159 protein-coding genes and 5 pseudogenes are annotated in these 190,924 nt (G+C 72.4%); 78 read left to right on the top strand and 86 right to left on the bottom strand.

What is annotated here, in order from left to right; all coding sequences use genetic code 11:
* Window positions 1-382: 382 nt before the first annotated feature.
* The 3 genes from ACFWBF_RS05760 to ACFWBF_RS05750 form a co-directional block, all read right to left on the bottom strand.
* Window positions 383-1,540 (bottom strand): ROK family protein, encoded by a 1,158-nt coding sequence (locus ACFWBF_RS05760; protein WP_385595715.1) that lies wholly within the window; start codon window positions 1,538-1,540, stop codon window positions 383-385.
* Window positions 1,541-1,677: 137 nt separating this feature from the next.
* A complete protein-coding gene (locus tag ACFWBF_RS05755) occupies window positions 1,678-2,328 on the bottom strand; it encodes a response regulator (protein WP_385595713.1) in 651 nt (216 codons plus the stop codon).
* Window positions 2,329-2,332: 4 nt separating this feature from the next.
* Window positions 2,333-3,508, bottom strand: a complete 1,176-nt coding sequence (locus ACFWBF_RS05750; protein WP_385595710.1) for a sensor histidine kinase — start codon at window positions 3,506-3,508, stop codon at window positions 2,333-2,335.
* 108 nt (window positions 3,509-3,616) lie between these two features.
* Between ACFWBF_RS05750 and ACFWBF_RS05745 the strand changes: the two genes are divergently transcribed.
* The 3 genes from ACFWBF_RS05745 to ACFWBF_RS05735 are packed head-to-tail and all read left to right on the top strand — an operon-like array spanning window position 3,617 to window position 5,783.
* Window positions 3,617-4,528 (top strand): ABC transporter ATP-binding protein, encoded by a 912-nt coding sequence (locus tag ACFWBF_RS05745; RefSeq protein ID WP_385595707.1) that lies wholly within the window; start codon window positions 3,617-3,619, stop codon window positions 4,526-4,528.
* 30 nt (window positions 4,529-4,558) lie between these two features.
* A complete protein-coding gene (locus ACFWBF_RS05740; RefSeq protein WP_385595704.1) occupies window positions 4,559-5,308 on the top strand; it encodes an ABC transporter permease in 750 nt (249 codons plus the stop codon).
* Window positions 5,309-5,348: 40 nt separating this feature from the next.
* Complete coding sequence (locus tag ACFWBF_RS05735; RefSeq protein ID WP_385595701.1) at window positions 5,349-5,783, top strand: hypothetical protein; 435 nt, start codon at window positions 5,349-5,351, stop codon at window positions 5,781-5,783.
* On the opposite strand, the gene ACFWBF_RS05730 is transcribed toward ACFWBF_RS05735, so the two are convergent.
* From ACFWBF_RS05730 to ACFWBF_RS05690, 9 genes and pseudogenes are all read right to left on the bottom strand, one after another.
* Complete coding sequence (locus tag ACFWBF_RS05730) at window positions 5,780-5,977, bottom strand: hypothetical protein (protein ID WP_385595736.1); 198 nt, start codon at window positions 5,975-5,977, stop codon at window positions 5,780-5,782. The two genes, ACFWBF_RS05735 and ACFWBF_RS05730, sit on opposite strands and share 4 nt — an antisense overlap.
* 346 nt (window positions 5,978-6,323) lie before the next feature.
* A pseudogene (locus ACFWBF_RS05725) lies at window positions 6,324-6,392 on the bottom strand (hypothetical protein); the annotation flags it as partial.
* 236 nt (window positions 6,393-6,628) lie between these two features.
* Complete coding sequence (locus ACFWBF_RS05720) at window positions 6,629-7,609, bottom strand: zinc-binding dehydrogenase (RefSeq protein WP_385595699.1); 981 nt, start codon at window positions 7,607-7,609, stop codon at window positions 6,629-6,631.
* A 97-nt stretch (window positions 7,610-7,706) separates the two neighbouring features.
* Window positions 7,707-8,291 (bottom strand): TetR/AcrR family transcriptional regulator, encoded by a 585-nt coding sequence (locus ACFWBF_RS05715; RefSeq protein WP_385595696.1) that lies wholly within the window; start codon window positions 8,289-8,291, stop codon window positions 7,707-7,709.
* Window positions 8,292-8,389: 98 nt separating this feature from the next.
* Window positions 8,390-8,956, bottom strand: coding sequence for a G/U mismatch-specific DNA glycosylase (mug, locus tag ACFWBF_RS05710; protein WP_385595733.1), 567 nt, complete (start codon window positions 8,954-8,956; stop codon window positions 8,390-8,392).
* On the bottom strand, window positions 8,953-10,386 hold the full coding sequence (purB, locus tag ACFWBF_RS05705; RefSeq protein ID WP_385595693.1) for an adenylosuccinate lyase: 1,434 nt from the start codon (window positions 10,384-10,386) through the stop codon (window positions 8,953-8,955). Before purB ends, mug begins: the two co-directional genes overlap by 4 nt.
* A gap of 71 nt (window positions 10,387-10,457) precedes the next feature.
* Window positions 10,458-11,249, bottom strand: coding sequence for an SGNH/GDSL hydrolase family protein (locus ACFWBF_RS05700; protein WP_385595690.1), 792 nt, complete (start codon window positions 11,247-11,249; stop codon window positions 10,458-10,460).
* A 76-nt stretch (window positions 11,250-11,325) separates the two neighbouring features.
* Window positions 11,326-12,348: a hemolysin family protein gene (locus tag ACFWBF_RS05695; protein ID WP_385595687.1), complete on the bottom strand. Its 1,023-nt coding sequence runs from the start codon at window positions 12,346-12,348 to the stop codon at window positions 11,326-11,328.
* The gene (locus ACFWBF_RS05690) at window positions 12,345-13,685 is read right to left on the bottom strand and encodes a hemolysin family protein (protein ID WP_385595684.1); all 1,341 of its coding nucleotides are present in this window, start codon (window positions 13,683-13,685) and stop codon (window positions 12,345-12,347) included. Before ACFWBF_RS05690 ends, ACFWBF_RS05695 begins: the two co-directional genes overlap by 4 nt.
* Before the next feature lie 202 nt (window positions 13,686-13,887).
* Here ACFWBF_RS05690 and ACFWBF_RS05685 point away from each other — a divergent pair, with 202 nt between their 5' ends.
* A complete protein-coding gene (locus ACFWBF_RS05685; RefSeq protein WP_385595681.1) occupies window positions 13,888-14,313 on the top strand; it encodes a GNAT family N-acetyltransferase in 426 nt (141 codons plus the stop codon).
* A 57-nt stretch (window positions 14,314-14,370) separates the two neighbouring features.
* Here ACFWBF_RS05685 and ACFWBF_RS05680 read toward each other — a convergent pair whose 3' ends face one another.
* The 5 genes from ACFWBF_RS05680 to bioB form a co-directional block, all read right to left on the bottom strand.
* Complete coding sequence (locus ACFWBF_RS05680; RefSeq protein WP_385595678.1) at window positions 14,371-15,189, bottom strand: ABC transporter ATP-binding protein; 819 nt, start codon at window positions 15,187-15,189, stop codon at window positions 14,371-14,373.
* A 73-nt stretch (window positions 15,190-15,262) separates the two neighbouring features.
* Complete coding sequence (locus ACFWBF_RS05675; RefSeq protein WP_385595675.1) at window positions 15,263-15,946, bottom strand: class I SAM-dependent methyltransferase; 684 nt, start codon at window positions 15,944-15,946, stop codon at window positions 15,263-15,265.
* Between the two features lie 108 nt (window positions 15,947-16,054).
* Entirely contained in the window at window positions 16,055-16,774 is a 720-nt protein-coding gene (bioD, locus tag ACFWBF_RS05670; RefSeq protein WP_385595672.1) for a dethiobiotin synthase, read from the bottom strand.
* Window position 16,775: 1 nt separating this feature from the next.
* On the bottom strand, window positions 16,776-18,110 hold the full coding sequence (locus ACFWBF_RS05665; RefSeq protein ID WP_385595669.1) for an adenosylmethionine--8-amino-7-oxononanoate transaminase: 1,335 nt from the start codon (window positions 18,108-18,110) through the stop codon (window positions 16,776-16,778).
* Complete coding sequence (gene bioB / locus ACFWBF_RS05660; RefSeq protein WP_385595666.1) at window positions 18,103-19,356, bottom strand: biotin synthase BioB; 1,254 nt, start codon at window positions 19,354-19,356, stop codon at window positions 18,103-18,105. Before bioB ends, ACFWBF_RS05665 begins: the two co-directional genes overlap by 8 nt.
* A 155-nt stretch (window positions 19,357-19,511) precedes the next feature.
* Between bioB and ACFWBF_RS05655 the strand changes: the two genes are divergently transcribed.
* Window positions 19,512-20,684 (top strand): 8-amino-7-oxononanoate synthase, encoded by a 1,173-nt coding sequence (locus tag ACFWBF_RS05655; RefSeq protein ID WP_385595663.1) that lies wholly within the window; start codon window positions 19,512-19,514, stop codon window positions 20,682-20,684.
* A 6-nt stretch (window positions 20,685-20,690) separates the two neighbouring features.
* On the opposite strand, the gene ACFWBF_RS05650 is transcribed toward ACFWBF_RS05655, so the two are convergent.
* Together ACFWBF_RS05650 and ACFWBF_RS05645 are read right to left on the bottom strand one after the other, a co-directional pair.
* Complete coding sequence (locus ACFWBF_RS05650; protein ID WP_385595660.1) at window positions 20,691-20,915, bottom strand: DUF397 domain-containing protein; 225 nt, start codon at window positions 20,913-20,915, stop codon at window positions 20,691-20,693.
* Between the two features lie 12 nt (window positions 20,916-20,927).
* Window positions 20,928-21,812: a helix-turn-helix domain-containing protein gene (locus ACFWBF_RS05645; RefSeq protein ID WP_385595658.1), complete on the bottom strand. Its 885-nt coding sequence runs from the start codon at window positions 21,810-21,812 to the stop codon at window positions 20,928-20,930.
* Window positions 21,813-22,009: 197 nt separating this feature from the next.
* Between ACFWBF_RS05645 and ACFWBF_RS05640 the strand changes: the two genes are divergently transcribed.
* The 8 genes from ACFWBF_RS05640 to ACFWBF_RS05605 all read left to right on the top strand — a co-directional run bounded on the left by ACFWBF_RS05640 (window position 22,010) and on the right by ACFWBF_RS05605 (window position 29,174).
* Window positions 22,010-22,474, top strand: coding sequence for an ATP-binding protein (locus ACFWBF_RS05640; RefSeq protein ID WP_385595655.1), 465 nt, complete (start codon window positions 22,010-22,012; stop codon window positions 22,472-22,474).
* A 294-nt stretch (window positions 22,475-22,768) separates the two neighbouring features.
* Complete coding sequence (locus tag ACFWBF_RS05635) at window positions 22,769-23,071, top strand: urease subunit gamma (protein ID WP_385595652.1); 303 nt, start codon at window positions 22,769-22,771, stop codon at window positions 23,069-23,071.
* Between the two features lie 14 nt (window positions 23,072-23,085).
* A complete protein-coding gene (locus tag ACFWBF_RS05630; protein WP_385595649.1) occupies window positions 23,086-23,397 on the top strand; it encodes an urease subunit beta in 312 nt (103 codons plus the stop codon).
* Window positions 23,390-25,111, top strand: a complete 1,722-nt coding sequence (locus ACFWBF_RS05625) for an urease subunit alpha (RefSeq protein ID WP_385595647.1) — start codon at window positions 23,390-23,392, stop codon at window positions 25,109-25,111. Before ACFWBF_RS05630 ends, ACFWBF_RS05625 begins: the two co-directional genes overlap by 8 nt.
* A 16-nt stretch (window positions 25,112-25,127) precedes the next feature.
* Window positions 25,128-25,802: an urease accessory protein UreF gene (locus tag ACFWBF_RS05620; RefSeq protein WP_385595644.1), complete on the top strand. Its 675-nt coding sequence runs from the start codon at window positions 25,128-25,130 to the stop codon at window positions 25,800-25,802.
* A 22-nt stretch (window positions 25,803-25,824) separates the two neighbouring features.
* Complete coding sequence (gene ureG, locus ACFWBF_RS05615) at window positions 25,825-26,520, top strand: urease accessory protein UreG (RefSeq protein ID WP_385595640.1); 696 nt, start codon at window positions 25,825-25,827, stop codon at window positions 26,518-26,520.
* Entirely contained in the window at window positions 26,517-27,314 is a 798-nt protein-coding gene (locus ACFWBF_RS05610; RefSeq protein WP_385595637.1) for an urease accessory protein UreD, read from the top strand. The genes ureG and ACFWBF_RS05610 overlap by 4 nt, the downstream gene beginning before the upstream one ends.
* A gap of 261 nt (window positions 27,315-27,575) precedes the next feature.
* On the top strand, window positions 27,576-29,174 hold the full coding sequence (locus tag ACFWBF_RS05605; protein WP_385595731.1) for an alpha/beta hydrolase: 1,599 nt from the start codon (window positions 27,576-27,578) through the stop codon (window positions 29,172-29,174).
* 64 nt (window positions 29,175-29,238) lie between these two features.
* Here ACFWBF_RS05605 and ACFWBF_RS05600 read toward each other — a convergent pair whose 3' ends face one another.
* From ACFWBF_RS05600 to ACFWBF_RS05575, 6 genes are all read right to left on the bottom strand, one after another.
* On the bottom strand, window positions 29,239-29,949 hold the full coding sequence (locus tag ACFWBF_RS05600) for a lysophospholipid acyltransferase family protein (protein WP_385595634.1): 711 nt from the start codon (window positions 29,947-29,949) through the stop codon (window positions 29,239-29,241).
* An 85-nt stretch (window positions 29,950-30,034) separates the two neighbouring features.
* Window positions 30,035-30,193, bottom strand: coding sequence for a hypothetical protein (locus ACFWBF_RS05595; protein WP_385229563.1), 159 nt, complete (start codon window positions 30,191-30,193; stop codon window positions 30,035-30,037).
* A gap of 32 nt (window positions 30,194-30,225) precedes the next feature.
* Entirely contained in the window at window positions 30,226-31,191 is a 966-nt protein-coding gene (locus ACFWBF_RS05590; protein WP_385595631.1) for a cytochrome c oxidase assembly protein, read from the bottom strand.
* Between the two features lie 116 nt (window positions 31,192-31,307).
* A complete protein-coding gene (locus ACFWBF_RS05585) occupies window positions 31,308-32,333 on the bottom strand; it encodes a 6-phosphofructokinase (protein WP_385595628.1) in 1,026 nt (341 codons plus the stop codon).
* Window positions 32,334-32,523: 190 nt separating this feature from the next.
* Window positions 32,524-33,252, bottom strand: a complete 729-nt coding sequence (locus tag ACFWBF_RS05580) for a type 1 glutamine amidotransferase (RefSeq protein ID WP_385595625.1) — start codon at window positions 33,250-33,252, stop codon at window positions 32,524-32,526.
* A gap of 30 nt (window positions 33,253-33,282) precedes the next feature.
* Window positions 33,283-34,521: a MurT ligase domain-containing protein gene (locus ACFWBF_RS05575; protein ID WP_385595622.1), complete on the bottom strand. Its 1,239-nt coding sequence runs from the start codon at window positions 34,519-34,521 to the stop codon at window positions 33,283-33,285.
* A gap of 123 nt (window positions 34,522-34,644) precedes the next feature.
* Here ACFWBF_RS05575 and def point away from each other — a divergent pair, with 123 nt between their 5' ends.
* The gene (def, locus tag ACFWBF_RS05570) at window positions 34,645-35,199 is read left to right on the top strand and encodes a peptide deformylase (RefSeq protein ID WP_385595619.1); all 555 of its coding nucleotides are present in this window, start codon (window positions 34,645-34,647) and stop codon (window positions 35,197-35,199) included.
* Between the two features lie 77 nt (window positions 35,200-35,276).
* On the opposite strand, the gene ACFWBF_RS05565 is transcribed toward def, so the two are convergent.
* Window positions 35,277-35,921 carry a TetR family transcriptional regulator gene (locus ACFWBF_RS05565; protein ID WP_385595616.1) on the bottom strand — a complete coding sequence of 215 codons (645 nt, stop codon included), beginning with the start codon at window positions 35,919-35,921 and terminating at the stop codon, window positions 35,277-35,279.
* A 203-nt stretch (window positions 35,922-36,124) separates the two neighbouring features.
* Here ACFWBF_RS05565 and ACFWBF_RS05560 point away from each other — a divergent pair, with 203 nt between their 5' ends.
* Window positions 36,125-37,354 (top strand): acyl-CoA dehydrogenase family protein, encoded by a 1,230-nt coding sequence (locus tag ACFWBF_RS05560; protein ID WP_385229541.1) that lies wholly within the window; start codon window positions 36,125-36,127, stop codon window positions 37,352-37,354.
* A gap of 63 nt (window positions 37,355-37,417) precedes the next feature.
* On the opposite strand, the gene ACFWBF_RS05555 is transcribed toward ACFWBF_RS05560, so the two are convergent.
* Window positions 37,418-37,858 carry an SRPBCC family protein gene (locus ACFWBF_RS05555; RefSeq protein WP_385595613.1) on the bottom strand — a complete coding sequence of 147 codons (441 nt, stop codon included), beginning with the start codon at window positions 37,856-37,858 and terminating at the stop codon, window positions 37,418-37,420.
* Window positions 37,859-38,013: 155 nt separating this feature from the next.
* On the opposite strand from ACFWBF_RS05555, the gene ACFWBF_RS05550 reads away from it, so the two are divergent.
* Window positions 38,014-38,199 carry a DUF5999 family protein gene (locus tag ACFWBF_RS05550; protein WP_385595610.1) on the top strand — a complete coding sequence of 62 codons (186 nt, stop codon included), beginning with the start codon at window positions 38,014-38,016 and terminating at the stop codon, window positions 38,197-38,199.
* A gap of 146 nt (window positions 38,200-38,345) precedes the next feature.
* On the opposite strand, the gene ACFWBF_RS05545 is transcribed toward ACFWBF_RS05550, so the two are convergent.
* Together ACFWBF_RS05545 and ACFWBF_RS05540 are read right to left on the bottom strand one after the other, a co-directional pair.
* Entirely contained in the window at window positions 38,346-40,367 is a 2,022-nt protein-coding gene (locus ACFWBF_RS05545) for an ATP-binding protein (protein WP_385595607.1), read from the bottom strand.
* A gap of 159 nt (window positions 40,368-40,526) precedes the next feature.
* Window positions 40,527-41,534, bottom strand: coding sequence for a fibronectin type III domain-containing protein (locus tag ACFWBF_RS05540; protein WP_385595605.1), 1,008 nt, complete (start codon window positions 41,532-41,534; stop codon window positions 40,527-40,529).
* 168 nt (window positions 41,535-41,702) lie between these two features.
* On the opposite strand from ACFWBF_RS05540, the gene ACFWBF_RS05535 reads away from it, so the two are divergent.
* The 7 genes from ACFWBF_RS05535 (at window position 41,703) to ACFWBF_RS05505 (ending at window position 48,853) form a co-directional block, all read left to right on the top strand.
* On the top strand, window positions 41,703-43,301 hold the full coding sequence (locus ACFWBF_RS05535; RefSeq protein ID WP_385595602.1) for an ABC transporter substrate-binding protein: 1,599 nt from the start codon (window positions 41,703-41,705) through the stop codon (window positions 43,299-43,301).
* A 46-nt stretch (window positions 43,302-43,347) separates the two neighbouring features.
* Window positions 43,348-44,313: an ABC transporter permease gene (locus ACFWBF_RS05530; RefSeq protein ID WP_385595599.1), complete on the top strand. Its 966-nt coding sequence runs from the start codon at window positions 43,348-43,350 to the stop codon at window positions 44,311-44,313.
* The gene (locus tag ACFWBF_RS05525; protein WP_385595594.1) at window positions 44,306-45,172 is read left to right on the top strand and encodes an ABC transporter permease; all 867 of its coding nucleotides are present in this window, start codon (window positions 44,306-44,308) and stop codon (window positions 45,170-45,172) included. The genes ACFWBF_RS05530 and ACFWBF_RS05525 overlap by 8 nt, the downstream gene beginning before the upstream one ends.
* 122 nt (window positions 45,173-45,294) lie before the next feature.
* The gene (locus tag ACFWBF_RS05520) at window positions 45,295-46,191 is read left to right on the top strand and encodes an ABC transporter ATP-binding protein (protein WP_385595728.1); all 897 of its coding nucleotides are present in this window, start codon (window positions 45,295-45,297) and stop codon (window positions 46,189-46,191) included.
* Window positions 46,184-46,843, top strand: coding sequence for an ABC transporter ATP-binding protein (locus ACFWBF_RS05515; RefSeq protein WP_385595590.1), 660 nt, complete (start codon window positions 46,184-46,186; stop codon window positions 46,841-46,843). Before ACFWBF_RS05520 ends, ACFWBF_RS05515 begins: the two co-directional genes overlap by 8 nt.
* 101 nt (window positions 46,844-46,944) lie before the next feature.
* Window positions 46,945-47,139 (top strand): hypothetical protein, encoded by a 195-nt coding sequence (locus ACFWBF_RS05510; protein ID WP_385229513.1) that lies wholly within the window; start codon window positions 46,945-46,947, stop codon window positions 47,137-47,139.
* Between the two features lie 145 nt (window positions 47,140-47,284).
* On the top strand, window positions 47,285-48,853 hold the full coding sequence (locus ACFWBF_RS05505; RefSeq protein WP_385595587.1) for a hypothetical protein: 1,569 nt from the start codon (window positions 47,285-47,287) through the stop codon (window positions 48,851-48,853).
* Between the two features lie 146 nt (window positions 48,854-48,999).
* Here ACFWBF_RS05505 and ACFWBF_RS05500 read toward each other — a convergent pair whose 3' ends face one another.
* Together ACFWBF_RS05500 and ACFWBF_RS05495 are read right to left on the bottom strand one after the other, a co-directional pair.
* Window positions 49,000-50,112 carry a PP2C family protein-serine/threonine phosphatase gene (locus tag ACFWBF_RS05500; RefSeq protein WP_385595584.1) on the bottom strand — a complete coding sequence of 371 codons (1,113 nt, stop codon included), beginning with the start codon at window positions 50,110-50,112 and terminating at the stop codon, window positions 49,000-49,002.
* A gap of 102 nt (window positions 50,113-50,214) precedes the next feature.
* Complete coding sequence (locus tag ACFWBF_RS05495; RefSeq protein ID WP_385595581.1) at window positions 50,215-53,700, bottom strand: M28 family peptidase; 3,486 nt, start codon at window positions 53,698-53,700, stop codon at window positions 50,215-50,217.
* A gap of 169 nt (window positions 53,701-53,869) precedes the next feature.
* Here ACFWBF_RS05495 and ACFWBF_RS05490 point away from each other — a divergent pair, with 169 nt between their 5' ends.
* Complete coding sequence (locus ACFWBF_RS05490) at window positions 53,870-54,829, top strand: LysR family transcriptional regulator (protein ID WP_385595579.1); 960 nt, start codon at window positions 53,870-53,872, stop codon at window positions 54,827-54,829.
* Window positions 54,830-54,871: 42 nt separating this feature from the next.
* Here ACFWBF_RS05490 and ACFWBF_RS05485 read toward each other — a convergent pair whose 3' ends face one another.
* The 4 genes from ACFWBF_RS05485 to ACFWBF_RS05470 all read right to left on the bottom strand — a co-directional run bounded on the left by ACFWBF_RS05485 (window position 54,872) and on the right by ACFWBF_RS05470 (window position 59,448).
* Entirely contained in the window at window positions 54,872-55,471 is a 600-nt protein-coding gene (locus ACFWBF_RS05485; protein ID WP_385595576.1) for a TetR/AcrR family transcriptional regulator, read from the bottom strand.
* Between the two features lie 81 nt (window positions 55,472-55,552).
* Window positions 55,553-57,544 (bottom strand): discoidin domain-containing protein, encoded by a 1,992-nt coding sequence (locus tag ACFWBF_RS05480; protein ID WP_385595725.1) that lies wholly within the window; start codon window positions 57,542-57,544, stop codon window positions 55,553-55,555.
* A gap of 213 nt (window positions 57,545-57,757) precedes the next feature.
* Window positions 57,758-59,092, bottom strand: a complete 1,335-nt coding sequence (gene lysA, locus ACFWBF_RS05475; RefSeq protein WP_385595573.1) for a diaminopimelate decarboxylase — start codon at window positions 59,090-59,092, stop codon at window positions 57,758-57,760.
* Window positions 59,089-59,448, bottom strand: a complete 360-nt coding sequence (locus ACFWBF_RS05470; RefSeq protein WP_385595570.1) for an SAV_915 family protein — start codon at window positions 59,446-59,448, stop codon at window positions 59,089-59,091. Before ACFWBF_RS05470 ends, lysA begins: the two co-directional genes overlap by 4 nt.
* Before the next feature lie 307 nt (window positions 59,449-59,755).
* Between ACFWBF_RS05470 and ACFWBF_RS05465 the strand changes: the two genes are divergently transcribed.
* Window positions 59,756-60,268, top strand: coding sequence for a universal stress protein (locus ACFWBF_RS05465; protein WP_385595567.1), 513 nt, complete (start codon window positions 59,756-59,758; stop codon window positions 60,266-60,268).
* Between the two features lie 48 nt (window positions 60,269-60,316).
* Here ACFWBF_RS05465 and ACFWBF_RS05460 read toward each other — a convergent pair whose 3' ends face one another.
* Window positions 60,317-61,582 (bottom strand): serine hydrolase domain-containing protein, encoded by a 1,266-nt coding sequence (locus ACFWBF_RS05460; protein ID WP_385595564.1) that lies wholly within the window; start codon window positions 61,580-61,582, stop codon window positions 60,317-60,319.
* A 384-nt stretch (window positions 61,583-61,966) separates the two neighbouring features.
* On the opposite strand from ACFWBF_RS05460, the gene ACFWBF_RS05455 reads away from it, so the two are divergent.
* Both ACFWBF_RS05455 and ACFWBF_RS05450 read left to right on the top strand, forming a co-directional pair.
* A complete protein-coding gene (locus tag ACFWBF_RS05455) occupies window positions 61,967-62,890 on the top strand; it encodes an SAM-dependent methyltransferase (protein WP_385595561.1) in 924 nt (307 codons plus the stop codon).
* A 2-nt stretch (window positions 62,891-62,892) separates the two neighbouring features.
* Window positions 62,893-64,005, top strand: coding sequence for a hypothetical protein (locus tag ACFWBF_RS05450; RefSeq protein ID WP_385595557.1), 1,113 nt, complete (start codon window positions 62,893-62,895; stop codon window positions 64,003-64,005).
* A gap of 6 nt (window positions 64,006-64,011) precedes the next feature.
* Here ACFWBF_RS05450 and ACFWBF_RS05445 read toward each other — a convergent pair whose 3' ends face one another.
* Genes ACFWBF_RS05445 through ACFWBF_RS05425 form a run of 5 tightly spaced genes read right to left on the bottom strand, consistent with a single transcriptional unit; the run spans window position 64,012 to window position 68,353 of the window.
* Window positions 64,012-65,397 (bottom strand): cytochrome P450, encoded by a 1,386-nt coding sequence (locus ACFWBF_RS05445; RefSeq protein ID WP_385595554.1) that lies wholly within the window; start codon window positions 65,395-65,397, stop codon window positions 64,012-64,014.
* The gene (locus ACFWBF_RS05440) at window positions 65,394-66,014 is read right to left on the bottom strand and encodes an ATP/GTP-binding protein (RefSeq protein WP_385595551.1); all 621 of its coding nucleotides are present in this window, start codon (window positions 66,012-66,014) and stop codon (window positions 65,394-65,396) included. Before ACFWBF_RS05440 ends, ACFWBF_RS05445 begins: the two co-directional genes overlap by 4 nt.
* Window positions 65,995-66,357, bottom strand: a complete 363-nt coding sequence (locus ACFWBF_RS05435; protein WP_385220458.1) for a DUF742 domain-containing protein — start codon at window positions 66,355-66,357, stop codon at window positions 65,995-65,997. The genes ACFWBF_RS05440 and ACFWBF_RS05435 overlap by 20 nt, the downstream gene beginning before the upstream one ends.
* Window positions 66,354-66,761, bottom strand: coding sequence for a roadblock/LC7 domain-containing protein (locus tag ACFWBF_RS05430; protein ID WP_385220455.1), 408 nt, complete (start codon window positions 66,759-66,761; stop codon window positions 66,354-66,356). The genes ACFWBF_RS05435 and ACFWBF_RS05430 overlap by 4 nt, the downstream gene beginning before the upstream one ends.
* Window positions 66,758-68,353: a sensor histidine kinase gene (locus ACFWBF_RS05425; protein WP_385595548.1), complete on the bottom strand. Its 1,596-nt coding sequence runs from the start codon at window positions 68,351-68,353 to the stop codon at window positions 66,758-66,760. Before ACFWBF_RS05425 ends, ACFWBF_RS05430 begins: the two co-directional genes overlap by 4 nt.
* Window positions 68,354-68,669: 316 nt before the next feature.
* Between ACFWBF_RS05425 and ACFWBF_RS05420 the strand changes: the two genes are divergently transcribed.
* Together ACFWBF_RS05420 and ACFWBF_RS05415 are read left to right on the top strand one after the other, a co-directional pair.
* Window positions 68,670-69,419 carry a PP2C family protein-serine/threonine phosphatase gene (locus ACFWBF_RS05420; RefSeq protein ID WP_385595544.1) on the top strand — a complete coding sequence of 250 codons (750 nt, stop codon included), beginning with the start codon at window positions 68,670-68,672 and terminating at the stop codon, window positions 69,417-69,419.
* Window positions 69,420-69,541: 122 nt separating this feature from the next.
* Window positions 69,542-70,816 (top strand): ricin-type beta-trefoil lectin domain protein, encoded by a 1,275-nt coding sequence (locus ACFWBF_RS05415; protein ID WP_385595541.1) that lies wholly within the window; start codon window positions 69,542-69,544, stop codon window positions 70,814-70,816.
* 268 nt (window positions 70,817-71,084) lie between these two features.
* Here ACFWBF_RS05415 and ACFWBF_RS05410 read toward each other — a convergent pair whose 3' ends face one another.
* The 4 genes from ACFWBF_RS05410 to ACFWBF_RS05395 all read right to left on the bottom strand — a co-directional run bounded on the left by ACFWBF_RS05410 (window position 71,085) and on the right by ACFWBF_RS05395 (window position 75,316).
* Window positions 71,085-71,630, bottom strand: a complete 546-nt coding sequence (locus ACFWBF_RS05410) for a hypothetical protein (RefSeq protein WP_385595539.1) — start codon at window positions 71,628-71,630, stop codon at window positions 71,085-71,087.
* Between the two features lie 209 nt (window positions 71,631-71,839).
* The gene (locus ACFWBF_RS05405) at window positions 71,840-72,172 is read right to left on the bottom strand and encodes a hypothetical protein (protein ID WP_385595536.1); all 333 of its coding nucleotides are present in this window, start codon (window positions 72,170-72,172) and stop codon (window positions 71,840-71,842) included.
* Between the two features lie 88 nt (window positions 72,173-72,260).
* Window positions 72,261-73,517, bottom strand: coding sequence for a helix-turn-helix domain-containing protein (locus ACFWBF_RS05400; RefSeq protein WP_385595533.1), 1,257 nt, complete (start codon window positions 73,515-73,517; stop codon window positions 72,261-72,263).
* A gap of 305 nt (window positions 73,518-73,822) precedes the next feature.
* The gene (locus ACFWBF_RS05395; RefSeq protein WP_385595530.1) at window positions 73,823-75,316 is read right to left on the bottom strand and encodes a DUF2079 domain-containing protein; all 1,494 of its coding nucleotides are present in this window, start codon (window positions 75,314-75,316) and stop codon (window positions 73,823-73,825) included.
* Window positions 75,317-75,619: 303 nt separating this feature from the next.
* Here ACFWBF_RS05395 and ACFWBF_RS05390 point away from each other — a divergent pair, with 303 nt between their 5' ends.
* The 6 genes from ACFWBF_RS05390 (at window position 75,620) to ACFWBF_RS05365 (ending at window position 84,220) form a co-directional block, all read left to right on the top strand.
* On the top strand, window positions 75,620-76,969 hold the full coding sequence (locus ACFWBF_RS05390) for a discoidin domain-containing protein (protein WP_385595528.1): 1,350 nt from the start codon (window positions 75,620-75,622) through the stop codon (window positions 76,967-76,969).
* Window positions 76,969-78,225: an MFS transporter gene (locus ACFWBF_RS05385; protein WP_385595525.1), complete on the top strand. Its 1,257-nt coding sequence runs from the start codon at window positions 76,969-76,971 to the stop codon at window positions 78,223-78,225. Before ACFWBF_RS05390 ends, ACFWBF_RS05385 begins: the two co-directional genes overlap by 1 nt.
* On the top strand, window positions 78,222-79,211 hold the full coding sequence (locus ACFWBF_RS05380) for a hypothetical protein (protein WP_385595522.1): 990 nt from the start codon (window positions 78,222-78,224) through the stop codon (window positions 79,209-79,211). The genes ACFWBF_RS05385 and ACFWBF_RS05380 overlap by 4 nt, the downstream gene beginning before the upstream one ends.
* Window positions 79,212-79,454: 243 nt before the next feature.
* Entirely contained in the window at window positions 79,455-80,579 is a 1,125-nt protein-coding gene (locus ACFWBF_RS05375) for a sensor histidine kinase (protein WP_385595519.1), read from the top strand.
* The gene (locus ACFWBF_RS05370; protein WP_385595516.1) at window positions 80,567-81,241 is read left to right on the top strand and encodes a response regulator; all 675 of its coding nucleotides are present in this window, start codon (window positions 80,567-80,569) and stop codon (window positions 81,239-81,241) included. Before ACFWBF_RS05375 ends, ACFWBF_RS05370 begins: the two co-directional genes overlap by 13 nt.
* A 129-nt stretch (window positions 81,242-81,370) precedes the next feature.
* Window positions 81,371-84,220 carry an AAA family ATPase gene (locus ACFWBF_RS05365; protein ID WP_385595513.1) on the top strand — a complete coding sequence of 950 codons (2,850 nt, stop codon included), beginning with the start codon at window positions 81,371-81,373 and terminating at the stop codon, window positions 84,218-84,220.
* On the opposite strand, the gene ACFWBF_RS05360 is transcribed toward ACFWBF_RS05365, so the two are convergent.
* From ACFWBF_RS05360 to ACFWBF_RS05335, 6 genes are all read right to left on the bottom strand, one after another.
* A complete protein-coding gene (locus ACFWBF_RS05360) occupies window positions 84,217-85,767 on the bottom strand; it encodes an ATP-binding cassette domain-containing protein (protein ID WP_385595510.1) in 1,551 nt (516 codons plus the stop codon). The two genes, ACFWBF_RS05365 and ACFWBF_RS05360, sit on opposite strands and share 4 nt — an antisense overlap.
* Window positions 85,764-88,460 carry a class III lanthionine synthetase LanKC gene (lanKC, locus tag ACFWBF_RS05355; RefSeq protein WP_385595507.1) on the bottom strand — a complete coding sequence of 899 codons (2,697 nt, stop codon included), beginning with the start codon at window positions 88,458-88,460 and terminating at the stop codon, window positions 85,764-85,766. The genes ACFWBF_RS05360 and lanKC overlap by 4 nt, the downstream gene beginning before the upstream one ends.
* A 106-nt stretch (window positions 88,461-88,566) precedes the next feature.
* Entirely contained in the window at window positions 88,567-88,683 is a 117-nt protein-coding gene (locus ACFWBF_RS05350) for a class III lanthipeptide (protein WP_385220408.1), read from the bottom strand.
* Window positions 88,684-88,981: 298 nt separating this feature from the next.
* On the bottom strand, window positions 88,982-90,646 hold the full coding sequence (locus ACFWBF_RS05345; protein WP_385595505.1) for a carbohydrate binding domain-containing protein: 1,665 nt from the start codon (window positions 90,644-90,646) through the stop codon (window positions 88,982-88,984).
* Between the two features lie 252 nt (window positions 90,647-90,898).
* Window positions 90,899-93,895: an acyltransferase family protein gene (locus ACFWBF_RS05340; protein WP_385595502.1), complete on the bottom strand. Its 2,997-nt coding sequence runs from the start codon at window positions 93,893-93,895 to the stop codon at window positions 90,899-90,901.
* Between the two features lie 14 nt (window positions 93,896-93,909).
* On the bottom strand, window positions 93,910-95,571 hold the full coding sequence (locus ACFWBF_RS05335) for a glycosyltransferase (protein ID WP_385595499.1): 1,662 nt from the start codon (window positions 95,569-95,571) through the stop codon (window positions 93,910-93,912).
* 404 nt (window positions 95,572-95,975) lie between these two features.
* Here ACFWBF_RS05335 and ACFWBF_RS05330 point away from each other — a divergent pair, with 404 nt between their 5' ends.
* Window positions 95,976-99,962 carry a Pls/PosA family non-ribosomal peptide synthetase gene (locus ACFWBF_RS05330; protein WP_385595497.1) on the top strand — a complete coding sequence of 1,329 codons (3,987 nt, stop codon included), beginning with the start codon at window positions 95,976-95,978 and terminating at the stop codon, window positions 99,960-99,962.
* Between the two features lie 28 nt (window positions 99,963-99,990).
* Window positions 99,991-101,310, top strand: a complete 1,320-nt coding sequence (locus tag ACFWBF_RS05325) for a M1 family metallopeptidase (RefSeq protein ID WP_385595494.1) — start codon at window positions 99,991-99,993, stop codon at window positions 101,308-101,310.
* A gap of 40 nt (window positions 101,311-101,350) precedes the next feature.
* Here ACFWBF_RS05325 and katG (ACFWBF_RS05320) read toward each other — a convergent pair whose 3' ends face one another.
* Window positions 101,351-103,579 (bottom strand): catalase/peroxidase HPI, encoded by a 2,229-nt coding sequence (gene katG / locus ACFWBF_RS05320; RefSeq protein WP_385595491.1) that lies wholly within the window; start codon window positions 103,577-103,579, stop codon window positions 101,351-101,353.
* Between the two features lie 153 nt (window positions 103,580-103,732).
* Between katG (ACFWBF_RS05320) and ACFWBF_RS05315 the strand changes: the two genes are divergently transcribed.
* From ACFWBF_RS05315 to ACFWBF_RS05300, 4 genes and pseudogenes are all read left to right on the top strand, one after another.
* The gene (locus tag ACFWBF_RS05315) at window positions 103,733-104,173 is read left to right on the top strand and encodes a Fur family transcriptional regulator (protein WP_385595489.1); all 441 of its coding nucleotides are present in this window, start codon (window positions 103,733-103,735) and stop codon (window positions 104,171-104,173) included.
* Window positions 104,174-104,282: 109 nt separating this feature from the next.
* Window positions 104,283-106,289, top strand: coding sequence for a DNA helicase RecQ (gene recQ, locus ACFWBF_RS05310; RefSeq protein ID WP_385595486.1), 2,007 nt, complete (start codon window positions 104,283-104,285; stop codon window positions 106,287-106,289).
* Window positions 106,290-106,321: 32 nt separating this feature from the next.
* Window positions 106,322-107,101, top strand: coding sequence for a crotonase/enoyl-CoA hydratase family protein (locus ACFWBF_RS05305; protein WP_385595483.1), 780 nt, complete (start codon window positions 106,322-106,324; stop codon window positions 107,099-107,101).
* Window positions 107,102-107,155: 54 nt separating this feature from the next.
* Window positions 107,156-107,479: pseudogene (locus ACFWBF_RS05300) on the top strand (short-chain fatty acyl-CoA regulator family protein); the annotation flags it as partial.
* Here the strand turns inward: ACFWBF_RS05300 and katG (ACFWBF_RS05295) are convergent.
* Entirely contained in the window at window positions 107,386-109,575 is a 2,190-nt protein-coding gene (gene katG, locus ACFWBF_RS05295; RefSeq protein ID WP_385595479.1) for a catalase/peroxidase HPI, read from the bottom strand. The pseudogene ACFWBF_RS05300 and the gene katG (ACFWBF_RS05295) sit on opposite strands and share 94 nt — an antisense overlap.
* Window positions 109,576-109,794: 219 nt before the next feature.
* Here katG (ACFWBF_RS05295) and ACFWBF_RS05290 point away from each other — a divergent pair, with 219 nt between their 5' ends.
* On the top strand, window positions 109,795-110,343 hold the full coding sequence (locus ACFWBF_RS05290) for a DUF2231 domain-containing protein (RefSeq protein ID WP_385595476.1): 549 nt from the start codon (window positions 109,795-109,797) through the stop codon (window positions 110,341-110,343).
* Between the two features lie 29 nt (window positions 110,344-110,372).
* Here the strand turns inward: ACFWBF_RS05290 and ACFWBF_RS05285 are convergent.
* Window positions 110,373-112,820 (bottom strand): annotated as a pseudogene (locus tag ACFWBF_RS05285) (molybdopterin oxidoreductase family protein).
* Between the two features lie 331 nt (window positions 112,821-113,151).
* Between ACFWBF_RS05285 and ACFWBF_RS05280 the strand changes: the two are divergent.
* Both ACFWBF_RS05280 and ACFWBF_RS05275 read left to right on the top strand, forming a co-directional pair.
* The gene (locus ACFWBF_RS05280; RefSeq protein WP_385595473.1) at window positions 113,152-113,949 is read left to right on the top strand and encodes an N-formylglutamate amidohydrolase; all 798 of its coding nucleotides are present in this window, start codon (window positions 113,152-113,154) and stop codon (window positions 113,947-113,949) included.
* 277 nt (window positions 113,950-114,226) lie between these two features.
* Window positions 114,227-115,441 (top strand): S8 family peptidase, encoded by a 1,215-nt coding sequence (locus tag ACFWBF_RS05275; RefSeq protein ID WP_385595470.1) that lies wholly within the window; start codon window positions 114,227-114,229, stop codon window positions 115,439-115,441.
* Between the two features lie 167 nt (window positions 115,442-115,608).
* Here ACFWBF_RS05275 and ACFWBF_RS05270 read toward each other — a convergent pair whose 3' ends face one another.
* Entirely contained in the window at window positions 115,609-116,025 is a 417-nt protein-coding gene (locus ACFWBF_RS05270) for a C40 family peptidase (RefSeq protein ID WP_385595467.1), read from the bottom strand.
* Between the two features lie 1,011 nt (window positions 116,026-117,036).
* On the opposite strand from ACFWBF_RS05270, the gene ACFWBF_RS05265 reads away from it, so the two are divergent.
* The 4 genes from ACFWBF_RS05265 (at window position 117,037) to ACFWBF_RS05250 (ending at window position 123,375) form a co-directional block, all read left to right on the top strand.
* Window positions 117,037-117,276 carry a hypothetical protein gene (locus ACFWBF_RS05265; RefSeq protein ID WP_385595464.1) on the top strand — a complete coding sequence of 80 codons (240 nt, stop codon included), beginning with the start codon at window positions 117,037-117,039 and terminating at the stop codon, window positions 117,274-117,276.
* Between the two features lie 99 nt (window positions 117,277-117,375).
* The gene (locus tag ACFWBF_RS05260; RefSeq protein ID WP_385595461.1) at window positions 117,376-118,182 is read left to right on the top strand and encodes a hypothetical protein; all 807 of its coding nucleotides are present in this window, start codon (window positions 117,376-117,378) and stop codon (window positions 118,180-118,182) included.
* On the top strand, window positions 118,179-120,443 hold the full coding sequence (locus tag ACFWBF_RS05255; protein WP_385595457.1) for an NHLP family bacteriocin export ABC transporter peptidase/permease/ATPase subunit: 2,265 nt from the start codon (window positions 118,179-118,181) through the stop codon (window positions 120,441-120,443). The genes ACFWBF_RS05260 and ACFWBF_RS05255 overlap by 4 nt, the downstream gene beginning before the upstream one ends.
* Window positions 120,444-120,546: 103 nt before the next feature.
* Window positions 120,547-123,375 carry an NHLP bacteriocin export ABC transporter permease/ATPase subunit gene (locus ACFWBF_RS05250; RefSeq protein ID WP_385595722.1) on the top strand — a complete coding sequence of 943 codons (2,829 nt, stop codon included), beginning with the start codon at window positions 120,547-120,549 and terminating at the stop codon, window positions 123,373-123,375.
* A gap of 106 nt (window positions 123,376-123,481) precedes the next feature.
* Here ACFWBF_RS05250 and ACFWBF_RS05245 read toward each other — a convergent pair whose 3' ends face one another.
* From ACFWBF_RS05245 to ACFWBF_RS05230, 4 genes are all read right to left on the bottom strand, one after another.
* A complete protein-coding gene (locus ACFWBF_RS05245; RefSeq protein WP_385595454.1) occupies window positions 123,482-126,841 on the bottom strand; it encodes a S8 family serine peptidase in 3,360 nt (1,119 codons plus the stop codon).
* A gap of 351 nt (window positions 126,842-127,192) precedes the next feature.
* The gene (locus ACFWBF_RS05240; protein WP_385595451.1) at window positions 127,193-128,770 is read right to left on the bottom strand and encodes a nickel transporter; all 1,578 of its coding nucleotides are present in this window, start codon (window positions 128,768-128,770) and stop codon (window positions 127,193-127,195) included.
* 3 nt (window positions 128,771-128,773) lie between these two features.
* On the bottom strand, window positions 128,774-130,036 hold the full coding sequence (locus ACFWBF_RS05235; protein ID WP_385595447.1) for a tetratricopeptide repeat protein: 1,263 nt from the start codon (window positions 130,034-130,036) through the stop codon (window positions 128,774-128,776).
* On the bottom strand, window positions 130,033-131,502 hold the full coding sequence (locus tag ACFWBF_RS05230; protein WP_385595442.1) for a DUF4331 domain-containing protein: 1,470 nt from the start codon (window positions 131,500-131,502) through the stop codon (window positions 130,033-130,035). The genes ACFWBF_RS05235 and ACFWBF_RS05230 overlap by 4 nt, the downstream gene beginning before the upstream one ends.
* Before the next feature lie 313 nt (window positions 131,503-131,815).
* On the opposite strand from ACFWBF_RS05230, the gene ACFWBF_RS05225 reads away from it, so the two are divergent.
* Window positions 131,816-132,517, top strand: coding sequence for a hypothetical protein (locus ACFWBF_RS05225; protein WP_385595439.1), 702 nt, complete (start codon window positions 131,816-131,818; stop codon window positions 132,515-132,517).
* A 113-nt stretch (window positions 132,518-132,630) separates the two neighbouring features.
* Here the strand turns inward: ACFWBF_RS05225 and ACFWBF_RS05220 are convergent.
* Window positions 132,631-133,485: pseudogene (locus ACFWBF_RS05220) on the bottom strand (hypothetical protein); the annotation flags it as partial.
* Between the two features lie 152 nt (window positions 133,486-133,637).
* On the opposite strand from ACFWBF_RS05220, the gene ACFWBF_RS05215 reads away from it, so the two are divergent.
* A complete protein-coding gene (locus ACFWBF_RS05215) occupies window positions 133,638-133,820 on the top strand; it encodes a hypothetical protein (RefSeq protein ID WP_385595436.1) in 183 nt (60 codons plus the stop codon).
* A gap of 20 nt (window positions 133,821-133,840) precedes the next feature.
* A complete protein-coding gene (locus ACFWBF_RS05210) occupies window positions 133,841-134,407 on the top strand; it encodes an MOSC domain-containing protein (RefSeq protein ID WP_385595433.1) in 567 nt (188 codons plus the stop codon).
* Between the two features lie 72 nt (window positions 134,408-134,479).
* On the opposite strand, the gene ACFWBF_RS05205 is transcribed toward ACFWBF_RS05210, so the two are convergent.
* Window positions 134,480-134,935: an SAM-dependent methyltransferase gene (locus ACFWBF_RS05205; RefSeq protein ID WP_385595430.1), complete on the bottom strand. Its 456-nt coding sequence runs from the start codon at window positions 134,933-134,935 to the stop codon at window positions 134,480-134,482.
* Window positions 134,936-135,358: 423 nt separating this feature from the next.
* Window positions 135,359-136,147, bottom strand: a complete 789-nt coding sequence (locus ACFWBF_RS05200; RefSeq protein ID WP_385595427.1) for a hypothetical protein — start codon at window positions 136,145-136,147, stop codon at window positions 135,359-135,361.
* 133 nt (window positions 136,148-136,280) lie between these two features.
* Here ACFWBF_RS05200 and ACFWBF_RS05195 point away from each other — a divergent pair, with 133 nt between their 5' ends.
* The gene (locus ACFWBF_RS05195; protein WP_385595424.1) at window positions 136,281-137,195 is read left to right on the top strand and encodes an oxygenase MpaB family protein; all 915 of its coding nucleotides are present in this window, start codon (window positions 136,281-136,283) and stop codon (window positions 137,193-137,195) included.
* A gap of 52 nt (window positions 137,196-137,247) precedes the next feature.
* Here ACFWBF_RS05195 and ACFWBF_RS05190 read toward each other — a convergent pair whose 3' ends face one another.
* On the bottom strand, window positions 137,248-137,847 hold the full coding sequence (locus ACFWBF_RS05190; RefSeq protein WP_385595421.1) for a class I SAM-dependent methyltransferase: 600 nt from the start codon (window positions 137,845-137,847) through the stop codon (window positions 137,248-137,250).
* Between the two features lie 200 nt (window positions 137,848-138,047).
* Here ACFWBF_RS05190 and ACFWBF_RS05185 point away from each other — a divergent pair, with 200 nt between their 5' ends.
* From ACFWBF_RS05185 to ACFWBF_RS05165, 5 genes are all read left to right on the top strand, one after another.
* Entirely contained in the window at window positions 138,048-138,866 is an 819-nt protein-coding gene (locus ACFWBF_RS05185) for an MHYT domain-containing protein (protein WP_385595418.1), read from the top strand.
* Between the two features lie 102 nt (window positions 138,867-138,968).
* Complete coding sequence (locus tag ACFWBF_RS05180) at window positions 138,969-141,683, top strand: nitrate- and nitrite sensing domain-containing protein (RefSeq protein ID WP_385595415.1); 2,715 nt, start codon at window positions 138,969-138,971, stop codon at window positions 141,681-141,683.
* The gene (locus ACFWBF_RS05175) at window positions 141,680-142,123 is read left to right on the top strand and encodes a roadblock/LC7 domain-containing protein (protein ID WP_385595411.1); all 444 of its coding nucleotides are present in this window, start codon (window positions 141,680-141,682) and stop codon (window positions 142,121-142,123) included. The genes ACFWBF_RS05180 and ACFWBF_RS05175 overlap by 4 nt, the downstream gene beginning before the upstream one ends.
* A gap of 14 nt (window positions 142,124-142,137) precedes the next feature.
* On the top strand, window positions 142,138-142,518 hold the full coding sequence (locus ACFWBF_RS05170) for a DUF742 domain-containing protein (RefSeq protein ID WP_385220284.1): 381 nt from the start codon (window positions 142,138-142,140) through the stop codon (window positions 142,516-142,518).
* Entirely contained in the window at window positions 142,518-143,189 is a 672-nt protein-coding gene (locus ACFWBF_RS05165) for an ATP/GTP-binding protein (protein ID WP_385595408.1), read from the top strand. The genes ACFWBF_RS05170 and ACFWBF_RS05165 overlap by 1 nt, the downstream gene beginning before the upstream one ends.
* 53 nt (window positions 143,190-143,242) lie before the next feature.
* On the opposite strand, the gene ACFWBF_RS05160 is transcribed toward ACFWBF_RS05165, so the two are convergent.
* Window positions 143,243-143,680, bottom strand: a complete 438-nt coding sequence (locus ACFWBF_RS05160) for a PPOX class F420-dependent oxidoreductase (RefSeq protein WP_385595405.1) — start codon at window positions 143,678-143,680, stop codon at window positions 143,243-143,245.
* 106 nt (window positions 143,681-143,786) lie between these two features.
* On the opposite strand from ACFWBF_RS05160, the gene ACFWBF_RS05155 reads away from it, so the two are divergent.
* Window positions 143,787-144,185 carry a roadblock/LC7 domain-containing protein gene (locus ACFWBF_RS05155; protein WP_365916468.1) on the top strand — a complete coding sequence of 133 codons (399 nt, stop codon included), beginning with the start codon at window positions 143,787-143,789 and terminating at the stop codon, window positions 144,183-144,185.
* Window positions 144,186-144,309: 124 nt separating this feature from the next.
* Window positions 144,310-145,206 (top strand): DUF6397 family protein, encoded by an 897-nt coding sequence (locus ACFWBF_RS05150; protein ID WP_385595402.1) that lies wholly within the window; start codon window positions 144,310-144,312, stop codon window positions 145,204-145,206.
* Here the strand turns inward: ACFWBF_RS05150 and ACFWBF_RS05145 are convergent.
* From ACFWBF_RS05145 to ACFWBF_RS05135, 3 genes are all read right to left on the bottom strand, one after another.
* The gene (locus ACFWBF_RS05145) at window positions 145,170-145,571 is read right to left on the bottom strand and encodes a YchJ family protein (RefSeq protein WP_385595399.1); all 402 of its coding nucleotides are present in this window, start codon (window positions 145,569-145,571) and stop codon (window positions 145,170-145,172) included. The two genes, ACFWBF_RS05150 and ACFWBF_RS05145, sit on opposite strands and share 37 nt — an antisense overlap.
* 65 nt (window positions 145,572-145,636) lie before the next feature.
* Window positions 145,637-146,539, bottom strand: coding sequence for an acyl-CoA thioesterase (locus tag ACFWBF_RS05140; RefSeq protein ID WP_385220270.1), 903 nt, complete (start codon window positions 146,537-146,539; stop codon window positions 145,637-145,639).
* A gap of 73 nt (window positions 146,540-146,612) precedes the next feature.
* Complete coding sequence (locus ACFWBF_RS05135; RefSeq protein ID WP_385595396.1) at window positions 146,613-149,135, bottom strand: DEAD/DEAH box helicase; 2,523 nt, start codon at window positions 149,133-149,135, stop codon at window positions 146,613-146,615.
* Between the two features lie 145 nt (window positions 149,136-149,280).
* On the opposite strand from ACFWBF_RS05135, the gene ACFWBF_RS05130 reads away from it, so the two are divergent.
* Together ACFWBF_RS05130 and ACFWBF_RS05125 are read left to right on the top strand one after the other, a co-directional pair.
* A complete protein-coding gene (locus ACFWBF_RS05130) occupies window positions 149,281-150,072 on the top strand; it encodes a metal-dependent hydrolase (protein ID WP_385595393.1) in 792 nt (263 codons plus the stop codon).
* A gap of 543 nt (window positions 150,073-150,615) precedes the next feature.
* The gene (locus tag ACFWBF_RS05125) at window positions 150,616-151,809 is read left to right on the top strand and encodes a hypothetical protein (RefSeq protein WP_385595390.1); all 1,194 of its coding nucleotides are present in this window, start codon (window positions 150,616-150,618) and stop codon (window positions 151,807-151,809) included.
* Between the two features lie 94 nt (window positions 151,810-151,903).
* Here the strand turns inward: ACFWBF_RS05125 and ACFWBF_RS05120 are convergent, their stop codons facing one another.
* The 4 genes from ACFWBF_RS05120 to ACFWBF_RS05105 all read right to left on the bottom strand — a co-directional run bounded on the left by ACFWBF_RS05120 (window position 151,904) and on the right by ACFWBF_RS05105 (window position 159,140).
* Complete coding sequence (locus ACFWBF_RS05120; RefSeq protein ID WP_385595387.1) at window positions 151,904-153,685, bottom strand: ABC transporter ATP-binding protein; 1,782 nt, start codon at window positions 153,683-153,685, stop codon at window positions 151,904-151,906.
* Entirely contained in the window at window positions 153,682-155,571 is a 1,890-nt protein-coding gene (locus ACFWBF_RS05115) for an ABC transporter transmembrane domain-containing protein (protein ID WP_385595384.1), read from the bottom strand. Before ACFWBF_RS05115 ends, ACFWBF_RS05120 begins: the two co-directional genes overlap by 4 nt.
* A gap of 102 nt (window positions 155,572-155,673) precedes the next feature.
* Window positions 155,674-158,610, bottom strand: a complete 2,937-nt coding sequence (locus tag ACFWBF_RS05110; protein ID WP_385595381.1) for an FAD-binding and (Fe-S)-binding domain-containing protein — start codon at window positions 158,608-158,610, stop codon at window positions 155,674-155,676.
* Window positions 158,611-158,678: 68 nt separating this feature from the next.
* Window positions 158,679-159,140 carry a MarR family winged helix-turn-helix transcriptional regulator gene (locus ACFWBF_RS05105; protein WP_385595378.1) on the bottom strand — a complete coding sequence of 154 codons (462 nt, stop codon included), beginning with the start codon at window positions 159,138-159,140 and terminating at the stop codon, window positions 158,679-158,681.
* A gap of 85 nt (window positions 159,141-159,225) precedes the next feature.
* Here ACFWBF_RS05105 and ACFWBF_RS05100 point away from each other — a divergent pair, with 85 nt between their 5' ends.
* Window positions 159,226-161,133: an ABC transporter ATP-binding protein gene (locus ACFWBF_RS05100; protein ID WP_385595376.1), complete on the top strand. Its 1,908-nt coding sequence runs from the start codon at window positions 159,226-159,228 to the stop codon at window positions 161,131-161,133.
* Window positions 161,134-161,201: 68 nt separating this feature from the next.
* A complete protein-coding gene (mltG, locus tag ACFWBF_RS05095) occupies window positions 161,202-162,068 on the top strand; it encodes an endolytic transglycosylase MltG (RefSeq protein ID WP_385595373.1) in 867 nt (288 codons plus the stop codon).
* A gap of 2 nt (window positions 162,069-162,070) precedes the next feature.
* Here the strand turns inward: mltG and ACFWBF_RS05090 are convergent, their stop codons facing one another.
* The 3 genes from ACFWBF_RS05090 to ACFWBF_RS05080 are packed head-to-tail and all read right to left on the bottom strand — an operon-like array spanning window position 162,071 to window position 164,412.
* Window positions 162,071-163,165: an FAD-dependent oxidoreductase gene (locus tag ACFWBF_RS05090; protein WP_385595370.1), complete on the bottom strand. Its 1,095-nt coding sequence runs from the start codon at window positions 163,163-163,165 to the stop codon at window positions 162,071-162,073.
* 43 nt (window positions 163,166-163,208) lie between these two features.
* On the bottom strand, window positions 163,209-163,886 hold the full coding sequence (locus tag ACFWBF_RS05085; protein ID WP_385595367.1) for an HAD family hydrolase: 678 nt from the start codon (window positions 163,884-163,886) through the stop codon (window positions 163,209-163,211).
* Between the two features lie 46 nt (window positions 163,887-163,932).
* The gene (locus tag ACFWBF_RS05080; protein ID WP_385595364.1) at window positions 163,933-164,412 is read right to left on the bottom strand and encodes an Lrp/AsnC family transcriptional regulator; all 480 of its coding nucleotides are present in this window, start codon (window positions 164,410-164,412) and stop codon (window positions 163,933-163,935) included.
* Between the two features lie 202 nt (window positions 164,413-164,614).
* Here ACFWBF_RS05080 and ACFWBF_RS05075 point away from each other — a divergent pair, with 202 nt between their 5' ends.
* From ACFWBF_RS05075 to ACFWBF_RS05065, 3 genes are read left to right on the top strand one after another with little or no spacing between them, the layout of a single operon-like run.
* Window positions 164,615-166,216 (top strand): SDR family oxidoreductase, encoded by a 1,602-nt coding sequence (locus tag ACFWBF_RS05075; RefSeq protein ID WP_385595362.1) that lies wholly within the window; start codon window positions 164,615-164,617, stop codon window positions 166,214-166,216.
* 15 nt (window positions 166,217-166,231) lie between these two features.
* Window positions 166,232-167,608, top strand: coding sequence for a cryptochrome/photolyase family protein (locus ACFWBF_RS05070; protein WP_385595359.1), 1,377 nt, complete (start codon window positions 166,232-166,234; stop codon window positions 167,606-167,608).
* A 35-nt stretch (window positions 167,609-167,643) separates the two neighbouring features.
* The gene (locus ACFWBF_RS05065) at window positions 167,644-168,714 is read left to right on the top strand and encodes a MerR family transcriptional regulator (RefSeq protein ID WP_385595356.1); all 1,071 of its coding nucleotides are present in this window, start codon (window positions 167,644-167,646) and stop codon (window positions 168,712-168,714) included.
* Here ACFWBF_RS05065 and ACFWBF_RS05060 read toward each other — a convergent pair.
* Window positions 168,638-169,198, bottom strand: coding sequence for an RNA polymerase sigma factor (locus ACFWBF_RS05060; RefSeq protein WP_385595353.1), 561 nt, complete (start codon window positions 169,196-169,198; stop codon window positions 168,638-168,640). The two genes, ACFWBF_RS05065 and ACFWBF_RS05060, sit on opposite strands and share 77 nt — an antisense overlap.
* Before the next feature lie 121 nt (window positions 169,199-169,319).
* On the opposite strand from ACFWBF_RS05060, the gene ACFWBF_RS05055 reads away from it, so the two are divergent.
* The 6 genes from ACFWBF_RS05055 (at window position 169,320) to ACFWBF_RS05030 (ending at window position 176,249) form a co-directional block, all read left to right on the top strand.
* A complete protein-coding gene (locus tag ACFWBF_RS05055; RefSeq protein ID WP_385595350.1) occupies window positions 169,320-169,913 on the top strand; it encodes a histidine phosphatase family protein in 594 nt (197 codons plus the stop codon).
* 48 nt (window positions 169,914-169,961) lie between these two features.
* Entirely contained in the window at window positions 169,962-171,554 is a 1,593-nt protein-coding gene (locus tag ACFWBF_RS05050; RefSeq protein ID WP_385595348.1) for an APC family permease, read from the top strand.
* 12 nt (window positions 171,555-171,566) lie between these two features.
* A complete protein-coding gene (locus ACFWBF_RS05045; RefSeq protein WP_385595345.1) occupies window positions 171,567-171,995 on the top strand; it encodes a universal stress protein in 429 nt (142 codons plus the stop codon).
* Window positions 171,996-172,262: 267 nt separating this feature from the next.
* Complete coding sequence (locus tag ACFWBF_RS05040; RefSeq protein ID WP_385595718.1) at window positions 172,263-173,756, top strand: FUSC family protein; 1,494 nt, start codon at window positions 172,263-172,265, stop codon at window positions 173,754-173,756.
* Between the two features lie 221 nt (window positions 173,757-173,977).
* Window positions 173,978-175,126 (top strand): nitric oxide synthase oxygenase, encoded by a 1,149-nt coding sequence (locus ACFWBF_RS05035; RefSeq protein ID WP_385595342.1) that lies wholly within the window; start codon window positions 173,978-173,980, stop codon window positions 175,124-175,126.
* A gap of 55 nt (window positions 175,127-175,181) precedes the next feature.
* On the top strand, window positions 175,182-176,249 hold the full coding sequence (locus tag ACFWBF_RS05030) for a lactonase family protein (RefSeq protein WP_385595339.1): 1,068 nt from the start codon (window positions 175,182-175,184) through the stop codon (window positions 176,247-176,249).
* Between the two features lie 84 nt (window positions 176,250-176,333).
* On the opposite strand, the gene ACFWBF_RS05025 is transcribed toward ACFWBF_RS05030, so the two are convergent.
* From ACFWBF_RS05025 to ACFWBF_RS05015, 3 genes are all read right to left on the bottom strand, one after another.
* Window positions 176,334-177,248 (bottom strand): sirohydrochlorin chelatase, encoded by a 915-nt coding sequence (locus ACFWBF_RS05025; protein ID WP_385595336.1) that lies wholly within the window; start codon window positions 177,246-177,248, stop codon window positions 176,334-176,336.
* A 121-nt stretch (window positions 177,249-177,369) separates the two neighbouring features.
* The gene (locus ACFWBF_RS05020) at window positions 177,370-178,056 is read right to left on the bottom strand and encodes a uracil-DNA glycosylase (protein ID WP_385595334.1); all 687 of its coding nucleotides are present in this window, start codon (window positions 178,054-178,056) and stop codon (window positions 177,370-177,372) included.
* An 11-nt stretch (window positions 178,057-178,067) separates the two neighbouring features.
* Window positions 178,068-179,159, bottom strand: a complete 1,092-nt coding sequence (locus ACFWBF_RS05015; protein ID WP_385595331.1) for a WD40/YVTN/BNR-like repeat-containing protein — start codon at window positions 179,157-179,159, stop codon at window positions 178,068-178,070.
* Window positions 179,160-179,359: 200 nt separating this feature from the next.
* On the opposite strand from ACFWBF_RS05015, the gene ACFWBF_RS05010 reads away from it, so the two are divergent.
* Window positions 179,360-180,460 carry an NADH:flavin oxidoreductase/NADH oxidase gene (locus ACFWBF_RS05010; protein ID WP_385595328.1) on the top strand — a complete coding sequence of 367 codons (1,101 nt, stop codon included), beginning with the start codon at window positions 179,360-179,362 and terminating at the stop codon, window positions 180,458-180,460.
* Between the two features lie 125 nt (window positions 180,461-180,585).
* Window positions 180,586-180,933 carry an ArsR/SmtB family transcription factor gene (locus ACFWBF_RS05005; protein WP_385595323.1) on the top strand — a complete coding sequence of 116 codons (348 nt, stop codon included), beginning with the start codon at window positions 180,586-180,588 and terminating at the stop codon, window positions 180,931-180,933.
* Here ACFWBF_RS05005 and ACFWBF_RS05000 read toward each other — a convergent pair whose 3' ends face one another.
* Both ACFWBF_RS05000 and ACFWBF_RS04995 read right to left on the bottom strand, forming a co-directional pair.
* Window positions 180,934-182,292: an FAD-dependent oxidoreductase gene (locus ACFWBF_RS05000; RefSeq protein ID WP_385595319.1), complete on the bottom strand. Its 1,359-nt coding sequence runs from the start codon at window positions 182,290-182,292 to the stop codon at window positions 180,934-180,936. It lies immediately after the preceding gene.
* Between the two features lie 52 nt (window positions 182,293-182,344).
* Complete coding sequence (locus tag ACFWBF_RS04995; protein WP_385595316.1) at window positions 182,345-182,977, bottom strand: DUF305 domain-containing protein; 633 nt, start codon at window positions 182,975-182,977, stop codon at window positions 182,345-182,347.
* Between the two features lie 107 nt (window positions 182,978-183,084).
* Between ACFWBF_RS04995 and ACFWBF_RS04990 the strand changes: the two genes are divergently transcribed.
* The gene (locus tag ACFWBF_RS04990) at window positions 183,085-184,581 is read left to right on the top strand and encodes an LVIVD repeat-containing protein (protein WP_385595313.1); all 1,497 of its coding nucleotides are present in this window, start codon (window positions 183,085-183,087) and stop codon (window positions 184,579-184,581) included.
* Window positions 184,582-184,613: 32 nt separating this feature from the next.
* On the opposite strand, the gene ACFWBF_RS04985 is transcribed toward ACFWBF_RS04990, so the two are convergent.
* The 4 genes from ACFWBF_RS04985 to ACFWBF_RS04970 form a co-directional block, all read right to left on the bottom strand.
* Entirely contained in the window at window positions 184,614-185,237 is a 624-nt protein-coding gene (locus ACFWBF_RS04985; protein ID WP_385595310.1) for a TetR/AcrR family transcriptional regulator, read from the bottom strand.
* 138 nt (window positions 185,238-185,375) lie between these two features.
* Entirely contained in the window at window positions 185,376-185,627 is a 252-nt protein-coding gene (locus ACFWBF_RS04980) for a hypothetical protein (RefSeq protein WP_385595307.1), read from the bottom strand.
* A gap of 53 nt (window positions 185,628-185,680) precedes the next feature.
* Complete coding sequence (locus ACFWBF_RS04975) at window positions 185,681-186,619, bottom strand: M56 family metallopeptidase (protein ID WP_385595303.1); 939 nt, start codon at window positions 186,617-186,619, stop codon at window positions 185,681-185,683.
* A gap of 89 nt (window positions 186,620-186,708) precedes the next feature.
* Window positions 186,709-187,260, bottom strand: a complete 552-nt coding sequence (locus ACFWBF_RS04970) for a DUF5134 domain-containing protein (protein ID WP_385595300.1) — start codon at window positions 187,258-187,260, stop codon at window positions 186,709-186,711.
* A gap of 146 nt (window positions 187,261-187,406) precedes the next feature.
* Here ACFWBF_RS04970 and ACFWBF_RS04965 point away from each other — a divergent pair, with 146 nt between their 5' ends.
* Entirely contained in the window at window positions 187,407-187,946 is a 540-nt protein-coding gene (locus tag ACFWBF_RS04965; RefSeq protein ID WP_385595297.1) for a GNAT family N-acetyltransferase, read from the top strand.
* A gap of 10 nt (window positions 187,947-187,956) precedes the next feature.
* Here ACFWBF_RS04965 and ACFWBF_RS04960 read toward each other — a convergent pair whose 3' ends face one another.
* Window positions 187,957-188,649: a glycerophosphodiester phosphodiesterase gene (locus ACFWBF_RS04960; RefSeq protein ID WP_385595294.1), complete on the bottom strand. Its 693-nt coding sequence runs from the start codon at window positions 188,647-188,649 to the stop codon at window positions 187,957-187,959.
* Window positions 188,650-188,840: 191 nt separating this feature from the next.
* Complete coding sequence (locus ACFWBF_RS04955; protein ID WP_385595291.1) at window positions 188,841-189,530, bottom strand: helix-turn-helix transcriptional regulator; 690 nt, start codon at window positions 189,528-189,530, stop codon at window positions 188,841-188,843.
* 49 nt (window positions 189,531-189,579) lie between these two features.
* Here ACFWBF_RS04955 and ACFWBF_RS04950 point away from each other — a divergent pair, with 49 nt between their 5' ends.
* The gene (locus ACFWBF_RS04950) at window positions 189,580-190,722 is read left to right on the top strand and encodes an LLM class flavin-dependent oxidoreductase (RefSeq protein WP_385595286.1); all 1,143 of its coding nucleotides are present in this window, start codon (window positions 189,580-189,582) and stop codon (window positions 190,720-190,722) included.
* Window positions 190,719-190,924: pseudogene (locus ACFWBF_RS04945) on the top strand (hypothetical protein); the annotation flags it as partial. The gene ACFWBF_RS04950 and the pseudogene ACFWBF_RS04945, both read left to right, overlap by 4 nt.

The raw sequence follows: 190,924 nt of genomic DNA, 5'->3' as shown, positions 1-190,924 counted from the left end.
GGGTTCCCGCTGGCGCGCCCGGCACCGCGCCCGTTCCCGCTGGCGCGCCCGCTCCCGCCGCTGCGCCCGCGCCCGGCACCGGCGGCTGCGCTGCGCGCCCGGCTCCGGGACTCCTGTCTGCACCGCTGAGGCCCGGGACCGGGCTGGGCCGCCCGCGTGACGCCGGTCTGGATCCGATGGGTGCGCCCCGGCGAGGGCAGCTACTCGGGTGGCTGACCGGGGGCGGCTCCGCGGCTCCGCGGCTCCGCGGCTCCGCGAACGGGTGCCCGGCAACCGGTGGGTGCGGCCCTCGCCGTGCCGCGCCGGCCGGCGCTCGGGAGTGGGCCGGCCCGCATCCGTCGCGCGGGGCCGGGTAAGGCAGGGCGGCGTCGCCCCGGCGGGGTCAGCGGCGGCGAGTGGTGACCGTCTTCTCCACCGCGAACAGTTCCTCCTCGACGTGGTCCAGCGCGAGCCGCAGCGCGCCCGTCGCCACCGCTGCCTCGCCGAGCAGGGACAGCGCCACCCGCGGGGGGCGCAGGCAGTAGCGTTCCAGCTCCCGGCGCAGGGGCTCCAAGACCCCGTCCAGGCCGGCGGCCCAGCCGCCGACCACCACCAGCTCCGGATCCATGGCCAGCACCAGCGCCGCGACGTCGTGCACCAGCCGCTGGACGAACCGCCGCATCGCGGCCACCGCGCGTTCGTCGCCCCGCTTGGCCATCGCGAAAACCCCGGCGACGGCCTGCTCGTCCAGCGGATGCAACGGTTCACCGGTGGTCGACAGCAGCTTCTCCGGCGTCACCTCGCGCCCCAGCAGGTGCAGCGCCCCGATCTCGCCGGCCGCTCCGCCGAAGCCCCGGTGCAGCCGGCCGCCGATCAGGGAGCCCGCGCCGGGGCTCAGTCCGGCCATCACGAACACCATGTCGTCGGTGTCCTGCGCGGCCCCCTTCCAGTGCTCGGCGACCGCCGCCGCGTTGGCGTCGTTCTCCACCTGCACCGGGCAGCGGAACGAGCGCCGCAGCCGCTCCCCGAGTGGCAGCCCGGTCCAGCCGGGCAGCGCCGTGCCGAGCCGTACGGTCCCGTCCGCCTCGACGATCCCGGGGCTGCCCACGCCGACGGCACGCAGGGAGTCCCGCGGTACCCCGGCCCGACGCAACAGGTCGGCGACAGCCGTACGCACCCGCTCCAGCCGCTCGTCGGCGGACGCCGTCTCGGCCACTTCCTTGGTGCCGGCGCCGATCACCCGTCCGTCCAGCCCGGACAGCAGCACGGCGATGCGGTGGGAGCCGATCTCCACGCCGAGCAGGTGTCCCGCCTCGGCCCGGAACCGGAACCGCCGGGCCGGCCGCCCCTGTCGCCGCGCGCCTTCCTCGGCTTCGGCCTCGACGGCGAGACCCGTCCCCATCAGCCCCTCCACGACCCCTTCGACGGTCGGCCGGGAGAGCCCGGTCAGCCGGGTGAGGTCGGTGAGGGTCGGCGATTCGGCCGCACGCAGGGCCCGAAGCACCACCGCCGAATTGATCCGCCGGAGCAGAGAGGGGTCCCCGCCGGTCAGCTGCCCCAACGTGTGTCCTCCCAGCTAGCGAGCCGTGTCAGCCGGATCGTACTGCGCACCCGGTCCGGCGGCGAGATCCCGCCCCCCATTGACCGGAATCTACCCTTCCTCTCTGTTCCACTCCTTTCCATCTGTGTCGTGGCCGCTCAAGCCGGGGCGACGAAACCCGACTCGTACGCGGTGATCACCGCCTGGGTCCGGTCCCGCGCCCCCAGCTTCCCCAGAATCGCGCTCACGTGGGACTTCACGGTCTCCGTACCGACGATCAGCTCGCGGGCGATCTCCACATTGGTCAGCCCCCGGGACATCAGCCGCAGCACCCCTTCCTCGCGCTCGGTCAGCGCCGCCCGCTCCAGTACCGTCCGGGCCTGCCGGTTTCCGTACTCCGCGGCCAGGGCCCGTAGCGCCGCGGGGAACAGCAGGGTCTCCCCCTCCGCCACCAGCCGTACCGCGTGCACGATCTCCGACGGGCGGGCCCGCTTCAGCAGGAACCCGTCCGCCCCGGCCCGCAGCGCCTGATAGACGTACTCGTCGTTCTCGAAGGTGGTGACCACGAGGATCTTCGGCGGGGAGTCCACGGACCGCAGGACGGCCCGGGTCGCCTCGATCCCGTCGAGCAGCGGCATCCGGACGTCCATGGCCACGACGTCCGGGCGCAGCTGCCGCACCAGTGGGACCACGGAGGCGCCGTCGGCAGCCTCTCCCACCACCTCGATGTCGGGCTGGGCCTCCAGGACGGCGCGCAGACCCGCGCGGACCAGGGGTTCGTCGTCGACGAGCAGTACGGTAACCGGCATCCGGTCAGCGTATTCGTTCCAGCGGGAGCCGCGCGCGCACCCTCCAACTGCCCTCGTACGGCCCGGTCTCGGCCTGGCCGCCCAGCAGCGCGGCCCGCTCCCGCATCCCGCGCAGTCCGCTTCCGCTGCCCGCCATGAGGGTGGGCCGCTGCGGCAGCGGATTCGTCACCTCCAGGTCGAGTCGGTCGGCGGCCACCCCGATCCGAACCCGGACCGGCACGGGGCCGCAGTGCCGCAGCACATTGGTGAGTGCCTCCTGCAGGATGCGGTACCCCTCCTGGGTGACGGGGCCCGGCAACTTCTCCAGCGGACCCGTCAGTTGCACGTCCACCGCCGAGCCGGAGGCGCGCGCCGAGTTCAGCAGTCGGTCCGCTTCCGCCAGCGTCGGCCGCTGCGACGGCGATTGCCCCGACTCCCGCAGCACCAGCAGCACCCGCTCCAGATCCTCCAGCGCGGCGCGGCCGGTCTCCTCGATCGCTTCAAGGGCCCGGTCCGTGAACTCGGGATCGCCGGCCGCCCGCGCCGCCCCCGCCTGGACGACCGCCACGGTCAGGGCATGACCGATCGAGTCGTGCAGCTCCCGCGCGATCCGGGTCCGCTCCAGCAACTGCTCGGTGCGCGCCTCGAGTGCGGTGAGTCGCTCGGCCGCGGAAGGGCCGAGCAGTTTGCGGGCGACCGCGGTGATCATCTCGCCGAGCAGGACCACGCAGAGCATGAGGAGGATCAAGGGCACCGGGGCGAGCAGCACGGCGGCCCAGCGCGGGGGAGCGAACGGCAGCAGGGCGTCCGAGGCCGGCGAGTACCCCAGCGCGGCCTGGATCAGCTCGACGGTCATCACCGGCAGCCACACGGTCGGGAACATGGCGATGAGCGCGACGGCCATCCGTATTTCCAGCCACAGGATCGTCCGCCAGCGATCGCTCCACCGCGCGGACGGGAGGGTACTTATGGTGCTCGCGGCCGAACCGCGGTCATACGGCGTGAGGAGCAACTGGGCCTGCAGCCCCTCGGCCAGCCGCATCCAGGGCAGCAGCCCGAACGGCAGGACGATCAGCAACGGCGCCCACGGGGCTTCGGGCTCTATGAACAACCATATGGCCAGCAACAGGACGGGCACACACAGGTGCAACCAGCGTGAGTAGGTCACTGGTTGGAACGGAGCACGGAGCAGTCGGTACATGCACCCATCGTGACATTGCGCAGCTCAAGGACGTCTCCCCCACGTGGGGGAGACGAGACCCTCGCATGGGGGAGGAAGAGAGGTGGGGGCGGCGGCGAATCTTGAGACATGAACAGCATCGAGATCCGAGAACTGACCAAGGAATACGGCCGCACCCGGGCCCTGGACCACCTGACCTTCGACGTACTGCCCGGCCGGGTCACCGGTTTCCTCGGGCCCAACGGCGCCGGCAAGTCCACCACGATGCGCCTGCTTCTGGGGCTGGACCGGATCACCTCCGGGACGGCCACCGTCGGGGGCCTGCGGTTCACCGACTTCCCGGACCCGCTGCGCCGCGTCGGCGCGCTCCTGGACGCGCAGGCCGCCCACGGCGGGCGGAGCGCCCGGGATCACCTGCGCTTCCTCGCCGCCGGCAACCGCATCCCGATGAGCCGGGTGGAGGAAGTGCTGGAGCAGGCCGGGATCGCCTCGGCCGCGAAGCGGCGGATCAAGACCTTCTCACTCGGCATGCGCCAGCGCCTGGGCATAGCCGCCGCCCTGCTGGGCGACCCCGGGGTGCTGCTGCTGGACGAGCCGACCAACGGCCTCGATCCCGAGGGCATCATCTGGATCCGGGAGCTGATGCGCGGCCTTGCCGCCGAGGGGCGCACGGTCCTCGTCTCCAGCCACCTGATGTCGGAGACGGCCACACTCGCGGACCACCTGGTCGTGCTCGGGCAGGGCAGGCTGTTGGCCGACACCTCGATGGAGGAGTTCATAGACGCCCGCAGCACCCCGCGGGCGCGGCTGCGCACCTCGCAGCCGGTCCGGCTGCGGGAGGCCCTCGCCCGGGAGGGCTTCGACCTGGTCGAAGCCGATGTCGGCCGCTGGGCCGTGGACGGCATACAGGCCGATCAACTCGGTGCCATCGCCGCCCGGGAGGGGATCCCGATGCTGGAACTGGCCGACGAGCGCGCCTCGCTGGAGCAGGCCTACCTCGACCTCACGGCCGACCATGCGCAGTTCACTGCCCCCCGCTGACCTTTCCACCACCCTCAAGGAGGATTCGCCATGAGCGCCGCTCTGCCCACCGTCCCCGTCCTGCACTCGGAATGGATCAAGATACGGTCCCTCCGTGGCACCTTCGGGGCGCTGATGTCCCTCTTCGCCGCCACCGTCGGGATCCAGGTGCTGGCGGCCGCGGCGATAGGCCGGGCCGAAGCCGGCAGCATGGGCGACGATCCGCTTCTCGCTGCCTTCTACGGCGTCAACTTCGGGCAGATCGCCGCTTTCGCCTTCGGAGCGAGCGCCTTGTCCGCCGAGTTCCACAACGGCGCCCTGCGCACATCGCTGGCCGCGGTGCCGAACCGCACCCGCTTCTACCTGTCGAAGATCGCGATGGTGGGCGGACTCGCCTTCGTGGTGGGCCAGGTCACCGGGTTCCTCACCTTCGTGGCGGGTCAGGCGTTCATGGGCCAGTACGCCCTCGGTCTGGGCGACCCCGGCAGCCTTCGCGCCATCTTCGGGAGCGGGGTCTACCTGACGCTGATGGCCTTGCTCGCGGCGGGGCTGACGGCGGTGCTGCGCAGCGCGACGGTCGTCCTGAGCCTGCTCATACCCCTGGTGTTGATGGTCTCGTTCGTCGTCGGCGCGGCCGCCGAGGGTGCGGCCGAGTACCTGCCGGACCGGGCCGGGCAGATGGCGATGCGGATGGAGTCGCAGGGCGCCCTCGGCCCTTGGAGCGGCCTCGTGATCCTGGCACTGTGGGCGGCGGTCGCTTTGATCTGCGGCTGGCTGGCGGTGCGCCGACGGGACGCGTGACGTCCGGCCAGTTGTCAGTGCCCCCCGCGATACTGACGGTATGACCACGGCAGAGCATCTCGACACGATCGACCGGCTGCGGACGCGAGATTTCCCGGATGTCCGAGTCAGGTCCGAAGTCGGCACCAGCGGCCCCGGGTACCACCTCGCGGAACTGGGTGGGAGCCGCTGGTACGGGGACGAGGACGCGGCCGGCCGGGTGGCGCGGGAGGAGCAGGTCGCCGTCGAGTGCGAGGCCCTGGCCCAGCGGTTGGCGGATCGTTGGGGGGAGCCCGATGTGTTCACCCTGGCGAGCCTGCGGCTGCGGGCGGACGGGGAGGAGGTGGCGGAGCCTTGGGGGGAGATCGGCGACACCACCGAATACCTCCACCTCTGGCGGGCCGAGGACCGGTGGGTCGCGCTCTACGAGTCCCGCTGGGGGGCCGACCACTCACCGCAGCTGATGGCCGCGGTCACCGTGATCGACCCGCCCTAAGCGGTCGACTCTCGGACCTGGGTGAGGTCCGTGAAGTCGTTGGGTTCCTGGGTCATGACCTGCTCGACCAGGGCCATGAACGGCAAGATGCCGGTCTTGGGCTCGCAGCGGCCGAAGACCTTGGCCTGCTGGACGTCGTAGGCGGTCAGGTAAGCCAGCGCGCCGCCGCGGCCGGTCTCGTGGTTGACGCGCATCGCCCGGGCCCCGGCCCGGGACCAGGGTCGGATGACAGCGGTAGCGGGCCTGGATCAAGATCGTCTCGTCGCTGGAGACGACGCACTCGTCCTCGCCCAGCGGGACGCCCTCGAAGGTGCGGGCGTAGAGGTCCAGGACACGCTCGGCTTTGGTGCGGAAGGTGGGGTCGCGGATGAACACCCAGGGCCGGTACTGCCAGGGCTTGAGGGCCTCCTCGTGCAGCCATCGGCGCACCGTGGACGCGCAGACGCTGTCGGTGATCCCGCGCGCGGTCAGCTCGGCGACCTGCACGGGGGTGAAACGGGCGGGGCGCCCTGAGCGCTTGCGGTCGGCCAGGGCCGGCAGCCCACCGTGGGCGAACCGGCCCCGCAAGGTGCGCACCGTATCCACATGCATCCGCGTCTGCGTGGCCATCCGGGCACTGGAGAGCTCCCGGGCCGCCAGCAGCACGATGGTTGCCCGCTGCCGAGCCTGAAGTGGGGTCTTGTGGCCGTTGGCCAGAAGGCGGCCGATCGTTGGGGGACGGGCCGGCAGCAAGCCGCACCCGTGCCCCGGTCGAGCCGGTCCGTGTTGTCGCAGCGCGGCGAGAACCCCGCCGATTTCCTCGGGTGCGGCAGACACCCTTGGCGGCTGACGGAGGGTCTGGGGGTTCAGCCGAGGGTGACGACCATCTTGCCGAGGGCCTCTCCGGCCTCCATGGCCCGGTGGGCTTCGACGATCTCGTCGAACCGGAAGACCCGGGTGGGACGGGCCCGGAGGGCACCGACGTTGACCTTGTCGTAGATCTGGTCCAACGGTATGTCGGTGAGCGGGAATGCGGGGGTGCCCAGGACGAAGGCGCTGCCGAAGAAGCTGAGTCGGACTCCGCTGGGGAGATCGGCGATCGGATCGAAGTCCCGCACCGGCTCGAATCCGCCCAGGAAGCCGAGCTGGCACACCTGGCCGCGCGGCCGGACCAGGGCCAGCGAGTCGCGCAGGGCGCTGTTGCCGACGACGTCGAACACCGCGTCGACGCTGACCTCCCGTTCCGAGATCTGGTCGGCGAGCGCGCCGTCGTCGATGAGCACGTCGGCGGCCCCGAGCTCCTTCAACAGCGGCACGTGCGCCGGGTTCCGGGTCGTGGCGAGTACGGTCGCGCCGTGGTCGAGCGCGAGGTTGACGGCGGCTTGGCCGAGCGAGGAGGTCGCTCCCCTCACCAGGACAGTCTCGCCCGGTCGTAGGTCCAGATTGCCGAACAGGCCGCTCCACGCCGTCGCGTACACCTCGGGCACCGCTGCCAGATCGGCCCAGTCCAGTGACGAGCGCACGGCCACCACATTGGTCGCCGGCACGGTCACCAGCTCCGCGTAGCTGCCGTTGCGAGTCCGTCCCATGCCGCCGAGGATCGCCACCACCCGGGTCCCGACAGGGAGTTTGCCGGACGGGTCGGCCTCGACCACCCCGGCGCACTCGATCCCGGGGACGGCGGCGACCTTCCCCCAGGCGCCGCTGCGCATGTACGCCTCGGCGTGGTTGAGGCCGAACGCCTTGACCCGGATCAGCACTTCGCCGTCGGCGGGCGCCGGGTCAGGCAGTTCGGTGAGGGTGAGAACCTCGGGGCCGCCGTGGGCGGAGATGACGATGGCCTTCATGTCCCAGCTCCATTCTTGAGCGCTTATTCAACTAATGGTGCGAAGAAAGAGCCACCGCGTACGGTGGCCCGTGTGCCTGGTGCCTGGTGCCTGGCCGTCAGGCGAGAGCAGTGAAGGCGTTGTCGACGATCGCCCGCAGGAGCGCCTCGTCGGGATTCGCCTTCCCCACGACCATCAGCCCCTGGCATGTCGCGACCAGCAGCTTGGCGCTGCCGGCGCAGTCCAGCCGGGCGCGCACCTGACCCCTGCGAGCCGCGTTCTCCAGTGCGTGGGTCATGCACCGTTCGAGCCGGGCCAGGTGGCCGCGGACGACGGCCGCTGCCTCGTCATCCTCGGCGGCCTTCTCGATCGCCGTGTTGACGAGCAGGCAACCTTGTCGGCCCTCGGGGCTGAGCAGGTCGCGCACCAGCCCGTCGAAGTAGCCGCGGATCTCGGCCACCGAGGCACCCGAAGCCTCCAACTCGCCCAGCTTCTCGGGGACGACCAGCCTGGAGTACCGCTCCAGCGACTTCAAGAACAGCGCGTGCTTACCGCCCGGGAAGGCGCTGTAGAGGCTGCCCGGCTTGACCCCGGTCGCCTTCACCAGATCCTCGATGGACGTCGCCCGGTACCCGCGTTCCCAGAACCGCAGCATGGCCACGTTCAGGACGGTATCGGGCTCGAACTCTCGAGGTCTGGGCATGGGGCAAACATACATGAGTGACCATTCAAGAACCACTGCTGGGCGTGCCGCACGTCCTGGACGGGGCGCTGGCGAGCCCTACTCCACCGCCTCGACCACTAGGGAGTCCGGGCGGACGCCTCGTCGGCTGTGGGGTCTGCGGCCGCGCGCAGGCGGGCGTACTCCTGGGCCATGGACTCCGCCGTCCAGTGGGCGTTGAGGCCGCTGGGGTTGGGGAGGGCCCAGACGCGGGTGGAGCCGATGGTTCGGTCCTGGGGGCCGATCTGAGCCTTTCGCTCGCCGAAGGCGGTCCGGTAGGCGGTCACTCCGACCACGGCCAGCCACTGGGGGCGCAGCAGTTCCACCTTGGCCGTCAGGATGCGGCCGCCCTCCCGGAACTCCTCCGCACTCAACTCGTCGGCGCGGGCCGTGGCGCGGGCGACGACGTTGGTGATGCCGAGGCGGTAGGTCAGCAGTTCCTCCTGCTCGGCGGGGGCGAGCCGGCGCGGGGTGAAACCGGACAGGTGCAGGACGGGCCAGAAGCGATTGCCGGGGCGGGCGAAATGGTGGCCCGTCGCGGCGGAGAGGAGCCCCGGGTTGATTCCGCAGAAGAGCACACGCAGACCGCCCGCGACCACGTCCGGGAGGACGCGGTCGCGGGCGGCGTTCAGCTCGTCGGGGGTCAGAGGATCGACCCCGGCGTGTACCCGGCAGCCTCCGGGTGCTGCTTGGCGATCGCCTCGATGCGGGAGACCACCGCGGCCACCTGGGCGCTCGCGGCGCCGGTGAAGGACAGCTTGTCCGCCATCAGCGCGTCGAGCTGGGCACGGTCCAGCGGCATCCGCTCGTCGGCGGCCAGCTTGTCCAGCAGCTCGTTGCGCTCGGCGCCCTGCTCGCGCATGGCGAGCGCGGAGGCCACCGCGTGCTCCTTGATGACCTCGTGGGCGGTCTCGCGGCCGACCCCGGCCCGCACCGCGCCCATCAGGACCTTGGTGGTGGCGAGGAAGGGGAGGTAGCGGTCCAGCTCGCGGGCCACGACGGCCGGGAAGGCGCCGAACTCGTCGAGGACCGTCAGGAAGGTCTCCATCAGGCCGTCGAGCGCGAAGAACGCGTCGGGCAGAGCCACCCGGCGGACCACGGAGCAGGAGACGTCGCCCTCGTTCCACTGGTCGCCGGCCAGCTCGCCGGTCATCGAGGCGTAACCGCGCAGGATGACCATGAGGCCGTTCACACGCTCGCAGGAGCGGGTGTTCATCTTGTGCGGCATCGCGGAGGAGCCGACCTGGCCGGGCTTGAAGCCCTCGGTGACCAGTTCGTGGCCGGCCATCAGGCGGATCGTCTTGGCGATCGAGGACGGCGCGGCGGCCAGCTGCACCAGGGCGGTGACCACGTCGTAGTCGAGCGAGCGCGGGTAGACCTGGCCGACCGAGGTGAAGGCCTCGGCGAAGCCGAGGTGGGCGGCGATGCGCTGCTCCAGGTCGGCGAGCTTGGCGGAGTCGCCGCCGAGCAGGTCGAGCATGTCCTGCGCGGTGCCGACCGGGCCCTTGATCCCGCGCAGCGGGTAGCGGCCGAGCAGGTCCTCCAGGCGGCCGTAGGCGACCAGCAGCTCGTCGGCCGCGGTGGCGAAGCGCTTGCCCAGGGTGGTCGCCTGCGCGGCGACGTTGTGGGAGCGGCCGGCCATGACCAGCTCGGCGTGCTCGCCGGCCAGCTTGCCGAGGCGGCCGAGGACGGCAACCGTGCGGTCGCGGACCAGTTCCAGCGACAGCCGGATCTGGAGCTGCTCGACGTTCTCGGTCAGGTCGCGCGAGGTCATGCCCTTGTGGACCTGCTCGTGGCCGGCGAGGTCGTTGAACTCCTCGATGCGGGCCTTCACGTCGTGCCGGGTGACCTTCTCGCGCTCGGCGATGGAGGCGAGGTCGACGGTCTCGAGGACGCGCTCGTAGTCGGCGAGAGCCTCGTCGGGGACCTCGATACCGAGGTCCTTCTGGGCGCGCAGGACGGCGAGCCACAGCCGCCGCTCCAGCGTCACCTTGTACTCGGGGGACCACAGGACGGCGAGCTCCGCGGAGGCGTAGCGGCCGGCCAGGACATTGGGGATGCGGGGCTTGGCTGTCACGTGTAGGGATTCTACTTGGGCTCCCGCTGTGTGTTTACGCAGGTAGGGACCCCGCCTCGGATTGTGCCTTGCTACGAGAGCCGCTCGGCCGCCGGAGTCTCGTAGGGCAGCAGCTCGGGGCGCTTGGCGGGGCGGCCGTCCCCGGAGGAGCGGCCCGTGAGGCGGCGGCCGATCCAGGGGAGCAGGTGCTGTCGCGCGAAGCTCAGGTCCTGGGAGCGGCGCACGGTCCAGCCCGGGGGGAGCGAGGGCGGGAGTTCGGTGCGCCAGTCCTCCTGCGACGGCAGGCCCAGCGTCTGCCAGACGGCCTCTGCGACCCGGCGGTGGCCCTCGGCCGTCAGGTGCAGCCGGTCCACGTCCCACATCCGCTGGTCCCCGAGGACGGCGGGCCCGTACAGGTCCACCACGAGCGCGCCGTGCCGCTCGGCGAGCTCCTCGATGATGACGAAGAGCTCCTCCATGCGCGGGCGGAAGCGTTCCATCACCGGCCCGTTGCGACCCGGGGACCGCATCAGGACCAGCGTCTTGCAGGAAGGGGCGAGCAGCTCCACCGCCTCCTCCAGGTGCCCGCGCACCCGGCGCATGTCGACCTTGGGCCTTAGCGCGTCGTTCAGCCCGCCCACCAGGGTCACCACGTCGGCGCCCATCGCGGCGGCCACCGGGGCCTGTTCCGCGGCGATCTGGCTGATCAGTTTCCCGCGCACGGCGAGGTTGGCGTAGCGGAAGGCGGGCTCGCGCGCCGCGAGGCGGCCGGCCAGCAGATCGGCCCAGCCCCGGTAGGAGCCGTCCGGGAGCAGGTCGGACATGCCCTCGGTGAAGGAGTCGCCGACCGCGACGAAACTGGTGTAAGACGCATTCATCTCCATGGCGGAGCGATGCTACCGCGCGGTACCCCGGCCCCGCAGGCCGGGGACCACACGTAAAAGTGGATCTTCGTGCAGATCACTGCGCGGAGGCCGGCCTGCCGAACAGCTCGCGCAGCACGTCCTCCATCGTGACCAGGCCCGTCATGGCGCCGTCGGCCCCGAGCACCGCCGCCAGGTGCGTACGGCTGCGCCGCATCGCGGTCAGCACGTCGTCCAGCGGGGTCTGCGCGCGTACCTGGGCGATCGGCCGCAGCGCGGCGACCGGGAAGGGCTCGTCCCGCTCCGTCACGTCCAGGACGTCCTTGACGTGCAGGTAGCCGAGGATGCCGTGCTGAGCGTCGACCACCGGGAAGCGGGAGTACCCGGACTCGGCCGACAGCCGCTCCAGACCGGCGGGCGTGATGCCCTCCCGGGCCGAAACCACCCCGTCCGCGGGCAGCACCACATCGTTGACCGGCCTGCGCCCCAGTTCCAGGGCGTCGTACAGCCGCTCGCTCGCCCGTCCGTCGATGAGCCCCGCGTCGCTGGAGTCCTTCACGATCCGCGCCAGCTCGTCGTCCGTGAACGTCGCCGCGACCTCGTCCTTCACGTCCACCCGCAGCAGCCGCAGCAGGACGTTGGCGAAGGCGTTGATCGCGAAGATCACCGGCCGCAGCGCCCGGGTGAGGGCCACCAGCGGCGGACCGAGCAGCAGCGCGGTACGCACCGGCTCGGCCAGTGCCACGTTCTTCGGCACCATCTCGCCGAAGAGCATGTGCAGGTACGTCGCCAGGGTCAGCGCGATCACGAAGGAGATCGCGTGCGTCAGGCCGTCCGGCACCCCGACGAGGTCGAACAGCGGCGCCAGCAGGTGCGCGATGGCCGGCTCCGCGACCACACCGAGCACCAGCGTGCACAGGGTGATGCCCAACTGCGCCGCCGCCATCAGCGCCGACACGTGCTCCAGCCCCCACAGCACCGCGCGGCCCCGCCGGTCGCCCTGCTCGGCGTACGGCTCGATCTGGCTGCGCCGGACCGAGATCAGTGCGAATTCCGCGCCGACGAAGAAGGCGTTGACGACCAGGGTCGCCAAGCCGATCAGCAACTGGACCGCAATCATCGGACCCCCTCCGTACGCTCGTCACCCTGGTCGGCCGCGGGCACGTGCAACAGCACCCGCGCGGCCCGTCGCCCGCGCGCGTCCACCACGTCCAGACGCCAGCCGTCCAGCTCAAGGCTGTCACCAACGACCGGGATCCGGCCCAGCTCGGTCGCTATCAGACCGGCCAGCGTCTCGTACGGGCCGTCAGGCACCCGCAGCCCGATCCGCTGCAGCTGGTCGGTGCGGGCGGAGCCGTCGGCGGAGTAGAGCGTGCGCCCCGTCTCGTCCTCGCCGGCCGGGTCCAGGTCGGAGGTCTCGTGCGGGTCGTGCTCGTCGCGCACCTCGCCCACGACCTCCTCGACGATGTCCTCCAGCGTGGCCACGCCCGCCGTGCCGCCGTACTCGTCGATGACCACGGCCATCGTCTGCTTGCCGGACAGCCGGTCCAGCAGCCGGTCCACGGTCAGCGACTCCGGTACGAGGAGCGGCTCGCGCAGCAGCGAGGACACCGGGTGGTGGCGCCGTTCCTCGGCGGGCAGCGCCAGTACGTCCTTGATGTGGACGGTGCCGACGACGCTGTCGAGGTTGCCCCGGTAGACGGGGAAGCGCGACAGGCCGGTGGCCAGCGTCGCATTCGCCACGTCCTCGGCGGTGGTCTGCAGGTCGAGGGCGGTGACCTGGACGCGCGGGGTCATGACGTTCTCGGCGGTCAGGTCGGCGAGGTTCAGGGTCCGCACGAACAGCTCGGCGGTGTCCTTCTCCAGCGCGCCGGCCTTCGCGGAGTGCCGGGCCAGCGCCACCAGCTCCTGCGGGGTGCGCGCGGAGGCGAGCTCCTCGGCGGGCTCCATGCCGAGCCGCCGCACCATGTGGTTGGCGGTGGTGTTGAGGTGGCCGATCAGCGGCCGGAAGGCCCGGCTGAAGACCCGCTGCATGGTGGCCACGCGCTTGGCGACGGCCAGCGGGGAGGAGATCGCCCAGTTCTTGGGCACCAGCTCGCCCACGACCATCAGGACGACGGTCGACAGGGCGGTGCCCAGGACCAGCGCGGTGGAGGAAGCGGCGCCAGAGGACAGCCCCATGGCCTCGAAGGGGCCCTTGAGCAGGGCGGCGATCGAGGGCTTGGAGAGCATGCCGATGACCAGGCCGGTCACGGTGATGCCGAGCTGGGCGCCGGAGAGCTGGAAGGTGAGGGTGCGGACGGCGGCCAGGGCGCTGTCGGCCCCGCGCTCGCCGCGCTCGACGGCCCGCTCCAACTCGCTGCGCTCGATGGTGGTCAGCGAGAACTCGGCCGCGACGAAAGCCCCGCAGGCAAGGCAGAGCAGCAGCGCCACGACGAGGAGGAGCACTTCGGTCATCGGTCGATCACCTCCGTCCCATGATCGGCCAGGAGGACGGGTGTCGCGCGATGTCGTGGACTGGGAGTCTCGCCCATGGGCGGACGCTCACACCTTTCATTCGAGTCGTGTTCGAGGGAACCGTTCCCCCATGGTAAAGGAAAGGCAAAGCAGTCGGATAATTCTTTTGGCGGGCCCTCCCGGGCCGTGGTGGGATCCCGGTATGACTGATCTTCATATCGGCCCCGCCTCGGCGTCCGACCTCGCCGCCGTCCTCGCGTTCTGGAAGGCGGCCGCCGAGGGCACGAGTATCAGCGACGACCTCGACGGCGTCGAGCGCCTCCACGCCCGCGACCCGCAGGCCCTGCTGCTCGCGCGCCGCGACGGCGAGCTCGTCGGCACGGTCATCGCGGGCTTCGACGGCTGGCGCTGCCACCTGTACCGGCTCGCCGTGCACCCCGAGCACCGCAGGCAAGGGATCGGATCGGCGCTGCTCGCGGCCGCCGAGGAGCGGTTCGTGGCGCTCGGCGGGCGGCGTGCGGACGCCATGGTGCTCGTACGCAATGAGAGCGCGCACGGGGCCTGGGACGCGGCCGGCTACCACTCCCAGGACCAGTGGACGCGCTGGGTGAAGCCGCTGAACGGGTGATCCGGGCGGCGGTGGCCCTCGCCGTCGGTCGCTGCGCGGGCCGCCGGGAGTCCGGCCTCAGCCCTCGGGGGAGTCGGCCGCGGGGGCGCCGGCCGTGTCGTCGACGGCGGGGGAGGACAGGCGGCGCATCCGTTCCAGCACCGCTTCCGCCGTGGGGTCCGGCATGCGGTCGACGATCCGGCCGTCCGCGAGGAAGAGCACCAGGTCCGCACGGCCGGCGGCGCCGGGGTCGTGGGTGACCATCACGACCGTCTGGCCGAGGGAGTCCACCGCCGTGCGCAGGAGGTCGAGGACTTCGGCGCCGGAGCGGGAGTCGAGGTTGCCGGTGGGCTCGTCCGCGAAGATCAGCTCGGGCCGCGAGGCCAGTGCCCGGGCGCAGGCCACGCGCTGCTGCTGACCGCCCGAGAGCTGGCTCGGGCGGTGGTGGAGGCGGTCGCGCAGGCCCAGGGTGTCGATGACGCGGTCCAGCCACTCGTGATCGGGGCGGCGGCCGGCGATGTCCATCGGCAGCGTGATGTTCTCGGCGGCGGTCAGGGTCGGCAGGAGGTTGAACGACTGGAACACGAAACCGACCCGGTCGCGCCGCAGCCGGGTCAGCCGCCGGTCGGGCAGGCCGGTGATCTCGGTCTCCCCGAGCCAGACCTGCCCGCCGGAGACGGTGTCCAGCCCGGCCAGACAGTGCATCAGCGTGGACTTGCCGGAGCCGGAGGGACCCATCACCGCCGTGAACCGGCCGCGGGCGATGTCCACGTCGACCGCGTCGAGCGCGAGCACGCAGGTCTCGCCGCTGCCGTACGCCTTGGTCAGGGCGCGGGCCCGGGCCGCCGTCGGCCCCGGCACCGTCCGGGTCGTTTCCGTGGGCTGGTTACGGGCCACTTGCTCTCCCCCGGGTAGGGCAATCGCCTTGTCGGGGGCGAGAGTAGGCGTGGAACCGCCGCTTCGGAATGGCTTACGCGGGCGAGCGACGGGCCGAGCCGATGACGCAGTACGAGGTCGGCAGCGCCGGCCCGCGCGCGGGCAGCCGGAACCCGCGCCGCGAGACGATCCGGAACCCGGCGGCCTCGATCGCGGCGACGGGGTCGCGAGAGGTGTGGCACCCGCCGAAGAGGTGGGGCCAGACGGTACGGTCCAACGCCCGCTGGACGGCGGCCATGCCGGGGCCGGGAGCCAGCCCGTGCTCGAAGAACCGCAGTTCGGCGTCGGGGCGCAGCACCCGGTGCAGCTCCGCGAGGGAGCGGTGCAGGTCCCGTACGGTGCACAGCACCAGGCAGGCGACGGCGGCGTCGAAGGCCTCGCTCTTGACCGGCAGGGCCTCGGCGGCGCCGGGCACGACGTCGACCGGGACCTCGGCGTGCTGGGCCGCCTCGACGGCGAGACGGCGCAGGGTGCGCTCGGGCTCCACGGCGACGACCTCGGAGACGGCGCGGGGGTAGTGGGCGAAGTTGAGGCCGTTGCCGGCGCCGATCTCGATGACGCGGCCGCTCACCCCGTGCAGGAGCTCCCGGCGCAGTTCGGCGATGCCGCCCCGGGTGTCGGCCTGGACGCTGGCGCGGGCGTAGAAGCGGGCGAAGAGCGGATGGTGGACGGGATCGTCGGCCGACGGGCCGGGTGCGCGTTTGCTCTGCTTCGGCATGACGTACCTCCGGGGCGGACGGACGCGTACCGTCAGTCTCCCCCGGATCGCGGACGCCATCCCTCCGGGCGCCGTAAACGGGCCCGGAGGGGACTTCGAGGAAACGACCTAAGCGGGCCAGGCCGTCAAAAACGACTCCGGCGTCCAGGTGCCCGACAGGGCCGGGGCCAGCCAGCCGGGGGAGGCCCGGCGGAACGCCTCGGGGTCCAGGCCGCCCGCGCCCTGCGGGACCGCGCCCAGGAGCGGGAGTCCCGAGACCGCGGGCAGGCCGGCCAGGTTGCAGCGCGCGGCCAGGTCCGGCTGCCGCGGCCAGCTGCCGATGACCATGCCGAGGGCGGTCAGCCGCCGGGCGCGCAGGGCCTCGGCCGTGAGCTCCGTCGAGTTGAGGGTGCCCAGGCCCGCCTGTGTGACGACCAGCGTCGGCGCGCCGAGCAGCCGGGCCGCGTCGGCCAGGGTGTGTCCCGACTCGTCGAAGCGCACCAGGAGTCCGCCCGCGCCCTCCACCAGTACCAGGTCGTGGTCGGCGGACAGCCGCTCGGCCGCCCGCGCGATCTCGGCGGGGGAGACCGTGGGCAGACCCGAGCGGCGGGCCGCGGTGTCGGGGGCCAACGGTTCGGGGTAGCGGACCAGTTCCACCGCGGTGACGGCCGGCCCGGCCAGGCGGACGGCCTCCGCCGCGTCTCCGGGCTCGTGCGGAGCCACGCCCGTCTGGGAGGGCTTGAGGACCGCGACCGAGCGGCCGGCGGCCAGTGCGGCCGCCGCGATGGCGGAGGTGACCACCGTCTTGCCGATTTCCGTGCCCGTACCGGAGATGATCACCACGGACATGTCAGGCCTCCCGGGCCGCGGCGACGACCGCGCGGCAGATGCGCGCGACATCGGCGTCTCCCGTCACGAACGGCGGCATGGTGTAGATCAGGTCCCGGAACGGGCGCAGCCAGACGCCCTCCCCGACGGCCGCCCGGGTCGCGCGCGCCATGTCGACGGGGTGGTCGAGCTGGACGACGCCGATGGCGCCGAGGACGCGGACCTCCTTGACCCCGGGGAGCGCGGCGGCCGGGGCGAGGCCCTCGCGCAGCCCCGCCTCGATGCGCTTGATCTCACGCGCCCAGTCCTGGTTCAGGAGCAGGTCGACCGAGGCCAGCGCCACGGCCGTGGCGAGCGGGTTGCCCATGAAGGTGGGCCCGTGCGCCAGCACCGGTACCTCGCCGTGCGAGATGCCGTCGGCCACCCGGCTCGTGCACAGCGTGGCCGCCAGCGTCAGGTAGCCGCCGGTCAGCGCCTTGCCCAGGCACATCACGTCCGGGGTGATCCCGGCGTGGTCCGCCGCGAACAGGGCGCCGGTGCGGCCGAAGCCCGTCGCGATCTCGTCCAGGATGAGCAGGACGTCGTACTCGTCGCACAGCTCCCGGAGCACCCGCAGGTACTCGGGGCTGTGGAAGCGCATGCCGCCCGCGCCCTGCACCACCGGCTCCACGATCACCGCGGCGAGCTCGTCCGCGTGCTCGGCGATCACCGAACGCAGGTGGTCGGCGTACGCCGGGTCCACGGGCGAGTCGAAGGCGCCGGGCGGCGCGTCCGCGAAGACCTGCTGTGGCAGGTGACCCTGCCACAGCTCGTGCATCCCGCCCTCGGGGTCGCAGACGGCCATCGGCTGCCAGGTGTCCCCGTGGTAGCCGCCGCGCCAGGTCATCAGCCGGGTCTTGCCGGTGCGCCCCACCGAGCGCCAGTACTGCAGGCACATCTTCACGGCGACCTCGACGGCCACCGAGCCCGAGTCGGAGAGGAAGACGTGCTCCAGTCCGGCCGGGGTGATCTCGACCAGCCGCGCGGCCAGCCGGATGGCGGGCTCGTGGGTGAGCCCGCCGAACATGACGTGTGACATGCGGCCGAGCTGGTCGCTCGCGGCCTCGTTGAGCGCCGGGTGGTTGTAGCCGTGGATCGCCGACCACCAGGAGGACATCCCGTCCACCAGCTCGTCCCGGCCCTGGGCCGGCGCGGCGAGCCGCAGCCGGACGCCCGAGGCGGAGGAGACCAGCAGCGGCCCCTCCCGCCCGGGCATCGGACCGTACGGGTGCCAGACGTGCTGCCGGTCCAGGTCGAGCAGTTCGGCGGCGGGCGACGTCCGGTCGAGCGGGTCGTGCATGGGGTGCGTGTCAGGCATTGGGGGCGAGATCCGTCCCCGCGCCGCGGCGCCGGACCGCCACCAGGTCCGGACGCACCTCCCCGGCACCGGCCTGCGCCGCCACGGCCGCCGGCTCCGCGTGCCCGGAGCAGCCGCCGCACGCCGAACCGCAGCCGGCCCCGTCGGCGGAGCCCGCGGAACCGGAACCGGAACCGGAGCCGCACACCGAGGCGCCGCCGTGCGAGCCGCAGCCGCCGGCCGCAGCCGCGGGCGCGGCCTCGGAGCGGTGCCGGGGAAGGGTCGACGTACCGGCGCCCTCCACCTCGAAACCGGCATCCGCGATCATGTCGAGGTCGGCCTGCCCGGCCTGGCCCTCACTGGTCAGGTAGTCGCCGAGGAAGATCGAGTTGACCAGGTGCAGGGCGAGCGGCTGCATGGAGCGCAGGTGCACCTCGCGCCCGCCCGCGAGGCGGACCTCGACGTCGGGGCAGACGAACCGCACCATCGCCAGGATGCGCAGGGCGCGCTGCGGGGTGAGGTTCCACTCCTTGGCCAGCGGGGTGCCCTCGAAGGGGATCAGGAAGTTGACCGGCACCGAGTCCGGGTCGAGCTCGCGCAGCGAGTAGACGACGTCGACGAGGTCCTCGTCGCTCTCGCCCATGCCCGCGATCAGGCCGGAGCAGGCCGACAGGCCAGCCGCGTGCGCCTTCTGCACGGTGTCGACGCGGTCCGCGTACGTGTGGGTCTTGGTGATCTGACCGTACGTCGCCTCGGAGGTGTTCAGGTTGTGGTTGTAGGCGTCCGCGCCCGCGTCCTTCAGGCGCTCCGCCTGGCCGTCCGAGAGCAGGCCGAGGCAGGCGCAGACCTCGACGCCCTCGTTCTGCTCCTTGATGGCCTCGATGGTCTTGCCGACCCGGTCCACATCGCGGTCCGTGGGCCCGCGGCCGCTCGCCACCAGGCACACCCGCTTCGCCCCGCCGGCGACGCCCGCCGCCGCGGCCTGCGAGGCCTCCTCGGGCTTCAGCCACGTGTACTTGAGGATCTCGGCCTTCGAACCCAGCCGCTGCGAGCAGTAGGAGCAGTCCTCGGGGCACAGGCCGGATTTCAGGTTGACCAGGTAGTTCAGCTTGACCCGACGCCCGAACCACTGGCGGCGCACCTTGCCGGCCGCGGCCACCACGTCGAGCAGTTCGTCGTCAGAGGTCGCCAGCACGGCGAGTGCCTCTTCGCGGGTCGGCAGCTCGCGCCGCAGCCCCTTGTCCACCAGGGTGTTCAGCAGGTCCATGACGCCGATCCTGGACCACACGACCACTCCCGGCCAAGGAGAGATCCAACAACATGGCCGGAACGGAGTGTGTGTATCGCCACACCTGGCGCTCGAGTCGCGGCCGCTAGGGTCGGGCAGGTCTGTGGACTGCCGACAAAACGCGAGGACCGCCGATGCCCCAGCACACCCCCGAACCCGTCGACGTCTTCGCCTGGATCGACGGCGCGGAGCAGGCCCGCGAGCAGGCCGGACTGGTCAGGACCCTGCGCCCGCGCGCGGCTTCCTCGCCGCTCCTCGATCTCGCGAGCAACGACTACCTCGGGCTGTCCAGGCACCCCGAGACGGTCCGGGGCGCCCGCGAGGCGGCCGAGCGGTGGGGCGCCGGAGCGACTGGATCGCGCCTCGTGACCGGTACGACCGAGCTTCATGCCGAGCTCGAGCGGGAACTCGCGGACTTCTGCGGTTTCGAGGCCGCGCTGGTCCTCTCCTCCGGGTACGCCGCCAACCTCGCCGCCGTCACCGCCCTCAGCGACCGCGGCAGCCTGGTCGTCTCCGACGCCGGGAACCACGCCTCGATCGTGGACGGCTGCCGCCTTTCGCGCGCCGAGACCGCCGTCGTCCCGCACTCCGACCCGGAGACCGCGCGCAAGACGCTCGCCGCGTTCGGGGGCCGGGCGCTGCTCGTCAGCGACTCGGTGTTCTCCGTGGACGGCGACGCCGCCCCGCTCGCCGCCTACGCCGCCGCCTGCCGGGACGAGGGCGCGGCCCTGGTCGTGGACGACGCGCACGGGCTGGGCGTCCTGGGCGAGGGCGGCCGCGGCGCGCTGCACGCCGCCGGGCTCGCGGGCGCGCCCGGGGTGGTCGCGACGCTGACCCTCTCGAAGTCCCTGGGCAGCCAGGGCGGCGCCGTGCTCGGCCCGGCCAAGGTGATCCGGCACCTGGTCAACACCGCCCGGACCTTCATCTTCGACACCGGGCTGGCCCCGGCCGCCGCGGGCGCCGCACTGGCGAGCCTGCGCCTGCTGCGGCGGGAACCGGAGCGGGCCGGCCGGGCCCGGGAGGTGTCCGCCGAGCTGTACGGGCGGCTCACCGCGTCCGGCCTGACCGCGGCCCGGCCGGACGCGGCCGTGGTGTCGGTACGGGCCCCGTCGGCCCCGGCGGCACTGCGCTGGGCCGCCGACTGCCGCGAGGCAGGTCTGTCCGTGGGGTGCTTCCGGCCGCCGTCGGTGCCGGACGGCATCTCCCGGCTGCGGCTGACAGCCCGGGCCGATCTCACGGGGGACGAGATCACCCGGGCCGTCGAAACGATCCTGCGGACCGCTCCGGCCGGAGCCACGGACCGCTGAGCGGAGCTACGCGAGCGGCGCGTCCGCCCGTACGGCAACGAGGAAGCCGTCCCAGGCCGGCCCGGTGAAGAGCACGGCCGGGCCGTCCGTCCGCTTGGAGTCGCGGACGGCCAGCAGGCCGCCGTGCAGGACGGCGGTTTCCACGCAGTTGTTCATTCCGGTGCTGCGGCTGCTCCGCCGCCACCGCGCGCTGATCAGAAGTCCGCTGGTGGATAAGGGGGTTGCGGACACGGGGGTGCCTCCTTACGCGTCGTCAGCGAGTGAGCTGATGAGATCCGACGAGTCATGGGGCGGGAGGGCGTGCGCCTGGATGGTGCGGAACGCCGCGCTGTACGCCTCTAGGTCTTCCTTCCGCTCCAGGTAGAGGCTACTCGTCAAGTGGTCGAGTACCACCACATCCAGATCGGCGATGTTCGGAAATGAGAAAATTACGAACGGTCCGGTCAGGCCGAGATGTCCCCCCACGCTGAACGGCAGCACCTGTAGCCGCACTTGAGGCAGCTGCGCCACCTCCACCAGGTACCGCAACTGCTCCGCCATCACCCCCGGCCCGCCGATCTTCCGCCGCAGCACCGCCTCGTCCAGTACGGCGCTCAGCTCCAGCGGCGGTTTCGCGCGCAGCACCGACTGCCGGGCCAGCCGTACCTCGACCAGCGCGTCCACCTTCGGCTCCGGCAGCCCGCCCAGCGCGGCCCGGGTCACGGCGCGCGCGTACTCGGGCGTCTGCAACAACCCCGGAACCACGGACAGTTCCACGGTACGTGCCGAGCGGGCCCCGGCCTCCAGGCTGATGAAGTCCCGGTACTCCTGGGGCAGCAGCCCCCGGTAGTCGTGCCACCACTGGCGGCCGCGCCCGGTGCCGCCGTCCGGGGCGGGGCCGGCCGCCGATACCGAGAGGGCCTCCAGCAGCGCCCGCTGCTCGGGGCTCACCAGCTCCCCGTAGGCATCGAGGAGCCGGCGGATGTCCTCCACCTTGACTCCGCTGCGCCCCGTCTCGATGCGGCTGATTTTCGACTGGTGCCATCCTACGAGCCGGGCCGCCTCACCACTGGTGAGTCCGGACCGGTCGCGCAGTGCACGCAGCTCCTCGCCGAGCTTGCGCCGGCGTACCGCGGGACCGTGCTGCACACCCGCCTCCTTCCACCGGCACAGCTCGCACCAGTCTGCCGTCCAAATACGCTCTTCCGTAGCAGAGTTCACCGCATCGAGCGACAGATATATGCATAACTTGGAAGAACGGGCGAAACGGCGGCACGATGGGTGGCACTCTGGCGTCCAGCACAGATCCGGGGCGGCTTGGCCCCGGTGGGAAAGGGACCGTCGCCATGGCAGATCACCAGGAAGCATCCGTCACTCTGCCGAGCGATCCCGCTTCGGTCGCCACCGCCCGCCGCTACGTCGCGGAGGTGCTGAGCGAGTGGGGACTCCCCGATCACGGCGCCGGCGCCGACACGGCCGACAGTGTCCGGCTGATCGTTTCGGAGCTCGCCACCAACGCCGTACAGCACACTTTCGGCCAGTCGCCCACCTTCACCGTCGACGTCCGGCTCGAACGCGAGGAGTGGCTCCGCGTCGGGGTGACCGACAGCCACCCGCGCTGGCCCAAGCGGCTCCCGGCCGCCGTCCAGCAGGACAACGGCCGGGGGATGGTCATCATCCGCTGGCTCACCGCGGAGGCGGGCGGCCGGCTTTCGGTCAGCCCCACCGAGGACGGCGGCAAGACCGTCTGGATCGCCCTGCCCTGGACCGCCGGCGCCCCGGCCGAGACGGCCACGGCCACCGGCTGCTGAGCGAGACCGCTTCCGTATACGGAACCCAGAGCGCGGGGCCCGGGAGCCGAACCGGGTACCTCCCCGAAACGTGGGTTAACTCAGCGGAAAAGCGCGGCGCCTAACGTGGCGTCACGGTCCTGCGCCAATGACTGCCCATGAGCCGGCAAAGCGGCGGTGGTCGGGACGGAAAGCCTTCCTCTGTCTTGGGCAAGACACGCTTGGCCCGGATATGCGCAGGTCAACAAAGTGTTGAAGGCCAGTAGGGTCGGCTCCGCGCACTGTTGATCTTGTCCCGGAAGTTTGGTGATACGCGTGCAACTGACACCGCACGAGCAGGAGAGACTGCTCATCCACGTGGCCGCGGACGTGGCCCAGAAGCGAAAAGCGCGCGGGGTCCTGCTCAACCACCCCGAAGCCATCGCCCTGATCACCGCGCACCTCCTCGAAGGGGCCCGCGACGGGCGGACCGTGGCCGAGCTGATGGCCTCCGGCCGCACCGTGCTCGCCCGCGAAGAGGTCATGGAGGGCATACCCGAGATGATCCACGACGTGCAGGTCGAGGCGACCTTCCCGGACGGCACCAAGCTCGTCACCGTCCACGACCCGATCGTCTGAGAGGGAGTACCCGCATGATCCCCGGCGAAATCGCCTACGGGGACGGCCCGGTGCGCCTCAACGAGGGCCGCCCCGTCACCCGCCTCACCGTGCTCAACGCCGCCGACCGGCCCGTCCAGGTCGGCTCCCACTACCACTTCGCCGAGGCCAACCCCGGCCTCGAATTCGACCGGGCCGCGGCCCACGGACTGCGGCTCAACGTCGCGGCCGGCACCGCGGTCCGCTTCGAGCCGGGCATCCCCGTCGCCGTGGAACTCGTACCGCTGGCGGGCCTGCGCACCGTACCGGGACTGCGCGGCGAGACCGGGGGGCCGCTCGATGGCTGAGATCTCGCGCCAGGTGTACGCCGACCTCTTCGGCCCCACGGCGGGCGACCGGATCCGGCTCGCCGACACCGACCTCTTCGTGGAGGTCGAGCAGGACCTCGGCGGCGGCCCCGGCCGGGCCGGCGACGAGGCCGTCTTCGGCGGCGGCAAGGTCATCCGCGAGTCGATGGGGCAGGCCCGCACCACCCGCGCCGAAGGCGCCCCCGACACGGTGATCACCGGGGTCGTCATCCTCGACCACTGGGGCATCGTCAAGGCCGACGTCGGCATCCGCGACGGCCGGATCTGCGGCATCGGCAAGGCCGGCAACCCCGACACCATGGACGGGGTGGATCCCGCACTCGTCATCGGCCCCGAAACCGAGATCATCGCGGGCAACGGGAAGATCCTCACCGCCGGCGCCGTCGACGCCCACGTGCACTTCATCTCCCCGACCGTCATCGACGAGGCCCTCGCCTCCGGGATCACCACGCTCGTCGGCGGCGGCACTGGACCCGCCGAGGGCACCAAGGCCACCACCGTCACCCCGGGCCCCTGGCACCTGGCCCGGATGTTCGCCGCGCTGGAGGCCCACCCCGTCAACATCGGCCTCCTCGGCAAGGGCAACACCATGTCCCGCGAGGGCATGTACTCCCAGCTGCGCGGCGGCGCCCTCGGATTCAAGCTCCACGAGGACTGGGGCTCGACCCCCGCCGTCATCGACGCCTGCCTGACCGTCTGCGAGGAGACCGGCGCCCAGGCCGCCATCCACACGGACACCCTCAACGAGGCCGGCTTCGTCGCGGACACCCTCGCCGCCATCGGCGGCCGGACGATCCACTCGTACCACACCGAGGGAGCGGGCGGCGGGCACGCCCCCGACATCATCACCGTGGTCTCGGAGCCGAACATCCTGCCCAGCTCCACCAACCCGACCCGGCCGCACACCGTCAACACCGTCGAGGAGCACCTCGACATGCTGATGGTCTGCCACCACCTCAACCCGGCCGTCCCCGAGGACCTCGCCTTCGCCGAGTCCCGGATCCGGCCCTCCACCATCGCCGCCGAGGACGTCCTGCACGACCTCGGGGCCATATCCATCATCTCCTCCGACTCCCAGGCCATGGGGCGCGTCGGCGAGGTCGTGATGCGCACCTGGCAGACCGCCCACGTGATGAAGAAGCGGCGCGGATTCCTGCCCGGTGACGGACCCGCCGACAACCACCGGGCCCGCCGCTACGTCGCCAAGTACACGATCAACCCCGCCGTGGCCCAGGGGCTGGCCCGCGAGATCGGTTCGGTGGAGACCGGCAAACTCGCCGACCTGGTGCTGTGGAGCCCCGCCTTCTTCGGGGTCAAGCCCGCGCTCGTCATCAAGGGCGGCCAGATCGCCTACGCGCAGATGGGCGACGCCAACGCGTCCATCCCCACCCCGCAGCCCGTACTGCCCCGGCCGATGTTCGGCGCCCACGGACGGGCCCCCGCGCTGAACTCGCTCAACTTCACCGCGCAGGCCGCGATCGACGACGGACTGCCCGAACGGCTCGGCCTCGGCAAGGAGTTCGTGGCCATCGAGAGCACCCGCAAGGTGACCAAGGCCGACATGCGGGGCAACGACGCCATGCCGAGGGTGACGGTCGACGCCGACACCTTCACCGTCACCATCGACGGCGAGGTGGTGGAGCCCGCGCCCGCCACCGAACTGCCCATGGCCCAGCGATATTTCCTGTTTTGAGAAGGGGTCTGCCGCGATGAGCCTCGCCGCACTGCTCGTCCTCGCCGACGGCCGCTTCCCGGCCGGGGGCCACGCCCACTCCGGCGGGGCCGAGGCCGCCTGCAAGGCGGGCCGGATCCACGACGCCGCCACCCTGGAAGCGTTCTGCCGGGGCCGGCTGCACACCGCGGGACTCGTCGCCGCCGCACTCGCCGCGGCCGCGGCCCTCGGGCTGGACCCGGCCGAGCTCGACGCCGCCGCCGAGGCGCGGACCCCCTCGCCCGCGCTGCGCACCGCCGCCCGGCGCCTCGGACGGCAGCTGCTGCGCGCCGCGCGCGCCACCTGGCCCGCCGCGGAACTCGACGCGCTGGCCGCCGCGTTCCCGCGCGGGGCGCACCAGCCCGTCGTGCTCGGGGTCACCGCCCGGGCGGCCGGGCTCGGGCCGCGGGCCGCCGCGCACGTGGCGGCGTACGAGAGCGTCAGCGGCCCGGCGACGGCCACCGTGCGACTCCTGGGCCTGGACCCCTTCGAGGCGAGCGGGGTCCTGGCCCGGCTCACCCCCGACCTCGACGCCGTCGCCGAGCAGGCGGCGGCGGCCGCCCTGCGGGCCCGCGCGGACGGGGCGGACACGCTGCCCGCGGCCTCCTCGCCGCTGCTCGACATCGCGGCGCAGATCCATGCCGACTGGCCGGTACGGCTCTTCGCCTCCTGAACCACCACCCAAGGAGCCCCCCATGCACCTCGACCACGCCGTGGCCCACCCCCACCGGCACACCCACAGCGCCGAACCCGTGAACCCCGACGGCACGCGCCGCGCCCTGCGCATCGGACTCGGCGGACCGGTCGGCTCCGGCAAGACGGCCACCGTCGCCGCCCTGTGCCGGACCCTGCGCGCAGAACTGTCCATGGCCGTCGTCACCAACGACATCTACACCCGGGAAGACGCCGAGTTCCTGCTGCGCGAAGCCGTCCTGCCGCCCGAGCGGATCGCCGCCGTGGAGACCGGGGCCTGCCCGCACACCGCGATACGCGACGACATCTCCGCCAACCTGGAAGCCGTGGAGGAACTGGAGGAGGCCTTCCGGCAGAGCGGACGGCTCGACCTGATCCTCGTCGAGTCCGGCGGCGACAACCTCACCGCCACCTTCTCCCGGGGCCTGGTCGACGCCCAGATCTTCGTCATCGACGTGGCCGGCGGGGACGACATCCCGCGCAAGGGCGGCCCCGGCGTCACCACCGCCGACCTGCTCGTGGTCAACAAGACCGACCTGGCCCCCCACGTCGGCTCCGACCTGGACCGGATGGCCCGCGACGCCGCCGAACAGCGCGGGGAACTGCCCGTCGCCTTCCAGTCCCTGCGCGGCCCCGAAGGCGTGGGCCCGGTGGCCGACTGGGTGCGCGAGCGGATCGCCGCCTGGATCGTACGGTGACCAGCGCGCCCCCCGTCCCACCGGTCGCGGCGGGTCTGCGGGCCACCGCCCGCATCCGCGCCGCCGCCGACGGGCGCGGCGGCACCGCGCTTCCGCTGCTGGCCGGAGAGGGACCGCTCGCCCTGCGCCGCACCCGGGGAGAGGGACCCGACGCCGAGTCCGAGGCCGGCGTCATGCTGGTCGGCGCCATGAGCGCCCCCCTCGGCGGCGACCACCTCACGGTCGAGGCCGAAGCCGGCCCGGGCGCCCGGCTGCTGCTGCGCTCGGCGGCGGCCACCCTGGCCCTGCCCGGCCGGGGCGGCGAGCCCGCGCGGTACGACGTACGGCTGACCCTGGCGCGGGAGTCGCGGGTGCGGTGGCTGCCGGAGCCGCTCGTCTCGGTCCGCGGCAGCCGGCTGTGGGTCCGCACCCGGGCGGAACTCGCCCCCACCGCCCGGCTCCTGCTGCGCGAGGAGCAGGTGCTGGGCCGTACCGGTGAGGTGCCCGGCCTGCTGCAGAGCCGCCTCACCGTGACCCGCGGCGGGCGCCTGCTGCTGGACCAGGAGCTGGCCTGCGGCCCCGGCGCGCCCGGCGGCTGGGACGGCCCGGCGGGGATCGCGGGCCACCGCGCGCTCGGCCAACTCCTCATCGTCGACCCGGCCTTCGAACAGGCGCCGCCCGCCGCCGCGGTGCTCGGGGAGTTCGCCGTGCTCACCCCGCTGGCCGGACCTGCGGTGCTGGTCACCGCCCTGGCACCGGACGCCCTGCGGCTGCGCGAACTGCTCGACGCCGCATGCCGTACCCACGGTTGGTGAGGCGCGGACAAACTCAGGACGAACCAGACACCGCTCAGCGGTACACACCTTTCCGGTTATCGGGTTGGCAAAGAACACGACCGTGCTCTGTTGCCGGAGACACGTCAGGCGAAAGGATCCCCCTGCAACGCCGACGATCGAACCCGACCGAACCAGGCCGCCCATGGCGGCTCAAGACGCAGGGGGAACAACCACGTGATACGCAACGCGGCGCTGGGGAGCGCCGCCACTTTGATCACCGGCACGCTGGCGGCGGGCCTGATGCTCGCTCCGTCCGCGACGGCGGCCTCGGCCGGCCGTGACAACGGGGCCGCGGAGGCGGTCGGCACGCAGATCGCCGCCGCCCGCGCGGCCCGTACCGGGATCGACTGGAAGGACTGTCCTGCCGACTGGGGCTTCGAGAAGCCCATCCAGTGCGGCTGGGTGAAGGTCCCGCTCGACTACAGCAAGCCGTTCGGCAAGACGATCGAGCTCGCGGTCGACCGGATCGGCAGCACCGGTACCAAGGAGGAGCGCCAGGGCGCGCTCGTCTACAACCCGGGCGGCCCCGGCGGCTCCGGCATGCGCTTCCCGCGCCGGGTCACCACCAAGGCCCCGCTGTGGGTGAACACCTCCAAGGCGTACGACTTCGTGGGCTTCGACCCCCGCGGTGTCGGACACTCCGCGCCGATCTCCTGCATCGACCCGCAGGAGTTCGTCAAGGCCCCCAAGGCCGACCCGGTGCCCGACAGCGAGGCCGACAAGAGCGCCCAGCGCAAGCTCGCCGCCGAGTACGCGGACGGCTGCCAGGAGCGCAGCGGCGAGATGCTGCCGTTCATGACCACGCCGAACACCGCGCGTGACCTGGACGTCATCCGTGCCGCCCTCGGCGAGCAGAAGCTGAACTACCTCGGCGTCTCGTACGGCACCTACCTCGGCGGGGTCTACGCGACCCTGTTCCCGACCCACGTGCGCCGCATGATCGTCGACAGCGTGGTCGACCCGGACCAGGACAACATCTGGTACGAGGCCAACCTCGGCCAGGACGTGGCCTTCCAGATGCGCTGGAACGACTGGCAGGACTGGGTCGCCAAGAACGACTCCGTCTTCCACATCGGCGACACCCGCGCCAAGGTCGAGGCCAAGTGGCTGGAGCTGCGCGCCAAGGCCAAGGCCAACCCGCTCGGCGGAGTGGTCGGCCCGGCCGAGCTCCTCGGCTTCTTCCAGAGCGCCCCGTACTACGACTCCTCCTGGGTGCCCGTCGCCCAGACCTGGAGCGCGTACCTGGCCGGTGACGAGAAGGCCCTGATCGACGCCATCGCCCCGGACATGTCCGACACCAAGGGCAACGCCACGGCAGAGAACGGCAACGCCGTCTACACCGCGGTCGAGTGCGCCGACGCCAAGTGGCCCACCAGCTGGGCCAAGTGGAACCGGGACAACACCAAGCTGCACCAGAAGTACCCGTTCCTGACCTGGTCCAACGCCTGGATGAACCTGCCCTGCGCGACCTGGAAGTCCAAGCAGAGCAACCCGATCGCGGTCGGCGCCAAGCACGGCCTGCCGCCGGTCCTGATCGTCCAGTCCGAGCGCGACGCGGCCACGCCGTACGAGGGCGGGGTCTCGCTGCACCGCAAGCTGGCCGGCTCGCGTCTGATCACCGAGCAGAACGCCGGCTCGCACGGTGTCACCAGCCTGGTGAACCCCTGCATCAACACGCGGGTGGACACCTACCTGCTCACCGGCAAGGTGGACGCCAAGGACGTGAAGTGCGGTCCGCACGCCACCCCGGTCGCGCCGGCCCCGGCCGCCGCGAAGTCGCTCGCCCAGGCTCCGGGATCCGACCTCCCGGCGCTTGAGGACCTGCCCGCCGTCCGCTAGCACGCGGCGGTACGAGCAGGACCCGCACCACCGCACCACCCGTAGTACCTGCGCGGGAGAAGGCTCAGCGCGTCTTGCGCCGGGCCTTCTTCCGCGCCTGCTCCTCCTCGGCCTTGACCTCGGCGGCGTACCGGTCGACGTACTCCTGACCGGAGAGCTCCAGGACCTCGTACATGATCTCGTCGGTGATGGCCCGCAGCACCGCCCGCTCGCCCTCCATCCCCGCGTACCGGGAGAAGTCCAGCGGCCGCCCGAAGCGGATCGTCACGCGCCGGATGCTCGGGATCTTCTGCCCGGGCGGCTGGATCTCGAAGGTGCCGACCATCGCGCACGGCACGACCGGCACCCCGGCCCCGAGCGCCATCGCCGCGACGCCCACCTTGCCCTTGTACAGCCGCCCGTCGTGCGAGCGCGTGCCCTCCGGGTAGATCCCCAGCAGCTCGCCCCTGGACAGCACCCCCAGCCCCTCGCGCAGCGCGGCCTGCCCGGCGTCCTTGCCCGAGCGGTCCACCGGGATCTGCCCGGCGCTGCGGAAGAAGGCGGCGGTGAGCCGGCCCTTCACCCCAGGGCCCGTGAAGTACTCGGCCTTCGCGAGGAAGGTGATCCGCCGCTTCAGGATCGCGGGCATCAGGAAATGGTCGGAGAAGGACAGGTGATTGCCCGCGACGATCGCGGCCCCCTGCGCCGGGATGTTCTCCAGCCCCTCGATCCGGGGCCGGAACAGCAGCCTCAGCAGTGGACCGAGCAACACGTGCTTGAGCAAGTGGTAGAACACCAGGCCGCTCCCGTCGATGTCCCCGTTGACACGGACATCTTACGGACGGTCAGGCACGGGAAGCAGGGGGCGGTGGCGTCCGGGCTCAGCTGCTGCGCGAGGCGGCCATCCCCGCGGTCAGCAGCCCCAGCACCACCCAGCCGAACCACAGCCAGCCGTTGCTGCCGAGGGCCACGGAGTAGGCGGCCACGGCCACCAGGGCGGCGAAGGTCATCACGGCCATCGCCTTAACGGAACCGGTCATGCCCCATGGTCGCGCGCGAAGGCGGTCTCGCGCTACTGGCCACGCGCTTGGAGTGTGGCGAGATAGGCGTTGTACGCCTCGAGCTCCTGGTCGCCGTCGCGGTCCGCGGCCCGGTCGGAGCGCTTCGCCGCCCGCTGTTCCGAGTGGTACCACTGGTAGACCAGCGCGATCAGCACCAGCACCGAGGGAACCTCGCTGAAGGCCCAGGCGATGCCGCCGGCCCACTGCAGGTCGAGCAGGGGGTCGATGCCGAGGGAGGCCGGCGGATTCGCGTACGTCTTGACCATCGGCTCGCTCGCCATCATCAGCGCGATGCCGAAGAAGGCGTGGAAGGGCATCCCGGCGAACAGTTCCAGCATCCGCATCACGTAGCCGGGGCGGTGCGGGCCCGGGTCCACGCCCATGATCGGCCAGAAGAAGACCAGGCCGACGGCGAGGAAGTGCACCATCATCGCGATGTGCCCGGTCTTGGACTCCATCAGGAAGTCGAAGATCGGCGTGAAGTACAGGCCGTAGAGGCTGGCGATGAACAGCGGGATGGTGAACACCGGATGGGTGAACACCTTCATGTAGCGGCTGTGCAGCAGCATCAGCAGCAGCTCGCGCGGCCCCTTCACCCCGCGCGCGGCGGGCGGTATCGCGCGCAGCGCCAGCGTCACCGGCGCGCCGAGCAGCAGCAGGATCGGGGAGAGCATGCTGATGACCATGTGCTGGACCATGTGCACGCTGAACATGACCATGCCGTAGTCGTTCAGCTTGGTGCACATCACCAGAGCCACGCTCAGCACGCCGGCCGTGAAGGCGACGGTACGGCCGGGTGACCAGGAGTCCCCGCGCCGGCGCAGCCGCACCACGCCCCATGCGTACAGGCCGAGGCCCACCAGGGAGCCGATCAGGAAGAAGGCGTCGAAGGAGAACTCCAGCCCGCGCCCGAGCGTGAACGGAGGCAGGTCCATGTCCATGTCCATGTCCATGCCCGCGTGCGCGAGGTAACTCATTTCTTCCACTCCCTTGACCTGTGGTGCCCCACCACAGTAATGCCGCCCCCGGACGGCGATTCGTCCGGGGGCGGTGTCAGACGGGGGGAAATATCACGCTGCGCCTGTTTCCCGACTCACAGGACGTTCTGCGCCTCGGCGTACCGGTCGGCCGGGACCGTCTTGAGGGTCGAGGTCGCGTCGGCGAGCGGCACCATCACGATGTCGGTGCCGCGCAGCGCGGTCAGCATCCCGAACTCGCCGCGGTGGGCGGCCTCCACCGCGTGCCAGCCGAAGCGGGTCGCCAGCACCCGGTCGTACGCCGTGGGGGTGCCGCCGCGCTGGACGTGGCCCAGGATCACCGGCCGGGCCTCCTTGCCGAGCCGGTGCTCCAGCTCCACGGCGAGCCGGTTGCCGATGCCGGCGAACCGCTCGTGCCCGTACATGTCGGTGCCGCCCTGCTCGAACTCCATCGAGCCCTCCGCGGGCTTGGCGCCCTCGGCGACGACGACGATCGCGAACCGCTTGCCCGCCGAGAAGCGCTCGCCGACGATCGCCGTCAGCTCCTCGATGTGGAACGGGCGCTCCGGCACGACGATCGCGTGCGCGCCGGCCGCCATGCCCGAGTGCAGGGCGATCCAGCCGGTGTGGCGTCCCATGACCTCCACGACCATCACGCGCTGGTGGGACTCGGCGGTGGTCTTCAGCCGGTCCAGGGCCTCGGTGGCGACCCCGACGGCGGTGTCGAAGCCGAAGGTGACGTCGGTCGAGGCGATGTCGTTGTCGATGGTCTTGGGGACGCCGACGATGGGCAGACCGGCCTGCGAGAGCAGGTTGGCGGCCTTCAGGGTGCCCTCGCCGCCGATCGGGATGATGGCGTCCAGACCGAGGTCGGCGACATGGCCGCGGGCCCGCTCCACGCCGTCGCGCAGATGCGCGGGCTGGACCCGCGAGGAGCCCAGGATCGTGCCGCCCCGGGCCAGGATGCCGCTCACGGCGTCCAGGTCGAGCTTGCGGTAGTCGCACTCCAGGAGTCCGCGCCAGCCGTCGACGAAACCGATGACCTCGTCACCGTGGTCGACGACGGCGCGGTGCACGACGGAGCGGATGACGGCGTTGAGGCCGGGGCAGTCGCCTCCGGAAGTGAGCACACCTATGCGCATGGCAGGAAGGACCTTTGCAACGTGGGCCGACGACCGGACCACGTCGTCCGGTTGGAACTACCCTGCACCTTACAAGTGGACCGGTGGTGGACTGAACCATCCTCCACATGCTGGTCAGATCCTCTGTGCGAACGCACGTCGGCCCGGACCCCCGTGGGGAATCCGGGCCGAACGGTGTGCGGCGTGCGGGTTACGCGGGCTGGGTGGCCGCCGCGATGCGCTCGGCGCGCAGCGCCTCGTACCAGCGGTCGTCGATGGGCGGCAGCGCGTTCACATCGAGGGCCAGCTTGAGCAGCAGGTCCGCGATCTGCGGGTTGCGGGCCATCACGGGGCCGTGCATGTAGGTGCCGAACACGGTGTCGTTGTACGCGCCTTCGGTGCCGTCGCCCGTGCCGTTGCCGCGGCCCAGGCGGGTGCGGGCGAACGGCTTCGCGCTCGGGCCCAGGTGCGTGACGCCCTGGTGGTTCTCGAAGCCCGTCAGCTGCGGCAGGCCCAGCTGCGGGTCGATGTCGGCGAGGACGTCGCCGACGCACCGCTCGCCCTCACCCCGCACGGTGACCACGTCCAGCAGGCCGAGGCCCTCCTGGCGCTCGCCCATGTCGTTGACGAACTCCTGGCCCAGGATCTGGTAGCCGGCGCAGACGGAGAAGACGATCGCCCCGTTCGAGACGGCCCGCTCCAGACCGCCGTCGCGCAGCAGCCGCTCCGCGGCCAGCCGCTGCGGCCGGTCCTCGCCGCCGCCGATCAGGTAGATGTCGCCCGAGGTCGGGATCGGCTGGTCGCTGCGCACGTCCGCGCGCTCCACGTCCAGGCCGCGCCGGCGCGCCCGGCGCTCCACGACGAGGGCGTTGCCCTGGTCTCCGTACGTGCTCAGCAGGTCGGGGTAGACCCACACCAGACGCAGGCTGTTGTCGCTCATGCTCGTGTCCTCTGCGGTTCTGAAGGGGCGCTAGTTGCCGACGCGGCGGCGCACGTCCTGGAAGGCGGTGTAGTTGGCGATCAGCTCGATCTGTCCGGGCGGCGCGAGCTGCACGGCCTCGTCGAGGGTCTCGCACACCCGGAAGTCCAGGCCCGCGACCTCGAGGCGGACCGCGAGGTCCAGCTTGCGGTCGCCGATGACGAAGATGGGGTGGCCCGCGAGGCGCGTGTAGTCCACGTCCCACAGCCAGGAGGTGTCGGTGCCGTCGGCGCCGCGCGCGTTCACCGAGAGGACCACCGGGGTGGGCGGCGGGTCGATCAGCGAAAACGTTTCGAGCCAGCCCGCCGGGTTCTTCGCGAGCAGCAGGCGCAGCTCACGGCCCTGGAAGCCGACCACGTCGTAGCGGCCGGCCACGGCCTGCACCTGGTACATGCGCTCGAGGGCGACCTGCGGCGGGACGCCGAAGACCGCGGCCACGGCGGCCGAGGTGGCGGCGTTCGCCTTGTTGGCGCGCCCGGGCAGCTGGAGGTGGATCGGCCAGGCGCTGCCGTGCGGGTCCAGCACGTGGTCGCCGGAGAGCACCCAGCTCGGGACGGGACGGCGGAAGCCGCACTCGCCGCAGAACCAGTCGTCGCCCGGGCGCTGCATGACGCCACCGCAGGAGGGGCACGACCAGGCGTCGTCCTTCCACTCCTGGCCGGCCGCGACCCACACCACGTTCTGCGAGGAGGAGGCGGACCACACGATCAGCGGGTCGTCGCAGTTCGCGACGATGACCGCCTTGGAGCCCGAGAGGCCCTCGCGCCACTTCTCCGCGAGCATGCGGGTCTCGGCGGCGCGGTCGAGCTGGTCGCGGGAGAGGTTCAGCAGGGCGATCACCTTGGGGGTGACGTCCCGGGCCACTCCGGCCAGGTACTTCTCGTCGACCTCGATGACGCCGTACTTGGCGTCCGAGCCGCCCGCGAGCGCGGAGGTGATGCCGGCCGGCATGTTCGCGCCGAGGGCGTTGGAGACGACGGGGCCGCTGGCCCGCAGGGCCTCCGCGATGAGGCGGGTCGTCGTGGTCTTGCCGTTCGTCGCGGAGACGAGGACGACGTCGAGATGCTGGGCCAGCGCGCCGAGAAGATCGGGGTCGAGTTTGAGTGCGACCTTGCCGCCGATCACCGATCCGCTTCCGCGTCCCGCGGCCCGCGACACCGCCGCCGCGGCCTTGCCCGCCGTCACGGCCAGCTTGGCCCGCGGCGAAAGCGGCTCTGTGTTGCCTGCCATCGTCCCTTGTCCTCCTTGCGTCGGTCGCCCCCAGCCTATCCAGTACCGGCCCGGGCCCTGACCGCGGCGCCCCCGAGCCGCCGCAGATCTCCTCATATAGTCGCCCGTCGTACCCTTACGGCCATGCGACAGCGCCCCATCCCCGGTACCACCGGTCTCGTCCGCACCATGAGCCTGCTGGGCGACCCGGTGCTCCACTCGGCCTGCGCGGAGGTCACCGAGTTCGGACCGGCCCTCGAGCGGCTCATCGAGGACATGTTCGCCACGATGTACGCCGCCGAGGGCGTCGGCCTCGCCGCGAACCAGATCGGCGTCGGGCAGCGGGTGTTCGTCTACGACTGCCCCGACGACGAGGACGTCCGCCACGTCGGGCACATCGTCAACCCGCGTCTGGTGACGGCCGACGGGGACGAGTTCCGCGGGCCCGAGGGCTGCCTGTCCCTGCCGGGGCTGGAGGCGGGCACGGTCCGCTTCGACCACGCGGTGGTGGAGGGGGTCACGTCGGACGGCGCGGCCGTGCGGGTGTCCGGGACGGGGTTCTTCGCGCGGTGCCTCCAGCACGAGTGCGACCACCTCGACGGGACGGTATACGCGGACCGGGTCACGGGGCTGCGGGCCCGTAGGCTGCGCCGCGAGATCCGCAAGACCCCGTGGGGCGCGGAGGCGCTGCACGGTTAGCCCGTCCCGGCCCCGCCCCAGGAACCCCGCGCCTCACACGCCGGCGAGGCTGGACGGGGCGGGGCAGGATCGTGCGGTCAGAAGCCCGGGCCGTCTTCGCGGTTGCCGGCCGTGCCCAGTCGGCCCCAGAGGAGGTCGGTGAGGCCGGTCACGAGCTCCGCGCGCTCGCACGGCCGCTCGCCGAGCCACCAGTCGCCGGCGGCGTGCATCATGCCGACGATGCCGTGGCCCCAGATGCGGGCGAGCCGTTCGCCGCCCGGGCCGAGGTCCACCCGCTCGCCGATCACCTTCGCCAGCTCCTCGCCCAGGCGGCGCAGCAGCGGGGCCGAGTGCAGGCCGACGTCGAAGCCGCGCTCCGCGGTGTGCGAGTCCTCGGCCGGGTGCATGAGGAAGCGGTAGACCTGCGGGCGGGCCTCGATGGCGACGAGATACGTGTCGAGGGTGGCCTCCACCCGCCGGCGCCGCTCGGCCGGGGCGTCGAGGGCGGCCCGCAGCGAGTCGAGCAGCGCGTCGGTGTGCCGGACGGCGAGCGCCTGGTAGAGGCCCGCCTTGTCGCCGAAGTGCCGGTAGAGGATCGGCTTCGTGATGCCGGCCTCCGCCGCGATGGCGTTCATGGACGCCTTGGGGCCGTCCCTGAGGACGACCCGGTCGGCCGCTTCCAGCAGTTCCCGCCGCCGGCGCTCGGCCGCTCCCGGCTCGCCGGCCTGCTGCGTGGTCTCCAACGTGTTCTCTCCCCGCCCTTGCGATGTGCGTGACGCCCACGCAACGTAACACCCCGCACACCCTGGAGATCTCATCGGTGAAGGCCGCTCCGGCCGCTCCGGCCGCGCTTGACAGTGCTTACTCGCCGGTAACAGACTGTGGCCATTCTCGGGTTACCGCTAGTAACCGCTCGTGAGACAAGCAAGAGACACCTGGAGGGGACATGGCGGAGTTCACCATGGAGCTCAACGACGACCAGAAGCAGGTACGGGACTGGATCCACGGCTTCGCCGCCGATGTCATCCGGCCCGCCGCCGCGGAATGGGACGAGCGCGAAGAGACTCCGTGGCCCGTCATCCAGGAAGCCGCGAAGGTCGGCATCTACTCGCTCGACTTCTACGCCCAGCAGTTCTTCGACCCCACCGGCCTCGGCATCCCGATGGCGATGGAGGAGCTCTTCTGGGGGGACGCGGGCATCGCCCTGTCCATCGTCGGCACCGGCCTGGCCGCCATCGGGGTCGTCGCCAACGGCACCGAGGAGCAGATCGGCACCTGGATCCCGCAGATGTACGGCACCCCCGACGACGTGAAGGTGGCCGCGTTCTGCTCCTCCGAGCCCGACGCCGGCTCCGACGTCGGTTCGATGCGTACCCGTGCCGTCTACGACCAGGCCAAGGACGAGTGGGTGCTCAACGGCACCAAGACCTGGGCGACCAACGGCGGCATCGCCAACGTCCACATCGTCGTCGCCGTCGTCGACCCGGAGCTCGGCACCAAGGGCCACGCCTCCTTCATCGTGCCGCCGAACACCCCGGGCCTGTCCCAGGGCCAGAAGTTCAAGAAGCACGGCATCCGCGCCTCGCACACCGCCGAGGTGGTGCTGGAGGACGTACGGGTGCCCGGGTCCTGCCTGCTCGGCGGCAAGGAGAAGCTGGACGAGCGGCTGGCCAGGGCCCACGAGCGGGCGCGCAGCGGCGGCGGGGAGCGCGTGAAGAACGCCGCCATGGCCACCTTCGAGGCCTCCCGCCCGGCGGTCGGCGCCATGGCCGTCGGCACCGCCCGCGCGGCCTACGAGGTCGCCCTCGACTACGCCAAGACCCGGACCCAGTTCGGCCGCCCGATCATCGACAACCAGGGCGTCGCCTTCCAGCTCGCCGACATGCGCACCTCGATCGACGCGGCCCGGCTGCTGGTGTGGCGGGCCTCCTGGATGGCGGTGGCCGGCCGGCCCTTCACCTCGGCGGAGGGCTCGATGTCGAAGCTGTTCGCGAGCGAGGTGGCCAAGAAGGTCACCGCCCAGGCGGTCCAGATCCTCGGCGGCAACGGCTTCACCCGCGAGTACCCGGTGGAGCGGATGCACCGCGACAGCGCGATCTACACGATCTTCGAGGGGACGAGCGAGATCCAGCGCCTGGTGATCGCCCGCACGATCTCCGACATGCCGATCCGCTAGGCCCGGGAGGCCGCAGGCCGGGCCCCTTTCGGGCCCGGCTTCCCGCGCCGGGCGGCGGCCGGGTCAGGCCGCCGACAGCAGGCGCCGAACGGCCCGGCCGAACAGTCTGCGGCCGGTCGCCGCGACCACGGGATCGAGGGCGCGGGGCAGACCCCGCACGCCGATCTCCTCGCGCCAGTGGACCTCGCTGCCCCCGGCCGGGGCCGGGCGGATCTCGATCTCCGCCCAGCCCGTCACCACGCGGCCGCGCTTGACCAGCCGCACCAGTCCCGGCGCGGCCCCCTCGGGGGGCTGCCAGACGGTCACTTCCATCGGGTCGTCGAACGTGAGACCGCACACACCCGTACGCGCCGTGAAGCGGGTTCCGACGCGTGTCGGTCCGGCCGTTTCGATGATCGTCCGGGTGAGCGGGACCTGCGCGCCGTGCCGTTCCCAGTCCGTCAGCCTGAGCCACGCCGGCAACGGGCTCAGAGACGTTCGGTGAATGATCCGAATAGCGGGCATGAGCGCATGGTAATCGGGCATACACACCCTGAACTGGACGGCGAATATGGGTTCCGCCCAGGGGTGGCGATCAGCAATACTCACCGCCACCGTGGATCGCGGATTCGACCGGGTGACCACCGGCCCTCCCGCCCCACTCTGCGAGGAGGTGCGCCATGTGCTCCCACCAGCCCCCCTGCCCGAGCGCCGACAGCGACGATCACGACGCCGCCCGCACGGTGGCCTTCCATCCCGAACAGGGCTGGAGCCTGCTCTGCAATGGCGCCGTGGTCTTCGACGACACCGGTGAACTGCTCCCCGACGGCCGCACGGTGGAACCCCGCCGCCCGGCCCTGGTCTGAGCGAGGAGGCAGCATGCGCCAGCAGCTGATCCGCAAGCCCGTTCCCAAGCCCGCACCCCGAGACCTGGACCTGCGCACACCGTCGGGCAGACCCCTCCCGTACTGACGGGAGTCCAGGAGTCTTTACGGTGTCCCCCGGCTGGTGTTCAGCCGGTGGACGCCGCCGCACCGCCCCGGAAAGCGGCCTCGTAGGCCTCGTCGCCGATCGCCGCCCGGGCCTGGCGCTCCCCCTCGTCCCGCAGGGCCGTGAGCGACGGGGAGCCCATCTGCGGTCGCCCCACCGTGCGCCACCAGGCGTGCCCCGTGCCCAGCAGGCGCGCCGCCAGTTCGCCGTCGCCCAGCGCCGCCACCGCCGCCGCCAGCAGGTCCAGGCCGAGCGCGATGCCGAAGCGGTCGCCCAGCAGCCGCTTGCCGGACAGCATGGCCCGTACGTGCCGGGCGGCCTCCCCGTGGTGGCCGAGCCCCAGTGCGGAGACGGCCAAGATGTAGTCCGCGTACGCCCGCAGCCAGCGCTCGCCCAGCTCCGTACACGCCTCGCGAAGGCCCCGCGCCTCTTCGGCGGCCTCCTCGAAGCGGCCGAGGTCGCACAGCGCGTACCCGGTGGCCAGGCGGCACAGGAGCCAGCCCGCGCCGCTGGTCCGGCCGCCGTGGTTCGCGCGGGCCCGGGGCCCGGCCAGTGCGAGCGCCCCGTGCGCGTCGCCCGGCATCATCACGGCCACCGCGTGCAGATAGGCGGCGCGCAGCTCCGGCTCGGGGTCGACCAGCCGGGCCGCCTCGCGGGTGCACTCCTCGCCCAGCTCCCGGGCCGCGTCCATGTCGCCCTGGAGCAGCGCCGTCAGCCCCAGGGCCCACAGCGCCCCCGTGTACGCCGCGCCCGAGCGCGGGGCCGTGCGCAGGGCCCGTTCCAGGAAGCCGCGGCCCTCGTGCACGTGCCCGCAGGAGAACCAGAAGAACCACAGGTCCCCGGCCGTCTCCAGGGCCGCCGCGGGGTCCGAGCCGAGCAGGTGCTCCAGGGCGGTGCGCAGCTGTGCGTGCTCGGCGGTCATCCGGCGGTACCAGTCCACCTGGCCCGGTCCCAGCCAGCCCCGGTCGGCGGCCTGGCAGAGCGCCGCGTACCAGTGGGCGTGCCGGTCGGCGACGGTCCGTACCTCGTCGAGCTCCGTCAGCCAGTCGTGGCCGTACTCGCGGATCGTGTCCAGCATCCGGTAGCGGGCCCCGGCGCCCCGCTCTTCGGTGCGCAGGACCACCGACTTCGTCACCAGTCCGGTCAGCACCCGCTCCACGCGGGACGCGGGCAGCGGGCCGCCCGAGCACACCGCCCGCGCCGCGGCGACGTCGAAGTCCCCGGTGAAGACGGAGAGTCGGGCCCACAGCAGCCGCTCGACCGGTTCGCACAGCTCGTGGCTCCAGCCGATCGCGGTGCGCATCGTCTGGTGCCGGGGCGGCAGTGTGGCCCGGGTGTCGGACAGCGTGTCGAAGCGCGCCACGATCCGCTGCGCCATCTGCTCCAGGGTCCACAGCCGCATCCGGGCTCCGGCCAGCTCCAGGGCGAGCGGGATGCCGTCCAGGCGGCGGCACACCTCGGCGGCGATCGTGGCCCGTTCGGGGTCTTCGAAGGCGGCCGCGGACTGCGGGGTCGCGGCGAGGGCGCGGGCCCGGAAGAGCGCGAGGGCGTCGCTGCCGGGCCCCTCGCAGGGCAGCGGGCGGACCTCGACGCGCGTTTCGCCGGGGCAGCCCAGCGGCTCGCGCGAGGTCACCAGTACGGTCAACCCGGGCGCGGACTGCAGGAGTTCACCCACCAGGTGGCGGCACGCGGCGACCAGGTGCTCGCAGGTGTCCAGGACGAGGAGCAGTTCCTTGTCGGCCATCCACGCGCACAGCTCCTCGTCGAGGGGGCGGGCGGAGTGGTCGGCGAGGCCCACGGCGTGCGCGACGGTGGCGGTGAGCAGCTCGGGGTCGCGCAGGGGTGAGAGTTCCACCCACCAGACGCCGTCGCGGCGCGCGTGCCGGGGGCCGGTGGTGGCGCGCAGGGCGAGCCGTGACTTTCCGACCCCGCCGACCCCGGTGAGGGTGATGAGCCTGCGCTCGCGCAACAGGACGTCGAGGAGGCCGATTTCCTGCTCCCGGCCCACGAAGCTCGCCGGTTCCGGCGGCAGGTTTCCCGGCACGGCGCCAGAGTCTGGTGGAGGGGCGCCGCCCGTGGGGTCCGACTGATTGTTGTTGACCGAGTAATCACCGAACACGGAAGTATTGTGCGTGATCTTCCTTGGCTGGAGTGCGGTTCGCGCCGGATACCTGTCACGGCCTACCCGCCCCTCCAGCGTCGCTCAGGCGGTGAGCACGATCCGCCGCTCCGCGGAGAAGGCCCCCCAATTGCCGTCGGGCAGGCGTGCGCGCAGTTTTACGGTCCACACCGTGCCGGCGGGCTCGGTGACCGTGAGCCGGTGCTCCGCCCGGCCGGCGGGCACCGCGCCGGTACCGAACTGGATGACCGTGGTGGGCGCTCCGTTGACGAAGAGCTGGTACTCACTGGTCTCCCGGCCGGTGTCGGGTGCGGTCCAGGCGAGGGTGACCGCGCCGGGCGAGGCGGTCGCGGTGAACTCGGCGGGGGCGGTGTTCGGCCGCTGGCCGGCGCCCGCCGGGGTGGTCACGTCCACCGGCGGGCCGTCGGGGGAGGAGTTGTCGGCGCCGTCGCGGGCCCGGACGGTGAAGGTGTAGACCGTGTCCGGCTGGAGGCCGTTCAGGGTGGTCTCGGTCTGCGTCGGGCCCGCGGTGTGGATCCGGATGCCGCCCTGGTAGATGTCGTACGAGGTGACGCCCGAGTCGTCGGTGGCCGCGGCCCAGGTCAGCCGGGCGGAGGTGGGCCCCAGCGCCCGGCCGGTGGCGGTCGGCGGGGCCGTGGGGGCCCGGTGGTCCTCGGCCTTGGCGACCGGGGTGGTGGCCGGGGCGGCGGCGCTGGGCGCGGAGGTGTTCCCGGCGGCGTCGCGGGCCCGGACGGTGAAGGAGTAGCCGGTCTGCGGGGTGAGGTCGGTGACGTCCACCATCGTTTTGTCGGCGGGGACTTCGCGGACCAGGTGGTCGCCCTGGAAGACCAGGAAGTTGGTCACCCCCTGCGCGGGGGCGGGCGACTGCCACATGACGTGCACCGAAGTGGCGCTGCCGGCCTGCGCGGTGAGGCCGGCGGGGGCGGCCGGCGCGGTCGTGTCGGGTGCGGTGCAGGCCGCGAGGGCCGCCAGCACCGCGACGGCCACCGTGCTCGCCAGGGTCGTCGCGGCGGCCGATGCGGTGGCGGACGTGGTCGGCCGGGCCGCGCGGCCCGGGGCGGTGTGTGGCACGGGGGCGCCCCTTCCTCCGCTTCCTCGTAAAGGTCTAGACATATATGGCACGGCCCGGGGCGGCCGGGCAAGACCCCTGCCCTGGTTCGCCTCCTTCTGATCGCGTCTGGCACTATTGCAAGCTCTTTGCAATAGCATCAGACACTTAAGAGCAGGGATGTGCACAGCATGACGGCCCGGACAGTACGGGGAGTGGCCGGCGCGACGCTGGCCGCCGCACTCATCACCGGCGCGGCGGCCTGCTCGGCCCCCTCGGGGAGCACGGCGGGGTCCGCGGGAGCGGACTCCGCCGTGGTCGGCATCGCGAACGAGCCCGAGACCCTCAGCCCGCTGCTGGGCTACGGCAAGGACGGCAACTCCAAGATCTTCGACGGGCTGCTCACCCACGACGCCGACTTGAAGCTGAAGCCCGCGCTGGCCGAGGCCCTGCCGGAGGTCTCCGCGGACGGGCTCACCTACACCTACAAGCTCCGCCACGGCGTGAGGTTCAGCGACGGCGCGCCCTTCGGAGCCAAGGACGTCGTCTTCACCTACGAGACGATCCTCGACGCGAAGACGAACAACGCCTCCAAGACCGAGCTCGACGCCATCGACGGCGTCGAGGCCCAGGGTGACGACGCCGTCGTCTTCAAGCTGAAGTACCCCTACGCGCCCTTCGCCGAGCGGACCGTCCTGCCCATCGCCCCCGAGCACATCGCGGGCGCCCAGGACGTCAACAGCGGCGACTTCACCACCAAGCCCGTCGGTACCGGTCCGTACCTGCTCACGGGCTGGTCCAAGGGCGAGAAGCTGAGCTTCAGGGCCAACCCCTCGTACTGGGGTGGCGAGCCTGCGGTGAAACGGTTCACCATGGCCGTCGTCAAGGACGACGACGTACGCGCCACCCGGCTGCGCTCCGGCGAACTGGACGCCGCGATCCTGCCGCCCAACCTGGCCGAGGGCTTCGCCCGGGACACGGCCCGCACGGTGTACGGGGCCAAGTCCTTCGACTACCGCAACGTGACCCTGCCGACGCACAACAAGGTCACCGGTGACGTGGCGGTCCGCCAGGCCCTGGACATCGCCGTGGACCGGGCCGCCATGGTCGACAAGCTCCTGGACGGCGGTGGCAAGCCCGCCCACGGCCCCGTCCCGACCGGCAGTCCCTGGTTCACCGCCGGCACGGAGCGTCCGTACGACCTCGCCGGGGCGAAGCGGATCCTCGATGACGCCGGCTGGGCGCCGGGCGCCGACGGCATCCGCGCCAAGGACGGCGTCCGTGCCTCCTTCCCGCTCTGGTACACCTCCGGCGACAAGATCCGCCAGGACCACGCCCTCGCCTTCGCCTCCGACGCCAAGAAGGCCGGCATCGAGGTCAAGACCGAGGCCGGCACCTGGGAGGTCATCGAGCCCCGGATGAAGACCGACGCGGTCCTCGCGGGCGGCGGCTCCCCGGCCGACCCCGACTTCGACCAGTACCTCCTGCTGACCTCCTCGCTCGCGGGCGACGGCTTCAACAACATGGCCCGGTACGACAATCCGGTGGTCGACCAGGCGCTCGCGGACGCCCGCAAGAGCGGCGACCCGGCCGTGCGCAAGGCCGCGTACGACACCGTCCAGCGCGAGCTCGTGAAGAACCCTGGCTACGTCTTCCTCACCCACATCGACCACCTCTACGTCGTAACCGACAAGTGGCAGTCGCTGACCACCCAGGTCGAGCCGCACGACCACGGCCTCGGCTCCGGCCCCTGGTGGAACGTCGAGAGCTGGAAGCCGAAGCAGAAGTGAGCCCGGACCAGTGACCTCCCGCTCCGTCCGCCTCCCCTGGGGGCCGATGGCGCGCATGGCGGGGCGGCGGACCCTGTTCGCCGCCCCCGTCCTGCTCGCCGTCACCTTCGGCGTCTTCGTCGTCGCCGCGCTGTCCCCCTTCGACCCCGTGAAGGCCTACGCCGGCACCGCGGGCCTCACCGCCTCGCAGGCCGAACTCGACCAGCTGCGCGCCAACCTCGGCGCCGACCAGCCGATGGCGGCCCGCTGGTGGGAATGGCTCACCTCGGCGCTCACGGGCGACCTCGGCACCTCCTCCGTCATGCGCCAGCCCGTGGCCGACGTCATCGGCGAGCGCGTGGGCTGGTCGGCGCTCCTCGCGCTGAGCGCGTTCGCCGTGGCCGTCCTGCTCGGGACCGGGCTCGGCGTGCTCGCCGCCCGCCGCCAGGGCGGCTGGCTGGACCGGGGCGCCTCCTCGCTCGCATACACCCTGGAAGCGGCCCCGGCCTTCTGGCTGGGCCTGCTCGCCATCTGGTTCTTCTCGGTGCGGCTCGGCGTGCTTCCCTCGGGCGGCCTCACCGACGCGGGCAGCGACGTGGTGACGGCGGACCAGGTCGTGCGCCACCTGATCCTGCCCTCCCTGGTCCTCGGCGTCTCCCAACTCCCGTGGTTCTTCCTGTACGTCCGCCAAGGCGTGGCCGACGCGCTGCAGGAGGACCCCGTACGCGGGGCCCGCGCGCGCGGCGTGGCGGAGCGGCGGATCCTGCTCGCGCACGGCCTGCGCTCCGGAATGCTCCCGATGCTGACCCTGATCGGATCCCGGGTGCCGGAGCTGATCACCGGCGCGCTGCTGGTGGAGACCGTGTTCAGCTGGCCGGGCATCGCGGCGGCCACCGTGCAGGCCGCCACCTCCGTGGACTTCCCGCTGCTCGCCGCCCTGACCGTACTGGCGACGGCGGCGGTGCTGGCCGGGAACCTGCTGTCCGACCTGCTGTACGGCCTCGCCGACCCGAGGGTGGGCTTCGATGGCTGAGGTGATCTGGCGACCGCGCGGCCGCGACCGGCGCTCGACGCGCGCCGTGCGGGTGCGGACCTCGGTGGGGCTGGTCGCGCTGATGGTGCTCGCCGTCCTGCTGGTGCCGGCGCTGGTGCCCGTGGACCAGCAGGCGGTGGACCTGTCGGCCCGACTCCAGGCGCCGTCCTGGTCCCACCCCTTCGGCACCGACGACGTGGGCCGCGACCTGCTCCTGCGGTGCGTGTACGGGCTGCGGATCTCGCTGCTGGTCGGCCTGGTCGCGGCGCTCGTCGCCACCGTCATCGGCACGGCGGTGGGCGCGGCCGCCGGAGCACTGGGCGGCTGGACGGACCGCCTGGTGATGCGGGTGGTGGACACGCTGTCCTCCATCCCGCACCTGCTGCTGGGCATCTTCCTCGTCGCGATGTTCCGCCCGGGGGTGTGGCCGGTGGTCGTCTCCGTGGCCCTGACGCACTGGCTGTCCACCGCCCGGATCGTGCGCGCCGAAGTGCTGTCGCTGCGGTCGCGGCCCTTCGTGGACGCGGCCGTCTCGGGCGGCGCCTCGCGGTGGCGGATCACCGTCCGCCACCTCGTGCCGGGCATCCTGCCGCAGGCGGGCCTGGCGGCCGTCCTGATGGTCCCGCACGCCATGTGGCACGAGTCGGCGCTGTCCTTCCTCGGCCTCGGGCTCCCGGCCCACCAGGCGAGCCTGGGCAACCTCGTCCAGGGCGCCCGCGGGTCCCTGCTCGCCGGCGACTGGTGGCCGACGCTGTTCCCCGGCCTCTTCCTGATCGTGCCGACCCTGGCGATCGCCGGACTCGCGGGCGCCTGGCGCGAGCGCCGCGACCCCCGCCGCCGCTCGGAGCTGACCCTGTGAACCCGTCCCCGTCTCCGTCTCCGTCCCCGTCCTCGTCTCCGTTCTCGTTGCCGGCCGCCTCCGCGGCCGCTTCCGCCGGGCCGCCCGTGCTCGCGCTCGACCGGCTGTCGGTCCGCTTCCGCATGAGCGGCGGCCGCCACGTCGAGGCCGTCACCGACGCCACCTTCGACCTGGGCCCCGGCGAGTGCCTCGCGCTCGTGGGGGAGAGCGGCTGCGGCAAGTCCGTGCTCGCCTCCGCCCTGCTCGGACTGCTGCCCGGCAACGCCGAAACCGCCGGGTCGGCCTGGCTGGGCCCGGACGGCCGGCTCGACCTCCTCGCCGCCGACGAGCGGACGCTCGCCCGCACCGTCCGCGGCCGCCGGGTCGGCCTCGTCCCGCAGAGCCCCGCCGCGCACCTGACCCCCGTCCGCACCGTCCGCTCCCACCTGGAGGAAACGGTCCGCGCGCTGACCGGCACGGCCGGGGGGCGACTGCGCGCGGCGGCCGGGGCCGCGGCCGAGCGCGCCGCCTTCCCCGCCACCCACCTCGACCGGTACCCCCACGAGCTCTCCGGCGGCCTCGCCCAGCGCGCCGCCACCGCCCTGGCCCTGATCGGCGACGCGCCCCTGCTCCTCGCCGACGAGCCGACCACCGGCCTCGACCGGGACCTCGTCCACCGCACCGTGGACGAGCTGCGCGCGCACACCCGCGACGCGGGCCGGGCACTGCTGATGATCACGCACGACCTTGAGGCGGCCCGGCGCATCGCCGACACCGTGGCCGTCATGTACGCCGGACGGATCGTCGAACTCGCCCCCGCCGACGCCTTCTTCGGGGAACCGGGCCCGCGCCATCCCTACGCCCGGGGACTCCTGGAAGCCCTCCCGGAGCGCGCCTTCACCCCCATCCCCGGTGCCCCGCCCGAACTCGGCTCGCTGCCGCCCGGCTGCGCCTTCGCCGCGCGCTGCCCGCGCGCCGACGCGCACTGCCGGGCGCAGCGGCCCCCGCTCACCGAAGGGGTGGCCTGCCACCATGCTTGAGCTCACCGGCATCACCGCCGGGTACGACCGCCGCGCCCCCGTGGTGCGGGACGCGCACCTGAGCCTGCGCCCCGGCGAGTCCGTCGGGCTGCTCGGGCCGAGCGGCTGCGGGAAGTCCACCCTCGCCCGCGTCGCCGCCCTGCTGCACCGTCCCGACCGGGGGACGGTCGCCTTCGACGGCCGCGCCGTGACGGGCTTTCGGCACCGGGCCCCGCGCTCCCTGCGCATCGGCGTCGGAGTCGTCTTCCAGCAGCCCCGGCTGTCCGCGGACCCTCGCCTCAGGCTGCGCGACCTCGTCGCCGAGCCCCTCCGCGCGACCGGACGGCGTAACGAGATCGGTTCGGCCGTCGACGAGTTGGCCGCACGCGTCGGCCTCGGCGCGGACCTGCTCGCCCGGCGTCCCCACGAGGTCAGCGACGGTCAGCTGCAGAGGGCCTGCCTGGCACGGGCGTTGGTGCTGCGCCCGCGCTGGCTGGTCTGCGACGAGATGACCGCAATGCTCGACGCCTCCACCACGGCGGCCCTGGTCGGGGTGGTCGAGGAGTACCGGGCGGAGACCGGGGCCGGACTCCTCGCGGTGGGCCACGACCCCGTCCTGCTCGCCCGCTGGTGCGACCGTACGACCCGCTGGGACGAGATCGTCAAGCACTGAAGGCCGGTCACGGACGGTCAACACCCGTTTGGCGGACGCGGGTTTCGCCCGGCGGAGCCTCCTCCTGCGCCACCATGGCGCCGCGAAAGGAGGTGTTCCCCATGGTGATCTCCCTCTCCGTGGTCGTCCTGCTCCTCGTCCTCGCGTGGATCTTCCTGCGCGGCGGCGGTCTCAAGCTCTCGCACGCGATCGTCTGCGTCCTGCTCGGCTTCTACCTCGCGAGCAGCAGCATGGCCGCGACCATCCACGACGGCCTCTCGGCCACCGCGAACGTGGTCTCGGGCCTCAGGCCCTAAAACGGTCCGGGCGTGATCGACTGTTGCGCCTTCGTGAATCATCCGGCTCTTCCATGGACTCCTCAGGCAGTGCGATCTAGCGTCTGGCGGCGGCGCGATGTCAGACGCGGTGTCAATAAAACTGAAGAGAATGGAGGAAGTCCGGATGTTCCGAAGAGCGCTGAACTGCGCCGTGGTCCCGGTTCTCGCCGTGTTCACGGCGATGTACGCCATCTCCCCGGCGCAGGCCGAAGAGATACCCCAGGCCCCCGGCCACCGCCTGGTCAGCCACTACGACGGCAGCCCCGCCGCTGCCGTCCCGCTCCCGGGCGAGGCGCCGCCGCAGCACCCCTTCCTCGCGCCGAACGGCCGTAGCGGCATGCACTCCGACGCGGCCGGCAGCGCGACCTCGCCCTGGTCCGGGCCGCTCGGCAAGAACCCGCGGGTGACCAGCGAGAAGATCGCCGCCCTCGGCGGCGAATGCGCCACCGCCACCTTCGACGCGGGCGGCCGCCTGGTCACGGTGTGCGGAACCTTCTCCGGATTCAAGGTCAAACTCCTCGAACCCCGTACGCTCGCCACGCTCGCGGAACACCAGCTCCCGCAGCGCTCCTCGACGGTCGAGGCGATCACCTCGCTCGACTTCGCGAAGATCTTCAAGGACACCTCGGGCGGCGCCTACTTCTACCTGGACGACCAGGACCGCGCCGTGCTGGCCGACTCCCGCCAGCACATCCTGCGCCTCGCGCACGGACAGGACCCGGACGGCAGCTGGAAGTTCACGGTCGCCGACGACTGGGACCTCACCGGCCAGGTCCCGCACGACTGCGTCACCTGGACCAACCTGCGGCCCAGCGGCACCTGCGATCCCGTCACCTCGGTGATGCCCGACTGGAACGGCCGCATCTGGTGGGTCACACGTCAGGGCCGCGTCGGCACCGTGGACCCGGCGACCTCGCAGATCCGCTCGGTCCGGCTCGCCGGCGAGGAGATCCAGAACTCCTTCTCGGTCGCCGAGGACGGGGTCTCCATCGTCACGGACCACGCCCTCTACAGCTTCCGCGTCACCGCCGACGGCACCCCCGAGGTCCAGTGGCGCCAGACGTACGACCGGGGCACCGGCACCAAGCCCGGCTCCGTGAACCAGGGCTCGGGCACCACCCCGGACCTGTTCGGCAACGGATACGTCGCCATCACCGACAACTCCGACGACCGGATGAACGTACTGGTCTACAAGCGGGGCGTGAACGTCCCGGCGGACCAGCGGCTGGTCTGCAAGGTGCCGGTCTTCGGCGCCGGCGCGTCGACCACCGACAACTCCCTGATCACCTGGGGCAACAGCATCGTCGTCGAGAACAACTACGGCTACGAGAACCTCACCTCGCTGCTGCTGGGCAAGTCGGTCGTCGGCGGCGTCAGCCGCATCGACGTCCGCGCCGACGGCAGCGGCTGCGACACGGTCTGGGAGAGCGCCATCCGCTCGCCCTCCGTGGTCCCCAAGCTCTCCACCGGGAACGGGCTGCTCTACTTCTACGAGAAGGAGCCCAACTCCTGGGGCATCGACGCCTGGTACCTCACCGCGGTGGACTTCCGCACCGGTGAGCGCCGCTGGCGGCAGCTGACCGGCACCGGCCCGCTGTACGACAACAACTGGGCGCCGATCACCCTCGGCCCTGACGGCACCGCCTACGTCGGCGTGTTCAACGGCATCGTCGCGGTCCGCGACGGCGGCTGAGAGCGCGTGGTGCGCCGCGTCCACGCGGCCACCGGCGTCGGGCAGGCCGGCGCGAGATCTCCTCGCCGGCCGCGTCGTCCGGGGTGACCGGGATCGTGCCGCCCGGATGGCCGTCCGGGGCGGCCAACGGCTTCTCCCGGTCGAGGTTAGGGGCCGGCCAGGCGTTCGATGGCCACCAGGGCGGCGTCGTCGCCCAGGTGGCCGCCCGGTGAGTGGGCCAGCAGGTCCGCGCACAGGTGGCGCAGCAGCGCGTCCGGGCCGTCGCCCGGCCAGTCGGCCGCCCGGTCCGGCAGCGGGTAGAAGTTCCCGGCCGCGTCGCGGGCCTCGATGACTCCGTCCGTGTAGAGGAGGACGACGTCGCCCGGTTCGAACGGGAACGACTGGGCGGCGAAGCCGGTGTCGACGTACTGCGTCAGACCCAGCGGGGGCGCGGGATGGTCCACCTGGAGCGGTACGGCGCGGCCGCCGCGCAGCAGCAGGGGCGGCGGATGCCCGCAGCTGAGGACCTGCAGGGTCATCTCCCCGTCGGGGATGTCGAGCACGGCCGCGGTGGTGAAGCCCTCGCCCGGCCGGCCCGGATCCTCGGCCTCGTCCGCATCGGCGGCGACGGCGGCCTCCAGATAGGCGACGAGCTCGGGCAGGTCGGTCTCCTGGTGCGAGGCGGCCCGGAAGGCGCCGAGCACGATGGCGGCGTCCCCGATCGCCGCCAGGCCCTTGCCCCGGACGTCCCCGATGAGCAGCCGGGTGCCGTGCGCGGTCCGCGCCGCGGCGTACAGGTCGCCGCCGATCTGCGCCTCGGCCTCGGCGGCCAGGTACACACAGGCCACCCGCAGCGGGCCCATGCGCTCGCGCAGCGGCCGCAGCACCACCTGCTGCGCGGCGACGGCCACGGAGCGCAGCTGGGTGAGCTGCTCCTCGTGCGCCTCGCGCAGGTGTGCGAAGAAGGTGACGAAGGCCGAGATCAGGATCAGCGCGATGATCTGGAAGGTGTGGTTCAGGTCCGTGAGGGTGGTCCGTGCGACGGCGACCATCACCTGCGCCAGCACCGCCACCGCCCCGACGAACCCCGTCATCCGGGGCCCGGCGAAGGACGCGGTCAGGGCCGGGGCGGCGACCAGGAACGGCCCCAGGTGGACATCGGGCGGTGCCAGCACGTCGACCACCGTGACCAGCGCGATCAGGGCGAAGGGAACCGCCAGAAGCGCCACGCGCGGTTCCCCGTACCGGCGAGTGGGTGCGGGCGACAGCCGATGGTCCATGCCTCCTGCATACACCGGGGCCGTGCTTCCCGCGCACCGGCCGGGCCGGGCCGGACGCGACGGAGCCCGGTCCGGCGGGGTGCCGGACCGGGCAACGGGAGGTCAGCTCACCTGGAGGGTGACGTCGTCCACGACGAAGGAGGTCTGGAGGGACTGGTCCTCCAGGCCCTGGAACTGCAGGGTGACGCTCTGGCCGGCGAACCGGGAGACGTCGTAGCTCTTGAGCGTGTAGCCGGAGCCCGCGTCCACGTTGGACAGGGTCTCCAAGGTCTGGCCGCCCACCGAGACCGTGAAGGTGTCGTAGACGACGTCCTCGGTCTCATCGGTGTCGATGTGCAGGTAGAAGGAGAGCCGGCCCGAGGCGCAGCCGGCCGGCAGGGTCAGGGACTGCGTCGCGCGGTCGGTGCGCGGGGAGCCCCAGCCGTTCAGCCACGCCATGTACGAGCCGCTGTGCGCGACCTCGCCGGACTGGTTGGTGATGACGCCGGAGGTGGCGCTCCAGGGACTGGAGCCGTTCTCGAAGCCGCCGTTGGCGACGACCTGGGCCGGGGTGCAGGTGCCCGTGCCGCCTCCCACGGTCAGGGTGTACGTGGTGGTGTGGCTGACGGTGCCCGAGCCCGTGACGGTCAGGGTGTACGTGCCCTGCGCCGCGCCCGCGCCGACCTGCACGGAGAGCGTGGCGGAGCTGCCGGACTGCACGGAGGCCGGGCTGAGGGTCGCGGTGACGCCGGCCGGAGCGCCCGAGACGGACAGGGCCAGGGTCTGGGGGCTGCCGCTCACGGTGGTGGTGTTGACGGTGGAGGTGACGCTGCCGCCCGGGTCGGCGGAGCCGGCCGAGGGGGAGGTGGCGAGGGAGAAGTCCTGCGCCGGGGTGCCACCGCCCACGGCCTGCTTCCAGATGGCGTAGGCGACGCCGTCGGCGCTGCGGTCCAGGACCGTCGCGCTGATGTTGCCCGTGGTGTCACAGGAGCTGTGGTAGCAGGAGTCGTACGCCGCGTTCGCGGTGCCGCCCCACTTCGCGGCCTGCGCCGAGGTCTTGCGGGCGCTGGCACCGGCCGCGTAGCCGGAGGTGGGGATGCCGCCCTGCTGGAAGGAGTAGTCGTCACTGCGGCCCTGGCCCTCGGTGTTCTCCTCGGGGGCGAGGTTCAGCGAGGTCCAGTACGCCTTGAGGGGGGCCGCGGCGGTGGAGTTGACGTTGTTGATGAAGTAGCCGCCGTTGGTCGAGCCGACCATGTCGAAGTTGTAGTAGGCCTTGATGGCCGACTTCTGGGTGCTGCTGAGCTGGCCCACGTAGAACTTCGAGCCGTTGAGGCCCTGCTCCTCGTCGGTCCACCACGCGAAGCGCACGTGCTTGGTCATCGTGGGGTTCTTCTGGGCGAGGACCAGCGCGTTCTCCAGCAGGGTCGCGGATCCCGAGCCGTTGTCGTTGATGCCCGGGCCGGCCGAGACGCTGTCGAGGTGCGCGCCGAACATGACCGTCTGGTCGGCGGGGCCGCCGGGCCAGTCCGCGATCAGGTTGTTCGACGGGTAGGTGCACGAGGTGCAGTTCTGCTCGGTGACCGTGTAGCCGGCGGCCTGCAGCTTGCCCTTGATGTACGCCACGGACTGGGTGTAACCGCCGCTGCCCGCACGGCGGTTGCCGCCGTTCTGGGAGGCGATCGAGTTCAGCTGGGTCAAGTGCCCCTGTACGGCGGCCACGTCGATGTTCGGCGCGCCGGGGTCGGGTGTGGTGCCGCCGACGGTCAGCGCGTAGTCGACGGTGTGCGAGAGGGTGGTGCCCTGGCCCTTGACGACGACGGCCGAGGTGCCGGGAGCCGCGTTGGAAGAGGCGGTCAGGGTCAGCGTGGAGGACTGGCCGGACTGCACGGTGGCCGGGTTGAAGGAGGCGCTCACCCCCGCCGGCAGGCCGGACGCGGTGAGGGTCACCTGCTGGGCCGTGCCCGTGGAGACCGCCGTGGCCACGGTGGTGGTGACCGAGGCGCCCTGCTGGACGGTGCCCGAGGACGGGTTCAGCGCGAGCGAGAAGTCGTTGTTCTGGCCGCTCGGGGTGCAGGTCGGGTCGGCGGACTGGGCGGGGACGCTGATGGCGTCCCAGGCGCCCTTGGTCTTGTTGAACAGGTCGCAGGTGGTGTCCAGCGACTTGGCGGAACTCAGCGTCGCCGTGCGGTACTTCTTGTAGGACATGCCGGAGGTCTTCAGCAGCATGCCGCCGTAGAAGATCTTGCCCGCGTTCTGCACGCCCGCGCCGGTCAGCGTGGACTGGTTGCAGGTGCTGCTGTTCGGCTTGCCGCCGCCCGGGTTGGTGCCCTCGGCCAGCAGGTAGAACCAGTGGTTCAGCGGGCCCGCGGCCGCGTGCACCTCGGTGCCCGGTATCGCGGAGCTGTAGCAGGCAGGGTCGTTGTTGACGGCTGGCGGGTTGTACATGTTCCGGATGGGCCCGGTGCCCACGAGGTTGATCATCTCGCCGACGGTGTAGTCCGGGGTGTCGTACGGGGAAGGCTCGTTGGCGAAGGCCTCGGTCAGCGCACCGAAGATGTCACCGGTGGCCTCGCCGAGCCCTGACTCCTGGCCGCTGGTGCCGCCGGGGGTGTTGGAGTCGATCGCGTGCCCGTACTCGTGGGCCACCACGTCCACGCCCGCGATCCACTCGTTGGCCTGGTTGTGCCCGATGGTGACCGAGCTGCCGTCCCAGTACGCGTTCAGGTCACCGAGGCCGACCTTGCCCGGGAAGCTGCGGCCGTTGCCGTTGACGCCGTTGCGGCCGAGCCACTGGCCCAGCATGTCCCACTGCTTCTGCGCCGCGAACATCAGGTCCGTGCAGCCGGTCTCCTTGGAGGTGGCGTTGCCGGTGCCCCAGGAGTCGGAGGACTTCGAGAAGACCGTGCCGGAACTGTAGTCGGCGCAGGTCAGACCGGGCCTGTTCGGGTCGCGCAAGGAGTACGTGCCGCCGGACGCCGTGGTGTCGATCGTCAGCGGGTTCGGGCCGTTCCACTTGCTGTTGCCGCTGCCGGCCACGACGTCGTCGTAGCGGTCGACGACCTTGCCGGTGCGGGCGTCCACGAAGACGTGCAGCTTGCTGGGCGCCGTCCGGGTACGGCCCGAGAGGACGGTCTCCCAGGCCAGGACCTGCCGGTCGTCCTTGAGCTTGACGACCAGGCGGCTGCTCTCCACCTTGTCGACCTCGGCCAGCTCGCTCCGCGAGGCGGACTCCGCGGCCTTCGCGTCGACGGACGGGGTGGTCGCCACGTCGATCACGGTCGAGGAGGCCGACTGGAGGGCGCGGACGCGGCCCTCGCCGTCGGCGAGGACGACCGCGTCGCCGCCGACGACCGGCAGGCCGCGGTAGCTGCGCTCGTAGGCGACGGAGTACAGGTCCTGCACCCAGGGGGTGACCAGGCGCCGCTCGTACTGCTGCCGAGGGAAGTTGACCAGGGTGTCGAGGCCGCTCTTGACGGCCGCGTCGGCGGCGGCGACCGCGCGCTCGGCGGACTTGGCCTGCCTGGGCGGTACCGGTTCGGTCCGTTGCGCGGCCGACGCGGTACCGGCCAGGGCTCCGGCGAGGCTCGCGGTCAGCGCGAGGGCTGCCACGGACGCCGTCCATCTGGTGGGCTGCAAGAGTCCACTCCGATCGTGTTGTGGGGGGTCTGGCGTGTACGCGTCGCCGAGTATGGGCGTGGACATGACGAGATTGGGACATCCCTGCACGCATAAGACGCGAGTTATGGTGCGGTCGCGTCACGCTGCGTAAGCTGCCGGAATGCAGCTGGAGTTGAGGCATCTGCAAGCCGTCTGCCAGATAGCGGAAGCCGGCAGCCTGGGGGGCGCGGCGCGACGGCTCGGAATCTCCCAGCCCGCGCTCTCGGCCCAGCTGCGCAGGATCGAGCGGGTCACGGGCGGCGAGCTCTTCGTCCGCGGCCGCCGCGGGGTGGAGCCCACCGCGCTGGGTCAGTTCGTCCTGGCCAAGGCGCGCCGGGTGCTCGGCGAGATGGACGCCCTCGGCGCGCAGGCGCGCGCCATGGCGGCCGACGCCCCGCTGCGGCTCGGCTGCATCCTGCTGGTGCTGATCGACGGCCTGCTCGCCCGCACGGACCTGTCGCTGTCCGGCCGGGAGATCATCGTGGACCTGGAGGACTCGGTGACGGCGCTGGTACGGATGCTCGGCGCGGGCCAGTACGACGTCATCGTGTACGGCGAGGTGAACGAGCACGAGGTCCCGCTGCCCGGGGGAGTCCTGGCCCGGACGCTGGTCTCCAAGGAGCCGTTCTGCATCCGCATGTCGGCCGGGCACCGGCTGGCGGCGCGGGGGGCCCTGGACCTGGCCGACCTGGCCGAGGAGCAGTGGATGACGCTGGTGGAGGACGACGACGGCGGCCCCGAGGCCCTGGTCGAGGCCTGCGCGAAGGCCGGTTTCGTCCCCTCGCTGCGCTACCGGATCACCGACCGCAAGATGCAGCACGACCTGATCGCCGCGGGGCGGGCGATCTCCCTGAGCCAGCCCACCGCCCCCGCGGTGCCGGGGACGGTGATGCGCCCCCTGATCGGCAACCCGGTCACCGGCCGCATCCGGCTCGCGTGGAGCCGGTCGGCGGTCTCCGTCCACCAGGCGGGGCTCCTGTACCGCGCGGCGGTCTCCGCGTACCTGGCCAATGTGGACAACAACGCCTTCCACCGCGCCTGGTGGAACGCCCACCCGGAGGCCCACCCGACTCTGGACTGACCGGGCTGACCGGACCGGCCGTGGCGGCGCCCCTGTTCGCGGCTACGCGGGGTCGTGGACGAGGCCGGCCACGTGGTCGGTGATCAGGTCGAGGATCTCCGCGGCGGCCTCGTCGTTGCCCAGGACGAGGAGGTTCAGGGTCATCCCGTCCGTCATCGCCGCCAGATAGCGGGCCAGGACCGGGACGGGGACCGCGAGTTCGAACTGCATGGCCTTGCCGAGCCGCCCGATGAGCTCGCCGTAGGTCTCGCAGTACATCTCGTACTGCCGCCGCGCCAGGTGATCGAAGCCCGGCTCGCGCAGGGCGTACTGGGTGAGTTCGTAGGTGAGCATGTGCTCGCCGGGGCTGGCCGCCACATCGTCCCAGTAGGCCTGGAAGCCGGCCCGGATGGTCTCCCGGAGGGTTTCCCTCGGCCGGATCGCCTCCGTCACCACCGTGACGTAGTGCCCGGTGATCGACTCGATGACGGACTCCAGCAGGGCCTGCTTGGAGTCGAAGCAGTAGTGGAAGACGCTCAGCGACACGCCCGCCTCGGCGGCGATCGACCGGGTGGTCGTCCGGGCCACCCCGTCGCGGGTCATCGCGCGGATCGCGGCCTCCGTCAGCTGTCTGCGCCGCTCGGCCAACGGCATCCGCGCCATGAAGTTCCCTCCGGTATCGCCCGACGCCGAAGCGGGTGTCCCGGCGGGCCGACCGGCCCACCCGAACACCCGCCGGCGCCGTCAGCTGCTGTAAATGCCGACTTCGTGGAGGGAGTACCCCCACTGCGTGCCGCGCTGCACCCCGTGGATGCGCACGTAGCGGGCCGAGACCCCGTTGAACTGCGCCGTGTCCAGGCCGCCGTCCCCCGTCGTCGTGGACCACGCGGTCTGCCAGTTCGTCCCGTCCGTGGAGACCTCGATACGGTACGCCTTCCCGTACGCGCGTTCCCAGTTCAGGGTGACCCGCTTGACGAGGCTCGCGGATCCGAGGTCGACCTGGAGCCACTGGTCGTCGCTCCAGTCGCTCGCCCACCGGGTGCCCGTGTCGCCGTCGACGGCCCGGCCGGGGGCGTAGCTGGTGAACGGGTTCCACTCCGCCGAGGCGGCCGAGGCGGCCGCGCCCGCGGCCAGGTTCACCCCGGCCTTGTGCTTCTCGGACGCCCCCCAGGTGCGCAGGTAGGACTCGGCCCCGCGGAAGAGGTCGTCCACGACGCCCTGGCCGCCGACCTGCCGGATGTCCTCCAGCCAGTCCGGGACCATGCCGTACTGCGCCCCGCCGTCGGTGTTGAAGTCCCAGGTGCGCTGGCCCGCGGTCTGCTTGTCGATGACGGAGCCGCCGTCGGCGCTGCGGAACGGGTAGCGCACCGGGTTCGGGGCGTCGGCGCCCCGAGGGGCCGGCCAGCCGCCGACGCCGTTCATGTCGGTGCCGTAGCCGTACCCGACGTCGTACTTCTCGCGCAGTGCGTCCGTGCGCTTGGCCTCGGCGCTGAAGCCCTCGGCGCCGCTCATGTACTGGGCGGCGAACCCGCCGAGGCGGTAGAGGCGCTCGGTCCAGTCGCTGTCCATCCAGCTGTGCGAGGACAGGACGCCCGGGTAGGACTCGGTCTCCAGGATGTCGAAGGCCCGGCCCGCGGCCTTGACGCTCATGTGGTCGACTTCGAGCATCATCTTGCGTTTCATCATGCCGCGCACCGCGTACTCGCCGAGATCGGTGAGACCGCGGGTGTTGCACTGCGCGTCGGCGGCGTACGAGGGGACCGCCACACCCGGCGGCAGCTCCTTCTGCGCCCCGGGGGCGGCCGCGAGGCCGATGGGGTGGTCGTGCTGCGGCCCCTTGCACGTCTCCGTCTGCCAGAAGGTGCCGGTGGACAGGAACTGGCCCACGTTGATCGCGGTGCCCAGGGCGCCCTCGTCGAACCGGACGCCGCACAGGGCGTTGTCGAACTTGTGGCACAGGAACATGCTGCGCACGCCGAGCGCGTGCAGCTCGTCCAGGCCCCGGTCGATGTCCTCCCTGCTGCACTGCGAGACGTCCAGGATCTGCTTGCAGCCGAACGGCTCGGAGGTCTCGACCCCCAGCACCACGGCCAGCTTGCCCTGCTCGACCACTTGGCGCGCCTGCGCCGAGTCGGTGACGATCCTGAACCAGCCCTTGCCCGGGCCGCCGTACATCTTGTCGATGTACGCCTGCATCTCGTACGTCTTCTGCGCCTCCAGGCGGATGGAGGTCATCTCGTCGCAGCTGCGGTCCTTGAAGAAGTAGACCGAGCAGATCACGCCGTTGGTGACGAGGTCGTTGACGAGTACGCGCTGACCGCCGCGCCAGGCCCGCTCGACCCAGGCGTAGTAGTTCTGCTGGTGGGTGAGCGAGTCGTGGGCGGGCCAGTCCTTGAAGGTCGGCCACCCGTTCGGGTCGTGCTTGCCGTCGCCGCCCTTGGTGACGAAGTCGAAGATGGCGAGCGAGCCGTCCGGGTAGTGCTCGGGACAGTCCTTGAGCGCGTCGGCGACCCCGGCCTCGGAGAACGGCTTGCCGCAGATGAGCCGGCCGCCGAAGCCCTCGTTGGCCATCAGGTGGTCGTGCGCGTCGACGAAGCCCCTGACCCGGCCGTTCGCGTCGGTCCCCTTGAAGGGCTCACCCGTGACGTTGACGGCCGCGTCCGGGGAGGGCCGGGCGGACGGGGTCCACCAGTCGGTTTCGGCCGAGGCGGCGCTGGGCATCGGGCCCAGCGCCATGGCCAGCACGGTGAGAAGCAAGGACAGAACCGCGATCGGCTTTCGCCTGGTGTACGAGTGTCTGGTCAAGTCCACCCCTCCGGCTTGAATTGTCATGTCCAACGCAAATATCGCGTTGAGGATCCCGACTGCCGCGAGCAGAGTCAATAGTCCGGGACAGATGACCTGATGGATCGTCGGATCCGCCAACCCGGCCGACCCGGACGGCCGCGCTCAGTCGCCCACGTCGCGGTGGCGGAAATCGGCCGGCGTCTCGCGCCGCACCAGCAGGCGCGCCGCTCCCTCGTGGACCGCGACGACCGGCGGGCGCCCCACCAGGTTGTAGCCGGAGGCCATGGACAAGTGATACGCACCCGCCACCGGCACGGCGAGCAGGTCTCCGGGGTGGATGTCGCCGGGCAGTTCGACATCGGCGGCCAGGATGTCCCCGGCCTCGCAGTGCCGGCCCACGACCGTGGCGGTACGAGGTGCGGCGGCCGAGCGGCGGCCGACCAGCCGGGGCGCGTAGCGCACCCCGTACAGGGCGGGCCGCGGATTGTCGCTCATGCCGCCGTCGACGGCGACGAACACCTTCTCGCCCGTGCGCTTGACGGCGAGCACCCGGTACACGGCGACCCCCGCCGGGCCCGCGATCGCCCGGCCCGGCTCGACGGCGAGCCGCGGCACCGGCAGCCCCGCCGCGGCGCAGCTCCCGGTCAGCTCGGCGTACAGCCGCCGGGCGAACCCGGGCAGGTCGAGGGCGGGCTCGCCGGGCCGGTACGCGATGCCGTGCCCGCCGCCGAGGTCCAGCTCGGGGAGGGTGACGCCGTGCGCGTCGCGCAGCCGGGCCAGCAGGCCCACCATCCGGCGCACGGCCGTGACGTACGGCTTGCCGTCGGTGATCTGGGAGCCGATGTGGCAGTGCAGGCCGACCAGTTCGAGCTGCGGCTGGCCGAGGATCCGGGCAACCGCGTGCTGCGCCGACCCGTCGGTGAGGGACAGGCCGAACTTCTGTCCGTCCGTCCCGGTGCGGATCTTGTCGTGGCCGCCGGCCGACACCCCCGGCACCACCCGCACCATCACCTTCTGGTGTCCCGTGGGGCCGACCGCGGCTGCGATCCGGGCGATCTCGGACGCGCTGTCGATGACGATCCGCCCCACGCCGAGGCGCAGCGCGCTCGCGAGGTCGCACGGTGATTTGGCGTTGCCGTGCAGCACGATGCGCTCGGGCGGGAAGCCGGCCGTGACGGCGAGCTCCAGCTCCCCGGCGGAGCAGACGTCCAGGCCCAGCCCCTCCTCCCGGACCCAGCGGACCATCGCGCGGGAGAGGAACGCCTTGGCGGCGTAGAGCACATCGGCTTCGGGGAAGGCGGCGCGGTAGGTGCGGCAGCGCTCGCGCACCTCACCCTCGTCCAGGACGTAGACCGGGGTGTCGAACCGCTCGGCCAGCTCGGCCAGGGACACCCCGGCGACCGCCAGACCGCCGTGCGGGAGCCGGGTCGTGGAGGCGGGCCAGATCGACAGGTCGTCGGACTCGGCCGAGATCCCGGAGAGCAGGGTGACGGTCATCGCGTCAGCCCGGTGGCCTGCGGTACGGGGATCTCGGCCCCCGGGACGGCCGCGACCGGGCCCGGGGTGACCGCGGGCGCGGTGAGCGTCGGGTCGACGGTCACCGTGGCCGCCCCGAGCGGCTCGGCCAACGAGCGCAGCGCGGCCTGCGAGAGACGGATCCACGGCTGCGCCGCGCCGAGCGTGGCGGCGAGCCGTCCCTCGCTGGTGAAGCCGACGGCGGTACGAGCTCCGAGCGGGGTGCGGAACATCCGTACCGTCACCCGCGCTCCGCCCGGCCGGACCGGCACGTACAGGGGCCCGGCCGGGAAGCGTTCTTCAGGCTCGGGGTCGTCGGCGTACTGGACCAAACACATGGGGCCCTCCCAGAGGAACCAAGTCCGGAGATCGGCGCCCCGGCTGCGGGGAGGCAGTCCGGGGCGTGCCGCCGAAGCTATCCCCGGCGCCGCCCGCCGGTCTGCATCCCCTGACGGGTCCCATACGCCGGGCGGCCGAGTCCATACGCCTCGCTGACGGCCGGCGCCGGACGGGTCCGGCGCCGCGTCAAGACGGCGCAAGGGAAGCCGTGCCGGGTGTCAAAGGGCCGTCAGGAACCGTCCGCGCCACGCTGGTCGGCCCTTCCATGGGAACCGTCAGGACGGGACAGGGGAGAGGAAACGGGTCGTGCGCAGAGTCGTGGTCGGCGTCAGCGGAACGCCGGGAAGTCTGGCCGCATTGCACCGGGCCGCCGCCGAGGCCCGGGTGCGCGACGCGCAGCTGTGGGCCGTCATGGCCTGGCAGGCGCCCGGAGGCGGACTCGGCAGCCGCGGCTCCTGCGACGCCCCGGTGCTCGCGCGGTGCCGCGGCGCGGCGGTGGAGCGGCTGCGCCGGCTCCTGGACCTGGCCTTCGGCGCCGAGCCGCCGGGCGCCGCGCTCGCCGGGGTGACCGTACGGGCGACCCCGGGCGCGGCGCTCGTGGACGCCGCCCGGGGCCGCGACGACCTCCTGGTGGTGGGCACCGGGTCCCGTGCGCCGCTGCGGCGCCTGGTCCGGCCCTCGGTGGCCCGCTACTGCCTGGCGCACGCGGCCTGCCCGGTGCTGACGGTGCCCCCGCCACCGCTCCAGGCCGAGCTGGACGCCGTACGCCGGCGCAATCTGTGGCACCTGCCGCTGGACGCCCGGGAGTTGGCGCCGTAGGGCGGGTTCGCCGCCGCGGGCCCGAGGCCGGCGGCGGCAGCCGTCGCGTCAGCGCGCGTTGCGCTCCGGCAGGTCGACCTCGGCCGGGGCCAGCGCCGCGGAGGCCGGGGCGTCCTGGGCCGAGAGGCCGCGCGCGGTCGTCGCCGCCGCGGGCTTCTTGCCGCAGAAGGCCGCTTCGAGCGTGCCGCCCAGGGCCGTGTTCGCCTGGCCGCGGTTCGAGGTGTTCGCCATCGCGGTCAGGTTGCGCACCCCGTCGCGGGTGGTGAAGACGTAGCTGTAGAAGCCCTGCACGGTGCCCGTGTGCCCGTAGACGGACGTGCACGAGAGGTCGTAGCGGCGCAGACCCAGCCCGTAGAAGCGGGTGTTGGTCGTGTCGGTGGGGGTCATCGTCAGCATGGCGTCCAGCTGCTTCGCCGGCAGCAGCCGGCCGCGCAGGAGCGCGGACATGAAGACGTTGAGGTCACCCGGGTTCGAGATCATCGCGCCGGCCGACTGCGCCCAGGACACCGTCTGCTCGGTGGAGTCGACCAGCGGGGCGCCGGCCTCGTCCGGGGTGAGGTAGCCGTGGATGTGCAGGCCGGAGATCTTCGTCCCGGGGTGCACGTAGGAGGTGTTCTTCAGCTCGAGCGGCTTGATGATGCGGCGGTCGTACTCCGTGGCCACCGGCTGGCCGGTGGCCTTCTCGATGAGCATGCCGACGACGACGAAGTTGGCGTTCGAGTACTTGTACGACACGCCGGGCTCGGTGGTGCGCGGCTCGCTCAGCGAGAGCTTGACCAGCTCCTGGTAGCTGAACACCTTGTTGCGCACGGCCTCGAAACCGGGAACGGTCTGGGCGAACATGGCATTCGTGTAGTCCGCCAGCCCGCTGCGGTGGGTCAGCAGGTGGCGCACGGTGATCCGGTCGTCGGGCAGCAGACCCGGCAGGTAGTGGTTGACCGACGTGTCCAGATCGATCTTCTTCTCGTTGACCAGCTGCAGCAGGACGACGGTCGAGAACGTCTTGGTGATGCTGCCGATCCGGAAGCGCGCCTTGGTGTCCATGGCCGCGCCCGTGGTCTTGTCGCTTACGCCCACGGTCTTGGTCTGGACGCCCTCGGGGCCGCTGATGCGAGCCATCGCGCCCGGCGCCCCGGCGGCGGTCGTGTTCGTCAACGCCTGGACCAGGCCCTCGAGATCGGGCGCCGGCAGGGCCGGCGCCGCGGTCTGTGCGGCCCCGGCGGGCAGGGTCGGCGCGGCCTGGGCGGCGGTGGCCGGCGCCACCCCGGCCACCACGGCGAGCAGGGCGGCGCTGACGGCGATACGTCGGTTCATGGGCAGGAGCACGTATTTCCTCGACTCATTCGGTTCATGGGGTACCGGATACGACGCGTCCGCGGCAGCCGAGTCATCCCGGGAGACGACCCCCCGACAGCCGGAACGATCAAGAGTTTAGATGTTCCGACGAGGACGGAGTGTCGGTGAGAGGGGTCAGTCTGACGTGCCACGTACCGCTTCGGCAGTCGCACCCGTCCTCCTGCCCCGACGGTTCGGCAGCCACTTCTGATGGGTGTCGATCGGTCAACTGTGCCTGAAATGTGATCGTTTCAGCTGTGACTATGCTCAAGACTCAAGTGGTTGAAGCGTTTTATCGATCGCTCATGGGCAGAGTGGGGCGGCCGAGAAACATCCCCACGTGACCGCAAGACCGGAGAACCGATGGACAGCAACCTTGTCATCCAGCCCCCCACTGGTGGCCAGGCGTTCGATGAGACCCAAGTGCCGCTCTACTACAGACGCAAGACGGCCGACATCCTCCACAAGTACGGGCCCGGACCGCGCGTCCACTTCCACGTAGGGCTCTTCGCCCAGGGGGCGACTCCGAACACCACCGTCTCCCAGCGGGTGCTCAAGCGCCGCATCGTCGAGTCCCAGGAGGCGATAGTCGAGCACGCGGCCCGGACCTGGGGGGCGTACGCCAACCCGCCCGCCCGGGTCCTCGACATCGGCTGCGGGGTCGGCGGCGGTTCGCTGTACTGGGCGCAGGAGCACGGCGCGAGCGTCACCGGCCTCACGGTCACGCCGGACCACGTCCCCGTCATCGCCGACTTCGCCCGCCTGGCCGGGGTGTCCGACCGGGTCACCCCGCTGCTCGCCGACGTCCACGACTTCACCACCGCGCGGCGCTACGACGCCGCGTACGCCAATGAGAGCTCCGGCTACATGGACCGCGAGCGGCTCTTCCAGGTGGTCGCCAAGGCCCTGAAGCCGGGCGGCTGGTTCGGGATCCAGGAGCACTTCGTCTGCCGCCCCGAGTGGACCGGGTTCATCGACGGCTACTACAAGACGCGCCTGGGCACCCTCACCGAGTACATAGCCGCCGCCGAGGCCGCCGGGTTCGAGCTGGAGCAGGACGAGGACGTCACCGACCGGGTCGCCGAGTTCTGGGTGCAGTCCATGGCCTGGAACACGGCCGAGCTGGACCGCGTCGAGCGCGGCCCCGCCGCCCCGGGCGGCGCGTCCGCCTGGTCGCGCGAACGTCTGCAGGAATCCACGATCACGCACGGCAAGCTGTTCCGGATATGGCGCGACCACGCCCTGGAGACCCGGCTGTTGCTGTTCCGGCTGGGCGGGGGCAACTGATCATGGCTCCCGTGTACCGCGAGGACGCGCATCCTTCCCGCATCGGTTGGCGGCTGCCGCCCTTCTACTGCCCGTTCGAGCGGGATCTGATCCACCCCAAGGTGGCCGAGCTCGAAGAACGGGCGATCGCCTGGATCGACGCGCACGGCCTCTACCCGGACGCCGTGGAGCGCGCCTGGGGGCTGGCCACCCGCAGCGCCGAGTTCACCGGCAGGATCATCCCCTACGGCGACGTCGAGACTATGCTGCTCTTCACCCAGTGGAACTACTGGGCCTTCGCCACCGACGACTGGCAGGACTCCGACACCAGCGCGGCGCGCACGGCCTCCGTCGCGGACCACGGCGCCCGCCTGATCCGCACGGTCGAGGCCCCCGGCTCCGGCCTGCTCCCGCAGGGACCGCACACCGCGGCGCTGGAGGACCTGGTGGCCCGCACCCGGGCCATGCTCACCCCCCTCCAGCTGCGGCGCTTCACCGAGGGCATCCGCGACTGGGTGTTCGGGGCCACGTGGCAGACGGCCAACGCCGAGCGGGGCATCATGCCGAGCCTCAACGACTTCGCCGCCAAGCGGATCTCGAGCAACGGCACCCGCTTCACCCTCACCTGGTGCGACGTGGCGAACGGGATCGACGTACCGGGCGACGAGCTGTACTCCGCCCCGGTCCAGGCCCTGACCGACGCCGCCGGGTTCATCGTCAGCTGCGACAACGACCTGTTCTCGTACAACAAGGACGACCACCAGGAGCCGTGGGAGCAGAACCTCGTCAACGTGCTGGCCCGGCACCACGGCTGCACGCCCGCCGAGGCGCTCCCCGCCTCCTACGCCCTGCGGGACCGGACGGTGACCCTGTTCGTACGGCTGCGCGAACAGCTCGGCAGGGACGCCGGCGAGCAGCTGGGCCGCTACCTCGAATCGCTGGAGCACTGGATCGCGGGCGACACCGAATACCACAACCGGGCCCCGCGCTACGCCAGTCCGCGCAACCGCAACGAACTCCCCGTCGACGGGGCTTCGTTCGACATCACCTGGAGCGACGCGCCCAGCGATCCGAGCGTCGAGCCGCCGCCGGTCCCGGCTCTCGCCTGGTGGTGGCAGCAGCTCGACGGCTCGTAGCCCGGCTCAGCGGCGCCCCCGCAGGCGCGCCCACCACGAGACCCTGACCGACGGCCGTTCCCCGGGAACGGGGGCGGGGGCGGCCGGAGTGGGCACGGGCGCGGGCACCGGCTCCGCCGCCGAACGTGCCCCGGGTACCGGTGTGGACCCGGTGACCGTGCTGCCCCGCGGGGTGAAGCGCACCGGGAGCGCCACCAGGTGGCGCGACATCAGCGAGGAGGTCCACCGCAGTTGATCCTCGGGGATCGCCAGCTCCAGGTCGGGCAGCCGGGTCAGCAGGGTGTCGATGCCGGTGTCCGCGATGGCCCGGCCGATGTCCTGCCCGGGGCATTCGTGGGGACCGCTGCTGAAGGACAGGTGCGAGCGGTTGCCGTGGACGGGCAGCGACAGGTCGGGACGGATGTCCGGGTCGACGTTCCCCGCGGCGAGACCCAGCAGCAGCATGTCGCCGGCCTTGATCCGCGCGCCGCCCAGCTCGGTGTCACCCGTGGCCCAGCGTCCCAGGATCGTCGTGAACGGGGGCTCGTCCCACAGGACCTGCTCCAGCGCGTCGGGCAGTGTCATGTGGCCGCCGGAGAGGTTCGCGCGGAACCGGCGGTCGGTGAGTACCAGGCGCAGGGTGTTCGCGATCAGGTTGGCGGTCGACTCGAACGCCGCGATCATCACCAGCCGCAGGTGCTCGACCACCTCGTCATCGGTGAGCTCCGTGGGGTGCTCCAGGAGCCAGCTGGTGAAGTCGCGGGCGGGCACCGCCCGCTTGCGCTCCACGAGTTCCCGCAGGGTGGCCGTGACGTACTCGTTGCTCGCCACGGCGGTCTCGGTGCCCCGGAGCATGTCGCGGGCGGAGTCCACCAGCCGCGGTCCGTACGATTCGGGCGCGCCGACGAGCTGGGTCATCACGAGCATCGGCAGCGGCTCGGCGAAGGACGCGACGAGATCGCCCTTGCCGTCGTCGACGAACGCATCGATCAGCTGATGGGCGAACCGGTTCACGAACCGGCGCACGCCTCGGCGGTCGAAACGTACGAGTGACTCGGTCAGGGCGCCGCGCAGCCGCTCGTGCTCCGGCCCCTCGACGAGATGGCACACCGGCTGCCAAGCCGTCATCGGCGTCAGCGGGTGGTCCGCCGGGACCTTGCCCTCCTGCATGTCGCGCCAGCGGCGCGGGTCACGGGAGAAGCGGGACGGCGTGCGCGCCACGTCCAGGTTCTCGCGGTGGCCGAGCACCAGCCAGGCCGGCAGGTCGCCCTGGACGAGGACGGGGGCCACGGTGCCGTGCTCGGCGCGCAGCTTCTCGTACAGGCCCATGGGGTCGGCCTCGGCCTCGGGGCCGTAGAGCCGGTGCGCGGGGCAGCCCGGGGGAGGGGCGGCCGGGTTCGGGGGAGTGCTCACGATGTCTCCGGGGTCACGGCGAGGGAGTGCAGGTAGCGCATCAGCGTCATCAGTACGTCACGGCTGGAGTCGCGCCGCCGGGCGTCGCAGACGACCAGCGGTACGGCAGCGGGCAGGTCGAGGGCGCCGCGCAGCTCCTCGAGGGAGTGCTCGGGCGCGTCGGGGAAGGAGTTGACGGCGACCACGAACGGCACCCCGCGCTCCTCCAGCCGGCCGATCACATCGAAGCTGACCTCCAGCCGGCGGGTGTCGACCAGGACCACCGCGCCCAGCGCGCCCTCGAACAGGCCGTGCCACAGGAACCAGAAGCGCTGCTGGCCGGGGGTGCCGAAGAGGTACAGCACCAGTTCCTCGTTGATGCTGATCCGGCCGAAGTCCATGGCCACGGTGGTGGAGCTCTTGCGCTCCACGCCCGCGGTGTCGTCGACGCCGACACCGGCCTGGGTCATCGTCTCCTCGGTGGTCAGGGGCCGGATCTCGCTCACCGCGCCGACCAGGGTCGTCTTGCCGACCCCGAAACCGCCCACGATCACCACCTTGACCGCAGCGGCGGCCGTGGCCGGCAGTACGTCCTCGCGCCGCGGCCCCGCGGGCAGCTCAGAGCTTTCGAAGTCCATCGATCACTGCCTCAATCAATGCCAGGTCGGGGAGTTGGGCGCGGGTGACGGGTGCGCGAGAGAGCACCTGGCCCGCGGTGAGCAGATCGTCGAGCAGTACGGTGACCACGCTGACCGGAAGACCGAGGTACGCGGAGATCTCGGCCACCGACAGCGGTGCCTGGCACAGCCGCATGATCGCCGCGTGCTCCGGCTGCATACCGGGCCGGGGCCCGGACCTGGCGACGATCAGCGTGACCAGGTCGAGGTCGGTGGGTACTAACGGCCCGCTGCGACCGCCCGTGATGACGTAGAGCCGCTCGGGGATGCCGTCCTCCCAGTCGCGGCCCCCGGGGTCGCTCACGCGGTCTGCCTGTCGCTGCGCGGCGGACTGCTGAGGTGCTCTCCGATCCGCGCCACCAGGTCGCGCATGCGCTGGCCCATCAGCCCGGCGTCGACGCCCTCGTCGGCCAGTACCGCGAGATAGGCACCGGCGCCGGCCGCCATCAGGTAGAAGAACCCGCCGTCCATCTCGATCACGACCAGTCGCATCCGGCCCTTGCTGTGCGGGAGTTCGGAGGCGACGGCGCCGGCGAGGCTCTGCAGTCCGGCGCAGGCGGCGGCGAGCCGGTCGGCCGTGTCGGTCTCCGCGCCGTACTGGGCCATCCGCAGGCCGTCGGCGGAGAGCACGATGACGTGCCGGGTCTGCGGAACGCTCTCGGCCAGGTCCTTGAGCATCCAGTCCATATTGGTCTGCTGCTGACTCATGGCTGCTCCCCCTTGCCCGCCGAGACCGGCGAGACGTCTGTGTTCTGCCCTGCAGTGGTCTGGCTGTCCCCGTCCGCGTCGTCCCCGTCCCCGGACAGGCCGCTCTGGAAGGCGGCCAGCCACAGGCCCGGCTGCGCTTCGGCCTGCTCCGGGACCGAGGCGGCGGCCGGCTGGGCGGCGGCGGCCTCGGCGGGCGCCGTGGCGCGGGTCTTGCGGCGCCGCTGAGGCAGCCCGTTCGGGGTCCGCTCGGTCACGGCGGGGGCCTCGTCCTCGTCCGTGGCGGCCGGTGGCTGCGGGCCGGTCGCCGGGCGCGGCATCGGCTGCGCCCGGTCCGCCAGGTCCGCCCGGTCCGCCCGGTCCACATGGTTCGCCCGGTCCGGGGCGGCCGGTTCCAGGGCCGCCCGGGGCCCCGAGGAGGTGCCGATGCCGTGGGCGACACCGGTCGCGGTCGTGACGGTGGTGATCAGGTCCTGCGGGACGACCAGCACGGCGCGCACGCCGCCGTACGCCGAAGAACGCAGCGACACGCGGAAGTTGTACGCCTGCGCGAGCCGGCCGACCACGGCCAGGCCCAGGCGCGGCGTCTCGCCCAGGTCGGTGAGGTCGATGCCCTCCTGCGCCTGGCGCAGCATGCGCTCGGCCCGCTTGCGGGCCTCCTCGCTCATGCTCAGGCCGCCGTCCTCGATCTCGATGGCGATGCCCGAGTTCACGTCGACGGCGGTCAGATGGACCTTCGTCTGCGGCGGGGAGTAGCGGGTGGCGTTGTCCAGGAGCTCGGCCAGTGCGTGGATGAGCGGCTCGACCGCGGGGCCGATGACGGCGACCTGCGAGACGGAGTGGAGCTCCACGCGCTGGTAGTCGATGATCCGGGACATGGCGCCGCGCAGCACGCTGTACAGCGGCACGGCCTTGCTCCACTGGCGGCCCGGCCGCGCACCGCCGAGGACGGCGATGGAGTCGGCGAGCCGGCCGATGAGCGCGGTGCCGTGGTCGAGGCGCAGCAGGTCGCCGAAGACGGCCGGGGTCTGGCCGTGCCGGTCCTCCATCTCGCGCAGTTCCTGGGCCTGTTGGTGGACGATCGCCTGCACGCGGCGGGCGATGTTCACGAAGGCGCGCTGTGCGGAGTCGCGCAGGTCCTCTTCCGCGACCACGGCGTCGAGTACGGAGCGCAGCACCGCGTGGTGGGCGTTCCTGAACTCCGTGGTCAGGCCGGGCTGGTGGCGGCCGGGGTCCTCCAGGGAGGCCAGCACGTCCTCGGGGAACTCACCCTTGCGCAGCCGCTCCACGACGTCGGGCAGCAGCGTCTCGGCCAGCCGGACGGTCTCGGCCTGCTGTCGCGACAGCGTCGCCTCCTGCGCGGCGACCGTGGCTCGCAGCGCTGCCACCGCCTTGCCGCGCCGGGCGGCCTCACCGCAAGCCAGGGCGACCGCGACGAACGCCGCGGCTCCGATCCAGGCCACCGGGGTGCGGGCGGGTGCGGAGACCACGGCCACGGCGGCCACCGCGACCGCGGCGGTCACCAGGACGGGCAGCGCCCACGCGACGGGTGAGCTGGGCCCCGTACCCCCGGGCGACGATCCCTCTCGAACCATCAGAACCCTCAAACGATCGAAAACGAAAGATCATTGGACAACAGCCCGGGATCTTATCGGTTCCGTGCACGTGTCTTGACAACAGGTCATGATGCGGACCGGCCAACAGAGTTCAGGTAATGCGTCCTGTCCTGAAATGAGTGCTCCCCCGTCCTGTCGTCCGGACCGGCCGGTTCCGTCGTACGCGCCTCCAGGGCCCGTCGGGCCCCTCCGGGCGCCCGCGTCGCAAGCCGGTCCGCGACCGGGCCGGCCCTCGCCGTTTCGGCTGATTCCCGACGGTCCGCCGTCGCCGCCGCATCGGCGCGACAATGGAGGGGTGCCGTACGTAGCCGTGACCGCCTTGAGCCATGCCGGGCTGGTCCGCGAGCACAACGAGGACAGTCTCGTCATCGGACCGTGGACCCTGTGCGCGACCGTGACCGACAATCCCCAGACCCTCGTGTTCCCGCTGGGCCGACCGCTCGTCGTGGCGGTCGCCGACGGGCTCGGCGGGCACCCGGCCGGTGAAGTGGCCAGTGCCCTGGTCGTACGCCGGCTCTCCTCGCTGGGTCATTCGCTCGACGGTGCGAGCGCCCTTCGTGACGCTGTGGACCTGTGCAATGACGAGGTGTACTCGGCGGCCCGGGGCCACCCGGAGCTGACCGCCATGGGAACCACGGTCGCGGGCGTCCTCGTCCTGGCCGATTCGCTGCTGGTGTTCAACGTCGGCGACAGCAAGGTGTACGACGCGGCGCCGGGTGGACTTCGTCAGGTGAGCGTGGACGACAGCCCGCCCCCGGCGCCGGGGCAGCGCACCACGTCGGCCGTCACGCAGACCCTCGGCGGCAGCCGGGCGTTCGGCGCGGTGACCCCCCATGTGGCGACCCGCACGCTGTCCGTGGGCGACCGCTACCTGGTGTGCAGCGACGGGCTGACCGATCCCGTGCCCGACGAGGAGATCGACGCCCTGCTGCGGGCGGGCGAGGACGGCAGGGCCGCCTTCGCGCTGTGGAAGGCCGCGATCGAGGCCGGGGGTCCGGACAACATCACGCTCGCACTGGTGCGGATCGGCGACGACGTCGGATAGGCGCCGAGGCCCCGCCTTCATGACATGGATGCTGACGCAACCCTTGACAGGGAATTTGTTCACTTCTTAAATCACGCAGTGAACTAAGTAGGGCTCGCGTCATGTTCCCAGAAGGGAGAGTCATGGACTCCCCACGCTTATCTCGCCGCCTGCTGCTGTCTCTGGCCTCGGTACTCACCCTCGCGTCGCTGTCCACCGGACTGGCCCGGGGCGTGTCCGCGGCCCACACCCCCGCCCCTGCTGCCGTCACGGCCGCGTCGGCCGCCGTCACGTTCTCCGACGAGTTCGACGGGCCCGCGGGCTCCGCCGTCGACGGCGGGAAGTGGCAGATCGAGACGGGCGACAACGTCAACAACCACGAGCGGCAGTACTACACCGCGGGCAACCGCAACGCCGCGCTCGACGGCCAGGGCCATCTGGCCATCACCGCCCGCCGGGAGAACCCCGACAACCACCAGTGCTGGTACGGCAGGTGCGAGTACACCTCCGCCCGGCTGAACACCTCCGGCCGGTTCACCACGACGTACGGACGCGTCGAGGCCCGGATGAAGATCCCGCGCGGGCAGGGCATGTGGCCGGCGTTCTGGATGCTGGGCCAGGACATCGGCCAGGTCGGATGGCCCGCCTCGGGCGAGATCGACGTCATGGAGAACGTGGGCTTCGAACCGTCCACCGTCCACGGCACCCTGCACGGTCCCGGGTACTCCGGCTCCGGCGGCATCGGCGCCGGGTACACCCTGCCCGGTGGCCAGGCCTTCGCCGACGCCTTCCACACCTTCGCCGTCGACTGGAGCCCGAACGCCGTCACCTGGTCCGTCGACGGCGCCGTCTACCAGCGGCGCACCCCCGCCGACCTCGGCGGCCGGCAGTGGGTCTTCGACAAGCCCTTCTTCGTGATCCTCAACCTCGCGGTCGGCGGCTACTGGCCCGGCGACCCCGACGGCACCACGGCCTTCCCCCAGCAGCTCCTGGTCGACTACGTCCGGGTCACCACCGACCCCGCCCCGCCCGCCGGCGGCGGTGCCGTCACCGGCCTCGGCGGCAAGTGCGCCGACGTGGCGGGGGCGGCCACCGCGAACGGGACTGCCGTACAGCTCTACGACTGCAACGGCACGGCCGCGCAGAGCTGGTCCGCGGGGTCCGACGGCACGATCCGGGCGCTGGGCAAGTGCCTGGACGTGGCGTCCGGTGGCACGGCCGACGGTACGAAGGTGCAGTTGTGGGACTGCAACGGCACGGCGGCCCAGCAATGGGCCGTCCCGGCCACCCGGGACATCGTCAACCCACAGGCGAACAAGTGCCTCGACGTCACCGGCAACAGCTCGGCCAACGGCACCCGGCTGCAGATCTGGACCTGCACCGGAGCCGCCAACCAGAAGTGGACGCTCACCCGATGACCCCACGACCCCTTCGCCTCCGCACGGTGCACGGCGTACTCGGCACGGCGGCCGCCTTGGTCCTCACCGCCGTCCAGCCCACCCAGGCAGCCACCCCCCAAGCCGCTTCGAGCTAGGGCAAGCCTCACCGCTCCTCGACACCCTGATCCCGATCGCGGACGCGATCGGCGTACCGCTGGGCTGCCGGCCATGTCCAGACGTCCAGCGCGCAGTTGGTCAGGGAGTAGCCCCGGCCGGAAGGGGGCCCGGCCGGGGCTGGTGGTGCAGGTCAGCTCGCGTCAGGCTCCGCCACGACGAACCCCCGGACCACCGTGGGACCTTGCCGGTCCGGGGTCTGCGCGTACCGAACCGCGCGCATGGCCTCGACGACATCGGCGTAGCCGGCTGCCTCGATCGCGGCGACGGTCCGCTCGATGTCCCCATGCCAGCGCTGGCCCGGGTCGGGGCGCTCCGGCACGTGGTGGATGAAGCCGCCGAGCCGGGCGCAGAGCGACTGGTACAGCCCGGTGTGCAAGATGAGTGCGTGCCAGCCCTCGTCGACGACGCGGGACGGCACGAGACCAGCGCCCGGGGCGACGGCCGCAGCGGCGAGGAACGCCAAAGCGTCGACGAGGATGTTGCCGGCGAGGCCGGGTTCCATGCCCGGGTTGTTGTCGAGAACCGTGTGCATCACGTCGTTGAACTGGGCGTCGCTGAGCAGCGAGCGGACACTGCTCGGCTTGACGGCCAGCGTCATGGTGGACGTCGTGTCGGTGACCGGCCCGCCGGTGGAGCAGGGCGGGGGCGGTCCTGCGGGCTTGCTCTTGCAGGCCATGTCTTCTCCTCGGTGTGCGGTCGAGTGGTGCGTGGCCCGTCCCGGACGCCGTGAAGGGGGTCGCCGGGGCCGGGGTGGGAGGCACGGTCGCCTGCGTGCACGCCGACGCGCCGACGACCGGGAGTCTCAGGGGCGGATGATGGCGATGGCGATCGCGCCGAGCACGGCCAGGACGCTCAGGACGTACAGGGCCTGGCCCTGCAGTTCGCTCACGGCGACACGGTCGGCTGCTGCTGCTGCTGCTGCTGCTGCGGCAGGGCGGCGACGAGTCTCTGGAGGTTTCGGGCGAGCGCGCGGGCGAAGTCCCAGTTCGGATTGCCGGTGTCAGACCTGGGCCCGGTCCGCACCAGGTCGCACCACTCCCGCACGGCGGCTTTGAGCGCGTGGGACTGCTCCGCCTCCGGCACGGCATGCCGCTTGTAGCCCGTCTGGAGGCCGGCGGTCAGCAGGTCATCGACGAGACGGGCGACCTGTACCGCGTCGGGGCGGTCTCCGTACGGTACGAGGGCTCTCGCGATGAGGTCCTCGGGGGCTTTGGTCACGGCGCGTGCTCCCTACCGTCGTCAGTGGGTGGTGAGACGACGGTAGGGGTGGCAGGAACGAAGCAGGGGCCCGGTTTGGGCCCCTTCCCTATGCGGCCAAGAGGCCGATGTCGACAGCCAACCGGCTGGCTCTCTGCCGCCGCTCGGAAAGCCGCGACGAGGTCTCCTCCAGGAGGATCGACCGGGCGTACCCGTTGTAGCGGATCGTCTCCGGCGCGGCCGCATGCGCCTGCTCCAGCGTGGTTAGCGCGGTCTCCTGCTGGCCGTCGAGGTAGTAGGCGCGCGCCTGCTCAATCCGATGCCGGGCCCGCCGCGGCCGCGACGCAATCGCCTCGGCCTCGGCCCGGTTCGCCTGCCGCACGGACTCACCGCCGGCCCGCAGTTCGACGGCCACCGTGACGCCGTGCGCGCCCATCACAGCCCGGCCGAAGGAGGTCACCCGGTGGAAGTACGAGGCCGGGAGATGCCGGGAGATGCCGCCCGCACGGTCCCACCATCCCCACGCGGTGCCCGTGTCGCGGCGCTTCGCCGCCGTCAGACCCGCCTCGGCGCGCAGCGCGCCGGTGATGGCCTGTACATCGAGGGAAGCATCGGCGAGTCCGGGCTCCAGCAGCCGGAGGGCCTGCATCACCACGTCGTCAGCCTCGTCGTAGTGCCCCGGCCCCGAATCACGGTGCGCCTGCGCCGACAGCCAGGCCGCCACGCCGATCGCGTGGGGATCTTCGGACTCCTGCGCCGCGGCCATTCCGCGCTCGGCCACCCGCCACAGCAGGGACGGGTCTGGTTGGTAGGCGACGAAGAACTGGGCGAGGAAGAACGTCTCGGCCTGAAGCGCCAGTGCAGAGCGTCGGTCGGCTGCTGACTCGGCCTGCCGTACGGCGAGTTGCGCGTCGCGAATCAGCCCGGGCAGCAGGTCGCCCAGGACGGCGCGGTGGTTCGGCGCCTCGTGGCGGGCTGCCCAGGCCGCATCCAGTGCGGCGCGCAGGAACTCTCGGGACGGCGCCTCGCGGGTGCCGGGCGCCGGGTAGGTGGACAGCGCCGCCCGTACCGCAGGAAGCCGGTCGTGGCCGGGGCCCAGGAACAGGTCGGTGTGCGGTTCGGCGCCGATGTCACCCACGAGGTCGTTCAGGCGGCGGACGCGCAGGACTTCGGCGATGCGGAGGATCTCCGGCAGTCGCGGCATTCCTATCGTGCCGGTCTCGACCTTCTTGACCCACGAGGGATGGTGGCCGAGGAGGCCGGCCAGTTGCTCGCGGGTCATGCCCCGGCGGTTGCGGTAGATCTGGACACGTTGCCCGAACGCCACGGGGTTGTCGTACGGGTCGGGGGTAGCATCAGATGACACGGCCTTGCCCCTTCGTTGTGCAGCTCGACACTGACCAGCGTAGGGGGCAGGGCCTTTCTCGTGCGCCCCTGGATGCACGAAAACGCCCCCTCCCGCTCGGCGAATTCGAGGGGGCGTTGTGCTCGATGCCGGGGCCGCCGCGAAGCACTCAGCGAACCCCACCTCCCTGCACGACGTCTTCTTCCGGGTTGGCGGCGCCGGGACCTTCCGCCGCGTCATCAAGGACAGGGGCGGCTCCCGGCCCCTCCGATTCGTCCACCAACGTGGCCAACCTGGTCAGCTACCCGTAGGACGACCTTCCCGGCCTACGCCGAGCGTTCCAGCAGGACCACGCCGTCCTGCTCCGTCACGATCCGGTAGCCCTGGGCCAGGGCCTCGTCGAGGGCCGCCGACTCGCCTTCGGCCGACATCGGCCAGCCGGACGGGGCCTTGGTGTCGCTGATGATCCACTGGGCCGTGTACCGCGGCCTCATGTCCGGGTAGCCGAGGACGGTCACGTCGCAGCGACCGGTGAGCTGCGGTACGAAGCGGTTCGACGCCGTCACGCTCGCCCCGTCGGGGATGACGGCGAGGACCGAACGCGCCGCCGTGACGTGCGGATCGGCCGTGAACAGGTCGGGGAACTGCCGGTACGGGAAGAGCGGGAGGACGATCAGCGCGACCGCCGCGGTGATCCCGAGCGAGGCCCGCTGCGAGGTCCTGGCCGCCTTGCGGACCTCCGCGTCACCCCCCTCGGCGGCGCGCCGACGGCGGGCCAGCACGTCGATGAAGGCCGCGAAGACGATCGGCATCAGCACGGCGCTGTAGTGGAACCTCGTCTCCCAGTAGGACGCGTTGTCGGAGACGAACCGCCAGCCCAGCGTGGGCAGGCACAGCAGCACCATCGGGGAGCGCAAGGCCATGAACCCCGTGATGGCGGCCAGGAAGAGCAGCGTGTGGACCTTGGGCTCGGGCCACACCAGTTGCAGGGGCAGCGCAAGGAGGCGCTCCACGGCGACGCCGGTCCCGGCCGACCCGTCGCCGCCGAGGGACTCCGTGTAGGTGTAACCGTTCTGGTTGACGGACGCGAGGACGACGAACATCTCCACGAGGGAGGCCGCGACCCCGAACACCGCCGTCGCCAGGCCGAGCCGCCGGGGGCCGTACCAGGCGATGTACAGGCCGATCGCGGCCAGCGTGAATCCGAGGTCCTCCTTGACGAGGACCAGCGGCAGCGCCCACCAGACGGCCGCGCGCCACCTGCGCTCCCCGAGCGCGGCCAGTGAGAAGGCCAGCAACGGCACGGCGAAGGCGATCTCGTGGAAGTCGAACACCACCGCCGACGCGATCCCCCAGGACGCGCCGTACGCGAAACCGACCGTGATCGCGGCGGCCCTGCCGACCGCGCGCCGGGCCCACCGGCACAGCGGGTACGCCGCCAGCGCGAACAGGAACGCCTGGGCGACGAGAAGCGTGAGCGCCGACGGCCAGATCCGGTAGAAGGGCGCCAGCGTCGCGTTGATCGGGCTGAAGTGGTCCCCGAGGAGGTTGTAGCCGGGCCCCTTCAACGAGGCGACCGGCCAGTGCCCCGCGGCGTACGAACGGACCGCCTGCTCGAAGATGCCCAGGTCATAGCCGGTGGTGAGCATCAGGGAGTGACGGCGGACCGAGAACACGGTGTAGAAGACGAAGAGCGCGGCGACCACGGCCGCGGGGAGGGCTGCCTCGCGGGCCCGCGCCCGCACGCGCACGCTCGTGCGCGGGCCGGGGCGTGCGGGGGAGTCCTGGTGCGGACGCTCGAGGCCCGAATGTATCGACATGTCTACCCATGGTCGGTCGGATGAAGGGACGGGCGGGGGCGGCGACTGTCGATCGTAGCCCGCCCGCCGCGGTTCCTCGTGGATGCGGACGACAGGTCGGGTCCAACCACTGGTAGGAAACTTTCCTGTCCGCTACGCTCCCCGTCGGCGGCTTGGCGCGGTGCCCGATCCCCGGGCATGACGCGCTCAGCGAGAGCTCTGACCCGGCCGCCGTGACACTGCCCCCTGCCCGCTCCCCGGTCGGGGTGGTGGTGTCCCGCACCGGTGTCCAGCTCTCGTCGCCCCCCGCCAAGGAGTCCAGGTATGCGCCTGAACACCTCCACCCAACCCCCAACGTCCCGCGGCGGACTTCACCCCGCCCTCCTCGTCGTCACCGCGGTGCTCGCGCTCGTCGGCGGTCTCCTCCTCGCCTGGCCCGGACGGGCCGGAGCCGCCGCCGACCCGCTCATCTCACGCGGCAAACCCGCCACCGCCTCCTCCTCCGAGAGCTCCTCGCTCGGCGCCGCCCAGGCCTTCGACGGTGCCCCCGCGACCCGCTGGGCCAGCGCCGAGGGCAAGGATCCACAGTGGATCCGAGTCGACCTCGGCGCCACCGCCACCGTCTCCCGGGTCAAGCTGACCTGGGAGGCCGCGTACGCCAAGGCCTACCGCGTCGAGGTGTCCGCGGACGGGGCGACCTGGACCCCGATCGCAGAGGAGAAGGCCGGCAACGGCGGCACCGACGACTGGACCGGCCTGTCCGGCAAGGGCAGGTACCTGCGCGTGTACGGCACCGCGCGCGGCACGGCGTACGGCTACTCGCTCTTCGAGGCCGAGGTGTACGGCGCCGTCGACGGCGGGCCGCCCCCCGGCGGCGCCTTCACGGTGGTCGCCGCCGGTGACATCGCCGCCCAGTGCACCGCCTCGGACAGTGGCTGCGCGCACCCGAAGACCGCCGCGCTCGCCCGGCAGATCGACCCGAAGTTCTACCTGACGATGGGCGACAACCAGTACGACGACGCCCGGCTCGCCGACTTCCGCACCTATTACGACAAGACCTGGGGCGCCTTCAAGGCCAAGACCCGTCCCGTGCCCGGCAACCACGAGACCTACGACCCGGCCGGGCCGCTCTCCGGATACAAGGCGTACTTCGGGAACATCGCCTACCCGCAGGGCAAGAGCTACTACAGCTTCGACGAGGGCAACTGGCACTTCATCGCCCTCGACTCCAACTCCTTCGACCAGGCCGCCCAGATCGACTGGCTCAAGGCCGACCTCGCCGCCAACGGCAAGCAGTGCATAGCCGCCTACTGGCACCACCCGCTGTACTCGTCGGGCGGGCACGGCAACGACCCGGTCTCCAAGCCGGTCTGGAAGATCCTGTACGGAGCCAAGGCCGACCTCGTCCTCAACGGGCACGACCACCACTACGAGCGGTTCGCCCCGCAGAACCCCGACGGCAAGGCGGCCGCCGACGGGATCGTGGAGATCGTCGGCGGTATGGGCGGCGCCGAGCCCTACCCGATCGAGCAGGTCCAGCCCAACAGCCAAAAGCGCATCAGCGGCCAATACGGGGTCCTGAAGCTGGAGTTCACCGACTCGGGCTACGGATGGACCTACGTCGGCAGCGACGGGCAGGTCAAGGACACGAGCCCGAAGTACAGCTGCCACTGATGTACCTGGCCAACACCGGCCGCCCGGACGCGCCGCCCCGCACCCCAGGGGCCCGGCGGCGCGTCCCCGCCACCGTCTTCGCGCTCGGCGCGGTCAGCCTCGTCACCGACGTCTCCTCCGAGATGGTCGCGGCGGTGCTGCCGCTCTACCTCGTACTGGGCCTCGGCCTCTCACCCCTCCAGTTCGGCTTCCTGGACGGCATGTTCAACGGCGCGACCGCGCTCGTGCGGCTCCTCGGCGGCCGGCTCGCCGACCGCGGCGGCCGGCACAAGCGGGTCGCCGGCGCCGGCTACCTGCTCTCCGCGCTCTCCCGGCTCGGGCTGCTCCTCGCCGGAGGCGCCACCGCCGCGATCGCCGCCTCCCTCGCCGCCGACCGCCTCGGCAAGGGCGTCCGCACCGCCCCGCGCGACGCCCTGATCTCGCTCAGCGGCCCGCCGGAGACGCTCGGCCGGGCCTTCGGCGTGCACCGGGCCATGGACACCACCGGCGCGCTCCTCGGCCCCCTCGCCGCCTTCGCCGTGCTGTGGGCGACCGCCGACGCCTACGACGCGGTGTTCGCCGTCAGCTTCTGCACGGGCCTGCTCGGCGTGCTCCTGCTCGTCCTGTACGTCCCGGCCGTCGCCCCCGGCACGGCCGTCCCGCCAACCGCGACGTCGACCCCGCCGCGGCGAACGCCACTTCGGGACCCGGCCTTCCGCCGGGTCCTGTACGCCGCGTCCCTGCTCGGGGCCGCCACCATCGGCGACTCCTTCCTCTACCTGCTGATCCAGCGCGGGCTCGACCTGCCGCCCGCCCTGTTCCCGCTGCTGCCGCTCGGCGCCGCAGCCGGCTATCTGCTGCTCGCCGTCCCGGTGGGCCGGGCCGCCGACCGCACCGGGCGCCGGCTGCCCTTCCTGCTCGGGCACGCCGCGCTGCTCGGCGCCTACGCCGTGCTGCTCGTCCCCGTCGCCTGGCCGACCGTGGTGGTGGTACTGGGACTCCTGGCCGTCTTCTACGCCTCCACCGACGGCGTCCTGATGGCGCTGGCCGGCCCCGTACTGCCCGCGCACGGCCGGGCGGGCGGGCTCGCGGTGCTCCAGACCGGCCAGGCGCTGGCCCGGCTCCTCGGCGCGGCCGGCTTCGGGGCCGCCTGGACCTTCTGGGGGCAGGGGCCCGCCCTGTGGACGGCGGCCTTCGCGCTGGCCGGGGCGCTCGCGGCCGCCTGGCGCATCCTGCCCGCCCCGCCGCCCGCCCTCGACGCCCCGGAGGCACCGTGAAACCCCGTCCGCAGCAACTGCGCCTCACCCTCGTCGTGGCCTGCGTGCTCCTTCTCGCGGGCGGCTCCCTGGGTTACGTACTGCACGCCAGACATCGTGACCTGCCGTCCCGACAGGCCCGTGCGGACGGCTCGTTCAGCTTCGCCGCACCCGGGCTCTACTTCCGCGACTCGGCCACCGGGCTGGTCGGCCGCCAAAGCGGCGCCGGCGGACCGCGCGCGACGGGAGGCCCTGCCTGCGACCGCTTCCACACCGCGGGGGACCGCGTCCTGTGCCTGCGCAAGCTGCCCGGCATCCCGGCCCGCACCCAGGCCCTCGTACTCGACCGGCAGCTGCGCGAGATCAACCGCGTGACCGTCCCCGGCATCCCCAACCGGGCCCGCGTCTCGGCCTCGGGGAACCTGCTGTCATGGACGGCCTTCGCGACCGGCGACTCCTACGCCACCTCCGCCTTCTCCACCCGGACGTCCATCATGGACCTGCGCACCGGCTACCTGATCAAGTCGATGGAGGAGATCCCGCTGACCATCGACGGGTCCCGCTACCACGCCCCCGACGTCAACTACTGGGGAGTGACCTTCGCCCGCGACGACAATCGCTTCTACGCCACGGTGTCGACCAAGGGCCGCACCCACCTCGTCGAGGGCGATCTGCGGAACTGGTCGGCGAAGGCCCTGCGCGAGAACGCCGAATGCCCGTCGCTGTCACCGGACAACACCCGCATCGCCTTCAAGAAGAAGGTCTCAGAGGACCCCGCCGCGCCCTGGCGGCTGTACGTCCTCGAACTGGCGGACATGCGCGAACACCCGCTCGCCGAGTCCCGCAGCGTCGACGACCAGGCGGCGTGGCTGGACGACACGACCGTCGGCTACGCCCTGCCGGGACAGGGCGGGCGCGCGAGCGACATCTGGTCGGTTCCGGCGGACGGGACGGCCGAGCCCCGCCTCCTCGTACCCGGCGGCTCGTCACCCGCCGCCGTGAACTGACCGGAATGGGCCGCCACCTGGCCGCCATCGGACAGACGCCCGATCCCCGCTGCGGCAAAATACGAGACGTCAATGACCATGGGTGGGCAGCGTGGCCCCAACCCCCGTTCCGCACGGGATGACGTCTGGGATCCCGCGGTGCCGCCGGTGCGGGGAGGCGTGGTTTCCATGGGGTTATCAGTGGGGTTGTCAGCCGGATTGTCGGCGATACCGCGATTACAGGCACTGCGGGGGGCGCCAGGGGTGGGGTCGGGGCGCCAGCGCGCCCAGTCCTTCATGATCCTGGCCACCATGCTCTACCGGGCGAGCCATCTGACGGCCGGCGTACTGGCGGTCGTCCAGCACCAGCGGGTCGTTGCCGCCCAGTACGCCGGGCTCGCCGTGGCCCTGGGCCTGAGCGTCCTGGGCTACGGCGCGGCCCTGCGCCGCGGCTGGTTCGACCCGCGGCACATCTGGGCGGACGTCCTGGTCACCGGGTGCGCGCTGCCGTTCGTCCTCTGTACGTGGGGCGGTGCGCGCGAGCCCGCCTCGCTCGAGTGGGCGATGCTGCTCGGCGGATCGGCGAGCGCCGCCGCGTCCATCGCCCTCGAACGGGTCCAGGCCCTCGCCGCGCTCGCGCTCCTCGTGGCGGCCCACCTCGTCGGCTACCAGCTGGTGGGAGCGAGCCCCGCGGTCGTGGGCCACGTCAACTCGGTGCTGTCATCGGCCGTGATGGCCTGGGTCTTCTGGTGGTACCTGCGCCGGCAGGGCCGCCTGCTCGACGACGCCAACGCCCGGGCCCTGGGCGCCGAGACGCACAAGGCGCGCTACGCCGAGCGGCTGGAGCACCACCGGGCGCTGCACGACACCGTCCTCGCCACGCTGACCACCCTCGCCGCCGGCGGGGTCGACGCCAACGCCCCCGCGGTGCGCGAGCGGTGCGCGCGCGAGGCCGCGTACCTGCGCCGGCTGATCCAGCAGACCGCCGCCGAGGTCCCCCACCGGGAGATCGGTGCGGCCCTGGAGGAGGCGGTCGGCTCCGTGGAGAGCCTGCAACTGCGGGTCACCACCCAGTACCACGACCTCCCGAAGGTGCCTCCCCATGTCGCCGCCGCATTCGCCGACGCCGTCCGCGAGGCCCTGAACAACGTACGGCGGCACGCCGGCACCGGACACGCCTACCTCACCGCGACGCACGACCCCGACCGGCCCGGGGGAGCCGTCGTCACCGTGGTCGACCGGGGGCCCGGCTTCGACCCCGAGCGGTACGTGCCCGGCCTCGGGCTGCGCGGCTCGGTCCACGGCCGGATGGCGCAGGCGGGCGGCCGGGCGAGCGTGGACACCGCCCCCGGCGAGGGCGTACGGGTGGAGCTGAGATGGCCCGCGTGATCACCGTCGCGGTGGTCGACGACGACCGGATGCTCCTCGACGGGATGCGGGCCTGGCTGGGCGGGGTGCCGGAGCTGCGGCTGGTGGCGACCGCGGCCACGGTCGGGGCACTCCTCGGCGAGCCGGACGCGGAACTGCCACGCGAGCCGCACCAGTCGGGAGGGGCGCCGCCCGACGTCGTCCTGCTCGACCTCCTCCTGCGGGACGGCTCCGCACCCGCCGACAACATCCGGCGGCTGCGGGGCTCCGGGAGCCGCGTCCTGGTGATCAGCACCGTGCCGGACCGCTCCCGGATCATCGAGTCCCTCCAGGCGGGCGCCGACGGCTACCTGACCAAGGACAACGGCCTGCCGACGCTGGTCGCCGCCATCCAGGACGTCGCGGCGGGCCGGGGCGCCCACTCCGCCGAACTCGCCTTCGCCTGCGCCTACGACAGCGGCCCGGCCCGCCCCCGGCTCGCCCCCCGGGAACGGCAGATCCTGCTCGACTACGCGTCCGGCATGACCCTCAAATCGGCCGCCCGGCGCGCGGGCATCACGGTCCACACGGCCAAGGACTACCTGGACCGGGTCAAGGCCAAGTACCAGCAGGCGGGCCGACCCACCCACACGAAGCTCGACCTGGCCCGGAGGGTACGCGAGGACAGCCTCGAGGGGGGCTGACAAGCCGGGCCGACGACCCGGGCCGACAACTCGGCGCAAGCCCCCCAAACGGGCGGCTACAGGCAGCGGCCGCCCCCTCCGTATCGTCCTGCATGGGCACGTGCCGTTCACATATACGGAGGCCGGCATTTGAGACGAGGGGAACTCATCGGCCGGCAAGCCGAGATGGGGCAGATCGTGACCGCCCTGGCCGCCGCACGGTCGGGGCACGGGGGAGCGCTCTTCGTCACCGGCGAGCCCGGCGTGGGCAAGACCCGGCTCGCCGCCGAGGCCGTCGCCGCAGCGGCCGCGGCGGACATGGTCACGGCGCAGGGGCGGGCCGGCACGGTGGGCCCGATCGTCCCGTACCGGCCGGTGGTCGAAGCGCTGCTCCGGCTCGCCCGGACCGGCCTGCTGCCGGACCCGGAGGAGCTGGGGCGCTACGGACCGGTGCTCGCCCGGCTGCTGACCGACGGCCGGGGCGCGGACGATGACGCCGCGTCACACATCATGGTCGCCGAGACCGTACTGCGCCTGATCGCCGTCGTCGGCCGCCGGCGGGGGTGTCTGCTCGTCCTCGATGACCTGCACGAGGCCGACGCCGCGACCCTGGCGGTCGTCGAGTACCTGCTGGACCACATCGGGCAACAGCCGGCCGTGCTCCTGTTCATCGCGGGGCGCGAACCCTGTGCGGCGGCCGAGCTGGCCGCGCGGGCGCGGCAGCGAGGCTCCGCGGCGGTGGTCGACCTGAGCCCCCTCGCCCGCCCCGAGGTGCACCTCCTGGTCGCGACCGAGCTGGGGATCGCCCCGGGCGAGGTCGGCCCCGAGCTCGTGCACCGGGCGGTGACCTGTGGCGCCGGCATCCCGTTCGTGGTCAAGGAGCTCGTCCACGACCGCACCGGCCGCGTCCCCGCCGCCGTCGCGGACAGCGTCAGACGCCGGGCCGCGGGACTCGGCCCGCTCGGCGTGGAGTTCCTGTGCACGGCGGCCCTGTTCGGGCGGCGCTTCCCACTGCCGGTACTGCACCACGCGCTCCGCCGGGAGGACAGCGAGCTGTCCGCGATCCTGCGCGCCGGGGTCGCCTCGTACCTGATCGTGCCGGACGTGGCGAGCACACAGTGGTACGCCTTCCGGTACGAGTGGACGGCGCAGGCCCTGCTGGACGACCTCGGACCGGGCGAGCGCGCCGGCTACGCGCGGCGGGCGGCGCGCGCACTGGCCGACCTGTACCCGGGGCTGCCCGGGGCGTGGTGCGCACACGCCGCCGAACTGCACGGGCACGCCGGCGACACCGGGGAGGCCGCCCGCCTGTACTGCCGGGCGGCGGGGCGGGCGACGGCCGAGGGCGCGGTGGAACGGGCGGTGGAGCTGCTGACCCGGGCGCACCGTCTCGTCGACCCCGACGCCGCGCCCGAACTGTTCGCGACGGTGCTGGAGCACCTGCTCGACGCCGTCGCCTGCTCGGCACGGTTCGACCTGGTGCCCGCGCCGGCCGCCGACCTGGAAGCCCCGGGCGTCGCCCACGGCGTATCCGCCGAGCGCCGGGCCGGGCTCCACGCGCGACTGGCCGGCATCGCCACCCTGCGGGGCCGGCCCGCCGAAGCCCTCCGGCACCTGGACACCGCCCGCTCACTGCTCGGGCCCCGGCCGGGCCCCGCCCATGCCGCCCTCGTGGACCTCGCCGCGGCGCACGTGGAGCTGAGCGGGTGCGCGCCCGACCGGCTCGCCACCGCCGCCGCGTTCGCCCGGCGGGCGGCACAAGCGGCTGAGCGGGGCGGGCAGCCGGCCGTGGCCTGCGAAGCCCTGCTGCTGCTCGGGCGGTTGGCGTGGGACCGGGACGAGGCCGCCGCGACGGCACGCTTCCTGCAGGCCCGAGCGATCGCCCACGCGCACCGGCTCCCCGTACTGCGGGTGTCCGCCGAGGTGTACCTGGCGAGCATCACGGCCCGGCAGGGCGGCGGGACGGCCCGGGTCGAGCAGGCCGGGGCCCAGGCCCGGCGGATGGGCGCGTGGCCGGTGGCGCAGGACGCAGGCTTCGTGCTCGCGCTGGACCGGATCCAGCGGTGCGAGTTCGAGGCGGCCCGGGACCGGATCCGCGAGGGCGCGGCCGAGGCCACGCGGCTGGGGATGGGGCGGGCCCTGTCCCTGTGGCGGCTGGCCGAGGCGGTGCGCTGCGCCCACCAGGGCCGGCGCGCCGAAATGCAGGAGGCGCTGGAGCTCCTGGCCCCGCTCATCGACGCGGCGCCGGGCCTGCGGTCGATGGCGTACGGGCCGGCACGCGGGTTCTGCTCGCTGCTGGAGGAGCAACACGAGGCCGCCGAACAGGAGTTCGCGCAGGCGCTCGCCTACGACGCGGAGAACCCGGCGACCGCCGAGTTCGGCAGGCACGGCGTGATCCTGCTCCTGGGCGTACTCGCCGGGCGCATGGGCCGGCGCCACCACGCCGACGTCGCGGAGGCGAGCGTCAGCGCCACCCGCTGGAACCGCCAGTTCGTCGGCCTGGCGCACGCCGTGCTCCTCGGCCGCGAGGGCCGTCCCGGCGAGGCGACGGCCGCCGCGAACGCCGCGCTGGAGGCGGCCGAGCCCTACCCGACGGCGCGCCACCTGTGCCTCCGGCTGGTCGCGCGGTCGGCGTACCAGGACGGCTGGGGCGCGCCGGTCGACTGGCTGCGCGAGGCGGAGGAGCACTTCCACGGCGCCGGGCTCCCGTCGGTCGCCGGCGCCTGCCGGGCCCTGCTCCGCGGGATGGGCGCGCCGGTACGGCAACGGCGCGCCGGTACCGAGCAGGTGCCGCCGGATCTGCGCCGGTTCGGCATCACCGTCCGCGAGTTCGAGGTGGCCCGGCTGCTCGCCGAACGGATCGGCAACAAGGACATCGCCGGGCGGCTGCACATCTCGCCGCGCACGGTGGAGAAGCACGTGGCGAGCCTCCTGCAGAAGACCGGCCACCCGAACCGGGCGGCCTTCGCCACCGCCGCCCGCGGCCTGGCCACCGGTTAGGAGAGCGCGGCGGCCCCCGCCAGGGTCACCACCCGGTCGAAGCGGCCGTCGAGGTCCTCGTCCCCGTGGTGCACGACGAGGAGGGCGCGGCCGCCGGTCCGCTCCCGCAGCATCCGGAACACCAGCTCCCTGCCGTGCTCGTCGAGGTTCGCGAACGGCTCGTCGGCGAGGTACACGTCCGCGTCCTCGCAGAGCAGCGCGGCGACGCCGACCCGCTGGCGCTGGCCGGAGGACAGTTCCGAGGGCAACTGGTCGGCCAGGCCGTCCAGGCCCATCGACGTACGCAGGCGCTCGTCGGCGACCAGTTCGCGCACCGGCAGCGGGGGCAGGTTCACCGGAGTGGTCAGGCTCGCCACCCGGGGCGGCAGGGTGACCGTCCCGGTGTCGGGCGCGAGCGTCCCGGAGATGATGTGCAGGAGCGTGGTCTTCCCGCAGCCGTTGGGCCCGCGCAGCAGTACGTGCTCGCCGGCGCGCAGCTCGAAGTCGTCGATCGCCACATCGGCGCCGTTCGGGCCGCCGTCGCCGTCGCCGTCGCCGTCGCCGTACCCGACCCGGACGCCGTGGACCATCACCAGGGCTCCCTCGTCGTGATAGGGCGTCTGCCCGGCGGTGCGCAGCGTCTCGATCCGCTTGAGGACGGCGGTGCTGCGGCGGGCCTGCGGAATCATGTTGACGAGGTCGAAGATGCCGGTGACGGCCCGCCACAGCGAGTTCACGAAGGCGAGGAAGCTGCCGAAGGACATCCTGCCGGAGAACACGAAGAAGGCGCCGATGATCATCGAAGCGGTGTCCGACAGGTTCATGACCAGGTCGCTGAGGGTCCGCTGCCGCTGCGCCAGCCGGAAGTTGACGAAGGTGATGCCGAGGAACCCGCGCAGCGCGTCCTGGTTCGCCGCGCGGGTGCCGGGCACCAGCGACGGCAGACCGCGCAGTGCGTGGAAGGACTCGAGCGTCCGCGTCAGCCTGTTGATGTACCGGGCCTCCGCCTCGCGCTCGGGCTCGGTGTTGCCCTCGATCCGCCTGGCCAGCCGGTTGCTGACGAGCACCAGGGGCGGCACGATGACCAGCAGGATCAGGCTGGCCTGCCAGGACAGGTACAGCAGCACGCCGAGGAAGACGACCGACGCGACCGCCTGCCGCGCGATGCGGATGGAGACGTCGACGGCCGGCAGGACCCCCTCGGAGACGTCGTTGTGGATGCGGCTGACGTAGGAGGCGTTCCCCGCCTGCGACACCTTGCGGCCGTCCAGGCCGAGCGTGCGGCCCAGCAGTTCCGTCTCCAGCACCAGCATGAACGCGTTCTCGAACCGCTTGCGCCGGCAGGAGATCCCGTAACCCGCGAGGTTGAGGGTCAGCCCGAGCAGCAGGTAGCCGAGACCGAGGAAGAGGAACCGGCGGAAGTCCGCGGTCAGGATCGCCTGGTCGAACAGGGCCTTGAGCAGCAGCGGGTGCAGCAGGGCCTCCAGCCCGCCCGTGGCCGCCTCGGCCGCGAGGATCGCCACGAACGGGACCCGGTGGCCCCGCAGCGTTCGCCACAACTGCTTCACCGCGCCGCCTCGTCGAGCAGGAAGTCGGCCGTGCCGCCGTTGTTCACCCGGTGGAGCACCCGCAGTACACCCGCCGAGCCGGTCAGGTAGTCGCAGGAGCAGCGCAGCAGCCCCTCCCCGGGCGTGCCCAGCGGGGTCCGGCCGTCCAGGCGCGGCAGCGCGAAGCGCTCGGCGGGCTCGAACAGGAACACCTTCCGGACGAAGTCGAGCTGGCGCAGCGCGGTGTCGCGGTACGAGCGGTCGCCCGTGAACTCGGCCGCGTCCAGCAGCGCGTCGGCGACCCCGCTCATGCCGAAGCCGTACCCCGGCAGCACCGAGTACCTCACGTCCAGCCCGCGCAGGACGGTGCGCGCCGCGTCCAGGTCCCCGTAGCGCAGCAGCACCTGCACCACGCCCGCGGAGCCCACCTCGACGTACGGCTCCATGGTCCCTTCGTGCTGGAACATGACCGGGCCGCCGTCGTCGTCGATGGGCTTGGCCTGCGACATCTCCCAGGCGAGCGCCTCCCGCCCGAGGCGCAGATGGCGTTCCTCGCCCGTGACCTGGTACATCCGCAGCAGGAACATCGCGACGCCGGCCTGTCCGAAGCCCAGGCCGGTCAGCGGGCCCTTGTCCGAGAACTCGTTCAGCCAGAAGGCGTGCCCGCCGTCGCGCTGTACGGAGTCGTGCAGCGCACGCGCGCACTCGTTGGCGGCGGTGAGATCGCGCGGGTCGTGGCCGCGCAGGAAGAAGCGCAGGTTCGCCATCCCCACCCCGGCGAGGCCGTAGTAGAAGGTGTGGTCGCCCTTGTCCGCCGCGCGCCGGTTGGCCTGGGCCAGCAGTTCCCTGGCACGGCTCCGCAGGCCGAGGGAATCGGCCGCCCAGGCGATGCCGGACAGGCCGTTCATCAGGCCGTCCGGGTACTGCGCCACGTCGATTGCGGCCAGTTCGCCGCTCAGCCAGTCGCGCCATTCGGGCCGGATCGGGATGCCGGAGGAGTTCAGCGCCCACAGGACGCCGCTCGCCCCGAAACCGAGGCTCAGCGGGTTGGTGACGTGCGCGAAGGGGTCCACCGGGAAGAGCGTGCTGCGGCCGGTGTCGGCCACGGCTTCGACGAACGCGGCCACCCCGGCCTCGGCCTCCACCAGCCCGAGCTGCTCCTCGACGACCGGACGCGACGGCGTGGCCGCGACCTGGCCGAGCAGGTCCGCCTCGTCCTCCAGGATCTCGAGCACGTCGGCGAGGGTGATCCGGTTGCCGGCCAGGTCGGTGAGCAGGCCGTGGATTCGCTCCGGCCAGCCCAGGCCCTCTATGAAGATCCGGTACGAGTCGAGGACGTCCTCGCGCAGGTACGACATCGCCGCGATCGGGAAGATGAAGTACGCCATGGTGGTGGCGAGGGCGTACAGGTCCCCCTCCGGCCCGAACGCCTTGAAGCGGTTGCGGGAGAGGCTGAACCCCGGCGTGTACAGCTCGACCGGCTTGCCCAGCGAGGCCTCGCCACTGTCGGTGTCGGTGCCCGTGTCGGCCAGCCGGCAGGCCTCCAGGTCGACGATCGTCACCTCGTGGGTGTCGGGATCGATGAGCAGGTTCGCGGCGGTGAAATCGGTGAGGATCACACCACGCTCGTGGGCGGCCCCGATCGCACGGGCCAGCCCGCGGAACACGTTGAGGAAGATCCGCAGGAAGTCCCGCGACTGCTCGATGTCGAACCCCGGTCGCGCGAGCGGGTTGCGTTCGAGGAGCACCGAGCGGATGTCGGAGCTGTCGATGAACTCCTCGGCGATGTAGTGGTGCTCCCAGTGGGTGAACTTCGCGATCGGAGCCGGGTACGAGCCGACGTCGGCCAGCCGGTTCAGGAACATCCACTCGCGGGCGAGGATGTCCACGGCGTCGTGGTCCTGGCGCGGGTTGATGTTGGTGTGCGGGCGGGCCTCCTTGAGCAGCACCGGCCGGTCGTCGTTCTCCGTGTCCTCGGCCGTGTACACCCCGCCGCTGTTGGAGAACTGGATCGCCCCGGTCACCCGGAAGCGGCCGCCGACCAAGCCGTCCCCCTCGGGCTCCTCGACGGGCTTCCAGTCGTCGAACGGCCAGGCCACCCAGTCGGGTTGAGCGTAGCCGGGGCGCCGGTCGTCGGGGACGGGCCCGTCCGGACCGGTGATCTGCGGCAGCCGCCGCCCGAGGACGTCGACGCGGTGGGTGTCGAGGAACTGGCCGTAGCGGAAGTAGAGCGCCTTGCTGTCCCGGTAGCGCAGGTCCGACAGGACGTACGCACCCTCGACGCCCTCCAGGAGGCGCGCCAGATCCGCCAGGCACTCCCTGAACTCGTCGTCGTCGCGCGGGTAGACGGTCACGAGCTTGCCGCCGCTGCCCCGGGACATGGCCTTGGAGTTGAGCATCTCGAAGACGTTGAGATCGAGAGCGATCTTGAAGTCGATCCCGCGTTCCGTCAGGTGTCCGATCACCGATGCGGCGACCTCGCGCACGCGGCGGTGACCGGCCGACACGTGGATCTTCCAGCCCTGCGCCGGCAGGGCCGGGTTGTGCCGATGGCTCCACCAGATGCCGCTGCGGACGAAACGCGTCCGCACCTCTTCGTCGAGACCGGCGAGGAAATGGTCCGCCCTCGGTTCGTAGAACACGTCGAGCGGGTCGAAGAACAGGGTGTCGTTCCAGGCGAAGAGGAAGCGGTAGACCCATCGTTCGTTGCGCATGTCAGCCTCTGTGTTCGTCCGAGGGGCCGCCGCCGGCAGCGGCCGGTGAGAAAACGGCGGGATCCGTGCGGGGACCGCTGGCGGCCCCGCACGGATCGCCATCAGGTCACTCCGGGCGGTTCGGGGACTTGCAGCAGTCGCTGCTGCTGCTCGTCAGGCTGACGGTCGCGGCGCTGCTCTGCGTGGTGCGGGGCTGCAGGTTCTGAAGCTTGAGGACGCTCATCCGGATCACCTCCTCGGTGGTCGAGTGTGCGGTGCTCGCAACTGGAGCTGGGGTCCGTGCCGGCCGATCGGCGAGCCCGAGTCAACGCGAGGCGCTGCACCCGCACATGGGGGTTCGACCCCCATAATTCCCGTGTGCCGCCCCCAGGGAAGGGGCGGACCGGGCGGGCGCGAATGGTGGTGGCCCAAGCCGCCGGGCCCTCTGGTGATCCGGGTACGACGAAGGCGCCCGCCCGGGGGAATCCCAGGTCAGGCGCCTCGTCGAGGGGTGGTGCGCGGACCGCTCCGCCCGCTGTGGATCAGCCGGTGAAGCCCGCCGTGATGGAGGTGAACTGCCAGTCGTTCTGCGCGATGCCGGAGCAGGACTCCTGCAGCCCGCCGCCGGCGCAGCCGCGGTCGCGGTTGACGGACCAGAAGGCCAGCCGGGCGATGTGGTGGGAGTTGGCCCAGTTGCGGATGTCGGTCCAGTTCTGGACGGTGGTGGTCTCCTGCGTGTCGCTGACGCCGTTCATGCCGGAGATGCCGATGTGGGCATAGGCGGTGGAGTCGTCCCAGCCGAAGGTGGACCTGAGCTTGGTCTTGAGGCCCTCGGTCGCGCTGACCGTACTGGCGTACATGTCGGTGGAGGCGTTCCCGAAGTCGAACGGCATGATCGTGAAGACGTCGATGTCGGCGCCCAGCGCCTTGGCCTGGTCGATCAGACGGTTGCCCCACGAGGTCGGGCCCGAGGTGGCGGTGCCGAAGGTGAGGATGGTCTTGAGGCCGGGGTTGTTCTGCTTGACGATCTTGAGTGCGCCGAGGATCCGGTCCTGGACCACGGCGTTCTCGAACTCGTCGGTGTTCTCGATGTCGACGTCGATGGCCTTGAGCCCGTAGGCGTTGATGACCTGCTGGTACGCCCCGGCCAGGGCCGCGGCACTGGTGCAGTTGGGGCCGAGCTTGTTGCCCGACCAGCCGCCGATGGACGGGACGATGTCGCCGCCCGCCGCCCGGACCGCGTTGATGGTGCTCTGGTCAGCGCCGCCGGTCAGCGGGCGCTGGCCGTCCCAGGCCGCGTTGCATCCGCCGGAGGAGAGGATGAAGGCCATGGTGAACCACTTCGCCCCGGTGGCGTTCATGACCGTGGTCGCGCTGGGCGGGTTGCCCCAGCCGAGGTAGAGGTAGGGCGCGGCCTGCTTGAAGCCGGTCGGCGTGGTCCCGCTGCCGGTGGTGACGCTGACGGCGTTGGAGGCCGCCGAGGTGTTGCCCGCCAGGTCACGGGCGCGTACGGAGAAGGTGTAGGCAGTGCCCGCGTTGAGGCCGGCGACGGTCGCGCCGGTCGTGGTGGACGTGGCCACCTTGTCGGCGCCCTGGTAGACGTCGTAGCCGGTGACTCCGACGTTGTCGGTGGAGGCCGTCCAGGCGAGCGAGACGCTGGAGGAGGTCTTGCCGGTGGAGGTGAGGCTGCCCGGCGTGCTCGGAGCGACGGTGTCCGCGCCGCCGCCGGGGCCCTCCAGGGTCACGTCGTCGGCGTAGTACGTGCCCTGCCCGTACCAGCCGTTGAGGTAGACCTCGGCGCTGGTCTGGGAGGCGCCGGTGGTGAAGGAGACGGTGAGCTTCGTGTAGGCGGTGGCGGAGGGGGTCCAGGTGGACGCGCCGCCGGTGACGCCGAGGTAGACGTAGCTGCCGCGGACCCAGGCCGACAGCGTGTACGCGGTGTTGGGCTGGACGGCGACGGTCTGGGTGCACTTGGCGTTGTCGGACGCGCTGGCAGCCCCGGCCAGCGCCTTGGCGCCGCCGTGCACGGGCGAACTCACGACGGAGCCCAGGCCCCCGCCACAGGACCAGCCGGCCGGCGTACCGGCCTCGAAGCCGCCGTTGGTGAGGAGGTTGGCGCCGAACGCCGAGCCGGGGGCGCTCAGCACCGCGGCCGCGCTGAGCAGGGTGGCGCCGAGCCCGTAGGCCAGGCGAGTACGGGTACGCAAGAAATGCCTCCGTGGGGGGAAGAGGGGGAGCGGCGCGAAACGGCCGCCGACCGCCGGGAGGGCGTGGGGAGAGCGTGGGGAGGCGGTCACGGCCGGTGGGGGGCGGCCGGTGCTGATCGCCTCGTGGCTGGGAACCTAATCCTCCGCATAGCCCGCCGTCAACAGGTCTGGACCAACTTGACCCGATCACCTCCCCCCTGAAGGCCGCCAAGGGGGGAGGTGCTCAACTACGGGGCCCCGCACGGCCGTTGCCTAACCGTGCGTCCCTCCCTTCCTGGCCGAGACGGTGACGTGGTCGACCCGCATCGGATGGCCCGGGTCGGTGGTCGGGCCCGCCGTCGCGCCGTCGGCCAGCGGGAGTTTGCCGCCGACGGCCACGTTCAGGATGAGGAACAGCCCGTGGTCCACCGCCCGCTTCCAGGTCCCGGCGTCCATCCGGTCGGCCGCCACCCGGTGGTACACGCGGCCGTCCAGGTACCAGCGCACCTCTTGCGCGCCGGGGGAGAGGTCGACCTCCACCGCGTACGAGTGGAACCCCGTACGGCACCCGGAGCACGGCTGCGGACCGGAGGTCAGGCCCACGGGCTCCCCGCACGGGCCGCCTTCGAGGACGCCGCAGTGCATGGAGCCGAAGACGGTGTCCCGCCCGTTCACGGACTCCATGACGTCGAGCTCCCCGACGCCCGGCCAGCCCGTGTACCCGTCGCGCAGCGGCGCCCCCAGGGTCCAGAACGCAGGCCAGTAGCCCGCCGCCCGCGCCCCGGTCACGTCCGGCAGGGCGATCGACGCCTCGATCCGCAGGATCCCGCCGGGCGGCGGCGCGAAGTCCGAGCGCCTGGTCTCGATGCGCCCCGAACTCCACTCGCCGTCCTTCAGGGTGGGCACGATCTCCAGCGCGCCCTTCCCGTCGAGGCGGACGTTTTCGGTCCGGTCGGTCATGGTCTCGATCTCCCCGGTGCCCCACTGCGCGGCGGGGCAGCCCGGGTAGCAGGTGCCGGTGTCGTGGATCCAGTTCACGGCGGACGGCCCGCTGCCCGCCGGGCCGTCGAAGTCGTCCCGCAGCAAGCGGACCCACCCGTCCGTCCCGGGAGCCCCGGATCCGTCAGCGGCGGGCAGCGCGCCGGACTCCGCGAGCAGCCGCTCCAGCCGCGAGGTCAGCACGACGGCCGCCACGTTGGTCAGGTGGGCGTCGTCCCGGTACAACAGGATCCGGTCCAGCACGGCCGGGCAGGTCGGGCCGCTGCCCGGGCACAGGACCGGGTTCACGCTGATGCTCCGTACGCCGGGCAGCGCGCCGGACGCGATCCGCCGCGCCAGCGGATCGGGCTGCTGGGCGTCCTCACGGCTGAAGGCGCAGGCGCCGGGGGACTCGGGCGCGCCGGAGACGCACGCGGGAATGTCCCTACCGGGTACCGGGGTGTCCTCGATGTAGACGATCGGCGCCCCGAGCTCCCGCAGCGGCGCCAGCGTCTTCTCCCAGCCCGCCTCCAGCAGTCCGGGGTCGCTGGTGTAGCGGTTGAGCGAGGAGATCACGATGAGGCGGGGCCTGGGCTGCCGGCGCAGCCGGTCCAGGGTGTCCGCCCGCCAGGTGTCGCACTCCCGGTAGGCGCGGCCGAGCTGGGGGCTGTCCACCGCCAGCTGCGGCAGCGGGCAGCCCTGCTTGACCAATTCCTGGAGCGCCCAGCCCCGTTGGGAGGCCAGTGCCAGCATCGGGGAGAACCACTGCCCGGCGTGCGAATCGCCGAGCAGCACGATCCGGTCCGGACTGGCCACCGCACCGAACAGGCAGTCCGGACTGTGCGTCACGGCCGGGGCGACCTCGCAGGGCCCGTCCGGCGGGAAGTCCCCCCGCGCCTGCGCCGGACCCGGCACCACCGGGCCGTCCGCGAGCGGTGCGCCCGGGGTCCGGGCGAGGAGGGAGGGACCGGAGGCGGCGCCCGGCGGCAGGCCGTTCAGCTCGACCGGAGCGACCGGGCCCAGCAGTTGCAGCGTGGTGGTGCCCACCACCAGGGCGAGCACGACCGGCAGCACGATGGCCGTCACACCCACCGACAGACCGCGCCGGGGGAGTTCGCGGACCGTACGGCTGCGCCGCAGCGGCCGCTCGACCCAGCGCATGGCGGCCAGGGCGGGCAGTACCGCCGCCGACGTCAGCGCGGTCTTCGCCGGCCAGCCGAGCGTCCCGAACCGGGCCTCGGCGAGGACGAGTACCGGCCAGTGCCACAGGTACAGGTTGTAGGAGAGCCGCCCGAGCGCGCGAGGCGCCCGCCCCGCCAGCAGCCGCCCGACCCCGTACGCGCCGATCGCACCGCGCTCGCCCCGGCCGGGTATCGCGGCGAGGATGACCGCCGCGGTCCCCAGGGTCGGTACGAGCGCCGCGACACCGGGGTACGGGGTCGAGGCGTCGTACGCCACGACGCACCAGCCGATCGCCGCGGTCCCGGCCCAGCCGCACAGCAGCCGCAGCGGCCTGGGCCCGCGCATCAGGTGCCAGGGCAGCAGGGCCAGCAGCGCCCCGACGCCGAACTGCCAGACGCGCGAAGGGGTTGCGAGGTACGCGAGCGATACGGAGCGGTCGGTCCAGTCCAGGGACAGTGCGAACGAGACGAGGGTCAGCAGGACGGTGACGAGCGCCACGGCGGAGCGTACGGCCCGGCCCCGGCGGACTGCCCGGGCCGCGCAGAGCACGATCACCGCCAGCAGCGGGGCCCAGAGGAGATAGAACTGCTCCTCGACGGCCAGGGACCAGAAGTGCAGCAGCGGGCTCTGGTCGTGCCCGGCGGCGAGGTAGTCGGTCTGCTGCGAGACGAAGCGCCAGTTCGCGACGGACAGCGCCGCCGCGACGACGTCGTGCTCCAGGTCGGCGCGGCGCAGCGGTACGGTCAGCCAGGCCCCGGCCAGCGCCACCGCGGCGAGCACCACGGCGGCGGAGGGCAGCAGCCGGCGGGCCCGCCGTGAGAAGAAGTCCCCGAGCCGGATCCGCCCGGTGGTGATCGCCTCCCGGACCAGCAGACCGGTGATCAGGTAGCCGGAGATGACGAAGAAGACGTCCACGCCGACGAAGCCGCCCGCCATCCCCGGAATCCCGGCGTGGAAGGCGAGGACCGCGAGGACGGCCACCGCGCGCAGGCCCTCGATGTCGGGCCGGAAGGCGGAGCGGTGCGGGCTGGGCCCGGATTCGCCGCCGGAGCGGGATCCGGACGCCGGTTCGCAGGGGTGGCGCAGGCCGGGTGCCACGAGGAACGACACGGTGTGGACGCCTTTCAACTCAGCCAGGGAAGCATCGGGTTGACCCACCCGGACGCCAGCAGGCCGGTGAGCAGGAGGACCGCCGAAGCGGCGATGGTCTCGGGCCAGCGACGGGGCAGCATCCCGGTACGGGGGCTCCGGTGGGGCCGTACGCGGGTGCGCAGCTCGGCCGTCAGGTCCCGGATCAGCGGAACGTTGATCTGGCACTGCACCAGGAGGTAGAGCAGCAGCCCCCAGTTGGGCTCCCAGCCGTTGCGGGCCACGGCCAGCGCCAGGCCCGCGGCGGCCGCGCCGTTGGAGAGGACGAGCCAGACCAGCGAGACGGCCACCACCCGGCGGGCCATCCCGCCCGGCGCCGCCGCACCCCGGGCGCCGGTGGGCACCCAGGTGGCGCTGCGGCCCCGCAGCGTGTGCAGGAACGCGGTCGCGGCGGCCACGCTGGTCAGGACGTTCGCCCGGATCACCTCCACCCGCCAGCGCGTCCGGCTGACCCGGGGCAGCAGCACGTGCCAGAGCCACAGCGGGGCGAGCAGCGGCAGCACGTGCCAGGGCCGGATGTGATCCGGGTACCAGAACATCATCACCAGCGGGGGCAGCGGCGCCGTGAAGGTGTTCACCGCCGTGGCCAGGTACCCGACGATGCCCTCGTAGAAGCAGAGCCGCATCCGCCAGGGCGCGCGCATCCGCCGCAGCACGGGGGCGGAGAGCAGGTGGAGGTTGCCCATCGCCCAGCGGTACTGCTGGTTGACGAAGGAGGTGAGCTGGTCGGGCGAGGTGCCCTTGGCGACCAGCACCGGTACGTACAGGGTGCGAAATCCCCGCTCGTGCAGCGCGAGTCCGGTGAAGAGGTCCTCGCTGTGGTCGAGCCGGGCGAAACCGCCGGCCAGGTCGATCGCGGCGCGCCGGTAGACGGCGTTGCTGCCGCAGCAGATGGCGGCGTCGCTCGCGTCGCGCGACGGCTGGATCCAGCGGAAGAACCACTCCTGGGCGGAGCCGGCCGCCCGTTGGATCCAGTCCATCGTCTCGTCGGTGTCGAAGCACTGCGGGCTCTGCACGATGCCGACGGCGGGATCGGCCAGGTACGGGACGAGGTGGCGCAGGAAGTCCGGCCGGGGCGCGAAGTCCGCGTCCAGGATCGCGATGAACTCGGCGTCGCTCAGGGTGAGCGCGTGGTTGAGGTTGCCGGCCTTCTTCAGGTGCCCCCGGTCGGGGCGTACGACGTACTCGTGGCCGTACGAGGCCGCCAGCGCGGCGACCTCGGGCCGGTCGGCGTCGTCCAGGACCCAGACGGTGAGCGCGCCGGGCCAGTCGACGGCCGCGACCGCGCGGTAGGCGTTGGCCAGCACGGGCAGCGGTTCCCCGCAGGTCGGCAGGTACAGGTCCACGCCGGGCAGTTCGGCGGGCCGCCAGGCGTGCACGAGCACCTCGTGCGACTGCCGGGTCAGTCGGCGCTGGCGCAGGCTGTTGACCGAGGAGAGCGCGAGGGCCACGACGTTGAGCCCGAGGACGGCGAGGAAGGCCCACAGGGCCGGGGTGCGCAGCGCGAAGGTGAACATGGTCGCCGCCGTGAACACGAAGGCGAGCGAGGTGCTGACCAGGACCCAGCGGCGTTGCGGCCCGAAGTACCAGTAGAGCTCTTCGTCGGATGGAGGTTGCGGAAGATGATGAACGGTCATAAAGCCCCCCACGGCTGTGTATGCGCCTGTTTCAGATGACCCACCCTAATGCCAAAGGTGTAGACCATTGCCCCGGGAGCGGTGCAACGGGCGCAATGACATGCGGGGTTGGCGAGATTGAAATGGTCCAGACCTCTGTAGTGGCCTTCATTTGACCGACCGCGCCCCACCGGTCCGGGAAGGTGCAAGCCACACGCGGGTGAACAGTCCGGGAAGACCGCGTCATGGAGGGGCGCAAGGGCGCCCTAATACCGCTCCTTCCGGCCACGCGCAAGACGTCTACGAGAAGTTCCCTGATGACGCACTAGACTGGCGGGTTGTTTGGCGCTGGACCGGAACAACCTGGGCAGACCCGGGCTCCGCCCGCCGACCCGGACGGTTCCGGGAACGAGACGCGAGGGCCGATGGCAGCCACACCTGAGCGCGGGGACCCCGGCCTGCTCGAAGCCGAGGACGTGCCCGGGGAACCCCGGGAATCCGCGGCATCCCGGGAATCCGCGGCATCCCGGGAATCCGCGGCATCCCGGGAATCCGCGACATCCGGGGAATCCGGGAAATCCGCCCGGTTCACCGCCGGACCCGCCGCCCCCGCCCGCACCCTCGTCGACGTCTTCGAGGCCTCCGTACGGGCGTACCCCGACGAGCCCGCCCTCGACGACGGCACCGTCCAACTGACCTACCGGGCGCTGGCCGCCGAGGTCGAGCGCCGAAGGCGGGCCCTGGCAGCCGCCGGGGTGGGGCTCGGCGACCGGGTCGGCGTCCGCGTGCCGTCCGGGACCAACGAGCTGTACGCGGGCATCCTCGCCGTCCTCGCCGCGGGCGCCGCCTACGTGCCCGTCGACGCAGAGGACCCCGACGAGCGGGCGGAGCTGGTCTTCGACGAGGCCGGGGTACGGGCGGTGCTGGGCGCCGGAGCGCGCATCGACGCCACCGGCCTCGCGGACACCCCCGAATCCGCCGCGCGGCCCGGCCCCGGGGACGACGCCTGGATCATCTTCACCTCCGGCTCCACCGGCAAACCCAAGGGCGTCGCCGTCAGCCACCGCAGCGCCGCCGCCTTCGTGGACGCGGAGGCCGCCCTGTTCCTCGCCGACGAGCCGATCGGACCCGGCGACCGGGTCATGGCCGGACTGTCCGTCGCCTTCGACGCCTCCTGCGAGGAGATGTGGCTGGCCTGGCGCCACGGCGCCTGCCTCGTGCCCGTCCCCCGCTCCCAGGTGCGCGCCGGCGCCGACCTCGGCCCCTGGCTGGTGGAACAGGAGATCACCGTCGTCTCCACGGTGCCGACCCTGGCCGCACTCTGGGAGCCCGAGGCGCTGGGCGAGGTCCGGCTGCTGATCTTCGGCGGCGAGGCCTGCCCGCCCGAACTCACCCAGCGCCTGGTCACCGAGGGCCGCGAGGTCTGGAACACCTACGGCCCCACCGAGGCCACCGTCGTCGCCTGCGCCTCGCTCCTGACCGGCGAGGAACCGATCCGCATCGGCCTGCCGCTGAACGGCTGGGAACTGGCCGTGGTCGACGAGTCCGGCGAGCCGGTGCCCATGGGCGGCACCGGCCAGCTCGTGATCGGCGGAGTCGGCCTCGCCCGCTACCTCGACCCCGCGAAGGACGCCGAGAAGTACGCCCCGCTGGAATCCCTCGGCTGGGAGCGCGCCTACCGCAGCGGCGACCTCGTGCGCGCCGAGCCGGAAGGACTGGTCTTCCTCGGCCGCGGCGACGAGCAGATCAAGCTCGGCGGCCGCCGCATCGAGCTGGGCGAGGTCGACGCCGCGCTGCAGGCCCTGCCCGGCGTCGCCGGCGCGGCCGCCGCCGTACGCACCGCCCGCAGCGGCAACCAGCTGCTCGTCGGCTACCTCGTCACCCAGGAGGGCTGGGACCGCGCGGCCGCCGTGGAGCGGCTGCGCGCCGAGCTGCCCGCGGCCCTCGTCCCGCTCCTCGCGACCGTCGACGAGCTGGCGACCCGCACCTCCGGCAAGGTCGACCGGGACGCGCTGCCCTGGCCGCTGCCCGAAGCGCAGGGCACCGGCCCCGTCGAGCAGTTGTACGGCACCGAGGCCTGGCTCGCCGAGCAGTGGAGCGAGACCCTCGGGGTGGCCGTCACCGGCGCCGCCGACGACTTCTTCGCGATCGGCGGCAACAGCCTCGCCGCCGCCCGGCTCACCACCCGGCTGCGCACCCGCTACCCGAGCGCGGCCGTCCTCGACATCTACCAGCAGCCCACCCTGCGCAAGCTGGCCCGCCGGCTGGAGAAGTCCGCCCAGGACGACGGCGCGACGCGGACCATCGCGCCGGTCCCGCTGCGGACCAAGGTGATCCAGTCGCTCCTGCTGCTCCCGCTGTTCACCCTGGTCGGCCTGCGCTGGACGGTGGCCCTGCTGGCCCTGGGCAACGTACTGCACCGGTTCGGGGCGTACCCGTGGGCGCCGGCCGCCTCGTGGTGGCTCGTCGCCGCCGGCGCGGTGCTGCTCTACAGCCCCCCGGGCCGCCTCGCCATCGCGGCCACCGGCGCGCGTCTGCTGCTGCGCGGGGTCAAGGCCGGACGCCACCCGCGCGGCGGAAGCGTGCACCTGAGGCTGTGGACGGCCGAGCGGCTGGCCGAGTACGTCGGCGCGACCTCGCTCACCGGCTCCTGGCTGGAGCGCTACGCCCGGGCCCTCGGCGCCAAGGTCGCCCCCGAGGTGGACCTGCACTCGCTGCCCCCCGTCACCGGCATGCTCAAGCTCGGCCGCGGCTGCGCCGTGGAGTCCGAGGTCGACCTCTCCGGGCACTGGCTCGACGGTGACCGCCTCGAGATCGGCCCGGTCAAGGTCGGCGCGGGCGCGGTGGTCGGCACCCGCAGCGTGCTCTTCCCCGGCGCCCGGGTCGGCAAGCGCGCCGAGGTGGCCCCCGGCTCCGCCGTGGTCGGACAGGTCCCGACCGGCCAGCGCTGGGCCGGGGCGCCCGCCGTCAAGCTCGGCAAGGCCAAGCACAACTGGCCGGGGGAGCGCCCGCCGCGCGCCGTCCACTGGCGCGCCATGTACGGGGCGACCGGCTTCTGCCTCACGGCCCTGCCCGTGCTCGCGACCCTGCCCGCCCTGCTCGTGGTGAGCCGCTTCGTGCCCGCCGACGCCGCCTTCGCCCAGGCCCTGCGGGGAGCGCTGCTCGCCGTGGTGCCCGGCGCGCTCGCCTTCGGGTTCGCGTACGCGCTGCTCCTGCTGGTCTCCGTACGTCTGCTCAGCCTGGGGCTGCGTACGGGAGTCCACCCCACGCACAGCCGGATCGGATGGCAGGCCTGGACGGTCACCCAGCTGATGGACCTCTCGCGGGAAACGCTCTTCCCCCTCTACGCCGGGCTGATCACTCCGGTGTGGCTGCGGCTGCTCGGCATGAAGATCGGCCGGGGCGCGGAGGTCTCCACCGTCCTCGCGCTGCCGAGCCTCACCACCGTCGGCGAAGGCGCGTTCCTCGCCGACGACACCCTGACCGCCCCCTGCGAACTGGGCGGCGGCTGGGTGCGGATCGGGCACTCCGAGATCGGCCGCCGTGCCTTCCTCGGCAACTCCGGGATGACCGCGCCGGGCCGCGCCGTGCCCGACGACGGGCTGGTCGGCGTACTGTCCGCCACTCCGAAGAAGGCCAAGAAGGGCAGCTCCTACCTCGGCCTGCCGCCGGTCCGGCTGCCGCGGTCCGCCGCGACCGCCGACCGGAGCCGGACCTACGACCCGCCCGCGCGACTGCTGTGGGCGCGCGGCCTGGTGGAGCTGTGCCGGCTCGTTCCGGTCTGCTGCTCGGCCGCGCTGGCCGTACTGACCGTGGCGGCGCTCTGCGCGCTGAGCACGGCGAGCGGTCTGGGGATCGGGGGAACCGCGCTGCTGTCCGGAGCGGTCCTGCTCGCCGCAGGTGTGGCCGCGTGCGCGGTCAGCGTGGCCGCGAAGTGGCTCCTGGTGGGCCGCCACCGGGCGGGGGAGCACCCGCTGTGGAGCGCCTTCGTATGGCGCAACGAGCTCGCCGACACCTTCGTCGAGGTGCTGGCCGTGCCGTGGCTGGCCGGATCCGTGCCCGGCACGCCGCTGCTGGCGCTGTGGCTGCGCGGGCTCGGCGCCCGGATCGGCCGGGGCGTGTGGTGCGAGAGCTACTGGCTGCCCGAGACGGACCTGGTCTCACTGGGCGACGCGGTCAGCGTGAACCGCGGCTGTGTATTGCAGACACACCTCTTCCACGACCGGATCTTGAGGACGGATACTGTGGTCCTCCGTGAGGGCGCCACCCTGGGCCCGGGCGGAATCGTCCTGCCCGGGAGCACGATCGGGGCCCGCAGCACCCTGGGTCCCGCCTCGCTCGTGATGGCCGGGGAATCCGTCCCCGCCGACACCCGGTGGCTGGGCAATCCGATCGAGGCGTGGCGGCCCTGACAGGGCCAGAACGGAAACGGAAGCGGCAGTGAACGGCCAGCAGACAGCGGTATCGGACCCGTACTTTCCGGCCAACGGCGACCCCCGTTACCGCGTGCACCGTTACGAACTCGCTCTGGAATACCGGCCCGGCCCCAACCGGCTGGCCGGGACGGCCCGGCTCAGCGCGATCGCCGGGCGGGCACCGCTCGCCGAGTTCCACCTCAACCTGGCCGAGTTCAAAACGGGCCGGGTCCTGGTGAACGGCCGGGCGCCGCACCACACCCACCGGGGCGGCAAGCTGCGTATCCGGCCGGCCAAGCCACTGCCCGCCGGCGCCGCCTTCACCGTGGAGGTGCACTGGGCGGGCAACCCCAAACCGGTGCGCAGCCCCTGGGGCGGCCTCGGCTGGGAGGAGCTGACCGACGGCGCGCTGGTGGCCAGCCAGCCCGTCGGCGCGCCCTCCTGGTACCCGTGCAACGACCGGCCCGCCGACAAGGCCTCGTACCACATCTCGGTCAACACCCCTTCCGCCTATACGGTGGTGGCCGGCGGCCGGCTGCTCACCAGGACGACGAAGGCCAGCACGACCACCTGGGTGTACGAGCAGTCCGCGCCGACCTCCAGCTACCTGGTCGGGCTGTCCATCGGCATGTACCAGACGGTGCTGCTCGGCGACCCGGGGCTGGGCGGCGTACCGCAGAGCGCCCACGTGCCGGCGCACCTGCTGGCGAGGTTCTCCCGCGACTTCGCCCGGCAGCCCGCCATGATGCGGCTGTTCGAGGAACTGTTCGGGCCCTACCCCTTCGGCGAGTACGCCGTGGTCGTCGCCGACGAGGAACTCGACGTCCCGGTCGAAGCCCAGGGCCTCTCGCTGTTCGGCGCCAACCACGTGGACGGCGTACGCGGTTCGGAGCGGCTCATCGCCCACGAGCTGGCGCACCAGTGGTTCGGCAACAGCGTGACCATCGCCGACTGGCGGCACATCTGGCTGAACGAGGGCTTCGCGAAGTACGCGGAATGGCTCTGGTCGGAGCGCTCCGGCGGCCGCACCGCGCACGAGCTGGCCGCCGCCGCACACCGGCTGCTGGCCTCGCAGCCGCAGGATCTCCGGCTGGTCGACCCGGGCCGCAAGCTGATGTTCGACGACCGCCTGTACCAGCGCGGGGGGCTCGCCGTGCACGCGATCCGCCGCGCCCTGGGTGACGGGGCGTTCTTCCGGATGCTGCGGGAGTGGGCCGTCGTGTACCGCCACGGCGTGGTGAGCACCGCATCCTTCACCGCGCACGTGGCCGGCTACACGGCCGAGCCGCTGGACGACCTGTTCTCGGCCTGGCTGTACGAGCCGTCCCTGCCGCCGCTGCCGTGACGTCCGGGCCGGCCGGTTCGGGCCGGCCCGGACGTCGTGATCAGACGAGGTCGAACCGGTCGAGGTTCATCACCTTGTCCCACGCGGCGACGAAGTCCTTCACGAACTTCTCCTTCGCGTCGTCGCTCGCGTAGACCTCCGCGAGCGCGCGCAGCTCCGAGTTCGACCCGAAGACGAGGTCGGCCCTGGTGCCGGTCCACTTGACCCGGCCCGTGGCCCCGTCGCGGGCCTCGAAGGTGTTCGCGTCCTCGGAGGTCGCCGTCCACGTCGTGCCCAGGTCGAGCAGGTTGACGAAGAAGTCGTTGGTCAGCGACCCGGGGGTCTTGGTGAGGACACCGAGCGGGGTCTGCTGGTGGTTCGCGCCCAGGACGCGCAGGCCACCGACGAGGACCGTCAGCTCGGGGGCACTCAGGTTCAGCAGGTTCGCCTTGTCGATCAGCAGGTACTCGGCCGGCAGGCGGCTGCCCTTGCCGAGGTGGTTGCGGAAACCGTCGGCGGCCGGCTCGAGCGCGGCGAAGGACTCCACGTCGGTCTGCTCCTGCGTGGCGTCCACACGGCCCGGCGTGAAGGGGACCTCGACGTCGAAACCGGCGTCCTTGGCGGCCTGCTCGACGGCGGCGGCGCCCGCGAGCACGATCAGGTCGGCGATCGAGACCCGCTTGCCGCCGCTCTGGGCGGAGTTGAAGGACTCCTGGATCTCCGTCAGGGTGCGCAGGACCGTCGCCAGTCGGTCGGGGTCGTTGACCTCCCATCCGCTCTGCGGCTGGAGGCGGATGCGCGCACCGTTGGCGCCGCCGCGCTTGTCGCTGCCGCGGAAGGACGAGGCCGAGGCCCACGCGGTGGAGACGAGCTGGGACACCGACAGGTCCGAGGCGAGGATTCGCTCCTTGAGGGAGACGATGTCGTCGCGGCCGACGAGCTCGTGGGTCACCGCCGGCAGGGGGTCCTGCCACAGCAGTTCTTCGGCCGGTACCTCCGGACCGAGGTAGCGCACGACCGGACCCATGTCGCGGTGGGTCAGCTTGAACCAGGCCCGGGCGAAGGCGTCGGCGAACTCGGCGGGGTTCTCCAGGAAGCGCCGGGATATCCGCTCGTACGCCGGGTCGAACCGGAGCGAGAGGTCGGTCGTCAGCATCGTCGGGGCGTGGCTCTTGGACGGGTCGTGCGCGTCGGGCACGGTGTCCGCCCCGGCGCCCTCCTTCGGCCGCCACTGGTGGGCTCCGGCGGGGCTCTTGAACAGCTCCCACTCGTAGCCGAACAGGATCTCGAAGAAGGTGTTGTCCCAGGTGATCGGGGTGTTCGTCCAGATGCCCTCGAGACCGCTGGTGATCGCGTCGCCACCCTTGCCGGTACCGAAGGAGTTGCTCCAGCCGAAGCCCTGCGCCTCGATCGGGGCGGCTTCGGGGTCGGGGCCGACGCTGTCCGCCGGGCCCGCGCCGTGGGTCTTGCCGAAGGTGTGGCCGCCCGCGATCAGGGCGACCGTCTCCTCGTCGTTCATCGCCATCCGGCGGAACGTCTCGCGGATGTCGCGCGCCGCGGCGAGCGGGTCCGGGTTGCCGTTCGGGCCCTCCGGGTTGACGTAGATGAGGCCCATCTGGACCGCGCCGAGGGGGCTCTCCAGCTCCCGGTCGCCGGTGTAGCGCTCGTCGCCGAGCCAGGTGGTCTCGGGACCCCAGTACACGTCCTCGTCGGGCTCCCAGACGTCGGCGCGACCGCCGCCGAAGCCGAAGGTGTCGAAGCCCATCGACTCCAGGGCGACGTTGCCGGCGAGGATCATGAGGTCGGCCCACGAGAGGCTCTTGCCGTACTTCTTCTTCACCGGCCACAGCAGGCGGCGGGCCTTGTCGAGATTGCCGTTGTCCGGCCAGCTGTTGAGGGGGGCGAAGCGCTGCTGGCCGGCCCCGGCGCCGCCGCGGCCGTCGCTGATGCGGTAGGTGCCCGCGCTGTGCCAGGCCATCCGGATCATGAAGGGGCCGTAGTGGCCGAAGTCGGCGGGCCACCAGTCCTGCGAGGTGGTCAGCACCTGCGCGATGTCCTGCTTCACGGCCGGGAGGTCGAGGGTCTTGAACGCTGCGGCGTAGTCGAACTCCTCACCGAGGGGATTGGCCACGGCGGGGTTCTTGGCGAGGATCTTCAGATTGAGCCGCTCCGGCCACCACTGGCGGTTTCCGCCGCCCTGGGTCGGGTGGGGGGCGCGTTCGTGTGCGACGGGGCAGCCTCCACCCTCCGTCTTGGCGTCTACGACGATTGCGTCATGGTTCTCAGACATGGCATCTTCCTGTCCCTTGGCCCATCAACGGACCCGATCCTACGATGGACCAAATCCAAGTCAAGAAGTCCACCAAGCCCATAGCCCATCGAATTTCGGACGCACTCGATGAACTTCGGGCAATCCCGACGAACCGGAAACAGGTGAGCCGACATGAGTGACCTGCTGGAGCGGCTGCGCGGGCGCGGCTGGCGGATGACGTCCCAGCGACGAGTCGTCGCGGAAGTCCTCGACGGCGACCACGTGCACCTCACCGCCGACGAGGTGCACGCCCGTGCGGTTCAGCTGCTGCCCGAGATCTCCCGCGCGACCGTTTACAACGCCCTGGGCGAGCTGGTCTCCCTCGGTGAGGTCGTGGAGGTCTCCACGGACGGCCGCGCGAAGCGCTACGACCCCAACGCGCACCACCCGCACGAGCACCTCGTCTGCTCCGGCTGCGGCCTCATCCGCGACGTCCACCCGACCGGCGACCCGCTGGAGCGACTCCCGGAGCGGGAGCGGTTCGGCTTCACGGTGAACGACGCCCGGGTCACCTACCGGGGCCTGTGCCCGGCCTGCGCGCGGGAGACGCCCGCGCCAGGTCGCCGAGCCTGACGGCGAGCCGGTCCGCGGAACCGGCGCGGCCGAGCTCGACGAGGGGCGCTTGTCCACAGGTTCCGGCGGTCGGGTCCGGGGTGTCGGCAGGTGCCGTTACGCTTCGTGAATGGCCCTTTCCGACGCTTCCCCCGAGATCTCCGATGCTTTGCAGGTGCTGCACCGCGTCTTCGGTTACAGCTCTTTCCGCGGCGAGCAGCAGGAGATCATCGAGCAGGTCGTCGGCGGCGGTGATGCCCTCGTACTGATGCCGACCGGCGGCGGAAAGTCGCTCTGCTACCAGATCCCGGCCCTGGTCAGAGAAGGCACGGGCGTCGTGATCTCGCCGCTCATCGCGCTGATGCAGGACCAGGTGAACGCGCTCACCGCCCTCGGGGTGCGGGCCGGATTCCTCAACTCGACGCAGGACCCGTACGAGCGGCAGGCCGTCGAGCAGGCCTTCCTCGCCGACGAGCTGGACCTGCTCTACCTGGCTCCCGAGCGGCTGCGCACCGAGAGCGCGCAGCGTCTGCTCGACCGGGGCAAGGTGTCCCTCTTCGCGATCGACGAGGCGCACTGCGTCGCCCAGTGGGGTCACGACTTCCGGCCCGACTACCTCGCGCTGTCCATGCTGCACGAGCGCTGGCCGAAGGTGCCGCGGATCGCGCTGACCGCGACGGCCACCGAGGCCACCCACGCCGAGATCGTGGCGCGGCTCGGCCTGGAGGACGCCCGGCACTTCGTGGCCAGCTTCGACCGGCCCAACATCCAGTACCGCATCGTCGGGAAGAACAACCCGCTCAAGCAGCTGCTGGAGCTGATCCGGGCCGAGCACGACGGGGACGCCGGAGTCGTCTACTGCCTCTCGCGGTCCTCGGTGGAGAAGACCGCGGCCTTCCTGGTCGAGCAGGGCATCGATGCCGTGGCCTACCACGCCGGAATGGACGCCCGTACGCGTGCGGAGAACCAGGCGCGCTTCCTGCGGGAGGACGGGGTCGTGGTCGTGGCCACGATCGCCTTCGGCATGGGCATCGACAAGCCGGACGTCCGCTTCGTGGCCCACCTCGACCTGCCGAAGTCCGTCGAGGGCTACTACCAGGAGACCGGCCGTGCCGGCCGCGACGGCGAGCCGGCCACCGCGTGGCTGGCGTACGGCCTCCAGGACGTGGTCCAGCAGCGCAAGCTCATCGAGGGCTCCGAGGGCGACGACGCACGCCGCCGCTCCCTGGGCATGCACCTGGACGCCATGCTCGCGCTGTGCGAGACGGTCGGCTGCCGCCGGGAGCGGCTGCTGGAGTACTTCGGGCAGCTGGGCGGGCCGTGCGGCAACTGCGACACCTGCCTGACGCCGGCCGAGTCCTGGGACGGGACGGTCGCGGCGCAGAAACTGCTGTCCACGGTGTGGCGGCTGGCGAAGGAACGGCGCCAGAAGTTCGGCGCCGGCCAGATCATCGACATCCTGCAGGGCAAGAAGACGGCCAAGGTCATCCAGTTCGACCACGATGCGCTGTCGGTGTTCGGAGTCGGGTCGGAGCTGGGCACCGCGGAGTGGCGCGGGGTCGTGCGTCAGCTGCTGGCGCTGCGGCTGCTGGCGGTGGAGGGCGAGTACGGGACGCTCGTGCTGACGGAGGAGAGCGGCGAGGTACTGGGAGGCCGCCGCAGCGTCCCGATGCGCAAGGAGAAGGCGGCCGCCGGCCCGGCCCGCAAGGAGTCCCGGTCCGGGTCGCGCTCCGGGAAGGGCGCCCGCGTGCCGGTCGACCTGCCGGCCGCGGCCGAACCGGTCTTCCTGGCCCTGCGCGCCTGGCGGGCCGCGACGGCGCGCGAGCAGGGAGTACCGGCGTACGTCGTCTTCCACGACGCGACGCTGCGGGAGATCGCGACGCTGCTGCCCGCATCGGTGGAAGAGCTCGCCACCATCGGCGGGGTCGGCGAGGCCAAGCTCACCAAGTACGGCCAGGGCGTCCTCGAGACCCTGGCGCAGTGCGACGCCCCCGAGCCCGCCCCGGCTGGCCCGGCGCCCGGGTCGGTCGCGGCGCCCGTGTCGGTCGCGGCGCCCGAGGAGCCCGAGGCGCCGCACCCCGACGAGCCGCCCTTCGACCTCGACGAGATGGACCCGCCCTGGGACGACTGGCAGTAACGTCGGGGGCAGGTGAGCGGGAGGGGTACGCGATGGACGAGAAGTCGGCCGTGCGGATCGAGCGGGACGGGCCGGTGTTCACGGTGGTGCTCAGCCGGCCGGAGGTCCGCAACGCCGTCGACGGCCCGACCGCAGCCCAACTCGCCGAGGCCTTCCGCACGTTCGAGTCCGAGGACAGCGCCGCGGTCGCCGTGCTGTGGGGCGAGGGCGGGACGTTCTGCGCGGGCGCCGATCTCAAGGCCGTCGGTACCGGGCGCGGAAATCAGGTGCTCGCGCGGGGCGACGGCCCGATGGGGCCCACCCGGATGCGGCTGGGCAAGCCGGTCATCGCGGCGGTCGCGGGGCACGCGGTCGCAGGCGGCCTGGAGCTGGCCCTGTGGTGCGATCTGCGCGTCGCGGAGGAGGACGCGGTCTTCGGGGTGTTCTGCCGGCGTTGGGGCGTACCGCTCGTGGACGGCGGTACGGTGCGGCTGCCGCGGCTCATCGGGGAAAGCCGGGCCATGGACCTGATCCTCACCGGCCGGGCCGTCGCGGCGCCCGAGGCGTACGACATCGGGCTCGCCAACCGCCTGGTGCCGCCGGGCCAGGGCCGCCGCGCGGCGGAGGAACTGGCCCGCCAGATCGCCGGGTTCCCGCAGTTGTGCCTGCGCCACGACCGCCTCTCGGTCCTGGAACAGCACGGCCTGAGCGAGGCGGACGCGCTGGCCGCCGAGTACCGGCACGGCATGGTCCCGCTCGCGGCGGGCGAAACCCAGGCGGGCGCCGACCGCTTCGCCGCCGGCGCGGGACGGCACGGCTCGTTCGAGGCCTGAGCGGGGGGTGGCCGGGCGCGGCGAAGGCCTCGTACACGTTCCAGCGGATGGTGCAGGCGGGGCTGGGGCGAACCCGGCAGAACCTTCGCCATCGGCCTGGGCTGCCGCCTGTGCGAGCGCCTCGACTGCCCCCCGCGCGCGGTGCCCCCGCTCGGCCGGCCCCCGGCCGTCGACGAGAACTCGAGCACCTTCATCCCGTACCGGATCGCGGACGAAACCCGCCAGCGGACGCCTCCGCGCCCCGGTCGGCCGATGAGCGGCCGACCGCGGCGGGGACGGCGGGCTCAGGCGAGGTCGAACCGGTCGAGGTTCATCACCTTGTCCCATGCCGCCACGAAATCACGCACGAACTTCCCTCCCGCGTCCTTGGACGCGTAGACCTCCGAGACGGCTCGGAGCTGGGAGTGCGAACCGAAGACGAGGTCGACGGCGGTGGCGGTCCACTTGACCTCGCCCGTGGTGCGGTCCCGGCCTTCGAACACGTTCTCGGCCGAGGTCGACGCCTTCCACTCCGTACCCATGTCGAGCAGGTTGACGAAGAAGTCGTTGGTCAGCGTCTGCGGCCGGTCGGTGAAGACGCCGTGCCGGGACCGCTCGAAACCGGTGTCCAGGGCCCGCATGCCGCCGGTCAGAACCGTCATCTCGGGTGCGGTCAGCGTCAACAGGTTGGCGCGGTCCAGCAGGAGAGTCTCCGGCGACAACTTCTCGCCCGCCGGGAGGTAGTTGCGGAACCCGTCCGCCCTGGGTTCGAGTACGGCGAACGACTCCACGTCGGTCTGCTCCTGCGAGGCGTCCGTGCGCCCCGGGGCGAACGGGACCGTGATGTCGTGCCCGGCGGTCTTCGCGGCCTGCTCGACCGCCGCGCACCCGCCCAGGACGATCAGGTCGGCGAGCGAGATCCGGGTCCCGCCGGCCTGGGAGCCGTTGAAGTCCTGCCGGATCTGCTCGAGGCCGCGCAGCACCTCGGTCACCTCGGGCAGGTCGTTGACCTCCCAGTCCCTTTGGGGCGCGAGCCGGATCCGCGCCCCGTTGGCGCCGCCGCGCTTGTCGGTGCCGCGGAAGCTCGCCGCCGACGCCCACGCGGTGGTGACCAACTGGGAGACGGACAGTCCCGAGGCGAGGATCCTGCCCTTGAGGGCAGCGATGTCCTCGTCCCCGACCAGCTCGTGATCGACTTCGGGGACCGGGTCCTGCCACAGCTGCGGCTCGGCGATCCACGGGCCGAGGTAGCGCGAAAGGGGCCCCATGTCGCGGTGCAGCAGCTTGTACCAGGCCTTGCCGAACGCCTCCGCGAGCTGGTCCGGGTTCTCGTGGAAGCGCTTCGCCATCGGCGCGTAGATCGGATCCACCTTCAGCGCCAGGTCCGTCGTCAGCATCATGGGAGCGTGCCTCTTCGACGGGTCGTGAGCGTCCGGCACGGTGTCCTTCGCCGAGGGATCCGTGGGAGTCCACTGCTTCGCGCCCGCCGGGCTCGTCGTCAGCTCCCATTCGTGCCCGAGCAGGTTGTCCAGGTATCCGTTGTCCCACTTCGTCGGCTCGGAGGTCCAGGCGCCCTCGAGGCCACTGGTGAGCGCGTCGGCGCCCGCACCGGTGCCGTAGGTGTTCTTCCAGCCGATGGCCTGCTGCTCGACGGGGCAGGCCTCGGGTTCCGGGCCGATGTACTCGGGGCCGACCGCACCGTGGCACTTGCCGAATGTGTGGCCGCCGATGATGAGCGCGAGCGTCTCCTCGTCATTCATCGCCATACGCCCGAACGTCTCGCGAATGTCCCTGGCGGCGGCCACCGGATCCGGATTGCCGTTGGGCCCTTCCGGATTGACGTAGATCAGTCCCATCTGCACGGCACCGAAAGGACCGGAGAGTTCCCTGTCGCCGCTGTACCGCTCATCTCCGAGCCACGTGTCCTCGGGCCCCCAGAAGATTTCCTCGGGTTCCCAGACGTCCTCTCGCCCGAAGCCGAATCCGAATGTCTTGAACCCCATCGATTCCATGGCGCAGTTGCCGGCGAAGATCAGAAGGTCCGCCCAGGAGATTTTGGGGCCGTACTTCTGCTTGACGGGCCAGAGCAGACGGCGCGCCTTGTCGAGGCTCGCGTTGTCCGGCCAGCTGTTGAGGGGGGCGAAGCGCTGGGCGCCGGAGCCGCCGCCGCCCCGGCCGTCGGCGATCCGGTAGGTGCCCGCGGCGTGCCAGCTCATTCGGATGAACAGCGGCCCGTAATGGCCGTAGTCGGCGGGCCACCAGTCCTGCGACGCCGTCATCACCTCGAAGACGTCCCGCTTCAGCGCCTCGACGTCCAGGGTCGCGAACGCGTCGGCGTACCTGAAGGCCTCACCCATCGGATTGGACCGGGGCGAGTGCTGGTGGAGAACCTGAAGGTCCAGCTGATTCGGCCACCAGTCCCGGTTCGATCTGGGGCGAGTCGGCGCGGGGGTCGGGGAGGGGATTACCGGGTTCTCGCTTTCGCTGCCGGACACGTCCGTCCTTCTTTCTGTCGCGGTTTTCCGTCTGCTGGCCGGTATCTCTTGACGCCTGTGCTTTTCCTGGCCGAGCCCGTATGGTCGCGCACCGCGGACCGCACTGCCGCGAGAACACGCTGCGGGGGAACCGAAATGACTTGGTCGGCAGGAGGCCTGTTCGGATGCAGTCGACGCCGGGGGCGGGAATGGCGGCGCGCTGCCGGGTAGACGTCGGTCATGAACACACGAATCCTCGACACCACATCGTCCTGGTGGCTGAAATCGCTGGACCGTCTCGAGCGGGCGACCGTCGCGGACCCGGCCCTCCGGGCCCTCCAGCGCGCAATCCGCTCGTTTCCCCTGGGCGGGGCACGTGACGTGCTACGGGGCCGACCGCTGGGCCATCCCGTTCATCCCGTCCTGGTACAGGTGCCGATCGGCTGCTGGCTGTCGGCGGCCGCCCTCGATGTGGCCGTACCGGGAAGCCGGCGGGCGGCGACGACCCTCACGGCCGTCGGATTGGCGGGGGTGGCTCCGGCAGCGGTCGCCGGCTGGGTCGACTGGGCGGACCTGCCGCCCCGGGAGGCCCGGGTCGGCCTGGCCCACGCCCTCGCGAACGTGGCCGCGGTCGCCTGCTACACCGGGTCCTTGACGGCGCGGCTGCGCGGTCGCCCGGCGAAGGGTGTCCTGTGGTCCTGGGGCGGGCTCGCTGCGGTCGCCCTGAGCGGTGCGCTGGGCGGGCACGTGGCCTACCGGCGGGCCGTCGGAGCGGATCCCGCACCCTAGTGCTGTGGCCGGGAGGCCACCGCCGGAGGTCAGCGCAGGGGCCGGATCCCGGGCTCGGCCCCCTCTGCGGCACTCCGGTCAGCCCTCGCGGGCCGGGCCCGCACCGGCGCCGAGGCCGTGTTCGTGGGGGCCGGGGCCGGGGCCGGGCCGGAGAGCCTGGCGACCGGGGTGATGCGGGCGGCGCCGGATTTGAACAGCGGCTGCTTCGAGGCCGGATCCCAGGTGGTGGGCGTGAGTTCATTGGCTGCCCGGTGGTGACCGTCCCCGTCGGGGGCGTCCCAGTAGCCGTAGTGGAACGGCAGGAAGAGGACGCCCTCGCGGATTCCCGTGAGGCGGGCCTTGGCCCGGACGGTCCCTCGGCGCGTGGAAACCTGTGCGAGGTCCCCTTCCCCGATCCCGGCGGCCGCCGCATCGGCCTCGGAGACTTCGATCCACATGTCGGGCGCCGCGGAACGCAGTTCGGGTACGCGACCGGTGCGCGTGCGGGTGTGGAACTGGAAGAGGGTGCGGCCGGTGGTGAGCCACAGCGGGTAGTCCTCGTCGGGCCGCTCGGGCGGCGGGACGTACTCGGCGGTGCGCAGGACCGCCTTGCCGTCCGGATTCAGTGTCCGGTACGCCTCCTCGTCGAGCGGCGTACCCGTGAGGAGGTCGCGGCCGTAGCTCTCGCAGTCCTCGGGCCGGCTGCGGAAGTCGCCCCGGGTGTAGAGGCGCTCGGTTCCCTCCGGGTGTTCGGCGGTGCAGGGCCATTGGATGCCACCGCGCTCGCGGAGCAGGGCGTAGCTCAGTCCGCTGTAGTCGCAGGGACGGCCGCGGCTGCATTCCTTCCACGCCTCGAAGACCTCTTTGGGGCTCCGCCAGGGCAGGAGCGGTGCGTCCGAGGCGTCGCGCAGGTCCATGCGGCGGGCGAAGTCCAGGAAGATGTCGAGGTCGGGGCGGGCCTCGCCGGGCGGGTCGACCGCCTTGAGGGACAAGTGCACGGTGCGGTCGGTGTTGGTGAAGGTGCCGGTCTTCTCACCCCAGCCGGCCGCGGGCAACACCACGTCGGCGAACTCGGTCGTCTCGGTCGGGAAGAGGTCCTGGACGACGAGGAACAGCCGGTCCTGACCCAGCACGGTGCGCATGCGTTCCAGCTCCGGCAGGGAGACGGCCGGGTTGGTCCCGGACACCCACAGCATCCGCAGGGAGCCTTCCTCGGCGAGGCGGATGATCTGCATGAGGTGCGTGGGAGGCCCGTCGTGCGGGATGCGGTCGGGAGTGAGGTTCCAGACCTTCGCGAGTTCCTCGACGTGCCGGGGGTTGGCCCAGTTCCTGAAGCCGGGCAGATCTCCGTCGGCTCCGCATTCGCGGGTGTTCTGGGCGGTCGGCTGCCCGTTCATCTGCAGGACGCCACAGCCCGGCCGCCCGAGCATGCCGCGGATCAGGTGCAGGTTGTTGACCTGGACGGCGGCGGCGGTGGCCTGGTGGGACTGGTAGAAGCCCTGGAGGACCGTGGACAGCAGCCTGCCGGCCTGGCCGAGGAGGCGCGCCGCGGCGCGGATCTGCTCGGCGGGCACCCCGGTGGCCGCGGCAGCGGCCTCGGCCGGGAAGCCGGCCACGTGACGTTCGAGTCGGTCGAAACCGGCGACATGGGCCTCGATGTACGCGGAGTCGGTCCAGCCGCCCGCGATCACCTCGTGCAGGAGGCCGTTCATGAGGGCCAGATTGGTGCCGGGCCTCGGCTGAAGATGGATGGTGGCCGCCTCGGACACCGGACCCGGCCGGGGGTCCACACACAGCAGGACGGGCGGCTCTGACCCGGCGAGCCGGTCCAGGACCCGGCTTCACAGGACGCCCTGGGTCTCCGCCATGTTGTGGCCGAACAGCGCGATGGTGTCGGCGTGGTCGATGTCGGCGTACGACCCGGGCTGGCCGTCGCAGCCGAAGGACTCCTTGAGTGCCTCGGCGGCCGTCGACGTGCACAGCCGTGTGTTCCCGTCCAGGTGTTCGGTGCCCAGGCCGCCGCGTGCGACGAGGGCCAGGGCGTAGTACTCCTCCAGGAACAACTGACCGCTCGTGTAGAAGCCGATCGAGGCGGGGCCGGGCCCGTCGAGGAGCGCGCGCGTGCGGTCGGTGATGCGGGCCATCGCGGTGTCCCAGTCGGTTTCCCGCTGGACGCCGCCTTCCCGGACCAGCGGCCGGGTCAGGCGGTCCGGCGAGGCCATGGCCTGCCACCCGTACAGGTCCTTCGGGTCGAGACGGCCGCGGTTGACGCGGTCGCCCGCCACACCCCGGACGCCGACCAGCCGGCCGTCCCTGACGGCCAGCTCCATCGCGTCCCCGTTCGAGTGGAGGTTCGAGGCGGTCGGAACCCACCGGTCGACGCGCACGGCACCGTTCGCGTCGCCACCGGCGGGCCCGTCGGCGAAGTACGAGTCGACGCGTTCGGGCCAGGTTCCGCCCTGTCCGAACGGGGTGCGGCGCCCCCAGGGCTCGGCGATCCGGTCGGGGGGCGGCTCGGGGGAGTGCTCGGCGGGCGGCTCGGAGGGCTGGGCCCCCGAGCTCTCGTGGTCCGGTTCCTCTGCCATGGGGGGCGCCTGCCCCCGTTCCCGGGCCGCCATGCCTGCGCCTCCCCTGTGCGGCGCAGGCAGCCGTCCGGCCGGCCGCCACAGGCACCTGACCCTGGGTGAAAGGGCAGGTCAGACGACCCGCCGGGCCAACACCTGCCCCGGCCAGGCCCCCGACAGGAAACGATCGGCGGAGGTGAACGGCGGAAGCCTGGAGACTGTCGTCTGTCCGCGCGCACGGCCCCGTCTCACCGAGGAATCCCGCATGCATCAGCCGCCCGAGCCCTTCCGGCTCCTTCCCGGCGCCGCCACGTCGCCGGTGATCCTGCACGTGCCGCACTCCTCGCGCGTCATACCGGAGTCCGTCCGTGGCGGCATCGTGCTGGACGACCGGGCGCTCGAGCAGGAGCTGGACCACATCACGGACTCCCACACCGCCGACATCGCCGCGGCGGCAGCGGCCGGATCTGCCGTCACGCCCTGGCAGTTCGTCAACGGCCTGTCCCGTCTCGTCTTCGACCCAGAGCGTTTCCCGGACGAGCGCGAGGAGATGCTGGCCGTGGGCATGGGGGCGGTGTACACGCACACCACCCATCGGGAGCGCCTGCGTCCCGACGGCTTCGACGGCCGGTCCTTGATCGACCGCTGCTTCCACCCGTACGCGGACGCCATGACGCGGGCCGTGGGGGACCGGCTCGAGGCCGCCGGACGGGCCGTGATCATCGACGTGCACTCGTACCCGACGGAGCCCCTCCCGTACGAACTGCACGGGGGCGGGCTCCGGCCGCCGATCTGCCTGGGCACGGACCCCTTCCACACTCCGGCCGGACTCCTCGCCGTCGCGGAGAAGGCGTTCGCGGGCTTCGGCGGCACGGGACTCGACAGCCCCTTCGCCGGCACGTACGTACCGCTGAAGTACTACGGCAAGGACGACCGGGTCGGTGCGCTGATGGTCGAGATCCGCCGGGACACGTACATGACCGAGCCGGGCGGTCCCGCCGGACCCGGCCTCGTCGCGCTGGCGGCGGCCCTGGCGGGACTCGTGGGCGGCCTGCTCCCGTAGCCCCGTCACGAACACCCCTCGTTGCAGCCGCGTATTCGCGAATGCATCCGGAAGTCGTGTGTATGTGTGGATTGTTCGAAGAGTGTGGTCATTCTGCGGGGCCGAGGAGGAGGTCTCTTCGAGAAAGCTTGTTGGACGACGCTGACCGCCGGGGCGGCCTTGAATCAACTCCGTGAATCGGTCAGGGTTTCGAGCTGACCCCGGAGATCTTTCGGCTCCGGATGGTCACGCAACACGCTTTGACGCCCCACACGTCAACAAGAGGAGTGCCCTCTTCATGTCAACTCACAAGCATGCGCGGACCCGTTCGCGCGGCCTCCAGGTCTTTGCGGTGGCCACGGCAGTCGCCACCGCAACCGGTGTCTGCATGCTGTTGTCCCCCCTCGCCGGCGCGACCACTCCCGCCGAGGGAACGGTGTACGGGCTCGGCGCACCCGGAGCGCTGAGCGGCAGCTACATCGTCATCCTCGACCAGGACGCGGACAAACAGGCACTCGCCAAGAAGTACGGTGGCGAGCTGAAGCGCGCCTACACGTCCGCGGTCAACGGGTTCTCCACGGCAGGGCTTTCGGAGACCGACGCCAAGCGCCTTGCCGCCGACCCGGCGGTGGACAAGGTCGTACAGAACAAGAAGTTCTCCATCAACAGCACCCAGGACAACCCCCCGTCGTGGGGCCTCGACCGGATCGACCAGGCACAGACGGCGGGGGACGAGAAGTACACGTACCCCGACGCGGGCGGCGAGGGCGTCACGGCCTACGTCATCGACACCGGCGTGCGGATCACCCACAAGGACTTCGGCGGCCGGGCCGCGCACGGCTTCGACGCGGTGGACAACGACCAGAGCGCCGACGACGGCAACGGGCACGGCACGCACGTCGCCGGGACCATCGCGGGCACCTCCCACGGGGTGGCCAAGAAGGCCAAGGTCGTCGCGGTCCGTGTGCTCGACGACAGCGGTTCCGGCACCACCGAGCAGGTCGTGGCGGGCATCGACTGGGTGACGCAGCATCACAGCGGGCCCTCGGTGGCCAACATGAGTCTCGGCGGCGGCGCCGACGAGGCGCTGGACGAGGCGGTACGCCGGTCGATAGCCGCCGGCGTCACCTTCGCCGTCGCGGCGGGCAACGAGTCCACCGACGCCGGGCAGGGCTCTCCCTCCCGGGTCCCGGAGGCCGTCACGGTCGCCTCCAGTACGGCCGACGACTCGCAGTCCTCGTTCTCCAACTTCGGTTCGGTCGTGGACCTCTACGCGCCGGGCTCGGACATCACCTCCGACTGGAACGACAGTGACAGCGGCACGAAGACCATCTCCGGCACCTCGATGGCGACACCGCACGTGGTGGGAGCGGCCGCCCTCTACCTGGCCGGGCACAAGGGCGCGTCGCCCGCGCAGGTCGCACAGGCCCTGACCGCGCAGGCGACCCCGGGGAAGATCACCAACCCGGGCGGCGGAACCCCGAACAAGCTGCTGAAGGTGTCCGCGCAGTAGCGGGAGCCGCCCGAGACCGCGCCGGAGCCGCCGTACCCGAGGGGGGGTGCGACGGCCCCGGCGCCCTGTCGATGTCAGTTCACGGCCTCAGGGCGGCGGCGGCTTTCGCCGGTCACCTTTGACGCCGCCCGTCGGCGATTTCGGCGAGTCCGGCGACTCCGGCGAGTTCAACTGGCCCGCCCGTAGCGGACGTTTCTGCTCCAGATCCGCTCCAGCCGCACCCTGGTACCTGGGCGGGGTGCGTGCCAGATCTCGTCGTGGCCGGCGTAGATGCCCACGTGTTCCACGGTCGAGCCCCTCGGAAAGAACACCAGGTCACCCAATTCGCGTTTGTTCCGGGGAATGTGGGAGGTGTGCTCGTACTGCTGCTCGGCGGTTCGGGGCAGCTGTCTGCCGGCCTTTCCGAATGAATAGAGGGTCAGGCCCGAGCAGTCGAATTGTCTTGGTCCTGTTCCGCCGCGGACGTAAGGTGCGCCTTCCTTGGAGGCGGCCACGGCCACTGCCTTGACGCCGTACGACGAGGCTGCGTCGGCGGGTGACATGGGTCCGACCAGCGTGGTCGTCAGGAGGCAGAGCAGCAGCATGACGCGAGGCGGGCCGAATTCGGTGGCGCCGCGAACAAGTCGGTGAGCCTGTCGGGCCTTACGGGACTCGGATTCGGTCCTGGTGACGGACATCGTGATACCTCCGCGTTCGGGTGCGGCAACGGTCGATCGGACACGTATGAAGATCCTGCTTTCCCTCTCGTGCATTCCTGGCGCGTGACGGCCGACCAGTTTTCTCCGATGCCGCCCGAAATTCACTTCCGGAGACGGGGCTAGTTGTATCGGTTCTGTAACAAATTCGCGAACATATGCAAATCACCCGGCGAGTCTCGGTCGCGATGGCCAGAGGCGCGGGGGGAGACAGTTGACGCAGTTCCAGAACCAAGTCCCGTTCGCGGTGCGGTTGGACGCCGATGACCGGCGGGCACCTTCCGCGGCGGCGGTCCCCTCGCTCCGGGGTGCCCGGCGACGTCGTCGGCGAGCAGGCCATGGTGGCTCGTCCTTCCGGTGGCGGCCGGTCCGCTCCTCATCGCCCGGCTGCACCGACGGGCCGAGTTCCGCGCGGACGCCTACGCGGTGCGGCTGCCGAGGCGCCGCTGCGCAGCGTCGGGTTCGTCATGTCCCAGCAGATCCCGCCCAGCCCCCCGGGCGTACACACTCAGCGTGACGGGCCCGTCACGCCACGCGCCTTCCGGAAACCTGCACATCGTGTGCGTGACCGGGGCTGTCGGCCTCCTCCACCCCGCGGTATGACGGATATGTCCCGTCTGGTTGGTGGGGGTTGTGACCGTTTAGTTCTGTGTAAGCAGCGGACGGCCCGAATTTGTTACTCGATCTTGTGAAGAAGTCGTCACCATTCGGTGAATCAAGCTGCACGTCCGTCGTCAGAGGTGGCCATCCGCCCGTGATGGGGCGTCAACGGGATTGGGTGCGCAGCCCGTTCGCGTGCTTACATCTTGCGTATTGCGGCAGTCGAGAATGGCGGCCGAGTTACGGGCCGCCCAGCCCGCCGCAAGAAAGCATTCCTCCCCCCAATGAAAGGTGCGCATCATGCGTAACGACATCGAGACCCGTGAGATCGCCGACACCGAGCTGGACGCCGTCTCCGGTGGCCTCATCAGCGTGTCCGGTGGCCTCGTCGGCGCCGTGACCAGCGATGTCAGCGGCGTCGTGGGCGTCGTGGGCTCCCTCGGCACCGTGCAGGCCGCGCACGGCATCGTTTCCCACGTCCCCGGCCTCGTCACGGGCCTCACCGGCGTTTCGGTGAACACCGGTCGCGCCGGTCTCTGATCGGGATATCGCCATGAACCCCGGAGTTTCCCCCACGGCTCCGGGGTTCCTGGCTGCCCACGCGCCCGGCCGGTACGAATGCAGTTGAAGGAATAGCCCGTGCAGTTTCGCCAAAAGGCTCTTTCCAAGCTGCAATCGCCCGAAGAGCTCGACTTGCCCGTCCGCTTCGCGCGCCCGCAGGGGCGGCTCGTCCTTGCCGTCACGGTCATCGTCATGGCCGCCGCGAGCTTCTGGGCCTTCACCGGCACCGTGTCCTCCAAGCTGAGCGCACCCGGCATCCTCACCCAGGCCGAGGGCAGTTACGTCCTGCAGACCCCCGTCGCGGGACAGGTGACCGGAGTCCTCGCCGAGGAGGGCCAACTACTGGCCGCCGGCGCGCCCCTGCTCAACGTCCATACGGAGCAGGGGGACCGCCCCGTGCGCGTGGTGACCGCCGGGCGGTTGACGACACTGGTGGCCAAGGTGGGTTCGGTCGTCGCCACCGGTGCGGACGTGGCGACCGTGGAACGCGTGAAGAATCCGCAGGACCCGCTGGTGGCCATGCTGTACGTGCCGGGCGGCAGCGGCTCGGCGATCCCCGTCGGCGCCCCGGTGGACCTGAGCGTCCAGTCCGTCCCGCAGCAGCAGTTCGGCATGCTGCGCGGCCGCGTCAAGGCGGTGGGCCGCGCGCCCCAGACGGGGGCGCAGCTCAGCGGTTTCCTCGGCGACAGCGCGCTCGCCGAACAGTTCTCCCGCCACGGCAGCCCGGTCGCCGTGCTCGTCCAGCTCGAGCGCTCCTCCTCCACCAAGTCCGGCTACCGGTGGACCTCCGCGGACGGCCCCCCGTACGCCGTCGACTCCAGGACCCCGCTCACCGGCGCCGTCCACCTCGCCGCGCGGCGCCCCGTCGACTGGCTGCTGCCATGACCGCACCGCAGACCGCGCCGCAGCTCCCGCCCGCCGGACGCCGGCGCCACCGCCCCGAGCCCAAGGGCGGAGCCCGCCGCAGGCCCGCGCCCGCCCCCAGGGGCAGGACGCCCCGCCCCGTCCGCACCCCCACCGTGCTGCAGATGGAGGCGGTGGAGTGCGGCGCCGCGGCCCTGGCCATGGTTCTCGGCCACCACGGCCGCTTCGTCCCCCTCGAAGAACTGCGCATCGCGTGCGGCGTCTCCCGCGACGGCTCCCGCGCCAGCAACCTCCTCAAGGCCGCCCGTGGTTACGGGCTCAAGGCCAAGGGAATGCAGATGGACCTGGCCGCGCTCGCCGAGGTGAGCGCCCCGGCCGTCCTCTTCTGGGAGTTCAACCACTACGTCGTCTACGACGGCATGAGCCGCCGCCTCGGCCGCAGGGGCGTGTACGTCAACGACCCGGGCAAGGGACGCCGGTTCGTCCCCATGGACGAGTTCGACACCAGCTTCACCGGTGTCGTGCTCACCTTCGAACCCGGCGACGGCTTTCGCCGCGGTGGCCGCAAGCCGGGCGTCCTGGGCGCCATGCCGGCCCGCCTGCGGGGCACTTCGGGCACCATGGCCGCCGCCGTGATCTCCAGCCTCCTCCTGGTGGCCGTCGGAGCATCGGTGCCGGCCCTGAGCCGCACCTACATCGACATGTTCCTCATCGGGGAGCAGACGTCCCTGCTGGGTGTCCTGTTCGCCTCGATGGCCGTCGCCCTCGTCCTCACCGCGACCCTCACCGCGCTGCAGCAGGCCAATCTGCTGCGCGGGCGCATCATCTCCTCCACCCTCGGCAGTGCCCGCTTCTTCCGGCACCTGCTCAGACTTCCGGTCACCTTCTACGCCCAGCGCAACCCGGCCGACCTGGTCCAGCGCCTGCAGTCCAACGACGCGGTCGCCGAGACCCTCGCCCGGGACCTGGCAGCCGCGGGCGTGGACGCCGTCGTGGTCGTGCTCTACGCGGTGCTGCTGTGGACGTACGATCCACAGCTCACCCTCCTCGGCGTGGCTGTAGCGCTGCTCAACGTGGTGGCCATGCGAACCGTGATCCGGCTGAGGGCCACCGGTACCCAGAAGTTGCGCGCCGAGAGCGCCCGGCTGACCAACACGTCCTACAGCGGCCTCCAGCTCATCGAGACGATGAAGGCCACGGGCGGCGAAAACGGCTTCTTCCGCCGCTGGGCCGGACAGCACGCGGTCACCCTGGACGTACAGCAGCGGCTCGGCGTCCCCAGCGCGTGGCTGGCGATCGTCGCGCCCACGCTGGCGGCGTTCAACAGCGCGCTGATCCTGATGATCGGCGGCCTGCGGGCGGTGGAAGGGCACCTCACCGTGGGCCTGCTCGTCGCCTTCCAGGCCTTGGTGACCAGCTTCACCGCGCCGATCTCCCGGCTGGGCGGGGTCGCCGGAAGGATCCAGGACTTCGCGGCCGACATCGCCCGCCTCAAGGACGTCGAGAACTTTCCCGTCGACCCCGTGTACATGCGGCGCGAGCCCGCCGGCGGCACCCGACGACTCAAGGGCCACGTGGAACTGGACCACATCACCTTCGGCTACAGCCCACTGGACGCCCCGCTGCTCAAGGACTTCTCGCTCGCGGTCGGACCCGGGCAGCAGATCGCGCTCGTCGGCGGCTCCGGCAGTGGCAAGTCCACAGTCTCCCGGTTGATCTCCGGCCTCTACACCCCCTGGCAGGGGGCCATCCGCATCGACGGGATGCGGCTGGAGGACATCCCGCGCGGCGCGCTGGCCGCTTCCGTCTCCTTCGTCGACCAGGACGTCTTCCTCTTCGAAGGCACCGTCCGCGACAACGTCACGCTGTGGGACCCCTCCATCCCCGACGAGGCCGTCGTCGCCGCCCTCGAGGACGCCGCCGTGCACGACGTGGTCGCCCGCCGCCCCGGCGGCATCCACAGCCGCGTCGAGCAGGACGGCCGCAACTTCTCCGGAGGCCAGCGCCAGCGCCTGGAGATCGCACGGGCCCTGGTGCGCCGCCCCAGCGTCATGGTGCTCGACGAAGTGACCAGCGCCCTGGACGCGGTGACCGAGCAGGTCATCATCGACAACCTGCGGCGCCGCGGCTGTGCCTGTGTGGTCATCGCCCACCGGCTGAGCACGGTGCGCGACAGCGACGAGATCGTCGTGCTCGACCGGGGCACCGTCGTGGAACGCGGGCGGCACGAGCACCTGGTCGCCGCGCAGGGCCCGTACGCCGCATTGGTCAAGGAGTACTGAGGTGTCGCACGCGCACCACGCCCCCACTGTCACCACGCCCACCGTCACCACCCCCACCACCCCGACCGCCACCGTCGGCCAGTCCGGCGGGGTCCCGGACCCGGTGGTCGCGGCCTTGGGCGGACTGGGCTCGGCGGTCGACTGCACGGGCCTGCGCAGCCTGTCCCTGGAGGGCCCGCTCGTCCTGTGGCTCGTCGTACAGGGCGAATTGGACCTGTTCGCCGTCGACGCCGCGCAGGCCGGGCACTGGCACTTCCTGGGGCGGCTGGAGCCGGGCACCCTGCTGCTGGGCCCGGCCGAGGGCCCTGACCACACCCTGGTCGGCCGCCCCCTGCAGGGGTGCCGACTGCGCCGCATCGAACTGCGGGAGCTGTACCGCCCTGAGTACGGGGACCAGTTCCACGGCGACGGGTTCCACGGCGGACCGTGGTACACCGATCAGGGGCAGTACGGCGCCGCCGCCGCGGGACAACCGAGCCCCCTGGAGGACGCTTTCGCGCGCGGCGTCGGCCGCGGCCTGCGCGTGCTCTACCAGGCACCGCTGGACGGCAGCGCCACCACCGTGCACGGCGGAGCCGACGACGACATCCTGTGGATGCAGATCACCCCGGGCAGCGTGCAGTACGGCGCCGTGTACGAGACGGAGGCGGTGGGCACGCTCCTCGTCGACGCGGCGATGTGGCAGGGCATGGTCGACCAGCAGTACCGGCTGCTGTACGCCCTGGACGGCTGGATCGAACAGCTCGAGCGCGCGCACGAGGACCGTACGGCGGCCGGAATCGAGGCCGGCCAGGCAGCCCGTACCCAGGCGGACCGGACGCTGCTGGCGTCCATCTCCCGCTCAGGCCCGGATTCCCGCCGGACCGGACGCGCCGACGCGACCTTCGCCGTGTGCCGCCTGGTCGCCGAAGCGGGCCGCATCACCCTGTCCGAACCGGGCACGGCCGACGCCGCGTCCGAGCAGACGGATCCCGTCGAACGCATCGCGCTCGCCTCGCGGATCCGCACCCGCGTGGTCAGGCTCGGCGGGCGCTGGTGGCGGGAGAACACCGGCCCGCTGGTGGGCCGGCGGGAGCAGGACGCCGCGCCGGTCGCCCTGCTGTGGCGGCGCGGCGGCTACGAGGCGGTGGACCCCGCCACCGGCACGCGCGAGCGCATCGGGAAGACCAACGAGAGCGCCTTCGAACCGCGTGCCGTCATGCTGTACCGCCCCCTGCCCGAAGGGCGGGTGGGCCTGCCGGCGCTGCTCCGCTTCAGCGTGCGCGGCACCCTTCCGGAGCTGCGCAGCGTCATCCTGGGCGGGCTGGTCGCCGTGGTCCTGGGGGCACTGGTGCCGATCGCCACCGGCCAGGTCCTCGGCCGGTACGTTCCGCAGGCCGAGAACGGCCTCATCGTCCAGACCGGTCTGGCACTGGTCGCGACCGGCATCGTCTCGGCCGCCTTCATGCTGCTGCAGAACACCTCCCTCCTGCGCATGGAGGGCCGTATCGAAGCCACCTTGCAGCCGGCGGTGTGGGACAGGCTGCTGCGGCTTCCGACCAAGTTCTTCGCCGGCCGCTCCACCGGCGAACTGGCCGGCGCGGCGATGGGCATCAGCGCGATGCGCCGCGTGCTGTCCGGCATCGGCCCGGTCTGCGTACAGGCGGGCGCGGTCGGCGCGATGAACCTCGTACTGCTGCTCCTCTACAGCGTGCCGCTGGCGATGGCGGCGCTCGCCATGCTGGTCGTCATCGCGGCGGTCTTCCTGGGCCTGGGGCTGTGGCAGCTGCGCTACCAGCGCCGGTTGATCAAGCTCGGCCACCGGCTCAACAACCAGGCCTTCCAGACCCTGCGCGGCCTGCCCAAGCTCCGCGTCGCCGCGGCCGAGAGCTTCGCGTACGCCGCTTGGGCGCGGGAGTTCGCCCGTACCCGCGACCTGCAGCAGCGCATCGGCCGGATACAGAACGTCATCACGGTCCTGGGCGCCGTCTACCTGCCGCTGTGCACCCTGGTGATGTTCATGCTGCTGGCCGGACCCGCCCGCGGCGCCATGTCCGCCAGTGAGTTCCTCACCTTCAGCACCGCGCTGACGATGCTGCTGTCGTCGGTCACGCAGCTGACCGGTGCGCTCATCTCGGCCGTCGCGGTGCTGCCGATGTTCGAGCAGATCAAGCCGGTCCTGCAGGAGACTCCCGAGGTGGGCCGCTCCAGTACCCGGCCGGGCGAGCTGACCGGAGCCATCGCGGCCAGGAACCTGTCCTACCGCTATGCCGACGACGGCCCGCTCGTGCTCGACGACGTCAGCTTCCGCATCGGGCAGGGCGAATTCGTCGCGATCGTCGGGGCCAGCGGCTGCGGCAAGTCGACCCTGCTGCGGCTGCTCATCGGCTTCGACAAACCCGCTGACGGCAGCGTGCTGTACGACGGTCAGGACCTGGCCGCGCTCGACCAGGCGGCCGTGCGCCGTCAGTGCGGCGTCGTCCTGCAGAACGCCCAGCCCTTCAGCGGCTCGATCTTCGACTGCATCCGCGGCGCCGGCGCGTTCTCGCTCGAGGAGGCGTGGGAAGCCGCCGGGATGGCGGGCCTGGCACAGGACATCAAGGCCATGCCGATGGGGATGCACACCATGCTGTCCGACGGTGGCGGCACCGTCTCGGGCGGCCAGCGCCAACGGCTCGTGATCGCCCAGGCACTGATCCGCAAGCCGCGCATCCTGTTCTTCGACGAGGCCACCAGCGCCCTGGACAACGAGGCCCAGCGCGTGGTCATCGAGTCCACCCGCACCCTGCGCGCCACCCGCATCGTGATCGCCCACCGCCTCTCCACGATCATGGACGCCGACCGTGTGCTCGTCATGTCGGACGGCCGGATCGTCCAGCAGGGCCCACCCGCCGAACTGCTCGCCGACCCGGCCGGCCTCTTCCACGACCTGGTCCGCCGCCAGCTGCGCTGACGCGCCGTGAACACGGTCCGGGACTTCAAAGACGGACGTGCTGGAAAGCGTCCGTGAACGCCTTCCAGCACGTCGTCGTCACGCGCAATTCGTCACCGGGGCGACGTCACTTGCCGTAGTACGCGTTGTGGATCGTCAGGGTCGACTTGTTGCCCTGCTTGTCCGTGACATCGGCGAGGAACGAGATGGCCTTGTCCTTCGCCGGGTTCTTCACGGAGATCTTGCCGTGCTCGACCTTCACGAGCTGCCAGGTCTTCCCGTCGTCATAACTCACGGACACGGTGAGCGACTTGAGATTCTTCCCGGCCGCCGAGCCCTGCACGGTCACCGGGATCTGGACCGACCTGCCCCCCGGGGCGCGCGAGGCGAGGTCGACGGGGGCCGCGAAGCGGACCGTGGACACCGGCAGCGCCGTGGTGGCGGCGACCTGCTTGGAGCGGAACGTGAAGCTGGTGTCGATGCGGGTGGAGGCTGCGGCGACCTTCTCCGAGCGCTCGACCGAGGTCGTCAGCCGGTACTCGGCGTCGGTGGCATCGACCGTGAAGGGCTGCTCGCCGCTCAGCGGGTCGTCGTTCTCGCCGACCTTGACGCCGTCGCGGTACAGCGTCGACGTGGCCGAGGTGTATTTCGAGCGGCCCATGTGGCCCTTGCCGTCGGCGAACAGCGGCAGGGCGCCGATGAGCTGCTGCTCGCCCGTGGCCGGGTCGGGCGCGGTGCGGAAGACGCCCGTCTTCTCGCCCAGAAGCGGGCCGAAGACGCCGGTGTTGAAGGTCTCCTGGTACGTCCTGCCGGCCTCGTAGCGCTTCGGCTCGGTCATCTCGTAGGCGCCCTCGAAGGCCGGGTAGCCCCACTTGTCAGGCTCGCCGAACTGATCGGATTTGGTCAGCCACTTGACGCCGTCGGCAGTGGAGACGTAGAAGGTGCGGGTTCCCGGCGTCGCCTGCGGTGCCGAGAACCCGTTGCCCTCCGGCGCACCCGGCAGATGGGCGAACGGGGAGGTGAGAGTGGTCTTCCCGGGAGCGGAGGCGCCGACGCCGACCTTGAGCGTCGCCAGCTCGTTCGCCTTCACGCGCTTGGTGTAGCCGGTCGCGACCTTCTGCGTCTTGCCGCCGAAGGCCACCGAGTACTGAGCGGTGTCACCCTTGAGGAAGTGCGCGTCCCAAGTCTGCAGCAACGAGCCGTCGGTGACGGCCGGACCCATGTGGGCGGTGCGGAAGTTGGTGAAACCTCTGAGGACCCACCCGTTGCCGACGCGGCCGATGTCGGTCGCGAGCTCGTAGTACGTGCCCCCGTAGTCCGCCGTGTCGAGGCCGGGGACGGTGATGTCCACCGGCTTGGTGGTGCGCGCGTCGGAGGTGACCGTGGTGTCGCCCGAGATGTTCAGCTTCGGCTGCGCGATCCAGTCGGTGCCCTTGGCGAGGTCCGACGGGTCCTGGTAGACGGCCGTGTTGAGCGTGTACGAGCCCTTCGGCACACGGATCTTGTGCGTGCCCGGCTCGTTGTCGATGCGGACCTGGAAGCCCTTGCCGGAGCCGGCGACACCGATCAGGGTGCTGGTGAAGTTCCGGGCGTCGGCGCCGTCGCGGTCGACGGCCCTGAGCGTGAGGTCGTAGGACTCCGCCTCGCGGACGGCCACCGCGGCCGTACGGACGGACTGGCCCGCGCCGGAGGCGGTGACGTAGCCCGTGTAGGTGCCGTCGGCGTCGCCGATCCTGGTGTCGGCGGTCAGGTCGACTTCGGCCCTGCCGCCGGCGGGCACGGTCACCTTGGTGGCGCCGAGCGCGAAGAATCCCGCCGGCGCCGGCTTGCCCGCCGGGTCCAGCGCGGACACCGACAGGTCAAGGGTGACGTCGCTCGCCCCGAGGTTGCGGTAACCGACCTTCTTGGTGAGGAGCTGGTCGTCGGGGTGCGGCCACCGCGCGGTACCGAAGCTCAGCGAGACCGGATCGGCGATCACGCTCTGCGCCAGCGCCTTGTCGACCTGGATGCGGCCCGAGCCCTGCTGGAAGGCGGTGTAGTCGCCGCCCTTGGCGGACGCGGTCAGCGCGCCCTTGAGCTCGGCGGACTTCCAGTCCGGATGCTGCTGCTTGAGGATCGCCGCCGCGCCCGCCGCGTGGGGCGTGGCCATGGAGGTGCCGTCGATCTGCAGGTAACCGGGGGCCGGGTGCGGTGTACCGGGGCGGGTGTCGATCTCGCTGCCGGGGGCGGCGGCCGCGGTGATGGCGACTCCGGGCGCGGTCACGTCCGGCTTGACGGCGCCGTCGCCGATGCGCGGGCCGATGCTGGAGAAGGACGCCAGCTTGTCGTCCTTGTCGACGGCGCCGACGGTCAGCGCCGCGTCCGCACTGCCCGGCGAGCCCACCGTCGAGTCACCGTTCTCGCCGTCGTTGCCCGCCGCGATGGCGAACAGGATCCCCTTCTCCGCGGACAGCTTGTCGACCGTCGCCTCCAACGGATCGACGCCGGGGGAGTCCGGGCCGCCGAGACTGAGGTTGATCACGTCCGCGCCCTCGGCGGCGGCCCACTCCATGCCCGCGATGATGCCGGAGTCGTCCCCGGCTCCCTCGTCGTTCAGCACCTTGCCGCTGATGACCTTGGCGCCGGGGGCGACACCCTTGAACCTGCCGCCCGACGTGGCGCCGGTACCGGCGGCGATCGAGGCGACGTGCGTGCCGTGTCCGACGCGGTCCGCGGTGTCGGGGGAGGCGGAGAAGTTCTTCTCACCGATGACCTGGGTCTTGAGGTCGTCGTGGGTCTTGTCGACGCCGGTGTCGAGGACGGCGATCTTGACGCCCTGGCCGTCGTACCCGGCCCCCCACGCCTTGTCGGCGCCGATCTGCCTGACGCTGCGGTCCAGGCTCGCTTTGCGGACCCCGTCCAGCCACACCTTGCCGATGCCGGAGGCGGTGGCGCGCACGCCGCTCTTCTGCTGGTCGGTCAGCGCCTCCCACACCTGCGCGACGTCGTCCTGCGACGTACGGATGGCGTCGGCGTTGATGGTGGGGAAGGTGCGCCGCACCTGGGTGTCACCGGCCGAACGCACCTCGCTCCGTGCGGCACCGGCGCCCTCGTCGTACTGCACGATCAGCTTGAGCCCGTCGCGATGGCTCTCGCGCAGCAGCGGGTTGGTGAGCTCGTTGACGTCGAAGAGCCGCTGGTCCAGCTTGCCCGTGGCGATCAGGCGCTGCGCGTCGCTCGGCACCACCAACGTGTGGTCCTTGATGCGCTGCACCTGTACGGGTATGCGCTCACGGCCCTTGGCGGCCTCGAAGTTCACCACCTGGCCCTTGGTGCCGACCACCACGCGGTCGCCCGTGATGAGCCGGATGCGCTGGTCGCCGTCTGGGCGTGTGGTGGTCGGTGTGGTCCTCGTGTTCGCAGCGATCGCCGTCGCGGGGCCGGTCATGCCGGCCACGAGGACCACCGATGTGGCCGCTGCGATGGTGAAGGCGCGTGGTCTCGTCACATGTGCGCGCAAGTCTCCCCCAGGAGCTTGGGATGAAGGCGAGTGGTCGTCTCCGACCATGGGCGAAACGGCGCCCGCCGCCGGTCAGCGCAGTATGTGATGTGAGGGATATGTGATCAACGGTGGTGCAGGTGTGAAGAATTGAGGCGTGTGATTTCAAGACATCTTTGAAACTGCCGGGTGGAGGGCTTGGCGAGACAGGCGGCGGCCCCGAGTGTCCGCGCGTTCGCGGCGACCGCACATTCACGGACGGAGCGTGCCCTTCCAATTGGCTGTATCCGTACCCCACATGGAACCTGTTGCCGTCCGGGCACGGGAGCGCCACCGGGTAGCCGGTCCGGCTTGCCAGGTTCAGAGGGTGAGAAGGCTGCGCAACGCGAGGCTGACGCCCACGCCGAGGACGGCGAGAGCGGTGAGGACCGTCGCGTAGCGGGTGTAACGGCGCAGGGAGGGCAGGCGGCGTTCGCCGAGAGCGGCGAATCTGCTTCCGCCGCCGGAGAGCAGCAAACCGGCCGCGGTCAGGGTGAGGGCCATCCCGAGGCCGTAGCCGACGACGAGCAGCACGCCGAAGAACGTCCGGCTCAGCGCGATGGCGCCCAGCAGGACGACGAGGGCCGACGGGCTGGGCACCAGACCAGCCGCGAGCCCTACGCCCAGGAGCGCGGGGAGGCCGGTGCGGCGCGGCCTCTTGCCCTCACGGGAGTCGTTCTCGTGCGTGTGGTGGCCGTGGTCGCCGTGGTCATGACGGTGACCCTGCGCGTGCGTGTGCGCGTGCGTGTGTTCCGGTGTCTCTCCGGGTGCGTCCCCATGGCTGTGCCCGTGGTGCCAGTGTGACGGGGGCCGTCCCGTCCGTAAGGCCCGTACCGCCGTCACCGCGAGTACCGTTCCCAGCGCCGCGATCATGGCACCGCTGATCGCCCCCAGCCATGCCAGCAGTTGCTCCCCGACGAATCCGCCGCCCGCGGTGAGGATCAGGCCCATGGCCAGAACCCCGGCGGTGTGGGTGGCCGTCACCGTCGTCCCGACCGCGAGAGCGGCGCGTACGCCGCCTTCCCGGCGGGCCAGGCAGGCGGCGACGGCGAGTTTGGCGTGCCCGGGCAGTGCCGCGTGGCCCGCGCCCAGGAGCAGCGTCAGCAGGACGGCGAGGAGACCCACGGGCAAGGTGAGGTCCCGGCCCGCGGTCAGGCCGGTGAGCCGGTGCTCCAGCGCCGGAAAGAGCACGGTGCCGCGGTCCAAGGCCCGGGCTGCCGGTACCCCGTCGGGTTTCCCCGGCCCCGGGGCGCCGGGAGCGGCCCCGTCCACCCCCGGACGCGTACGCAGCTCCGCCCCGGCCACAGCGAGCGGCTGTTCGTCCCCGTCCCGCGGGTAGCGGCGCAGGACGTCGCTCGGGCTCTTCGAGGGAACCGAAGACTCGGCCAGCCGTACGCGGTCGCCCGGGACAGCGGTGATCTCCTTCCAGCCGGCACGTGCCACATCCGCCCCCGAGGCGAAGGAGACGTCAGCGGGCCGGGAGAGATCGGCAGCAGCCCGCAGGGCGCAGGTCAGCCGGGCGACGGGCACTCCCGCCGCCCCTTTCCCGTACGTCAGGGTGGAGCGGCCCACCTTCCAGGCGATGCGCTCGCCGCCCACCGAAATCCGGGTGCGGCCGGCGAGTCGGGCGCACCGCTCGGCTGCCCGGTCCGCCGCTTCCGCAGGTGAAACCGTCCCGTCGCGGTCGGCATCCGTCGCTTCCTCGTCCTGCGCGGTGGGAATCTCCGCACTGTCGACGACGGCGGTGTCCTCGATCCGGTCGTGCGACAAGCGCAGTCCGTCGTAGTGGTTGACGCTGAAGTTGCCCAGCGGGTGGGCTTGGGCCGTCGGCACCGCGATCAGGCCGAACAGCATCAGCAGGGGCGCCGCGACGACCGCCGCACGGCAAGGAAGCTTCATCGACTACCCATCTCCGTCGGGACGGTACAGGGAGAGGTGTGGGTTCAAGGCGACGGCCTCGCTCAGATGACGGGATCCCTCGGGCATCGCGAGTGCCCTCTCGATCGAGCCCCGGTGGTAGCGCAACAGCGCGCTCTTCCAGCCGGTCGTGGCTGCCCGGCGCGCGTAGACGAGGGCCTCGGTGTTCTGGCCCGCCCGGTGCAGTGCCCACCCGAGTGCATCGGCGACGATGACGCTCCGAGCGTGCTCCCACTCCCTGCGCGCGAGCTCCACCGCGACCTTCGGATCGCCGTGATCAGCTGCGAAGAGGATGAGATGCGGGTCGACGGGACCGCCGTCCGCGCGGACCATCCGTACCTGCGCCGACAGAGCGGCCCGCTCGCTCCCCTGGCGGGCATCCCCGGCCGCCCGTCGAAGCTCCAGCGTCTCCAGCAGGAACTGTGGCATCGGCGTCCGTTCGACGAGCCGCGCGTACAGCTCAAGTGCCCTGCCGGTGTGACCGCGTGCGGCGGCCACCCGGGCGATTCCGGCCTGCCCGTACGGATGGTCCGGTACGGCGGCCAAGGCGCGTCCGTAGTGCCGTTCCGCCTGGTCCACCTCGCCTCGGGACCAGGCCAGGTCGCCCAGGCGGGCCTCGGTGAAGGCCCGTTCGTCCTGTGTGACCGCACTGTCCACGGCTCGCTGGAGCGCGATGGCGGCGTCCTCGGGCCTCCCGCCGGTCTCCAGGTCGTACGCGGCTCTGCTGTAGGCGGCTGTGGCCGGGGCGATGTCGAGCATCTTCTGTACGGCTGCCCGCGCCTGCGGGTAGTTCCCGAGCTGGATCTCGGCGTCGGCCAGCACGGCGTACCCGTCCGGCCGGTCGGGTGCCATCCGGGTGGCGTGCAGCCCGTACTCGCGCCCTTGGGCGAACTCGTGCCGGGCGTTGGCGAGCAACCCCTGACCCGTCACGGCCCCGTAGTTGTCCGTGGCGTCGAGGGCAAGGGAGCGGCGCAGCGCCTTGTCGGCGGCACCGAGCCGGCCCGCGTCGAGGGTGGTGCGGGCCTGTTCGATCTCTGCGCGCGCCAGGCCGGCCCAGGCGGCCGGGTCGTCGGGGTACGCCTCGGCCTTCCTGCGGGCGGCATCGACAGGGCTGATGCCCGAGCTGTAGGCGCCCGCGGGCGCGGCGGCGGCCTGCGGCCGGGAGGTGTCAGGACCGAGATGCAGAAGTCCCGCCACACACCCGGCCACGGCCACCGCCGCGCCCACGGCGGTGATCAGACGCCTCACGGGCCCGCATGGGGGAGATTGAGGTACGGGAAGACGGTCTGCGCGTCGGCGGGTTCCAGAGCGACGACGGGCTGGGGGAGCAGCCCCGCGGCGGACGGCCCCGCGGGCTCGCCCTCCAGCATCCGGATCAGCGGCCCGTCGATGTTGTCGTTGAGCCGCCGACCGTTCGGGAAGCCCTGGAGATCCCCGTCGAGGACACCGTGTGCTTTCGGGCGGGTGGTGACGGGGGTGCCGAGGTTCAGGCGCAGTTGCTCGGCGAGCACGATGCGCTTCGGGTCGGCGTCGGCGTTCATCGTGTGGGTGTTGAGGTCGAAGCCGAACGCGGCTCCGTTGTCCTTGCCGATGCCCTTCAGGAACAGGGCTTGGATGTCGTGGCGCGGGGTCGCCGGTGCTTTGCGGCCCTGTGCCCTCTCGATCCGGTGCGGCGGTAGGGGGTCGAGGGTGGCGGCCAGGAAATCGCTCTCCAGGTGGTCGTCCTTCGGTACGCGGGCCTGGAGCCGGTCCTCGGGCCCGCCGGGCGTGGCCAGCCCGATGGTGGAGCCGAACAGGGCGAACGCGACGTGCGGGGTGCCCTGCCGGGAGACCTGCCGGAACGTGGGGGCCTGCTCCGCCAGACCGCGGTCCAGATTCGCACCCTGCCGGGAGACGGACGCCCATACGCCGACGACCGGGTTGCGCTTCGGGTCGCCGTTCAGGGCGACCTCGCTCTTGGGTACTTGCAGGACCAGACTGTTCACGTTCAGCGCCGACAGCGGCTGGGCATCGGGCAGCCACCCCGGCACCGGGCCGCGGGTGCCGAGCGTGTACAGGCCGAAGACCTGGGTGTCGGCCTTGAACGACTCCGCCGCCTGCGTGGCCACGGTCTGGCCGCCGCCGGGGAGTTGACGGATCGCCTGCGACCGCAAGGTGCCGTAATCGGGCATCAGGGCCCGGCCGGTGTGGGTGGGGGAGGCGATCGCGTCCTTCAGCAGCGTCTGGCTGACGCCGCCCGCCTTGACCTTTTCCAGGGTGTACTTCTGGCGTACCCGGAGCGACGGATGGTCGAGCGAGTTCACCGGCAGGGGCCCGACTTTCGGCCCTGTCCCGAAGGGCCTGCGGTCCTCGTCCCGGAAGGTCCAGCGGTAGGTGGTGTCGGGCGCCCCGTCACCATCGGCGTCCGTGTGGATCTCGTAGCGCGCACCGGTCGCGAACGGGAAGTCCACCAGGGCGTTGGCCGCGGTACCGGGCACTTGGAAGGGGCGGACGTTCGCGATGAGCGTGACCATGTCCGCGTTGTCCGGGCTGGTGAAGGCGTACACGTCGGTCAGGTCCGCCGGGGAGTCGAGCACGGTCGACGGGGCGTCGATGTGCCCGCCCGCCTCGCTGGTGCCCGTGAACTGCCCGGACAGGGCGGCGGCGGTGAGCGCGGCCGTGGTGGCGGCGAGGGCGGCGAGCCGCCGACGGGACAGTGGGTTGGTTCGGGACATTCTGGGGGTTCCCGGCACGCGTGTCTCCAGGGCGTTGGGTGGGGGGAGTCGCTCCAGCCAACAGCGCATGTGATCTTGGCGCGAGCCTTACGCGTCACACGCCATTCGTCGCGTGGGTCTTTCCCCCCGGATGGAGTAACAGGCGGCCCTCGCGGTCGCAAAGCCATGCATCGGTGGACATACTCGCCGTGAAGTCGATCTTCGTTCGCGTCGTTTGCCCGACGCTGAACCCGGCTGTTCTTTCCCGCTGTTGGACCTGTCCGGGGGAGAGCTCCGACGTTTTTCCCCACCCCTCACAGACTGGAACCGCCGTATGCGTATGCACGCACTCCGCCGTCTCACCGTCCTCGCCGCCGTGGCCGCGCTCGCCGTACCGTTCGGCCCGAGCTCGGCCGGAGCGGCCGCCCGGCAGCCGGCCGACACCGTCCAGACGGCAGCTGCCGCCGAGCCGCTGCCGGGCCTCTACATCTCTCCCTGGGGCGATGCCCAGGTGGCGGTGGGTGACGAGACCCTGGCGTGGATGGAGCGCGAGGGCATCACCCTGGAGGCCATCAGCCCGTTCGTGATGGACGCCGACGGCCGGGGCTTCAGCATGCCGATCGGTTCGACGGCCGGTGACCGCCTCGACTCCAAGGGCCGCATCTTCTACCCCGGCGGCCTCAAGCTCCACCACCCCCGATCCGGCAAGACGATCACCCTGAAGTCGACGTTCATCCGTGTCATGCCGACGCCCGCCTACTCCGCGGGTGTCTCGGTCGACGGCGAGGCGCTCTCCGAGGAAGTCACGGTCGCCGAGTCCACCTACACCGAGGTCATGGCCGGCGCCCGCCCGAGCACCACGGGCTTCCGCATCAAGAAGGCGCCGTTCTACGTCACGCAGGACGCCTCGAGTCTCTTCGCGTCGGTCACCGGAGCCACGGCCCCGCGCGTCGGCAGCCTCTTCGGCACGCTCACGCCCAACTTCGACTACGTCCCGAAGGCGGCGAAGCCGCCGACGGTCCCGACCCTCCCGTAACGCCCGCGCCCTACCGGAAGGCCGGGCCGGGCCAGGCCCGGCACGGCACGCGCCACGGCTCCCGGCCGCGCCGCGCCGAACCCCGGTTCGGCCGGGTCAGAGGTTGTTCTCCACGGGGTGCCGGTGAGGGCCACGCGGGCGGGGGCGGGGATGGTGCGCAGGGCCTCGTCCGCGACGACCATGCCCCAGGAGGCCGCGGCCAGGCGGGGCGCGGCCAGGCGCATCGTGCCGTACGTGGTGAGCACGAAGCCGCCGGCGAGGCCGTCGAGGGTGCGGCTCGCGCCGTGGAAGCGCCGGACGGGCGTGCCGGGCGCGAACTTCTCGATCTCCCGCTGCCAGCCGGCGGCGGCCGGCGCGGCGGGGGAGCGGGGCAGGGTGTCGGCGACGGCGTCGAGGAAGGCGCGCAGCAGCGGCTCAGGCGTCGGCAGCCGCGGCGGGCCCGGCGCGTCGAGCGGGACGCAGTGCGCGGCGGGCGGCTTGGCGGCAGCGAGCTCCCGGACCTCCTCCAGATCGGGGGCTTCGAGGGGCCCGACCCGCCAGGCGTCGTACCCGGCGGGGCTCAGCCCGGGCAGCAGCACTCCGCGCGCGGCAAGGCGCAGCGCGAGCAGCGCGGCGGCACCCCAGAAAGCGGTCGCGGAGACCGGCACGGAGACGGGCGCGGCCACGGAGACGTTCGCAGGGGCGTTCCCGGACTCCGGCGCCGAGGCGGTGGCCGCGCGGGCGCGGGTGAGCAGCGGCCGCGCGGCCGCGACGGGCAGGACGAGGGCGCGCACGGCGGTGCGCCGCAGATCGGCGGTGACCACGGTGAGTTCCTCGGTGGACCCGCCGTCGCCCACCGCGGCCGACAGGTCGGCATCGGCTCCGTCCGGCCTCCAGAAGGCCATGCGGCCGCCACGCGCAGGGTCCGCAGGAAGACGGCGTGGCAGTGGATCAGGCCGGAGATCTCGGGGAGCACGCGTTCGACATATTCGACATACTCGAGACGGAGCGGACGAGGCTACCTCGCGCCCGGCCCCCGCTCGGGGGAGACGGGCCGTGACCCGTTCGCGCGACCGGGAACGCGCGGCCGAAACCGTGCGTTGTGTGGAGTAGTGGCCGACGTAGGAGGAGGTGTCCGCAGATGTCCACGAGCGGAAAGGTCGCGGTTGCCGGAGTTGTGGCAGCCATCGTGCTGTTCTGGGCGGTTGGGTTCTGGGCCGGCCTGTTGGTGCTGATCGGTGTGCCGACGGCTGCCTACCTGCTGCTGGACTCCTCGCAGCGCCGTAAGGTGCGGGGTATGTCCAGGAAGCGCATCGGTCGCTGACTGCGGCAGGGGGAACATTCATGAACAGCGCTACGGACGCCCCGCGGACGGCGCAGGTCACTGCTGTCAGCAGCAATGGCGTGTACTCGTTCACGAAGCCCCTCCGCGGGCACATCACGCTGCTCGCCGGGCTCGGCGTGGAGGGCGACGTGCATGCGGGAGTCACCGTCAAGCACCGCTCCCGCGTGGCCCAGGACCCGACGCAGCCGAATCTCCGCCAGGTTCACCTGATCCAGCAGGAGCTCTTCGCCGAGGTGGGCGAAGCCGGATTCAAGGTCGAGCCGGGCCAGCTCGGGGAGAACGTGACCACGGCGGGCATCGACCTGCTCGGCCTGCCGACCGGGGCGCTGCTGCACCTCGGCGACGAGGCCGTGGTGGAGGTGACCGGCTTGCGCAATCCGTGCCTGCAGATCGACAACTTCCAGCACGGACTGCTCAAGCAGCTGGTGAGCCGCGACTCCGAGGGCCGGGTGATCCGCAAGGGCGGGATCATGGGCGTGGTCCACCAGGGCGGCACCATCCGCCCCGGCGACACCATCACGGTGACCCTGCCGCCCGAGCCGCACACCCCGCTCCACCGCGTCTGACTTCGACCCACCCGCACCCCGGCGATCGGCATCGGCCACCAGGGTGCGGAGGGAGCGAGCGGGAGCGGGATCTCAGTAGTAGTCCCGCATCAGAGCCGTGGCCCACTGCGGCTGGCGCAGTTCGCCGCGCGGGCCGAATTCGGTCATGTACGGCTTGAGGTCGAGCACCGGCGTGCCGTCCACCGCGTCCAGTCCCTCCACGTGGACCTCCAGACCGTCCACCTTCAGGATCCTGCAGCGCGAAACACCCAGCCGGTTCGGCCGGTTCTTGCCGCGCTGGGCGAAGATGCCGACCAGCGGCCAGTCCGGGTTGCCGCGGGGGTGCCGGGCGCCCGTCTCGATCTTTTCCACCGGCACCCGGTCGAAGTGGTAGACCACCTCGACGTGCGAGAAGTCGGCCAGCCCGTACAGGGCCTGCGGGCCGAACCGTCCGCCGTCCAGGCGGATCACCGCGGTCTCCCGGCCCCAGTCGTCGTCCACGGCCTCCGCGCGGCCGCCCACCACCACACCCACCGGTTCCACCAGCACAGCTTTCCCCTAGTCTTCCTCGTGTCCTACCCGCGCGGTGCGCCGCGCGATCCCGCGTGCCCCGCACGTCCGGGGTGGCCCGCGTGGCCTGAGCGTCCCGCGTGCCCGGGCCGTCCCGGCATCCACCGCGTGCCCGCGTGCCCTGGCATCCCCTGCGTGTCCGGCATACCCGGGCGCCGCGGCATCCCCCGCTGGTCCTGCACGCCCGCGTGCCGTGGCATCGCCTGCGTATCCGGTGTGCCCGCGTGGCCCGGAACCCTGCTCGTTCTGCATGCCCGGGCGCCCCGGCATCCCCTGCTGGTCCTGCACGCCCGCTCGTCCGGCGTGCCCGCCTGCCCGCTCCGGCGTGCCCGCGTACCCGCCTGCCCGCGTGTCCCGGCAGGCCGCGTGCCCGGCAGGCCAGTAGGGCGGCGGGCCGCGGGCTCAGGCCGGCCGCACCGCGATCCGGTCCAGCTCCGCCAGCAGCCCGGTCAGCTCCGGCAGTTCCGCGGGCCCGTCGTGGGGGACCTGCAGCACCTCGCACGGCTCCTCGTCCAGCAGGACGAAGGCCGCGCCCGTGGTGCGGGCCACCAGGGACCAGCCCGGGCCGTCCACGCGCAGCGTCCGCGCCTCCTCGCCGGCGAAGGACGACCGCACCCGGCCCGGCGGCGGCGGGCTCTGCGTGTAGTCCACCGCCTCCTTGAGCGCCCGCGCCAGCCCCGGGTGCGCGGCGGCCGCCTCCCCGCCGTCCGTGGGCACGCGCTCGCTCCAGTCCGCCCATTCGCGGGCGATCTGGTCCGCCCCCATCCGCCGCTGCACCGGCCCCCACGCCTCGGCCGAGGGCGGCGCCAACGGCACCCGGCCGGTGCCGTCCGCGCCCTGCTCCGGATCATGCGGCTCCGGGATCCCGGGCGTCGCCACCGCGAGCTCCAGCGGCCAGCCCGCCAGCGAGACGACGATGCTCCGCTCGTCGGGGGACAGGTCGTACTCCATGCCGCAGTCCCACGACGCGATCGCCATGGCCACGAGCGAGACGTCGTCCACGACGACCGTCCAGCGCGCGCCGTTCTCGTCCTGCCCGAGCACCAGGCCGTACCCGTCCGGCGCCGGACGCACGCCCAGCAGCGAGCAGGCCTCCGGGAAGTCGTCGCCCAGGATGCTCGGGAACTGCGACGGGGTCAGCAGCACGGCCGTCAGCACGTACAGCGAACCGCCGTCCTCCTCATCGGACACGTGGCCTCCCGGTCTTTCTCGTCGGCGCACCCTAACCAGCCGGTAACCCGCGCGTCGAGAGCTATCGGGCAGCGATTTCCAAGCCCGCTACCTGCACGTAGAGTTGGGGACCCGCCACAGAAAGGGAACCCCGGTGCAGCGTTACGACCGGCTGAGGGAGATCCTCCGTCTCGACCCCGACAAGGACTTCCTCGCCATCTACCGGCTCACCGCCACCTACGAATTCCCCTGGGACTTCACCCGCGCCCTGGAACTCGCCCTCTTCCGGACTTACGCCGTCCCGAGCATCGGCGGCCTGCTCGCCGAGACCGCCGAGTTCACCGACCGCTCGCAGAAGCGCTACGACGACACCGCGCTGCTCCTCGACGCCGTCGTGGAGCACGGCTTCGAATCCGACACCGCGCGCACCGCGATCCGCCGCGTCAACCAGATGCACCGCAGTTACGACATCGGCAACGACGACATGCGCTACGTTCTGGCCACTTTCGTGGTCATTCCGGCGCGCTGGCTGGACGCCTACGGCTGGCGCCCGCTGACCGGCCACGAGCGCCGGGCGTGCGCGAACTACTACGCCACGCTCGGCCGCCACCTGGGCATCACGGACATTCCGGGCTCCTACGAGGAGTTCGAGGCGGCCCTGACCGCCTACGAGGAGGCCCACTTCGGCTGGGACGAAGGCGGCCGCAAGGTCGCCGACTCCACCCTCGACCTGATGGCGTCCTGGTACCCGGCGCCACTGGCCCCCGCCGTGCGCCGCGGCAGCCTCGCGCTCCTCGACGAGCCGCTGCTGCACGCCTTCCGGTACGAGGCCCCCGGCGCCGGCGTCCAGCGGCTGGTCCGGGGCGCACTGCGGCTGCGCGGACGCGCCGTCCGCCTGCTGCCCCCGCGCAGGGCCCCGCACTACGCCCGCCAGAACCCGGAGATCAAGGGCTACCCCGGTGGCTACGACGTGGGCGAGCTCGGCACGTTCCCGGTACCCGGCTCGGGCGGGTGCCCCGTGCCGCATCCGCGCCGCTCGGCCGAAGCGGATGCTCAACCTCCGGCCTGATCCGGATCGCCTCCCCGGGCCCCCGGGCAAGGGGCCGACGTACAAGAATCCTTCAGGGCCGTCGGACCGCCACCGCCAGGAACCGGGCGTCCTCGTCGGCGTACGAGGTCATCTGCCAACCCGAACCGGCGAGCAGCGGGCCGAGGTTGTGCTCGGCCCGCATGTCGTCCGGGGTCAGCTCGCGGCCGTGTCGTGCCGCGAGGGCCGCTCGCCCGATCGGGTGGAACAGCGCGAGCCTCCCGCCGGGGCGCACCACCCGGGCGAGCTCGCGCAGGTTCGCCGCCGGGTCGGGCAGGTGGGCGATGAGCCCCGCCGCGAACACCGCGTCCAAGGCCGCGTCGTGCAGCGGCAGCCGGGCCACGTCCGCGATCAGCAGCGTCCCCTGCGCGGCCCGGCCGGCCTGCTGTGCGGCGGCCAGCATCTGCGGGGTGAGGTCGGCGCCGAGCACGGTTCCCGACGGGCCGACCGCCGCCCGCAGCGCGGTCAGCGCCCGGCCGGTACCGCAGCCCGCGTCGAGCACCCGGTCCCCCGGCCGCAGCCCGAACTCGGCCACGGCGGTCGCGAAGGCGGGCCCGTCCCCGGGGAACTTGCGGTCCCAGCCGGCCGCGCGCGCCCCGAAGAAATCCTGAACATGCGTGTGGTCTTCGCTCATCCGCCCATGATCCCCCACCGCGCCCTGCGGCCGACGGCTGCGAACGGTGCGGCGTGCGGAGCCGTGCTGTGCGCACCGTGTGCAAGGTGGCACGCGGCGTGATCGAAGATGAACGTAGCTCTGTCATATTCCAGCAGTTCCAGCGGCTTTCGAAATGCGCCCCTTGTTCGTGCCCTCACCCGGACTAGCGTCCGGTGGCCATGGGACACCTGGACCACGCCGCCTATGGCTGGCTTACCCCCGTGCTGTCATACGTGATGGCATCGATCGGCGCCGCCCTCGGGCTGCGCTGCACCGTCCGCGCGCTCGCCGCGACCGGACCCTCCCGCCGCAACTGGCTCGTCACCGCGGCCTCCGCCATCGGCACCGGCATCTGGACGATGCACTTCGTCGCGATGCTCGGCTTCCACGTCACCGGCACCGAGATCCACTACAACGTGCCGCTGACCATCCTCAGCCTCCTCGTCGCCATGATCGTCGTCGGCGCCGGGGTCTTCGCCGTCGGCTACGGCAAGGACCGTGGCCGCGCCCTCGTCCTCGGCGGGCTCACCACCGGCCTCGGCGTCGCCAGCATGCACTACCTCGGCATGGCCGCCCTGCGCCTGCACGGCGGCATCTCCTACGCCCCGCTGACCGTCGGGCTCTCGGTGGCCATCGCCGTCGTCGCCGCCACCGCGGCCCTGTGGGCGGCCCTCAACATCAAGTCGCCGGTGGCCGTCGCGGTCGCCTCACTCGTCATGGGCGCGGCCGTCAGCAGCATGCACTACACCGGAATGTTCGCCGTCGCCGTGCACGTCACCCCCTCGGACCAGGCGCTGCCCGGCGCCACCGCCATGCAGTTCATCTTCCCCCTGGCCGTCGGCCTCGGCTCCTACCTCTTCATCACCTCCGCCTTCGTGGCGCTGTCCCCGACGGCAGACGAGCGGGCCGCTTCGGCGTCGGCTTCGGCCTCTGCGTCGGCCTCCGCATCCGCTTCCGCCGTGGGGCGCCCGGGGGAGCGGTCGGCGCCGGCCCGTTGAGGCCTCGCTTCGGGTCATGTCCGCACCCGCACCCGTACCCGCAGCCGTACTGCACCGCACCGCACCCGCACCACGCCCGTACCGCCCCGGAACGAGGAGTCCATGCGCACACCCCGCAGAACACCGGAAGCAGCGTCGCCGCGGCTGCCCGCGCACGCGGGCGGTCCCGGTAGGGGAACCGGCCGACGGGCCCACGCCGGTCCGCCCGCCGAGGAGTCGGCGCACAGCGAGCTCACCCGCCCGGGCGGACCGGCCGTCCCCGCTGACAGCGGTCCCCGGCTGCGACTGCGTCCCGGCACCGTCCGCGCGAAGATCGTCTCGCTGCTGATGGTGCCGGTGGTCTCGCTGCTCGCCCTCTGGGCCTTCGCCACCGTCAGCACCGCCCAGGACATCGCCCGGCTCAGCCGCGTCCAGCAGGTCGACGAGCAGATTCGCACCCCCGTCACCGTCGCCGTCGCCGAGCTGCAAGCCGAACGGCGCGCCGCCGTCCGGCTGCTGGCCGACCCGGCCGGCGCCGCTGCCCCCGGCGCGGCTGCCCCCGCCGCCGCTGTCCCCGGCGCCGCCGCCGATCAGGTGGCCGCCCTGGACCAGCAGGCGCGCCGCACCGACTCCGCCGTCCGGCGGCTGCGGCTCGGCGACCGGAACACCGTGGCCGACACCGGCGACCACCGCGGCGGCCTCGTCGCCCGGCTGCGCGGCTTCGTCGCGGCCGCCGAGGAGCTCGGCTCTGCCCGTAAGGAGATCGCGGACCGACGCGTCACCGCCGACGCCGCCTACGACACGTACACCCGCGTGCTCGACTCCGCGATCGCCGTCGCCAGTGCCCTCTCCGGGGGCGGCCAGGACGCGGAACTCGGCCCGGATGCCCGGGTCCTGCTGGAGTTCGGGCGCGCCGGGGAGGAGCTGGCCCGGGAGGACGCGCTGCTCGCACTGCCGGGTCAGCGCAGCGCCGAAACGCTTCGCCGCCTGACCGGGGCGATCGAGACCCGCCGTGCGCTGACCGACGCCGCGGCCCGTGACCTGCCCGCCGCGCAGCAGGCCGCCTGGCAGGCCGTCGCCGAGGGCGCCGCCTACGCCGACCTCGCCGCGGCCGAGGACCGGGCCCTGGCCGCCGGGACCGGCCGCGACGCGCACGGCACGCCCGCCGGGTGGGAGAGCGCGTACACCGGGGTCGCCACCGCGATGCGGGAGATCGAGGAGGCCGCGCACACCGCGGCCGCCGACCGCGCCGAGCCGTTCGCCGCGGGCGCGCTCAGCCCCGCCGGAGCCGCCGTGCTGCTCGGGCTGGCGGCCGTCGCCGCCTCGCTCGTCATCTCGGTGCGCATCGGCCGGGCCCTGGTCGTGGAGCTGGTCTCGCTGCGCAACACCGCCCTGGAGATCGCGCACCGCAAACTCCCGCACGCCATGGACCGGCTGCGGGCCGGGCAGGACATCGACGTGGCTGCCGAGACCCCGCCCGGTCCGGCGGCCGAGGACGAGATCACCCAGGTCGGCGAGGCCCTGGCCACCGTCCACCGGGCCGCCCTCAGTGCCGCCGTCGAGCGTGCGGAACTGGCCGGCGGGGTCAGCGGTGTCTTCGTGAACCTCGCCCGGCGCAGCCAGGTGCTGGTGCACAAGCAGCTCACGCTGCTCGACTCCATGGAGCGGCGGGCCGACGACCCGAGCGAGCTCGGGGACCTCTTCCGCCTCGACCACCTCACCACCCGGATGCGGCGGCACGCGGAAAGTCTGATCATCCTGTCGGGTGCGGCCCCGGGGCGCGCCTGGCGCATGCCGATCCCGCTGACCAATGTCGTACGGGCCGCCGTCTCGGAGATCGAGGACTACCCGCGCGTCGAGGTCCGCCAGCTCGCCGAGGCCGCCGTGATCGGCGGCGCGGTCGCCGACCTCACCCACCTCCTCGCCGAACTCATCGAGAACGCCACCCAGTTCTCCCCGCCCCACACCAAGGTCCGGGTCAGCGGTGAGCCCGTCGGAGCCGGCTACGTCCTGGAGGTCGAGGACCGCGGTCTCGGCATGGGCCGCGAGTCCCTGAGCGAGGCCAACCGGCGCATCGAGCAGTCCGAGGCGCTCGACCTCTTCGACAGCGACCGCCTCGGACTGTTCGTGGTCAGCCGCCTTTCGGCCCGCCACGGTGTGAAGGTGCACCTGCGCACGTCACCGTACGGCGGCACCACCGCCGTGGTGCTCCTGCCGCACTCCCTGCTCCAGGGCGCGCTCACACCCGGCACGGGTGGCGGCGCGGAGGCTGTGGGGGCTGGGGCGGCGGCTGCGGCTGCGGCGGTTGAGGCCGTCGAGCCGGAGCAGCCGCCGGCCATGACCCTCGTACGGGAGGAAGCGCGCGGGATCCCGGTCCCGGGCCGGGCTCCCGTACGGGAAGAGCCGCGCCCGGCCCCGGTGGCGCCGCTCCGGCCGCGCGGCCCCGGGGGCACGGTGACCCGTACGCCTGCCGTGACGAGCGCACCCGGCCCGGCCGTCGCCGCGGCGTCGGCGTCGGCACCGGTGTCGGCATCGCGCTCGACTTCGACCTCGGGCCCGGTTCCGGTTCCGGTTCCGGCTTCGGCTTCGGCTTCGGTGACGGAACTCCCGCGCCGGGTGCGCCAGGCCAGCCTCGTCCCGCAGTTGCGCGAGGCCCCCGCCCCGAAGGGCCCGGCCGGCGCGCCGCCCGCGCAGGACCCGCCGGGCCGCAGCCCCGAACAGGCGCGGGACCGGATGGCGGCGTACCGGGCCGGCTGGGTGCGCGGCGCCCAGGAGAACTCCCCGAACGCACGCAGCGATGGCGAAGGCGAAGCCGGAGCCGAAGGAGAACGGCGATGATCGAACACCAGAGAATCGACCTCGAGGGCGTCCGCAGGTCCGGCGAACTGGACTGGCTGCTCGACGACATGGTGGTCCGGGTCCGCGAGGTCCGGCACGCCGTCGTCCTGTCCAACGACGGCCTGGCGGTCGGTGCCTCCAGTGCGCTGAGCAGGGAGGACGCCGAGCACCTGGCGGCGGTGGCGTCCGGCTTCCACAGCCTGGCCAAGGGCGCGGGCCGGCACTTCCACGCCGGGGGCGTGCGCCAGACCATGGTGGAGATGGACGAGGGGTTCCTCTTCGTCGCGGCCGCCGGCGACGGCTCCTGCCTGGCCGTGCTCAGCGCCGCCAGCGCCGACATCGGGCTGATCGCGTACGAGATGGCCCGGCTGGTGAAGCGGGTCGGCGAGCACCTGTACACCCCGCCCCGGTTCGCGGCGCGCCCGCCGACCCTCGGCTGAGGGCGGCCCGGCATATGAACGGCCAGTGGTACGACGCCGACGCGGGCCCGCTCGTCCGTCCGTACGCGATGACCGGCGGGCGTACGCGGCCGGGACCCCACGGGGTCCGCTTCGACCTGATCGCGCTGGTCGTCATGGATCCGGGCGGTGTGGACGCGGCCGCCGAGTCGCTGCTCGGGCCGGAACACCGGGCACTGCTCGGGCTCTGCCGCGACGAGACCCAGTCGGTGGCGGAACTCGCCGCCGACGCGGACCTGCCCGTGGGCGTGGTGCGGGTGCTGCTCGGGGACCTGCTGGAGGCCGGGCACGTCAAGGTCAGCCGGCCGGTGCCGCCGGCGCAGCTGCCGGACGAGCGGATTCTGCGTGAAGTCATCGAGGGATTGCGAGCGCTGTGATGGGACTGCACGACAACGGCTCCGCGGGGTGGACCCCGGCTCCGGACCCCGATCCGGCCCCGGACGCGGAGGGCGAGGGTGAACTGGCCGCGCTCGCGCTGAAGATACTCGTGGCGGGCGGCTTCGGGGTCGGCAAGACGACACTGGTCGGCGCGGTCAGCGAGATCCGGCCGCTGCGGACGGAGGAAGTGCTCAGCGAGGCGGGGGAACTGGTCGACGACACGGGTGGGGTCGACCAGAAGACCACCACGACCGTGGCCATGGACTTCGGCCGGATCACGATCCGCTCCGGGCTGTCGCTGTACCTCTTCGGCACGCCGGGGCAGGACCGGTTCTGGTTCCTCTGGGACGAGTTGTCGCAGGGCGCACTGGGCGCGGTGGTGCTCGCCGACACGCGCCGCCTGGAGGACTGCTTCCCGGCGGTGGACTACTTCGAACACCGGCGCATCCCGTTCGTGGTCGCCGTCAATTGCTTCACGAACGCCCGGCGGTACGGGGCGCACGAGGTGTCGCGGGCCCTGGACCTGGACCGGGGTACACCTGTCGTGCTGTGTGACGCGAGGGACAAGGACTCGGGGAAGGAGGTGCTGATCAGGCTGGTCGAGTATGCGGGGCGGGTGCACACCGCGCGGTTGCTGGACTCCGTGGAGCCGCAGGCCGATTCCGTGTGAACGCGTCAACGTGTCAACGTGTGAACCGGCCCGCGGCGGTGGTGGGCCGGGGGTCAGTCCGCGATTCCGGATTCGGAGATCACCTTGTCGATGCGGACGCGGACGAGGAGTTCGCTCGGGACGGCGTTGCGGCGGCCGAAGGCCGCGGCGCGCTCCTCGCCCATGTAGCGGGCGGCGATCCGCGTCGCCCAGTGCAGCGTCTCGTCCGCGTTTCCCGCGTATTCGCTGATGTCGGCGCGGCCTTGGAGGACGACGTAGGAAAAGGGCGGCCGGTCGTCGTCCACACAGAGCGCGACACGGCCGTCCCGGGCCAGATTGCGCCCCTTGACGGTGTCCTTGCCGGTGTTGAACACGAAGGAATCGCCGTCGAGTACGAACCAGATCGGAGCGATGTGCGGGCTTCCGTCCTCGCGGACGGTGGCCAGTTTGCCGGTACGGGTGGAATGGGAGACGAATGCCCGCCATTCCTCTTGAGTCATCTTGTTCGCCATGGCTCCATCCTCCTTGCCGGAAAGCCCCTGGTGGGGAAGGCTTGCGCCACGACTACGCGGGGTGAGGCGCGGCCACGTCGGCCGCGTCAACGGGGAGGGGCTGGAAATGGCACTGGACAAGCAGCTCGACTGGCTGCTGGACGACCTGACACGGCGTGTCCAGCAGGTGCGGCACGCGGTGGTGCTCTCCAACGACGGCCTGGTGACGGGCGCGAGCGCCGGGTTGGCGCGGGAGGACGCGGAGCACCTGGCGGCTGTCGCCGCCGGGCTGCAGAGCCTGGCGAAGGGTTCGGGACGGCACTTCCGAGCCGGTGAAGTGCGCCAGACCATGGTCGAGTACGACGAGGGGGTCCTCTTCGTCATGGCGGCGGGCGCGGGCAGTTGTCTGTGTGTGCTGAGCGCCGCCGAGGCCGACATCGGGCAGGTCGCGTACGAGATGACGCTGCTGGTGAACCGGGTCGGGGAGCACCTCGGGGTCGCGGAGCGGCGGATCACTGGCGGCTGAGGGGTTGGGGCGGGGCCGCTGACCTGGGCTTTTCTGAGTTGTCCACAGGCCGCGACGGGCTTCGTCGCGCTGAGTTACGGTCTTCACACAGAGTAATCGCTGCTCGTGGGGAGGACCGACCGTGATGACACCGATGGACACCGTGGCGCGCGACCAAGTCGCCGTGGACGCGCGCATGGACGCGCGCATGGACACGCGCATGGACACGCGCATAAACAAGGGCATGGCCGCCGAGGATGGCGCGGGCGGCGTGGACGCGGATGTACTGGTGGGGGGCGTACAGGCCGCGGGGGCGCTGGGGCTGAGCCGGAGCGAGTTCGCGCGCGCCGTCCAGCTGGGAATCGTGTGCGCAGGGCCGCCGGCCGCCGGCGGGGCCGCGCGCTTCAGGCGCAGTGAGCTCGACCGGGTCCGCTCGACCGGAGGCCGGCCCGACGCCCTGCGCGAGCGAGTGGAGACCGTGGCCGGGGCGCAGGCCTCGGCTGCCGTGACGGGGGTCGGCCCGAGCCGGTTCACCAGGCTCGCGCGCTGTGGCCATGTCACCCCGGTCGGGTACCGGATCAACCGCTACCGGGCCGTGGTGTGGCTCTACCTGACCGCGGAGCTACGGGACTTCGCGGCCCGGGAGCCGGGGATGCTGCGCGGGAGCGCGCCGCCGACGGACCGGGAGCTGATGGCTGCCAAGGCGGACCTGCGTCCCCGGAAGTGGCGCGAGCGGCATGTGGGGCTGCTGCTGAGACGGACCGCCGACCCCTGGGAGCGGGCGGGCGTACTGGCCTCCGTGCTCCCGGAGGAGGAGGTGCGTCAGGCCGTCCCCGACCCGGCGGAGCGGATCGTACTCGCCGCGCTCGCCCCGCCCCCGCCGTACGGGCACCCGCAGATCCCGGCGGCCGCGGCCGTGGCGGCACGGCTGTTGAGGGCGGAGCCGCCTGACGAGATCCACCGGTACCGCACCAGCCTGGACTTCGCCCTGACCGGGGCCCGCGGTCAGCCGAAGTCGACGGGGGAGAGGGGGCCGACGTAGAGCCAGGCCCCGCCCTCGCGGGAGAAGCTGCTGTGCTCGTGCAGGGAACCGGTGTGCCGACCCTCGCGGTAGTGCGCCCGGAACTCCACCGAACCCTGCGTCTCGAACATCCCACCGCGCTCGGTGGCCAGGATCTCCAGCCGCACCCAGCGCTGCCCCGGATCCAGGTCGAGCCCGGCCGGGCGGGTGGACGGGTGCCAGGAGCGCAGCAGGTAGGCGGTGTCGCCGACCGCGAAGGCGCTGAACCGCGAGCGCATCAACAGCTCGGCGGTGGGCGCCTGCCGCTCACCGGAGTGGAAGCGGCCGCAGCACTCCGGGTAGGCGGCGGGCAGCCCGCAGGGGCAGGGGATGGCCGGCACGGGCATGGGGGCTCAGCTCTTCGGGTGCGGAGGATGAGGGAGATGAGGGGAGGCGCGCAGCGCGGCGCGAACTACTGCGGCGACACGGCCGGCTTCGCCGACTCGGGCGGATACGGGCGGAAGAGGCCTTCCTGGACCACGGAGACCAGCAGCCTGCCCTCCAGGTCGTAGATACGACCGCGGGCCAGGCCCCGGCCGCCGTGGGCGATGGGGGACTCCTGGTCGTACAGGAACCACTCGTCGGCCCGGAACGGCCGGTGGAACCACATGGCGTGGTCGAGCGAGGCCATGTCGAAACCGCGCATGCCCCACAGCGGTTCCTCGGGGATGCGCACCGCATCGAGGAGGGTCATGTCACTGGCGTAGGTGAGGGCGCAGGTGTGCACGAGCGGATCGTCGCCCAGCGGGCCGACCGCGCGCATCCACACCGCGCTGCGGGGATCGGCGTCCTTGAGCTCCTCGGGAGTCCAGCGGAGCCGGTCCACGTAACGGATGTCGAAGGGCTGGCGGCGGGCCATCCGCTCCAGGGCCTCCGGCAGCGCGCCCAGGTGCTCGCGGATCTCGTCCGCGACCTTCGGGAGCGCGTCCGGATGCGGGAAGTCGAGGCGGGGAGGCAGCTGGTGCTCGATGCTGCCCTCCTCCGGGTGATGGAAGGAGGCGGTCAGATTGAAGATGGTCTTGCCCTGCTGGACCGCGGTGACGCGGCGCGTGGTGAAGGAACGCCCGTCGCGCACCCGCTCCACCTGGTACACGATCGGTACCCCGGGGATCCCGGGGCGCAGGAAGTACGCGTGCAGGGAGTGGACCGGCCGGTCGCTCTCGGTGGTTCGGCCCGCGGCGACCAGAGCCTGGCCGGCGACCTGCCCGCCGAACACGCGCTGGAGTGACTCCTGGGGGCTCGCGCCCCGGAAGATGTTGACCTCGATCTGCTCCAGGTCGAGCAGATCGACGAGTCTCTCGGCGGGGTTCGTCATCAGAGGTTCTCCAGTGTCGGGTCCGGCGGGCCAGGCGGTTACGTTGGCGCCGGTCGTTGGCGTCTGGGGGAGGTCAGAGCTGGCCGAGTTCGCCGACCGAGGTGACCCGGACGATCGCCCGGCCCTCCTCGTCGGAGGCCGCGAGGTCGACCTCGGCGCTGATGCCCCAGCCATGGTCGCCGTTGGGGTCGGCGAAGGTCTGGCGGACGCGCCACAGGCCGTGCGCCGGGTCCTCCTCGATCTGGAGGAGCTTGGGGCCGCGGGCGTCGGGGCCGGTGCCCAGGTCGTCGTACTCGTCCCAGTACCCGTCCATGGCCTCGCCCCAGGCGTCGGCGTCCCAGCCGGACTCGGCGTCGAGTTCGCCCAGCACGTTGACGTGGTCCAGCGCGGCCAGCTCCACCCGCCGGAACATGGCGTTGCGGACGAGGACGCGGAAGGCGCGGGCGTTCGCGGTGACCGGCTTGACCTGGTCGGCCTTCTCCTGCGCCTGCTCCGCCGTCTCCACCTCCGGGTTCGCCAGCTGCTCCCATTCGTCGAGCAGGCTGGAGTCGACCTGGCGGACCAGCTCGCCCAGCCAGGCGATGAGGTCCTGGAGGTCCTCGGACTTGAGGTCGTCGGGGATGGTGTGGTCCAGCGCCTTGAACGCGCCCGCCAGGTAGCGCAGCACGATGCCCTCGGTGCGGGCGAGCTCGTAATAGGAGGTGAACTCGGTGAAGGTCATCGCGCGTTCGTACATGTCACGGATGATCGACTTCGGGGAGACCGGGTGGTCGCGCACCCACGGGTGGCTCTTGGCGTACACGTCGTAGGCGTGGAAGAGCAGCTCTTCGAGGGGCTTGGGATAGGTGACGTCCTGGAGCCGCTCCATCCGCTCCTCGTACTCGATCCCGTCGGCCTTCATCGCGCCCACGGCCATGCCGCGTTCCTTGTTCTGCTGGGCGGCCAGGATCTGGCGCGGGTCGTCCAGCGTGGACTCGACGACCGAGACCATGTCCAGCGCGTAGGAGGGGGACTCCGGGTCCAGCAGGTCGAAGGAGGCCAGCGCGAAGGTGGACAGCGGCTGGTTGAGCGCGAAGTCCTGCTGGAGGTCGACGGTGAGCCGGATGGTGCGGCCCTCGGCGTCGGGGGTGTCCAGCTTCTCGACGACCCCGCCGTCCAGCAGCGAGCGGTAGATCGCGATGGCCCGGCGGATGTGCCGCAGCTGGGCTTTGCGCGGCTCGTGGTTGTCCTCGAGGAGGTGACGCATCGCCTTGAAGGCATCGCCCGGCCGGGCGATGACCGACAGGAGCATGATGTTGGTGACCTTGAAGCGCGAGGTCAGCGCCTCCGGGTCGGCGGCGATGAGCTTCTCGAAGGTAATGTCCGACCAGGCCACAAAGCCCTCGGGAGCCTTCTTGCGGACCACCTTGCGGCGCTTCTTCGGGTCGTCGCCCGCCTTCGCGAGGGCCTTCTCGTTCTCGATGACGTGCTCGGGCGCCTGGGCCACCACGTAGCCCGCCGTGTCGAAGCCGGCCCGGCCGGCGCGGCCGGCGATCTGGTGGAACTCGCGGGCGCGCAGGGTGCGGACCCGGCTGCCGTCGTACTTGGTGAGCGCGGTGAACAGCACCGTGCGGATGGGGACGTTGACGCCGACGCCGAGGGTGTCGGTGCCGCAGATGACCTTCAGCAGACCGGCCTGGGCCAGCTTCTCCACCAGACGCCGGTACTTGGGCAGCATGCCCGCGTGGTGCACGCCGATGCCGTGGCGGACGTAGCGGGAGAGGTTCTGGCCGAACTTGGTGGTGAAGCGGAAGTTGCCGATCAGGTCGGCGATCTTGTCCTTCTCCTCGCGGGTGCACATGTTGATGCTCATGAGCGACTGCGCCCGCTCGACCGCCTGGGCCTGCGTGAAGTGCACGATGTAGACCGGCGCCTGCCGGGTCTCGAGCAGCTCGGTGATGGTGTCGGTGATCGGCGTGGTGACGTACTCGTACGACAGCGGGACGGGCCTGGTCGCGGAGCGGACCATCGTGGTCGGCCGGCCGGTGCGCCGGGTCAGGTCCTCCTCGAACCGCTTCATGTCGCCGAGGGTCGCCGACATCAGGATGAACTGCGCCTGAGGAAGTTCGAGCAGCGGAATCTGCCAGGCCCACCCGCGGTCCGGCTCCGCGTAGAAGTGGAACTCGTCCATCACGACCTGGCCGATGTCGGCGTACTTGCCGTCGCGAAGGGCGATGGAAGCCAGCACCTCGGCGGTGCAGCAGATCACCGGGGCGTCGGCGTTCACGGAGGCGTCGCCGGTGAGCATGCCGACGTTCTCGGTGCCGAAGAGCTTGCACAGGTCGAAGAACTTCTCCGACACGAGCGCCTTGATCGGGGCGGTGTAGAAGGTGACCTTGTCCTGGGCCAGGGCGGTGAAGTGCGCGCCCGCCGCGACCAGGCTCTTGCCGGAGCCGGTCGGGGTGGACAAGATCACGTTCGCCCCGGAGACGACCTCGATCAGTGCCTCCTCCTGAGCCGGGTACAGGGTGATGCCCTGGTCCTCCGCCCACGAGGAGAAAGCCTCGAAGAGGGCGTCGGGGTCGGCGTTCGGCGGGAGCTGATCAATGAGGGTCACACCCCCCATCTTGCCTGGCTTCCCCCCGGATGAGGGAACCGGCGGCCGGAAGGAAGATCATCGACGGTACGCTGTGCCGTCGATGCGGCCCGAACGAATCCGTCACCAGGGCCCGACCAGCACATGACCGGGGTGGGGAACGACCATGATGGGGCCCGCGCACTCTCTGTCCGGGGCGGCAGCCTGGCTGGGGGTCGGCGCGGCGACAGCGGCAGCCGGGCGTCCGATGCCCTGGCCCGTTCTCGTCGTCGGCGCACTGATCTGTGCCGGCGCGGCTCTCGCCCCCGACCTCGACCACAAGTCGGCGACGATCTCGCGCGCCTTCGGCCCGCTCTCCAAGGGCCTGTGCGAGGTGGTCGACAAGATCTCGTACTCCGTCTACAAGGCCACCCGGGCCCCGCGCGACGCCCGCCGCAGCGGCGGCCACCGCACTTTGACGCACACCTGGCTCTGGGCCGTCCTGATCGGCGCCGGATCCTCCGCCCTCGCCGTCACCGCCGACCGCTGGGGTGTGCTCGCCCTGCTCTTCGTCCACCTGGTCCTTGCCGTCGAAGGCCTGCTGTGGCGGGCCGCACGGATGTCCAGTGACGTCCTGGTCTGGCTGCTGGGCGCCACCAGCGCCTGGATACTGGCCGGCGTGCTCGACCAGCCCGGAAACGGCGCCGACTGGCTGTTCACCGGGCCCGGCCAGGAGTACCTCTGGCTCGGCCTGCCGATCCTGCTGGGCGCCCTGGTCCACGACATCGGCGACGCCCTGACCGTCTCGGGCTGTCCGATCCTGTGGCCCCTGCCCATCGCCGGCAAGCGCTGGTACCCGATCGGCCCCCCGAAGGTGATGCGCTTCCGGGCCGGCAGCTGGGTGGAGCTCAAGGTCCTGATGCCGGTGTTCATGCTGCTCTCGGGCGTGGGCGGCGCGGCGGCCCTCGGCCTCATCTAGTGCGGTGACCTGAAAGGTTCACCGCACTAGAGGCTCTGGAGACCGTCCGCCAGAGGTCGTCTACCCAGCCCCGTCCCGTACGGACATCATGTGAGCCGACGAGCCGTCAGAGCCGTCGGCTCGCATGACGTCCGGGGGGACCTATGGGGAAGCCAGGCAGCGCCATCGGCGCGAGCGTGGCGGGGACCCTCCCCGTCCCGCCCGCCGTCGCGTCACCGGCCCGGGCGGCGGCTCGGGACACCGGAGCAGGCTGCGAGCCGGCCAGCCGGGTACGGAAATCACTGACCGGCCCGGACGGCGACGACCCGTGCACCCGGGCCGGGTGAACGCGACCGGCCCGCTCGGCGTACTGGCCGGGCACCGCCGTGCACGCCGTACCGCCGCCCGCCGAAGCCACCGCGCGCAGCGCGGCGGTGTGGTCGGCACGGCCACCACGTACAGCCCGCCGGAAGGAGCCCCGCGGCCCGGTGCGCGCCCTGCCCGGCCTCACCGCCGCCGGCAGGACCGGCGGAGCGCTCGGCCCGACACAGACCAGGGGGAGTCGTGAACAGGAACAAGGACGGCAAGACGCACACGAACAACGGAGACCGCCGCCCGCGCACCCGGGCAGTCCTCGTGATCGCCACGGCGCTCGCGACGCTGGTGGTGGCCCCGGCCGCGCATGCGGCCGACGGGGACGCCGCGGCCAGGCGCTGCCGGCCGGGCGTCCAGGTGCTGGAGTCGCTGCCGGGCCCCGGGGAGGTTTCGTGGACCCCGACCACCGAGGTGAAGGGGCTCGGCCCGCTGAACCTCTCCGTCGGCCGTTCCCAGAACAGGCCCGCCTACTGGCTCGGCACCGCCGTGCACGCCGTCCCGCTGCCGGCGGGCTACACGGCGGGCAGCGTGGCGGCGGTGAATCGTTTCGGCGTGATGGTCGGCGGACTGACGGGCCCCGGCAAGCCGTCGATCTCCTTCCGCTACTTCCCGGGCCTCAAGGCCGTCACCGTGCTGCCCGGCGGCGAGCAGGCCTCCGACATCAACGACAAGGGGCACATCGTCGGCCGGCGCCGCGATCCGGGCACGGGCAGGACGACCGGCATCGAATGGTCGGGCACCACGATCCGCAGGGAACTGGCCCTTCCGCCGCAGGTCGTCGGACTGGCCGAGGTCACGGGCATCAACAACGCGGGCCGGATCGTCGGGCGCGGCACCGGGGTGGTCGACGACAGCTGGTACGAGACGGGACTGCTGTGGCCCGCGGATCCGGCGGCGCCCGCACAGGAACTCCAGCCGTTCTACCCCGGTGACACCTACAGCACCTACCTTCCGCAGGACATCGACGAGAAGGGACGCATCTTTGGCACCTACGAGTACTCGCACCTGATCACCTCCTTCGGGGTCACCTGGCAGGCGCCCTACACGGAGATGACCTACGTCCCCAACCTCGGGGACCGCACCCGGGGCAGCTTCGAGGACGTCAGCCCCACCACCGGCGTGAGCGTCGGCACCGCGTCCGACTCGACCATGGTCGGTCCCTTCCCGCCGGAGACCGCGCCGCCGACCCAGGCCACCCTGTGGAGGGGCAGCGGCCCGACCCTGGCGCTGCCCCGGCTCGCCGACACCGGGAACGCGGGTGCGTTCACCGTCTCGGACGACGACCGGGTGGGCGGATACGCGGTCGACTCCGGCAACGTCCTGCACCCCGTCGTCTGGACGTGCGCGTCGAAGCAGGCCTACCTGCCGCCGTCGGCCCCGTAGCCGTCCGCACGCACCAGGGCCCGGCACCCCGCAGGGGGTACCGGGCCCTCGGTACGCCGGCCGGCAGACGGCAGCCCGCCGCTCAGCCCGCCGCTCAGCCGTGCCAGGACCGCCACAGCGCCGCGTACGCGCCGTCGGCCGCGACCAGGTCCTCGTGCGAGCCCAGTTCGCTGATCCGGCCGCTCTCGACCACCGCGATCACGTCCGCGTCGTGCGCGGTGTGCAGCCGGTGGGCGATCGCGATGACGGTACGGCCGTCCAGCACCCGGGCCAGCGAGCGCTCCAAGTGCCGGGCCGCACGCGGGTCCAGCAGCGAGGTCGCCTCGTCCAGCACCAGCGTGTGCGGGTCCGCCAGCACCAGCCGCGCCAGCGCGACCTGCTGCGCCTGCGCCGGGGTCAGCGCCGTGCTGCCGGAGCCGACCTCGGTGTCCAGACCGGACTCCAGGGCCCGGGCCCAGCCGTCGGCGTCCACCGCGCCCAGCGCCGCCCACAGTTCGCCGTCCTCGGCGCCGCTCCGTGCGAGGCGCAGGTTGTCCCGCAGCGAGCCCACGAAGACGTGGTGCTCCTGGTTGACCAGCGCCACGTGCTCGCGCACCCGCTCGGCCGGCATCTGCGACAGCCGCGCCCCTCCGAGGGTGATCTCGCCGGTCCGCGGCGCGTAGATGCCCGCGAGCAGCCGCCCCAGCGTGGACTTGCCCGCGCCCGAGGGCCCGACCAGCGCCATCCGGGTGCCCGGCGGCACGGACATCGACACCTGGTGCAGGACGTCCACGCCCTCCCGGTAGCCGAAGCGGACCTCGTCCGCCCGTACGTCCCGGCCCTCCGGCGCGACCTTCGCGTCCCCCGCGTCCGGCTCGATCTCCCGTACGCCCACCAGCCGGGCCAGCGAGACCTGGGCGATCTGCAGTTCGTCGTACCAGCGCAGGATCAGGCCGATCGGGTCGACCATCATCTGCGCGAGCAGTGCGCCCGTGGTCAGTTGACCGACTGACATCCAGCCCCGCAGCACGCAGTAGCCGCCGATCATCAGCACGGAGCCGAGGATCGTCACATAGGTGACGTTGACGACGGGGAAGAGCACGGTCCGCAGGAACAGCGTGTACCGCTCCCAGGCCGTCCACTCCTTGATCCGCCGCTCCGACAGCTCGATCCGGCGCGAGCCGAGCCGGTGCGCCTCGATCGTGCGGCCCGCGTCCACCGTCTCGGTGAGCGCCGCCGCGACCGCCGCGTACCCGGCCGCCTCGGAGCGGTACGCCGACGGCGCCCGCCTGAAGTACCAGCGGCAGCCGATCACCAGCACCGGCAGGGCCACCAGCGAGGCCAGCGCCAGCGGCGGCGCGGTCACCGCGAGCGCCCCGAAGAGCAGCGCCGCCCACACCACGCCGATGGCCAGCTGCGGCACGGCCTCGCGCATCGCATTGGCCAGCCGGTCGATGTCGGTGGTGATCCGCGACAGCAGGTCCCCGGTGCCCGCGCGCTCCAGCACACCCGGAGGCAGGCCGACCGAACGCACCAGGAAGTCCTCGCGCAGGTCGGCGAGCATCTCCTCGCCGAGCATCGCCCCGCGCAGCCGGACGAGGCGGACGAACAGCGTCTGGACGACGAGCGCCAGCGCGAACAGCAGCGCCACCCGCCCCAGATGGAGCTCGCGCGCCCCCGCCGCGAGCTCGTCCACGACCCGGCCCAGCAGGTACGGGCCGACCATGGAGGCGATCACCGCGACCGTGTTGACCGTCACCAGCACCACGAAGGCCCGCCGGTGGCGGCGCAGCAGGCCGCGCACATAGTCCCGTACGGTCGCCGACGTGCCCACAGGCAGGGTCGCGGCCGTGTCGGGTGCCGCCGGATCGTGATCCGGCGGCGCGATGCCGATCATGCGGACTCCTCGATCTCGGTGAGTGCTTCTTCCATCCGCGCCAGCCGCTGTTCCGCGTCGGTCTCGCGGGTGACCACCGCCCGGTAGCGCGGTTCGCCCTGCAGCAGTTCGCGGTGCGTTCCGGTCGCCACGGCGGCACCCTCGTGGACGAGGACGACCCGGTCGGCGCGGTCCAGCAGCAGCGGCGAGGACGCCAATACCACCGTCGTGCGCCCGGCGCGCAGGGCCGCGATGCCGTCCGCGATCCGCGCCTCGGTGTGCGAGTCGACCGCCGAGGTCGGCTCGTCGAGCACCAGCACCTCCGGGTCGGTCACCAGGGACCGGGCCAGCGCGAGCCGCTGGCGCTGCCCGCCGGACAGCGACCGGCCGCGCTCGGTGATCCGCGCGTCCATCGGGTCCGCCACCCCGTCCGGGGCGGACTGCAGCAGCGCGTCCAGCACGTCCGCACACTGGGCGGCGTCCAGGGCGGCCCCCGGGCCGACCGCTCCGGACGCCGGTACGTCGAACAGCTCGCGCAGCGTCCCGGACAGCAACACCGGGTCCTTGTCCTGTACGAGGACCAGCGTGCGCGCGGTGTCCAGCGCGAGCTCGTCCAGCGCGACTCCGCCCAGCAGCACCGGGGCACCGCTGCCGGCCTCGTCGGCCGCGTCGTCGACCGGGTGGCCGCCGAGGCGTTCGGCGAGCCGCCCCGCCAGGTCCGGGTCCCCGCACACCACGGCGGTGAACACGCCCGCCGGAGCCAGCAGCCCGGTCCCCGGGTCGTACAGGTCGCCGCCCGGAGCGGGCGCGTCCGGCACCACGATGGCCCGCGGCTCGGCGCCCCTCGGCTTCCCGTCCTCCGGCTTCCCGTTCTTCGGCTTCCCGTCCTGCGGTTCCGCGGCATCCGCCGCCGTACGCGTCAGCGACAGCACCCGGGCGGCCCGCTTCGCGGAGGGACGGGAGAAGGAGTAGGCCATGGCGATCTCCTCGAAGTGCCGAAGCGGGTAGAGCAGGGTCGCCACCGCGCTGAACGCCGCGACCAGTTCACCCACCTCGATGCGCCCGTCCACGACCAGCGCGGCGCCGTACCAGACGACGGTGATCAGCAGCGCGCCCGGCAGGAGCACCTGGATCGCGGAGATCAGCGCCCACATCCGGGCACTGCGCACGGCGGCCTTGCGGACCTCCTGCGAGGCCTCGCGGTAGCGGCTGAGGAACAGTTCCTCGCCGCCGATGCCGCGCAGGACCCGAAGTCCCGCGACGGTGTCGGAGGCCAGCTCCGTGGCCTTGCCGGCCTTCTCCCGCTGGAAGTCCGCGCGTTTGGTGGCGCGCGGCAGCAGCGGCAGCGCGGCCAGGGCGACCACGGGCACGCCGATCGCCACGACCACGCCGAGCGCCGGGGCGTAGAAGAGCAGGCCCACGCAGACGAGGACGACGGCGAAGGCGGCGGCCAGGAAACGGGAGACGGCCTCGACGAACCAGCCGATCTTCTCCACGTCGCCGGTGGACACGGCGACCACCTCGCCCGCGGCGACCCGCCGGGTCAGGGCGGAGCCCAATTCGGCGGTCTTGCGCGCGAGCAACTGCTGCACGCGCGCGGCGGCCGTGATCCAGTTGGTGACGGCGGTGCGGTGGAGCATGGCGTCACCGACCGAGATGGCCACGCCCAGCAGGACCAAGAGGCCGCCGACGAGCAGCAGCCGGCCGGAATCGCGGTCGACGACCGCGTCGACGCCCAGGCCCACCGCGTACGGCAGTCCGGCGACGCCGGAGAAGTGCAGCAGCCCCCAGCACAGGCTTTTGGCCTGTCCGCCGAGTTGGCCGAGGCCCAGCCACACCAGGAAACGAGGGCCGGAGCGAGCGTCGGGTACCCCTGGGTCCGGATACGGAAGATCGCTGATCTGCATGACGCCCCATGACTGGTCGAGTGGTTCAAACCGTGCAAGGTTCGCCTTCCGGACCGGCCTCGGGCAATCGATTTTCCGTGGTGCGGAAGCACTCCCGGACGGTCACGGGCGGGTGGCGCGTTCCAGTTCGAGCAGGACCGAGTAGTAGCTGCGCCCGGTGGCCCGGTCCATGCCGATCTCGCACATCCGGTTCGCCGACAGGTGCGCGTCGAACTGCCGCGCCGTCACCTCCGCCGCCTCGCGGGCCGTCGCGGAGGCGGTGAGCTCCGGGTGCAGCATGCCGCGGTCGCCCGCGAAGGCGCAGCAGCCCGCATCGTCCGGAACCACCACCTCCCGCGCGCAGGCCCCGGCCACCGCCCGCAGGTGCGCCTCGTCGTCCAAGTGCCGCATCGAGCAGGTGGGATGGAGCACGGCCGAGCCGACCGTGCGCCGGATCTCCAGGTGCGGCAGCAACTCCTGCGCCGCCCAGACGACCGAGTCGACGATGTGCAGGTCCGCGTGGAGCGCCCGGTTGTCCGCGGTCAGGTAGGGGATCACCTCGTGCGCGAGGCCCAGCGTGCAGGACGAGGCGTCGACCACCAACGGAAGCCGCCCGCCCGCCGTCCAGCCCCAGGCGGCCGCCACGATCCGGTTCGCCATCACCCGGTTCCCGGCGTCGTACCCCTTGGAGTGCCAGATGGTCGCGCAGCAGGTCCCTGTGACGTCCCGGGGGATCCACACGGGCTTCCCGGCGCGCTCGGAGACCGCCACCAGAGCCTGCGGCAGGGAGGGGCCGGGCTGCCCGTCGGGGCCGGCGAAGATCCGGTTGACGCAGGCCGGGTAGTACACGGCCGAGGCGCCGACCCGCCGGGTCGCGGGCAGTTTCCGGGCCGCGGCGCCGGGGATCTGCGGCAGCCACCGCGGAATCAGGTCGGGTCGTACGGCCTTGCGCGCGGCCCCCGTCACCGCTTCGAGCAACCGGTCCCCGACCAGGTCGGTGATCTTGTCGGCGGCGGCCACGGCCAGCCGGGCGGAGGCCTCGACGGTACGAAAACGCCGCGCGGCCAGCTCGGCGGCGCGCTCCTCGCGCGGGCCGTACCGGCGGTGGCGGAAGTCCTTCATCAGCGCGCCCGTGTCGATGCCGACCGGGCAGGCGAGCTTGCAGGTGGAATCGCCCGCGCAGGTGTCCACGGCGTCGTACCCGTAGGCGTCGAGCAGGCCGTCGAGCACGGGGGAGCCGGGCCGCTGGCGCATCATCTCGCGGCGCAGCACGATCCGTTGCCGGGGCGTGGTCGTAAGGTCCTCGCTGGGGCAGGTCGGTTCGCAGAAGCCGCACTCGATGCACGGGTCGGCGACGGCCTCGACCCGCGGGATGGTCTTCAGGCCGCGCAGGTGCGCCCGCGGATCGCGGTCGAGCAGGATCCGCGGGGCGAGCACCCCGTCCGGGTCGACGACCCGCTTGGTGCGCCACATCAGCTCGGTGGCCTTGGGGCCCCACTCCAGTTCCAGGAAGGGAGCCATGTTGCGGCCGGTGGAGTGCTCGGCCTTCAGGGAACCGTCGAACCGCTCCACGGTGAGCCGGCAGAAGGCGTCCATGAAGGCGGCGTACCGCTCGACGTCGGCGGGCTCGGCGGCGTCGAAGGCGAGCAGGAAGTGCAGGTTTCCGTGGGCCGCGTGACCGGCGACGGCCGCGTCGAAGCCATGCTGCGCCTGGAGTTCGAGGAGCGCTTCGCAGGCCTCGGCGAGCCGGGACGGGGGCACCGCGAAGTCCTCGGTGATCAGGGTGGTGCCGGGGGCCCGGGCGCCGCCGACGGCGGTCACGAAGGCCTTGCGGGCCTTCCAGTAGCCGGAGATGGTCCTCGCGTCCCGGGTGAAGGCGTTGGTCACCGAGGCCACGGGCGCGACCAGTTCCAGCCCGGCGAGGACCTCGGCCGCGCGCCGTTCGTACGCGGCGCGGCCCGCCTCGTCCGGGGCCCGGAACTCCACCAGCAGCGCGGTGGTGTCCTTGGGCAGCCCGGCCCAGTCGGCGGGCACGCCGGCGACGCTGACCGAGGCGCGCAGGGTGTTGCCGTCCATCAGCTCGACGGCGAGGGCGCCCGCCTCGGTGAAGAGGGGGACGGCGGCGGCCGCGGCGGGCAGCGAGGGGAAGAACAGCAGCGCGCTGGTGAGTTCGCGGTCCAGCGGGAGGGTGTCGAAGACGACCTCGGCGATGAAGCCGAGGGTGCCCTCCGAACCGACCATCAGCCCGCGCAGGATCTCCACGGGGGTGTTGCCGTCGAGATAGGCGTCCAGGCGGTAGCCGGTGGTGTTCTTGATCTCGTACTTGGCGCGGATCCGGGCCACCAGCCCGGGGTCGGCCTCGATCTCCCTCTTGATGTCCATCAGCCCGTGGCACAGCGCCGGTTCGGCGCGGGCCAGCTCCTCGTCGGCCAGCGGGTCCGCGGTGTCCACGACGGTGCCGCCGGGCAGCACGAAGGTGAGGGAGGAGAGCGTGCGGTACGAGTTGCGCGTGGTACCGGCGGTCATGCCGGAGGCGTTGTTCGCGACGACCCCGCCGAGGGTGCAGGCGATGGCGCTGGCCGGGTCGGGACCGAGGATCCGGCCGTACCGGGCGAGCGCGGCATTGGCCCGCAGGACGGTGGTGCCCGGCTGGATCCGCGCCCGCCGGCCCTCCTCCAGCACTTCGACGCCGGCCCAGTGGCGGCGTACGTCGACCAGGACGTCCTCGCCCTGGGCCTGGCCGTTGAGGGAGGTCCCGGCGGCGCGGAAGACGACCTCGCGCTGCCTGCCGTGCGCGTACGAGAGGACCGCGGAGACGTCGTCGATGTCCTCGGCGATCACGACGACCTGCGGTACGAATCGGTACGGGGAGGCGTCCGAGGCGTAGCGGACCAGGTCGGAGACCTTCCACAGCACCTTCTCCGCGCCCAGCAGCTCGCTCAGCTCGGTGCGCAGCGGCTCCGGGGTGCCGGTGGCCCGCCGCTCGGGCACCCGGTCGGGGGCGGGGCCGCCGATGGTCCGCGGGCGCAGGGTCCCGGGCTTCGGCTCCAGCAGCGGCATGTGCGACCCCTCGCCTCACTCGTTCGGCCCAGCCCCGGGTCACGAGACGGGGGCCGGTGCGTGCGTTCTCAGCAGCGCCGCTCCGCCGGGGCGTCCGCGAGCGCGTTGAGCAGACCGCCGAGCACTTCGCGCTGACCGGCGGTCAACGGAGCCAGGATCTCCTCTGCCGCGTCGGTTCGCGCGTTGCGCAGCCGCCGCAGCGTGGCGCGGCCGGTGTCGGTGAGCTCGATCCGTATGACGCGCCGGTTCGCCGGGTCGGGCGCACGGCGGACGCACTCGGCCGCCTCCAGGCCGTCGACCAGCGTGGTCACGGCGCGGGGCACGACTTCCAGGCGGGCGGCGAGGTCCGCCATCCGGGGCGGCTCGGCGCTGTCGTAGTGCGAGACGAGGCGCAGCAGCCGGGACTGGGCGGGGGTGATTCCGAGCGGCTCGAGATGGCGTTTCTGGATGCGATGGAGCCGCCGGGTCAGGCGCAGCAGCTGCTCGGCCAGGACGCCGTCTGTGGTGTCGGTCTCGGAAGCGGTGCTCATACTGGGAACACTATCAGGACCAGATTCATTGTGAGTATAGGTAACAATGAGCTATGCTCATGCGAGTCTCGTCAGAAGGAGGCCCATGCGCCCCAAAGAACCCGAGTGGACCCCATCGAAAGAAGCCCTCGACCCCAGCCGCCCGGCCCCGGCGGAGCAGCCCCGTGAGCTGCGCCGCATCGTCGGCCTCTTCCGGCCGTACCGCGGCCGTCTGGCCGTCGTCGGCATGCTCGTCGGCGCCTCCTCGCTGGTCGGCGTCGCCTCGCCGTTCCTGCTCAAGGAGATCCTCGACGTCGCGATCCCGCAGGGGCGCACCGGGCTGCTCAGCCTGCTCGCCCTCGGCATGATCCTCACGGCCGTCGTCACCAGTGTCTTCGGCGTGCTCCAGACCCTGATCTCCACCACGGTCGGCCAGCGCGTCATGCACGACCTGCGCACCGGCGTCTACGCCCAGCTCCAGCGGATGCCGCTGGCCTTCTTCACCCGCACCCGCACCGGCGAGGTGCAGTCCCGCATAGCCAACGACATCGGCGGCATGCAGGCGACCGTCACCTCGACGGCGACCTCGCTCGTGTCGAACCTGACGGCCGTGATCGCCTCCGTCGTCGCGATGCTCGCCCTCGACTGGCGGCTCACGCTCGTCTCGCTCCTCCTGCTCCCCGTCTTCGTGTGGATCAGCCGCCGGGTGGGCCGCGAGCGCAAGAAGATCACCACGCAGCGCCAGAAGCAGATGGCCGCCATGGCGGCGACGGTCACGGAGTCCCTGTCGGTCAGCGGCATCCTGCTCGGCCGCACCATGGGCCGCGCCGACTCGCTCACCGCGTCCTTCGCCGAGGAGTCCGAGAAGCTCGTCGGCCTCGAGGTCCGCTCCAGCATGGCCGGGCGCTGGCGGATGTCCACCATCGGCATCGTCATGGCCGCCATGCCCGCGCTCATCTACTGGGCTGCCGGCATAGCCCTCCAGTCCGGTGCCCCCTCGCTCTCCGTCGGCACCCTCGTCGCCTTCGTGACCCTCCAGCAGGGCCTGTTCAGGCCCGCCGTGAGCCTGCTGTCGACCGGGGTCCAGATCCAGACGTCGCTCGCGCTGTTCGCCCGCATCTTCGAGTACCTCGACCTGCCGGTGGACATCACCGAGCGCGAGGACCCGGTCCAACTGGGCCGCGCCAAGGGCGAGGTCCGGCTGGAAGACGTGGACTTCGCGTACGACGCCCAGCACGGGCCCACCCTGAAGGGCCTCGACATCACCGTCCCGGCCGGCGGCTCCCTCGCCGTGGTCGGCCCCACCGGATCCGGCAAGAGCACCCTGAGCTACCTCGTGCCCCGGCTGTACGACGTGACCGGCGGACGGGTCACCCTCGACGGGGTGGACGTGCGCGACCTGGACTTCGACTCGCTGGCCCGCTCCATCGGAGTGGTTTCCCAGGAGACCTACCTCTTCCACGCCTCCGTCGCCGACAACCTTCGCTTCGCCAAGCCGGACGCGACCGACGAGGAGATAGCCGAAGCGGCCCGCGCCGCCCAGATCCACGAACACATCGAGTCGCTGCCCGACGGGTACGACACGCTGGTCGGCGAGCGCGGCTACCGCTTCTCCGGCGGCGAGAAGCAGCGCCTCGCGATCGCCCGCACCATCCTGCGCGACCCGCCGGTGCTGATCCTCGACGAGGCCACCAGCGCCCTGGACACCCGCACCGAGCATGCCGTCCAGCGTGCCATCGACAATCTCTCCGCCGGCCGCACCACCATCACCATCGCGCACCGCCTCTCCACCGTGCGCGATGCGGACCAGATCGTGGTCCTCGACAAGGGCCGCATCGCCGAGAGCGGTACGCACGAGGAACTGCTGGAGGCGGACGGCCGCTACGCCGCCCTGGTCCGGCGGGACCGCGAGGCCGAGCAGAAGCCGGAGCCGGTGTCGAAGCCGGAGCCGGTGTCCGTGTCGCAGTCTGCCGCGCACGCCGGGGAGGCTGAGCCGGTTCCCGTGAACGTGTGATCTGATCGTATGACCGGCACACGGGTCGGATGCCGGAAATATGACACTTCGCGGGTTAGCGTGCCCGTATGCGTCACGAGTACCGGCCGCCGTCGCCGCGCCGCTCCAGGCTCACCCGCCGGGGCCGGCTGGCGCTGTTCCTCGGCATACTGCTCGCGATCGGGGCGGGAGTCCTGATCTCGATGCCTTCGGGCGAGGAAGCGCCGGAGAAGCCGCGCCTGTTGCTGATTCCCGAGGGCTGGCGGGCTCCGCAGGTGTACACCGCGATCGACCGCGAGCTGAAGCTCCCGGCCGGCTCCACGAAGGCGGCGGTCGCCACGGCCGCACTGGACCTGCCAGCCGAGGCGAAGGGCAACCCGGAGGGGTACCTCTTCCCGGCCACCTATCCGGTGACTTCGACGAGCACGCCCGCCACCGTCCTGCGGTACATGGTGCAGACGGCCCGTCAGAAGCTCGCCACCAAAGCCGTCGCCGACGGCGGCAAGGCGCACGGGATGACCCCGTATCAGACGGCCACGCTCGCCAGCATCATCGAGGCGGAGGCGGACACCCGATCCGACATGGGCAAGGTCGCCCGCGTGGTGCACAACCGGCTGGCCAAGTCGATGCCGCTCCAGATGGACTCCACCATCAACTACGCGCTGAACCGCTCCACGGTGGACACCAAGCTGAGCGAGACCCGGATCGACAGCCCGTTCAACACCTACGAGCGCCAGGGCCTGCCGCCCACGCCGATCGACAGCCCCGGCCTGGAGGCCATGGCGGCGGCGGTCGCCCCGACGCCCGGCGACTGGCTTTTCTTCGTCACCGTGAAGGCGGGCGACACCCGCTTCTCGGCCACGTACGAGGAACACAAGAAACACGTCGCGGAGTTCAACCGGAACCGCGCCGCGGCCGGTCGCGCCCGGGCGGGCACGCCCGCGGACGCCACCTGAAGTCAGCGCACGGGCACGGCGGTGGCGGGCGACGGCCGGGGCGCCAGGAGCCGGCGGATGGCCCGGGTGGCGGCGGCGCCGGCGCGGTTGGCGCCGACGGTGGAGGCCGACGGGCCGTAGCCGACCAGGTGGACGCGTGCGTCGCGGACCGCGCGGGTGCCCTCGACCCTGATGCCGCCGCCCGGTTCGCGCAGGCGCAGCGGGGCCAGGTGGTCGATGGCCGCGCGGAAACCGGTGGCCCACAGGATCACGTCCGCCTCCACGCGCCGCCCGTCGGCCCAGCCGGCGCCCGTGGCGGTGAGGTGGTCGAACATCGGCCGCCGCTCCAGCACCCCCGACTCCAGCCCGCCGCGGACCGCCTCGTTCAGCGGCAGCCCGGTCACGCTGACCACGCTCTGCGGCGGCAGCCCGCGCCGTACCCGCTCCTCCACCATGGCCACCGCCGCGCGGCCCTCGGCCTCGCCGAAGCCGCCGTCGCGGAACACCGGGGGCCGCCGGGTGACCCAGGTGGTCTCCGCCGCCACCTCGGCGATCTCCAGCAGGTGCTGCACCGCCGAGGTGCCCCCGCCGACGACGATGACGCGCGCCCCGGCGAACTCCTGCGGCCCCGGGTAGTTCGCGGTGTGCAGTTGGCGGCCGCGGAAGAGTTCCTGCCCCGGGTAGCGCGGCCAGAACGGCCGGTCCCAGGTCCCGGTGGCGTTGACCAGGGCCCGCGCCGACCAGGCACCGGCCGAGGACTCCACCAGCAGCCGCCCGTCGGTGCCCTCGCGTACGGCCGTGACGTCCACGGGCCGCCGTACGCGCAGGCCGAACCGCTCCTCGTACGCCGCGAAGTACGCGCCGATCACCTCCGAGGACGGTCGCAGCGGATCGGCGCCGGTGAGCTCCATCCCGGGCAGGGCGTGCATGCCGTGGACCTTGCCGTAGGTGAGCGAGGGCCAGCGGAACTGCCAGGCCCCGCCCGGGCGGGGCGAGTGGTCCAGGACCACGTGGCCGATCCCCGCCCGCGCCAGGTGGTAGGCGCTGGACAGGCCCGCCTGCCCGGCGCCGATGACCACCACGTCCACGTCCACCGCGTCCACCGCAAATTCGTTCACGGTTCTACTAACTCGCGGCGACCACGGGATCTTCCCGGCGGGGTCAGGCGGCGCGGTGTTCGCCGAGCCACTCGTAGGCGGTGTCCGCGCTGAACTCGGGCTGCCCGCCCCGGAACAGCAGGCCCGCCGTCGCGAAGGCGGGGTCGTCGGCGGTGGCCGACACGTACGGGACGGCCAGGCAGCCCATGCCGGCGGCGCGGGCGGCCTGCGCGCCGGGGGCCGCGTCCTCGATGACCACGCAATCGGCGGGGTCCGCGCCCAGGCGCCGCGCCGCCTCCAGGAAGACGTCCGGGGCGGGCTTCCCGTGCGCCACCTCCTCGGCGGAGACCACCGTGGTCAGCAGCGAGTCCAGCCCGGTGCCGGCCAGTACGGCGTCGATCGCCTCGCGGGAGGAGCCGGAGGCCACCGCCATCGGGGTCCCGTCACAGTGCAGCCGCTCCACGAACTTGCGCATCTCGGGGAAGGCCTCGGTCTCGGCGCGGGCCAGCTCCAGGTAGGCGGCGTTCTGCTCGGCGAGGAGCTGCTCCACCGGGGCCTGGATCGCGTACCGGTCCCTGAGGATCTCCAGGGTCTCCAGGGTTCCGATGCCGATGTAGCGGGAGTGCTGCTCCCACGTGAAATCGGGGACCCCGTGCCGCTCCAAGGTGCGGCGGCCCGACTCGTAGTAGTTCGGCTCGCTGTCCACGAGGGTGCCGTCGAGATCGAATATGACGGAAATCATCCGTTGCGCCCGTCCTGCCGGTCGTGTGCGTGTCCCGACCATCTTGTCAGGATTTGTCCGCCGCTCGTCCCACCGCTTCGACCAGCGGCAGCAGCCGGTGCGGGACCCGCTCGCGCAGCGCGACCTCGGTCCGCGTGCGGACCACGCCCGGGAGCCGGATCAGCCGCTGGATGACGTCCTCCAGGTGCGCGTTGTCCCGCGCCGCCACCCGGGTCAGCAGATCCCCGCCACCGGTGATCGAAAAGGCCTCGATGATCTCGGGCACGGCGGCCAGGGCGTCGCCGACCTCGTCCAGGTGACCCTGGGTGACCTCGATGTGCACGAAGGCCAGTACCGGATGTCCCAGCGCGGCAGGGGAGAGCACCGGCCCCGTCCCGGTGATCACCCCGGTGCGCTCCAGCCGGTCCAGCCGGGCCTGAAGGGTGCCGCGCGCCACGCCGAGGAGGCGGGCGTACTCGCGCACGCTGGTGCGCGGCTGCTCGATCAGCAGGCGCAGGATCCGGGTGTCGAGCTCGTCCACGGCCATGCCGCGACTGTACCAATGGCCCCCTTGCGGGCCGGATCACCGCCGCCGTGGCCCGCCGACGCGGCCGCTTCGGAGCCGGAGGGGGCTGCGATGGGCCGATCGGGGGACCCGTGCATCCCGTGCATCCGTAGACGCCGAACGGCGGGAACCCATTACAGGGACGGCACGGGACAGCACGGAACACCGAAGAGCGGAGAGAGCCATGACGGGCCTGCACTGCCTGGTCACCGGAGCCACCGGCTACATCGGCGGCCGGCTGGTGCCCGAACTCCTCGGCGCCGGCCACCGGGTCCGCTGCCTCGCACGCTCCCCGGAAAAGCTGCGCGACCACCCGTGGGCCGGACGAACCGAGATCGTCCGCGGGGACGTCACCGACCCGAAATCCGTCGCGGCGGCCCTGCGCGGCATCGACGTGGCCTACTACCTCGTGCACTCCCTCGGCACGGGCGCGGACTTCGAGGAACGCGACCGCGCCGCGGCCCGCGTCTTCGCCGGGCGCGCCCACGCCGCCGGGGTCCGCCGCATCGTCTACCTGGGCGGACTCACCCCCGCGGGCATCCCGGTCCACGCACTCTCCCCGCACCTGCGCTCACGCGCCGAGGTCGGCGAGATCTTCCTCGCCTCGCCGGTGCCCGCCACCTACCTGCGCGCCGCCGTCATCATCGGGTCCGGCTCGGCCTCCTTCGAGATGCTGCGCTACCTCACCGAACGCCTCCCCGTCATGATCACCCCGAGCTGGGTCGGCACCAGCTGCCAGCCCATCGCCGTGCGGGACGTGCTGCGCTACCTCGTCGGCAGCGCCACCATGCCGCCCGAGGTCGACCGGGCCTTCGACATCGGCGGCCCGGACGTGGTCACGTACGAGGAGATGATGCGGCGCTACGCGGTCGTCGCCGGGCTGCCCCACCGGCTCATCCTGCGCGTCCCCATGCTCACCCCGCGGCTGTCCAGCCACTGGATCGGGCTCGTGACGCCCGTACCGCGGGCACTGGCGCGGCCGCTCGCCGAATCCCTGCGCCACGAGGTGGTCTGCGACGAGCACGACATCGCCCGGTACGTACCCGACCCGCCCGGCGCCCCCATCGGCTTCGACCAGGCCCTGACCCTCGCACTCCAGCGGGTGCGCGAGGCCGACGTGACCACCCGCTGGTCCTCCGCCGCCGTGCCCGGCGCGCCCAGCGACCCGCTGCCCACCGACCCCGGCTGGGCGGGCGGCAGCCTCTACACCGACCGGCGCGAACGCTCCGTCGCGGCCACCCCCGAAGCGCTGTGGCGGGTGGTGGAGGGCATCGGCGGCGACAACGGCTGGTACTCCTTCCCCCTGGCCTGGGCCGTACGGGGCTGGCTGGACCGGCTCGTCGGCGGGGTCGGCATCCGCCGCGGCCGCCGCGACGCGGCCCGCCTCCGGGTGGGGGACTCCCTCGACTTCTGGCGGGTGGAGGAGATCGAACCGGGCCGCCTGCTGCGGCTGCGCGCGGAGATGCGGCTGCCGGGCCTCGCCTGGCTGGAGATGTACGCGGAGCCCGCGCCGGCCCCCGGCCCGGCCCCCGGCCCGGCCCCCGCCGGGGGGCCACGGCCGCGGTCGACGTACCGCCAGCGCGCCCTGTTCCACCCGCACGGGCTGCTCGGGCACCTGTACTGGTGGAGCGTGTCCCCCTTCCACGCGCTGGTCTTCGGCGGGATGGCCCGCAACATCGCCCGCGCCGCCGAACGCCTCGACCGGCAGGCCGGCCGGGGCGCCCCCGCATCCGCGGCGGCCCCCGCCGCCGAAGTACCCCACGACAGCCGTCCCCCACAGCCCTGACGCGGAGCGAGAGCCATGAACGTCGCGGTCGTCCTGTACACCTCCGACCTGCGCCTGCACGACCATCCACCGCTGCGCGCGGCACTGTCCTCCTGCGACCAGGTGGTGCCGCTCTTCGTCCGCGACCGCGCCGCCCCGGTCGCCTCCTTCAGCGCCCCCAACCGGCTCGCCTTCCTCGCGGACGCTCTCGCCGACCTCGACTCCGCACTGCGCGACCGCGGCGGCCGCCTCGTGGTCCGCTCCGGCACCGACGCCGTCGCCGAGGTCTGTGCCCTGGTGCGCGAGTGCGACGCCGACGAGGTCCACATGGCGGCCGGGGTCAGCGGCTACGCCCGGGCCCGCGAGGAGCGCCTGCGCGCCGCGCTCGAAGCCGAAGGCCGCCGGCTCTACGTCCACGACACGGTGGTGACCGCCGTCGCGCCCGGAGCCGTGCTCCCGGCCGGCTCCGACCACTTCGCCGTCTTCACGCCCTACCTGCGCCGCTGGGCGGACCTGCCCCTGCGAGCCGTCTGGGCCGCCCCGCGCTCCGTACGCGTCCCCGACCGCGTCGGCTCCGAGCCGCTGCCCGACCGGACCGCCGTCGCCGGAGTCTCGCCGGGCCTGGCGCGGGGAGGCGAGAGCGTGGCCCGCCGCCTCCTGAAGGGCTGGCTGCGCTCCGGGATCGAGGGTTACGAGGAGGCCCACGACGACCTCGCCGGCGATGCCACCTCCCGCCTCTCGCCGCACTTGCACTTCGGCACCCTCTCGCCCGTCGAGGCCGTCCACCGCTCCCGGGCGCTCGGCGGCCCCGGCGCCGCGGCCTTCGTCCGGCAGCTGTGCTGGCGGGACTTCCACCACCAGGTGCTCGCCGCCCGGCCCGCGGTCGCGACCGCCGACTACCGGGCCCGGCAGGACCGCTGGCGCACCGGGCCGGCCGCCGAGGAGGAGATCCAGGCCTGGAAGGACGGCCTCACCGGCTATCCGGTGGTCGACGCGGCCATGCGCCAGCTGCGCCACGAGGGCTGGATGCACAACCGCGGCCGGCTGCTCGCCGCGAGCTTCCTCACCAAGACCCTGTACGTGGACTGGCGGACCGGGGCCCGGCACTTCCTGGACCTGCTCGTGGACGGGGACCTCGCCAACAACCAGCTCAACTGGCAGTGGGTGGCCGGGACGGGCACCGACACCCGGCCCAACCGCGTCCTGAACCCCGTCCGCCAGGGCCTGAAGTACGACCCCGACGGCGCCTACGTGCACCGCTGGGTCCCCGAACTCGCCGGCCTGACCGCACCGCGCGTGCACGAGCCGTGGCGGCTGCCCGCACCGGAGCGGGCCCGGTACGACTACCCCGAGCCGGTGACCGGGCTGGCCGACGGGCTGGACCGCTTCCGCCGGGGGCGCGGCCTCGGCTGACCTCCCGCCCGGCGTCCGCGCCGTACCGTGAACGGGTGGAGCCCGCGCCGCCGACCGAACCCGGCCCGACCGAACCCGGCCCGACCGAACCCGGCCCGACCGAATCCGCTCGGGGCGGGCCCGACGCCGCGCTGAGCACCGGGGCCGTCGCCCGGCACCTCGGGGTCTCGCCGACCACCCTGCGGTCCTGGGAGCGCCGCTACGCCATCGGCCCCGCCTTCCGGGAGGACGGGCGGCACCGCCGCTGGACCCCGCGGGACATCGCCCGCCTGGAGCTGATGTGCCGGCTGACCGCGCAGGGCGTGCCCCCGTCCGAGGCGGCCCGGGCCGCCCTCGGCGGGACCCCCGGCCCCTGCGCCGCCGCCGTGCCCCGGGCCGCGGCCGGGGCGCCGGGCGGGCCCAACGCCCTTCCGCTGGGGGAGGTCCGCCCGGCCTGCAGGGGACTCGCACGGGCCGCCGTACGACTCGACGCACCGGCCGTGACGGACCTGCTGGCCGCGGCCCTGGCGGAGGACGGCCTGGTGACCGCGTGGGAGGAGGTCCTCGCGCCGACCCTGCACGCGGTGGGTCGCAAGTGGGCCTCGGCCGGGGAGCGTTACGTGGAGGTGGAACACCTGCTGTCGTGGCAGATCTCCGCGGCGATGAGCCGGATCCGACCCGTGGCGGAGCGGCCGCGGACCCGGCCGCTGCTCCTCGCGTGCGCGCCGGGGGAGCAGCACAGCCTGCCGATCGAGGCGTTGACCGCGGCCCTCGGGGAACGCGGCCTGCCCGTGCGCATGTTCGGCGCGGCGCTGCCCGCCGACGCCCTGCGCGACGCCGTGCGGCGCACCGGCCCGCGTGCCGTCGTGCTGTGGGCGCAGTCCCGTACGACCGCCGACGAAGCCCTGGCCCGGTCGGTGGCCGCCATCGAGTGGGGGCCGCGCGGGGCACGCGGACACCCGGCGCTGCTGCTGGCCGGGCCCGGCTGGGGGACCCGCAGCGCGGCCCCGCGCACCGAGCGGCTGTTCGGGCTGCGCTCGGGCCTGGCCGTCATCGAATCGCTTGCGGCGGGTGCGTCTGCAGTGACCGGCGCAGCCCGCGCAGCGCCCGCCGCATATGGCTCTTGACGGTGCCCAGCGGCATCCCGGTGCGCTCCGCGATCTGCGCCTGGGTCAGGTCCCCGTAGAACGCGAGGCGCAGTACCCGCCGCTGCGCCGACGGCAGCCGGGCCAGCTCGCCGAGGACCACCAACCGCTCCACGACCTGCTCCGGCTCCGGCTGCGGGCCGGGGCGCGGACCGCAGCGCCGGGCGGCGTCGGCCACCCGGGCCCGCCGGGTCCGCGCGTCCAGGGCGTCGGCCACCTTGTGCCGGGTGATCCCGGTCAGCCAGGCCCCCAGGCCGCCGGGGCCCGGGCGGTAGCCGCCGCGGCCGCGCCAGGCGGCCAGGAAGACCTGCTGGGTCACGTCCTCGGCTTCCCGCTCGTCGCCCAGCGCGCGCCGGGCGAGGGAGTGCACCAGCGGCCGCCAGCGCCGGTGGACCGCTTCCATGCAGGCCTCGTCGCCCGCCGTGAAACCGGCCGCGACACGTTCCTCGCGCTCCACCTCGTCCATGTCCCGAGCCTCGCCATCGAGGGGCGCGGGGCCAACTCGCATCGTTTGCGCATCGAATCCGCCGGGACACGCCCGCCGAAACCCCCGGCGCCGCCGCGCCGCAGGCCTTAGGGTCCGAGACGTGAGTGACCTGCTGCTGGTGAGGCACGGAGAGACCGAGTGGAGCGCGAACGGGCGGCACACCGGCCGCACCGACGTCCCCCTGACCGCGCGCGGGGTCGAGGAGGCCGTCTCGCTGGCCCCCTTCTTCCGGGACCGGCAGCCGGCCCTCGTGCTGACCAGCCCGCTTCGCCGGGCCGTCGCGACCGCCGACCTCGCCGGCCTCGCCGGCGGAGTGAGCGACCCCGACCTGTACGAGTGGGACTACGGCGGCTACGAGGGCGTCACCACCGCCGAGATCCTGCGGGACCGGCCCGGCTGGTCCCTGTGGACCGACGGGGTCCCGCCCGGGGACGCGGAGCACCCCGGTGAGAGCGCCGCCGAGGTGGGCGCCCGCGCGGACCGGGTACTGGCCCGGGTGGCCGACGTACTGCGCGCGGACCGCGGCAACGCCGTCCTGGTCGCCCACGGCCACCTGCTGCGGGTGCTCACCGCCCGCTACCTGGGACTGCCGCCGCAGGACGGGCGGCTCTTCCTGCTGCGCACCGGCACCTTCAGCGTGCTCTCCACCGAGCACGGGCTCCCGGTGATCGCGGGCTGGAACACCAGCCCCTGAAGGCCCTCCCGTCTCGCGCGCCGACGGCCGTTGCGTGACGATGCGTACATGGCCCACCAAGGCGAGGGCGGCGATCCGGCGGGCGTGCTCCCGGAGGCGGACGCGGGGCTCAAGGCCGGCGCGATCGGTTTCCTCGACGCGCTCGTCATCGGTTTGAACTCCACCTCGCCCGCCTACTCGCTGGCCGCCGTCATCGGCCCGATCGTGGCCCTGGCCGGGATCTACGCACCGGGCGTGATGCTGGCGTCCTTCGTGCCGATGCTGCTGATCGCCGCCGCGTTCTACTACCTCAACAAGGTCGACCAGGACTGCGGGACCACCTTCTCGTGGGTGACGCGCGCCATGGGCCCCTGGGCGGGCTGGCTCGGCGGCTGGGCCATCGCCATGACCGGCGTACTCGTCATCGGCTCCCTCGCCGACGTCGCCGTGCACTTCGGCCTGCTCGCCGCGGGCCTCGACGGCTGGGCCGCGAACGAGGCCGTCCGTCAGGGCCTCACCGTCCTCGTGATCCTCGTGATGACGGCGATCTGCGTCATCGGCACCGAGATGTCGGCCCACCTCCAGGACGTCCTCATCCTCGCCCAGGTGTTCTTCCTGCTGGTCTTCGCCGTCGTGGCCATCTACCGGATCTACGCGGGCACCAGCACCCTCGACTCGATCGAGCCCTCCATCGGGTGGCTCAACCCCTTCGGCGCAGGCGGCGCCGCCCTCACCGGCGGACTGCTGCTCGGCGTGTTCATCTACTGGGGCTGGGAGTCCGCGGTGAACCTCACGGAGGAGGTCGAGGACTCCGCCACCGCGCCCGGCAAGGCCGGGATCTGGTCGACGGTGGTGCTGCTGGTCACCTACCTGTCCGTCGGATTCGCAGTCGTGGGCTACGCCGGGACCACGTTCCTCGCCGAGAACGCCGGGGAGGAGGAGGCCGTCTTCGCCGTGCTCGCCCACGAGGTCATGGGCGGCTGGGACTGGGTGGTGCTCCTCGCGGTCTGCACCTCCGCCCTGGCCTCCACCCAGACCACGATCATTCCCGCCTCGCGCACCGCCCTGTCCATGGCCCGCCGGCACGCGCTGCCCCCGCACCTCGCGCACATCCACCCGCGCTTCCGGACCCCCGACGTGAGCACGTGGTGGGTGGCAGCCATCGCCATCGGCTGGTACCTCGTCGTCAACCAGATCAGTGAGAACGCGCTGCTCGACTCGCTGACCGCGCTGTCCCTGCTCATCTCCTTCTACTACGCGCTCACCGGCCTGGCCTGCGCCGTCTACTACCGCCGCCACCTGCTGGAGAGCGTGCACAACTTCCTGCTCATCGGCCTCGGGCCGGTGGTCGGGGCGGCCCTGCTGGCCTGGCTGTTGGTGGAGTCGATCGGCGACATGTCGAATCCGGAGAACTCGGCGGGTGGGATCGCCTGGTTCGGGCTCGGCCCCCCGCTGGTCATCGGGATCGCCATCGCCGTCGTCGGGGTGCTGGTGATGTGCTTCTGGCGGCTGCGGGACGGCCGCTTCTGGCAGGAGCGGCGCGGGGTGGCCGACCCGGCCCTCGTACACGCCAAGAAGGCGAAGCCGCGGCCGGGGTCCGAGTCGGGGGCCGAGTCGGGGCCCGGGCCGGATTCCGAGCCCGAGTCCGAGCCAGAGCCCTGAGGAGGCCGCCCCATGTCCGTCGTCCTCGGGTACGACGAGTCGCCCGGCGCGGAGCGCGCCCTGCACGTGGCGCTGGAGGTGGCCGCCGCCTTCGGCGAGCCGCTGGTGCTCGTCTACGGCGCGGCGGCCCCCGGAGCGACCGGGGAGGAGTCCCGCGCCCACCGCGAGGCCGTTCGCGAGGCCGGCCGCAGCGCGCTCGCCCGCGCCGTGACGGCGGCCGACGAGGCGGGTGTCCCCTCCACGGTCGAGGTGGTCGACGAGAAACCCGCCCAGGCCCTGCTGGACGCGGCCGAGCGGCACCGGGCCCGCGTGATCATCGTCGGCAGCTGGGGCGACAGCCCGATCCGCGGCGCCCTCCTCGGATCCACCCCCCACAAGCTCCTGCACCTGTCACCGGTGCCGGTGCTGTGCGTTCCGACGGGCGACGCGGATCAACCGTAGGTCGGTCCGTTGGCATCCATCTGGCCGACAGAAAGCCTGCCTGGCTGTACCAATGGCCCAGTGTCAAGCCCATGACTTGAGCCAGTGGGCCCCCGGGTGCTTATCTGTGCCCTATCCAAGTACTTACGGCGCCGCGCGGCGCCGGACGGCAACGACGCCGGTCCGGAGCGCGGCGCCTTCGCTGTGCCCGTACCCCGCCCACCACCCCGGGCGGACGCGGGCCCGCGTGCGCCATCGCAAGGGGGGCGGCACACCGCCGTGAAGAGGATGTTCGTGGCTCCGGATCCGGGGCGTATGAGACTCAGGAACTCGCTGCGCGCAGTGATCGGCGTGGCCGCCGCCGTGGCCGTGGCGGAGCTGTGCGGCCTGTCCCTGACCGCTTCCATCACCGGCGGCCTGACGGCCCTGCTCGCGCTCTTCACGGTGCTCGACTCGACCTTGAGCGCCCAGCGGGTCACCACCGCGCTGCTGCCCGTCGCCGGCTTCCCCGTCCTCGCGCTGGCCACCACCCTGCACGGGGTGCCCCTCGCCCGCGACGCCGCCTTCCTGGCCGTCGTCTTCGCCGGGGTCCACGCCCGCCGCTTCGGACCGCGCGGGCACGCCCTCGGGATCTTCGGCTTCATGATGTTCTTCGTCACCCAGTTCCTGCACGCCGTCCCCGCGCAGCTGCCCGAGCTGTACGCGGCCGTCGGGCTGGCGCTGCTGTCCGCCGGCGCGGTCCGCTTCGGGCTGTGGCCCATCGAGCGGCGCACCCCGCCCGCCGCCGCCCCGCCCCCGCTGCCCGGAACCGGGCTCGCCCGCCCCACCACCCGCCAGGCCTTCCAGGCCACGGCCGCCTGCGCCTTCGCGCTCGGCATCGGTCAGGTGCTGTCCGAGGACCGCTGGTACTGGGCCGTCGGCACCGCGTGGTGGATCTTCGTCAACACCGCCTCGCGCGGCGAGACACTGGTACGCGGCTTCCGCCGAGTCCTCGGCACCGTCGTCGGCATCGCCGCCGGACTGCTGGTCGCCGTCCCGCTGCACGGCGCCCCCGCGCCCACGGCCGCACTGGTCGCCGTATGCGTCTTCGGCATCTTCTACACCGCCGCCCCCTCCTACTCCTGGATGATGTTCTTCGTCACCGTGATGGCGGGCCTGCTCTACGGGCTCCTCGGCGTGCTCCACCCCGGGTTGCTGCTCCTGCGCTTCGAGGAGACCGCGGTCGGCGCGCTGGGCGCGGCCCTCGCGGTCGTCCTCGTCCTCCCCGTGACCACCCACGCCGCCAACGACGCCTGGATCCAGCGCGCCCTGCACTGCGTACGGGCCTCCACCGCCGCCTCCCTCGACCGGCTGGCCGGGGACCCGGCGGCCGATCCGGGCCCGCACGCCGCCGAGCTCGAACTGCTGCTGGGCCGGGTACGGATGGCGCTCGCGCCCCTCGTCCACCCGCTGAGCCCCCTGCGCGCCCGCAAGGCCAGGGCCCGGCAGGTCCTGGCGCTGCTCGACGACTGCGCCCGGGAGGTGCGCGGGCTGGTTGCCGTCGCCGCCGACCCGCAGGCCTCGCACGACGCGCGACTGGCCGCGGCCTGCTGGCGCGTGGAGGCGGCCGTGGAAGCCCTGACGGCCCCGGACAGTGCCGCGGAACTCGCCGCTCCGGCGGCACCCCGCCCGGCCGCCGCCGAGCCCGCCCTCGTCCATCTGCACGGCCTGGAGCACGCCTTGGCGGCCCTGCACGGCCCGCTGCGGACCCACCCGCGCTCCCCGCTGGTCATCAGCGCCTGACCGCGCGGGCGACCCCTGCGGCAGGGCCCGGGCAGTGGGCGGATATTACGGCGTGTCAGCCCCCTCCCGCAGCCCCATCGATGAAGATCACTCGGACGAGTGTTCCCCACGCTCCTGTCGTACGGCGTTGACCTGCGGCATGTACAACGGGTGATTGTTCATTGCACATTCATCCGGCATGTACAGGGTGGATCTGGTAGGACAGGGGGTAACGGCCCGGAATGGAAATACTTCAACAGCGCTCCACCACCGCTCAGGTGTGGGAAGCGGCCGAGGAGTTCATCCGGATGTTCCATCGGGAGCATCCGGACTCCGGTGATCCGCGTGCCAGGCTCGCCGCCGTACGGACCGAGCTCGCGGAGACCGGCACCTACCGGCACACGCCGCAGGAGCTGGCCCATGGGGCCCGAGTGGCCTGGCGGAACAGTAACCGGTGCATAGGCAGGCTGTACTGGAACTCGCTGAGGGTGCGCGACCGCCGCGAGCTCACCGACGCCGACCGGATCGCAGACGAGTGCTTCGAGCACCTGCGCGAGGCGACCAACGGCGGCCGCGTCCGCCCCACGATCACGGTCTTCGCGCCCGACACCCCGGACCGCCCCGGCCCGTTGATCTGGAGCGAACAGCTCGTCCGGTACGCGGGCTACGGAGACCACCCGTCCATAACCGTCGGCGATGCCCGCAACGCGCCGCTCACCGAGGCCCTGCTGCGGCTCGGCTGGACGGGCGGCGCCGGCACCCCCTTCGACCTCCTCCCGCTCGTGGTCCAGGGCGTGGACGACAAGCCCCGCTGGTTCGACACCCCCGCGGACGCCGTGCTGGAGGTGCCGATCGAGCACCCCGACGCCGACGCGGGCGGGGGCGGCTGGGCGGACTGGGGGCTGCGCTGGCACGCCGTACCCGCGATCTCGAACATGTGCCTGGAGATCGGCGGCATCCACTACCCGGCGGCCCCCTTCAACGGCTGGTACATGGGCACCGAGATCGGCGCACGCAACCTCGCCGACACCGACCGCTACAACCTCCTGCCCGCCGTCGCCCGCAGGCTCGGCCTCGACACCACCAGCGACCGCTCGCTCTGGAAGGACCGCGCGCTCGTCGAGCTCAACCGCGCCGTGCTGCACTCCTTCGACCGGGCCGGCGTCACCATCGCCGACCACCACACCGAATCCCGCCGCTTCCTGACCCATCTGGAGAAGGAGGAGCGCAAGGGGCGCGACGTGGGCGCCGACTGGTCCTGGATCGTGCCCCCGATCTCGGGATCGGCAACCCCGGTCTTCCACCGCACGTACGAGGACCGGCCGAGCGCGACCGCCTACGTGCACCACGACGGCGCGCAGGAAAGGGCCCAAGGGCGGGATTTGGTCTAGACCCTTCTGTTACCGTCGCTCCGGACGGATCCGGAACGGCGGAGAGGGCGATCCCGTGGGCGGCGCGAACAGTACGGACCACAGCGGCGGACACCGGGCCTGGATCGGCTCGTTCACCTCGGGGGGCGGCCGCGGTGTCACCACCGCGGCCGTGGATCCGCTCACCGGAGCGCTCACCACGCTCACGGCCACCGACGTCCTCGCGGACCCCTCCTACCTCGCCCACGACCGGCGCACCGGCGTGCTCTACGCGGTGAGCGAGACCGAACGGGGCGCGGTCGGCGCCTTCGAGACCACCGCCGACGGGCTGACCGCCCTCGGGCCGGCCGTGCGCGTCGGCGGATCCGGGCCCACCCATCTCAGCGTGGCCGGGCGCCGGCTGCTGGCCGCCAACTACACCTCCGGCAGCGTCAGCAGCCTTCCGCTCGCCGCCGACGGCGCGATCGCGGGTCCCGCCTCCGTGCTCGCCCACCGGGGCTCCGGCCCCGACGCCGGCCGGCAGGAGGGGCCGCACGCCCACCAGGTGCTGCCCGACCCGAGCGGCCGCTGGGTGCTCAGCACGGACCTCGGCACCGACTCGGTACGGATCTGCGCGCCCGACCCGGCCACCGGGAGCCTGCGGGTGCACTCCGAGACCGTGCTGCGCGCCGGGACCGGCCCCCGGCACCTCGTCTTCCACCCGGGAGGCGAGGTGGCCTACGTCCTGCACGAGCTGGAGCCGCAGCTGACCGTCTGCCGGTGGAACGCGCAGTCCGGGCAACTGGAACCGGTCGGCGAGGTTCCGGTCGCCTCCGCGGGCGCTCCAGGCGGCGTACGGGCCTACCCCTCGGCGATCGTGGCCTCGCCCGACGGCCGGTTCGTCTGGGCGGCCGTGCGCGGAGCCGACGTCATCGCGACCTTCTCCCTGGCCGGCGGCGCCGAGAAGCCGCAGCTCACCGGCACCGTGCCGTGCGGCGGCAGCTGGCCGCGCGACCTCGCGGCCGACCCCTCCGGGCGCCGGCTGTACGCGGCGAACGAGCGCTCCGGTGACGTCACCTGGTTCGACGTCGACCCGCTGACCGGGCAGCCGCGCCGGGCGGGCTCGGTCGCGGTGCCCGCCGCCACGTGCGTGGTCTTCGGCTGACCCGACCCGCTCCCAGGCCCGTACGCGCGAGGGCCCGTACCCCCGCAATCCCGGGGTACGGGCCCTCGTCGCGCACGGGGCGGGTCAGTGGGCGGCGGCGCTCGGCGCGAGGCCGAGCGCGGCGGAGTACTGCGTGACGGCGAGCTTGCCGAGCGCCGAGTACGCGCCCAGCACCTCGGCGGTGGCGCAGTCGGCCTCCTTGCACGCGGTGTCCAGCAGGCCGTCGGCGGCCTCCGGGCCGATCAGGTACGGGGCCAGCGCGAGCTGCGTGGAGCCCTCGCGGCGCAGTTGCTCGGCCGTCGCGGCCACCGAGCCCTCCTCGTCCAGCGCGGCCGCCATCACGGGAACCGCGAGGCGGGCGGCCAGCAGCATGCCGGTGATCCCGGCGGCCTTCACGGCCTCTTCGCCGCCGGTGGTGGCCAGGATGATGCCGTCGGCGGCCGTGGTCACCGAGAAGAGCCGGGCCCGGTCGGCGCGGGACAGGCCCGCCTCGGACAGCCGCACGTGCAGGCCCTCGGCCAGCAGCGGGTGCGGACCGAGTACGTCGGCCAGCTCGGCGGCGGCCGAGGAGTCCATCAGGGCCTGGCGCATGCGGCGCAGCAGGCCCCCGTCGGGGCCGGCCAGCAGCGGAACGACCACGGCGTCGGGGCCGGTCGGCCTGGGCACCTCGTGCCCGGCGGCGCGGGCGAACTCCGCGCGCGCGACACGCTCCTGCGCGACGGCGGTCAGCACGCCCGACAGGGACGGGAATTCGGTGGCGTCGTCACCGTCGAGGAAACCGACGCGGGCGTCAAGGCCCGGCAGCTCGGAGCGGCCGATGCTGATGATCTCGTCCGCGAGCCCCCGCGAGGCGGCCGAAGGGGCACCGGGCACGGCGAGCACCAGCGCGGGCGCGCCCTCGGGCGCCACCGCGGGCTCGGGCCGGCGGTGCCGTCCGGTCTGGCGGGGTCGCGGCATTCGTACGGGCAGGCCATTTGCGGGCCCAGTGGGGGAGCTCATGGCGCCGCATGCTACTGGCTTATCGGAACGGGGTGTTCGGGCAGGGCCTAATCGGGCGGCATCTGTCCGTATTTATCCGTTGAATGTCATATACGGTTCAACCAATCGTTCAACTGCCCGGTCAACCGGAGGACGGCAGCCGCCAGTCCACCGGCTGGGCTCCCTGCCGTGCCAGCAGGTCGTTGGTCCGGCTGAACGGCCTGGAGCCGAAGAACCCGTTGTCGGCGGACATGGGGGAGGGGTGGACGGACTCCACGGCCGGCAAGTCCCCCAGCAGCGGCCGCAGATTGCGGGCCTCGCGGCCCCACAGCACCGAAACCAGCGGCTTGCCGCGCGCCGCGAGCGCCCGGATCGCCTGCTCGGTGACGGCCTCCCAGCCCTTGCCCCGGTGGGCGTTGGGCTTGCGCGGGGCGGTGGTCAGCGAGCGGTTGAGCAGCAGGACGCCCTGCCGGGCCCACGGGGTCAGGTCTCCGTTGTCGGGGCGGGGCATCGCGAGGTCGGCGTGGAGCTCGCGGAAGATGTTGTCCAGACTGGGCGGCACCGGGCGGACGTCGGGCGCCACCGAGAAGGAGAGGCCCATCGCGTGGCCCGGGGTGGGGTACGGATCCTGGCCGACGATCAGCACCCGGACCTCGTCGAAGGGCTGCTGGAAGGCGCGCAGCACATTCACCCCGGCCGGCAGGTACGTTCTCCCCGCCGCGATCTCGGCGCGCAGGAAGTCGCCCATCGCGGCGATCTGCCCCGCCACCGGCTCCAGAGCACGGGCCCAGCCCGGCTCGACGATCTCGTTCAACGGTCGTGCTGCCACGTCGGGTCACTCTACTGGCCGATCAAGGCCGCCCGCACGCACAGCACGTCCGGCAGGTGCCCGGCCAGCAACTGCCAGCTGTCGCCGTCGTCCTGGCTGGCGTAGAGCTCGCCGTTGCGGTTGCCGAAGTAGATCCCCGCCGGGTCCGCGTCGTCGGTGCAGAGCGCGTCGCGCAGCACCGTGCCGTAGTGGTCACCGGCGGGGAGGCCCTTCGTCAGGGGTTCCCAGGTGGCTCCCGCGTCCCGGGTGCGAAAGACGCGGCAGCGGTGGCCCGCCGGGACCCGGTCGGAGTCGGCATTGAGCGGGAAGACGTAGGCGGTGTCGGGCCGGTGCGGATGGGCGGCCACCGCGAAGCCGAAGTCCGAGGGCAGCCCCGCGCCGATGTCGCTCCAGCGGGCCCCGGCGTCGTCGCTGCGGTACACGCCCCAGTGGTTCTGCAGGTACAGCCGGCCGGTGTTCCCGGCGTCCTGTGCGATCTTGTGCACGCACTGCCCGAACTCGGGATGCGGATCCGGCAGGAACACGGCCGAGACCCCGTCATTGGACGGGGCCCAGCTCGCCCCGCCGTCCCGGGTCCGGAAGACCCCGGCGGTGGAGACCGCCACGGTGATCGCGTCCGGGTCGGCCGGGTCGGTGATCACCGTGTGCAGGCCCTCGCCACCGCCGCCCGGCACCCATCCCGACCGGGTCGGGTGTTCCCACAGCGGCCGCACCAGCTCGAAGGACTCGCCGCGGTCGGCCGAGCGGAACAGTGCGGCCGGCTCCGTCCCCGCGTAGACGACGTCGGGGGCCTCGGGGCCGGCCGGATGCAGCTGCCAGACCCGCTCCAGTGAGGCGCCGGTGTCCTTGGGGAACTTCACCGCGGCCGCGGCGGGTTCCCGCCAGGTCGCGCCCAGGTCGTCGGAGCTGAACACGGACGGCCCCCAGTGCGAGCTGTCCCCGCCGACCAGCAGCCGGGGCGCGGGACCGCGCCGGTCGATGGCGACCGCGTAGACGGCCTGGGCGTTGAAGTGGGGCCCGTCGAACTCCCACGGGCCGCCGTCACTCCGGCGGCCGATGAACAATCCCTTGCGGGTTCCGGCGAGCAGCACTACGTCGGTCATGGCCGACACCTCCGGACGTCGTTGTCCTGCATGGCAGCGTTTCCGCCAGTCTGCACCCGGCCACTGACAGCGGCCGGTCGCCGCGCGCGCGGCCGACCGGTTGTACGGGAGGTCTCGTACTACGAGGGATTTCGTAGTACGGTGACTCTCGTACTTAGTCGCCGGTCCCCGGTGCGTCCGGTCACCTCTGGAGAGCCCTCATGAGCGCTGCCCCCGCTGCCTTCGCCGCCCTGTTCCAGCCGTGGACCATCCGCTCGGTCACCATCCCGAACCGGGTGTGGATGGCCGCGATGTGCCAGTACAGCGCCGAGGCCTTCGGCCCGGACGCCGGAGTGGCCCACGACTGGCACTTCGCGCACTACGCGGCCCGCGCCGCCGGCGGCACCGGCCTGATCATCCAGGAGGCCACGGCCGTCGCCCCGGAGGGGCGGATCTCGCCGTACGACCTCGGCATCTGGAACGACACCCAGGTCGAGGCGCTGCGCCGGATCACCTCCTTCGTCAAGGCGCAGGGCGCCGTCCCCGGCATCCAGCTCGCCCATGCCGGCCGCAAGGCCTCCACCGACCGCACCTGGAAGGGCGGGCGCCCCGTCGGACCCGACGCGCACGGCTGGCAGCCGAGCGCCCCGAGTGCCGTGCCGTTCGCCGAGGGGCACCCGGTCCCGCACGAGCTGACGGCCCGGGAGATCCGGGAGGTCGTGGAGCAGTTCGCGGCCGCCGCCCGGCGCTCGCTCGCCGCCGGGTACCAGGTCGTGGAGATCCACGGCGCCCACGGATACCTGATCGGCCAGTTCCTCTCCCCGCACAGCAACAAGCGCACCGACGCGTACGGCGGCTCCTTCGAGAACCGCACCCGCCTCGCCCTCGAAGTCGTCGACGCCGTACGAGCCGTGTGGCCCGGGGAACTCCCGCTGTTCTTCCGGATCTCCGCCACCGACTGGCTGGAGGAGGACGGCTGGACCGCCGACGACACCGTCCGGCTGGCCGCGCTGCTCCAGGAGCACGGCGTGGACCTGCTCGACGTCTCCACCGGGGGCCTCGCGCCCGGCGTGAGCATCCCCGTCGGCCCCGGCTACCAGGTGCCCTTCGCGGCCCGCGTCAAGGCCGAGACCGGCCTCCCCGTCGCCGCCGTGGGTCTGATCACCGAACCGGAGCAGGCCGAGAAGATCCTGGCCAACGGTGAGGCCGACGCCGTCCTGCTGGGCCGGGAGCTGCTGCGCGACCCGTACTGGGCCCGGCGCGCGGCCGCCGAGCTCGGCGCCGAGATCCGTACGCCCGACCAGTACCACCGCTCCTGGTGAACCGGGTGCGGCGCGGAGCCCACACCCCGCGCCGCACCTTCCGCCCCGGCGCAGCCCCCGGTGCTACGACGGTTCTCGTACGATGGACCCCGACCCCGGATCACCCCAGCGAGTGGAGCACGGACATGGCGGAACGTGACGCGGCCCGCGCCCTCGCCCACCCCGAGGCCGCCGAGATCCGGCTCGAAGGCGTCCTGCACGCCCTCTCCGACCCGGTCCGGCTGTCCATCGTCCGCGACCTCGCGGCCACGGACGCCGAGCTGGCCTGCTCGTACTTCGAGCTCCCGGTCACCAAGTCCACGACCACGCACCACTTCCGGGTCCTGCGCGAGAGCGGTGTCGTACGCCAGTGCTACCGCGGCACCACCAAGCTGAACGGGCTGCGCCGCACCGAACTGGAGGAGCTGTTCCCCGGGCTCCTGGACAGCGTCCTGACGGCGGCCGCCGCCGAGGAGACGCGGCTCGTCGGCTGATCAGCCGGTCCGGCCGGCGGCCGCGCCCAGCAGGCCCTTCCAGTCCGGGATCTTCACGGAGCGGCGGCCCAGCGACTGCCCCAGCTCCACCTCCGCCGCCTCGATGGCCAGCCAGCCCGGCCACTCCACCGGCCGCAGCCCCGCCTCCCGCAGCGCCTCCAGCGGATCTTGCGGCAGCGCGCGCCGGGCCAGTTCCCCCGCGTCCTGGAGCAGCGAGGAGGCCGTCTCCTTGGCGCAGGGCCGGTTGGTGCCGATCACCCCCGTCGGTCCTCGCTTGATCCAGCCCGCCACGTACTCCCCGACCGAGGCGCGGCCCGCGCGCACGACCCGCCCCGCCGCGTGCGGGACCGTACCGGTGGCCTCGTTGAACGGCAGGCCCGGCAGCGGGACGCCCTGGTACCCCACCGAACGCAGGACCAGCTGCGCCGGGATGTCCTCGTAGGCGCCCGTCCCGGTGACCCCGCCGCGGCCGTCGGGGACCGTCCGCTCGAACCGCACCGCCCTCACGCGGCCGTCAGGCCCGCCGAGCACCTCCACCGGGCGCAGGAAGAACCGCAGCGCGATCCGCCGCTCGCCGCCCCGCGGGGGCTCGGCGGCCCAGCCGCGCAGCACCTCCACATTGCGCCGGTTCACCGCGGGCAGGGCCGCGCCCGGGTCGGCATAGGCGGGGTCGAGGGCCAGCTCCGCGGGGTCCGCCACGGCGTCCACGCCCGGCATCGTGCCCAGCTCGCGCAGCTCCTTGGTGGTGAACTTGCCCTGGGAGGGACCGCGCCGGGCCACCATGCACACCTCGCGCACCCCGCTGGCGCCGAGCGCACCGAGGGCCGCGTGCGGCATGTCCGTCGGCGCCAGCTCCGGTACGCCGCGGGCCAGGATCCGCGTCACGTCCACGGCGACATTGCCCGCCCCGACCACGATCGCCGCGTCCACCCCGGGTAGGTCGAAGGCCTCGGCCGCCGCGTCCGGGTGGCCGCTGTACCAGGCCACGAAGGCGGTCGCGGAGTGCACCCCGGCCAGTTCCTCGCCCGGAATCCCCAGCAGCCGGTCCCGGGCGGCGCCCACGCAGTACACCACCGCGTGGTACAGCTCCAGGAGCCGGTCGGTCGGCAGCTGCGGTCCGCCGACCTCGACGTTCCCGAGGAAGCGGATCCGCTCGTCCTCCAGCACCGTGCGCAGGCTGCCCTGCAGGGACTTGATCTTCTCGTGGTCGGGGGCCACCCCGTACCGCACGAGCCCGTACGGTGCCGGCAGCCGGTCGAGCACGTCGACGCGCACGCCCGGGACCTCACGCTGCTGGACCAGTGTCTGCGCGGCGTAGACCCCGCTGGGGCCCGATCCGACGACGGCGATACGAAGCACGGCGGAGCTCCTCCCGCAGGTGCTCCCAGCATGACACCGGGCACCCGCGGCGTCAGCTCATCGCGCGCATTCGGTGGATCTCGGCGCTCTGGGTGGCCACGACCTCGTTGGCCATCTCCTCGACCGCGACGTTGTTGCCGCCGGACAGCGCCTCGCCGGCCATCTTCAGCGCGCCCTCGTGGTGGGCGGTCATCAGCCGCAGGAAGAGCCGGTCGAAGTCCGTTCCCCTGGCCGCCGCCAGCTCGTCGAGCTGCTGCCGCGTCGCCATGCCCGGCATCGCGCCGTGGTCGTGCTCGGGGCCGCCGGTCCCGGTGCCTGCGGGCGCCGGGTAGCGCCCCAGCCACCGCTCCATCGCGCCGATCTCGGGCTGCTGGGCGGCCGTGATCCGCTCGGCGACGCGCCTGACCCCCTCGGCCGAGGCCCGGTCCGGCGCCAGCGCGCTCATCTCCAGGGCCTGGCGGTGGTGCTCGACCATGTTCCGTACGTACGTCTGGTCGGCCGCGTTGGGGCTGTCGTCGGGCCGTTCTTTCGCGGCCTGTTCGGGGGAGAGGGTGCGGGACTTCTCGCCCGGCCTGCCCGGTGCGATCACCGAGGCGGCGCCGTCTTTCGTCCCGTTCTTCCCGCCTTCCTCCTCGCAGCCGGCGAGGGCGAGGAGCAAGGAAGCGGCCAGGGTCGCCCCGGCCATTCGACGGAGTAAGCCTTTTGCCATGTCCATGAAAGGAAGATACTGCCGGGGTCCTGGTTCCGTTCCCATCCCGAGCGGAACCCGACAGGACTCCCATGGGAGGCACAATGACCTCGTTGCGCACCAGCAGAGCGGGTACCCGGAGTCTGGCGGGAGCCGCCTTCGCGGTGACCGGACTCCTCGCCACGCTCCTCGCCGCGGGCCCGGCATCGGCGAGCCCGGATCCGGGGGACTTAACACCCGGCGGCGCCGGCTCCCGCCAGAGCGCGAACGCCGCCTCGGACGGCCGGGAACTCGCGCCCGGCGAGATCCCCGGCCAGGACGAGATCGTCCACAGCCGGAACATCAAGCAGCTGGCCAACATCCCCAGTTCCGACCCCACCGGCATCAACTCCGACCTGGCCTTCCAGGGCAAGTACGCCTACGCGGGCAACTACTCGGGGTTCACCATCTACGACATCGGCAATCCGAAGGCCCCCAAGACGGTCTCCCAGGTGCTCTGCCCGGGCGGCCAGAACGACATTTCCGTCCAGGGGGACCTGCTCTTCCTCTCCACCGACTCCTCGCGCAGCGACGACTCCTGCAACAGCGTCTCGCAGCCCGCCACGGAGAAGTCCTCGTGGGAGGGCATCAAGATCTTCGACATCAAGGACAAGAAGAACCCCAAGTACATCAAGTCCGTCGAGACCAACTGCGGTTCGCACACCCACACCCTGGTGCCGGGCGACCGCGGGGACGTCTACCTCTACGTGTCCTCGTACTCGCCGAGCGAGGCGTTCCCCGACTGCCAGCCGCCGCACGACGGCATTTCGGTGATCAAGGTCCCGAAGAAGGCGCCGACCCAGGCCGCGGTCGTCTCCTTCCCGATCCTCTTCCCGGACGGCGGCAACCCCGGCGGGCCGACGAACCCGGGCGTCTCCAAGACCACCGGCTGCCACGACATCACGGTGCTGCCGTCCAAGAACCTGGCCGCCGGCGCCTGCATGGGTGACGGCATCCTCTTCGACATCAGCAAGCCCGAGCAGCCGCGGGTGATCGACCGGGTGCAGGACAACGTGAACTTCGCGTTCTGGCACTCGGCCACCTTCAACGAGCAGGCGAACAAGGTGGTGTTCACCGACGAGCTCGGCGGCGGGGGCGGCGCCACCTGCAACGAGGCCACCGGCCCGAACCGGGGAGCCGACGGGATCTACGACATCACCGGCCGGGGCGACCAGCGCAAGCTCGTCTTCCGCGGCTACTTCAAGATCCCGCGCCACCAGGCCGACACCGAGAACTGCGTGGCCCACAACGGCTCGCTGATCCCGGTCGGCGGCGGCCGCGACATCATGGTGCAGGCCTGGTACCAGGGCGGCGTCTCGGTGTGGGACTTCACCGACTCCGCCAAGCCCAAGGAGATCGGCTACTTCGAACGCGGCCCGCTCAGCACGGACACGCTGCAGGTCGGAGGCTCCTGGTCGGCGTACTACTACAACGGGCACATCTACTCGAACGACATCACCAAGGGCCTCGACGTGCTGCGGCTCGACGACTGGCGCACCGAGAGCGCGAAGGGGGTGTGGCTGGACCGGCTGAACGTGCAGAGCCAGCCCGAGTACCGGTAGCGGCAGCGGTCAGCGGCCGGCCAGGCCGGTCGTCAACGCGGAAACGTTCCGTCGGGCGGTCCGCCGTCCGGCGGGACACCGAGCTCCCAGTCCAGCCCGTAACGCTGGAACAACTCGGCCCGCAGCCGTGGCCCCGGCATCGGCGCGCCCGGCAGCAGGACCGCGACCACCGCGCCCATCAGCAGCGCCCGCAGCAGCGGGTAGTCGGTGTCCACGTCCGGTGAGCCGTACCGGGTGACGGTGTCCCGCAGCAGCTCGGCGAGCCGCTGCTGCTCGGGGCACTGCACGAAGCCCTCGGCCTGCAGGATGCCCGCCATGTGCGTGCGCATCAGCAGCGGGTGGTCGCGGGCCAGTCCCAGGATCGCGTCGATGGCGCGGGCGAGCCGCTCGCGGCCGTCGTCGCTGCACGGCTCGTGCTCCAGCGCCGCCTCCAGGGTGAGGTGCATCAGCCGGTGCACCGCCGACTGGAGCAGGTGCCGCTTGCCCGGGAAGTAGTACGAGACCAGGCCGCGCGCCGCCCCCGCCCGGTCGGCGATGTCGCCGAGCGTCGTGGACTCGTAGCCGCGTTCGCCGACGAGATCGACCGTGGCCTGGAGCAGCCGCTCGCGGGAACGTCTGCGCAATTCTTCATTGACCGATGCGCTGCGCGGGGACATGCTTACTCCTGCGTTGACTGGCTTCCAGCCAATATACTCAGCGCGCGGGGCCGTCTGCTCTGGGCGACGCGGGGGATCGCCCAGAGCAGGCACATCCGCACTACATCCGCACGACATCCGCGCATGCGGAACTTCAGGTCAGGGCAGGTCCAGCGTCGGCGGCTCTGGCTCGTACTGGTGTGGCGTGTCGCCCTGCCACTCGATCAGCGCGGACTCGTCGCCGAGGACCACCTCGTCCGGCTCCGGCACCTCGATGCGGCGCAGGAACTCGATCACGTCCGCATCCGAATGGGCGACGCCGAGAGGGGTCTCCGTCCCCTGCACGCGGATGGTGACCCGCCGGCCGCCCGACGCGGAGATCCGGTGCACGACGATCGGCGCATGATCCATGCCCCCAGCCTGCTGCCGGATCGGCCCGGCCGCATCCGGGCCGGACCGCGCGCTTACGCCAGAGTGCTCAGCGCCGGCACGAAAGCCACCAGCAGCGGCACCGCGGGCACCAGCGTGGCCAGCGCCGTCAGCTGCACCCTGCGCCCCGCGGACAGTCGGGGCGCCGCCGACAGCAGCCGCCGGACCCGCTGCGGGACGTGCGCCTGTGGGGTCGAGTACGGCCCGAACACCCCGCTGTCCTCGTTCAGCCCGACCAGCGCCAGCGCGACCGTGAGCCGCCCGAACCGCCGCGAGGCCACGTCGTCCGCGGCCAGCTCCACCAGCCGGTGCATCTCCTCCTCGAACGCCGCGAACACCGGCACCTGCGGGAACCCGCCGGACAGCGCCCGCGAGCAGTGCAGCAGCCAGTCGTGCCGCGCCGCCGCGTGCCCCTGCTCGTGCGCCAACACGGCATCCAGCTGGCTGCCCTTGAGCCGGCCCAGCGCCGCGGTCGTGACCACCAGCCGAGGAGCGGCTCCGGGCAGCCACCAGCTGGCCGGCCGCTGCCCCTCCAGTACGACGAGCCGTACGCCCGCGGGGTCCTCCCCGGGCAACAGCGGTGCCCGCAGCAGCAGTTCCGCGCCCTGTGCGCGCCGCCGGGCGCGGGCCCGCAGGACCTCCCGGGTCAGCATCGCGCCGGTCCACAGTCCGCAGCCGGCCAGCGCGAGCGCGGTGCCGACGGCCCAGGCGCCGCCCGCGGAGCCCAGAGCGTAGGCGTCGACCACGCCGGTCGGGGCGGCGGCGAACAGCCGGCCCCGTACCGCCTGCCAGGCGGCGGCCGCGCTCAGCAGCATCGACAGCGCGAAGCACAGCAGTACCGCGCCCACCACGCACTGCCACACCCACAGGGCGACGACCGGTTCACGCTCGGGCCACCGGGCCCGCGCCAGCAGACGGGGGGCGAGCATCGCGGTCAGGGCGCCGAGCAGCAGGAGTGCTGCGGGGACCATCATGTTCCCCACCTTATGAGCGCCCGGCTACCTGGGGGTATGGTCCGGGCGATTGGTGACGCAGCACACTTCGCCACCGCCCCCTCCCGGCGTCACATGGCCAGCAGCATCGCCAGCATCCCCGTCCCCATCGCCAGCCGGCAGGCCCGGATCAATTCGGTGCTCCCGCCCTGCCCGCCGCCCGCGCTGCCGCCCCCCGCGCCCACCGTGACCAACCGGGCCCCGCCGAACACCACGTACCCGGCGTAGTAGACGAGCAGCAGCCCGGTCAGCAGCGGCAGTCCGGCCGTCCCTGCGTGCCCGTGCCCGTGTCCCGGACCGGAGCCGGCGGCCAGGGCCATGTAGACCATCGTCAGCGAGCCCACGAGGTGGTGGGTGTGGTGCGCCCCGGCCCGCAGCAGCCACACCGAGTGCAGGGCGGCCGCGCAGAAGACCGCCGACAGGACGGGCGCCTGCCAGCCCCCGCCGGTCCCGAGCGGCAGCGCCATCAGCGCCATCCCGAACCCCATCAGCGCCTCCCCGGCGGCCGCCGATCCGCCGCGCGACGCGCTGCCCGGTCTGTGCACCCGTCCCAGGCAGTACGCACCGCTCCCCGCGCACAGCAGGACCAGCAGCCAGGCGGAGACGGAGGAGGAGAGGGACATCGCGGGACCGTGCACGGCGGAACCTCCCGGTTCGTCGGCGTCACCGGAAGAGATGCCCGGGCGGGGAGGTCCGCACGCCGGACAGGGATAGGCTCTGCGTGCCGGACCGGGCATGTCATATGCCAAGCAGAGAACGGAGCCATCCGATGTCGACCGCCGAATCCCACACCCTGAGCTTCCGCAGCGCCGTCGAGTCCGACGTGCCGGAACTCGTGGCGCTCGTCGAATCGGCGTACCGGGGTGAGGCCAGCCGTGGCGGCTGGACCACCGAGGCGGACTACCTGGAGGGGCAGCGCACCGACGAGGACGGCGTCCGCCGGGTCATCGAGACCCCGGACGGCATCCTCCTCGTCGTCGAGCGCGGGGGCGAGCTCGTGGCCTGCTGCCAGCTCGAACACCGCGGGGACCACGTCTACTTCGGGATGTTCGCGGTCCGCCCGGGGCTCCAGGGCGGCGGACTCGGCAAGGAGATCCTCGCCGAGGCCGAGCGCCGCGCCCGGGAGCAGTGGGACGCCAAGGAGATGCGGATGACGGTGGTGAACGTACGCGAGGAGCTCATCGCCTACTACGTGCGCCGCGGCTACCGGCGCACCGGAGAGATGAGCCCCTTCCCCTACGGAGACGAGCGCTTCGGCGTCCCGCTCCGCGCAGACCTGGCCTTCGAGCTGCTGGTCAAGCCGCTGTAGGCGGACTTCGTCAGGCGGTGAAGCGGCCCGTGCTGCGGATCTCCGGGAAGTCGGTGACCACGCCGTCCAGTTCGAGTGCCCGCGCCAGCCGCAGCTGATCCAGGGTGTTGACCGTCCAGCCGGTCACCCGCAGCCCGGCCGCGTGGGCCTCCTCCACGGCCTCCAGGCTGACCTGGCGGATGTTCAGGGCGACCGTCTCGGCACGGACGGCCCGCGCCCGGTCCACCAGGGTCCCGCGGGCGGCCTCGGGCCGTTCCGCGTACAGGCTGGTCCGTACGCCGGGCACCAGCCGGGCCACCTCGCCCAGCACCGCGTCGTCGAAGGAGGCCACCTCCACCCGCGCGGTCAGGTCCCGGCTCGTCAGCAGTTGCGCGAGAACCCCGGCGGCGGCTTGGTCCCGGACCGACACCTGGAGCGGGGCCCGGACCGCGTCCAGGGCTTCCTCCAGGACCGGCACGTGCTGGCCGCCACCGGCGTCCAGCTCGCGCAGCTCGGCCAGGGTCAGGTCGGCGACGGCTCCCGAGCCGTCGGTGGTCCGGTCCACCTCGGCGTCGTGCAGGACGACCAGGGCGCCGTCCTTGCTGAGTCGCAGATCCAGCGCGATGACGTCCATGCCGGAGCGTTCCGCGCGGACGAAGGACCGCAGGGTGTTCTCCGGTTCGACACCCATGACCCCGCGGTGACCGATGGTGAGGAAAGTCAAGGTTCTCTCGCTTCCGTCGACGGCGGCTCCCCGCGCGGTCGCGGTGTCCCTACCGGCCGCGCGCGGTGAGGACGCATGCTAGTGCGCCACGGGTGCGATGGGACCGCCCGTGCAGCGGCCCGCACACACCCTGCGGCCGTTGTCCGTCCGGGCCTTGGGCCCGCGGCGGGTGCCGTCGCGGTGTCGCGGTGTCACCCGGGCGTGGGCGCGTCCCCATCGCCTTGACGGCCCGGGCCGAAGGCCCCGCCGGGCGCCGCCGGACCGGCCCCGGCGGCCAGATCGGCGGCGAGGTGCGCGAGGTCCGCGAGCAGTGCCTCGCCCAGCTCCAGCTCCGCCAGGTGCTGGCGCTCGCTCCAGCGCAGCGCCAGCGCCGGGAAGGCCCACTGCGGCACCTCGCCCGCGTGCTCCATGGCCTCCCGTACGGCGGCCAGTTCGCCCCGCGTGCGCTCCAGGTGCTCCTCCACCATCGTGCGCAGCCGCTCCGGCTCGGCCAGGTGCCCGAGCCAGACGCGCAGCAGCAGCCCGTGCTTGAGCACCGGGGGCCCGGCCTCGGCGGTGTCGCGGGCCCAGCCGGCCAGCGCCGCGCGTCCGGCCTCGGTGATGGCGTAGCGGCGCTTGGCCCGCGCCTCCTCGGGCCCCGAGCGCGCGGAGGCCGCGTAACCCAGTTCCTCCAGGCGGCGCAGTTCGGCGTAGATCTGGCTGATGGCGGGCGACCAGTAGAAGAAGCGAAGTGAGGCGTCGGCCCACTTCTTCAGCTCGTACCCCGTCCGTTCCCCGGGGAAGGACAGCAGGCCGAGCACCGCCCACGCGGTCGGCGGCAAGTCCTCCCGCCTCTTCTCCTGCTGCTTCTCTTGCTTCTTCGACGTCTGACTACTAGTCATATTCCTAATTGAAGTAAGAGCGGGCACGGGACGCAACCCTGGAGGCATCGTGAAGTTCTCCGTGATCTTCGAAGCTCAGCTGGCAGACCCGACGGTGGAACGGGAGCATCAGGTGATCCGCGACTGCGTCGAGCAGGCGGTGCTCGCGGAGCGGATGGGATTCGACCGGATCTGGGCGGTCGAGCACCACTCGCTGAAGTGGTACGCCCACATGAGTGCTCCCGAGATCTTCCTGACCTGGGTGGCGGCCCGGACGGACACCATACGCATCGGGCACGGAGTCGTGTGCATGCCCTTCAACTTCAACCACCCGGTCCGGGTCGCCGAGAGGGCCGCGATGCTCGACCTGCTGTCCGGCGGGCGCTTGGACCTGGGCGCCGGACGCGGGGGCACCGTGCAGGAGACCTCGCTGTGCGGGGTCGACCGGGACCGCACGGCGGCGGAGGTCGAGGAGGCGCTGCGGATCATCGGGAAGGCCTGGCAGGAGGAGGAGCTGGAGTACCACGGGGAGCTGATCGACATCGATCCGCACCCGATCCTGCCGCGTCCGCGGCAGCGCCCGCATCCGCCGCTGTTCCTGGCGTGCAGCCGGGGCGAGACGTTGGTGCAGGCGGCGGAACTGGGGATCGGGGCGCTGGTGATGGGCTTCGCCGGACCCGAGTCGATCGCGGCGATGCGGTCCGTCTACGACGCCGCGATCGCCGGGCGGGACGGGAGCCGCTTCGTGTCCACCGTCGTCAACGACCACTTCTCGGTCCTGTGTCCGACGATCGTGCTCGACGATCCGCAGGAGGCGCGCCGGATCGGCACCCGGGGGCAGCGGTTCTTCGCCCAGTCGATCGGCCATTGGTACGGCGGCGCCGGCGTCCCGGACGAGGCGGTGGTCGAGGGCGCCGACGAGGCGGCGGACATGCGCAGGGCCGCCGAGCAGGTGGTGGCCCGGCTGAACGAACAGGACATACCGGTCCGGCCCACGTCCACGGCCACCTTCAACGCCGACCACGCGTACGGCAGCGCGGACGACGCCATCGCCTACGTCGAGAGGCTCCGGGAGGCGGGGGCCGACGAGATCATGTGCCTGATCCAGATGGGCACCGTGCCGCAGGAGGCCTGTCTGGAGACCCTGCGGCAGTGGGGCGAGAAGGTCATCCCGCACTTCGCGGACCGGCGGACGGGGGGCGGGGACGCGTGAGCGCCGACGAGCGGCCCGCGCCCGCCGCGCCGACCGCCCCCGCGGACCGGCTCGATCCCGCGGACCGGCTCGATCCTGCCGCCCGGCCGTACGTCGATGCGATGGCCGCCCGGTTCCCCGATCTCGGCGGGACCGTCACCGATGCCGTCGAGGCCCGCCGGATCCTCGCCGCCGGGGTCGCGGCCGCGGCCGCGGGCGCGGC

The organism is Streptomyces sp. NPDC060028, from assembly GCF_042736725.1.
Taxonomy (GTDB): domain Bacteria; phylum Actinomycetota; class Actinomycetes; order Streptomycetales; family Streptomycetaceae; genus Streptomyces.
Note: the sequence above shows the minus strand (reverse complement) of the source record. Positions and strands in the feature narration are given on the sequence as shown.

Coding starts and splice junctions, on each gene's coding strand:
- ACFWBF_RS05390 (WP_385595528.1), top strand. CDS start 75,620: ATGCGCCTGAACACCTCCACCCAACCCCCAACGTCCCGCGGCGGACTT.
- ACFWBF_RS05720 (WP_385595699.1), bottom strand. CDS start 7,609: ATGAAGGCCATCGTCATCTCCGCCCACGGCGGCCCCGAGGTTCTCACC.
- ACFWBF_RS05555 (WP_385595613.1), bottom strand. CDS start 37,858: ATGCCCGCTATTCGGATCATTCACCGAACGTCTCTGAGCCCGTTGCCG.
- ACFWBF_RS05035 (WP_385595342.1), top strand. CDS start 173,978: ATGGAAATACTTCAACAGCGCTCCACCACCGCTCAGGTGTGGGAAGCG.
- ACFWBF_RS05655 (WP_385595663.1), top strand. CDS start 19,512: ATGCCCCAGCACACCCCCGAACCCGTCGACGTCTTCGCCTGGATCGAC.
- ACFWBF_RS04995 (WP_385595316.1), bottom strand. CDS start 182,977: ATGGCCGGGGCGACCCTGGCCGCTTCCTTGCTCCTCGCCCTCGCCGGC.
- ACFWBF_RS05715 (WP_385595696.1), bottom strand. CDS start 8,291: ATGCCCAGACCTCGAGAGTTCGAGCCCGATACCGTCCTGAACGTGGCC.
- ACFWBF_RS05105 (WP_385595378.1), bottom strand. CDS start 159,140: ATGAGCACCGCTTCCGAGACCGACACCACAGACGGCGTCCTGGCCGAG.
- def (WP_385595619.1), top strand. CDS start 34,645: ATGCGACAGCGCCCCATCCCCGGTACCACCGGTCTCGTCCGCACCATG.
- ACFWBF_RS05110 (WP_385595381.1), bottom strand. CDS start 158,610: ATGCCGCTGCTGGAGCCGAAGCCCGGGACCCTGCGCCCGCGGACCATC.
- ACFWBF_RS05315 (WP_385595489.1), top strand. CDS start 103,733: ATGAGTGACCTGCTGGAGCGGCTGCGCGGGCGCGGCTGGCGGATGACG.
- ACFWBF_RS05590 (WP_385595631.1), bottom strand. CDS start 31,191: ATGAGTTACCTCGCGCACGCGGGCATGGACATGGACATGGACATGGAC.
- ACFWBF_RS05265 (WP_385595464.1), top strand. CDS start 117,037: ATGCGTAACGACATCGAGACCCGTGAGATCGCCGACACCGAGCTGGAC.
- ACFWBF_RS05620 (WP_385595644.1), top strand. CDS start 25,128: ATGAGCCTCGCCGCACTGCTCGTCCTCGCCGACGGCCGCTTCCCGGCC.
- ACFWBF_RS05075 (WP_385595362.1), top strand. CDS start 164,615: ATGACGGGCCTGCACTGCCTGGTCACCGGAGCCACCGGCTACATCGGC.
- ACFWBF_RS05735 (WP_385595701.1), top strand. CDS start 5,349: ATGACCACGGCAGAGCATCTCGACACGATCGACCGGCTGCGGACGCGA.
- ACFWBF_RS05395 (WP_385595530.1), bottom strand. CDS start 75,316: ATGTCGATACATTCGGGCCTCGAGCGTCCGCACCAGGACTCCCCCGCA.
- ACFWBF_RS05290 (WP_385595476.1), top strand. CDS start 109,795: ATGAACACACGAATCCTCGACACCACATCGTCCTGGTGGCTGAAATCG.
- ACFWBF_RS05225 (WP_385595439.1), top strand. CDS start 131,816: ATGCGTATGCACGCACTCCGCCGTCTCACCGTCCTCGCCGCCGTGGCC.
- ACFWBF_RS05255 (WP_385595457.1), top strand. CDS start 118,179: ATGACCGCACCGCAGACCGCGCCGCAGCTCCCGCCCGCCGGACGCCGG.
- ACFWBF_RS05370 (WP_385595516.1), top strand. CDS start 80,567: ATGGCCCGCGTGATCACCGTCGCGGTGGTCGACGACGACCGGATGCTC.
- ACFWBF_RS04955 (WP_385595291.1), bottom strand. CDS start 189,530: ATGACTAGTAGTCAGACGTCGAAGAAGCAAGAGAAGCAGCAGGAGAAG.
- ACFWBF_RS05185 (WP_385595418.1), top strand. CDS start 138,048: ATGGGACACCTGGACCACGCCGCCTATGGCTGGCTTACCCCCGTGCTG.
- ACFWBF_RS05750 (WP_385595710.1), bottom strand. CDS start 3,508: ATGTACCGACTGCTCCGTGCTCCGTTCCAACCAGTGACCTACTCACGC.
- ACFWBF_RS05305 (WP_385595483.1), top strand. CDS start 106,322: ATGGACGAGAAGTCGGCCGTGCGGATCGAGCGGGACGGGCCGGTGTTC.
- lysA (WP_385595573.1), bottom strand. CDS start 59,092: ATGACCGTCACCCTGCTCTCCGGGATCTCGGCCGAGTCCGACGACCTG.
- ACFWBF_RS05755 (WP_385595713.1), bottom strand. CDS start 2,328: ATGCCGGTTACCGTACTGCTCGTCGACGACGAACCCCTGGTCCGCGCG.
- ACFWBF_RS05165 (WP_385595408.1), top strand. CDS start 142,518: ATGGGACTGCACGACAACGGCTCCGCGGGGTGGACCCCGGCTCCGGAC.
- ACFWBF_RS05050 (WP_385595348.1), top strand. CDS start 169,962: ATGGCCCACCAAGGCGAGGGCGGCGATCCGGCGGGCGTGCTCCCGGAG.
- ACFWBF_RS05190 (WP_385595421.1), bottom strand. CDS start 137,847: ATGAGCGAAGACCACACGCATGTTCAGGATTTCTTCGGGGCGCGCGCG.
- ACFWBF_RS05120 (WP_385595387.1), bottom strand. CDS start 153,685: ATGATCGGCATCGCGCCGCCGGATCACGATCCGGCGGCACCCGACACG.
- ureG (WP_385595640.1), top strand. CDS start 25,825: ATGCACCTCGACCACGCCGTGGCCCACCCCCACCGGCACACCCACAGC.
- bioB (WP_385595666.1), bottom strand. CDS start 19,356: ATGGACCTGCTGAACACCCTGGTGGACAAGGGGCTGCGGCGCGAGCTG.
- ACFWBF_RS05505 (WP_385595587.1), top strand. CDS start 47,285: ATGTTCCGAAGAGCGCTGAACTGCGCCGTGGTCCCGGTTCTCGCCGTG.
- ACFWBF_RS05115 (WP_385595384.1), bottom strand. CDS start 155,571: ATGCAGATCAGCGATCTTCCGTATCCGGACCCAGGGGTACCCGACGCT.
- ACFWBF_RS05100 (WP_385595376.1), top strand. CDS start 159,226: ATGCGCCCCAAAGAACCCGAGTGGACCCCATCGAAAGAAGCCCTCGAC.
- ACFWBF_RS05665 (WP_385595669.1), bottom strand. CDS start 18,110: ATGCCTGACACGCACCCCATGCACGACCCGCTCGACCGGACGTCGCCC.
- ACFWBF_RS05575 (WP_385595622.1), bottom strand. CDS start 34,521: ATGGCAGGCAACACAGAGCCGCTTTCGCCGCGGGCCAAGCTGGCCGTG.
- ACFWBF_RS05585 (WP_385595628.1), bottom strand. CDS start 32,333: ATGCGCATAGGTGTGCTCACTTCCGGAGGCGACTGCCCCGGCCTCAAC.
- ACFWBF_RS05010 (WP_385595328.1), top strand. CDS start 179,360: ATGAGCGCTGCCCCCGCTGCCTTCGCCGCCCTGTTCCAGCCGTGGACC.
- ACFWBF_RS05605 (WP_385595731.1), top strand. CDS start 27,576: ATGCTCGCTCCGTCCGCGACGGCGGCCTCGGCCGGCCGTGACAACGGG.
- ACFWBF_RS05730 (WP_385595736.1), bottom strand. CDS start 5,977: ATGCGCGTCAACCACGAGACCGGCCGCGGCGGCGCGCTGGCTTACCTG.
- ACFWBF_RS05640 (WP_385595655.1), top strand. CDS start 22,010: ATGGCAGATCACCAGGAAGCATCCGTCACTCTGCCGAGCGATCCCGCT.
- ACFWBF_RS05530 (WP_385595599.1), top strand. CDS start 43,348: ATGGCGCGCATGGCGGGGCGGCGGACCCTGTTCGCCGCCCCCGTCCTG.
- ACFWBF_RS05005 (WP_385595323.1), top strand. CDS start 180,586: ATGGCGGAACGTGACGCGGCCCGCGCCCTCGCCCACCCCGAGGCCGCC.
- ACFWBF_RS05160 (WP_385595405.1), bottom strand. CDS start 143,680: ATGGCGAACAAGATGACTCAAGAGGAATGGCGGGCATTCGTCTCCCAT.
- ACFWBF_RS05525 (WP_385595594.1), top strand. CDS start 44,306: ATGGCTGAGGTGATCTGGCGACCGCGCGGCCGCGACCGGCGCTCGACG.
- ACFWBF_RS05430 (WP_385220455.1), bottom strand. CDS start 66,761: ATGAGTCAGCAGCAGACCAATATGGACTGGATGCTCAAGGACCTGGCC.
- ACFWBF_RS05060 (WP_385595353.1), bottom strand. CDS start 169,198: ATGGACGAGGTGGAGCGCGAGGAACGTGTCGCGGCCGGTTTCACGGCG.
- ACFWBF_RS05070 (WP_385595359.1), top strand. CDS start 166,232: ATGAACGTCGCGGTCGTCCTGTACACCTCCGACCTGCGCCTGCACGAC.
- ACFWBF_RS05085 (WP_385595367.1), bottom strand. CDS start 163,886: ATGATTTCCGTCATATTCGATCTCGACGGCACCCTCGTGGACAGCGAG.
- ACFWBF_RS05270 (WP_385595467.1), bottom strand. CDS start 116,025: ATGCTGCTGCTCTGCCTCCTGACGACCACGCTGGTCGGACCCATGTCA.
- ACFWBF_RS05470 (WP_385595570.1), bottom strand. CDS start 59,448: ATGTGTTTGGTCCAGTACGCCGACGACCCCGAGCCTGAAGAACGCTTC.
- ACFWBF_RS05155 (WP_365916468.1), top strand. CDS start 143,787: ATGGCACTGGACAAGCAGCTCGACTGGCTGCTGGACGACCTGACACGG.
- ACFWBF_RS05175 (WP_385595411.1), top strand. CDS start 141,680: ATGATCGAACACCAGAGAATCGACCTCGAGGGCGTCCGCAGGTCCGGC.
- ACFWBF_RS05690 (WP_385595684.1), bottom strand. CDS start 13,685: ATGACCGAAGTGCTCCTCCTCGTCGTGGCGCTGCTGCTCTGCCTTGCC.
- ACFWBF_RS05485 (WP_385595576.1), bottom strand. CDS start 55,471: ATGGCGCGGATGCCGTTGGCCGAGCGGCGCAGACAGCTGACGGAGGCC.
- ACFWBF_RS05350 (WP_385220408.1), bottom strand. CDS start 88,683: ATGAGCGTCCTCAAGCTTCAGAACCTGCAGCCCCGCACCACGCAGAGC.
- ACFWBF_RS05520 (WP_385595728.1), top strand. CDS start 45,295: ATGAGCGGCGGCCGCCACGTCGAGGCCGTCACCGACGCCACCTTCGAC.
- ACFWBF_RS04990 (WP_385595313.1), top strand. CDS start 183,085: ATGACCTCGTTGCGCACCAGCAGAGCGGGTACCCGGAGTCTGGCGGGA.
- ACFWBF_RS04985 (WP_385595310.1), bottom strand. CDS start 185,237: ATGTCCCCGCGCAGCGCATCGGTCAATGAAGAATTGCGCAGACGTTCC.
- lanKC (WP_385595507.1), bottom strand. CDS start 88,460: ATGCGCAACGAACGATGGGTCTACCGCTTCCTCTTCGCCTGGAACGAC.
- ACFWBF_RS05025 (WP_385595336.1), bottom strand. CDS start 177,248: ATGAGCTCCCCCACTGGGCCCGCAAATGGCCTGCCCGTACGAATGCCG.
- ACFWBF_RS05330 (WP_385595497.1), top strand. CDS start 95,976: ATGGCAGCCACACCTGAGCGCGGGGACCCCGGCCTGCTCGAAGCCGAG.
- ACFWBF_RS05215 (WP_385595436.1), top strand. CDS start 133,638: ATGTCCACGAGCGGAAAGGTCGCGGTTGCCGGAGTTGTGGCAGCCATC.
- ACFWBF_RS05240 (WP_385595451.1), bottom strand. CDS start 128,770: ATGAAGCTTCCTTGCCGTGCGGCGGTCGTCGCGGCGCCCCTGCTGATG.
- ACFWBF_RS05625 (WP_385595647.1), top strand. CDS start 23,390: ATGGCTGAGATCTCGCGCCAGGTGTACGCCGACCTCTTCGGCCCCACG.
- katG (WP_385595491.1), bottom strand. CDS start 103,579: ATGTCTGAGAACCATGACGCAATCGTCGTAGACGCCAAGACGGAGGGT.
- ACFWBF_RS05550 (WP_385595610.1), top strand. CDS start 38,014: ATGTGCTCCCACCAGCCCCCCTGCCCGAGCGCCGACAGCGACGATCAC.
- ACFWBF_RS05130 (WP_385595393.1), top strand. CDS start 149,281: ATGATGGGGCCCGCGCACTCTCTGTCCGGGGCGGCAGCCTGGCTGGGG.
- ACFWBF_RS05560 (WP_385229541.1), top strand. CDS start 36,125: ATGGCGGAGTTCACCATGGAGCTCAACGACGACCAGAAGCAGGTACGG.
- ACFWBF_RS05080 (WP_385595364.1), bottom strand. CDS start 164,412: ATGGCCGTGGACGAGCTCGACACCCGGATCCTGCGCCTGCTGATCGAG.
- ACFWBF_RS05210 (WP_385595433.1), top strand. CDS start 133,841: ATGAACAGCGCTACGGACGCCCCGCGGACGGCGCAGGTCACTGCTGTC.
- mltG (WP_385595373.1), top strand. CDS start 161,202: ATGCGTCACGAGTACCGGCCGCCGTCGCCGCGCCGCTCCAGGCTCACC.
- ACFWBF_RS05045 (WP_385595345.1), top strand. CDS start 171,567: ATGTCCGTCGTCCTCGGGTACGACGAGTCGCCCGGCGCGGAGCGCGCC.
- ACFWBF_RS05170 (WP_385220284.1), top strand. CDS start 142,138: ATGAACGGCCAGTGGTACGACGCCGACGCGGGCCCGCTCGTCCGTCCG.
- ACFWBF_RS04965 (WP_385595297.1), top strand. CDS start 187,407: ATGTCGACCGCCGAATCCCACACCCTGAGCTTCCGCAGCGCCGTCGAG.
- ACFWBF_RS05580 (WP_385595625.1), bottom strand. CDS start 33,252: ATGAGCGACAACAGCCTGCGTCTGGTGTGGGTCTACCCCGACCTGCTG.
- ACFWBF_RS05510 (WP_385229513.1), top strand. CDS start 46,945: ATGGTGATCTCCCTCTCCGTGGTCGTCCTGCTCCTCGTCCTCGCGTGG.
- ACFWBF_RS05535 (WP_385595602.1), top strand. CDS start 41,703: ATGACGGCCCGGACAGTACGGGGAGTGGCCGGCGCGACGCTGGCCGCC.
- ACFWBF_RS05490 (WP_385595579.1), top strand. CDS start 53,870: ATGCAGCTGGAGTTGAGGCATCTGCAAGCCGTCTGCCAGATAGCGGAA.
- ACFWBF_RS05450 (WP_385595557.1), top strand. CDS start 62,893: ATGGCTCCCGTGTACCGCGAGGACGCGCATCCTTCCCGCATCGGTTGG.
- ACFWBF_RS05500 (WP_385595584.1), bottom strand. CDS start 50,112: ATGGACCATCGGCTGTCGCCCGCACCCACTCGCCGGTACGGGGAACCG.
- ACFWBF_RS05040 (WP_385595718.1), top strand. CDS start 172,263: ATGTTCGTGGCTCCGGATCCGGGGCGTATGAGACTCAGGAACTCGCTG.
- bioD (WP_385595672.1), bottom strand. CDS start 16,774: ATGTCCGTGGTGATCATCTCCGGTACGGGCACGGAAATCGGCAAGACG.
- ACFWBF_RS05230 (WP_385595442.1), bottom strand. CDS start 131,502: ATGTCCCGAACCAACCCACTGTCCCGTCGGCGGCTCGCCGCCCTCGCC.
- ACFWBF_RS04975 (WP_385595303.1), bottom strand. CDS start 186,619: ATGATGGTCCCCGCAGCACTCCTGCTGCTCGGCGCCCTGACCGCGATG.
- ACFWBF_RS05275 (WP_385595470.1), top strand. CDS start 114,227: ATGTCAACTCACAAGCATGCGCGGACCCGTTCGCGCGGCCTCCAGGTC.
- ACFWBF_RS05180 (WP_385595415.1), top strand. CDS start 138,969: ATGCGCACACCCCGCAGAACACCGGAAGCAGCGTCGCCGCGGCTGCCC.
- ACFWBF_RS04980 (WP_385595307.1), bottom strand. CDS start 185,627: ATGGATCATGCGCCGATCGTCGTGCACCGGATCTCCGCGTCGGGCGGC.
- ACFWBF_RS05385 (WP_385595525.1), top strand. CDS start 76,969: ATGTACCTGGCCAACACCGGCCGCCCGGACGCGCCGCCCCGCACCCCA.
- ACFWBF_RS05595 (WP_385229563.1), bottom strand. CDS start 30,193: ATGACCGGTTCCGTTAAGGCGATGGCCGTGATGACCTTCGCCGCCCTG.
- ACFWBF_RS05675 (WP_385595675.1), bottom strand. CDS start 15,946: ATGCCGAAGCAGAGCAAACGCGCACCCGGCCCGTCGGCCGACGATCCC.
- ACFWBF_RS05150 (WP_385595402.1), top strand. CDS start 144,310: ATGACACCGATGGACACCGTGGCGCGCGACCAAGTCGCCGTGGACGCG.
- ACFWBF_RS05700 (WP_385595690.1), bottom strand. CDS start 11,249: ATGGAGATGAATGCGTCTTACACCAGTTTCGTCGCGGTCGGCGACTCC.
- ACFWBF_RS05695 (WP_385595687.1), bottom strand. CDS start 12,348: ATGATTGCGGTCCAGTTGCTGATCGGCTTGGCGACCCTGGTCGTCAAC.
- ACFWBF_RS05740 (WP_385595704.1), top strand. CDS start 4,559: ATGAGCGCCGCTCTGCCCACCGTCCCCGTCCTGCACTCGGAATGGATC.
- ACFWBF_RS05425 (WP_385595548.1), bottom strand. CDS start 68,353: ATGGTTCGAGAGGGATCGTCGCCCGGGGGTACGGGGCCCAGCTCACCC.
- ACFWBF_RS05140 (WP_385220270.1), bottom strand. CDS start 146,539: ATGACGAACCCCGCCGAGAGACTCGTCGATCTGCTCGACCTGGAGCAG.
- ACFWBF_RS05415 (WP_385595541.1), top strand. CDS start 69,542: ATGGACTCCCCACGCTTATCTCGCCGCCTGCTGCTGTCTCTGGCCTCG.
- ACFWBF_RS05440 (WP_385595551.1), bottom strand. CDS start 66,014: ATGGACTTCGAAAGCTCTGAGCTGCCCGCGGGGCCGCGGCGCGAGGAC.
- ACFWBF_RS05460 (WP_385595564.1), bottom strand. CDS start 61,582: ATGAACCGACGTATCGCCGTCAGCGCCGCCCTGCTCGCCGTGGTGGCC.
- ACFWBF_RS05630 (WP_385595649.1), top strand. CDS start 23,086: ATGATCCCCGGCGAAATCGCCTACGGGGACGGCCCGGTGCGCCTCAAC.
- ACFWBF_RS05015 (WP_385595331.1), bottom strand. CDS start 179,159: ATGACCGACGTAGTGCTGCTCGCCGGAACCCGCAAGGGATTGTTCATC.
- ACFWBF_RS05745 (WP_385595707.1), top strand. CDS start 3,617: ATGAACAGCATCGAGATCCGAGAACTGACCAAGGAATACGGCCGCACC.
- ACFWBF_RS05480 (WP_385595725.1), bottom strand. CDS start 57,544: ATGGCGCTGGGCCCGATGCCCAGCGCCGCCTCGGCCGAAACCGACTGG.
- ACFWBF_RS05685 (WP_385595681.1), top strand. CDS start 13,888: ATGACTGATCTTCATATCGGCCCCGCCTCGGCGTCCGACCTCGCCGCC.
- ACFWBF_RS05280 (WP_385595473.1), top strand. CDS start 113,152: ATGCATCAGCCGCCCGAGCCCTTCCGGCTCCTTCCCGGCGCCGCCACG.
- recQ (WP_385595486.1), top strand. CDS start 104,283: ATGGCCCTTTCCGACGCTTCCCCCGAGATCTCCGATGCTTTGCAGGTG.
- ACFWBF_RS05410 (WP_385595539.1), bottom strand. CDS start 71,630: ATGGCCTGCAAGAGCAAGCCCGCAGGACCGCCCCCGCCCTGCTCCACC.
- ACFWBF_RS05335 (WP_385595499.1), bottom strand. CDS start 95,571: ATGACCGTTCATCATCTTCCGCAACCTCCATCCGACGAAGAGCTCTAC.
- ACFWBF_RS05145 (WP_385595399.1), bottom strand. CDS start 145,571: ATGCCCGTGCCGGCCATCCCCTGCCCCTGCGGGCTGCCCGCCGCCTAC.
- ACFWBF_RS05515 (WP_385595590.1), top strand. CDS start 46,184: ATGCTTGAGCTCACCGGCATCACCGCCGGGTACGACCGCCGCGCCCCC.
- ACFWBF_RS04970 (WP_385595300.1), bottom strand. CDS start 187,260: ATGTCCCTCTCCTCCTCCGTCTCCGCCTGGCTGCTGGTCCTGCTGTGC.
- ACFWBF_RS05455 (WP_385595561.1), top strand. CDS start 61,967: ATGGACAGCAACCTTGTCATCCAGCCCCCCACTGGTGGCCAGGCGTTC.